The organism is Agrococcus lahaulensis DSM 17612 (assembly GCF_000425105.1).
GTDB classification, from domain to species: Bacteria; Actinomycetota; Actinomycetes; order Actinomycetales; family Microbacteriaceae; genus Agrococcus; species Agrococcus lahaulensis.
This window is the reverse complement of record NZ_KE384303.1, coordinates 55,815-282,726: the sequence shown is the minus strand read 5'-3', so window position 1 is coordinate 282,726 and position 226,912 is coordinate 55,815. Positions and strand designations below refer to the sequence as shown.

The window sequence follows — 226,912 nt, the reverse complement described above, 5'->3', positions numbered from 1 at the left end:
GGTGCCTCGTCGAAGCGCTGGACGATCTGCACGAACGAGCGTCCGGTCGCGGCCATCGCGAGCACCGCGTACACCGCGATGAGGACTCGTCCGATGCCGGCGTGCTTGCGCTCATTCACTCGGTCGAGTCTAGCGATCCCGCGCCGCCGTCCCGCCCGCTCGGCGGCTCACGCGATCTGCACGAACCAGATCTGGTGCATGCGGTAGACCATCACGGCGCACGCGAGGATGCCGATGCCGACGATGAGGGTCGACCACTGCCCCTTCTTGTCGACGAGCGCCCACAGCACCGCGCCGGGCGGGATGACGAGGGCGGTGAGCAGGTAGGTCCAGTACTCGAGCAGGTCGCCCGTCGGGCCCGCGCCCGTGAACGGCGCGACGATCGACGCGATCGCCTGCACGACGAGCGCGAGCAGCGTGAGCGCCGCGGCGCCGAGCACGAAGTCGTTGAACGGGCGCTTCATGAGCCCGATGATCGCGACGGTCGCGCCGATGACCGCGAAGGCGATCGCCTGGGCGAGCATGAGCCAGCTGATCACGAGGCGCCCCCGGTCGGGAAGTTCGTCACGGGCAGCAGCCGCCGACCCTCGGCGCGCGCGATGCCGACGAGCCGGTCGCCGTGCACGGCCGCGACGAGACCGCGCTCGCCCTCGAGCGCGACGGTGCGGCGGCCGTGCGCGAGGTTCGCGGCGCGCTCGTCGTCGAGCAGGGCGACGGGCAGAATGCGGGAGGCGGCCCGGGCGGGCGGCTCGAGCAGCGCGCGGGCGCCGTCGGGCAGCGCGTCCGCGAGCGGCGCGCCCTCGACGTCGAACGGGCCGATGCGCGAGCGGCGGAGCGCGGTGAGGTGCCCGCCGACGCCGAGCGCCGCGCCGAGGTCGCGCGCGAGCGCGCGGATGTAGGTGCCGCTCGAGCAGTCGACGACGACGTCGACCTCGGCGCGCACGCCGGGCCGGAATCCGAGCACCTCGAAGCGCGAGACCGTCACGGGCCGGGCGGCGAGCTCGACCTCCTCCCCCGCGCGGACGCGCGCGTAGGCGCGCTCGCCGTCGACCTTGATCGCGCTCACCGAGGAGGGCACCTGCTCGATCTCGCCCTTGAGGGCCGCCATCGGGGCCGTGAGGTCGTCGCGCGTCAGGTGCGACGCATCCGCGGTCGTCGTCTCCTCGCCCTCGGCGTCGTCGGTCGTCGTCGCCGTGCCGAGCGCGATCGTGGCCGTGTAGGTCTTGTCGAGCCCCACGATGTGCGTCAGGAGCCGCGTCGAGGGGCCGACGCCGAGGATGAGCAGGCCCGTCGCCATCGGGTCGAGCGTGCCCGCGTGGCCGACCTTGCGGGTGCCGAGCGCGCGGCGCGCGCGGCCCACCGCGGTGTGGCTCGTGATGCCCTGCGGCTTGTCGACGAGCAGGATGCCGTCGGGGGCGTCGGGATCGGAGGGCACCAGGAGAGTTTAGACGCTCGTCCCGGTCGACTCCTGGGCGCCGCCATCCTCGTCCTCGACGTCGGGCCACGCGGTGATGTCGACGCCGTGGTTCTCGGGCGACGCGATCGTCCACCAGCCGCGCGGCGAGCGCTCGACGAGCCTGCCGCCGGCCGCGAGCGCCGCCGCGACGCGACGCTCGACCGCGTCGGCGGGCACCGAGACATCGATGTGCACGCGCCCGCGGCCGGGCCTCGGCGGGTCGAGCTCGTGGAACCACACGTGCGGGCTCCGCCGCTGCGGATCGACCGCGTCATCGGCGCCGATCGGCTCGTAGCCGAGCACCGCGGACCAGAAGGGGCGCACGTCGGCGCCGCGATCCTGCGCGACGGCGATGCCGATGGCCATGAGCCGCGACGGGACTGGGCGGCAGCCCTCTCGCCTCGCGGCCTTCGCGACGCCCTGCGCGAGCTGCACGTCGAGCGGTCCGAGGCTGCCGTCGCGCCCGGTCGCGGTGCGCACGGTGACGCCGTCGGGCCGCATGTCGACGTCCGGCTCGTGGCCGACGGCCTGGGCGACGTCGCCGATCGCGCGGACGAGCCGCACCGCGTGCGCGAACGAGTCGCACGCGTAGTGGGCGTGCGCGCCGAGGTAGAGCACGCGCCAGTCCTCGACGCCCTCGTGCTGGTGGAAGCGCTTCGCGGTCAGCCGCCGCGCCCCGCTGGACCCCGTCATCGCTCCCCCTCCGCTCCACCGTGCCCGATCGCCGTCACGTCCGCCACCCCTGACGGCGAGCGCCCCGCGCGGCGATAGCCTCTCGGCATGGCGATCGACGAGGCCCCGCCCGCACGGCAGCGCGTCGCCGTGATCGGCGCCGGCGCGATCGGCGGCACGATGGCGGCGCTGCTGCAGGCCGCAGGGCACGACGTCACCGTCACCGCGCGCGGCGCGAACCTCGAGGCGATGCGCGAGCACGGGCTGCGGCTCCGCGGCGGCTTCGGCACGCACACCGCCGCCGTGACGGCGCTCGAGCGGCTCCGGGAGGCGCCCGACGTCGCGATCCTCGCCGTCAAGGCGACCGGCACCGCAGACGCGCTCGAGGCGAACCTCGAGCACCTGAGCGACGTGCCCATGCTCGTCGCCCAGAACGGGCTCTACGGCGAGCGCACCGCCGGGCGGCTGCTCGGGCACGAGCGCGTCGCCGGCGCGCTCTCGCTCATCGCCGCGAACTCGCTCGAGCCGGGCGTCGTGACCGTCACGGCCGCGAACGCGACGATCGTCGGCGGGCCGGAGGGCGAGCGCTTCGCGGCGCTGCTCGGCGAGGTGATGCCGATCGAGCCGACCGCCGACCTCGAGGGCTCGCAGTGGACGAAGCTGCTCATCAACATGGTGAACGCGATCCCCGCGATCGTCGGCCACTCGGTGCAGGACGTCATCGGCGACCCGGGGCTGCGGCGCGTCATGGTTGCCTCGATGCGGGAGTGCGCGCGCGTCGGGCTCGCGAGCGGCGTGCGCTTCCAGCCCATGCAGGGACTCTCGCCGCTGCTCGTGCGACTGCTCGCGTGGGCGCCGCACCGCGTCGCGCAGCAGGTGCCGCTGCGCATCCGCGAGCGGCTCGGCGAGGTGCCGAACCTCGGCTCGACGCAGCAGTCGATCCGGCGGGGCCAGCCGACCGAGGTCGACATGATCAACGGCGCCGTCGTCGACGCGGCGGCGCGCGCGGGCCGGCAGGCGCCCGTGAACGCGGCGCTCGTCGAGCTCGTGCACGAGGTCGAGCGCTCCGGCCGCTTCCTGCCCGCGTCGGTCGTGCGGCAGCTCGCCTAGTCAGCAGGAGTCGGCGAACACCTGCACCGGGCGGCGCCAGTCGCTGTTGTCGACGATGAAGGCCGCCTTCCGACGCGGGTTCACCGCCCGCTCGTACAGGTCGTGCGCCTCCCGGTAGCGGCGGTGCGACTCGTGGCGCGGGTCGGGATGCGCGCCGTCCCGAGCCCGCATCCGCTCGCCCCTCGTCCGCTCGTCCGCGTCGAGGTAGACGACCGCGTGCCACTTGCCCGCGAGCGCCGGCCGCTGCAGGAAGACGCCGTCGACGATGAGCACGACGTCGGGGCCCGCCGTCTCCCACTCCATCTCGACGGCGCGATCGGCGCGAAGGTCGAAGGCGCGCGTCACGAAGCCGGTCGAGCCGCCCATCCGGAACGGGTGCAGCAGCACGCGGTCGAGCAGCTCGACGTCGAACGCGTCCTCGTAGTAGCCCTTCGGCGAATCGCGTCCCTGCCGGTAGCGGAACGCCTGCGGCCGGTGGAAGTCGTCGGCGCTCGCCCGGAACGCCTCGACGCCCGCGCGCGCGAACGCGACCTGCAGGGCATCCGCGAAGTGCGTCTTCCCGACGCCGTCGCGCCCCTCGACCGCGACGAGCCGGCGACCGCGCGGATTGCGGCGCAGCAGCTGGTCGACGAGGTCGGTGTAGAGCGCCTTCTGCTCGGGCGTCCAGGAGGCGGCCTTCATGAGCAGCGAGCGGTCGATCATGGCGTCAGCCTAGGCGCTCACGCGACGGGCGTCGGCGGCGCGACGGGCCGCGAGCCGTAGGCGAGGCGCCGGAGCAGCGCCTCGGCGGGGCCGCGCTCGCCGCGCGCCTCGAGCACGAGCGCGACGACGACGCTCACGAGCCACGCGGCGATCGCGACACCGGCCGCCGCGAGCGGAGTGAGGGTCGCGCCGAGACCGAAGCCCCACGCGGCGAGCGCCGGCACGAGCAGCACCGACTGCAGCAGGTAGCTCGAGAGCGAGCGCTTGCCGACAGCCGTGAGCGCGCGCACGACGATGCCGCGCCGCTCGCCGATGGCAGCCGCGGCGAGCGCGAAGAGCGCCGCGTAGCCGACGCCGCCCGCGACGCCCGTGAGGGTCGAGACCCCCATGGTGCCCCACGAGAGGGCCGGCTCGAGCACGAGACCCGCGTGCTGCGCCGCGGCGAGCGCGCCGCCGGCCCAGCCGATCGGGATGCCGGCGACGGCGAGCCCCAAGAGCGCGCGGCGGTGCTCGCGCGGACGGTCGAGCAGGCCCCGACGAGCCGCGAGCATGCCGAGCACGATCGCGAGCGGCACGGTGAGCGAGAGCAGCTGCCCGGGGGTCGCGAGCAACCACAGGCCGAGGCTCTGCAGCGCGAACCACGGGTAGCTCGGCTCCCCCGCGGGCGTCGGGAGGGCGCCGCCGGCGAAGGCCGAGACGTCGCCCGCGATGCCCGAGCCGAGCAGCAGCCCGCTCGCGAGGCTGAAGAGCGCGAAGACCGCGAGCAGGCCCGCGAGCACCCACGCGACGATCCGCAGCACCCGGTCGGAGCGGCGCAGCAGCAGCGCGACGACGATGAGCCCCGTGAGCCCGTAGGCGCCGACGATGTCGCCGAACCACAGCAGCAGCGCGTGCACCGCGCCGATCGCGACCATCCACGCGTGCCGCCGCTGCAGGATGCGCCGCGCATCGCGCCACGGCGTGCCGGCCGCGGACTGGCGGCTGTAGAGCTGCCAGATGCCGTAGCCGAACAGGAACGCGAACAGCGGGTAGGAGCGCCCGTCGATCGCGACGAGCGAGAAGAGCTGGTAGCCGAGGTCGGCGCCGTCGTGGCCCACCTGGTGCGCGTTCGTCAGCCCGTGCTCGCGGCCGTGGAGCAGCCACGGGACGTTCGCGAGCGCGATGAGCAGGAGCATGAGCCCGCGCGCGAGATCGGGCGCGAGGCTGCGACCGCGCGCAGCGGTCGCGGCCGCCGCGAGGTCGACCGCGGGCGGCGCCGCGTGCCACATCGGCGGATGCGGCTGCGGCGGCTGGGCGGGCGGCGTCGGCTCAGCGTGGGTCATGCCTCGACGCTATCGAGGCGCCCGTCGGCAGGGCAGGACCGCGCCGCGCGTCTACGCTGGCGGGATGCTCGGCGACCGCTCCACGACCGCGCTCGCGGACTGGTACCGGTCGAGTGCCCGCGACCTGCCGTGGCGGCGGCCCGACTTCGACGCGTGGGGCACGCTCGTGAGCGAGGTCATGCTGCAGCAGACGCAAGCCGCGCGCGTCGCGGTCGAGATCGACCGCTGGCTCGCGCGCTGGCCGACGCCCGCCGACCTCGCCGACGCGCCGACCCACGAGGTGCTGCGGCAGTGGGGCACGCTCGGCTACCCGCGGCGAGCGCTGCGCCTGCAGGACACGGCACGCGCGATCGTCGAGCGGCACGGCGGCGAGGTGCCGCGCGACGTCGCGTCGCTGCTCGCGCTGCCCGGTGTGGGCGACTACACGGCGCGCGCGGTCGCGGTCTTCCACTTCGGCGACCGGCACCCGGTCGTCGACACGAACGTGCGCCGCGTCGTCGCGCGCGCCGTGCACGGTCGGGGCGCGGCGGGGCCCGCCGCGAAGCGCGACCTCGCCGACGTCGAGGGGCTGCTGCCCGAGGCCCCTGCCGACGCATCCGTCGTCTCCATCGCGCTCATGGAGCTCGGCGCGCTCGTCTGCACCGCTCGCGCACCCCGGTGCGACGAGTGCCCCATCGCCGACGCGTGCGCGTGGCGGGCCGCGGGCTACCCGCCCTTCGAGGGCAAGCGGGCGCCGAGGCAATCGCGGTTCGAGGGCAGCGACCGGCAGGCGCGCGGCACGGTGCTGCGCGCGCTCCGCGCCGTCGACGTGCCGCTCTCCCCCGCGGAGCTGCACGCGCTGTGGCACGACGCCGATCAGCTCGAGCGCGCGCTCGCCTCGCTCGCCGCCGACGGCCTCGTCGTGCGCGAGGGCGACGCGGTGCGGCTGCCCGACTGACGCTCGGGCCGCGCTGGATAGGTTGAGCGGCATGCCGGCTCGACACCAGCGCGTCACCGCCCCGAGCGACGACCTCGCCGCCGCCCTCGAGGCGATCCGCGACGAGCTCGGGCTCGACGCGGCCTTCCCGCCCGCCGCGATCGCCGAGGCGGAGGCCTTCGCCGCCGCGCCGCGGCTGCCGGATGCCGATCGCACGGGCATCCCGTTCATCACGATCGACCCGGAGGGCTCGACCGACCTCGATCAGGCGCTCCACGTCGAGCGCGACGGCGACGGCTTCGTCGTGCACTACGCGATCGCCGACGTCGCCGCGTTCGTGGAGCCCGGCGGCGCGATCGACGCCGAGGCGCGCCGCCGCGGGCAGACGATGTACGCGCCCGACGGTCGCGTGCCGCTGCACCCGCCGGTCGTGAGCGAGGGCGCGGCGAGCCTGCTCGCGGGCGAGGTGCGCGCGGCCTACGTGTGGTCGTTCCGGCTGGATGCGTCGGGTCGCGCCCGGCAGGTCGGCCTCGAGCGCGCGCGGGTGCGCTCGCGCGCGCAGCGCAGCTACGCCGAGGCGCAGCGGCTCCTCGAGGAGGGCGACGCGATGCTCGGGCTGCTGCGCGAGGTCGGTGAGCTGCGCATCGCGCTCGAGGCGGAGCGGGGCGGTGCGAGCCTCGACATGCCCGAGGAGGAGATCGAGCGCGACGGCGACGAGTACCGCCTCGTGCGCCGCGAGCTGCTGCCCGTCGAGCGCTGGAACGCGCAGCTCTCGCTCATGACCGGCATGGAGGCCGCGAGCCTCATGCTCGGCGCGGGCGCGGGGATCCTCCGCACGATGCCGCGCCCGCCCGAAGCGGATGTGCGCGCCTTCCGCGCCGAGGTCGCCGCGATCGGCGAGCCGTGGCGCGAGGACGAGCACTACGGCGACTTCCTGCGGCGGCTCGACCGCTCGGCGCCGTCGACGCTCGCGATCCTGCAGGCCGCGAGGCGGCTCTTCCGCGGTGCTTCCTATCGCGTGATCGACGGAGCGGCGGATGCGTCCGACTGGGTGCAAGCGGCGATCGGCGCCCCGTACGCGCACGCGACCGCGCCGCTGCGGCGGCTCGTCGACCGCTACGTGCTCGCGCACTGCGAGGCGATCGCGAACGGCCGGGAGGTGCCCGGCTGGGCGGCGGAGGGCCTCGAGGGGCTGCCGGAGATCATGCAGGACTCGAGCCGCATCGCGGGTGCGCTCGAGCGCGAGTCGGTCGACGCGGTGGAGATCGCGGTGCTGCGGCACCGGGTCGGCGAGGAGTTCGACGCGGTCGTCGTCGAGTCGCGGAAGGAGGGCGCGACGATCCAGCTCATCGACCCGCCGACCGAGGCGATGTGCGAGACGGAGGCGTCGCCGGGCGAGCGCATCCGCGCGCGGCTGACCGAGGCCGACCTCGCGACGCGCAGCCTCCGCTTCGCGGACGTCGCGGCGGGCTGAGCCTGTCGCGGCTCAGCCCGCCGAGGGGCTCAGCTCGCGGCCGTCTCGTCCTCGTCCTGGTCCTTCGGCTTGCGGTACGGGTCGGCCTCGCCGGCGTACTCGGCAGCCTCCGCCGCCCGCTGCGCCGCGAGGTCGCGCTGCCGCGCCTCGTCGAGCAGGTGCTCGATCGACGCCGCGCTCTCGGGCAGCGCGTCGAGGTGGAACTCGATCGACGGCGTGAGGCGCAGCGAGAGGCCCTTGCCGATCTCGCGCCGCACGACGCCCTTGGCGCTCGAGAGCGCCTTCGCCGTCTCGTCGCGCTCCTCGTCGGTGCCGTACACCGTGTAGAAGATCGACGCGTGCTGCAGGTCGCCCGTCACCCGCACATCCGTGATGGTGACGAAGCCGAGCCGCGGGTCGCGCACCTCGCGCTCGAGGGCGCGCACCGTGATCTCGCGGATGCGGTCGGCGATCTTCCTCGCCCGGGGGTTCTCTGCCATGGCTTCCTCCTGTCGATGAGACGAGTCTGGATGAGACGACTGTGGGGCGGCCGAGGCCGCCCCACAGTCGGTGCGCGTCAGGCGCGCGGCTTCTCGACCATCTCGATCGTCTCGATCTCGTCGCCGATCTGGATGTCGTTGAACCGGCCGAGCCCGATGCCGCACTCGAAGTCGGTGCGGACCTCGGTCACGTCGTCCTTGAAGCGGCGCAGCGACTCGATGGCGAGGCCATCGGCGAGCACGACGCCGTCGCGGATGATGCGGGCCTTCGCGTTGCGCGTGATCGTGCCGGAGCGCACGATGCAGCCCGCGATGTTGCCGAACTTCGAGGAGCGGAACACCTCGCGGATCTCGGCGACACCCGACTGGACCTCCTCGTACTCGGGCTTGAGCATGCCCTTGAGCGAGTTCTCGACGTCCTCGATCGCCGCGTAGATCACGTTGTAGAACCGCACGTCGACGCCCTCTCGGGCGGCGCGCTCGCGGGCCTTCGTGTCCGGGCGGACGTTGAAGCCGATGATCACGGCCGAGTCGACGGTCGCGAGGTTGACGTCCGACTCGGTGATCGCGCCGACGCCGCGGTGGATGATGCGCAGGTCGACCGTGTCGTCGATCTCGATCTTCATGAGCGACTCCTCGAGCGCCTCCACGGCACCCGACACGTCGCCCTTGATGATGAGGTTGAGCGTCTCGACCTTGCCCTGCTCCATCGCCAGCTTGAAGTCCTCGAGCGAGAGGCGCTTGCGGGCCTTCGCCAGCTGCGCGTTGCGCTCGACGGCCTCGCGCTTCTCGGCGATCTGCCGAGCCGTGCGGTCCTCATCGGTGACGATGAAGGTGTCGCCGGCGCGCGGCACGCTCGAGAGGCCCTGCACCTGGACGGGCATCGAGGGACCGGCCTCGTGCACGAGCTCGCCGCGGTCGTCGACCATGGCGCGCACGCGGCCGTAGGCGGTGCCGGCGACGATCGCGTCGCCGACCCGGAGCGTTCCCGACTGGATGAGCACGGTCGCGACCGCGCCTCGGCCCTTGTCGAGCTTCGCCTCGATGGCGACGCCGCGCGCCTCCTTGTTGGGGTTCGCACGCAGGTCGAGACCCGCATCCGCCGTGAGCAGCACGGCCTCGAGGAGGTCCTCGATGCCGGTGCGCGCGAGCGCCGAGACGTCGACGAACATCGTGTCGCCGCCGTACTCCTCGGCCACGAGGCCGTACTCGGTGAGCTGCTGGCGCACCTTGGCCGGGTTGGCCTCGGGCTTGTCGACCTTGTTGACCGCGACCACGATCGGCACGTTCGCCGCCTGGGCGTGGTTCAGCGCCTCGATCGTCTGCGGCATGATGCCGTCGTCGGCCGCGACCACGAGGATCGCGATGTCGGTCACCTGCGCACCGCGGGCGCGCATGGCGGTGAACGCCTCGTGGCCCGGGGTGTCGATGAAGGTGAGCGCGCGGTCCTCGCCCTCGTGCTCCTGCCACACCTGGTAGGCGCCGATGTGCTGCGTGATGCCGCCGGCCTCGCCCTCGATGACGTTCGCGCCGCGGATCGCGTCGAGCAGTCGCGTCTTGCCGTGGTCGACGTGACCCATGACGGTGACGACCGGCGAGCGGTACTCGAGGTCCTCGTCCGTCTCGTCCTCGAGCTCCTGCTCGATGTCGATGTCGAACGACTCGAGGAGCTCCTTGTCCTCGTCCTCGGGGCTGACGATCTGGATCTTGTAGCCCAGCTCGGCGCCCAGCAGCTCGAAGGTCGTCTCGTCGAGCGACTCCGTCGCCGTCGCCATCTCACCGAGGTGGAACAGCACGGTCACGAGGTCACCGGGCATCGCGTCGATCTTCTCGGCGAAGTCGGCGATGGATGCGCCGCGGCGCATGCGCACCGTCTCACCATCACCGCGCCGGACCTTGACGCCGCCGATCGACGGCGCCTCGCGCATCTCGAACTCGAGCCGCTTCGTGCGCTTCGACTTGCGCGACTTGCCCTTGGCGCCGCCCTTGCCGAACGCGCCGGCCGTGCCGCCGCGACCGCGGCCGCCGCCGCCGGGACGACCCGCGAACGCGGGACCGCCGCGGCCGGGAGCACCGGGAGCGGGAGCGCCGGGGCGCTGGAAGCCGCCCGGACGGCCGGGACCGCCGGATCGACCGGCACCGCCGGCGCGCGGGGCGCCGGGACGCGGCGAGCCGGGGCGGGGCGCACCCGGGCGCGGGGCGCCGGGGCGCGGAGCCGCCGGTCGCGGACCCGCCGCGCCCTGCTTGCTCGTGAACGGGTTGTTGCCGCCGCGCGGTCGACCCATGCCCTGGGTCGACGCGAAGGGGTTGTTGCCGGGGCGCGGGGCTCCCGGGCGGCCCATCGGGCGCGGGATCGCGTTGGGCGTCGGCGCCGCGGCGCCGCCCTCGGCGGGCTTCTCGGGGGTCGCCGGAGCGGCCGGCGCCTCGGCGGGGCGCGCGGGCGCGGCCTGCGGCGCCTCGGCCGCCGGTGCGGCTGCGGGCGCAGCCGGGGTCGCCGCCGGAGCGGCGGGCGCAGCGGGAGCCGGCGCGGCGGGGGTCGCCTTCCCGGCACCCGGCTTCGCGGCCGACTTGGCCGGGGCCTTCGCCGCCGGCTTCTCCTGCGCGGCCGCGGGCGCGGCGACGCCGTCCGCCTCGAGGGCGGCCTTGAGCTTGCGGGCGACCGGGGGTGCGATCGCCGAGGCGGGTCCCTTGACGAACTCGCCCATCTCCTTGAGCTTGGCCAGAGCGACCTTGCTCTCGACGCCGATCTCGGCGGCGATCTCGTGAACGCGTGGGTTTGCCACTTCTCTCCTGTCCTGGTCCGCCCAGGACAGGGCGGACGTCAATCGCTGACGGGTCTCATTTCGAGCTGCTCATCAGTTGTCCATGTGCCGTTCATTCCTTCGTTCAGGACTCACGCGAGCCCGTCCGCCCACCGTGCGATGGGCGAGGTATCAAGGTGCCGCTGGCGCAGTGCCCGCGGGAGCGAGCGAATCGCGCGCTCCGCGCACTGCTGCGTCGGATGCACCCACGCGCCTCGGCCCGGGAGCCGTCGACCCTCGTCGACGACCGCGGTGCCGCCCTGAGCAGCGATCCGCACGAGATGTGCGGGTTCGGTGCGCGCGCGACAGCCAAGACACGTTCGGATGGGTTCCACTCTACAGGACGACACGCCCGGGCGCTGGAGTCAAGCGTGAGCCTCCGTCAGTCCTCGTCCATGACCGAATCCGGCTGGATGTCGATCTCTCGCTCGCGGAAGGCCCACCGGGCCTTCCGCTCCCGACCGCTCAGAGCGCCATCCGGCCGGATTCAGTCATCCATGACCGAATCCGGCTGGATGTCGATCTTCGCGCCCGTCAGCTTCGCGGCGAGGCGGGCGTTCTGGCCCTCGCGGCCGATCGCGAGCGAGAGCTGGAAGTCGGGCACGAGCGCCCGGACGGCCTTCGTCTTCGCGTCGAGCATGAACGCATCCGACACCCGTGCCGGGCTCAGCGCGCTCGCGACGAACGCCGGGAGGTCGTCGGAGTAGTCGACGATGTCGATCTTCTCGTCGCCGAGCTCGGCCTGCACGGCCCGCACGCGCGCGCCGAGCTCGCCGATGCACGCGCCCTTCGCGTTGATGCCGGGCTGCGTCGCCCGCACGGCGATCTTCGTGCGGTGGCCCGCCTCGCGAGCGATCGCGACGATCTCGACCGCGCCCGAGGCGATCTCGGGCACCTCGAGCGCGAACAGCCGGCGCACGAGCGAGGGGTGGGTGCGGCTCACCGTCACCTGGGGTCCGCGCGGGCCCCGCTCGACCTTCGTGATGTACACGCGCAGGCGCTGGCCGTGCTTGTACTCGGCGCCCGGCACCTGCTCCTCGGGCGGCAGCAGCGCCTCCATGTCGTCGCCGAGCTTCACGTGCACCATGCGCGGGTTCGTGCCCTGCTGCACGACGCCGGCGATGATGTCGCCCTCCCGGTCCTTGTAGGCGCCGAGCACCGACTCGTCGCTCTTGTCGCGCAGCGCCTGGAAGATCACCTGCTTCGCGGCCGTCGCGGCGATGCGGCTGAAGTCGTCGGTCGTCGCGACCGACTCGCCGATGCGGTTGCCGTCCTCGTCGAGCTCCGGCTCGAAGAGGGTCACCTCGCCTGTGCGGCGGTCGACCTCGACGCGCGGCTGCGGGGCCGCCGGGTCGGGCTTGCCCTCGCTCGAGCGGACGTGGGCCTGCAGGATCGCCTGCTCGATGATGCGGATCAGCTCGTCCGAGGAGATCTCCCGCTCGCGCTCGACGGTCTTCAGCACGGTCAGATCGATCTTCACTTGTGGGCTCCTTGGGTCACGACTCATCCGGCATGCGATGCCGACCCAGCAGTCTACCGCCCGGCCGGCTCCGAGCACCGCCCCCGTATGCTCTGCGCCATGGCAGCTCTCGACGAGGCGATCCTGGCGACCGGCGACTTCTGGTGGACGTGGGTCGTCCTGCCGGTGCTCGCCCTGCTCGGCATCTACTTCACGGTCCGCTCGGGCGTCGTGCAGCTGCGCCTCGTCCCGGCGATGCTCCGCGTGCTCACCGACAAGACGCCGCGGGCTCGCGACGGCAGCACCCAGTCGGTCTCGGCGTTTCAGGCGTTCACGATCTCGGCGGCGAGCCGCGTGGGCGTGGGCAACATCGCGGGCGTCGCGACGGCGATCGCGATCGGCGGCCCCGGCGCGGTGTTCTGGATGTGGACGATGGCCTTCGTCGGCGGCGCCTCGTCGTTCATCGAGTCGACGCTCGCGCAGCTCTACAAGCACCGCGACGCTGACGGCTTCCGCGGCGGGCCCGCGTACTACATGCAGCGCGGCCTCGGCGCGCGCTGGATGGGCATCCTCTTCGCGATCATCCTCATCGTCTGCTTCCCGTTCGCGTTCTCGTCGCTGCAGGCCAACACCATCGTCGCGACGGTCACCTCGACCGTCGGCACCGACGCCGCCTGGCTGCCCTGGATGATCGGCGCCGTCGTCGCCGTGCTCACGGCCCTCATCGTCTTCGGCGGTGTGCGCCGCATCGCGAAGGTGACGCAGTCGCTCGTGCCGGCGATGGCGGTGCTCTACCTCGTGCTCGGACTCGTCATCGTCGGGATGAACATCACCGAGGTGCCGCGCGTGCTCGGCGAGATCTACGCCGGTGCGTTCGGCTTCCAGCAGGTCGCCGGCGGCGCGATCGGCACGATCATCATGCAGGGCGTCAAGCGCGGCATGTTCTCGAACGAGGCGGGCCTCGGCTCCGCCCCGAACGCGGGCGCCTCGGCCGCCGTCACCCACCCCGCGAAGCAGGGCCTCGTGCAGACGCTCGGCGTCTACTTCGACACGTTCCTCGTCTGCTCGATCACCGCGTTCATCATCCTCGTCTCGACGCCCGACCTCGCGGGCGCCGAGGGCGGCATCGACCTGACGTTCCAGGCCGTCACGGGCGAGCTCGGCGCGTGGGCGGGCATCGCCCTCTCCGTCATCGTGTTCCTGCTCGCGTTCTCGTCGATCATCGGCAACTATTACTACGGCGAGTCGAACATCGAGTTCATCACCGAGAGCCGCACCGTGCTCACCGTCTACCGCGCGCTCGCGGTCGTCGCGGTGTTCGCGGGCTCGGTCGTCGCGACTGCGACCGTCTGGAACACCGCCGACCTGCTCATGGGCATCATGGCGATCGTCAACCTCGTCGCGATCGGCCTGCTCTCGGGCGTCGCGTTCAAGCTGCTGAAGAACTTCGACGAGCAGCGCCGGGCGGGCAAGGACCCCGTGTTCACGCGCGACATGCTGCCGGAGCTCCGCGGGGTCGAGGTGTGGCAGGACGTCGAGTCGGTCACGGGCCAGTGGACGACCGTCGCGCCGCCGCAGGAGGAGCGCCGCACCGGCCGCTGAGGAGGTGGCATCGAGGCGCCCATCAGCCGCCGGCGGCGCGATGCCACGCCGCCGCCGCAGCGACCCGCCGGTGCACGTCCGGCGACGGCTCGATGGCGAGCTTCGCGAACACCGCGCTCGTGTGCTTCTCGACCGCCGAGACCGACAGGTGCAGGTCGCGAGCGATCGAGGCGTTGGAGCGGCCCTGGGCGATGCGCTCGAGCACGTCGCGCTCCCGCTGGGTGAGTGAGTCCAATCCGGGGACGGGGGCGGCGGCCGTCGGCGCCGCCCGCTCGAGGCGGCCGCCGATGGCGGCGACGTGCGCGGCGATCTCCGCGAGCTCCCGGTGCATGCGCTCGGCATCCGGCTCGGTGCGGACGATCGCGCCCGCGACGAGCGCGACCGGCAGCAGCGGCGCAGTGACGAGGAAGAGGGCATCCGTGACGATGCGCGACTCCTCCGGGGTGACCGCCCCGAGGGCGACGACCGCGGCGAGGACGGCGAGCGCCGCGAGCGGCCAGCGCAGCCGCGAGCGCAGCTCCGCGTCACCTGCGAGCAGGCGGGCGAGGCCGACGGCGACCGCCGCGATCGGCAGCGCGAAGACGGCGGCGGCCCAGTCGGCGATCGCGGCGGGGAGGGTCTCCGCGAGCGGCTCGAGCGGGCGACCGCCGAGCACCGCGGGAGTGGGACCGGAGAGCGCCGCGACGAGCGGCAGCACGAGGGGCGCGGCGGCGAGCCACGACCACCGCGGCGCGCGGGGGCCCGGGTAGCCGGCGGCGAGCGGCACGAGCGCCGCGAAGCTCGCGATGAAGAGCAGCTGGGAGAGCAGGTGCAGCACCGTCCCCGGCATCCCTGGCTGCAGCACGATCGCGCCCGCCGAGAGAGCGACCGCCGTGAGCTGCCCGACCCCGATCGCGACGAGCAGGGAGCACACGAACCCGGTGGCGCGCCAGCGGCTGCCGAGCGCGCCCGCGAGCAGGAGCATCCACGGCACGAGCATCACCGGAAGCGCCTCCATCGCCGGCACGGCGGGCAGCCCGAGGGTGGCGGCGCTCGCGACGATGGCGACGGCGAGCGCGCCGACGAGCACGCCGGTCACCGCCGGCCGCGCTGGAGGCGTCGCTGCCATGTCGGCATCCTGCCACCGCGCCGCCCGCGCGGCGAGCCCGCGCGAGACCGGGACGTCGATCGTGCGGCTGCCCGCAACGAGCTTGAGGGCAGCCGCATCCCGTTCGCCCGCGCGAGGCGCCTACCGTCGCGTCGAGCGGCCGAGGGTCGGCCGCGGAACGGATCCATCATGAGCGTGAACACCCGCGACCGCGGCACCGCGAGCGACGTCCGCCGCACGCGCCTCGTGCGAACCGGTCAGGGCACCCTCATCGTCCTGTGCGCCATGTGCGCCGTCATCGGGCTGAGCACGATCTTCGTCGACGATCCCTTCGCACCGGAGGCGACGATCATGATCGCGTCGTTCGCGTGCCTGGCCGCCGCGCTGGGCGTCGGCGCCGTGCTGGCCGCACCAACATCCCTCGCCGCTCGACTGTCGCTCGTGGCGATGCCGCTCTTCTTCGCGTGGCACGTCGCGGCGCTCGGCACGTGGATCCCGGACGCGGTGCTCGCCGCCGTGAGCGTCGCTGCGGTGCTCATGGTCATCCTCGGCGCGCGCCGGCACCGCGGCGCCGAGGGCGCGGCGCTCGACGCCTAGCGCCCGAGCGCCGCCTCGAGCTCATCGATGCGCGCCTGCTGCCGCTCCCCGGTCGCGCGGTCCCACACCTCGACGAGGCCCTCGGGCGCGTCGCGGCCGACGACCACGATCTGCGGCACGCCGATGATCTCGGCGTCGCCGAACTTCACGCCGGGCGAGACCTTCGGCCGGTCGTCGTAGAGCACCTCGAGGCCGCGCGCCTCGAGGCTCGCGACGACGCCCTCGGCGATCTCGAACACGCCCGCGTCCTTGCCGGTCGCGACGACGTGCACGTCGAACGGCGCGACCTCGCGCGGCCAGACGATGCCGCGCTCGTCGCGCGACTTCTCGACGATCGCGGCGAGGTTGCGCGTCACGCCGATGCCGTACGAGCCCATCGTGACGGTGACGAGCTTGCCGTTCTGGTCGAGCACCTTGAGGCCGAGCGCCTCGGCGTACTTGCGGCCGAGCTGGAAGACGTGGCCGATCTCCATGCCGCGCTCGAGCGTGACGGGACCCGACCCATCCGGTGCGGGGTCGCCCTCGCGCACGTTCGCCGCCTCGACCCACCCGTCGCCGACGAAGTCGCGCCCGGCGACGAGCCCGAAGACGTGCTTGCCGGGCTCGTTCGCTCCGGTGATCCAGCTCGTGCCGTCGACGACCCGCTTGTCGAGGAGGTAGCGGATGCGCGTGGCACCCTCCTCCCCCAGCACGGCGCCCGAGGGCGACCACGGGCCGATGTAGCCCTTCACGAGGCCGGGGTTGGCCGTGAAGTCGTCCTCCTCGGCCGCCGAGACCTCGGCCGGCTGGAAGGCGACCTCGACGCGCTTCTCGTCGACGTCGCGGTCGCCCGGGATGCCGACGACGACGAGCTCCTTCGCGCCGTCGAGGTGCGTGAGGCGCAGCACGACGTTCTTGAGCGTGTCGGCGGCCGTCCACTCGCGGCCGTCTTCGCGCGGGAAGCGCGCGTTCGCGTCGGCGACGAGCGTCTCGATCGTCGGGGTGTCGGGGGTGTCGCGCACGATCGCCTCAGGCAGACCCTCGATCGGCTGCGGCTCGGGCGCGAGCGTCTCGAAGGCCTCGACGTTGGCCGCGTAGCCGCCCGCGGAGCGCACGATCGTGTCCTCGCCGACGGGCGTCGGGTGCAGGAACTCCTCCGACTTCGAGCCGCCCATCGCGCCCGCGTCGGCCGAGACGATGACGTGCTCGAGGCCGAGGCGGGCGAAGATGCGCTCGTAGGCGGCGCGCTGGCGCTGGTAGCTCGCCTCGAGCCCCGCGTCGTCGACGTCGAAGGAGTAGGCGTCCTTCATCGTGAACTCGCGCGCGCGCAGCAGGCCCGCGCGCGGCCGGGCCTCGTCGCGGTACTTGTCCTGGATCTGGTAGATCGTGAGCGGCAGCGACTTGTAGCTCGAGACGAGGTCCTGCACGAGGAGCGTGAAGACCTCCTCGTGCGTCGGGGCGAGCAGATGGTCGGCGCCCTTGCGGTCCTGGAGCCGGAAGAGGCTGTCGCCGTACTCGGTCCAGCGGCCGGTGCGCTCGTAGGGCTCGCGCGGCAGGAGCCCCGGGAAGAGCACCTCCTGCGCGCCCGCCGCCTCCATCTCCTCGCGGATGATGCGCTCGATGTTGCGCCGCACGCGCAGGCCGAGCGGGAGCCACGAGTACAGACCCGCCCCGGCGCGGCGGATGTAGCCGGCGCGCAGCAGCAGTCGGTGGCTCGCGACCTCGGCCTCGGCCGGGTCCTCGCGAAGCGTGGTGAAGAAGAGCTCGGAGAGGCGGATCACCCAGCGATCCTATGCGCGACCGGCGATGCCGGCCGACTCACCAGGGCCGCTCGACCCCCGAGCCGCCGCCCTGCTCGCCGCCGTCCTGGTCGTACTGGTCCTGCTGCTGCTGCTCGGTCTGGGCGCCCTGGTTCTGCTCCTCGAGCCGCTCCTCGGGCGATTGCGGCTCCCCGTCCTCGCCGTCCGCGTCGCCCTCGCCCTCGCCCTCGCCGTCGCCCTCCCCGGAGGACGACTCCTCGAGCTTCTCCTCGATGCGCGGCACGGCGGCCTCGAGCTGCGCGGCGGTGTCGGCCTCACCCTCCCGCGGCTCGTCGTAGCATCCCCCCGGGGTCGCGCCGATGAGCGCGAGCGCCTCGGTGTAGAACGCGTTCGCGCCCTCCCGGTCGTCACCCTCGCGGGCCGCGTCGCCCTGCTTCTCGATCGTCGTCGCGAGGGACGCGACGATGATGCAGTGCTCGTGCACCTGGCCCGCGGTGACGGGCTCACCGTGGAGCCGCAGCGACTCCTCGAGCTTCGCCCTGCCCTCCTCGAGCTCGCCGCCCATCGCGAGCGAGACGCCGAGGTCGAAGGGCGCCTTCCACGGCTCGACCCAGTTCCACAGCTCGAGCCCGCGCGCCGCCTCGGCCGCCTGGCCGTACGCTCGGCCCTCGAAGCGGTCGATCGCGGTCGCGGAGAGCGCGCTGACGCTGATGAGCTTCGTCGAGACGACGAGCACGGCGAGCGCGACGGGGATGAGGCCGAGCATGAGCCACCAGCGGAGCCTCCGGCGCTGCCGGTCGGTGAGCACGCGACGCGGGCGCGGCGGGATCGGGACGGTCACGGCGCCTCCGTCCGCAGGATGCCGCGGGTCGAGCGCAGCGAGCGCGCGAGGCTCAGCCCCTCCCACGCGAGCAGGAGCGCGATCGGCAGGCCGAGGACCCACGCGACCTCGAGCCGCGCCTCCTCGGTGCGGTCGAGGTTCGCGGCGCCGTCGAGCGCGGCCATGGGGCCGAGGGCGTCGGAGAGCGGCAGGCCCGGCTGCCGGTGGAGGTAGCTGACGCCGAGCTCGCTCGCGATCGACTGCAGCCGGCCCTCGTCGATGCGGCTGATCGCGTCGCCGCCGGCGGGGTCCTGCAGGTAGCGGTCCTCGTTGGGGTTGAAGCTCGAGATGCGCATGCGCCCGCCCTGCTCCGTGCCGTAGCCGAGCACGAGCCCGCGGTCGACGAGCCCGCCGACGTCGGCGAACGACTGCGGCGGCTCCTCGGCCGTGTGCTCGCCGTCGCCGAGGTAGAAGACGATCGCGGGCGAGGCCGGGTCGGCCGCCGCGGAGCGCTCGAGCTCGGTGCGCAGCAGGTCGCGCGCCGCCGCGACCGACGTGCCGCGCGACTGCTGCGCGATCTCGGGGCGCAGCGCGCGCACCATCTCGATGACCGCGGAGCCGTCGTCGGTGAGCGGCACGCGCAGCAGCGCTTGCGAGTCGAACGAGATGACCGAGATGTCGGCGCCCGCGAACGAGCGAGCGATCTCGACGACGTCCTCCTGCATGCCGGCGAGGCGCGGCTCGCCACCCCAGTCCTCGGCGGCGACCGATTGCGAGGTGTCGACGACGACGAAGACGCGGGCGGAGATGGATGCGGTGGGCACCTCGCCGCCGGGCAGCGCCGGGCGGAACGCCATGGCGATCGCGAGCGCGACGAGCAGGGAGCGGCGCAGCCACGCGATCCTCCGGCCGCGCGCCGCGACGAGCTGCCACACGCACAGCGCGAGCGCGAGCGCGCCGACGACCGCGACGAGCACGGGGAGCGTGGGGTGGAACGTGATCACAGCCGCGCCCTCCATGCCATCGCGACGACGGCCGCGACGAGCAGCAGCACGACGAGCGGCAGCGCTCCGGGCCGGTCGACGACCTGGATCTGCGGCGGCGTCTCGATGTAGCCGGCCTCGATCGCGTTCACGCGGTCGACGATCTGCGGCACGGTCTGCGCGAAGTCGAGCGCGAAGTAGGCGCCGCCCGTGCCCTCGGCGATCTCGCGCAGCTCCTGGGATGCCATGTCGCCGCCCCAGTCGAAGGGGTTGATCGCGTACACGCGCACCTCGTTGTCGACCGCGAGCTGGCCGGCTTGCGGGAGGGTGAAGATCTGCTGCCCGTTCACGACGTTGTCGGTCGCGAGGATGATCGAGCGGGGCCGTTCGCTCTCCTCGAGGTCGGCGAAGTCGAGCACGCAGGACGCGAGTCCGTCGCCGACGAGCGAGGCGCCGAGGCCGCTCGCGGTGCCCGCGAGGTAGTTGAACTGCTCGTCGGGGCCGAGGGTGCCGGTGAGCGCGCGCACGTAGCGGCCGAGCTGCTCCTGGATGTAGTCGTAGTCGCTCGTGAGCGGGAACGCCATGACGCTCGAGGCGTCGAAGATCCGCATGCCGATGCGCTCGCCGTCGAGCGAGGCCGCGATGTCCTGGTAGACGCCGAGGATCTCGGCGTCGACGTCGACCATGGAGCCCGAGACGTCGAGGCACAGCACGATGTCGCGCTTGTAGTCCTCCTCCTGGTTCGCGTGGATGCCGGAGGGGCGGGAGGCGACTGCACCGGCGACGGTGAGGCCGGCGAGCGCTGCGACGAGCGCCGCGCCGATCCAGAGCCGGTAGCGCGCGAGCGCGCCGCGGAACGCGGGCAGCGACGTCATGCGGTCGACGTGCGCGACGGGCAGGCCGCGGTCGCGGCGGCGCTTCGGCAGCAGCAGGCCGACGATCGCGAGCGCGATCCCGACCACCACGACGATCGGGAGCAGCCACGGCCAGAGCAGGCTCACATCCACGTCGCCACCACCTGCCGCGCCGCGCCGATCGCCGCTTCGGGCTCGTGCTTCGCCGCTCGCCGGAAGGACGCGGGATAGTACTGGGCGACGGCGCCCTCGACCGCCGGGAGGTCGGCGTCCCGCAGGTCGCGGAGCGTCATGACCTCGGCGACGACGCCGGTCGACTCGTGCGCGAAGAAGCGCAGCACGAGGCTCAGCCGCTGCGCGAGCTCGCGCGGGCCGATCTCGCCCGCCTCGTGCTCCGCGGCGACCTCGTCGATCATCGCGAGGTACTTCTCCTTGACGCTGCGCACGTCGATCGGCACGGCGGGAGGCGGCGGCGGCTCGAGGATGCCGCGCGGACGCGTGAAGAGCCACGCGAAGGCATAGGCCGCGACCACGGCGGCGAGCGCGAGCGCGCCGAGCAGCCACCACGGGCCGTAGCCGAACGGGCCGTAGGTGTCGGGCGCGGGCAGGCCGCCGAGCTCAGCGACGCGCACGCCGGTGCCTCTCGAGCAGGCGGAAGAGCCCGCCGATCGCGGTCGCGCTCCCGCCGATGCGCACCGAGGCGATGCCGAGCGAGCGGAGCCCGGCCTCGAGCCGCTCGCGGCGCAGCGTCGACTGCTCGTCGAAGGCGCGGCGCAGGCCCCGGTCGCGGCGCAGGAACGACGGGAGCCCGAGCCCGGTGTCGACCCCGACGAGCTCGCGGTGGTCGCCGGCGCGCGCCATGAGGTCGGCGTCGCCGATCGAGATCCACAGCACCTCGTGGCGCGTGTGGAGCCGGCCGAGGTGCACGTCGAGGTCGTGCGTGTAGGCGAGGTCGTCGGCGATCACGACGATGAGCGAGCGCCGGCGCATCCGCCGCACGGCGTGCTCGAGCACGCCCTCGAGCCGCGAGAGCGGCCCGTCGATCGAGACCGCCTCGTCGATGCGCCGCAGCATGCGCTCGAGGTGCGCCTCCGAGCCGCCCTCCGGCATGCTCTCGGTGCGCTCCGCGTCGCCCATGAGCAGCGCGACGCGGTCGCCGTGCCGGGTGGCGAGGTAGCCGAGCGCGCCGGCGACGAGGATCGCGATCTCGCGCTTCGACTCCCCCGATTCGGCGATCGCCGCCATGTTGCGGCCCGAGTCGACGACGAGGAGCACGTTGTGCTGCCGGGAGGCGATGTAGCGCTTGATGAGCGGCACGTGGCTGCGCGCGGTCGCCTTCCAGTCGATGTCCTTGACGTCGTCGCCCGGCTGGTACTCGCGCAGGTCGTCGAAGTCGTGGCTGCGGCCGTGGTGGATCGACCGGTACTCCCCCTCGAGCAGCTCGAGGGTGCGGCGGTGCGCGTGGATCGACATGGTCGTCTTCACCTTGCGCAGCCGTCGTTCCATGACCGGTCCTACGGGGTCCGCACGGCGCCGAAGATGGCGTCGATGATCTGCTCGGTCTGCACGCCGTCGGCCTCGGCCTCGTAGCCGAGGATGAGGCGGTGCCGCAGCACGGCGTGCCGGAGATCCTTGACGTCCTCCGGGATCACCCAGTCGCGGCCCTGCACGAGCGCGAGCGCGCGCGCCGCCTGCGAGAACGACAGCGAGCCGCGCGGGCTCGCGCCGTACTCGATGTAGCCCGCGAGCTGCGCGCCGATGTAATCGGCGGCGTGGCGCGTGACGTACATGAGCTGCACGACGTAGTTGGTGATCGCCTGGTCGACGTACACGCGCTTGACGAGCCCCTGCAGGAACCGCACGTCGTCGAGCGACGCGACCGGCTCGGCGTGCCCCTGCTCGAACACGCCCGACTCGGCGCGGCGCACGATCTCGGCCTCCTCGGTCGGCGACGGGTAGGTGAGCACCTCCTTGAGCAGGAAGCGGTCGAGCTGCGCCTCGGGCAGCGTGTACGTGCCCTCCTGCTCGATCGGGTTCTGGGTCGCGAGCACGAGGAACGGCTGCGGCAGCGCGTGCGTCTCGCCGCCGATCGACGTCTGGCGCTCCTGCATCGCCTCGAGCATCGCCGACTGCGTCTTCGCGCTCGAGCGGTTGATCTCGTCGAGCAGCACGAAGTTCGCGTGCACCGGCCCGAGCTGCGTGCGGAACTCGCCCGTGTGCTGGTCGTAGATCTGGGTGCCGACGATGTCGCTCGGCAGCAGGTCGGGCGTGCACTGGATGCGGTGGAACGAGGCCGAGACGGACCTCGCGAGGGTCGCGGCCGCGGTCGTCTTCGCGAGCCCGGGCACCGACTCCATCAGCACGTGGCCGCCCGTGAGCAGCGCGACGAGCAGCGAGCGCAGCAGCTGGTGCTGGCCGACGACCGTCGACTGGAACGACTGCTCGATCGAGCGGATGATGCCCTTCGCGCGCTCGAGCTCCTCGGGCGTGATGGGGTCCCGGCCGGGGACTGCTGTGGACACGCGCGCTCCTATCGGTGGCGGTCGGTGGGTGGGCCGTCGGCGGCCGGCGGTGCCGCCTCGGTCACGCTACCGGCTCATGCCGTGCGGCGCCGATGACGGCGCCGTGCCTCACGCGGGCTGCGGCACGCGTGCCCGGGTCGCTGCGATCGCCGCGATCGCGATCGCGGCGATGAGCGGCAGCATCGCGAGGTTGAGGCCCGCGTAGCCGACGAGCCCGAGGATGGGCCCGGCTGTCGCGCCTGCCGCGGCTCCCGCGAGCCCCATCACGAGGTCGGAGCGGCCCTGCAGCGCCGGCCGCAGCGGCGGCTCGACCGCGGCGGCGACGAGGGTCGAGCCGGCGACGGTCGCGGCGCTCCAGCCGAGGCCGAGCAGCGCGAGGCCGACGGGCGCGAGGTCGACGGGCAGCGCGAGGTTCGAGGCGATCGAGAGCAGCAGGATGCCGGCGCCGACGAGCACGGTCGCGCGCGCGCCCACGCGGTCGGTGAGCCAGCCGAAGACGGGCGAGAGCGCGTACATCCCGGCGGTGTGCGCGCTCATCGTGAAGCCGATGACGCCGAGGTGCTGGCCCGCGTGGTCGAGGTGCACCGGGGTGAGCGCCATGACGCCGACCATCGTCGCGTGCGCGGCGGCGACCGCGATCACCGCGGCGAGGGCGCGCGGGTGCTCGGCGAGCCGCAGCCGCGGCGGCCTGCCGGGCATGGGCACGCCGATGCGGCTCTCGAGCAGCGGGTCGGGCCGGAGCAGCGTCCACAGCACGATCGCGACGACCGCCATCGCGGCGGCGCTGATGAGGTAGGCGCCCACGAGCGGCGGCAGGCCGAGCGCGACGCCGAGCGCGTCGCCGGGGCCGATGAGGTTCGGCCCGACGACGACGCCGATCGTCGTCATCCAGACGACGAGCGAGAGGTCGCGGCCGCGATGCCGCGGGGTCGAGAGGTCGGTCGCGGCGAAGCGCGACTGCAGGTTGACGGCCATCGCGCCGCCGAGCACGAGGAACCCGGGCAGCACGACCGCGGCTGCGCCGATCGTGCCGCCGACCGCGAGCGTGAGCGCGCCCGCGAGCGCGAGCAGCGCGCCGCTCGTGAGCGCCACGCGGCGGCCGCGGCGCTGCGCGAGCCGCGCGAGCGGCACCGCGAGCGCCGCGCCGCCGAGCGTGAGGAGCGTCGCCGCGAGCCCCGCGAGCTCGTCGCGACCGGTGACCTGCGCGACGAGCAGCGAGCCGACGCCGAGCGCGACGCCGTTCGAGAGCCCGCCGAGCGCCTGCGCGAGCGAGAGGACGGCGAGCGTGCGGCGCTGCGCCGGGTGCTGCCGCTCTGGCTGCCCCGGCTCGTCGACCGCTGGGGTCGCGCTCACGTCAGGCGGTGACGACCTGGGCCTCGCCCGCGGGCAGGCCCTGCTCGTCGGCGATGCGGCGAGCCTCCTCGATGAGCGTGGCCACGATCTCCGCCTCGGGCACGGTCTTGACGACCTCGCCCTTGATGAAGATCTGCCCCTTGCCGTTGCCCGAGGCGACCCCGAGGTCGGCCTCGCGCGCCTCGCCCGGGCCGTTCACGACGCATCCCATGACCGCGACGCGCAGCGGCACCTGCACGTCCTTGAGGCCCTCGGTCACCGAGTCGGCGAGCGAGTAGACGTCGACCTGGGCGCGGCCGCACGAGGGGCACGAGACGATCTCGAGCTTGCGCTCGCGGAGGTTGAGCGACTGCAGGATCTGCATGCCGACCTTGATCTCCTCCACCGGCGGCGCCGAGAGCGAGACCCGGATCGTGTCGCCGATGCCCTCGGACAGCAGGATGCCGAACGCGGTCGCCGACTTGATCGTGCCCTGGAACGCGGGGCCGGCCTCGGTGACGCCGAGGTGCAGGGGCCAGTCGCCGCGCTCGGCGAGCAGGCGGTAGGCCTTGACCATCACGACGGGGTCGTTGTGCTTGACCGAGATCTTGAAGTCGTGGAAGTCGTGCTCCTCGAACAGGCTCGCCTCCCACACCGCCGACTCGACGAGCGCCTCGGGCGTCGCCTTGCCGTACTTCTCGAGCAGCCGCGGGTCGAGCGAGCCGGCGTTGACGCCGATGCGGAGGCTCACGCCCGCGGCCTTCGCGCGCTTGGCGATCTCGCCCACTTGGTCGTCGAACTTGCGGATGTTGCCGGGGTTGACGCGCACGGCGGCGCAGCCGGCGTCGATCGCCTGGTAGACGTACTTCGGCTGGAAGTGGATGTCGGCGATGACCGGGATCTGGCTCTTCTTCGCGATGATGTGCAGCACATCCGCGTCGTCCTGGCTCGGCACGGCGACGCGCACGATGTCGCAGCCGGTCGCGGTGAGCTCGGCGATCTGCTGGAGCGTCGCGTTGATGTCGGTCGTCTTCGTCGTGGTCATCGACTGCACCGAGACGGGCGCATCGCCGCCGACGAGCACCTTGCCGACCTTGATCTGCCGGGTCTTGCGTCGGGGCGCGAGCGTGAGCGGCGCGGGGCTCCCGAGGTTGATGGCTGCCATGCGCCCCAGCCTACGCGGCGGGGCTATGACGATCGCCTGCCGCGCGCACGCGTCCTGTCGGGTGGCCGAGCGCATCCGTCAACCGATCATGGGCGGGCAGGGGCGGGTGCGGCGGAGCGCGGCGCGCGCGGCTGGCAGGATCGTCGGGTGATCACGGCAGCGGCAGACGGCTCCTCCCTCGGCAACCCCGGCCCGACCGGCTGGGGCTGGTACATCGACGACGCGCGATGGGCCGCGGGCGGTCAGCGCACCGGCACGAACAACATCGGCGAGCTCTCGGCGGTCGTCGACCTGCTGCGGCAGACGCGCGGCGTCGACGAGCTGCTCATCCTGTGCGACAGCCAGTACGTCATCAACTCGGTGACGAAGTGGATGGCGGGCTGGAAGCGGAAGGGCTGGCGGAAGGCCGACGGCAAGCCGGTCATGAACCGCGAGCTGCTCGAGGAGCTCGATCGGCTGATGGCCGAGCGGAAGGCCGAGGGCGGCACGGTGCGCTTCGAGTGGGTGCGCGGTCACGCCGGCCATCCGCTCAACGAGGCGGCCGACCGGCTCGCGAACGGCGCGGCGGCGGCCTACCAGCGGGGGGCGGTGCCGGATGCGGGACCGGGGTTCGGGGGCGTGACCCCGGCAGCGGTGCCCACGCCGCGCGCCGCGGAGGCGACCGGCGCGCGAGCGCCCGCCGACGCATCCGCCACCGCCGAGGCCTCCGCGTCTCCCGACCTCTTCGACGGCTTCGACTTCCTCACCGACACGCCCGCCGAGGCCGAGGTCGTGCGGCTCGAGCGCTCGCTGCTGAGCGACGAGGTGCGCGCGGATGCCGCGAGCGTCGCGGCGCTGCTGCACCCCGAGTGGGAGGAGATCGGCGCCTCGGGCCGCCGCTGGAGCCGCGACGAGCTGCTCGCCGAGATCGCGCCGCTGCCGGCGCCGACCGACCTCGAGGTGCTCGCGACGCACGAGCTCGGCGACGACGCGCTGCTGCTGGTGTGGCGCTCGGTGAGCGACGGGTCGAGCGCGCTCCGCAGCTCGCTGTGGGTGCGGGCCGGCGGGCGCTGGCGGCAGCGCTTCCACCAGGCGACGCCGGAGGCGTGATCTTCCCTCCGCCCGTCAAGTAGGCCCGCAGGGCCGCATCGAGACGGATCCGCTGCTGAGGATCTCGATGCGTCGCACTGCGTGCGACTACTCGATCATCGGTGAGCGGCTATCCCCCGAACAGGGCGATGGGCTTCACGATGTCGGCGTAGATGAGCAGCGCGCTCATGATGCCGAGCAGCCCCGTGACGACGAGCGTCACCGGCACCCACTTCGCGGTGTCGAGCGGGGCCACGACCGTGCCGCGCAGCCTCGCCCAGCCGCGCCGCACCGCGTCGACGACCGCGCCGAGGATGTGGCCGCCGTCGAGCGGCATGAGCGGGATGAGGTTGAAGACGAACAGCGCGACGTTGAGGCTCGCGAGCAGCTGCACCATCGCGCTGATGCGCTCGAGCACCGGCACCTGGTCGAGCGCCGCGATCTCGCCAGCCATGCGGCCGACGCCGACGACCGACATCGGGCCGTTCGGGTCGCGCTCCCCCGGCCCGAACGCCGCCGCGGCGACGTCGACGAGCCGCTGCGGCAGGTTGACGATGAGCTGCCCGACGCGCCAGACGTTGTCGCCGACCGCCGGCAGCACCGCCGATGCGGGCTGCTGCGCGACCTCGTACTGCGGGCCGACGCCCGCGAAGCCGACCGTCTCGGTGAGCTGCCGACCGTCGACCTCGACGGGATCGCCGCGGTCGTCGAAGACGTAGCGCTCGGTCGCGAGCGGCGTGAGCTGCAGCGCCTGCCGGGCGCCGTCGCGCTCGACGACGAGCTCGACCCGCTGCCCCGCGAGGTCGCGGATCGCGGCCTGCACGTCATCCCAGCTGCCCGCGGGCTGCCCGTCGATCGAGACGATCGTGTCGCCGGGCTGCACGCCAGCCTCGGCGGCGGGCGCGAGCGGGTCGCCGGGCTCGCACTCCGCCCGCTCCTCCGAGGCCGCGATGACGCACTCCGAGACGCTCGCGACGGTCGTCGAGGGCACCGCGATGCCGAAGCCGCACAGCACGATCGCGTAGAGCACGACCGCGAGCACGAGGTTCATGAGCGGCCCGCCGAGCATGATCGCGATGCGCTTCCACGTCGCGAGGCGCCAGAACGCCCGCTCCTCCTCGCCCTCGTGGATCGTCTCAGCGCTCGAGTCGCGCGCGTCCTGGACGAGGGTGTCGAAGAAGCCCGTCGACGCATCCCTCGACTCGCCGCCGACCTTGAGCGGCGGGAACATGCCAGACATCGAGATGTAGCCGCCGAGCGGGATCGCCTTCACGCCGTACTCGGTCTCGCCGAAGCGCTTCGAGAACAGCGTCGGGCCGAAGCCGATCATCCACTGGCCGACGCGCACGCCGAAGAGCTTCGCGGGCACGAGGTGGCCGATCTCGTGCAGCCCGATCGAGACGGCCAGGCCGATCACGACGACGAGCACGCCGACGGCGTACAGCAGCACGGCTTCCATATCGCCCGCCAGGCTACTGCCGGCGCCTATCAGCCGTGCACGCGGATGCGGTGGCGCGCATAGGCGACGCGGCTAGCGTCACTCGCATGCCAGCTCGAGCCCGCCGCGCGGTCGCCGAGCGCGTCGCGCCCGGCGGCGACGCGCTCGGCCTCATCGCGGGCCTCGTGGGCGTCGCCCTCCTGGTGCTGCTCGTCTTCGTCGCGACTCGGCCGCCCGCCGGGCCGGTGCCGCCCCCGCAGTCGGCGCGCGTCGAAGGAGAGCTCCCCGCCCGGGTCGGCGAGTGGCGCGGCGCGCAGCTCGAGAGCGCCGCGATCGTCATGCGCGCGGGCCGCGACCTGAGCCTCGGCGAGCGCGACGTGCAGCTCGCGGTCATGACGGCGATGGGCGAGTCGAGCCTGCGCGTGCTCGATCGCGGCGACGAGGCGGGGCCCGACTCGCGCGGCCTCTTCCAGCAGCGCGACGGCTGGGGGCCCTACGAGGTGCGCATGGATGCGTACGGCTCGGCCGTGCTCTTCTACCGGGCGCTCGCGCGCGTCGAGGGCCGCGACGCGATGGCGCCGACGCGCGTCGCGCACGCGGTGCAGATCAACCGCGACCCCGACCACTACGCGCGCTGGTGGGACGACGCCGGCGAGGTCATCGCGGCGATCGACGCCGCCGACGTGCGCGTCGTGCTCGACCGCTCGGGCTGACGCCCGCCCCGTGCTCGACCGCTCGGGCTGACGCCCGCCCCGTGCGCCGCGTCAGCCTCGCAGTCGCTTCCGCATGTGCACGTCCGTCTCCGTCGCGGTGCGGCGCACGCCATCGCGGTCGACGTACTCGTACGTCGTCGTCGAGCGCTCTCCCGTCTCGACGTAGCCCAGGCGGCGGTAGAGCGCGGCCGCTCTCGGGTTGTCGACGCCCACGCCGAGCTCGACGAGCGTCGCCCCCATCGCCGCCGCCTCCCGCTCGGCAGCGCCGATGAGCGAGGCGCCGATGCCACGGCCGCGCGCGACCTCGTCGACGAAGAGGTGGCGCAGCTCGGGCACGTCGCCGAGCACGAGCACGCCAGAGCCGAGCGGCTCGCCGTCCTCGAGCGCGACGAGGAAGAGCACCTCGCCCGCCTCCTGCCGGCGCAGGTGCGACGCGGCCACAGCGGCGCCGGGAGGCTCCGACGCCGCGAGCCTCGACGCATCCGCCGCCGTCGCTCGTCGGACCTCGACCGTCACCGGCCGACGCCGCAGATCTCGTCCGCGGCCCGGCGCGCCCAGCGCTCCGCCTGCAGCACGTGCTCGACCGTCAGCTCGCCCGGCTCGTGCTGCTCGAGCACGCGCTCGACCGCCGGCAGGATGTCGAGGAAGCCGATCTCGCCGAGGTGGAAGGCCTGCACCGCCTGCTCGTTCGCGGCGTTGAAGACGGCCGGGAACGTCGAGCCGGCCCGCCCGACGCGCTTCGCGAGCGCGACCGACGGGAACGCATCCTCGTCGAGCGGCTCGAACGTCCACGTCGCCGCGCGCGTCCAGTCGAGCGGCGCGCCGACGCCCTCGACGCGGTGCGGCCAGTCGAGGCCGAGCGAGATCGGGAGCCGCATGTCGGGCGGCGAGGCCTGCGCGATCGTCGAGCCGTCGACGAACTCGACCATCGAGTGCACGATCGACTGCGGGTGCACCGTCACGTCGATGCGATCGAAGGGCACGTCGAACAGCAAGTGCGCCTCGATGACCTCGAGACCCTTGTTCACGAGCGTCGCCGAGTTCGTCGTCACCATCGGGCCCATGTCCCACGTGGGGTGCGCGAGCGCATCCGCGGGGCTCACCGCCGCCATCCGCTCGCGCGACCAGCCTCGGAACGGACCCCCGGATGCGGTGAGCACGAGCCTGCGAACCTCGCGCGCGTCGCCCGCGAGCAAGCACTGCGCGATCGCCGAGTGCTCGGAGTCGACCGGCACGATCTGGCCGGGCTCCGCGCGCTGCATGACGAGGTCGCCGCCCGCGATGAGCGACTCCTTGTTCGCGAGCGCGAGCACCCGGCCCGCGTCGAGCGCGGCGAGCGTCGGCGCGAGGCCGACGGAGCCGGTGATGCCGTTGACCACGACGTCGCACTCGACCGACTCGATCATCGTCACCGCCGCGTCGGCCCCGAGCGCGGCCTCGCCGCCGAACTCCGCCTGCTGCGCCTCGAGGCCCGCGCGGTCGGTGCCCGCGACGAGCCCGACGACCTCGAAGCGGCCCGGGTTCGCGCGGATGACCTCGAGCGTCTGCGTGCCGATCGAACCGGTCGAGCCGAGCACGATCACGCGCCGGCGCATCAGCGCACCTCCTCGGCGTCGGCAGCCCGCTCGTGCTGCGCGACGACCTCGCCGCCCGCGACGATCGTCGGCTCGTGCAGCACCGGGAAGGCGACGGAGGATGCGATGAAGCAATCGCGACCCGCTTGCCCGTGCGCGTCGAGCGCATCCGCCGCTCGCGTCGCGTCGGCGATCGTCACGACCGGGCGCAGCACCGCGCGCGTGAAGCGGCCGCCCGTGCCGCTCGTCTCCATCTCGCCCGTCGCCGCGTCGCGGTAGGCGGTCACGACGATGCCGCGACTCGCCGCCTGGTGGAGGTAGCTGAGCATGTGGCACTGCGCGAGCGCGGCGAGGAGCAGCTGCTCGGGGTTGTGGCGCTCGCGGTCGCCGCGGAACGTCGGGTCGGCGGAGCCGAGGATGTCGGGCAGGCCCTCGACGCGCACGACGTGGTCGCGCGCATAGGAGCGGTGCGTCGCGGTGCCCTCGGCTCCCGCCCCCGTCCACTCGACCTCGACGGCATAGGCGTGTCGCATCGGCATGGCCCCAGCGTAGGCGCGGCCCGCCGGGAGCGCCCGCTGGAGCGCGGTCGGGCGTAGGATCGCGGCATGACTGACACCGTCGCCACCGCGCCCTCCCGCTCGATCGTCACGGAGATCCCCGGCCCGAACAGCCGCGCGCTGCTCGAGCGGAAGGCAGCCGCCGTGCCCCAGGGCATCCCGCACCAGCTGCCCGTGTTCATCGCCGAGGCGCATGACGCGATCATCACCGACGTCGACGGCAACCGCTTCATCGACCTCGGCTGCGGCATCGGCGTCACCACGATCGGCCACACGAACGAGGCGGTCGTCGCCGCGGTGCGCGAGCAGGTCGGGAAGCTCACCCACTCGCTCTTCGGCACGACGCCCTACGAGCCCTACGTGCGCGTCGCCGAGTACCTCGCGAAGCACACGCCCGGCGACTTCGCGAAGAAGACCTTCTTCGTCAACTCCGGCTCCGAGGCCGTCGAGAACGGCGTGAAGATCGCGCGCAAGTTCACGGGCCGCCGCGCGGTCGCCGTTGTCGAGCACGGCTACCACGGCCGCACGAACCTCACGATGACGATGAACTTCAAGCCGGCGCCGTACGCGACCGGCATGGGCCCGCTCGCCTCCGACATCTTCCACGCGCCGGGCTCCTACCCGCTGCACGACGGCCTCGACGGCGCCGAGGCGGCCGAGCGCACCCAGTACTACCTCGAGAAGCACGTCGGCGTCTCCGACCTCGCGTGCCTCGTGATCGAGCCGATCCAGGGCGAGGGCGGCTTCATCGTGCCCGCCGACGGCTACCTGCCCGCGATGCAGGAGTGGTGCACCGAGCACGGCGTCGTGATGATCGCCGACGAGGTGCAGTCGGGCATCTCCCGCACGGGCGCGACCTTCGCCTCGTCGCTGTTCGGCTGGGAGCCCGACATGGTGCTCTCGGCCAAGGGCATCGCGGGCGGCATGCCGCTCGCGGGCGTCACCGGCCGCGCCGAGATCATGGACTCCGTGCACACGGGCGGCATCGGCGGCACCTTCGGCGGCAACCCGGTCTCGTGCGCCGCGGCCGTCGCCGTCTTCGAGCAGATCGAGGAGCACGACCTCAACGCCCAGGCGCAGCGGGTCGAGCGCGTGCTGCGGCCGCTGCTCGACGAGCTCGCCGAGCGCCACGAGGAGATCATCGAGGTGCGCGGGCGCGGCGCGATGCTCGCGATCGAGCTCGTCGACCCCGCGACGGGCGCCCCGGTGCCCGCCGCGCCCATCTCGAAGGCGTGCGGCGAGGACGGCGTGCTCGTGCTCACCGCCGGCACCGACTACAACGTGCTGCGGTTCCTCCCGAGCCTCGCGATCACCGACGACCAGCTGCGCGAGGCGGTCGACGTGATCGATCGCGCGATCGCGAGCACGAAGGCGGCCTGATGCTGATCGGCGTCCCGCGCGAGATCAAGACCGACGAGGCGCGGGTCGCGCTCACCGCGACGGGCGCGACGGAGCTCGTCGCGCACGGCCACGAGGTGCTCGTCGAGTCGGGCGCGGGCGTCGGCAGCGGCATCACGGACGAGGCGTTCGAGGCGGCGGGGGCGCGCATCGTCGCGACGGCCGAGGAGGCCTGGAGCGCGCAGCTCGTGCTCAAGGTCAAGGAGCCCGTCGGGCCGGAGCTCGACCTCCTGCGCGACGACCTGACGCTCTTCGCCTACCTGCACCTCGCGGCGGCACCCGAGCTCGCGCAGGCGCTGCTCGACCGCGGCACGACCGCGATCGCGTACGAGACGGTGCGAGCGCCCGACGGCTCGCTGCCGATGCTCGCCCCCATGAGCGAGGTCGCCGGCCGGCTCTCGGTCGTGCAGGGCGCCTCGCTCCTCACGGCGCCCCAAGGAGGCGCGGGCCTGCTGCTCGGCGGCGTGCCGGGCACGCGCTCGGGCCACACGGTCGTGCTCGGCGGCGGCGTCGCCGGCACGGCGGCGGTCGAGATGGCCGTCGGGCTCGGCTCGCGCGTCACGGTGCTCGACGTCTCGCTCCCGAGGCTGCGCCAGTTCGACACGATCTACGGCGGCCGGGTGCAGACGCTGCACTCGAACCGCGTCACCGTCGAGCAGGCGGTCGTCGACGCCGACCTCGTCATCGGCTCGGTGCTCATCCCGGGGGCGAAGGCCCCGAAGCTCGTCTCGAGCGACATGGTCGAGCGGATGCGTCCCGGCTCGGTGCTCGTCGACATCGCGATCGACCAGGGCGGATGCTTCGCCGACTCCCGGCCGACGACGCACGGCGACCCGACGTTCGACGTGCACGGCACCGTGTTCGCGTGCGTCGCGAACCTCCCCGGCGCCGTGCCGCGCACCTCGACGGAGGCGCTCACGAACGCGACGCTCGCCGCGACCCTGAAGCTCGCGGACCTCGGCTGGCGCGACGCGCTGCAGGCCGACGCCGGTCTCGCGGCCGGCCTCAACACCACGGGCGGACGGGTGGCGCACGAGGGCGTCGCCTCGGCGCTCGGTCTTCAGCCCGCATCGGTCGCGTCGCTGCTCGGATAGCGGAGCCTCGCGAAGCGCCCGTCCTGGAGCACCCAGGCGGGCGCTTCGCGCATCGGCGGCGCAGGCGGCGCGTGCCGCAGCACCTGCCGGAGCGCTCGCTCGTCGACGCCGAGCACGACGACAGGGCGCTCGGCGCGGAGCCGGTCGAGCTCGCCCCACGCCGCCTCCCACTCGGCGACCGAGCCGACGACCGCCGCGGCGCTCGCACCGGAAGCCGGCCGCGCCGCGCTCGCGAGCGCCGGCGGCAGCGCGGCACCGGCGCCCATCACGACCGCGACGGGCCCGGCCGGCATCGGCACGGACACCGGTGCGCGCCGCACGGCCCTCGCGTCGGGCAGCGCGAGCTGGATGCGCTCGTCGGCGAGCCACCCGGCGCCGGGCGGCAGCCCGGCGTCGTGCAGCGCGCCCGCGCCGCCCGCGACGATGTGCTCCTGCCGGCTCGCGATCCGCAGCAGCACGCGCGTCTCGGCGAGCGCCGCGACCTGGCTCATCGCGCTCGAGACCCGGCGCGCGGTCAGCGCGACAGGGGCGCCCTCGCGCATGCGGCGCAGCAGCAGCTGCACCGCGATCGCCTGCTGCGACTCACCGAGCCGCGCGAGCTGCAGGTCGAGGTCGTCGACGACGAGCGGGCCGGGCTCCTCGAGCGCGTCCCACAGCGCGTCCTCACGATCGACGACGGCGACGCCGAGCTGGCCCGCGAGGAGGTCGGCGAGGCTCGAGCGACCGCTGCCCGCGCCCCCGATCGCGAGGAGCGGCCCGTCGGTCGCCGGCCGCCACCGCGCGGGCTCGACGGCCTGCCGCGCGGGCCGGTCGACGAGGCCGAGCCGCACTTCGCGCCCGTCGCCGCGCCCGTCGGCACCCGCCGCGTCGCCCGCCGCGTCGACGGCCCCGCTGGCAAGCGGCACGTCGGCGAGCCGCACGCGCGCCGGCAGCGGCTCGCGCCACGGCCGCGGTGGCCTCGGCATCGCCGCGGAAGCCGAGACGAGCCGCTGCAGGAGCGCGGGCGAGGCGAGCGCGGCCTGCGCGAGCCGCGTCGCGCCGCCGCTCACGCGCACGACGCAGCGGCCGCGCGCCTCGAGCGGGATCGCCGCCGCCTCGGGGCTCCCCGTCACGGCGACGGCGTCGGCCTCGGACGTGACGCGCAGCGAGATGCGGATGCCGCAGTTGGCGAGCAGCGCGTCGCGCACCGCGTCGGCGGGCCGCTGCGTGCACAGCACGAGGTGCACGCCGAGCGAGCGGCCGCGCGCCGCGAGGTCGACGAAGAGCCGGTGCAGGTCGGGCAGCTCGTCGAGCATCGCCGCGAACTCGTCGACGACGATCACGAGCCGCGGCAGCCCCGTCGCCTCCTCGATCGAGCGCGCGCCGCGCTCGGCGAGCTCGCGCTCGCGCCGGCGCAGCTCGGCGCGCAGGCTCTCGATCGCTCGGCGCGCGCCTGCCTCGTCGAGGTCGGTCATGACGCCCACGACGTGCGCGAGCGCGTGGAGCGCGGCGAACGACGCGCCGCCCTTGAAGTCGACGAGCAGGAACGACACCTCCGCGGTCGAGCGGCCCGCCGCCATCGCCGCGACCCACGCGACGAGCAGCTCGCTCTTGCCCGCGCCGGTCGTGCCGCCCACGACCGCGTGCGGACCGTCGCGCTCGAGGTCGAGCGCGATCGGGGCATCGGCGACGAGGAACACCGCCTCGAGGCCGCGCTCGCCCGCCGGAAGCGCGTCGAGCTCGGCCCGGGCGGGGAGCGCGCCGGCGCGGCGGAGCCCCGCGTGCTCGGCCGCGAGCGCGAGCGAGCGGGCGGCGCTCGCCGCCTCGCGGACGCTGAGCGCCGTCGGCTCGAGCTCGCGGCTCGCGAGCCGGGCGGCGTCGAGCGCGGCGCGCACGACGACGCGGCACTCGCGCGGCAGGAGGGACGGCGCGGGCGCGACCGCGATCGTCACGTCGACGTCGTCGCCGACGACGCGCACGTGCCGCCCCGGCTCCCGGTGCACGGGGTGCGGGAGCGGCGCGAGCCAGTCCCACATCCCGTCGTCGGGGGCGATCACCTCCGCCTCGTCGGGCGCGACGGCGTCGAGCACCTGCACGAGCGCGGCGCGGGCGAGCGCGGCCGCGATCGCGAGCGGGCCGACGAAGCCGATCCCCGCGCGCGCGTCGACCGTCACCGGCCCCTCGACGACCGCCGCGGCCGAGCGCAGCCTCGCGGCCTCCGCCGCCGCGCCGAGCCGCTCGGCGGCGGGATCGCTCGACGGGACGACCCCCTCGACGACGATGCCCGAGGGCAGCGCGCCGACGCCGAGCACGACCTCGAGCGGCGCACCGCGCTCGCGCCGCCAGCGGTGCGGGTCGTGCGGCGGGCGCGCCGCGACGCGGCGGGCGTCGGGGTGCGCGACCTCGAGCTCCCGCCGCCGCTCCCCGACCGCCCGGTCGATGCGCTCCGCGGCATCGGCGGTCTCCGCTCGCCAGCGCGCCTCCTCGCGGCGCGCTCGCGCTCGGCGCACGCGCCGGCCGTCGCCGAGGCTCGCGAGCGCGATCACCGGTCCGAGCAGCGCGAGCACGAGCACGGTCGGCGTCTGCAGCAGCAGCCACATCGCGACGGCGCCGAGCACGGGCGCGAGGCTCGCGAGCAGCGGGAACGAGGCGGGCTCCGGCTCGACGGGCGGGCGCGGGAGGTGGATGCGCGACTCCATGGCGGCAGGGTGCCGCGCGACGGCGCGGGGGTGCGCCGTCGCGCGGCGGGCCTGTGGACATCGCCTCCGGCTAGCGCCGCGCGAGCGAGGCGGGGTTCAGCCGCGCGAGCAGCGGGCGCAGCCGGCCCTCGTCCTCGTCGCGGCGCTCGAGCACCGCGTCGCTCAGCTCCCACGCGGCGTCGACCTCGGGCTCGCTCGGGGGCCTGGGCGCGAACACCGCGCGGTCCACGCGGTGCGCGAGCTCGCGCATCCGGTCGTCGTCGCCCGCCTGCTCGAGCCGCGTGCCCGCGTCGGGCGCCGCGTCGCCGCGATCCCGCAGGCCGTCGACCAGCTCCGCCCACGCGCCCTCGGCGCGGTCGCGCGGATCGTCGGCGCGGCGGCGGCGCCTGCGGCGCAGGACCTTCGCGACCACGAGCCCGACCGGGAGCGCGGCGACGAGCGCGAGCAGGCCCAGCACCGCGCTCGCCGCGCCGAGCGCCGCGAGCAGCCTCGAGGCGCCGTCCTCGCTCCGCTCGGGCGCGTTCGGCGCCGCCGCGTCCGCACCCTGGCGCTGCCCGCCCGGCGCGGGTGCCGGCGCCTGCTGCGCGGGCGGCTGCTCCACGATCGCCGGCGCGCCCTGCTCCTGCTCGGGGATGGGCCGCGGAGCGGGCGAGACGTCGATGCCGACCCAGCCCGCCGACGTGCGCACCTCGATCCACGCATCCGCGTCGGCGCCGACGACCGGCGTCGGCTGGCCGGGCTCGATCGCGTCGGGCGTGAAGCCCACCACGACGCGCGCGTCGAAGCCGAGCTGGCGCGCGAGCAGCATCGCCGCCGTCGAGTACTGCTCGGCGTCGCCGATCATCGGCTCGGAGAAGAGCTCGGTGAGCCGCTCGCGGGAGTGGCCGGGCCGCGAGGTCGCCTCGTCCTCGAGCACGCCGTGGCTGATGTAGCCGCTCGCGCGCATGCCCTCGACCATCGCGTGCAGGCGCGCGCCCGGCGTCTCGGCGTCGCGCGTCCAGGCGGCGAGCGCGGTGAGCATCTCCTCCGGCAGCTCGATCGCGGCGCGCACCGGGTCGGCTGGCACGAGCTCCCGCACCTGCTCGGGCGGCACGATCGGCGCGCCCTGCTCGACCTGCATCTGGAAGCCGTCGCCGGGCCGCAGCCCCGCCTCGACGATGAGCGTGCGCAGGTCGCGGTCGCGGTGGAGCGTCGAGCCGAGCTGCTCGGCGCGCTCGCCGACGAAGCGCACCCCGCTCGGCACGCCGACCGTCGGCAGCCACGGGGTCGAGAGCTCGTCGATCGTGATGCCGACGAGCCGGCCGCTGCCCTCCTCGGCGCTCGCGACGCGCTCGAAGCCGGCGCGCTCGACCGTGAGCACCTCGCCGTCGTAGCCGTCGAGGGCGGCGATGCGGATGCGGTCCCCCGGCACGAGGCCCGTGGCGGTGAGCTGGCGGGCACCGCGCCGATCCTCCGCCCAGAACGAGCGGTAGGAGGCCATCGGCGACGCGCCGGGCAGCTCCACCGACGACGTGCTCCCGCCGCGCAGCACGACGCGCTCCGGCAGCTCGACGAGCGCACCCGCCGTGCCCGCCGCGGCCGCGGCGACGACCGCGACCGCGACGCCCGCGCCGACGCGCCGCGCGAGCGACGAGAGTGCGCGCGGTGCGCGGCTGCGGCGCCTCGCCTGCCGCACGACGGTGATGTACGCCCCGATCGGCACGAGCGCGATCATGCCGAGCAACCATGGGACGGGCATCGCGAGCGGCCCCCAGAGGATCGCCCACACGCCGATGACCGCGGGCACGAGCGCCGCCGACTCCGCCGATCGCGAGCGCAGCGCGATCCACACGCCGATGAGGGTGCCGAAGAGCACGAGCAGCACCGGCGCCATGAGCAGCGAGTCGCTCGTGCCGACCGGCAGCCCGATCGTCAGCAGCCTCCGCCAGGCGAGCACCGCTGCGGCCGCCGCGTCGACGAGCCCCTCGCCCCACTCGCCGCGCCCGATGCGCTGCGGGGCGGTGAGCGGCACGGCGAGCACCGCGAGCGCGACGAGCGCGACGAGCAGCATCGACAGGGACCCCCAGCGGCGCACCGCGCCGAGGACGCCGATGCCGGCGCCGACGAGCAGCGAGACCGAGACGGCGACGACGAGCTGGAGGGTGCCGAAGATCCACCACATCGGCACGCACGCGGCCGCGATCGCGAGCATGAGCAGCCCGACGCTCGGCGCGCGGCGGATCACGCTCGCCCCGCGTCGCCGATGCCGCGCGAGAGGTCCTCGATCGCGCCGACGGTCGCGACGTCGGCGTCGCCGAGCCGCGCCCTCGTCGGCACCGCGCCGACCGCGGCGCGCACGACGACCGAGACGACGCCCTCGGGCATGCCGTTCGCGGCGGTGCGCAGCTCCCGCGGCGGCACGGTCGAGCCGGTGATGAGCCACGCGACGCTGCCGCGCGCGGTGCTGCGCGACGCGCGCGCCGCGGCCGCGATGCCGACGCCGCCGCGGGGCTCGAGCACCGCGAGCGCGTCGAGCAGCCGGTCGCGGGTGGCGGCGTCGATCGGCCGCACGGGGCCGCGCTCCGCGCGCGGGCTCTCGACGATGCGCAGCGATCGGCGGTCGGCGATCGCGGCGAGGCCGAGGGTGCCGACGATCGAGAGGGCGAGCTCGAAGTCGTCGCCGTCGTACTCGCGCGGGTCGGTCGAGAGCACGATGAGCGTGTCGGCGCGGCGCGAGGGCTCGAACTGCCGCACGAGCAGCGAGCCGTGGCGCGCGCTCGAGCGCCAGTGCACGAGCCGCCGGTCGTCGCCCGGCGCGTACTCGCGCAGGCTGTGGAACGAGACGTCGTCGGCGGTGCGCTCCGCGGCCGCCTCGCCCTCGAGGTCGCGCACGATGCCGCCCGCGCCGCCCGGCAGCCGCACGACGCGCGGGTGCACGACGAGCGTGCGCGTCTCGGTGAGCCGGTGGCGGCGCTCGAGCACGCCGAAGGGATCGGTGCGCATGATCGTCGCGGGCCCGATCGTGCGCAGCCCGCGGCGGCTCGTGTCGAGCGGCACGGAGCGCAGCACCTTGCCGCCGACGCCGAGCGACGGGATCTCGAGCACGGCCTCCTCGTCGCCGATGTCGAGGTCGATCTGCCGCGGCGTCGCGGCGCGCGTCGGGCGCGACACCTCGATGAGAGCGAGCGCGTCGGCGCCGACCGGCACGCGCTCGGCGCTCAGGCCGATGCGGGCGCGCGCCCAGCGCTCGCCGACGATCCACGGGATCGCGCCGACGAGCAGCGTCGCCGCCGCGACGGCCGAGACGAGCGCCTCCGCCCAACCGAGGGAGCGGGCGAGGAAGACGCCGAGCGCGACGACCGCGAGCAGCGCCCAGCCCCACGGGGTGATGGCGCGCAGGGCGGCGTCGAGCCAGCGCATCGTCAGCGCCTGGGCGGCGCCACGGTGAGCATGAGCTGCTGCACGATGCTCTCGGGCCGGACGTCGTCGAACTCCGCCTCCGGCTGCAGCACGAGGCGGTGCGCGAGCGCCGGCACGGCGAGCGCCTTCACGTCGTCGGGGGTCACGTAGTCGCGGCCGTGGATCGCGGCCCACGCGCGCGCCGTCCGCACGAGCGCGAGCGCGCCGCGCACCGAGACGCCGAGCCGCACCTCGTCGGCCTCGCGCGTCGCGTCGACGAGCCGCGCGACGTAGTCGACGATCGACGCCTCGACGTGCACGCCGCGCACCGCGCGAGCGAGCGCCTGCACGAGGCGCACGTCGGCGACCGGCTCGATCTCCTCGGGTGCGATCTCGTCGCCCGAGTCGGCGAGGATCCGCAGGGTCGACGCGTGGTCGGGGTAGCCGATCGACGCCTTGAGCGCGAATCGGTCGAGCTGCGCCTCGGGCAGCTGGTAGGTGCCGGCGTGCTCGACCGGGTTCTGCGTCGCGATGACCATGAACGGCTGCGGCACGGCGTGCGCGATCCCGTCGACCGTGACCTGCCCCTCCTGCATCACCTCGAGCAGCGCCGACTGCGTCTTCGGGCTCGCGCGGTTGATCTCGTCGGCGAGCACGACGTTCGCGAACACCGGCCCCCGCCGGTACTCGAACTCCCCTGAGCGCTGGCTCCAGACGCTCACGCCCGTGATGTCGCCCGGCAGCAGGTCGGGGGTGAACTGGATGCGGTTGGACGTCCCCGAGATCGCCGTCGCGAGCGCGCGGGCGAGGGAGGTCTTGCCGGTGCCCGGGTTGTCCTCGATCAGCAGGTGCCCGTGGCTCAGCATCGCGGTGAGCGAGAGCTGCACGACGTGCGGCTTCCCGACGAGCACGCGCTCGACCTGCTCGACGACCCGCTCGGCGAGCTCCTGGATGGTCGAGACGTCGACGCCCGCGTCGACTGCCCGCACGTCCGCCCCCGCCCTCGCGTCCACCACAGTGGGCTCCTCCCTGCCGGTCACAGCCCGCAATCCGCCTCGGTCGGCGACGGATCCCTGTGAGGCCCGGACTCCAGATAGGTTACTTGGCCCCATGCCTGCACTCGCGTCGCGCCGGCGGGCACCGCTTGGGTCGCCGGCCGCTCGCTCGTCCACGAGCCGCCGACGAGGTAGCGAGCGAGGACCTCGTCGACCGCGAGCGGCGTCGCGTTGCCCTCGACGCTCGCCTCGAGCGGCACGAGCGGGCGGCACGCCTCGATCGTGGCGCGGAGCCGCAGCGGCACGACCGGGCCGACGGCCGTCGCCTCCGAGCAGACGCCCTGGGTCGCTCCCGGCGCGCACGCGCGCACGTCGACGCCGACCTGCTCCCCGTACTGGAACGCGGCGCTCGAGGGCGTGAGCCACGTGCCGGCTTGCGCGCGCTGCCAGGGGCCGCCCGCGACCCGCGCCTCGAGCCACGTGCCGCTCGCGAGCGCCGGGGCGCGATCGAGGCGCGCGTCGAGGGCGTCCTCGCGCACCTCCGTGACCACGTCGACGGCGGATGCGTCCACGGGCGCGGGTCTGCCGAACACCGGCTCCGAGACGGAGACCGAGCAGTGCCAGCCGTTGTCGGCGGTGACCGCGACGATGACGCGCGCGCCCTGCGCGACGGGCAGGGTCGCGCTGAGGGCCGCGCTCCCGCCGGGGTTGCCGCCGCCGGCGCTCGAGCACGACGGCCGCTCGCCGACCGGCACGACGCGGGCGGCGTAGCGCACGGCGGCCGCGCCCGCGGGATCCGCCGCGGCCCACCGCACGGTGACGCTCCCGCCGTCGTGGCCCGTCACAAGCACGGGCGTCGTGCCCGGCAGGCCGACGGCCGTGAACGGCACGGGCGCGGCGGGCCAGCGCCACGCGGTGTCGGGCACGCCCGCGCGGTTCGCGGCGGCGACCTCGATCGAGTACGCGCGGCCGGGCGTGAGCCCCGAGATGACGCTCTGGCGCTCGGCGGGCCCGACGCGCACGAGCTGGTCGAGGCCCGAGCCCGAGACGCGCACGAGGTAGGCCTCGATCGGGGTGCCGCCCGGCGGCTGCGGCACGCCCTGCCACACGACGCGCACCGATCCTGGGGCGCTCGCGGGCGTCGCCTGCACGCCCGGCACGACCGCGGGGAGCCGGTCGGCGTGCACGGGCTCCGACGGCTCGGACGGGGCGCTGTCGCCGAGCGCGTTCGTCGCGATCGCCTGCAGCCGCAGGTCGACGCCCGCGGGCAGGCCCTCGATGCGGCAGCGCGGCGTCGGCCCGCACGCGACGTCGACGCCGCTGCCCACGATGCGGTAGCCCGTGATGGGGCTGCCGTTGCTCGCGGGCGGATCGATCGCCATCGTCACGACCCCGTCGACGTGCTCGTCGAACGCCTGCACGGGCGGCGCCGGCGCGTCGGGCACGTCCTGCACCGTCACCGCGATGGGGCTCCACACGCCGCGCTCGGGCACGCCGGCGGCATCGAGCACGAGCACCTGCACGATCGTCGTGCCGATCGCCGCGGTCGCCGAGGCGGAGACTCGCACGGTCGCCCCGTCGACCACCGCCGTGATGCCGCGCTGCTCGGCGCCCGTCACGCGCAGGTCGCCGATCCGCAAGGGAGTCTCGGGGAACGGGTTCGACGCCTCGTCGTTGTCGAGCGGCTGCACCTCGGCGCTCGTGCCGCGCTGCACCGTCACGGCGTCGGGCTCGGGCGCGACGAGCGGCTTCGTCGTGGAGATGACCGCGAGCGCGACGGTGCCGGGGAGCCCCTCGCCCGCCGCGTCGCGCACGCCGACGCGCAGCTCGGCACGCGTGCCGCGGTCGGTGCGGTCGAGCGCCCGCACCGTGAGCGTCGAGCCGTCGATCACCGCCTGGAAGCCGTTCGGCACCTCGTCGAGCATTGACCACGTCGCGCCCTCGAGCCGGGCGGGGTCGGGCGCGCGCGTGATGCGGGCGAGGTCGATCGAGCGCTCGGTGCCGGGCTCGAGCTGCACGAACGAGCCGAGCACCGTGAGGGGCACGTTCTCGCCCGGCAGCACCTCGATCGGCAGCACGATCGTGCCGACGCGGCCGTCGGGATCGGTCGGGCTCTCGCCGTCGGTGACCTCGAACGTGATGCTCGCGGGCCCGAAGTACCCCGGCTCCGGCACGAATCGCAGCGTCTTCTCGTCGATCACGGGGTTCGAGCCGTCCGTCGGCGCTGCGCGAACGGCGCTCGCGTCGGTCAGCATCGCGCCGTCGCCGTCGACGGTGTCGACGACGTCGTCGATCGCGATCTCGAGCGTCTCGCCCGCGCGCGCCTCGAGCGGCGCGACGCCGGGCTTGAGCTGCGGGAGCGCGTCGTCGCGACCCGGCACCGCGATGACGGCCGTCGCGCTCGCGCCCTCGGCGTCGTCGCGCTCGACCGTGAACGGCACGAAGCGCGTGCGGTCGGCGATCGCGATCTCGATCGAGCCGTCGTCGCGCAGCGTCACCCCTTCCGCGGGCAGCGGGAGGCTGGCGCGCAGCACGTCCGCCCGGCCGTCGCGCACCGTCGCCTGCGCGAGCGGGTCGATCCGCACCGCCTCGGCCGATGCGATCGACTGGATCGGCACCTGCACGTCGGTGACGTCGGGCGCGGGCGGCGGCGCGTCGGGTTCGACGTCGATGCGGAGCCAGCTCGAGGCGGCCGTGCCGGCGGAGTTCTCGACCGTGACGACGACGCCCATGTCGGTCGCGTCGGGCGCGGCCGAGACGAGCACGGCTCCCTCGCGGATCGACGCGGTCGCACCTGGCGAGGCGGTCTCGACGTCGACGATCTCGAGCGGCAGCCCGGCGGGGTCGCGGTCGTTGTCGAGCACCGGCACGACGAGCGTCGAGTCGGGCCGCATCGCTGCCGAGTCGGCGCCGAGGACGGGCGGCAGCGCCGGCCCCTGCTCGACGACCACGACGCGCACGACGCCCTCCCCGGTCGCGCCGAGGTCGTCGGCCACGCGGTAGCGGAACTCGTCGGTGCCGCGGGAGTAGTCGCCCGCCTGGTAGCGCAGCGTCGAGCGCCCGAGCTGCGTGACGAAGCCGAGCGTCGGCGCGGTCGAGGGTCCGAGCAGCTGCACGGGATCACCGTTCGGGTCGGCGTTCGAGAGCGGCAGCGCGAGGTCGACGGTCGCGCCCGCGACGACCCGCACCTCGATCGTCGGCGCGGCCGGGGCCGCGTTCGTCGTGCGCGCCGCCTCGGCGACCTGCATCGTGATGCCGGCCGTCGCCGATTGCCCGTCGGGCCCGCGCACGGCGTAGTCGGCCGTGAAGGTGCCGGGCTCGTCGGGGGCGACGAACCGCATCCGGTCGCCGTCGACGAACAGCAGGCCCGCCTCGGGCGGGGCGACGATCGCGGGATCGAGCTCCAGGGCGAGCCCGTCGGGCTGCTCGTCGTTGACGAGCACGGGGATGTCGACGAGGCCGCCGGGCCGCACGGTCACCTCGTCGTCGCGCGCGATCGGCGCCTGCAGCGCCGCCGAGCCGCTCGACGAGACGCGCAGCTCGCCCTCGGCGCTCTGCACGCCGTTCGTGACGGCGTAGCGCACCGTCGCCTGCTGCGCGAGCTCGTCCGTGAGCGAGAGCCGCAGCTGCTCGGCGTCGACGACCTCGGCCCGCACGGCGCTGTCGTCGCTCGCAGCCGAGGTGAGCGCGACGACGCCGCCCGAGGGGTCGAGGGCGAGCTCGTCGACGTCGATCTCGACCGTGCCGAGCGCCGGGAGCGCCGCGCGCGCCGGTGTCGTGATGGGCGGGCTCGACGCGTCCGCGGCCTCGAGCACGCGCACGGCGACGCGCCCCTCCTGCGTCGCGGTGCCGTCGGTGACGACGTAGGAGAAGCGCATGAGCCCCGCGTCGGTCGGCTGCACGCGGATGGTGCCGTCGGCGAAGCTCGGCTCCACGGGGTAGTTCGGCGCGACGACGTTGTGGAGGCTCAGCTCGCCCGCGCCGCCCTGGGCCGCGAGGAGCGGCTCGAGCACGAGCTGCTGGCCGACGCGCGTGACGGCGGTGACGGGCTGCGCCGAGATCGGCACCGCGCCGGCGTGCACCGTCAGCACGATCTCCGCGGTCGCCTCGGCCTGGCCGTCGGTGACCGTCACGAGCACCCGCCGCTCGGTGCCCGAGCCGCCGTCGGTGAACTCGAGCCGCCCGTCGGGGCGCACGCTCACGCGGTCGGGAGCGGCGGCCTCGGCGCGGACGACCGCGAGCGCGTCGCCCTCGGGATCGACCCAGCCGTCGAGCGCGTCGAGCGCGATCGTCGTGCCAGCCTCGAGCGTCGCGCGCACGGGGCGCTCGAGCACGGGCGGCTCGTTGCCCTCGCGCAGCGTGACCGTCGCGACCGCGCGGTCGCTCTCGGCGCCGTCCGAGATGCGGTAGTCGATGCGGGTCGCGCCCGCCGCCGGCGCCTCGAAGCGGATGCCCCGCCCGTCGGGGGTGATGGTGGCGGATGCGTCGTCCCGGTCGAGCGCGACGTCGGTGATCAGGATGGGGTCGCCGTTGGCGTCGCTGTCGTTGAGCAGCACGGGCAGCACCGTCACCTCCCCCGCGCGCGCCCCGAGGTCGTCGTCCTCCGCGACGGGAGGCTCGGGCGCGGCCTCGACGGCCTCCTCGACGGCCTCCCCGTCGATCGGCGCCTCGGGCGCGGGCTCGTCGTCCTCGAGCTGCCAGCCCGTGATGCGACGGCCGTCGCGGTCGATCGACCACGCGTCGCCCGAGCCGACGTCGGTCACCGCGGTCGCGCTCCCGCGCTGCACGATCCGCAGGCTCGCATCGATCGGCACGCCCTGGAGCGAGAGCACGACCGGCTCCTCGCCCTCGCACGAGCGCCAGCCGGTGCCGCCCTGCCAGGCCGCGTAGGCGCATCCGTCGCTCACGACCGGCCTCGCCGGCTCGCCGCTCGCGCCCGATGCGAGCGTCGTCGCGGCAGGCACGCCGAGCTGCTGCCGCACGAGGGCGGAGTCGGTCGCGTAGAGCACGGCGGCGGCGCTCGGGCCGGGCTCCTGCAGCCGCACGCCCGTCTCGTCGAGGGCGCGCTGCCACGAGCTCGTCGAGAGCACGCCCGAGCCGGCGTCGTAGAGCACCCAGTCGTCGCCGAGCGCGGTGAGCTGCAGGTCGGGCTCGGCGGGCGAGACGGGGGCGCGCTCGCTCGAGACCGTCTCGCCCTCGTCGTCGACGCGCAGCACGCGGCCGAGGCCCGGCGAGGCGGCGAGCAGGCTCTCCTCGCCGAGCACGGCGACGCCGCCGCGGCCGAGCGCCACGACGGGCTCGTCGAGCGGCGTGCCCTCGGCGATCGCGCCCGTCGTCGTGCGCCACACGTCGCCGGTCGCGGGCGACGTGATGACGACGCGGTCGTCGCGCGCCGCGACGACCGCCCCCGCGACGATCGGCACGGCGGGGCCTGCCTGCGACTCGCCCTCACGCACGACCCGCACGGTCGACGCGCTGCGGTCGACGACGACGGTGCCCGAGGGCGTCTGGAGCACCTCGTCGACGCCGCCGACCTGCACGGTGCGCTCGATCGTGCTGTTGGCGGTGTTGGCGAGCCCGATCGCGCCCGCGCTCGCGTTCGCGATCCACACGCTCGAGCCGTCGAGCTCGGGCTCGAGCGCCTGGTAGCCCGGCGCGAGCACGGCGCCCGCGACGAGCCCGGCGGTGAGGAGCCCGCCGAGGACGAGGCCGGCCCGCGCCTTCACGTCGGCTCCCTCATCGCCGCGGCCTCACGGCAGCGGCTCCCCGCACGCCTCGGTCGACTCGCCCGTCGATCCGTCGCGGTTCACCGCGACCCAGATGCACAGGCGCTCGCCCGCGGCGCCCGTGAGCGTGAACTCTCGGCCGCCCTGGATGACGGCATCCCCGGTCGAGGTGCGCACGTGGTAGGTGTCGGTGTCGACGAGGCCCGGGTCCTCCCACGCGAACGCGACCCGGCCCTGCTCGGGACTCACGGCGATGTCCTGCACGAGCGGGATCTGCGACGAGACGCTCGAGAGCGCGAACGCGGCGACGGTGATGATGCCGAGCACGACGGCGCTCGCGGCGGCGATGCCGAGCCCGATCGCGAAGCGCTTCGGCTTCGGCGGCTGGCGCCGGCCCGTCGACTGCGAGATGTCGACGCGGCTGCCCGTGATGCCCGGAGCGCGACGCGACCTGCGCTGCCGCAGCCGCAGCGCATCCGAGTCCTCCTCGACCTCGTCGCCCTCGACGATCGGCTCGGCGGCCCACGCGTCGACCTCGACCTCGATGGGGGTGACCTCGAAGCCGAGCTCGCGCTGCACGCGCTGCAGCTCGCCGAGCAGCTCCTCGACGCTCTCGTGGCGGTCGCCGGGCCGCGCCGCGAGCGCCTTGTCGAGCACGGGCCGCAGCGCCGCCGGGATCGCGCGCGAGGGCAGCAGGTCGTGGGCGATGATGCGCTCGGAGAGCGCCGCGTGGTCGTTCGCACGGCCAGGCTGCTCGGCGGGGCTGCGGCCGGCGATGAGCGAGAAGAGCGTCGCGGCGAGCGACCACACCTCGGTCGCGATCGTGCCGCCCGTCTCGCCGCGCAGCACCTCGGGCGCGGCCCACGGCACCGAGACGCCCGCGGCCTCGCTCGCGTCGTGCTGGAGGCCCGCGATGCCGAAGTCGCTCAGCACGGGGTGCCCGAACGACGTCGTGAGGATGTTCGCGGGCTTGATGTCGCGGTGCAGCACGCCCGCGCGGTGCGCGGTCTCGACCGCGGCGCCGATGCGGATCGCGACCCGCAGCGCCGCTTCGGGCGCGAGCGGCTCGGAGCGGAAGCGCTCGCCGAGCTCGGGGTTCGCGAGCTCCATCACGAGGTAGGGGCGGCCGTCGCTCGCGACCGAGGCGCCGTAGACCGTGAGGATGCTCGGGTGCGACGAGAGGCGACCCATGAGGTTGACCTCGGTGCGGAACGAGCGGCGCACGTCCTCGTCGACGAGCTCGGCGAGCAGCACCTTGACCGCGACGGGGCGCCGCGGCAGCGCCTGCTCGTAGAGGAAGACGTCGGCGTACCCGCCCGTGCCGAGCACGTGGAGGTGCGAGTAGCCGGGCAGGACCGGCGGCGCGGAGGGGAGCCGCCTGGCCATCAGGACCGCCGGGGCTCCTCGTCCCGGAGCGTCGTGCGCGGCACGGTCCGGTCGACGTCGTCGACGCTCGGCGCGCGCGTGACGTCGATGACGATCACCGAGACGTTGTCGCGCCCGCCCGAGTCGAGGGCGGCGGCGACGAGCGCCTGCGCGGCGGCGGCGGGGTCGTCGTGCTCCCACAGCAGGCGCTCGATGTCGACGTCGTGCACTTCCTTCGTCAGGCCGTCCGAGCACACGAGCAGGCGCAGCTGCGGCATGATCGGCAGCAGGAAGTAGTCGGGCACGGGGTCGATGCCGGCGCCGACGCCGCGCGTGACGACGTTCGCCTCCGGGTGCGTCTCGGCCTCCTCCTCGGTGAGCAGGCCCGCGTCGATGAGCTCCTGCACGACCGAGTGGTCGACCGTGATGCGCGTGAGGCGCTCGCCGAGCATCGCGTACGTGCGCGAGTCGCCGACGTTGAAGACCGCGAAGTGGGGCGCGCCCTCGTGCAGCGCGAACGCGCAGCCGGTGACGGTCGTACCCGCCGAGCCCTCGCCGACGCCGAGCAGCTCGATCTCGTCGGTCGCGCGGCGGAGCGCGTCGACGACGTCGATCGGCTCGACGGCCGAGAGCTCGCGCAGGTCGGCGAGCCGCTCGACCACCGCCTTGCTCGCGAGGTCGCCGTGCGAGTGGCCGCCCATCCCGTCGGCGACCGCGAAGACCGGCGGCTGCGTGATGAGGGAGTCCTCGTTGTGCTGGCGGCGGAAGCCGGTGTCGGTCATGCCTGCCCAGCGCACCGCGAACTGCTGGGCCTCGGGGCCCTGTGTCGCGTGCTCGCCGCTCGCCGCTCCGATGTGGGTCACGTCCTCCAGTCTCCCACGCCGCGCGCCCGCTCCTCGCACCCGGCGCTCAGCGGCACCGGGCCGGGAGCCCTCACAAGCGGCCCTTGAGGATGCGGTGCCAGTAGATCTGCGGGAGCGCGTGGCGGTCGAGCGCGTACCAGAGCGGGCTCGAGCGGATCTGGCCGCGTGCCGGGAGCGGGAGCGAGTGGCGCGGGCGCAGCTCGCGGTCGTACTCCCCCAAGGAGAGGCTCCGGCGAGCGGTGGCGACCGGCGCGACGGTGTAGCCGTCGTAGCGCTCGAGCGGCTCGCCCGCGCGCGCTCGGCGGATGTTCTCGACCGCGATCCTCACCTGCTCGCGGAGCGCGCCGCCGGTGCGCGCATCGCCGAGGTCGCCGGTGTCGCCGACGACCCAGACCCTCGGATGCGTCGGGTGGCGCAGCGTCTCGGGGTCGACGGCGGCGAATCCCCCGGTGCCGTCGGCGTCCAGACCGGACGCGCCGATGACGTCGGGAGCGCGGTAGGGCGGGTGCAGGTGGACGAGGTCGGCACGCTCGGGCGTCGTGCCGCGCGGTCCCGCGAGGTCGACCTCCTGGCCGCGGATCGCGACGACGTGCGTCGAGGGCCGCGCCTCGATGCCGTAGCGGTCGAGGTGGCGGCGGATCTCGGCCGCGATCGCGTCGACGGGGTGCAGCCGGTCACCGTCGTGCACGAGGACGACCTCGATCGCGTCGAGCACGCCGTTCGCGCGCCACGTGTCGCACGCGATGAAGAGCGGCTTGAGCGCCGTCTCGCGCCCGGAGACCGGCTGCCCGCGGAGCTCGAAGATCGCGCGGCCGGCGGTGAGCCCGGCGAGGCGATCTCGAGTGCGGGCGAGCTCGGTGTCGACGTAGGTGGTGACGGCCAGGCCGCTCGAGAGCGCCTCCGCCGCGCCGGGGAGCAGGCTCCAGTCGACGACGGCGCCGGTCGCGACGATGAGGTCGCGACCGCGGACGACCGAGCCGTCGGCGCAGCGCACCTCCCGCCGCTCCGGGTCGATCTCGACCGCCGCGGTGCGATGCCACTCGACGCCCTCGGGGATGAGCGACGCCTGCGGCCTCGACAGCTCATCGTCGCTCGCGAGGCCCGTGCCGACGTAGTTCTGCAGTGGCTTGTAGACGTGCCGCTCGGAGGGCTCGATGAGTCCGACGTCGGGGCAGCCGCGGCGCCGGAGGTGGGCCGCTGCCGAGAGGCCGCCGTTGCCCCCGCCCACCACCAGCACGTCGTGCACTCGCTCTGCCGCCATGGCCCGACGCTACTCCCGAGTGGCTGGATGCGCGCCCACCTCCTCCCCGGTCCCGAGCACCCAGTCGGGCGCGCCCTTCGCGTCGACGATGTCGCGCAGCAGCGGAGCCATGGTGAGGGTGGGATCGATCGCCATCGCGAGCTCTGCGCATCGCCCCGCGGTGCGGCCCCGGCCGAGGAAGAAGTGCAGGAAGCCGACGATCACGAGCAGCGGTGCGCGCAGCTCGAGGGGCGTCGCCTCGGCGATCGCCGTCCAGCGGCGCAGCCGGTCGCGGAGCCGGTCGGCGTCGGGGGCCGGCCCGACGCCGAGGAAGCGGTTCGCGGCGGCCTCCGTCGCCGCGTCGCCCTCGATGGCGTCGAGCGTGCGCTCGGCGGCGGCGGTGCCGTCGATCGCGAGCTCGATCGCGAGGTCGCGCTGCGCGGGGCTCACGACGAGCGCGATCGCGAGCGCCGCCGCCTTCGCGGGATCGACCCCGAGCACGCCCGGCCCGACGTCGAGCCGGTCGGCGAGCGAGACCGCGAGCTCGAGCGCCGCGATCGGGTCGTCGCGCGCCGCGGCGACGTCGCCGTCCAGCAGCTCGCCGAGCCACGCGGCGACCTCGAGCGCCGCGGCGCTCCCCCGGCCCTCCGGCACGCCGGGGAGGGACGGCGGCTCGGGCACGCCCGGGGCGGGGTCGTCGAGCAGCTCGAGCTCGGCGAGCGGGCCGCGCGCGCCCGCGGGCGACGAGTAGTCGCCCCACGCGTCGGGCGCGAGCGCGAGCAGCTCGAGCACGCGCATGCCGCTCCGCTCGAGCCGGCGGGCGACGCGGCCGAGCTCGTCGGCGTGCGGCAGGGGGCGTGCGCCGAGCGGCTGCTCGAGGCACGCGACGAGCACGACCGCGTCAGCGCCGCGAGCGCCGCGGCGCACCGCTTGCGCGATCGGCGCGGCCGAGCGGCGATCGGGCAGGTCGAGTGCCATCGGCATGCCCGAGCGCCCTCGCGAGAAGGGCAGGGCGACGAGCGATGGCGCCTCGACGGGCCCGACGAGGCGAGGCAGCATGCGCAGCAGCGACTGCGGGGTGCGGATCTTGACGGTCTCCATGCGCGCAGGGTGCGGCATCCCGCGAGCGGGCCGAGTGCGCTCGGCGAGGGCCTGTGGAGAGCGACGGCGATCGACGGTTGCCGGATACCCCTGGGGGTATATGTTCGCCGCATGGACGGCACGGCACCGAAGGCACACGCGACCCAGCACGAGCACGAGCACGAGCACGAGCACGAGCACGAGCACGAGCAGCATGGCGGGCATGACGACTACGCGGACCGCAGCGAGCACGGCGGCCACACCGGCCACGCCGAGCAGGGCGACCACGCCGGGCACGGCGACCACGCCGGGCACGGCGACCATGCCGGGCACGGCGACCACGCCGCGCTCTACCGGCGCCTCTTCTGGTGGATGCTCGTGCTCGCGATCCCGACGGTGCTGCTGAGCGGCATGTTCGCGTCGATCGTCGGTTACGCGCTGCCGGACGCGCCGTGGCTGCGCTGGGTCTCCCCCGTGCTCGGCACCGTCATGCTCCTCGTCGGCGGCCGGCCGTTCCTGACCGGCGCCGTCGGCGAGCTGCGCAGCCGCCGGCCCGGCATGATGCTCCTCGTCGCGCTCGCGCTCACGACGGCGTTCATCGCCTCGTGGGCGGCCTCGCTCGGCGTCGCCGATCACCACCTCGACTTCTGGTGGGAGCTCGCGCTGCTCGTCGTCGTCATGCTGCTCGGCCACTGGCTCGAGATGCGCTCGCTCGCGCAGTCCTCGTCGGCGCTCGACTCGCTCGCGGCGCTCCTGCCCGACGAGGCGGAGCGGGAGACGCCGGGCGGCATCGAGCGCGTCTCCCCCGCGGCGCTGCGCGTCGGCGACGTCGTGGTCGTCCGCCCCGGCGCGCGCGTGCCAGCCGACGGCGCGATCGTCGAGGGCAGCGCGAGCTTCGACGAGTCGATGATCACGGGCGAGTCGCGCCCCGTCGCACGGAGCTCGGGCGAGCGGGTCGTCGCCGGCACGGTCGCGACTGACTCGGGCGTGCGCGTGCGCATCGAGGCGGTCGGCGAGGCGACCGCGATCGCCGGCATCCGCCGACTCGTCGCCGAGGCGCAGTCGTCGACCTCGAGGGCGCAGCGGCTCGCCGACCGCGCCGCGGGCTGGCTCTTCTGGTTCGCGCTCGGTGCCGCCGCGATCACCGCGGTCGCGTGGAGCGCGCTCGGCGCGCCCGACGACGCGATCGTGCGCACCGTGACGGTGCTCGTCATCGCGTGCCCGCACGCGCTCGGGCTCGCGATCCCGCTCGTCGTCTCGATCGCGACGGAGCGCGCGGCCCGCGGCGGCGTGCTCGTCGCCGATCGCCTCGCGCTCGAGACGATGCGCCGCGTCGACGTCGTGCTCTTCGACAAGACCGGCACGCTCACGGAGGGCGAGCCCGCCGTGCTCGAGGCGCACGCGGTCGACGGCGACGCCGACCGGGTGCTCGCGCTCGCCGCTGCGGCGGAGCGGCCGAGCGAGCACCCGCTCGCCCGGGCGATCGTGCGCGCGGCCGAGCGCGCCTCGCTCGCCGTGCCCCGCGCATCCGGCTTCTCCTCCTCCCCCGCCGTCGGCGTCACCGCTGTCGTCGACGGTGCGCGCGTGCGCGTCGGCGGTCCGCACCTGCTGGCGGAGGAGGCGCTCGCGGAGCTGCCGGCCGTAGAGGCCTGGCGCGCCGAGGGCGCGATCATCCTGCACGTCGTGGTCGACGGCGAGGCGGTCGGGGCGCTGCGGCTCGCCGACGCGATCCGCCCCGAGTCCAGGGAGGCGGTGGATGCGCTGCACCGGCTCGGCATCGAGGTCGCGATGGTCACGGGCGACGCCGATGCCGTCGCGCGGTCCGTCGCGCGCGAGCTCGGCATCGACCGCGTCGCAGCGGGCGTGCGCCCCGAGCACAAGGAGCGCGAGGTCGCCCGGCTGCAGGAGGAGGGGCGCACGGTCGCCTTCGTCGGCGACGGCGTGAACGACGCGCCCGCGCTCGCGCGCGCCGACGTCGGGCTCGCGATCGGCGCCGGCACCGACGTCGCGATCGCCTCGGCCGACGTCGTCCTCGCGAGCTCGGACCCGCGGAGCGTGCTCTCGGTCGTCGAGCTCTCGCGCGCGAGCGCCCGCACGATGGTGCAGAACCTGTGGTGGGCAGCGGGCTACAACGCGCTCGCCGTGCCGCTCGCCGCCGGGGTGCTCGCGCCCGTCGGCTTCGTGCTGCCGATGTCGGTCGGAGCGCTCCTCATGTCGCTCTCGACGATCGTCGTCGCGCTCAACGCGCAGCTCCTCCGGCGGCTCGACCTCGAGCCTGCCGCGAGCGCCGCCCGCGCCCTCGAGGGTGAGCGCTCGGCGCCCGCTCGGTCGGAGGTCGATACCGTGTCGGCATGATGCGCACCCGACCGCCGCTGCAGGGATCGTTCGGAGCCGTCGCCTCGACGCACTGGCTCGCCTCGTCGAGCGGCATGTCGGTGCTCGAGCGGGGCGGCAACGCGGCCGACGCCGCCGCGACCGCGGGCTTCGTGCTCCACGTCGTCGAGCCGCACCTCAACGGTCCCGGCGGCGACCTGCCGGCGATCGTGCGCGTGCCCGGGCACGAGCCGCGGGTGCTCGCCGGCCAGGGCCCCACCCCGGCCGCGGCGACGATCGAGCGGATGCGCGCCGAGGGCATCGAGCACATCCCCGGCACGGGGCTCCTCGCGGCCGTCGTGCCGGGTGCGGTGCCCGCGTGGCTCGCGCTGCTGCGCGACCACGGCACGTGGGCGCCCGCCGACGTGCTCGCCTACGCGATCGAGCTCGCCGAGCGCGGCCACCGCGTGCTGCCGCGCGTCGCCCGCACGATCGCGGGTCGCGCCGACTTCTTCCGCGAGCACTGGCCCGCCTCGGCGGCGCTCTGGGCCGACCCGGCGCCCGAGCCGTGGGACGTCATCCGCAACCCTGCGCTCGCCGAGACGTACCGCCGGCTCGCCGGCGCCGGCCGCGGCCTCTCGCGCGAGGCGGCGTGCGACGCGGCGATCGCGGCATGGAGCGAGGGCTTCGTCGCCGAGGCGATCGACCGGCACTCGCGGCACGCGGCGATGGACTCCTCCGGGGCCGCGCACGCGGGGCTCCTCACGGGCGACGACCTCGCCGCGTGGCGCCCCTCGTGGGAGCCCACCGTCTCGATGCCGTGGCGCGGCACGACGGTGCACAAGGCGGGCGCGTGGTCGCAGGGCCCGGCGATGCTCGAGGCGCTCGGCATCGTCGAGCCGCTCCTGCCCGAGCGGTCGGATGCGTTCACCGCCGACATCGTGCACGTCTCGGCCGAGGCGATGAAGCTCGCGCTCGCGGATCGCGACGCGTGGTTCGGCGACGGCGCCGACATCGATCGGCTGCTCGACGCCGCCTACCTCGCGGAGCGTCGCGCGCTCATCGGCGAGCGGGCGTCGCTCGAGCTGCGCCCCGGCGCGCTGCGCGGCGAGCCGCGCCTCGCGGCGGTGCGGGTCGCCGAGGAGGCACCCCGCACGCCCCGCTCCGGCACGGGCGAGCCCACGCGCGGCGACACGTGCCACATCGACGTCGTCGACAAGGACGGCATGGTCATCTCCGCGACCCCCTCGGGCGGCTGGCTGCAGTCGAGCCCGACGATCGCCGAGCTCGGCTTCTGCCTCGGCACGCGCGCCCAGATGCTGTGGCTCGAGGAGGGGCTGCCCACGAGCCTCGCCCCGCGCATCCGCCCTCGCACGACCCTCTCGCCCACCATGCTCGTCGACGACGACGGCGCGGTCGCCGCGCTCGGCACGCCCGGCGGCGACCAGCAGGACCAGTGGCAGTTCGCGATGCTGCTCGGCATGCGCGTGCTCGGCCTCGACCCGCAAGCGGCGATCGACGCGCCCTCGTGGCACCTGACGCACCTCGTGTCGTCGTTCGAGCCGCGCGTGTGGGAGCCGGGCGGGCTGCACGTCGAGTCGCGGCTCGGCGAGGCCGTCATCGACGACCTGCGCTCGCGCGGGCACGTGGTGACGGATGCGGGACCCTGGTCGCTCGGACGCCTCTCGTTCGCGTCGCACGAGCCGGACGGCACCATCCGGGCCGCCGCGAACGCGCGCGACGAGCAGGGCTACGCCGCGCTGCGCTGAGCCCGGTCACCCCGGCACATCGTCTCGCAGGCGATCCGGGCGCTGCGAGGGAGCATTCCCCTCGCCGCCGCCGAATCGCCTGCGAGACGTCGGCGCGGGCTAGGCGAAGATCTCGGAGATCGCCTCGACCGTCGCGGCGTCGAGCTGGCCCTCGCCGGCCGCCGCGTTCTGCGCGACCTGCTCGGGCTTCGTCGCGCCCGCGATGACGCTCGTGACCGCCTGCTGCGCGAGCAGCCACTGGAACGTGACCTCGAGCATCGAGCGGCCCGTGCCGCGCACGACCTCCTCGTAGCGCTCGAGGCGGGCCCAATCGGCTTGCTCGAGCAGCTGCGGCTTGAGCCGGGTGAGGCGCGCGTCGGCGGGAGCGGCGTCCTGCGAGTACTTGCCGGTGAGGAGGCCGTTCGCGAGCGGGAAGTAGGGCAGGAAGCCGAGGCCGGCCTCGAGCACCGCGGGCAGCACCTCGCGCTCGACGCCGCGCTCGACGAGCGAGTACTCGTCCTGCGCCGTCGAGAAGCCGTTCGGGGTGTCGACCGCGGCGGCCTCGCGGATCTGCTCGGCCGAGAGGTTCGAGTGGCCGTAGGCGCGGATCTTGCCCTCGGCGACGAGCTCGTCGAGCGCCTCGACGGTCTGCTCGATCGGCGTCTCGGGGTCGGGCGTGTGCAGCTGGTAGAGGTCGATGTGCTCGACCTGCAGGCGGCGCAGCGACGCCTCGACGGCCTTGCGGATGTAGCCGCGCGCGCCCTTCGCGCCCCACTCCTCGGTGCCCTCGATCGCGAAGCCCTGGTGGCCCCACTTCGTCGCGAGCACGATCCTGTCGCGTGCGGCGCTGCCCGCCTTCGAGAGCGCGACGCCCATGAGCGACTCGGAGGTCGTCGCGGGGTTGCCGTAGATGTCGGCGGTGTCGAAGAGCGTGATCCCGTGGTCGATCGCGGCGTGGATGACGGCGTCGGTGCCCGCCTGGTCCTCGGTGACCGTGCCCTTGCGGCCGAAGTTGTTGCAGCCGAGCCCGATGGGCGAGACCTCGATGCCGGAGTTGCCGAGAGTGCGCGTCGTCATGCGCTCCAGCCTAGGACGCGCGCCGGGGCCGATCCTGCGCGGCTACCGAGCGGGCTTCGTCTTCCGTGCCGTCGGCGGCCTGGTCGCCTTCCGCGGCTTCGGCACCTGCGTGGCCGCGATGGTCTGCACGGTCTCGTGGAGCCACTCGGTGTCGTCGAGCCGATCGACCTCGACGACCCCGTAGGGCTTCGAGCCGGGATAGGCCTCGGCGCGAGCGAGGGGCTCGGTGAGCTCGGCAGCCTCGGGCACGAGCCCCCGCAGCAGCGTGTCGTCGCACACGAAGGCGAAGATGCGGTCGTCGCAGTAGAGGCCGTGCTCGCCGAACATCGGCTGCAGGCGGATCGGCAGCGGGTCGAGGGCGTCCAGGATGCGCTCGAGCGTCTCGGGCCGGTTCGGCATGCGTCGATCATGGCACCGCGGCCGCCTCGACGTCAGAGGTGCTGCAGCACTCCCGAGCGCTCCACGACCTCGAGCGCGATGGTCTTGTAGCCCTCCTCGTCGAACAGCACCGTGATGCGGTCGCCGTCGTCGCTCACGACGCCGCCCTCGCCCCACGACTCGTGCCGCACGCGCTGCCCGACGGCCCAGTCCCCCGTCGACTCGCTCGACGCATCCGCCGCCTCCCGCGCCTCCACGGCGCGCTCGGCCGAGCCCGAGCGGCACGTGTCGCACGCGCCGCAGAGCTCGGGCAGCTCCTCGCCGAAGTAGCCGAGCAGGTACCGGCGCCGGCAGCCGCTCGTCTCGGCGTAGCCGCGCATCATCTCGACGCGCGAGCGGTCGACGCGGCGCCGCGCCTCGGCGATGCGCGCAGCCTCCTCGACGGCGGGCTTGACGGTGCCCTCGCGCCACACGAGGTCGCCGTCGTCGGTCGTCTCGACCGCTCCCGCCTGCTCGAGCAGGTTGACGGCCGAGGTGAGCCGGCTCGCGCCGACGTCGAGGCGCTCGCGGAGCCGCTCGGGCGGCACGGGCTGCTTCGCGCGCCGCACGCGGGAGGCGACCGCCGAGAGCATGTCGACATCCGCGCTGCCGCCGGTGCGGAAGCGGTGCACGCCGAAGTCCTCCTGCCGGTGGAAGAGCGCCGCGAGCGCGGGCTCGCCGTCGCGGCCGCCGCGGCCGATCTCCTGGTAGTAGGAGTCGAGGGAGTCGGGCGGCGCGGCATGGAGCACGAAGCGCACGTCGGCCTTGTCGATGCCCATGCCGAACGCCGACGTCGCCGCGACGATCTCGGCGGAGCCGTCGCTGAACGCGTCGTGCACGCGCTCGCGCTCGGCCCGCGACATCCCGGCGTGGTACGCCTCGGCGCGCACGCCCGCCTCGGCGAGCGCCGCGGCGTAGCGCTCGGCGTCCTTGCGCGTGGCGACGTAGATGAGGCCCGGCTTCGACTCCTCGAGCGCTCGCTCGACGATCGCGTCGCGCTTGGCGTCGTCGTCGCTGTGCCGCTGCACCTCGAGGACGATGTTGGGTCGGTCGAAGCCGCGCACGACCTGGCGGGGCTCGCGCATGCGCAGCCGCTCGACGATCTCCTCGCGCACGGGCGGCGCGGCCGTCGCGGTGAGCGCGACCGTCGTCGGATGCCCGAGCGCCTCGACGACGTGGCCGAGCCGCAGGTACTCGGGCCGGAAGTCGTGGCCCCACGCCGAGACGCAGTGCGCCTCGTCGATGACGAGCAGCGACGGCTGCAGCTCGCGCAGCCGCTCGAGCACCTCGTCCCGCGCGAGCTGCTCGGGGGCGAGGAAGACGAACTCGGCGTCGCCCGCCTCGAGCTCCTCCCACGCCTCGCGGTTCTCGCCGACGCGCTGCGAGGAGTTGACGGCGACCGCCGGGTCGGCGCCCATCTCCTCGAGCTGCTCGACCTGGTCGCGCTGCAGCGCGATGAGCGGCGAGACCACGACCGTGAGCCCCTCGAGGAGCTTCGCGGCGAGCTGGTAGATCGCCGACTTCCCGTGCCCCGTCGGCATGACGGCGAGCACGTCGTGGCCCTCGAGGGCCGCCTCGACCGCTTCGCGCTGCCCGGGCCGGAGGTCGTCCCAGCCGTACTCGCGGGCGGCGGCGAGGATGCGGTCGCCCACGCTTCCCCGATCGGTACCGGCGGCCTGAGCGGTGCGCGAGGAGCGGGGAGGCATGCGGCGATGCTAGATCGCCCGCCTGACCGCGAGCCGCGCGGCTGATGGCCAGGAGGCAGCGGGCAGCGAGTCAGAAGGGTGCGGGCGGCTCGTCGTCGGGCCAGGGCTCGGGCGGAGGTGGCGGGTCATCGCCGCCGACGGGCGTGAGGAAGTACGCCACCCACTCGTCGAGCGGGACCTTCCCCGACATCATGCGGACCAGCTCGGGGTCTGGCGGCGGTCGATCGGCCCACGGGTGCCGAGACGGTGGCCCCGCAGGCGGGGGCAGCGCGGGCTCGAGCTCGGCGAACGTCGGCCCGATCGGCCGAGGCTCGTCGACGATCACCTCGCCGAGCGGCGACGTCCACTCGATGACGCCGTGCTCGAGCTGCCGCATGCTCCAGCGCGACGCGTGCTTGAGCATGTGGTCGCTGCGGCACAGCGTCGCGAGGTTGTCGATCGCGGTCGGGCCGCCCTGCGCCCACGCGATCGTGTGGTCGAGGTCGGCGCGACGCCCGCTGCACGCGCAGCCCGGCGTGCGACACCCGCCATCGCGCGCCCGCAGCCAGCGCAGCTGCTCAGCGCTCGGGCGGCGGGAGTCGACCGTCACCGCGACGCCCGAGACCGGGTCGGTGAAGAGCCGCTCCCACATCGTCGCGCCGAGCGCGAGTCGCCGCGCGGTCTCGGGGTCGACGAGCACCCGGCCGTCGAGCGCCGCGGGGAACCGCAGCGCGGCCGGGTCGAGTGCCGGGCCGTCGCCGGGTCCGCCCGCGGCGATGAGCGTCGTCGCCGGGATGAGCACCGAGACGTTGCCGGTGAGGTTGTCGAGCCCGTGCACGCCGTCGGGCACGACGCCGCCCATGACGACCTCGCACAGCGCGTCGGCGCAGAACTGGTCGAAGGTGCGCGGGTCGTCCTTCGGCTTGCTCCGCGCGCCCTGCGCGAGGCGGTCGAGCATCGCCATGCCGCGCACGACCGGCACGCGCGCGATGAAGTCGCCCATGCCGTCGCCGACGTCGACGAACCGGACGCCCCGCTGCTCCCTGGCCTTGTCGTGGCGCTGCTGCAGCGGCTCGGTGAGCGCCGAGTCGACGATGCGCTTCGAGCGGTCGCGCAGCCGGCCGGGCGACGTGGTCTCGGCGAGCGCGACGAGCTCTCGCTCGACCCGGCGCCGGTCGTCCTCGCGGGTGTCGCCGCTCGCGCGGAGGCCGCGCGTCTCGCCCTCGATCACCCGCAGGTGCGCGAGCGTCATGCGGCCTGCGGCGGCGGACTCGTGGGCGACGGGCAGCTCGGTGACGGTGTGCCACGCCTCCTGCATGCGGGCCTCGACGCTCCGTCGCGACAGGTGCAGGGCGACAGCGGCGATCGACGCCAGCTCGCGCACAGCCATCGCGGTGTCGCCGTCGCCGTCGAGCGCCCGCTGGACGTGGCTGGCCATGAGCGCGCGGCGCTCCCCCTCGATGCGAGCCGAGCGGAGCTCGATCGCGCGCATGCGGTGCGCGAACTCGTCGTCGGCGGCGAGGCGCGCGAGCTCCGGCGGCAGCGGCTCGTCGATGTGCGACAGCTCCCACGCAAGCATCGCGACGAGCTTGCCGCTGCGCACGAGGCCGAACGAGGCGCGCATCACCCGGAAGCCGCGTGCCTCGGCATCGCGCTCCCGCAGCTCGAGCGCGAGCTCCTCGCCCGAGCGCCCGAGCGGGTCGAGCACGACGCCGGCCCGGATGAGCGCGATCACCGCCCGCGCATCGACGCCGGCGGCGGCGAGTGCGGCAGCGTCGAAGACGCCATCCTCGCGATCCGTGCTGCCGTGCATGCGCGCATCACATCACGGGCCACTGACATCGCCAGGCGCCTGTGGAGAGCTCCTGCGACCGGTTCAGCCAGCCGCGACGAGCCGCGGATCCTGCACGACGAGCCGCAGCCCGCGCTCGGCGCGGGTGAGCGGCACGGACGCCGACGCCGCCCACTCGAGCAGCGCATCCGCCGTCTCCGCCTGCACGCCGGCGAGCGCGAGCGAGCGCACGAGCGCGCCCTTGCCCGCCTTGTTCCAGTGGTTGAGCGCCTTGCCCTCGGGCGAGACGATCTCGACCGGCTCGGCGCCCGGCACGGGCGCGATCGCGGCGTAGGCCTTCGAGCGCAGGTCGAGCGCGAAGCCCTCGATCGCGCCGCCCGCGCCCGACCACAGGTCGCGCATCCGCTCACCGGGCAGCTTCGAGTGCTCCGACACCTTGTAGGCGGGGATGGGGTCGAATGCGCGCACGAACCCGAGCAGGGCCGACTGGATGACGACGTGGTCGTCGACCCACGCGCGAGCGGCCGTGGACAGCTCGGCGGCGCCGAGCGCGTCGTAGAGCACGCCCGTGTACCGCTCGATCGCGGGCATCGTCGGCGACGAGCGGACGGCGGCGTTGTCGGCGGCGGCGCGCGCCTTCGCGGGCGTCGAGACGTCCTGGCCCTCGGCGACGAGGCGGTCAAGTGCGGCGAGCGCCCGGGAACGACCGACGGCCAGCCCGGGGAATCCCAGGCTGGCCGTCGAGAGCGGCGCTCCCTTCCCGCCTGCCGCCTTCGTCTCGCTGGGCGGCAGCAGGACGATCACGCGAGCTTGGCGTTCCGCGCGACGATCTCCACCCGGTCGTGGTCGACCGAGAGGAAGCCGTCCTCCGCGTCGACCGCGTGCACCGTGCCGGAGGCGTCGGTGACGCGCACCTGGCCCTCGGCCAGCACGGCGAGCACGGGCTCGTGACCACGCAGGATGCCGATCTCGCCCTCGGTGGTGCGGGCGATGACCTGCGTGGCCTCGCCCGTCCACACCTCGGCCGCGGCCGACACGATGCTGACGGTCAGAGCCATCAGCCGTTCTCCTTCTGGATCTGCGCCCACTTGGCCTCGACGTCCGAGATCGCGCCGACGTTGAAGAACGCCTGCTCGGCCACGTGGTCGAACTCGCCCTTGGCGATCGCGTCGAACGACTCGATCGTCTCCTTGAGCGGCACCGTGGAGCCCTCGACACCGGTGAACTTCTTCGCCATGTAGGTGTTCTGCGAGAGGAACTGCTGGATGCGGCGCGCGCGGTTGACGACGATCTTGTCCTCTTCCGAGAGCTCGTCGACACCGAGGATCGCGATGATCTCCTGCAGCTCCTTGTTCTTCTGGAGGATCTGCTTGACCGTCGTCGCGACGCGGTAGTGGTCCTCGCCGAGGTAGCGGGGGTCGAGGATGCGGCTCGTCGACGTGAGCGGGTCGACGGCCGGGTAGAGGCCCTTCGACGCGATCTCGCGGCTGAGCTCCGTCGTCGCGTCGAGGTGCGCGAACGTCGTGGCCGGGGCCGGGTCGGTGTAGTCGTCGGCCGGCACGTAGATCGCCTGCAGCGAGGTGATCGAGTGACCGCGCGTCGAGGTGATGCGCTCCTGCAGGATGCCCATCTCGTCGGCGAGGTTCGGCTGGTAGCCGACGGCGCTCGGCATGCGGCCGAGCAGCGTCGAGACCTCGGAGCCGGCCTGCGTGAAGCGGAAGATGTTGTCGATGAAGAGCAGCACGTCCTGGCCCTGCACGTCGCGGAAGTACTCCGCCATCGTGAGCGCCGAGAGGGCGACGCGGAGGCGCGTGCCCGGCGGCTCGTCCATCTGGCCGAAGACGAGGGCGGTCTTGTCGAAGACGCCCGCCTCCTCCATCTCGTGGATGAGGTCGTTGCCCTCACGGGTGCGCTCGCCGACGCCCGCGAACACCGAGACGCCGCCGTGGTCCTGCGCGACGCGCTGGATCATCTCCTGGATGAGGACCGTCTTGCCGACGCCCGCGCCGCCGAACAGGCCGATCTTGCCGCCCTGCACGTACGGGGTGAGGAGGTCGATGACCTTGATGCCGGTCTCGAACAGCTGCGTCTTCGACTCGAGCTGGTCGAACGAGGGCGCCTTGCGGTGGATCGACCAGCGCTCGGTGACCTCGAGGGTCTCGCCCTCGCCGAGGTTGAGCGGCTCGCCGATGACGTTGAAGACCTTGCCCTTCGTGACGTCGCCGACGGGCACGGTGATCGACTCGCCGGTGTCGCGCACCTCCTGGCCGCGGACGAGGCCGTCCGTCGGCTTGAGGGCGATGGCGCGCACGAGGTCCTCGCCGAGGTGCTGGGCGACCTCGAGCGTGATCTCCTGCGGCTCCGAGCCGTCCTGGAAGTCGACCGTCGTCTTGAGCGCGTTGTAGACCTCGGGGAGCGAGTCGTGCGGGAACTCGATGTCGACGACGGGCCCGGTCACTCGCGCGACGCGGCCGACGGCAGCCTGGCGCTGCTCGACGGGGGTGTCAGTGATGGTCATTGTGCTTGCCTTTCGTGGCTACTTCGCCGAGGCGAGGGCGTCCGCGCCGCCCACGATCTCGGAGATCTGCGTCGTGATCTCGGCCTGGCGCGCGTTGTTGCGCAGGCGGGTGTAGTCGATGATGAGCTTGTCGGCGTTGTCGGATGCCGACTTCATCGCCTTCTGCGTCGCGGCCTGCTTGGCGGCGGCCGACTGGAGCAGCGCGTTGAAGATGCGGCTCTCGACGTAGACGGGCAGGAGCGCGTCGAGCACGAGCGCGGGCTCGGGCTCGAACTGGTAGAGCGGGAAGTGCTCGGCCTTGTCGGCGCTCTCGGCCTCGACGATCTCGAGCGGCAGCAGCCGCACCGTCGTCGGGTCCTGCGTCATCATGCTGACGAAGCGGTTGTAGACGACGTGGATCTCGTCGACCTGCTCGGAGACGTAGGCCTCGAGCACCGCCTCGGCGATCTCCTGCGCGAGCTCGGGCGTGGGCACGTCCGACTCCCCCGTCCACTCCCGGATGTACGGGCGCTGGCGGAACTTGAAGTAGCCGACGGCCTTGCTGCCGACCAGGTAGTGGTCGACCTCCTTGCCCTCCGCCTCGAGCTTCGCCCGCAGCTCACCCGCCTCCTTGAGGATCTGCGAGTTGAACGCGCCGGCGAGGCCGCGGTCCGACGTGACGACGACGATCGCGGCGCGCTTGAGCTGCGGGCGCTCCACCGTGAGCGGGTGCGGCTCGTTCGAGAACGTGGCCACCGCGCTCACGGCGCGCGTCAGCGCCCGTGCGTATGGGTTCGACGCCTGCACGCGGGCGAGCGCCTTCTGGATCCGCGATGCAGCGATGAGCTCCATCGCCTTCGTGATCTTCTTGGTCGACTGCGCAGACTTGATCTTCTGCGTGTAGACCCGGAGCTGGGCTCCCATTCCGCCTCCTCAGCGAGCTCGCGTCAGCGACGGCCCTTGACGATCTGCTCCTGGTTGACGTCCTCGACCATCGGGTTGTTCGCCTCGGTGCCGGGGTCGGTGATGCTCGCGGCATCCTTGCCCTGCCAGTTGCGCGCGAACTCGTCGACCTCGGCCTCGAGCGTCGCCAGCGTGGCGTCGTCGAGCACGTTCGTCTCGCGCAGCGTCGTCAGCGCCGTGCTCGTGCCGCGCAGGTGCTCGAGGAGCTCCGCCTCGAACTGCAGCACCTGGTTGACGGGCACCGCGTCGAATTTGCCGTTCGTGCCGGCCCAGATCGAGACGACCTGCTCCTCGACGGGGTACGGCGAGTACTGCGGCTGCTTGAGCAGCTCGGTCAGGCGCGCACCGCGCTCGAGCTGACGGCGCGAGGCCGCGTCGAGGTCGGAGGCGAACATCGCGAACGCCTCGAGCGAGCGGTACTGCGCGAGCTCGAGCTTGAGCGTGCCGGAGACCTTCTTGATCGACTTGACCTGCGCGTCGCCGCCGACTCGCGAGACCGAGATGCCGACGTCGACCGCGGGACGCTGGTTGGCGTTGAACAGGTCGGACTGCAGGAAGATCTGGCCGTCGGTGATCGAGATCACGTTGGTCGGGATGTACGCCGAGACGTCGTTGGCCTTCGTCTCGATGATCGGGAGGCCCGTCATCGAGCCGGCGCCGAGCTCGTCCGACAGCTTCGCGCAGCGCTCGAGCAGGCGCGAGTGCAGGTAGAAGACGTCACCGGGGTACGCCTCGCGGCCCGGCGGGCGGCGCAGGAGGAGCGACACGGCGCGGTAGGCCTCTGCCTGCTTCGAGAGGTCGTCGAAGACGATCAGGACGTGCTTGCCCTCGTACATCCAGTGCTGGCCGATGGCCGAGCCCGAGTACGGCGCGAGGTACTTGAAGCCGGCCGGGTCGGAGGCCGGCGAGGCGACGATCGTCGTGTACTCCATCGCGCCGGCGTCCTCGAGGGCGCCGCGCACGGATGCGATGGTCGAGCCCTTCTGGCCGATCGCGACGTAGATGCAGCGGACCTGCTTGTTGACGTCGCCCGAGTCCCAGTTGGCCTTCTGGTTGATGATCGCGTCGATCGCCAGCGCCGTCTTGCCGGTCTGGCGGTCGCCGATGATGAGCTGGCGCTGGCCGCGGCCGATCGGGATCATGGCGTCGATCGCCTTGATGCCCGTCTGGAGCGGCTCGTGCACCGACTTGCGCTGCATGACACCGGGCGCCTGCAGCTCGAGGGCGCGGCGGCCGCTCGAGGCGATCTCGCCGAGGCCGTCGATCGGGTTGCCGAGCGGGTCGACGACGCGGCCGAGGTAGCCCTCGCCGACGGGGACGGAGAGGACCTCACCCGTGCGGGTGACCTCCATGCCCTCCTCGATGCCGTCGAACTCACCGAGGACGACGACGCCGATCTCGGTCTCGTCGAGGTTCTGGGCGAGGCCGAGCGTGCCGTCCGCGAAGCGGACGAGCTCGTTCGCCATGACGCCGGGGAGGCCCTCGACGTGCGCGATGCCGTCGGCCGCGTCGACGACGTGCCCGACCTCGGCGGTCGTCGAGGTCGACGCCTCGTAGGACGAGACGAAGTCGGCGAGGGCGCCCTTGATCTCGTCGGGGCTGATGGTGAGCTCTGACATGTGTCTTCCTGTTCGGGTTTCTTCGACCTAGCCGAGCGACAGGCGCAGGTCGGTGAGCTTGGAACGGACGGTGCCGTCGATGACGTCGTCGCCGATCGAGACGCGCAGCCCGCCGAGCACGGCCGGGTCGACCACCTGCTGCAGCTGCAGCGTGCGGCCGTACTGGCGCTCGAGACCGGCGCGGAGCCGGTCGAGCTGGGCGGGGTTGATCTCGCGGGCGGTGGTGACCGTCGCGAGCGAACGGCCGGCCGCGGCGGCGACCTGCGTCGCGGCCGAGCGCAGGCGCTGGCCGATGCGGCGGCCGCGCGGGGCGCGCACGAGGTGGTCGAGGATCGCGAGCGTCGACTCGCTCGCACGACCGGCGAGCAGCCGCTGCACGAGGGCCGCCTTCTCGTCCGCGGAGCCCTGCAGTCCGCCGAGCGCGAGCTCGAGCTGCGGGTCGGACGAGACGATGCGCCCGAACGAGGCGATCTCGCCGGCGACGTCGTCACCGCTCGAGCGCACGGCGATCCGCACGGCCGCCTCGTCGATCGCGACGAGCAGGTCGTCCGTCTCGGACCAGCGCTGGCGCGCGAGGTGCGCGACGATCGCGATCGCCGCCCCACCCAGCTGCCCGAGCACGCGCTGCGCGAGGGCGGCGCGGGCGTCGGGCGTCGACACCGGCTCGCCGAGCGAGGAGAGCACCTGCGGGCTGCGCTCGAGCGCGCGCGATGCCCGGAAGAGGTCTCGCGCGTCCTCGAGCCCCGCCTGCGGCTGGGCCTGGACGGCCTCGTCGATGCCGGCTCGCGCCTGGCTGGTCGCGCTGCCCACTAGCGGTTCGCTCCCTCGCGCTCGAGGTCGGCCAGGAAGCGCTCGACGATCGCGGCCGAGCGCGCGTCGTCCATCGACTCGCCGACGACCTTCTCGGACAGGTCGAGGGCGAGCGAGCCGACCTCGGTCTTGAGCGACGAGAACGCGGCCTGGCGCTCCGCCTCGATGCGCTGGTGCGCCTGCGCGGTGATGCGCTCGGCCTCCTCGTTGGCGCGAGCCTTGAGGTCGGCCTCGATGCGCGCGGCGTCGGCGCGAGCCTGGTCCTTGATGCGAGCGGCCTCGGCGCGAGCCTCGGCGAGCTGGGTGTTGTACGACTCGAGCGCCGCAGCCGCCTCGGCCTGTGCCTCCTCGGCCTTCTTGATGCCGCCCTCGATCGCGGCGGCGCGCTCGTCGAGCAGCGCCTGCACGCGAGGCAGGACGACCTTCCAGAAGACCAGCAGGAGGACGACGAAGATGACCGACGACCAGATGATGTCGTACGGGGCCGGAAGCAGCGGGTTCTGAGCGGTCTCCCCCGCTTCTTCCGCGAGGAAGAGAGGAGTGGTGAGCATCAGGGCGTCAGACCATGAAGAAGTACGTGGCGATGCCGATGAACGCCAGTGCCTCGGTGAAGGCGATGCCGATGAACATGAGGACCGTCAGGCGGCCCTGCAGCTCGGGCTGGCGAGCGACGCCCTCGATCGTCTTGCCGACGACGATGCCGACGCCGATGGCGGGGCCGATGGCCGCGAGGCCGTAGCCGACGGTGCCGATGTTGCCGTTGATCTCGGCGAGGATGGTCGTGGCGTTGTCCACGGTCGTTCCTTTCGGTTGTCCGGAGGGTCCGGGGTCAGTGCTCTTCAGCCAGCGCGAGCTGGATGTAGACGGTGGTCAGGATGGCGAAGACGTAGGCCTGGAGCACCGCGACGAGGATCTCGAAGACGGTGAACGCGAAGCCGAAGGCGAGCGTGCCCACGCCGAAGAGCGTGAAGAGGCCGCCGGCCGAGAAGAAGAAGAAGTGCGTCGCGGCGAAGAACAGCACGAGCAGCAGGTGGCCGACGAACAGGTTCATCATGAGTCGCAGCGTCAGCGTGACGGGGCGCAGGACGAAGGTCGAGACGAACTCGATCGGCGTCACGATGATGTAGAGCGGCCACGGCACGCCCGAGGGGAAGAGCGAGTTCTTGAAGAACGCGCCAGGGTGCTTCTTGACGCCCGCGTAGATGAACGCGATGTACGAGACGATCGCGAGCACGAGCGGCACGCCGATCACCGAGGTGCCCGCGATGTTGAGGAACGGGATGATGCCCGTGATGTTCATCGCCAGCACCATGAAGAAGATCGTGGTGATGATCGGCAGGAAGCGGCGGCCGTCCTTCTCGCCGAGCAGGTCGTAGACGATCCCGTCGCGGACGAAGCCGAGGCCGAGCTCGACGATGCTCTGGCCGCGCGTCGGCACGAGCTTCATCTTCCGCGTGCCGAGCACGAAGATCAGGATGATCGCGAGCGCCGCCAGGATGCGGATGAGCATGATGCGGTTGATGCCGAAGATCGGCTCTTCGCTCCCGAGCCACGCGACCGTCGGCTCCATGAACAGGAAGACCTGCGGGAAGAACTCCGCGATCGACGGCGGGTGGAACGGCTCTGGCTCGTTGGCAGCAGAGGCCAGCATCGACAACACGGCGTTCAGCGTCTCTTCCTCAAGCTCGTGGCGCCTGGCGCCTTCTTGACGGCGGTGCGCCCCCTCGCGCAGACGCGCTCGTTGACGAGCGGCGCAGTTGGGGGAACGTCAACGACTCTATCAGAGGGGATCGGGATGGCTCGACGTCCTGCGGCGCTCACGCGCGGGCGCCGGAGGCCGGCCGGCCCTGGGTCTCGTCGTCGGCGGCGCTGTCGATCACCGGCTGGCGGCTCGTCGCGATGACGACGCAGTCGATGACGAGCGAGCCGATGACGGCGGCGACGAGCGCCCCGAAGGCGACGCCGCGGTGCAGCCAGTCCTGGTCGCCGAGCACGAACACGAGCACGATGAACAGGACGAACTTCAGCATCCAGCCGCCGAGCACGATCCCGAAGAAGGCGCCGGAGACCATCTGGCCCTTCGACGCCTTGAGCGCGAGCAGGATGCTGCCGGCGGTGAGCATGCAGAAGACGATCGCGAGCGCGGTGCCCACGAGCGCCGACGCGAGGCCCGCTCCCTCGGCGAGCACCCAGCCGACGATGCCGCCGACGACCGCGACGGCACCCGCGAGGATCGCTCCCCACACGAGGATGCGCTGCATGATCTGGGTGGTGTTCACCGGGATTCCCCCTGGGAGTCGATGCTGGCGCTGGTCGGCTGGAGTCCGGTGCGGCGAGCGCGACGCTCGCGCATCACCCGCAGGAACGTGCGCCAGACCCTGCGGCCGACGGGCGCGGCCGTCAGCAGGGCGCACACGATGAACCCGAGCACCATGATACCGATCGCCACCCACCACTGGACGATGAGAAAGAGCAGGCAGCCGATCGAGACGACGGCGGTCCACGAGTAGAAGATGAGCACCGCGCCGAGGTGCGAGTGGCCCATGTCGAGCAGCCGGTGGTGCAGGTGCCGCCGGTCGGCGGCGAACGGGCTGTTGCCGTTCGCGACCCGGCGGAGGACCGCGAGCGCGAAGTCCGTCAGCGGCAGCAGCAGGATCGCGAGCGGCAGCAGCACCGGGATGAAGGCCGGCAGGATCTGGCTCCGGCCGCCCATCGTGCCGACGTCGATCTGGCCGGTGACCGCGATCGCGCTCGCCGCGGTCAGCAGGCCGAGCATGAGCGCTCCCCCGTCGCCCATGAACATCCGTGCGGGGTGCCAGTTGACGGGGAGGAAGCCGACGCACACGCCGACGATGATCGAGGTGATGAGGCTCGCGAGCGAGAAGTAGGCGTTCTGCTGCGCGAAGTTCTGGCTGATCATCCAGATGTAGCCGAAGAAGGCCGTCGAGCCGATGATCGTCGTGCCCGCGACGAGCCCGTCGAGGCCGTCGATGAAGTTCACGGCGTTCATGACGAGCACGATGATGAGCACGGTGAGCGAGATCGCCATGGTCGCCGAGGGCACGACGATGCCCGCGATCGGCAGGCTCACGATCTGCACGCCGAAGAGCGCGACGCCCGTCGCGACCAGGATCTGCGCGCCGAGCTTCAGCATCCAGTCGAGGTCGACGAGGTCGTCCAGCACACCGATCGCGCAGATGGCGATCGCGCCGCCGAGCAGCGTCCACACCCGCACGGGCTCGGCGAACACCCCCGCGAACTCCGGCACGAACGAGGCGACCGCGAGCGCGGCGATCACGCCGATGCACATCGCCGCGCCGCCGAGCCGCGGCGTGGGCCGCGAGTGCACGTCGCGCTCGCGCACCGGTGGGTGGATGCCGTGCTTGAGCGCGAGCCGCAGCACGACGCGGCTCGCGACGAACGTCACGACGGCCGCGACGGCGGCGATGAGCAGGAAGATCACGGCATCATCCCGAGGCGAGCAGCTCGCCGATCGCGTCGGCGATCGTGGCGCGCGGCAGGACCCCCTGGCGGACGATGCGGGCGACGCCGTCGGTCGAGCAGTCGAGGATCGTCGAGCCGTTCTGCTCCCCCGGCGCCGCGGAGCCGCCGACGGCGCCCGCGTCGAGCACGAGCGCGACGCGATCGCCGAGCATCTCGGCGGCCGCCGCCGCCTCGGTCGGCGCGGGCATGCCGTGCAGGTTCGCGCTCGAGACGGCGAGCGGGCCGGTCTCGCGCAGCAGGCCGATCGCGATCGGGTGGTCGGGCACGCGGATCGCGACCGTGCCGCCCGTGTCGCCGAGGTCCCACGTGAGCAAGGGCTGCGCGCGCAGGATCACCGTGAGCGGGCCGGGCCAGTGCGCGTCGAGCAGCGGCTCGAGCTCGGCCGGCACGCGCTCGGCGAGCGCCGCCGCCATGTGGCGGTCGGCGACGAGCACGGGCGGCGGGAAGCCGCGGTCGCGGCCCTTCGCCGCGAGCAGTCCCGCGACCGCCTCGTGCGAGAACGCGTCGGCCGCGATGCCGTAGACGGTGTCGGTCGGGATGACGATGCTGCGCCCCGCCGCGATGGCCGTGCGGGCCGCGCGGATGCCGTCGAGCAGGGAGGCGGGGTCGGAGCAGTCGTAGAGCGCGGGCACCTCTCCATGGTAGTTCGGCGGCGTCGGCCGCCGGCGCTACCGGACCGCCGCCGTCACCCGGTCGCGACCGGCGAGATCCGTGTGCGTGCGCGCCTGGGTGAAGCCGGCGTCGGCGAGCATCTCGCGGATCGTCTCGCCCTGGTGCTCGGCGTGCTCGAAGGCGACGAGCCCGCCGGGCGCGAGCAGGTCGGCGGCGAGCGGCGCGAGGCTCCGGATGAGGTCGAGCCCGTCCGCGCCGGAGTAGAGCGCGGCGTGCGGGTCGAAGCCCCGCACCTCGTGGTCGAGGGGCACGGATGCCTCGGGCACGTAGGGCGGGTTGCTCACGAACGCCGCGAGCGAGCCGGGCGTGACACCCACCGAGGCGAGCGCCGTGAGGTCGCGTGCGTCAGCGTGCAGGAGCGCGGCGTCCGGCGCGAGTTCGTCGAAGTTGCGGCGCGCCCAGACGTAGGCGGCGGGGCTCCGCTCGACCGCGACGACGCGAGCGCTCGACTCGCGCGCGATCGCGATCGCGACCGCGCCGCTGCCCGTGCCGACGTCGAGCACGAGCGGCGACTCGGCGCGGCGGAGGTGCCGCAGCGCGACGTCGACGAGCAGCTCCGTCTCCGGTCGCGGCGTGAAGACGCCGGGACCGACGCGCAGGTCGACGTGCCGGAACGGCGCCGTGCCGGTGATGTGCTGGAGCGGCTCGCGGGACTCGCGACGCGCGACGGCGCGCGCGAACCGCGTCAGCGCATCCGCCTCGAAGTCACGGCCCATCGCCATGTCGACGCGCAGCTCGCCGTAGGACGACCCTGCGGCCCACGCGGCGAGCAGCTCGGCGTCGGGGCCCTCGATGCCGACCGCGGAGAGCCGCGCGCGGGCGTCGCGCACGGCGTCGGAGATCGAGAGGGGGAGCACGCCAACACGCTAGCCCGAGCAGCGAGGCGAGACGTGCGGGAATGCGCAGGGCGGTACGAGGGGTTGCTCAGCGTGAGGCCGTACAGTGAGAATCCTGGCTTCCACCCGGTGAAAGGAAAGCGAATGGCGCGCATCTTCGACGACATCACGGCAACGATCGGGGGCACTCCCCTCGTGCGGCTCGGCCGCACGAACGACACGCACGCGACCGTGCTCGTCAAGATGGAGTCGTTCAATCCGGCCGGCTCGGTCAAGGACCGCATCGGCCGCGCGATCATCGACGCCGCCGAGGCCTCGGGGCAGCTGCAGCCGGGCGGCACGATCGTCGAGGGCACGAGCGGCAACACGGGCATCGCGCTCGCGTTCGTCGGCGCGGCCCGCGGCTACCGCGTGATCCTGTCGATGCCGGAGACGATGTCGGTCGAGCGGCGCAACATCCTCAAGGCCTACGGCGCCGAGCTCGTGCTCACGCCCGGCCCCGACGGCATGCGCGGCGCGGTCGAGCGCGCGCAGCAGATCGTCGCCGAGACGCCCGGTGCGATCCTCGCCCGCCAGTTCGAGAACGAGGCGAACGTCAAGGTGCACCGCGAGACGACCGCCGAGGAGATCTGGGCCGACACCGACGGCGCCGTCGACGTGTTCGTCTCGGGCGTCGGCACGGGCGGCACGGTCACGGGCGCGGGCGGCCGGCTCAAGGAGCTCAAGCCCGAGCTGCACCTCGTCGCGGTGGAGCCCGCCGACTCGCCGCTGCTCACGAAGGGCCAGGCCGGCCCGCACAAGATCCAGGGCCTCGGCGCGAACTTCGTGCCCGCGCTGCTCGACACCGACGTCTACGACGAGGTGGTCGACGTCGAGCTCGACGACGCCGTGCGCGTCGGCCGCGAGCTCGCCGCGAAGGACGGCATCTTCGCCGGCATCTCCTCGGGCGCGATCGTGTGGGCCGCGCTCGAGATCGCCCGCCGCCCCGAGTCGGCCGGCAAGACGATCGTCGCGGTCGTGTGCGACACCGGCGAGCGCTACCTCTCGATGCCGATCTTCGCCGACCTGGCCTGAGGAGCACGGTGGGCCTGCTCAACATCCGCGAGGACATCGAGAACGCGAAGCGGCACGATCCCGCCGCGCGCGGCGCGCTGACGATCGCGCTCACCTACTCGACCCTGCACGCGGTGTGGGCCCACCGCATCCATCACCGCCTCTGGCACGCCGGTGCGCGCTCGCTCGCGCGCGCCGGCAGCCAGCTCGCGCGCTTCATGACGGGCGTCGAGATCCACCCGGGCGCGAGGCTCGGGCGGCGGTTCTTCATCGACCACGGCATGGGCGTCGTGATCGGCGAGACGGCCGAGACGGGCGACGACGTCATGCTCTACCACGGCGTGACGCTCGGAGGCACGGCGAACGCGGCGGTCAAGCGCCATCCGACGCTCGGGCACCGCGTGCTCGTCGGGGCGGGCGCGAAGATCCTCGGGCCGATCGCGCTCGGCGACGACGTCAAGGTCGGCGCGAACGCGGTCGTGCTGAAGGATGCGCCGTCGGGCGTCACGCTCGTCGGCGTGCCGGCGAAGCCCGTGGGCGGCACCGCGCCCGCGCAGCTGCCGCAGATCGAGTACTCGATCTAGCCGCTCCCCCGAGCGGTCACTCCCGCGCCTGAGCGGTCACTCCCGCGCCTGAGCGGTCATCGCCGCCGGTGTTGTGGCGCTCGGTGAGCGCGAGTCCCGCGACGGCGATCAGGATCCCCGCGAGGAAGACCAGCATGAGCGGGTTCCACGGCTGCGCGCCGGTCAGGAGCGCCCACAGGACGGTGAGCGCGCCGCCCAACCCCGTCCAGACGGCGTAGCCGGTCGCGAGCGGCACGACGCGCACGGCCCGCTCGAGCCCCAGGAAGCTCAGCACGGCCGCGACGACGAACACGGCGGTCGGCACGGGCTCGCTGAAGCCCGCCGACTCCCCCAGCGCCGTCGCCCAGACGGCCTCGAGCACGGCGCTGCCGAGCAGCAGCGCCCACGCTGTCCCGCGGCCCACGTCAGCTCACCAGCTTCAGGCCGACGAGGCACGCGACGAGCAGCACGAGCAGCAGCGAGCGCACGAGCGTGAGCCGCTCCTTGCCGCGGGCGACCTGCAGCACGACGGTCGCGACCGCGCCGACGCCGACCCACACGGCGTATGCCGTGCCGGTCGGGATCTCGAGCATCGCCCACGCGAGGCCGCCCATCGAGGCGAGCATCGCGACGACGAACAGCACGGTCGGCCGCCACTTGCGGAAGCCCTCGGACGCCTGCATCGCGGCCGCCCAGACGGCCTCCAGCAGGCCGGAGGCGATCAGGATCACCCAAGCCATGACGAGTCCTTCGCTGGCCGTCTTGTCGCGCTGCGGGTACGGCTCCCTCGTCCGCGGGCCCTGCTCCGGATCCGCGAGCCAGGCTACTGAGCGACCCTCTGCGCCGGCTGTGCGGCTCGAGCCCGCAGCGCGCGCGAGCGCGTCCGGCGCGCGGCGCCGTCGCCCGATCTGCCCGCCCGTCCGTAGACGAGCCACAGCACGACGCCCTGCACGACCATGAGCAGCACCGTCATGACGAACGTGATCGACATCGCGTCGAGGTTCGCCTCGCCCTCGGTCGAGCGCTTGATCGCGATGCCGAGTGGCTCGGCGAGCGGGTGGTACAGGAACACGGCCGCGTCGTAGTCGTCGAGCAGGCTGTTGAAGTTCAGCGCGGTGATGGCGGCGACGGTCGGCGCGATCATCGGGACGACGACGCGCGCGAGCGTCTGCAGCTGCCCCGCGCCGAGGATGCGCGCGGCATCCTCGAGGTCCTGCGGCACGGATGCGAACGCCGCCTTCAGCAGCCGCAGGGTGAAGGGGAGCTTGATGATCACGTACGCGATCCCGAGCAGCACGACGGTGCCGGTGAGCACCTGCCCGCCGACGAGCCACTGGGGGCTGTCGAAGGCCATCACGAGCCCCAGCGCGATGAGGATCGTCGGCAGGATCCACGGGATGTGCAGCACGTACTCGATCGCGCTCGAGAGCCAGCCGGGGTGGCGGGTGATGACGCGCGCGACGAACACGAGCCCGACGACGGCGATGACGGATGCGACGGCGGAGTACGCGACGGAGACCAGGAAGGGCCGCAGGGCGTCGGGGTTCGTCAGCACGGTGACCCAGTGGTCGAGGGTGAGGTCGCCGAGGCCGATGCGCCCCGCGGCGATCGCGCGCGCGTCGACGAAGGAGAAGAGCAGCACGCACGCGACGGGGAAGACGTAGACCGCCCACAGCGCCCACGCCGCGACGTGGGTGAGCGCCGAGCCCCAGCGGGTCTGGAAGCGCTGCGGCTCGAGCGGCGCGGCGACCTTCGCGACGGCGAAGTAGGTGCCGCTGCGCTCGACCCGGTTCATGATCGCGAGGAGCAGGATCGTGGCGAGGCCGAGGATGATCGCGAGCAGGGCCGCGACGTCCCGCGACGTCTGCGACCGCGAGAACGTCAGGATCATCGGCGACACCGTCTGGAAGTCCTCGCCGCCGAGCACGAGCGGCGCGGTCAGCGCGCCGAGCCCGGTGAGGAACGTCAGCACCGTGACGGCGAAGATCATCGGCCGCAGCGTCGGCAGCACGATGCGGCGCAGGATCGTCCAGGTGCTCGCGCCCATGAGCCGCGCCGCCTCGACCGCGTGCCGGTCGACCTTCGCGAGCGCCGCGGAGAGGAACAGCATGTGGTTCGTGGTGGTCGCGAAGGTCATGACGAGCACGACGGCGAGGAAGCCCGAGAACCACGCGCGGTCGAGATCGGGCACCCACGTCGCGAGCCAGTTCGTGACGAACCCGAAGCGGCCGTAGATGAAGTTGTAGCCCGCGGCGAGCACGATGCCGCCGTACACGAACGTCGTCGCGTAGCCGAGCCACAGCACTCGCCGCGCGCGCATCCGGAACCACTGCGTCACGAGCACGATGAAGATGCCGACGACGTTGACGGTGATCGCGAGCGTGCACGCGAGCAGCACGCTGTTGCCGAGCGAGCGCAGGGCGCGCTCGCTCGAGAGGAGCCGCTCGACGGACGAGAGCGAGAGGGTCCCCTCGGGCGCGAACGTCTCGGCGAGCAGCGCGAGGTTCGGCAGCACGAGGAACGCGGTCGCGAACCAGATGACGGCGGCGACCACGACGAGCGCGAGCGGCGAGCGGAGGATGCCGCGCGTGCCGGCGCTGCGGCTCATGCCGGCTGCCCGTAGCGCAGCAGCGCGCCCTCGTCGATCGCGACGCGCACCTCGTCGTCGATCTCGAGCGCCGCGGCCTCCGCGCTCGTGCTCGCGGTGAGCAGCGGGGCGCCGGCGAGCTCGAGCTCGAGCAGGGTCGACGCGCCCCGGTAGGCGTGCGAGCGGACGGTCGCCGGGGCGCCGCCCTCGCGCAGCAGCACGTGCTCGGGTCGCACCCAGACGTCGCCGTGCCCGAGGCCGAGCGCCTCGAGCTGCTCGGTCGAGAGCCGCGTCGCCTCGCCGATGAAGTCGCACACGAACGGCGACGCGGAGCGCTCGTAGATGTCGCGGGGCGTCCCCACCTGCTCGAGGCGCCCGTCCGAGAGGACCGCGACGCGGTCGCTGAGCGCGAGCGCCTCCTCCTGGTCGTGCGTGACGTACAGCGTCGTCACCCCGACCTCGCGCTGGAGCCGCTGCAGCTCGCCCCGCAGCTGCACGCGCAGCTTCGCGTCGAGGTTCGACAGCGGCTCGTCGAGCAGCAGGATGCGCGGCTCGAGCACGAGCGCGCGGGCGATCGCGACGCGCTGCTGCTGGCCGCCCGAGAGCTCGGCGACGCCTCGCTCGAGCTGGCTCGCCGCGAGCCCGACCTGCGCGGCGACGCGGTCGACGAGGTCCCGCCGCTCGCGGCCCGCGCGCCGCTGCACCCGCAGCCCGAACGCGATGTTCTCGCGCACCGACATGCTCGGGAACAGCGCGTAGCTCTGGAACACCATGCCGACGCCGCGCTTCTCGCTCGCGACGCGCGTGACGTCGCGGCCGTCGATCTCGAGCCGCCCGGCGGTCGGCTCGGCGAACCCCGCGAGGGCGCGCAGCGCCGTGCTCTTGCCGCAGCCGGAGGGGCCGAGCAGGGTGAAGAACTCCCCCTCGCGGATCTCGAGGTCGAGGCCCTCGAGCGCGACGTGGCCCTCGTACTCGACACGGACTCCGTCGAACCGGATCATCGTCGTTCCTTCGCGGTGCGGGCGCGGCGGCGCCGGGGTGCGGATGCGCCGGGCCGCGCGAGCGGGCGGGCCCGGCAGGGCGGGGGCGCGGTCGGCGCCCCCGCCCCGGGGATCACGGCAGGTACTCGAGCTCGATGCGCTCGACCCAGCTGCCCATGTGCTCGCGCAGCAGCGCGAAGTCGATGTCAGCCCGCTCGACGGACTCGACGAGCTCGACGATCTCGGGGTTCGCGCGCTCCTGCGCGACGGTGTTGACGGGCATCGAGTTGAACTCCTCGGCGAAGGCGCCCTGCACGTCGGCGGAGCCGAACCAGTCGATGAAGGCCTGCGCCTGCTCGGTCTGGTCGGTGCCGGCGATCACGCCGATCTGCTCGGTCACGAACGGCACGCCGTCGGCCGCCGGCACGATCGCGGTCGTGGTGCCGTACTCGGCGTCGCGCTTGATGATGCCGCCGGAGGGCGTGATGCCGTAGTCGACCTCGTCGCGGTCGAAGCGCGCATACAGGTCGGTGCCCTCGATCGCGGGGCTGCCGTTCGCGAAGTACGCCTCGACCTGCGCCCATCCCTCGTCCGAGACCTCGCCCGACTCGTCGACGTACGGCGCGAGGATGCCCGCGATCACGAGCTGCGGCGTCGCCTGCCCGAGCGCGGTGTTCACCTCGTAGGTGCCCGCGTAGGCCGGGTCGTTCCAGAGCTCGGTCATGTCGGCGGGCGGCGAATCGACGGCCGCCTCGTCGTAGACCATGACGATCGCCTGATCGACGAGCGGCCAGTAGGCGCCGTCGACGGGGTCGCCCGCCTCCTGCGGCACCTCGCCCGACCACGCCGGCTCGTACGCCTCGATCGCGCCCTCGGCCTTGAGGGTCGCGAAGAACATCGTGTTGAGGCCGAACACCACGTCCCCCACCGGGTTGTTCTGCTCGGCGATGATGCGGTTCGTCAGATCGGCGCCGCCGAGCCCGACGATCTCGATGTCGAAGCCGGCCTCGGCGGCCTGCGCCGTCACCCACTCGCCGCGGCCGTCGGAGTTGGAGTTCGTGTAGACGATGAGCGTCTCGCCGCTGTCGCCGGCGGCGCCCGAGCTCTCGCTCGCCGGCGCTGCGCTCGAACAGCCCGCGAGCAGCACTGCGCCTGCGCCGAGCAGGCCGGCGGCCCGGAGCGCGCGGTTCTTCGATGTGGTCATCTGGTGCCTCTTTCCAACGGGACGGATCTCGTGGATCCACGACCTTCGCGTCGCACGCACGATTGCGGGCGAGCATCGGCTCACGGTAACCCGGATCGGTGAACGGCGCGCTGTGAGGAGGTGAACCGAGGGCGACCGGCGATGGTCAGAGCGCCGCGTGCGCCCGCCAGGTCGCGAGCGAGAGCCCGACGACGAGCACGACGGCCGCGAGCACCGCGAGCACCGCCCACTCCGCGACCCCGGCTGCGAGTCCGGCGACGAGCGCGCCGAGCGCGGCGACCGCGGCGACCGAGCACGTCAGCCACGTGAGCGGCGTCGCCGCCCGGTGCGTGCGCGCGTACACGTCGGCGTCGGCCCGCAGCCGCCGCCCGGGCAGCCCGAGCGCGCCCACCCGCGCGACGCGGCCGAGGCCGATCGCGTGCACGGCGAGCGCGAGCGCGATCGCGCCGAGCGCGAGCAGCAGCGCGCCCGCCGACATCGCCACCTGTTCCATGCGGTCATCCTCGCACGCGCGCCGCGGCGCTCCGCGAGGCGGCCCGCGCTCACACCGCGGGCAGTCGTCCCCAGGTGATGGCCTCGCGCACGGCCTCGGGGGCGGATGCGTGCAGCTCGGCATCGGGCGTCGCGCCGAGGGCCGCGTTGACGGTCGAGAACGCGATCCGCGACGCGATGTACGCGGTGAGGCCCACGATCTCGGTGTCGTCGAGGCCGGCGCCGCGGAGCGCCGCGACATCCGCCGGCGTCGTGCTGCCCGGGTCGCGCGCGACGCGCCGAGCCCACGCCGCGACGACGCGCTCCGCCGGCTCGAGCTGCGCCTCCGCATCGTCGCCGAGCAGCACCGCAGCGGCCGTCGCGGGCCCGGCGACTAGCGCGAGCCGGCTGCCCCACGCATACGAGCAGTAGGAGTCGCCGAAGGCGCCCGCGAGCGCGCTCACGATCACGCCCTTCATGCGGAAGGTCAGCCCAGCCGCCTCGGCCGACGCCATCGCGAACGCCGTCCACGCGTCGTGCACGGCCGGCGCGTGCGCCCACACGCGCGTGAGGTTCATGACGTAGCCGTCGCTCTCGCGATCGCCCGCGTACATGCGCTCGACGTCGTCGCTGCGCTGCGGCTCCTCGAGGAACCCCGCTCCGCCCATCGTGCTCCCCTCGCTCGGCGCCAGCGTAGGGCGGGGGCGGATGCGTCGTCCAGGCATGCGGTCGGGTCCGACTGCCGCCGTGCCCGCTCAGGCCGTCTCGACCACCCGGTGCCGCTCCCCCGGTCCCGGCCACTCGAAGCCGGCCACGTAGGCACGCAGCTCATCCGGGTCGAGCACGACCGACTCCGGACCGGGCTCCCGCTCGCGCAGCCGCTCGAGGAGCGTCTCGAGCGGCGCGCGGACGACGACCAGGTCCGGGTCCAGCCCCATCGCGCCGCAGCGCATCCGCCACCGATCCCGCACCGCGCGCGTCGAGAGCGACGCGTCGAGCACGACGTCGCGGTCGGCGAGCACCGCGCCCTCGAGCCGCCGCAGGAAGTCGGCGTCGATCTGCTCGACGAGCTCGCGGGGCGGCTTGCCGTCGCGCACCCCGCGCGCCCACGCCTCGCGGTCGTACGAGAGCACGAGCGCGCCGGCGGCCTCGAGCTCGCGCGCGATCGTCGTCTTGCCCGCGCAGGCGGGGCCGCACAGCAGCGTGACGTGCGCCATGCGCGCGAGCCTAGCCGCGCGCGGACCGGGCGTCGCGCGTCAGCCGCGCAGCGCCCGCTCCTCCCGGCTATCCGGCCGCACGGCGAGCCACGCGATCGGGCCGACGACCGGGAGCGCGAGGATGATGAGCACCCAGATCGCCGCCTCGACGCCGGCCACCGCCTTCGCCCGCACGAGCTGCCCCATCGCGACGACCGCGAGGGTCGCGATCGCCAGGAGCGAGATCGTCCAGATGACGTCGTAGCCGGCGGGGAGGAGCGGGTTCACGGCGGCGAGCATGCGCCCGACGCTAGCAGCCGCCCTCCCCGCCGGCGCGGGGCGTCAGCGCAGGCTGACCCGGATGACCGAGCCGATGTCCGCCGACGTCGAGTCGACCGTGACGTACGCCGAGCGCCCCTGGATCGCTACGCCGTACGGCGACGAGAGCCCGTCGATGACCGCCTCGTGCGTCGACCCGCCGGGCGTCACCCGGCGCAGCGAGCCGACGTACGAGCCGTCGAGCAGGTTGTCGTCGTCGTGCTGCACCGCGTAGAGGGTGCGGCCCTTCCACGCGAGGCTCGTCACGAGCGTGAGGCCGGTCGCGTAGGCAGAGACCTCGCCGTCGCGCGTGACCCGCCAGATGGTCGAGCCGCCGTTCGGGAACGGGAAGCCCGTGAGCTGCGACACGTAGTACGCGCCATCCGGCCCGACCGCGACGTCGGTCGGCACCGCTTGCGGCGGGATCTCGCCCGGCCCGAAGGGGTTGGGCACCGGCGCGCCGTTCGGGAAGGCCGCGACGAGTCGCTCGCCGCCGCGACCGACCCGCACGAGCGAGTTGCCACCCGCGTCGGCGACGACCCAGCGGCCGTGGCCGAGCGCTGCGAACCCGACCGCGTTGCTGTCGAACGGCTCGTTGCCGTCGGGGTTGTTCGCGATCTCGAACGCGGCGAGGTCGGCCACGAGGTCGAGGTCGTCACCCTCGAGCCCGCCCCAGCGCAGCCGCTCGGAGCGCAGCGTGCCGAGGATCGCGTACTCGTCCGGCAGCGCGTCGCGGAAGGCCGTACCCCCGGAGAGGCCGCCGATGAGCACGTCGATGCGGTTGCCGCGGACGGCGACGTCGGATGCGCCGATGACGTCCGTGCCGAGCGCCATGGCGGGCAGGTCGGTGACGACGCGCCGCTGCCCGTGCCGGCGCACCTCGGTCACGGCGCCCGTGAGGCCGCAGACCTGGAAGTCATCCGCGCCGGCGATCGGCTCGCACGCGTCGGCGACGCCCGCCTCGGCGACGTAGAGGCGGTTGCCCGGGCCGACCGAGAGCTGCCGCGGGTTGTCGAGCCCGGTCGCGACCGTCACGACGCCGCCGTGATGACCACCGCCGTGGCCACCGCCGCGACGGTCGTCGCCGGCGAGCGCGGGTGGACCGCTCGCGGCGATGAGGCTGAGACCGAGGGCTGCGGCGGCGACCGCCGCGACCACTGTCGACCGAAGCTTGCGAGACATGGGACGCTCCTCACCAATCCGGTGGTGCGGCGGCGGGGGTGCCGCCGCGCGCCCCAGCGTGCGCCTGGATCGGCGCGGCGACAAGCCCCCGGTTTCGCTCGCGCGGGAGCGTCAGTCGTCGCCGCCGAGGGCCGCGAGCCGCGCCTCCTCGTCGGCCGCGATGCACGAGTCGATGACCGGCTGCAGCGCGCCGTCCATGACCGAGTCGAGGTTGTAGGCCTTGAAGCCGGTGCGGTGATCGGCGATGCGGTTCTCGGGGAAGTTGTAGGTGCGGATGCGCTCCGAGCGGTCCATGCCGCGGATCTGCGAGCGGCGCGCGTCCGAGGCGGCCGCGTCGAGCTCCTCCTGCTGCTTCGCGAGCAGGCGCGCGCGCAGCACGCGCATCGCCGCCTCGCGGTTCTGCAGCTGGCTCTTCTCGTTCTGCATCGACACGACGATGCCGGTCGGCACGTGCGTGATCCGCACGGCCGAGTCGGTCGTGTTCACCGACTGGCCGCCGGGGCCCGACGAGCGGAAGACGTCGATCTTCAGGTCGTTCTGGTCGATCTGCACCTCCTCGGGCTCGTCGACCTCGGGGAAGACGAGCACGCCGGTCGTGGAGGTGTGGATGCGTCCCTGCGTCTCGGTCGCGGGCACGCGCTGCACGCGGTGCACGCCGCCCTCGTACTTGAGCGACGCCCAGACGCCCTCGGCGGGGTCGTTCGAGGAGCCCTTGATGGCGATCTGCACGTCCTTGAAGCCGCCCATGTCGGAGGGCGTCGACTCGAGCATCTCGACCTTCCAGCCGCGGCTCGTCGCGTAGTGCGAGTACATGCGCACGAGGTCGGCCGCGAACAGCGCCGACTCCTCGCCGCCCTCGCCGCCCTTGACCTCCATGATCACGTCGCGGCCGTCATCGGGGTCGCGCGGGATGAGCAGGCGCCGCAGGCGCTCCTCCGCCTCGTGCGCGGCCTCCTCGAGCGCCGGCACCTCCTCGGCGAACGCCTCGTCCTCGCGGGCGAGCTCGCGCGCCGCCTCGAGGTCGTCGACCGCTCCGCGCCACCGCTCGTGCGCGGCCTTGATCTGGCTGAGCTCGGCGTAGCGCCGGTTCACCCGGCGCGCACGCCCGGCGTCGGCGTGCAGCGCCGGGTCGGCGAGCTGCGACTCGAGGTCGGCGTGCTCGGCGAGGAGGCCCGAGACCGACTCGAACACCTCAGTCCTTGTCGTGCTGGCCGGGCACCGACTTCGAGACCTTCATGAGGAACTCGACGTTCGACTGCGTCTCCTTGAGCTGCTTGAGCACGAGCTCGAGCGCCTGCTGCGTCTCGAGGCCCGCGAGCGCGCGGCGCAGCTTCCACATGACCTTCGTCTCCTCGACGCCCATGAGCATCTCCTCGCGGCGCGTGCCGGAGGCGTTGACGTCGACGGCGGGGAAGATGCGCTTGTCGGCCATGTTGCGCGAGAGGCGCAGCTCCATGTTGCCGGTGCCCTTGAACTCCTCGAAGATCACCTCGTCCATCTTCGAGCCCGTCTCGACGAGCGCGGTCGCGAGGATCGTGAGCGAGCCGCCGTGCTCGATGTTGCGCGCGGCGCCGAAGAACTTCTTCGGCGGGTAGAGCGCGCTCGAGTCGACGCCGCCCGAGAGGATGCGTCCCGACGGCGGGGCGGAGAGGTTGTAGGCGCGGCCGAGGCGCGTGATGCCGTCGAGCAGCACGACGACGTCGTGGCCGAGCTCGACGAGCCGCTTCGCGCGCTCGATCGCGAGCTCCGCGACGATCGTGTGGTCCTCGGCGGGCCGGTCGAAGGTCGACGCGATGACCTCGCCCTTGACGGTGCGCTGGAAGTCGGTGACCTCCTCGGGGCGCTCGTCGACGAGCACGATCATGAGGTGCACCTCGGGGTTGTTCTCGGCGATCGCGTTCGCGATGGCCTGCATCACGAGGGTCTTGCCGGCCTTGGGCGGCGAGACGATGAGGCCGCGCTGGCCCTTGCCGATCGGCGAGACGAGGTCGATGACGCGCGTCGAGAGCTTGTTCTGCGTCGTCTCAAGCCGCAGGCGCTCCTGCGGGTAGAGCGGCGTGAGCTTCGAGAACTCGACGCGGTTCAGCGCGTCCTCGCTCGACATGCCGTTGATCGAGTCGACGCGCACGAGCGCGTTGAACTTCTGGCGGCTCGAGTGCTGCTCGCCCTCGCGCGGCTGCTTGATGGCGCCGACGATCGCGTCGCCCTTGCGCAGGCCGTGCTTCTTCACCTGCGCGAGCGAGACGTAGACGTCGTTCTGGCCGGGGAGGTAGCCCGAGGTGCGCACGAACGCGTAGTTGTCGAGCACGTCGAGGATGCCGGCGACGGGCAGGAGCACGTCGTCCTCGCGGATCTCCGGCTCGGCGTCCTGGCCCTGCGTGCGCTGGCGGTCGCGGCCGCGGCCACGGCCACGGCGTGAGCCCTCCTCCTGCTGCTGCGGCTGCTGGCCGCGGCCGTTCTGGCCGTTCTGGCCACGGCCGCGCCCGCGACGCGACGACTCGTCATCGTCGTCCGAGTCCTGCTCGTCCTGCTGCTGCGAGCCCTTGCCGCGCGAGCGGCGGCGGCGGGACGTGCCCTCGCGCTGCTCGCCCTCCTGGCGGCCCGGGCCCTGCTGGTCGTCGCCCTCGGACGGGGCGGCGGATGCGTCGTCGGCCGCGCCGTTCTCGGGCTCGGCGGCGGGGGCGGCCGGCTCGGCGGCGCCGGCGGGCGCCTCGCCCTGCTCGGCGGCCGTCTCGGCGGCGGCCTTGCGCGAGCGGCTCGCGCGCGGCGCGCGGCGGCCGCGCGCCGGGGCCTCTGCCTGCTCGTCGGCGGCCTGCTCGGTCGGCTGCTCGGTGGTCTGCTCCGAGCCCTGCCCGGCGGCGGTGGCCTCGGCCTGCTGCTCGGCGGGCTTCGCCTCCGCGGCCGACGCATCGGCGGGCGCGGCCTCGGCCGTCGCCTCCTCGGCGGCGGGAGCGGCCTTCTTGCGGCGAGCGGGGGCGCGGCGCTTCGTCGCGGCAGGCGCCTCTGCCTCGCCGGTCTGCTCGGCGGCCGGCGCGGCCTCGGCGGGCTGCGCGTCGGCGGCGGGCGCCGCCTCGGCGGGCGCGGCGTCGGTCGTCGCGGGCTCGGCGGTCACGGTCGCCGTCGACGCGCGACGCGAGCGGCGCTTCGGCGCGGCGGGCGCCTCTGCGGCCTCGGGCTGCTGCGATGCGGGAGCCTCGGGAGCGGCCTCGGCCGCGGGGATGCTGTCGGTGATCTCGCTCGTCATGTGCGAGTGCTCCTTCGATGTCGGCCCGCGCGCGATGCTCGCGGGCGTGGGACCATGTCTCGCGCTGCGCTCACGGCCGGTTCGGTCGACGGGCGCTTCAGATTGCGGAGAGTGGAGTCAGGAAGTCCCCCGGCGCGGCTGGGCCGCGGCGCTGCTGGGGATGGGCTCCACTGTACCACCGCGGATGTCGACGGCCAGCAGGCGCGCGTGCCAGCCGGCGCCGGGCGCGGTCGATCGCTCCTCGACGATCCGCGCGGCCTCGAGCCGGGCCGCGGGGTCGGAGGCGAGCACGAGCACCGAGGGTCCCGCGCCCGACACGACGGCCGCGTGGCCGGCGGCCCGCAGCTCGCCGATGAGGGCGGTCGTGTCGGGCATCGCGCTCGCGCGGTAGGTCTGGTGCAGCCGGTCCTCGGTCGCGTCGAAGAGCAGCTCGGGGCTCTGCGTGAGCGCCGCGACGAGCAGCGCCGAGCGCGAGAGGTTGAAGACGGCGTCGGCGTGCGGCACCGCCTCCGGCTGGAGGCTGCGCGCGAGCTTCGTCGACATCGTCGCCCCGGGCACGGCGACGAGCAGCGAGACGCCGCGGTGTACGGCGAGCTGCTTGTGGCGCGGGCCGGTCTCGTCGACCCACGCGATCGTGAGGCCGCCGAAGATGGCCGGTGCGACGTTGTCGGGGTGGCCCTCGAGCTCGGTCGCGAAGCGCAGCACGTCCTCGTCCGAGACGTCGACGACGCCCTCGAGGAGCCCCTTCGCGGCGAGCACGCCCGAGACGATCGCGGCACCCGACGACCCGAGGCCGCGGCCGTGGGGGATGCTGTTGGTCGCCGTGAGCGCGAGGCCAGGCGCCGGCACGCCCACGCGATCGAAGACGTGCAGCGCGGCGCGCGCGACGAGGTTCGACTCGTCGGTCGGCACGGCGCCCTCCCCCGAGCCCTCGCCGACGCCCGAGACCTCGACCGTCACGCCCGACGCCGTCGCCGTCACCTCGAGCTCGTCGTGCACGTTGAGGGCGAGGCCGAGCGTGTCGAAGCCGGGGCCCAGGTTCGCGCTCGTGGCGGGCACGCGCACGCGCACGGCCCGGCCCACCGGCACCGTGGCGACGGGGACGACCGGGCCCGACGCATCCGCCATGCCGGAGACGGCGTCGCTCACGACAGCCCCAGGAGCGCCGCGACCTGCGCGGTGTCGGCGTCGGCCGACTCGGGCGCGGCGTCGGAGCCGTCGTCGAGCTTGAGGCCCCACTGCGCGTCCTTGAGGCCGTGGCCCGTGACGGTGAGCGCGACCGTCGATCCGGCCGGGATCTGCCCGGCCGCGTGGCGCTCGAGCAGGCCGGCGACCGAGATCGCCGAGGCCGGCTCGACGAAGACGCCGGTCGAGGAGGCGAGCAGCCGCTGCGCGCGGAGGATCGCGGCGTCGTCGATCGCGCCGATGTGGCCGCCCGAGGCGTCGCGCGCCTCGAGCGCCTGCTGCCACGACGCGGGGTTGCCGATGCGGATCGCGGTCGCGACCGTGTCGGGCTCGCGCACGACCTCGCCGCGCACGATCGGGGCGGCGCCGGCGGCCTGGAAGCCGAGCATCTGCGGCCGCTTCGTCGCCCAGCCCTCGGTCTCGGCGAGCGAGTAGCCGCGCCAGTAGCTCGAGATGTTGCCGGCGTTGCCGACCGGGATGCAGTGGATGTCGGGCGCGTCGCCGAGCACGTCGACGATCTCGAGCGCGGCGGTCTTCTGCCCCTCGATGCGGTCGTCGTTCACCGAGTTCACGAGGTGCACGGGGTAGCGCTCCGCGAGCTCCTTCGAGATCTCGAGGCAGTCGTCGAAGTTGCCCCGCACCTGCACGATGCGCGCGCCGTGCACGACCGACTGGGCGAGCTTGCCCATCGAGATGCGCCCCTCGGGCACGAGCACGATCGCCTGGATGCCCGCGGCGGCGGCGTACGCGGCGGCCGAGGCGGAGGTGTTGCCGGTCGAGGCGCACGCGATCGCCTTCGCGCCGCGCTCGATCGCGCGCGAGATCGCGACCGTCATGCCGCGGTCCTTGAACGAGCCGGTGGGGTTGAGCCCCTCGAACTTCACGAAGACGCGCGCGTCGGTCATCGCCGAGAGCGCGCGCGACTCGATGAGCGGGGTGCCGCCCTCGCCGAGCGTGACGACCGTCGACGCATCGGTCACCTCGAGCACGTCGGCCCACTCGCGCAGCACGCCGCGCCACTGGTTGCGGGTGCCCTGCAGCTGCTTCGCCATCTGTTGCCTCCTAGTCGATGAGCCGGATCACGCTGTCGATCCGCTCCACGTCGGGGTGCGCGTCGAGCGCGCCGAGCACGGCCGCGATGCGGGCCTCGCTCGCGGTGTGGGTGCCGAGCACGAGCGATGCCTCGCCGTCGGCCGGGTCCTGCCGCACCGACTCGACCGAGACGCCGTGCTCGGCGAAGAGCCCGGCAACGCCGGCCAGCACGCCGGGGCGGTCGGCGACGGTGAGCGCGAGCTCGTGCCGGGCGAGCACGTCGCCGAACGGCGCGATCGGCAGGTCGGCGTGCGTCGACGCGGCCGCGCCCGGGCCGCCGAGCACGTGCCGGCGCGCGATCGAGACGAGGTCGCCGAGCACGGCCGAGGCCGTCTCGGGGCCGCCCGCGCCCGCGCCGTAGAACATGAGGTCGCCCGCCGACTCGGCGGTGACGAAGATGGCGTTCTTCGCCTCCCGCACGGCGGCGAGCGGATGCGTCGCCGGCAGCGAGACGGGATGCACGCGGGCCGAGACGGCCTCGCCGCCCTCGCCCTCCAGGCGCTCGCAGATCGCGACGAGCTTGAGCACCCGGTCGTTCCGCTCCGCCTGCTCGACCATCGCATCCGTCACGCCCGTGATGCCCTGCCGGTGCACGACCTCGACGGGCACGACGGTGTGGAACGCGAGCGAGGCGAGGATCGTCGCCTTGCTCGCCGCGTCGAAGCCCTCGATGTCGGCGGTCGGGTCGGCCTCGGCGTAGCCGAGCTCGGTCGCGACGGCGAGCGCCTCCTCGAGCGTCGAGCCCTCGGTGTGCATGCGGTCGAGGATGAAGTTCGTCGTGCCGTTGACGATGCCCATGACGCGCATGACGCGGTCGCCCGCGAGCGACTGCTCGAGCGGACGGATGATGGGGATCGCGCCGCCGACCGCGGCCTCGTAGTTGACCTGCGCGCCGACCGTCTCGGCCGCCTGGAAGAGCTCGGGCCCGTGCGCGGCGATGAGCGCCTTGTTGGCGGTGACGACGTCGGCGCCCGCGGCGAGCGCGTCGAGCAGCAGCGAGCGGGCGGGCTCGATGCCGCCGAGCAGCTCGACGACGATGTCGGCGCTCGCGACGAGGGTGCCGAGGTCGTCGGTCAGCAGCTCGCGGGGCAGGTCGACGTCGCGCTTCGCGGCGACGTCGCGCACGCCGATGCCCACGAGCTCGAGCGGCGCGCCGACGCGCGCGGCGAGCTCGTCGCGGTGCTCGAGCAGCAGGCGCGCGACCTGGGAGCCGACGCTCCCGGCGCCGAGCAGCGCGATGCGGAGCGATCGGTAGTGATCCGTGCGGTAGGGGTTCATCGGGATGCGGCTCCGGTCGTGTCGTCGGTCGGTCGCTGCGCGCCGGCGGCAGGGCTGGGCGGGGTGTCGTCGAGCTGGCTGTCGTCGAGGCCGGCGTCGCGCGAGAGCACGTCGTCGATCGACTCGCGGCGCACGAGCACGCGCACGGCGCCGTCGCGGATCGCCAGCACGGGCGGGCGGGGCGTCGCGTTGTAGTTGGAGGCGAGCGAGTGGCAGTAGGCGCCGGTCGCGGCGACCGCGAGCAGGTCGCCGGGCTCGACGTCGGCGGGCAGCCACTCGGCGTCGACGACGATGTCGCCCGACTCGCAGTGGTGGCCGGCGACGCGCACGAGCGTCGGCTCGGCGTCGGAGGCGCGGTTCGCGAGCCGCGCGGAGTACTGCGCGTCGTAGAGCGCGGGGCGCGGGTTGTCGCTCATGCCGCCGTCGACGGCGACGTAGGTCCGGGCGCCGTCCGCGAGCCGCACGGGCTTCACGGTGCCGATCGAGTAGACGGTGACGCCCGCGGGGCCGACGATCCAGCGGCCGGGCTCGATCGCGATCCTGGGGACCGGGATGCCGAGCTCGCCCGCGGCCGCGCGCACGGCATCCGCGAGCCTCGACGCGATGGCCTCGATCGGCTCGGGGCTGTCGGACGACGTGTAGGCGATGCCGAAGCCGCCGCCGAGGTTGAGCTCGGGCAGCGGCGCATCGGCGCCCAGCTCGGCGTGGAGCGCGAGCATGCGGCGCGCCGACTCGGCGAAGCCCGAGTGGTCGAAGATCTGCGAGCCGATGTGCGTGTGGAGGCCCGCGAGCTCGAGGCTCGGCAGCTCGCGGATGCGGGCGACGACCGCGGGCGCCTCGTCGATCGGGATGCCGAACTTCTGGTCCTCGTGGCTCGTGGCGAGGAACTCGTGCGTCGAGGCGTGCACGCCCACCGAGATGCGCAGGCGCACGCGCTGCACTCGGCCCGCGCACTCGGCGGCGGCGGCGATGCGCTCGACCTCGATGGCCGAGTCGATGACGAAGGTGCCGATGCCGGCCGTGACGCCCGCCTCGATCTCGGCGAGCGACTTGTTGTTGCCGTGCGAGCCGATGAGCGCGGCGTCGACGCCCGCGCGGAGCGCGATCGCGAGCTCGCCGCCCGTGCACACGTCGATGCGGAGGCCCTCGTCGCGCATCCAGCGGGCGACGTCGCCCGTCAGGAGCGCCTTGCCGGCGTAGTAGACGTCGACGCCCGCGCCGCCCGCCTCGGGCGAGAAGGCGGCCTCGAAGGCCTCCCGGATGCGTCGGGCCCGGGCGCGCACCTCCGTCTCGTCGAGGAGCAGGAACGGCGTGCCGTGCTGCTCGGCGATGGCGGCGAGGTCGACGCCGCCGACGCGGAGGGCGCCGTCGACGCGCTCGGCCGACGCGGGCCAGACGCCCTCGGCGAGGGCGTTGGGATCGCCCGCGTCGGTGAGGTGCGGGGCGAGCGGATGCGGCACGGGACTCCGTCCGGGTGGGGTGCTGTGTGCCTGCGGGCAGGCGGCGTCGGCGCTTGTGGCGCTCTCCCTCCATCCTAGGCAACCGCCGCGTGCCGCTCGGCGCCTGCGCGCCCCGCCGGCCTGCCGCGAGCAGCGGCGATCCTGCCGATTCGCCGCGCCCTCCCGCTGGCTGAGCCGCTCCGCGCGCGCAGCGCGCTGAGCGTGTCGAAGCCGACGGCCACGCAGGGAGTCGATTCCCGGCATCCGCCCCGCAAGGAGTCGATTCCCGACTCCCTCCGCGACATCGACTCCCTGCGTGACCCGCCGCATCCACCGACCGCTCGGGCTCGCCCGCTACGGTGCCGATCGTGCCCACGCCTCCCCCGACCTGGTTCGAGCGCGACCCGCTCGAGCTCGCGCCGCTCCTGCTCGGCGGCGTGCTGCGGCGGGCGGATGCGTCGGGCGCGGTCGCGGTGCGGATCACCGAGACGGAGGCCTACCGCGGCAGCGACGACCCGGGCGCGCACACCTTCCGCGGGAAGACGGCGAGGAACGCGACGATGTTCGGGCCGGGCGGCCGCGTCTACTGCTACTTCACCTACGGCATGCACCACGCGGTCAACATCGTCGCGGGGCCGGAGGGTTACGGCTGGGGCGTGCTCGTGCGCGCGGGCGAGGTCGTCGAGGGGCACGCGCTCGCGCTCGAGCGGCGCTCGGCGCGGCGTCGCACGAAGCCGACCGGGGAGCTCGCGCGGGGACCGGGCAACGTCGCGCAAGCGCTCGGCGCGACGCTCGTCGACGACGGCGCGGCGCTCGGCGACGCGGAGCTCGGCGACGGCGTGACCGGCCCCGACGGCGTCGAGGCGGCGACGTGGTCGTTCGCGCCCGCCGAGGTGCCGCCGCCGTACCGCACCGGGCCTCGCGTGGGGGTCAGCGGACCGGGTGGGGACGCATCCGCCTACCCTTGGCGCTTCTGGGTGCCGGGCGAGCCGAGCGTCTCGGCGTACCGGCCGGCGGTGCAGCGGCAGCGCTGAGGCGCCGGCGCAGAATCGGCCCCTGTCGCGAGCCCGAGCCCCGCCGTATGCTCGCCGCGCGGCGGCGGAGCCGTCGCTCCCAGCGGCGAGGAGGCGACGTGACGGCGCTCGAGGCGGCGGATGCGCCCGCGATCCTCGTCGTCTCGGCTGACGACGCCGTGCGGGGCTCGCTGCTCGAGCCGCTCCGGCGCCGCTACGCGCTCGACTACCGCGTGCTCGAGGCCGACGGCGCGGCCGCCGGCGTCGCCGCGATCGACGCGCTGCGCGAGGAGGGCGGCGACCTCGCGCTCGTGCTCGCCGACGACGCGGCGCCGCTCGAGGGGCGCGGGAGCGTGTTCGCGGTCGCGCGGCAGGCGTTCCGCGACGCGCGGCGAGGGCTCGTGATCGAGTGGGGCGCGTGGTCGGATCGCGCGACCGCCGACGCCGTGCTGCAGCTCATGCAGCACCTGCAGATCGACTACTACGTCGTGCGCCCGCTGCACTCCCCCGACGAGTCGTTCCACCGCGCCGTGACCGACCTGCTGCGCGACTGGGAGGGCGCTGCCGGCAAGCGGCATCGCGGCTTCACGGTGATCGGCGAGGCGGCGCAGGCGCGCACCCACACGCTGCAGACGCGGCTCGAGCGGGGCGGCGTGCCGACCGAGCAGCTCGATCCGTCCTCTCCGGATGCGTCGGCGCTGCTCGAGCAGGCGGGCGTGCGGTACGCGGGCGTGCCGCTCGTGCGCACCGCCGACGGACGCATCCTCTCCGACCCGGACGACGCCGCGCTCGCGCGCGCCTACGGGCTCACGACGACGCTGCCGGAGGAGACGGTCGCCGTCGCGATCGTCGGGGCGGGACCCGGCGGGCTCGGCGCTGCTGTGTTCGCCGCGTCCGAGGGGCTCGACACGCTCGTGCTCGAGGCGGAGTCGATCGGCGGGCAAGCGGGGTCGAGCTCGCTCATCCGCAACTACCTGGGGTTCTCGCGCGGGGTGTCGGGCGCCGAGCTCGCGCAGCGCGCCTACCAGCAGGCGTGGGTGTTCGGCGCGCGCTTCGGCCACACCCGTCGCGTGGTCGGCGTGCGCGCGGTCGACGGCGTCTTCGAGCTCGACGTCGCGCCGGGCGATGTCGCCCGGGCGCGCGCCGTCGTCGTCGCGACGGGCGTGACGTACCGTCGGCTCGCGGTGCCCAGCCTGCGACCCTTCGTCGGCGCCTCGGTGTTCTACGGCGTGACGGCGGTCGAGGCGCGGGCGCAGTCGGGGCGCGACGTGCTCGTCGTCGGCGGCGGGAACTCGGCGGGCCAGGCGGCGCTGCACCTCGCCCGCTACGCGCGCTCGGTGTCGCTCGTCGTGCGGGGCGAGGAGCTCGCGGCGAGCATGTCGCAGTACCTCGTCGACCAGCTGCTCGCCGCGGGCGTGGGCCTCATCACCGGCGCGTCGGTCGTCGACGCGGTCGGGAGCACGGGCGCCGACCGGCTCGACCGCGTCGTGCTCGAGCGGACGACGAGCGGCGAGCGCTTCGAGCAGCGCGCCGATGCGCTCTTCATCACGATCGGCGCGCGCCCGCACACCGACTGGTTGCCGCCCGAGGTGCTGCGCGATCGCTGGCGCTCGATCATCACCGGGCTCGCGGTGCTCGAGGAGGGCGGGCGGCGCGCGTGGCTCGGCGACCCCGCGACCGATCCCGCGCCGCTCGAGTCGTCGCTGCCGGGCCTCTACGCCGTCGGCGACGTGCGGCGCGGCTCGGTGCGGCGGGTCGCGAACGCGGCGGGCGAGGGCGCGGTCGTCATCTCGTACGTGCACCGCCACCTCGGGTCACTCGCCTCCGCGGGTTGAGCCGCTGCGCGCCGAAGGCGCTCAGCGTGTCGCAACCGAGCTCGGCAGCAGCCCCGCTTCGACACGGTCAGCGCGCTGGGCGCGCGGACCGGCTCAGCGACCGGAGTGGGCCCCTCCGCTGGTTGAGCCGCTGCGCGCCGAAGGCGCTCAGCGTGTCGAAACCGACCGCAGCGAGAGCTCCGCTTCGAGCGGTGGTCGCTACATCCGCTCCGGCGCCGACACCCCGACCGTCGCGAGCGCCGTCCGCAGCACCTGCCCGGCGGCGTCGTTGAGCCACAGGCGGGTGCGGTGCAGCGCCGTGACCTCCTCGTCGCCCTGCGGCGCGACGCGCGTCGCGTCGTACCAGCGGTGGTAGAGCCCAGCGAGCTCCTCCGCGAAGCGCGCGACGCGGTGCGGCTCGCGCAGCTCCGCGGCCTGCGCGAGCACGCGCGGGAAGTCCGCGAGCGCGCCGAGCAGCGCCGACTCCGTCTCGTGCGAGAGCAGCTCCGGCTGGAACTCCGAGCGGTCGACGCCCGCCGCGACCGCGTTCCGCGCGACCGCCGACATCCGGGCGTGCGCGTACTGCACGTAGTACACGGGGTTGTCGTTCGTGCGCTGCGTCAGCAGCTCGAGGTCGATGTCGAGCGGCGTGTCTGCACTCGAGCGCACCAGGGCGTATCGAGCGGCGTCGACACCCACCGCATCCACCAGGTCCTCCATCGTCACGACGGTGCCCGCGCGCTTCGACATGCGCACCGGCTTGCCATCGCGCAGCAGGTTGACCATCTGGCCGATGAGGATCTCGAGGTGCTCGTGCGGGGTGTCGCCGAATGCGGCGCACATCGCCATCATGCGGCCGACGTAGCCGTGGTGGTCGGCGCCGAGCATGATGATGTTCTGCTCGAAGCCGCGCTCGCGCTTGTTCTGGTAGTAGCCGAGGTCGCCCGAGAAGTAGGCGGGGGCGCCGTTCGAGCGCACGATGACGCGGTCGCGGTCGTCGCCGAAGGTCGTCGTGCGCAGCCAGAGCGCGCCGTCCTCCTCGAAGACGTGGCCGCGCTCGCGCAGCACCTCGATCGCGCGCTGCACCGAGCCGTCGGACTGCACCTGGTGCTCGTGGAAGAAGACGTCGAAGTCGACGCCGAAGTCGTGCAGGTCGCGCTTGATCTCGTCGAACATGAGCTGCACGCCGCGCTCGCGGAACGTCTCCTGCAGCGCGGCGTCATCGAGGTCGAGCAGGTCGCCGTCGTAGCCGTCGTCGACGCGCTTCGCGATCTCGGCGATGTAGGCGCCGCCGTAGCCGTCCTCGGGCGTCGGCTCGCCGCGGAAGGCGGCGACGAGGCTCTTGGCGAAGCGGTCGATCTGCGCGCCGTGGTCGTTGAAGTAGTACTCGCGAGTGACGAGCGCGCCCTGGCGCTCGAGCACGCGGCCGAGGCTATCGCCGACGGCGGCCCAGCGCGTGCCGCCCATGTGGATGGGTCCGGTCGGGTTCGCCGAGACGAACTCGAGGTTGATCTTCACGTCCTTGAGCGCGTCGCCCGAGCCGTAGGCGTCGCCCGCCTCGACGATCGTGCGGGCGAGCTCGCCCGCGGCGCCGGCGGCGAGCGTGAGGTTGATGAAGCCGGGGCCGGCGACCTCGGCCTTCGCGATGCCGTCGATGGTCGCGAGCTCGGCCGCGACCTCGTCGGCGAGCTCGCGCGGCGAGGTGCCGACGCGCTTCGCGAAGCGCATCGCGGCGTTGGTCGCCCAGTCGCCGTGGTCGCGGTTGCGGGGGCGCTCGAGCACGATGTCGGCCTCGCGCACCTCGACCTCGGCCGTTCGTCGGCCCACGGCGCCCTGGACGGCGGCGAGCACGGCGGACGAGAGCGAGGAGGGCTGCATCCCTCTAGGGTACTGCGCGCGCCTCGACCGCCCGGGCCCCGGAGCGCCCGTAGTCTGACAGCATGCCGAGCCGTACCCAGCGCATCCGCCGTCTCCTGCCCGCCGCGATCATCGCCTCGGCGACCGCGCTCGCGCTGACGGGGTGCGAGCCGGGCGTGCTCGCGCCGAGCGAGTCGCCGACGCCGACGGCCTCGAGCTCGCCGACCGCGACGCCCTCGCCCTCGGCGACGACGCCCGTCGAGAGCCCCGAGCCGACGCCCGCGCCGACCGGCTCCGCGCTGCCGACGACGCCGCCGGTCGCGGGCGACGTGCCGTGCTCGCAGGTCTACACGGCCGACCAGCTCTACGCGTTCAACCCGAACTTCGCCCCGTCGAGCGACGCCGGCACGCTGCCCGGCGCGATCTCGGACATCGTGGATGCGGGCGGCACCGTGTGCGCATACCAGCACGTGACGGGCGGCGACCGGCTCGTCGTGGGCGTGCTGCAGCAGGCCGACGGCTTCCAGGCGCCGGCCTTCGAGACGGTCGGCGACCTCGGCGTCGCGACGGCGCCCTCGGGCGGCACGATCGTGAGCGTCGCCTCGCAGTACTTCGCGAGCGAGCAGGACGCGCGCGAGGTGCTCGACCAGGTGATCGCCAACCTGGGCTGAAGCTCCTCCGTTGGTCGAGTAGCCCGCGCAGCGGGCGTATCGAGACCCGTCAGCTGATCCCGACGACCGACCCTCCGTTGGTCGAGTAGCCCGCGCAGCGGGCGCATCGAGACCCGTCAGCGAATCCTGACGAGCGCCTTCGGGTCGTCCACGGCGCCCTCCTCGAGCGCCTCGTCCTCCGCGCGCACCGCCACGGAGTGCAGCGTGATCGGGTTCCGCGCCGTCGTCGCCCAGGCCGTCTCGAGCGCATCCGCGCCCGTCGCGATGCGGATGAGGCTCTGCCTCGGCGCGAGCCCGGTGGGGTCGACGACGAACCACTCCCCGTCGATGAGCACCTCCGCGACGGCGTGGAAGTCGGGCGGCTGCAGGCCGGGGGCGTAGACGCCGACGTAGCGGGCGGGGATGCCGGCGGCGCGAGCGAGGCCGATCATGACGTGCGCGTAGTCGCGGCACATGCCGCCGCTCTTGCGGATCGTGTCGACCGCGGTGTCGTCGATGTCGGACAGCGACGGCGAGTAGGTGAAGCCGCGCGCGATCCAGTTGCGCATCGCGGCGATCTGCTCGTGGCCGCTCGCGCGCCCGAAGCGCTCATCGACGAAGCCGCGCAGCACGCTCGCCTCGACGTAGCGCGAGTCGTCGAGGTAGCGCGCCGGGTCGCCCTCCTCGATCGGCCGCTCGAGCCCCGAGACGGCCGATCGGATCTCGACCTCGAGCTGCCCTGCGGGTGCGGTGAAGACGAGCTCGCGGGTGTCGTGCTGAGCCGGTTGGATGCGCCATTCGACGGGCGCTCCGTCGACGGTGACGTCGATGCGCTCCTCGGATGCGTAGGCCGCGGCGGGGAGCACGAGGAGCGTGACGTCGGTCTCACCCACGAGCGACATCGAGAAGGTGGCGTGGGTGGTGCGCATTGCACCGATTCTCCCACACCGCGCTGTCGCGCGCGGGCGTCAGGGGGCGCTGGCGCCCGGCTGGAGCACGTAGAGATAGCCGACGATCTCGGCCTTGCCCGACTCGGCGTCGGTCTCGGTGGTGATGCTCGCGCCGGTGATCGAGATGAGCCGCGTGCCGAGTTGCATGCGCTCCAGGAAGTCGCGCAGCTGCGCGGCCTCCCCCGAGGCACTGACCGTGACCTGCACGGCGGCGAGGTTCTGCTCGGTGACGAGCGGGTCGCTGTACGGCACCGGCGCGCTCGGGGCGGCGCCCGAGTCGGCGGGCGGGGGCGCGGCACCGCCCACCTCGCCGGCGCTCGCCTCCTCGCCGGTCGCCGCGTCCTCGACGACGGGCGCCGTTGACTCGTCCGCGACCGGCGGGGCGTACGGCACCGCGTCGATCGAGGCGACGGCGTCGATCGTGACGCCCGCCTCGACCGCGAAGGCGTCGAGCTGGCGCAGGAAGTCGGAGTACGCGAGCTCGCTCGGGATGCCCTGCGCGAGCTCGTCGCGGGTCGCGAGGTACTCGTCCATGAGCGAGGCCGACTGCTCGAGCGCCTCGAGCCGTGCTTCGTGGATGGCGTTCTGCTGCTCCACCATCGCGAGGTCGTCCCGGGCCGTCGAGGTGGTGCGCAGGTCGGGCGAGATCACGCCGAACCACGCACCGACCGCGATGCCGGCGGCCAGCACGCCCGCGCCGAGGCTCCAGAGCCGATCCGCGCCGTTCATCCCTCGTCGTCCTCAGCGCCAGCGTCGGCATCTGTCGATGCATCCTCGCTCGCCTCGGCGCCCGCCTCCGCCTCGGGCGGGAAGCGGTTGGCGTACGCCTCCTCGCCCACGTGGAGCACGAAGATCGTCTCGGTTCTCCCGGTCTCGAGGGCGGTCACCACCGGCACCTGCGCGTCGACGAACCCGGGCAGCGTCGCGAGCGCGTCGAGCACCTGCGGCAGCCGCGCATCGCTCTCGACCGTGAAGGTCAGCGTCGCGACTCGGGCGCCCTGCAGGGGCGCGATCGGCTGCGCGTGCAGCGCCATGGGCGAGCTGCCCTCCGCGGCGACGCTCGTGAGCGTCGCGTCGGGCGGGAGCGTCGCGAGGAAGGCGTCGATCATCGACCGCCACTCGATCTCGGTGCTCGTGACGACGTGGCGGGCCGCGACCCGTTCGGCGATCTCGGCCTCGACGGCGAGCACGTCGCCGAACTCGCCCTGCTGGGCGATGAGCGCGGCCGTGCGGGCCTGCGCGCCCGCGAGCTCGACCTCGGCGGCGATCGCCTGCACCCGGGCGGCAGCCGCACCGCCGCCGGCGCCGACGACGAGCACGACGGCTGCCGCCACCACGACGCGCCGCACTGCGCGGCTCCTGCGGGCTGCGAGCACCTCGGGCGGCAGCAGGTTGACGACCGGTTGGGCGCCGAGCATGAGCGGCGGCGCGTCGCCGCCCCGGCCGACCGTGATCCCGAAGACCTTCATGCTGCGCTCCGCATCGCCAGCCCGAGCGCGACGGCCGCCCGGTTCGCCTCCGCGCTCGTGCGCGGCCGGTCCCGCTCCCGCACCGCGATCGACGCGAGCGGGTCGCCCCAGTCGATCGGCATGCGCATGACCTCCCCGAGCGCCGCCGAGAAGCCTCCGAGGCTCGCGCCGTCGCCGGTGAGCACGACGCGGCGCACGGGCAGGTCGGGCCGTGCGCTCGCGAAGTAGGAGACGGTGTTGCGCACGCCCGTCACGAGCTCACCGGTCACCTCGCGGATCGCCTCGATCAAGGGCTGGTCGTGCGGCGTGAAGCCCTGCATGCCGAGCCCGAGCGCGCGCTTCGCGTCTTCGGCGACGGGCCGCTCGAGCTGCAGGCGGGAGTGAAGGGTCTGCGTCACCTCGTCGCCGCCCGTCGGGATGATGCGCACGAAGTGCGGCACACCCCCGCGAGAGATGACGACGGTGGTCGTGTGGGCGCCGACGTCGACGACCGCGATCGCCTCGGCGTCGTCGAGGCGCTGAGGCAGTGCCCGCGTGAGCGCGAACGGCACGAAGTCGACCGCGACGGTCTCGAGCTTCGCGCGCCGCGCGGCCTCGATCGTCGAGAGCACGCCCTCCTTGACGGCCGCGACGAGCAGGCCGTGCACCTGCCCCTGCCCGGCGTCGCCGATCGGGTAGAAGTCGAGGATCGCCTCCGATATCGGCACCGGCAGCAGGTCCTGCACCTGGAAGGGCAGCGACTCGCGGATCATCGGCAGCGGCGCGGCCGGCACCGTCAGCTCGCGCGCCAGCACGCGGTCGTTGCCGACGCCGAGCACGACCCGCCTGCTCGAGAACCGGCCGCGCTTCCACAGTTCGCGCAGGGCGCTCGTCACGATGTGGGGCTCGACCACCTCGCCGCGCACGACGGCGCCGGGCGGGAGGCCGATCGAGTGGTAGCGCGAGAGGGCGGCACCCTTCCGCGTGCGCGTCACCTCTGCCGCGCGGATGCCCGTCGCGCCGATGTCGAGACCGACCGTGCTGTTTGCCATCGGTTCCCCCTATCCAAGTCCTACGAGCTGCAGGTATCCGTGCCAGATTGGCACGCCTGCGAAGACGGCCACGGTGGACGCGAGCAGCATCCATGGGCCGAACGGGATGCCGCTGCCGCGCCCCGCGCGTCCGAGTGCGACGAGCACGAGCGCGAACGCGCCGCCGAGCAGGAACGCGCCAAACCCGCCGACCGCGAGCTCACCCCAGCCGAGCCAGCCGAGCGCCATGCCGAGCAGCCCCGCGAGCTTGACGTCGCCGAGCCCCATGCCGGCCGGGTACGCGAAGGCCATCGCGAAGTACGCGCCGAAGAGGATGCCGGCGCCGGCAGCCGCTCGGAGGAGCGAGCCCCACTCCGCCGTGGCCGCGGCGGCCGCCGCGAGCAGGAGCCCGACGACGGCGTACGAGGGCAGCACGATCGCGTCGGGCAGCCGTTGCGTGTCGATGTCGATCCAGGCGAGCGCGATCCCGACGGCGGCGAGCACCGCAAAGGCGAGTGTCTCGGCCACCGGCCCGATCGCCGCGAGCGATGGGCGCTCGAGCGCCTCCCATGGCGCGAAGCGCAGCGCGACGGCCGCGAACGCGATGCCCGTGAGCAGCTCGATGAGCGGGTAGCGCGGCGAGATGCGCGCGCTGCAGTCGCGGCAGCGGCCGCGCAGCAGCAGCCAGCTGAGCACCGGCACGTTGTCGAACAGCCGGATGCGCACGCCGCACCCGCCGCAGCTGCTCGGCGGGCGCACGATCGAGCGGCCGGCCGGCACCCGGAAGATGACGACGTTGAGAAACGACCCGATGAGGAGCCCGAAGCCTCCCGTCACCGCGGCGGCCGCGGCGATCATCGGTAGGTCCCGTTCGCGTCGATCGCGGGCGGCGTCTCGATCCAGGTCGTGACGCCGTAGGCGATCGAGACGGGGTTGAGGAAGTGCGGCGGCGACCGGTGCAGCAGCCGCGGGTCGTACTGGTAGTCCTTGATGTAGCCGCTGCCGGGGCTGCGGAAGACCACGCCGCGGAAGCGCTGCGCGATCGAGCCGCGCACGGTGAGCGTCGGCGACGAGTAGCCCGACGCGTTCTCGGTCGCGGTGTTCTGCACCGTGAAGCTGCGCAGCGAGAGGATCGCGGCCTCGATGGTGAGGCTCGTCGGGCGCGTGCGGCTGCTGACGACCGGGTTGTAGACCCACACCATGTTGTTGCCGATGAGGCCGAGCATGTCGCGGTCGCGGTCGGCATACCGCGTATTGCCCACGACGTAGACGTAGTTCTCGGCCGCGAGCGTCACCTCGCCGCGCAGCGTGCCCTGAACGAAGATGTCGCCGTTCCGGCACCCGTAGGCCGCCACGCCGTCGATCGCCCCGGGCGCCGTCTCATTGTTGGCGGGATAGCCGAGACCGTTGCCGGTGGTGCGCCCGTCCGCCCCGCGGCAGTTCGTCGCATCCGCCTCTCTCGCGACGCGGCCGTTCGGGTCGCTCGACGAGGCCGGGACGTTCTGCACGTAGACGGCGCCGCGATCGGGCACCGGAACGGTGACGCCGGAGCCCAGCCGGTTGGTGCCCGTGCCCGGCAGGCCGCACTCGCTCGGCGTCGGGTTCGCCGCTCCCGGTCGGGTCTGCTTCGTCCACGGCGAGCGCACGGTCATCGTGCCGCCCGAGTTGAAGGTGATCGTCGTCGCGCCGGTGTAGAGGCAGCCGCCGTCGAGCGCCGCGGTGCGGATCTCGGAGTTCGTCTCGGGCATGCCGAGCACGCCCATGAGCGACGGCGAGTTGTTGCGAGCGGGATCCTTGACCCGGAAGTCGGGCGTCGATCCGCAGCCGCTCGGCCGCAGGTAGCGCGGTCCGGAGGCCGGGTTGTACGGCGTCGTCACACGGCCGTGGAATGTGGCTTGGCACGCGTAGATCGTGTCGTTCGAGTGCACCTGCCCGCGGATCTCGTCGCCGCCGCTGAACGCGATCGCGGTCGCGCAGGTCGACGTGCGCCCCGCCCACGCGTACTTGACGCAGCTGCTCGAGCGGCCGTAGATCGCGGGGTCCTCGATCTCGTAGTCGGTGAAGTAGAGGTAGGCGAGGAAGTCCGACTGCCGCAAGTCGGTCACGATCGTGCGCGTCTCGGTGCCGACGCGACCGGTCGAGCGCAGCCGCAGCGTGCCGTCCATCGCGTAGGCGCTCGAGTCGACCTCGTAGCGGAAGCTCGCGGTGCCGTCGCTGCCGGGCACGGAAGCCCAACTCCCGCCGAAGCCTAAGGCCGGGTTGGTCGCGTCGTCGATCACCGTGCTGGCCGCGGTGAACGGCGCGGCGGAGTTGCCCTGCAGCACGTAAGAGGGATCGGCGGCGAGCCGGCTCTGGTACTCCTCGACGCCCGCGTAGGCCGCGGCGAGCGCTCCCTGCCAGTCGGCGTCGTCGCGAGCGTGGCGCGTGCTCGACACCGCGATCACGATCGCGGTGGTCAGCAGGGCTCCGACGAGCGCCCCGATACCGATGACGAGGATCAGCGCGACGCCGCGGTCGCGCTCCTCGATCATGATCCTCAGCTGCCTGCGCATCAGATCCCCGTTCTCGTGAGGCCCAGGTTGGGCAGCGACACCGTGCTCACCAGCTGCGCCGGCGCCGCGTCGGTGCCTGCGGCGGTCTGCACGACGAGCGAGACCCGCACCGCGACCACCTCGCGGCGCTGCACCTCCGTGAGCTCTCCGCTCGCGGGCGGCGCGATCGGCGCGCCCGCGGCGCCGAGGTAGGTGAACAGCGCGGGCGATGGGCTTCCACCCACGGGCGTGCCGCGCGGGGCCACGTCGCGCGCGACCACGCGCGTGAGGCTTGGCGTCGTGTCGTAGACCCAGTCCCCCGCCGAGCGCCTCGCGGCCCAGCGGGTCTCGACGAGCTCGCCGGCGGTGTTCACCTCGAGCCGGACGCGCGTCGGCCCGACCGTCGCCGTAGCGGGATCGAGATAGGCGTTCACGGCGAGCGCGTCGGCGCGCGCGGATTCGAACGCCGGCAGCGGCTGCCACGTCGACGAGCGAGGCACCTCGGTGCCGGCCCGGATGACGGTGCTGATCCGTTGCATCGCGACGGCGGCGGTGCGCGAGCTGTCCTGCTCCGACTCCTGGCGTGAGAACGTCTGCGCGAGCGCGACGACCATGGTGGTGATGAGCGTCGTCACGATCGCGAGCAGCGAGATCGCCACGAGCAGCTCCATGAGCGTGAATCCCCGGTCGCGCTCGCCTCCGCGGCGCTCGACTCCCCCGCTCACGGTGCCGGCTGCCTGGGGTCGAGGGTGACGACGTCGAGCACCGACGAGCCGCGAGAGACAACCGTGGCGGTAACGGCTCCCGAGCTGCTCGTCAGGCGCCAGGTGCCGTACGGCAGCGCGATCGTCGTGCCGCTCGGGACGTTGCCGAACGAATGGAAGAAGGTCGGCCCGCAGGTCGGCTCGCCGAGCCCTCCAGGGGCGGGCGTCGCGATCAGGCTGTTGGCGGTGCTGCCGATGCGGACGAGGCCGAGCGGGATCTCACGCGCAACAGCGCTGCCCGGATCCGCGCTGACCTCCGGCGCCGCACCCTCGCTCAAGCCGATGCCGAGCAGCGTTGTCTCCGGCCATGCGTTCGGGTCTGAGGCCGTGCACTCGGATCCCGTCTCGCGTCCGTAGTTGCCCGCGAGCAGCCGGTAGGTCACGCGAGGGTGCAGCGGCACAGAGAAGGTCGGGTTCGACCGAGCGGTCGTGGAGCCGCCGGTGATGGGCGCGCTCGTCACGCCATAGGTGCTGATGAACGACAACCGGAAGTCGCGAGGGAGCAGCACCGGCCCCGCGCCGGGCGCGAGCGTCGCGCTGAGCGACGCGGCGCGGTCGTACTGGAAGCCGATGCTCGAGGTGGTGCCCGGCTGCACGCTGACGTCGGGCTTCTTCGGGGTCGTCTCGAGCGCCACCCCGATGTGGTTGCTCTTAGAGATCGTCACGTCGTAGACGCCACGCGTCACCTGCAGGAAGTAGGCGCAGCCCTGGGCATCGGTCGTGGTCGCCGGCACGGGCGCACCGTCGGACGTCGCGGTGAGCGAGACCGTCGTGCCTGGCACGCCGGCACCGGATGCGTCGATGACCGACACCAGGATCGTGCCCTTGGCGGGGTCGTTGAGGCGCTGCGACGGGTCGACGACCGTGTCGGCGCGCACGGGAGGGACGGACGCGGGCATGTTCTCCCACGTCACTGTCACGTTGACGCGCTTGAAGCGGAGGTTTCCGCCGCCCGTGCCGCACGCCTCGTCGGCGGAGCTGTCGGTGACCCAGGCGGTCTCGCGGCGGATGGTGAAGGTCGTGCCGTTCACGACCTGCGATCGGGTCTCGTCGACGAGGTCGAAGAGGTCTGGCACGTCGTGCGCGAGCTCCATCTCGGCCGCCGCGAGGTTCGCGGCGACGTGCTTCGCCTCGGAGTTGCGGTTGCTCGTCAGCACCTGCAGCAGAGAGGAGAGCACCATGGTCGAGATGATCGCGAAGACGAACATCGCGACCAGCACCTCGACGAGCGTCATGCCGCGGTCGCCGCTATCGGCGAAGCGGACGCGCTCTGCGAGGCTGCGCATGGTGCTCTCCTCTCTACGTAATGTGGAGTCGCTGGCCAGTCAGGCCATGAGCCACTCCTTGCGGATCACGGCCAGTTGGCCAGACCACCGCCGTCGCTGTCGTACGTCAGCGACTGCTGACCAGTCGGCAGGTTGGTGTTGGTGGCGGTGAGGAGGAAGTCGCCCGCCGTTGCGGTGACGGCCATCGTCGTGTCACCGCTGGCCCGGTAGCCGTTGTTGCCGAGCTCGGTCAGGTCGAGGCCGGTGTAGGAGCCCTCGTTGTTGACGGCGTAGGTCTCGGCGGCAAGTGCCGCGTTCTTAAGGTCGGTCTCGACCTCCGCCCGCCATGCAGCGGTGCGCTGGTTGAGGAAGACGGGGATCGCGATGCCGGCGAGGATGCCGATGATGATGACGACGACAAGGAGCTCGACGAGGGTGAAGCCGCGCTGCGACTTGCCCTCCTCCTGCAGCATCGCCCGGCGGTCGCCGAGCAGCTGGAGCATCTTCTGCATGATGGGTGGTTCCTTACTGGTTGGGGTTGGGGTTGGGACAGGGAATGGATACGTCGGGGTCGAGCGGATCAGTTGATCTGCTCGAAGATGGAGAAGACGGGCATGTAGAGGGCGATGATCATGCCGCCGATGAGGGCGCCAACGCCCGCGATGAGGATCGGCTCGATGATCGACGTCATCTGCGCGGTCGTGGACTCGATGTCGCTGTCGTAGGAGTCGGCGATCTTCGAGAGCATGAGCTCCATCGAGCCGGCGTCCTCGCCGACCGCGACCATCTGCACGACCATCGGCGGGAAGACCGGCTCCTCCGCGAGCTGCTCGGCGACGGGACGGCCCTCGCGCACCGCGTCGGCGATGCGGTTCGAGGCCTGCAGGATGACGCTGTTGCCCGAGATCTCGCCGACGACCTGCAGCGCGAGCACGATCGGCACGCCCGCCTTCAGGAGCGCCGCGAAGTTGCGGGTGAAGCGCGCGAGCGCGATCTTGCGCAGCAGGTCGCCAAAGACGGGGAGCTTCAGCAGCGCCGGGTCGAGCACCGCCCGCACCTCGGGAGCGTGCTTGTTCTTGCCCCACCAGACGCTGAAGGCGATCGCCGCGACGAAGAGCAGCGGGCCGAGCCACACCATGTTCGCCGAGATGGTGACGAGGATCTGCGTCGGCAGCGGCAGCGCTCCGCCGAGGTCGGCGAACATGCCCTCGAAGATCGGCACGATGAACCAGATCATCGCGACCACCGCGACGATCGCCATGCCGACGACGACGATCGGGTAGGCCATCGCCGACTGCACGGTGCTCTTGAGCTTGACCTCCTTCTCGAAGGCCGTCGCGACGGCGTCGAGCGCGTCGTCGAGGAAGCCGCCCGTCTCGCCAGCGGCGATGAGGTGGATCATCAGCGGCGGGAAGACGTTCCGGTGCTTGCCGAACGCCTGCGAGAGCGTGCCGCCGGTCTCGATGTCGCCGCGCACCTCGGTGAGCACCTTCGCGAGCGTCTTGTTCTCCGTCTGCTCGGAGAGGATGTGGAGGGTGCGGAGGAGCGAGAGGCCCGCACCGATCATGGTCGACATCTGTCGCGCCATGACCGAGAGGTCCTTGAGCTTGACCGCCTGGCCGAAGCTCAGGTTGATCTCGCGGTTGAGGCCCGTGCCCATCGCCGACTCGTCGACGCTCACGGGCGAGAGGCCCATGTCGCGCATGCGCGAGAGCGCGGCCGCTTGCGTGGGCGCGTCGAGCTTGCCCTTGACGAGCCTGCCGTCGCGCTCGCGGCCCTTGTAGGCCCACGTCTTCGTCGAGGTCATCGCTGCCCCCTCGAGAAGGAGTCGCCGAAGTCGACGCCGGTGTCGAGCGCGGGAGCCATGCCGCCGGTCGCGAGCATGCCGCGCAGCTCGTCGACGTTGTGCGCCTTCTCGCGCGCCGCATCCTCCTTGATGATCCCGCGGTTCACGAGGTCGGCGAGGTGCTGGTCGAGCGTGCGCATGCCGAGCGAGGCGCCCGACTGCAGGGCGCTGCCGATCTGGTGGATCTGGCCCTCGCGGATGAGGTTCGAGACCGCCGAGGTGGCGATGAGGATCTCGCTCGCGGCGACGCGCCCCTTGCCGCTCGCGCGGGGCACGAGCGTCTGGCAGACGATGCCCTGCAGCGTCGCGGCGAGCTGTGCCCGCACCTGGCCCTGCTGGTGCGGCGGGTAGACGTCGATGATGCGGTCGATCGTCTGCGCCGCCGACTGCGTGTGCAGCGTCGCGAAGACGAGGTGGCCGGTCTCGGCGGCGGTGAGGGCGACCGAGATCGTCTCGAGGTCGCGCATCTCGCCGACGAGGATGACGTCGGGGTCCTGGCGCAGCACGTGCTTGAGCGCCGCCGCGAACGAGTGGGTGTCGTGCCCGACCTCGCGCTGGTTGACGACCGCCTTCTTGTGCTGGTGCATGAACTCGATCGGGTCCTCGACCGTCACGATGTGCTCCGCGCGCGTGCGGTTGATGAGGTCGATGAGCGCCGCGAGCGTCGTCGACTTGCCCGAGCCGGTCGGGCCGGTGACGAGCACGAGCCCGCGCGGGAGGGTCGCGAACCGCGTGATGCCCTGCGGCAGGTCGAGCTCCTCGACCGTGCGGATGCGCGTGGGGATGAGGCGGAACGCCGCGCCCCGCGCGGAGCGCTGCTGGTAGATGTTGACGCGGAACCGGGCCTCGGCGCTGAGGTCGTAGGCGAAGTCGAGCTCGAGCTCCTCCTCGAAGACCTCCCGCTGCTCCGTCGTCATGATCGCGGTGAGCGCGGCCTGCACGCGCGCGGCCGACCAGACGCCGTACTCCTCGAGCGGCAGGAGCTTGCCGTCCAGGCGCATCGTCGGATGCGCATCCGCCGTCACGTGCAGATCGGAGGCGCCGGCGCGCACGACCGTCTCGAGCGCGAGCAGCAGGTCGCCGTCGGTGCCGGTCGGGGTCGGGAACTCGGGCGCTGCCGCGGCGGGCGCCGCCGACTGCGCCCACTGCTGGCGCAGCGCCGCTCGCGTCGGCATGCCCTGGACGTCGATGCTCATACGATCACCCGCTGCACTTCCTCGACCGTCGTGAGGCCGAGGGTCGCCTTCTCCCACGCGTCCTGCCGCAGCGAGCGCATGCCCTGCTGCGAGGCGACGCGAGCGACCTCGGAGGTCGAGGCGCGCTCGACCGTGAGCCGCTCGATCTCTTCCGAGACCGTCATGACCTCGTGGATCGCGATGCGGCCGCGGTAGCCGGTGCCGGAGCAGTGGGTGCAACCGACGGCGCGGTGCACGCCGAGCTGGCCGGTGACCTCGAAGCCCATGGCCGCGAACTGCTCGGGGCCGCGGAGGTCGGGCTCCTTGCAGCGGTCGCAGAGCCGGCGCGCGAGGCGCTGCGCGACGACGCAGTCGAGGGCCGAGCCGACGAGGAAGGGCTCGATGCCCATCTCGGTCAGTCGGGTGACGGCGCTCGGGGCGTCGTTCGTGTGGAGGGTCGAGAGCACGAGGTGGCCGGTGAGCGACGCCTCGATCGCGATCTGCGCCGTCTCGTAGTCGCGGATCTCGCCGATGAGCACGACGTCGGGGTCGGAGCGCAGGATCGAGCGGAGCGCGGCCGCGAAGGTGAGGCCGGCCTTCGCGTGCACCTGCACCTGGTTGACCCCGGGCATCCGGTACTCGACCGGGTCCTCGACCGTGATGACGTTGACCTCGGTGCGCGCGACGGCGTTGAGCGTCGTGTAGAGCGTCGTCGACTTGCCCGATCCCGTGGGTCCGGTGACGAGGATCATGCCGTAGGGCTTCTTGTACGACGCCTGGTAGCGGTCGAAGTTGTGGGGCAGCAGGCCGAGGTCGGAGAGCTGCAGCTGCGTGCCGCCGGTGTCGAGGATGCGCATGACGACCTTCTCGCCCCACACCGTCGGCAGCGTCGCGACGCGGAGGTCGACCTTGCGGCCACCGTGCATGACCGACATGCGGCCGTCCTGCGGGCGGCGGCGCTCGGCGATGTCGATGTCGCTCATGATCTTGAGCCGCGAGATGATGCCCTGCTGCATCGTCTTGGGCGCCGACTGCATCTCGTGCAGCACGCCGTCGACGCGGAACCGCACGCGCACCGACGACTCGCCGGGCTCGATGTGGATGTCGCTCGCGCGGTCCTGCACGGCCTGGTTGACGAGCAGGTTGACGAAGCGCACGATCGGGGCGTCCTCGTCGGCGGCGTCGGCCATGCCGAAGCCGAAGGGATCCGCCGCCGCAGCCTGCTCCTGCTCTTCCTGGATCGTCGACGTGATGTCGCTCAGCTCGGAGTCGGCGCGGTGGAAGCGGTCGATCGCCGCGAGCAGGTCGCCGCGCTCGGCGACGACGGGCTCGACGGCGAGGCCTGACGCCTGGCGCACGTCGTCGATCGCGAGCACGTCGGCGGGGTCCGTCATCGCGACGACGAGCCGACCCTCCTCGTGCGCGACGGGGAGGAGGATGTGCCGGCGCGCGATCGCGCTCGGCACCCGGGAGACCGCGACGCGGTCGACGTTCATCTCGCTCACGACGACGAACGGCAGTCCGGCCTGCTCGGCGCGCACTCGCGCCGCCTGGGCGCCGGTGATGGTGCCGTCCTCGACGAGGGCGCGGATGGCGCCCGCGTCGTCGAGGCCCGCGGCGAGCAGCTGGTCGCGGCGAGCTATCGAGAGCTCGCCGCGACGAGCCAGCAAGTACGTCAGCGACGCCATGGCGTCCGCGCCTTCTCGCGCGCCGAGCGGTCGGCGCAGGGCGCAACGACCGCACACGACTGTGCGTACATTTCAGGGACCTTCGTGACAGGGCCGTGGAGCTGGGGACTCCGGTGCTGGGGTGCTTCGATCGATCCTGGGGAGATCGACTGCGGTGAGATTGACACATCGATTGCTCGACGCGCAACATTCGGGATGCTCAAGGAAACCTCAGGTAAGCGGTGCTCCCTCAGCATTCGTGCGGATCGGGCAGGTTCTGCTTGACCGGCTCGGGAGCCGAGCGCAGACTTGCGACGCCGTCGCGCCCGCGGCGGCACCGAACCGACGGAGCACGACTGCGCATCCGATCCCGGCCGTGCCCCAGTGGGCGGGCGGCTGCGCACGAATCCGAGCTGCCGATCCTCGCCCCAGTGAGGCCCCATGTTCCCGACAGCCCAATCCGGCGCCGACGATGAGCCGATGCTCGGCCTTCGCGAGCGCAAGAAGCGCCTGACCCGGCGCACGATCGCCGAAGCGGCCTTCGAGCTCACGCTCGAGCGCGGCCTCGACGGCGTGACGATCGACCAGATCGCCGAGCGCGCCTTCGTCTCGCCGCGCACCGTCTCGAACTACTTTCCCTCGAAGGAGGCCGCGGTGCTCGCGGTCGAGGGCTTCGCACCGCTCGACCTGCTCGACGGCGTCGAGTCGCGGCCGGCGGACGAGCCGCCCCTGCAGTCGCTGCGCGAGACCCTCGTCGCGCACATGCGCGGCATGAGCGCGGCCGACGCGACGGTGCTGCGGCGGCGCGAGGAGCTCATCGACCGGCATCCGACCCTGCAGCTGCAGCGGGCGGCGCAGTACGACGCGTTCGAGGATGCGGTGCGCGCGCTCGTCGCGGAGCGCGCGGGTCTCGACGCCGAGGCCGACCGCTACCCGCGGCTCGTCGCGGGTGCGGCCAGCACGGCGGTCAAGACCGCGATGCGCATGTGGATGCTCGGCGACGGCGGCGCGACCGAGATCGCCGAGCTCGTCGACCAGGCCTTCCACGACCTCGAGGCGGGCCTGAGCTCGGCCGAGTGAGCGGCCGGTCGGGCGCCGCGTCGCCGCGGTGGTAGATTGATCGACGCTGCCTCGCGCAGCCCGGCCCCCATAGCTCAGGGGATAGAGCGTCTGCCTCCGGAGCAGAAGGCCGCAGGTTCGAATCCTGCTGGGGGCACCGACAGTCGGTGTCGACGAAACACACACCCGGCGCCCCCGCAGCACATGGGAGGCGCATCGGGTCGCCAGGACGAAAGCACGTAGGGTTTGCCGCATGGGACGACCTCGCCTCCACGATGAGCACTTGCGTCAGCGGTTGCTCGAAGCCGCGACGGATCTGATGGCGGTCGAGGGCCCCGACTTCTCGCTGCGCCCGCTCGTCGCATCGGTCGGCACCTCCACCTCGGCCGTCTACTCGCTCTTCGGCTCGCGCGGCGAGCTCGTCGAGGCGATCACCGTGCGCGCCGCCCGCTCGTTCGTCGACGCGCAGCACGCCGTCGAGGCCGAGGCGCCAGCCGAGCTCATCCCCGCGCTCGCGCACGCGATGCGGGCGTGGGCGCGCGAGCACTCCGCGATGTTTCAGGTCGTGTTCGGCCGCAGCGAGGAATCCCCCGCCGTCGACGAGGCGCGCGAGAGCACGACCGACCCGCTGCTGCACGCCGTCACCGCCGCGATCGACGCCGGGACGCTGCACGGCGACCCGGTGACCACGACGCGCACGATCTTCGCCGGCGTGCACGGCTTCATCACCCTCGAGCTGCTCGGCCTCTACCCAGCCGAGCAGGCTGACGCGCTCTTCGAGGCGCTGCTCGCGGCCATCTGGCGCAGCTGGACCTCGCCCGAGGTGGAGAGCGCGGTCGCCTGACCCTTGCCGCACATACCCCTCGGGGGTATGATCGTCGCATCATGATCGACCACTCGGCACCCGGCTACACGGCCGACAAGGATGCGCTCCTCAAGCGCCTGCGGCGCGCCGAGGGCCAGGTGCGCGGCGTCGCGCGCATGGTCGACGAGGACGCCTACTGCATCGACATCCTGACCCAGGTGTCGGCCGCGACGAAGGCCCTCGAGACGGTCGCGCTGCAGCTGCTCGAGGACCACCTCGCGCACTGCGTCGCCGAGGCGGCCGAGCGCGGCGGCCCCGTCGCGCAGGAGAAGCTGACCGAGGCGAGCGCCGCGATCGCGCGCCTCGTCCGATCGTGACCCCGATCCCCCTCCCCTAGGAAGGCAACCCATGCTGCAGAACATCGAGATCATGTCGACCCCCGCCGACGCCGACGCGCAGGCCCAGGCCGGCGGCTGCTGCGGCGGCGCGTGCCACGCGCCCGCACCGGCTGCCGACGGCGCCGTCTCGCAGTCCTTCGAGGTCGAGGGCATGACGTGCGGCCACTGCGTCTCGTCGGTCACCGAGGAGCTCTCGGGGCTCGCGGGCGTCGAGGGCGTCGAGGTCGAGCTCGTCCCGGGCGGCCGCTCGACCGTGACGGTGGCGTCGGATGCGGCGCTGCGGCTCGACGACGTGCGCGCGGCCGTGAGCGAGGCGGGCTACACGCTCGTCTGAGCGACGACTTCGAGAGCGCCGGCTTCCCTCGAGGGGGCCGGCGCTCTTGGTCTCGATACGACCGGCTGCGCCGGTCCACTCGACCAACGAGTGGTGGCGACTGGATACCCCTGGGGGGTATAGTCGTGGCATGGCTGAAGCGCAGACGGTCGAGCTCGAGATCGGCGGCATGACGTGCGCGTCGTGCGCCGGCAGGATCGAGCGCAAGCTCGGCAAGCTGCGCGGCGTCGATGCGAGCGTCAACTACGCGACCGAGGTCGCGCGCGTGACGCTGCCGAGCGGGATGAGCGTCGACGACGCGATCCGCACCGTCGAGCAGACCGGCTACACCGCCGCGCTCCCCGCGCCCGAGGCCGAGCGCGACGAGCGCGGGACGCGCCTCGCGACGCGACTCATCGCATCCGCCGTGCTCGCCGTGCCCGTGGGGCTGCTGTCGATGATCCCCGCCCTGCAGTTCCCCGGCTGGCAGTGGGTCGCGCTCGTGCTCACGCTGCCCGTCGCCGTGTGGGGCGCGTGGCCGTTCCACCGCGCGGCCGCGATCAACCTGCGCCACGGCGCCGCGACGATGGACACGCTCATCTCGCTCGGCGTCACGGCCGCGCTCGGCTGGTCGCTGTGGGCGCTCGTGCTCGGCGACGCGGGCCGCATCGGCATGCGCATGGAGATGTCGTGGTTCGGCGGCCACGGCGACGAGCTCTACCTCGAGGTCGCCGCGCTCGTGACGGTCTTCCTGCTCGCCGGCCGGCTCATCGAGTCGCGCGCGAAGCGCTCGAACCAGCAGGCGATGCGGGCGCTCGCGCGCCTCGGCGCGAAGGAGGTCACGCGCGTCGGCGCGGCGGGCGACGAGCGCATCCCGGTCGGGCAGCTCGCGGTCGGCGATCGCTTCCGCGTCGTGCCGGGCGAGAAGATCGCGACCGACGGCGTCGTCGTCGAGGGCGCGTCGGCGATCGACGCGTCGCTGCTCACCGGTGAGTCGCTCCCGGTCGAGGTGACGGCCGGCAGCGAGGTCGTCGGAGCGACGATCAACGGCCACGGGATGCTCGTCGTCGGGGCCCGCCGCGTCGGCGCCGACACCGAGCTCGAGCGCATCGCCTCGCTCCTGCGCCGCGCCCAGGACGGCAAGGCCGACGTGCAGCGGCTCGCCGACCGCGTGTCGCAGTGGTTCGTGCCCGCGGTGCTCGTGCTCGCGCTCGGCGCGCTCGTCGGCTGGATCGTGCTCACGGGCGATGTCGCCGCCGCCTTCACCGCCGCCGTCGCGACGCTCATCATCGCGTGCCCGTGTGCGCTCGGGCTCGCGACCCCGACGGCGCTGCTCGTCGGCACGACGCGCGGCGCCGAGCTCGGCGTGCTCATCCGCGACGCTCGCGTGCTCGAGTCGAGCCGCGGCATCTCGGCGATGCTCGTCGACAAGACCGGCACGGTCACCGAGGGGCGGATGCGCGTGGAGGGCGTCGTCGCGGCAACCGGTGAGGACGCCGACGAGGCGCTCCGCATCGCCGCCGCCGTCGAGCGCGCGAGCGAGCACCCGATCGCGCGGGCGATCGCGGCCGCGGCGCCGGACGCGCCGGTCGCGAGCGACGTGCGCGCCGCCCAGGGCGCCGGCGTCGTGGGCGTCGCCGAGGGCCGCGCCGTGCAGGTCGGCAAGCCCGCGTGGCTCGCCGCCGACTGGGGCGTCGCGATGCCGAGCGAGCTCGCGGATGCGTTCGAGCGCTTCGAGGCACGGGGCGCGACCGCGCTCGCCGTCGCGTGGGACGGCCGCATGCGCGCCGTGATCGGCGTGCGCGACGCGGTGAAGGCGACGAGCCGCGCCGCGGTCGAGCGGCTCGCGGGCCTCGGCGTCGAGGTCGTCATGCTGACGGGCGACCACGAGCGCGCCGCCCGCGCGGTCGCCGAGGAGGTGGGCATCGAGCGCGTCATCGCGGGCGTGAGCCCCGCCGGGAAGGTCGAGGCCGTGCGCGCGGAGCAGGGTCGCGGCGCGAAGGTCGCGATGGCCGGCGACGGCGTCAACGACGCCGCCGCGCTCGCGGCCGCCGACCTCGGCCTCGCGATGGGCACCGGCACCGACGCGGCGCAGCAGGCGGCCGACATCACGCTCGTGCACGGTGACCTCGCCGGCGCCGCCGACGCGATCGCGCTCTCGCGCCGCACGCTCCGCACCATCCGCGGCAACCTCTTCTGGGCCTTCGCCTACAACGTGCTCGCGATCCCGCTCGCGATGGCTGGCATGCTGAGCCCGCTCATCGCGGGCGCCGCGATGGCGTTCTCGAGCGTCTTCGTCGTGCTCCACTCGCTCACGCTGCGCTGGTTCCGCCCCACCGCGTGAGCGATGTGCGCGGCGCGCAATCATGCTCTGGCGTGCCGCGAGCAGCGGGTCTAGCATCGGCGCAACTCGACGCCGAGCCGGCGTCGCGGCTCCTCCGGGGGTGACCATGGCGCGCGAATCGCGATCGGTCGAGGGCGGGAGGTTCCTCGACCTGCCGGGCCTGCGGATGCACGTGGTCGAGTCGGGCTCGGGCACGCCGGTCGTGCTCGTGCACGGGTTCCCGCAGAGCTCGCGCGAGTGGGCGCACGTCATGCCGCTGCTCGAGCCGCACGCGCGCGTGATCGCGCCCGACCTGCGCGGCGCCGGTCGCAGCGAGGCGCCCGACGGCCCCTACCGGCTCGACACGATGTGCGGCGACCTCGTCGAGCTGCTCGACGCGCTCGGCATCGAGCAAGCGGTCGTCGTCGGGCACGACATCGGCGCGCTCGGCGCGCTCGGGCTCGCGATGGACCGGCCCGAGCGCGTCTCGCACCTCGTCGTGCTCTCGGTCCCTCCGATGTACGTGAAGCGGTCCCCCGCGCTGCTGCGCTCGGCGCGCCACTCGTGGTACCAGGTGGCGCTCGCGATGCCGGGCATCGGCGAGCGGCTGCTCGGCGGCGGCGACCAGCGGCTGCCGCGCTGGCTCCTCTCGACCTCCGCCGTCCGGGGTGGGGCGAGCGAGCGCGATCGCGAGGCGTACATCGCGCGGCTGCGCGAGCCCGATCGCGCGAGGGCCGGCTCCCGCACCTACCGCCAGCTCGTCGTGCCCGAGATCCTCCGCATCCTGCGCGGCGGCTACCGCGACCGGTTGCCGACGATGCCGACGCTCGTGCTCTACGGCGCCGACGACCCGCTCGTCTCGCGCGCCGTGCTCGACGACGTCGAGCGCTTCGCGCCGAGCATCCGCGTCGAGGAGCTGCCGGGCACGGGCCACTGGCTCGTCGACGAGCAGCCGACCGACGTCGCGCGCCGGATCCTCGAGTTCGCCGGGATCGCGACGGAGTGACCGGAAGCGGCTCAGCCGGCCGACTGCTCGATCCGCACGAGGTTCCCCGCCGGATCGCGCAGCGCGATGTCGCGCACGCCCCAGAACTGGTCGGTCGGCTCCTGCACGATCTCGACGCCGTCGTGCGCGGCCGCCCGGTCGAAGACGGCATCGAGGTCGCTCGCCCGCAGGTTGACGCTGCCGAGCTCGCCCTTCGCGAGCAGGGCGGCGACGGCCTCGCCGTCCTGCTCGGAGCGGCCCGCCCGCGGGTGGCTGAGGACGAGCTGGATGTCGGGCTGCGACTCGGGCGAGAGGGTCACCCAGCGGTAGCCCTCGTTCTCGACCTCGCTCGTGACCGTCATCCCGAGCACGTCGCGGTAGAACCCGACCGCCGCATCCGGGTCGTCGACGATCACGTGCACTGCGCTGATGGAGATGCTCATGCGCTCGAGGCTAGGGCCGGGATCGCGCGCCGCGCTTCTCGGAACCTGCTCGACGGATCGCCCTTCCGCGGCCGGGTGAGCACCATCGCGAGGCAGCCCGGCATGCCGTCGAGCGCCTCGTGCTCGCGCGCGCGATAGGCGCTCGGCGTCTCGCCCATGAGCTTCGTGAAGCTCGCCGAGAACGAGCCGAGGCTCGCGCATCCGACCTGCATGCACGCATCCGTCACCGACACGTCGCCCGTGCGCAGGAGCGCCGCCGCCCGCTCGATGCGTCGCGTCATGAGGTAGGCGTAGGGCGTCTCGCCGTAGGCCTCGCGGAAGCGGCGGCTGAAGTGCGCCTGCGACATGAGCGCCGTGCGCGCGATCTCGGCGACGTCGAGCGGCTTCGCGAACTCGCGGTCCATGCGGTCGCGCACGCGGCGGAGGCGCCGCAGCTCGTCGAGGTCGACCATGCGCCCGCTCACGTCGGCAGCGCCGCGAGGAACTCCGTCACCTGCCGCCGCACGCGGTCGCGGATGCGTCGCACCTCGTCAGTGCCGAGGCCCGCGGGGTCGTCGAAGTCCCACGCCTCGATGCGCTGGCCGGGGCGGAGGTCGAAGGGGTGCTCGATGAGCATCGTGATGATGATGTCGGCGGCGCGGGCGATGTCGTCGGTGACGGGCTTCGGGTAGCTCTCGTCGACCGGCACGCCGTCCTCCTCCATCACGTCGACGACCGTGCGGAGCACCTGGTCGGCGGGGTTGATGGCGGCGGAGAGCGCCTCGACCCGCCCATCGCCGAGCGCGTTGAGGAACGCGGCCGCCATCTGCGAGATGCCGTCGTTGCGGATCGACTCGACGAGCACGCGCACGGGCCTGCCCTCCGCAGCGCCGCCCTCCCCCGCGCCGTCGGCGACCTCGAGCGCCCGGAGGCGGTCGGCGGCGAACTTGAGCGCGAGCGGCGGGAGGTGGGAGCGGTTGCGCGCCCCGCGCGCGAGCGTCGCGTGCGACTCGAAGACGATGCGCTCGATGAGGCGGGCGTCGAGCCGGGGGTGCACGTCGGCGAGGTGCCGGGCGCCGCGGCGCAGCGTCTCGTCGGGCGAGTCGAGCCCGCCGGGTCGCTCGGTCATGTCGGCTCCTTCGGTCGACGTGGCGCCTTCAGGCTAGGCCTGCCGCGATGCGCCGCTCAAGGCCTCCGCGCCGCCGCTGAGCGCGCGCACAACGCAAGCCGCGACGGCGAACTCCGCGGCGGGCGGGCAGCGGGGCGGCCGCGCGCCGCGGATCGCACCCCGCGGGCTTGCGTTGTGCGCAGGGCTCAGAGAGCGGGCGCGTGCCGCTCGAGGAACTCGTAGAGCTCGGCGTCGTCGACACCGGGGTAGGTGCCCGACGGCAGCGGCGCGAGCGTGTGCTGGTGCATGCGCGCCGACGCCCACGAGCGGTGGCGCCACCGCTCCTGCAGGCCGTCGCTCGGGCGGATGCAGCAGCGCTCGTCGGGGCACGTCGACACCTCGCGGAACGCCGTCTGCGCGCCGCGGAAGTACTTCGCGTCGTCGAAGCGCACGCCGAACGAGATCGAGAACTCCCCGTCGGTGCCCGAGCCCGTCTGCGTCGAGCACCAGAAGGTGCCGTTCGGCGTGTCGGTGTACTGGTAGAACTCCGTCGTCCGGCTCGTGCGCTCGAACGCCGTGCGGGCGGCGAACTTGCGGCAGACGAGCTGCCCCTCGGCGTGACCGGATGCGTCCACGGGCACGGGCAGGCCGTCGTTCTCGTAGACGCGCGAGAGCGAGCCGTCCTCCTGCACGCGCAGGAAGTGCACGCGCATGTCGAGGTCGGTCGTCGCGAGGTTCGTGAAGCGCATCGCCGCGGTCTCGTGCGTGACGCCGAACGCGTCGCGGAAGTCCTCGACGGCGAGGTTCCGCTCCTTCTTCGCCTTCCGCAGGTAGTCGACGGCGCGCGAGCGCGGCATGAGGGTCGCGGCGGCGAAGTAGTTGATCTCGAGCCGCTGCTGCAGGAACTGCTGGTAGTCCTGCGGCTCGTGGTGGCCGAGCAGCCGGTGCGCGAGCGCCTGCAGCGCCATCGAGCGGAGGCCGTGGCCGCCGGGGATCGACGCGGGCGGCAGGTAGATGCGGCCGTTCTCGAGGTCGGTGACCGAGCGCGTCGAGTGCGGCAGGTCGGTGACGTAGACGAGCTCGAAGCCGAGCCGCGCGGCGATCTCGCTCACCGTGCGGTGCGTGAGGCTGCCGCCCTCGTAGCCGACGGCGCGCAGCTGCTCCTCGGCGAGCTCCTCGATCTCGGGGATCGAGTTGTTGCGCTCGCGCATCGTGTGGCGCAGCGCGGTCGCGTCGCGCCGGGCCTGCTCGGGCGTCGCGATCGCCTCGCGCGCGCGGCGGTCGAGCTCGCGGTGCAGGCCGACGAGGGCGGCGAGCACGTCGTCGCCCATCGAGCGCGTCGGCCGCACGACGGGCAGCCCGAGCCGCTTGTAGCTCGCCCCCTCCTGCAGCCGCTGGAGGTCGAGCTCCATCCGGCTGCGCTCGCTCGGCGGCTCGGGGTCGAGCAGCTGCCCGGTCGAGACGCCGAGCGTCTCGGCGATCGCCTGCAGGTGGCTGAGCTTCGGCTCGCGATGGCCGTTCTCGATGAGCGAGAGCTGGCTGCCGGCGAGCCCGATGCGCTCGCCGAGCGCGTCGAGCGTGAGGCCCGTCGCGGTGCGGAAGTGACGGATGCGGTGCCCCAGGACAGCTGCGTCGACCATGCACCCAGCATACGAAAGAAACGCCGAACCTTGCACGTCGGTTTCTGACCCTGCTCTGCCAGCGTCTTCCAACGCATCCGGCGACATCGCATTGCGAGCAGCGCGTCGTCACCCCTCGGCCGGGCGGGGATCGCAACGCCGCGCGAGTGCGCAGGGACATCGAACGCTTTCCTTCCGCGAAGGAAACGCGGAACCTTTGCTCCTCAGCGCGTGCGCGCGGCACGCTGACCGGGTTGACTCGATGCATGACGATCCTCCCTCCCGCGCCGTCCCGGTCCACCTTCAAGTCCGTGAAGCCCGCATCGGTGAGCGCGCCGGACGGCGCCGACCCCGGCGTCGTGTCGTGGGTCGCCTCGATCGCCGAGCTGCTCGAGCCGAAGGACGTCGTCTGGGCCGACGGCTCGCAGGAGGAGCTCCAGCGCCTCATCGACACGATGCTCGACGCCGGCACGATCGTGCCCGTGCCGAAGCGGCCGGGCAGCTACCTCGCGCGCTCGAACCCCGACGACGTCGCGCGCATGGAGGACCGCACCTTCATCTGCTCGGAGGATCGCGAGGACGCGGGCCCCACGAACAACTGGCGCGACCCCGAGTCGATGCGCCAGGTGCTCGGCGGCCTCTTCGACGGCGCGATGCGCGGTCGCACGATGTACGTCATCCCCTTCTCGATGGGCCCGGTCGGCGGCCCGATCTCCAAGCTCGGGATCGAGATCACCGACTCCCCGTACGTCGTCGCATCCATGCACTACATGACGCGCGTCGGCACCGCCGCGCTCGAGGCCATGCGCGGCACCGACGACTGGGTGCCCGCGGTGCACTCGGTCGGCGCGCCGCTCGGCGAGGGCGAGGCTGACGTGTCGTGGCCGTGCAACCCCACGCGCTACATCTCGCACTTCCCCGAGACGCGCGAGATCTGGTCGTTCGGCTCCGCCTACGGCGGCAACGCGCTGCTCGCGAAGAAGTGCTTCGCGCTCCGCATCGCCTCGGTGCAGGCGCGCGACGAGGGCTGGCTCGCCGAGCACATGCTGCTGCTGCGCATGAAGCACGAGGACGGCCGCCAGCTGCACCTCGCGGGCGCGTTCCCCTCGGCGTGCGGCAAGACGAACCTCGCGATGCTGCAGCCGACGATCCCCGGCTGGACGGTCGAGACCCTCGGCGACGACATCGTCTGGATGCGCCCGGGCGACGACGGCAGGCTGTGGGCGATCAACCCCGAGAACGGCTTCTTCGGCGTCGCCCCCGGCACCTCCGAGAAGACCAACGCGACCGCGATGGCGATGATGACGCACGACACGATCTTCACGAACGTCGCGCTCACCGCCGACGGCGACGTGTGGTGGGAGGGCATGACGAAGGAGGTGCCCGAGGGCCTCATCGACTGGCAGGGCCGCCCCTACGACCCCGCCAACGGCCCCGCCGCGCACCCCAACGCCCGCTTCACCGTGCGCGCCGAGCAGGCGCCGTCGATCGCCCCCGACTGGGACGCGCCGCAGGGCGTGCCGATCGACGCGATCATCTTCGGCGGCCGCCGCCCTACGCAGGTGCCGCTCGTGCTGCAGGCGCGCGACTGGGAGCACGGCGTCTACGTCGGCGCGACCGTCTCGAGCCAGCAGACGGCCGCGGCTGAGGGCCCGGTCGGCGAGATCCGTCGCGACCCGTTCGCGATGCTGCCCTTCTGCGGCTACAACATGGGCGACTACTTCACCCACTGGATCGACATGGGCCACCGCCTCGGCCGCCACGCGCCGAAGATCTTCTCGGTCAACTGGTTCCGCCGCGACGACGAGGGCGGCTTCCTGTGGCCGGGATTCGGCGAGAACGCGCGCGTGCTCGAGTGGATCGCGGGCCGCGTCGCCGGCACCGCCGCGGGCGTCGACACCGCGATCGGCGTGCTGCCCGCGGAGGGCGCGCTCAACCTCGAGGGGCTCGACATCGACGACGCGGTCGTCGAGGAGCTGTTCGAGATCGACGCGAAGGCGTGGCTGAACGAGCTCGTCGACGTCGAGGCGTTCTTCGGCCAGTTCGGCCGCGCGCTGCCGACCGGCCTCGTGCGCCAGCTGAACCACGTGCGGTGGCGCCTCGAGCACGTGCAGCAGGCGCAGCCCGTCGGCGTCTGACGGCTCCTCGCTCGTTCGCGCAGCGGCGCGGCCCCTGCGGGGGTCGCGCCGCTGGCGTCTTCGCAGGCATGCGCCGGCCGCCTCTGCAGCATGGATGTGTGGCGATCTGCTCCAATGTCGCGCGCGACAGCGCACATCGCCACACTTCTCCCAGCGAAGCCGTGGATGCGTCAAGTGCGTCGAGCGCGCGCGGCCCGGACGCGATCCACGAAGTGGGCGCCGCGGCGGGCCATGTGGTCGCGCGTCACCCGCACGTTGATCCAGCCCGCGGCCTCGAAGCGCGCGTAGCGGTCGATGTCGACGTGCCACTGCCGCTCGTCGCGGTGCCCGTCGCCCTCGTACTCGATCGCGATCTTCAGCTCGGGGTACGCGAGGTCCGGGTGCCACTCGATGCCGTCGATGACGACGAGCGGGTGCACGATCGGCTCGGGCAGGCCCGCCTCCACGATGAGGAGCCGTGTGATGGTCTCGAAGCGCGAGACGACCCCGACGCGCGCGTCGAGAGCCGCGGCGCGGAGGGCCGTGATTCCCGCGAGTCCTGCGCAGCGCTCGATGAACGCGGTCAGCTGCTCCGGCGTGGCGTACGGCTGCTCCGGCTTGCGCGGCAGCCGCAGACCGGGGTACCAGCGCGACGGCGTGAGCAGCGCGTCGAGCACCTGCACGAGCGCCTCGTGGTCGAGTTCGCGGGCGAGCGAGAGCGCGGTCGCGAGCGGCTCCAGCAGGACGAGGCCCTCCGAGCGCATCTTGAAGAGGCGGGTGCCGTGGACCGCGATGTGCCTCGTGCCCTTCGCGTAGCCTCGATTGCTGCCGTGCGCCCGCGCGATCACGAGCTCCTCATCGCGGTGCCAGTCCTTCGCGAGCGGCAAGCCCCAGAGCCGCGCGGCGGTGATCCCGCCGTACATCTGATGCGGCGCCATCACCGTCGCGTAGGCGAGGGCAAGGCTGCGCACATCGGTGATCGCCGCGGTGCGCACGCGCTTGAACGGCACGATCAGATCGCTCCCACGCAGCCTGCCGCGGCCTACGCCCGCCTTCAACGCCTCGGCGACGCGGAAGGGCTCCGTCGCGAACGGGTCTGGCAGCGGAGTCGGTTGACGCATCCGCGGAGCATGCTGCATCCCCGCGGCACCGCGAGCACCGCCGGACACCTCGTGTGGATGGGGACGTCCGCTACCACGAGCGCCGTCGAGAGATGTGTGAGGATCGGCTGGCAAGGCGGCGGCATGGAAGCCGATCGCCACACATCTGCGAAGAGAGCGGGAAGCAGCGGCGCGCGCGGCGGGGCGCGCGGAGCGCGCTCCATGCGCCACCATGGGGGCGTGCAGCCCAATCCGCTCTACCGCATCGGCGACGCCGAGGTGCGCGACCTCCTCCGCCGCGCTCCGTGGATGCTGCTCGTGTCGCATCCCGCGAGCGGGCCCGTCGCATCCCCCTCCCCCGTGCTGCTCGACGAATCCGCGCCCGAGGGCGAGCTCGCGCTGCTGACGCACCTCGGCCGCGCCGACGCGCGGCTGCACGGGCTGCTCGAGCCGGGCCCGCACGAGATGCTCGTCGTCGCGCAGGGCGCGCACGGCTACGTGTCACCCAGCTGGTACGTCGGCGACGACGCCGGGCAGGTGCCGACGTGGAACTTCGAGATGGCATCGATGCGCTGCGACGTCGAGGTGCTCGACGCCGACGCCAACATGCGCACGCTCGCGCAGCTCGTCGCGCACTTCGAGCGGGCGTACGCGCCCGAGCGCGGCGTGCGGCTCGACATCGACGACGAGGGCAACCGCGGCATGGCGATGGGCACGATCGGCCTCCGGCTGACCGTGCGCGACGTCGACGCCAAGTCGAAGATGAGCCAGAACAAGAGCCCCGAGACGCGAGCGAGCGTGCTCGAGCACCTGGACGCATCCAACCCCCCGCTCGCCGAGCGCATGCGCGCGGCCGGAGCTTGACCCCAACGATCGACTGCGCTCGTTCGTCGACAGGGGTAGAGGGAGGATCGCGTGGCAGCCAGGTGGGAGCTGGTGGTGGCCGAGCTGGTCGCCGAGCGCGGCGATGCGCTCGTGCGGTACGCGATGCTCCTCAGCGGCGATGAGGAGGAGGCGCGCGACATGGTGCAGGACGCGCTCGCGGCGACGTTCGGTCGGCTGCGCAACGGCTTCGAGGTCGAGCAGGCCGAGGCCTACGTGCGGCGGGCGATCGCCAACCGCTTCCTCGACCGCGCGCGGCGCGGGCAGCGGTGGCGCCGCATCGCGCCGCTCGTCGGCGAGCGCGAGCGGCTCGACTCAGGCTCGACGCTCACGGGCGAGCGGCTCGACATGGCCGCGCGCCTGCAGCGGCTCACGCCGCGCGAGCGCGCGTGCATCGTGCTCCGCTACGACGAGGACCGCACTGTCGAGCAGATCGCGACCGAGCTCGGCATCTCGGCGGGCGCGGTGAAGCGGTACCTGTCGGATGCGCTGCGGAAGCTGCGCGGGATCCTCGAGCGCGAGCAGGGTCGCCTGCAGCGCGAGGAGCGAGCGCCGGGAGGGCTCGCATGAGCGGCGAGGACGAGCTGCGGCGCCGGCTGCAGGAGCTGCCCGGCCCTGCGGGCAGGCTCGACGTGGATGCGGTGGTCGAGCGAGCGCGGAAGCGGCGGCGCCCGAAGGTCGCGGCGGTCACCGCGGCGGCGACGGGCGCGGGCGTGCTCATCGTCGCGCCCTTCGTCGTGCCAGGGCTCTCGCCGATGTCGCCGTCGAGCACCGTCATGTCGGAGCAGGGCGCGGGCCAGGAGGCGGCGCCCGAGCAGGAGCAGGCGCCCGCGGCCGGGCAGGACTCCGGCGGCGACGCCGGCGCGGCCGGCGCCGCGCAAGCCGCAGAGGCGTGCGCGATCGAGGATGCGGAGGCGGCGATCGGCGTCGACATCGCGTTCGAGGACGATCCGGGTGACGGCACCGCGGACGTCGCCTTCACCTTCCTCGAGGATGCGTCGTTCCAGGTCGACGGCATCGGCGTCGCGCTCGTCGAGCGCGGCACAGGCAGGATCATCGAGGCGCCCGACCCCGCCGACACCGCCGTCGATCGACTGCTGGGCTCGGGTCGCCACGGCTCGATCGAGGGCGAGGGCGGAGGCACGGACGGGACCGTCATGCTGGGCGTGCCCCTCGTGCTCGCCGCGCCGGTCGGGTGCAGCGGCGGCAGCGACCACGCCGCACCGGCCCCGCTCGTCTGGCTCACCGATGCGAGCGGCGCGCAGCGCGTCGTCGTCGGCGATCCGTACCGGATCGGCTGACGCCCGTTCGCTGACAGCGGGCGCACATGGGGGCCAACCCCCGGGCTGACAGACACCTGCGCTGGTTAGACTCGCGAAAACGTCGGCATCGCAGGAGTGCCGCAGGCAGGGAGCGCAGATGCAGGTCCGGTTCGTTCGCCCGTTCGCCGTGGTCGCCCTCGGGGCGGCGACGTCGCTGGGGCTCTCCGCCGGAGCGCTCGCGACCGAGGACCCGGTCGACGTCGGCGACGACCCCTTCGTCGACGAGACCGGCGACTACGCGGATCTCGACCAGCAGCTCACGACCGCGCTCGAGGAGGACAACGCGACCTCGCCGGGCGACGTCTACGTCGTGGTGATCGACAGCTTCGACGGCCTCTCCCAGGGGCAGTGGTCCGAGGAGGCTGCCAACGCCTCCGGCCTGCAGCCCGACGACCTGCTCGTCTCGATTGCGATGGACGACGGGCTGTACGGCTACGCGTGGCATCCGAACTATCCGCTGTCCGAGGCAGAGGTGCAGCAGCTGCTGCAGCAGGACCTCGTCCCCGCCCTCAACAACGGCGACGTGCAAGGGGCTGTCACGGGCTTCAGCACTGCGGTCGGCGAGGCCATCGCCTCGCCGGATGACGGCGGCGGCACCCAGGTCAACGTCGACGGCTCGGCCGTGCTGCCCGTCGTGGCGCTCGTCGGCGGTGCCGCGGTCATCGGCGGCGGCGCGTGGCTCGTCTCGCGCGGCATGCGCTCGCGCAAGAAGAAGCAGGGCGAGATCGCCGCGAAGAAGCAGCAGCAGCTGAGCCTCGACGAGCTCAAGCAGCGCGCCGACATCGCGCTCGTGCAGCTCGACGACACCGTGCAGCAGAGCGAGCAGGAGCTCGCCTTCGCGGGCGCGCAGTTCGGCGAGGATGCGGTGCGTCCCTACCGCGAGGCGCTCGAGAAGGCGAAGGGCGGGCTCCGCGAGGCGTTCGCGCTCCAGCAGCAGCTCGACGACGCCTTCCCCGACACCGACCAGGAGCGGCACGAGTGGTCGAGCCGCATCCTGCAGATCGCCGAGGGCGCGGGCCAGGAGCTCGCGAGCCACGCCGGCTCGTTCGAGCAGCTGCGCGACCTCGAGCGCAACGCCCCGCAGGTGCTCGAGGCGGTCGCGCAGTCGCGGCAGGCGCTCGACGGCCGCATCGCCAACGCGCGCGCGATCCTCGACCGGCTCGACGACGTGCACTCCGGCTCGTCGATCGAGCCCGTGCGCGAGAACATCGCGGGCGCCGAGCGCCAGCTGCCGAACATCGACCAGTCGATCGCGGCGGGCCGCGACGCCGTGAGCCGCGGCGACGGCGCGGCGGCCGCGCTCGCCGTGCACGCCGCCGAGGCGGCGCTCGCCCAGGCCTCGGGGCTGCTCGCGGCCGTCGAGCGCGCCGAGCAGGACCTCGGCAACTCCGCGCAGCAGCTGCGCGGCCTCGTCGAGGACTCGATCGGCGACATCGCCGCCGCGAAGACGCTCCGCAGCACCGACCGCGTCGACCTCCGTCCGCTCATCCAGCACGTCGAGGAGCAGGTCGCGCTCGCGCAGCGCCGCCCGACCGACACGCTCGCCGTGCTCGCGAACCTGCAGCGCGCCAACCAGCGCCTCGACGAGGCGACCGCGCAGCTGCGGCAGGGCGGCATCCAGCTCGAGCGGCAGCGCGCGAGCCTCGACCGCTGGATCGGCTCGGCGCGCGCGAACATCGACCGCGCCGAGGACTACATCCACACGCGCCGCATCGGCGTCGGCATGCACGCCCGGCAGCTGCTCGCGACCGCACAGCAGGAGCTCGCGCAAGCGCTGCGACTCGCGCAGCAGGATCCGGCGACGGCGATGCAGTACGCGCAGGCCGCGTCGCAGCACGCCGAGCAGGCGATGCAGGATGCGTCGCACGACATCGGCGGCTGGGGCGGGCGGGCGCAGAACCCGTACTACCGCGGCGGCGGCGGTCGCGGGCAGGACATGCTCACGGGCGGCCTGCTCGGCTACATCCTCGGCGACATGCTGAGCGGCTCGGGCCACCACGGCGGCGGCTGGGGCGGCGGCGACGGCGGCGGGGGCGGTGGCCTCGGCGACCTCTTCTCCGGCGGCGGGGGCGGCTTCGGCGGCGGCGGGGGCGGCTTCTTCGGCGGCGGCTTCGGCGGGTTCTCCGGCGGTGGCGGCGGCTTCGGCGGCGGCGGGGGCGGCTTCGGGGACTGACCCGGCACCCGCGCACGTGCACCGCCCACGCGACCCCAACCATCCACTCACCACTTGCAGAGCATGACCAGACGACAATCGATCAGAGGCCGCCTCGGCGGCAGTGCAGGAAGGAACCCCATGTCCAAGCAGTCCATCCTCGGCCGCATCGCGCAGCTCGCGAAGGCCAACATCAACGCGCTCCTCGACCAGGCCGAGGACCCGCAGAAGATGCTCGACCAGATGGTGCGCGACTACACCAACTCGATCGCCGAGGCCGAGGCCGCCATCGCGCAGACGATCGGCAACCTGCGCCTGCAGGAGCAGGACTACCAGGAGGACGTGCGCGCCGCCGAGGACTGGGGCCGCAAGGCGCTCGCCGCCTCGCAGCGTGCCGACCAGCTGCGCGCCGAGGGCAAGCCCGACGCCGACAAGTTCGACAACCTCGCGAAGGTCGCGCTCGGCAAGCAGATGCAGTCGGAGCAGGAGGCGCGCGCCGCCGAGCCGTCGATCCGCTCGCAGAACGAGGTCGTCGACAAGCTCAAGACCGGCCTCGACACGATGAAGCAGAAGCTCGACCAGCTGAAGTCGAAGCGCTCCGAGCTCATCGCGCGCGCGAAGGTCGCCGAGGCGCAGTCGCAGGTGCACGACGCCGTCAAGTCGATCGACATCCTCGACCCCACGAGCGAGATCGGCCGCTTCGAGGACAAGATCCGCCGCGAGGAGGCGAAGGTCATGGGCCAGCAGGAGCTCGCCGCCTCGACCCTCGACGCGCAGTTCGAAGCACTCGAGGACGTCGGCCGCCAGACCGAGATCGAGGCGCGCCTCGCCGCGCTCAAGCACGGCGGCTCGGCCAACCAGGGCCAGCTCGGCGCGGGCTCGAGCTCGACGCAGAGCGAGGGCGACCACGTCGAGGCTGAGGTGGTCGACCGCTGATCCCGGGCCTCCGGGCGCTCGATCGGAGGGGGCGGGCTTCGGCCCGCCCTCTCTTCGCGTGCCTGGGGGCGGATGCGTCGGGTCGCGTCAGGCGCGCGCGCGGACGGCGGCGCGGTAGACCGTCTCGAGCTCGAGGGCGACGTCCTCCCAGTCGCGGCGGGTCGCGGCGCGGCGGCCCGCGAGGCCGAGCTCGAGCGCGAGCTCGGTGTCGCCCAGGATCGCGTCGACCGCATCCGCCCACTCCTCGGGGTCGCGGCCGTCGATGAGCACGCCCGTCTCGCCATCGACGACCGACTCGCACAGCCCGCCGACGCGCGCCGCGACGACGGGCGTGCCGCACGCGGCCGCCTCGAGCGGCACGAGGCCGAACGACTCGGTGCGGCTCGGCACGACGACGACGTCGGCGGCGTCGAGCAGCTGCGCGAGCGCGTCGCGCTCGAGGCTGCCGATGTGGCGCACGCGGCCCTCGACGCCCACCTCGCGCGCGATGTCGTGGAGCGACTCGAGGTAGCGCTCGTCGCCCGGGACCGCGTCGCCCGCGATGACGAGCACCGCGTCGGGCAGGTGCTCGAGCATGCGGACGGCGAGGTCCTGGCCCTTGAGCGGCTGCACGCGGCCGACGACCGCGATGAGGCCCTGCTCGGGGAGCACGCCGAGCCGGTTGCGCAGGTCGAGCCGCGCCGGGATGGGCCCGGGTTGGAAGCGCTGCGCGTCGACCGCGGGCGGCACGAGCCAGACGCGCTCGGCGCTCGCGCCGACCGCGTCGCACAGCACGTCGACCTCCGCGCGTGAGACGGCAGCGATCGCGTCGACCTGGCCGGCGAGGTAGCGCTCCGTCAGGAGGCGCCGCTCGGGCTCGGGCCGATCGCCGTCGGCGACGCGGCGGTTCTTCTCCTCCGCGAGCGTGTGGAACGTCTGCACGATCGGCATGCCGAGCGAGAGCGAGACCGGGAGCGCCGCGAGGCCCGAGAGCCAGTAGTGCGCGTGGATGACGTCGTAGGGCACGCTCGCGGTGAGCGCTGCGCGCTCGAGCTGCTCGCCGAACGCGTCGGCGAGGTTCGGCAGGTCGTGCTTGCGCACGATGCCGCCGCCCGTGTCGAGGGCGCGGAGCGTGACGCGCGGGGCGATCGTCTCGGCGTGCTCGGCGCCCGGGGAGCGCGTGAAGAGGTCGACGTCGTGGCCGTGCGCGGCGAGCGCGAGGGCGCTCTCGAGCACGACGACGTTCATGCCGCCCGCGTCGCCCTTGCCGGGACGGTCGGCGGGCGAGGTGTGCATCGACACCATCGCGATCTTCACGGCGTCGGCCTCGGCGCATCCCCGTGCCCGCCGCGCCGCGCGGGCTCGGGAGCCGTGCGGGGCGGGACGCGGGTCATGGCCTCAGCGTATCGGCGCGCTATCGTCGGCCGCATGGCCGTCCACCGCTCCCCGATCGCCACGGTCGGCGCGCGCGTCGGCGCGCTCGGCCGCTCCCTCGCCGGGCCCGCCTTCCGCGCGGTGACCGCGCGACCCGTCGCCGCGGCGGGCCACCGCGTCGCGACCGAGGCGGCGCGGCTGTGGGGGCGGATGCTCGGCGGCGAGGAGCGCCAGGTCGGCGAGCTCACCGTCATCTCGGGCCTGCCGTCCTGGGCGTTCGGCCGCGGCGGCACGACGGTCGGCGCGACGTTCCTCACGCGGAGCGCGACGAGCCCCGACATCCTCGCGCACGAGGACGTGCACCGCCGGCAGTGGGAGCGCTACGGGCTGTGGTTCATCCCGATGTACTTCGCGGCCGGCCTCGACGGGCTCACGAACAAGTGGGAGATCGAGGCGGGGCTCGAGCTGGGCGGCTACCTGCCGAAGCGTCCTCCGTCGATCGAGTAGCGCGCGCAGCGCGCGCATCGAGATCGTCTCGATACGGCGCCTTCGGCGCCTACTCGACGATCGGGCGGGGGCGGCGCGTGCGGCGCCTGGTCGACGAGCGACGGCGGGGTGTCAGGGGCGCATGCGGTCGACGATGCGCTGCTCCCACGGCACGCGGCGCTCGAGCTGGCGGCCGATCGCGAGCAGCGTCGCCTCCTCCCCCGGACGGCCGATCAGCTGCACGCCCATCGAGAGCCCGTCGGCTATCCGGTGCACCGGCAGCGCGATCGCCGGCAGGCCCGTGAGGTTCACGAACGAGGTGTGCGGCGTGTGCAGCACCTGGTGCCGGAAGTCGGCCTCGCCGTCGTCGATCGGGTACCAGTCGAGCGGCCGGGGCGTGAGGGCCGTGACGGGCGTGAGCACCGCATCCCACGGCGCGAAGGCCGCGAGCACGCGCCGCTCGAAGTCGGTCGCCCACAGCTGCGCCTTCGCGAGCCCGCCCGCGGTGAGCGCGTCGCTCGACTCGATGATCCAGCGAGCGAGCGGCTCGAGCCGGTCGCGCTCCTCGACGGGGATGGGGATCGTCGCCGCACCGCCTCGCCACAGGTCGGTGAACGCCTCGGGGTAGCCCGACGCATCCGGCAGCGCCACCTCGCCGACCTCGTGCCCGAAGCGCTCGAGCAGCGCGACGGTCTCGTCGACCGCCGCGGTCGCCTCGGGGGCGATGCGGATGTCGTCGCTCGAGTCCCACGGCGTGCCGCCCGTCATGACCGCGATGCGGTAGCGGCCCTCGCCGCGGATCGCCGCCGCGAGCAGCGAGCCGTCGTCGCGCTCGGGCGAGCGGAGCACGAGCTCGTGCGGCGCGACGCCGTTGACGCGGCCGATGAGCGCGTCGGTGAGGAGCGCGACGTCGATCACGGAGCGCGCGATCGCGCCCGCGGTCGCGAGCCCGCCGACCTGGCCGACGCCGCCTTGCGCCGGGATCCGACCTCGCGTGGGCTTGAGCCCGACGAGCCCGCACGTCGCGGCCGGGATGCGGATCGAGCCGCCCCCGTCGGAGCCGGGCGCGAACGGCAGCAGTCCCTGCGCGACCGCGGCGGCCGCGCCGCCCGAGGAGCCGCCGGCGTGCAGGTCGGGCCGGCCGGGCAGCGTCGTGAAGCCATGCAGGGCCGAGCGCGTGTAGCCCGCGAAGCCGAACTCGGGCGAGGCGGTGCGGCCGAGCACGACGCCGCCACCCGCGTCGAGCACGCGCGGCAGCGGGTCGGTCGCGTCGGCGATCGTGCCCTCGAGCCAGCGGCTGCCCATGTCGGCCGGCTGCCCCTCGCGGAGCGAGAGCGCCTTGTCGGCGAACGGCAGCCCGTGGATGAGCCCGGTGCGGTCGTCGGCGTCGTCGAGCTCGCGCGCGCGGCGGAGCGCGAGCTCGACGTCGACGTGCACGAACGCGTTCGCCTCGTCGAGCCGCTCGATGCGGTCGAGGAAGTGGGCGGCGACCTCGACGGCGCTCAGCTGCCGCGCGTGCAGCAGCCGCCAGAGCTCGAGCGCCCCGAGCTCGTGGATCGCGCTCACCCGAAGTACCGGTTCGCTCGCCGCTGCAGCCGCTTGCGCTCGGTGCGCTCGCGCATCTGGTCGCGCGTGGCGTAGTTCGTGAGCTCGCGGAACGGGTCGCGGCCGACGATGCGCGGCGGCTCCTCGAGGATCGCCGCGATCGCCCGCTCGAGCTCCCAGTACTCGCCGATGCGGGTGCCCTGGCCGGGGTTGATGTGGCGCAGCCGCGCCTCGAAGCGCAGCTCGCCCTTCACCTCGATCTGCGTGATGAAGCCGCGCGTCGCGCCGGCGACCGTCACCATCCAGAAGCCGGGGCCGAGATCGGTCACCGTCGCGTGCGCGTCGCTCGCAGCGGCCGCCGCGGCCGCCGCCGCGTCGGCGCGCTGCCGCGCGTCGCGCCAGGCCTCGAAGTCGTTCACGGCTCCCATCGTGGCACCCGTCACCGACACGGGCTCCGGCGCGCCGCTCACTCGAGCCGCTGCCGCGAGCGCTCGACGATGCCCGCGAGCACCGCGGCACCCTCCGCCGCGCGCTCGACCGTGACGGCGAAGCGGCTGCCCTCGCGCGTCGTCACGACGATGCCGGGGCCCTTGCGCAGCACGATCGCGACCTGCCCGGGCAGGCCGCGGTAGCCCCATCCGCCCCACTGCACCGGCTCGATGACGGCGGCGTCGACGGCGCGGATGCGCTCGGTCGCGATCGTGCGCAGCGGCACGGCGAGGGCGGCGCTCCGCACGCGCAGCGCCCGCTGATCAACCGTGACGCGGATGCGCGCGAGGGCCAGCAGCACGAGCGCCGATGCCGCCATGACGATGCCGAGCAGCACGCGCAGCGGGACCGCTCCCGTTTCGGGCGCAACGAGGGCGATGACCGCACCGAGCGCGAGCACGACCACTCCGAGCCATGCGAACACCGCCGAGCCGAGCTCGCCCTGCCACTCGGTCGCGTCGCTCTCGGGCAGCGCCATGCGCTCGGCCGGGCCGGCCGCGGTCTCCGCCTCGCGCGGATGGACGAACCACGGCACGAGCAGCAGCGCCAGGGGCGCGAGGAGCACGAGCAGCCACGCGCCGAGCACGGCCTGCTCGGCGCTGCCGGCCTGCAGCGTCGCCCCGACCGAGGCGATGAAGGCCCCCGCGAGCATGCCGCTCACCGCGGCGAGGCACGAGAGCAGCATCGCGCGCAACCGGCCGTCGATCGTCACGGCGGCGAGCACGAGGCCGACGATGAGCATCGCCCCGGTCGCGGCGAGCAGCCAGGTCGCCATCGGCTGGGCCTCCGAGAAGCCGTCGGCGACGTCGGCGCCCGACCAGTGGGTCGCGATCACCTCGGGCAGCCGATCCGCGAGCGCCACCCACGTCACGGCGATGACGAGCGGCGGCAGCGCGAGCACGAGCGCGGCGAGCCAGATGCGGAGGCGGGGCGACATGGTCGTCCCATCCTGCCGGACGACCCGACAGGATCGACGCGGTCCGGATGCGCGGGCGCGCGTCAGGCGCGCGGGCTGCGGCGCCGCACGGCGAGCGCGACGGCGACGAGGGCGACGAGCGCGCCGGTCAGCGCGACGACGGGCACGCCGCCGGGCCGCAGCTGCACGAGCGAGAAGAGGGCGAGCGCGAAGAGCGTCGCGCCGGCGACGACGAGCGCTCCGGCGATCCACGGGTTGTAGTGGCGGCGCACGCCGGCCCTCGCGACCACCACGGCGCCGACGGCCGGCACCCCGAGCAGCAGCCCGTAGAGCACGCCCACCGGCGAGCCCTGCAGCTCGGGAGCGATGGCCGCGACGAGTCCGATGCCGACCACGACGCTCAGCCCGAGCGCGATGAGCACCACCGTGAGCGTGCCCATCGCGAAGCTCGTGCGAGCCCGGTAGCGCGTCGCTGTCATGCCGTTCCTCCCCCGCGGCCCGTGCGGCCGCTGGCGACAGCATCGCCGAGCAGGACGGGTTCCACAACGATGTTGCGGAATTCCTCAGACTTGTCCGGCTCAGGCCTCGGCGGGGATGCGCCAGTCGACGGGTGCGGCGCCCTGCGCGACGAGCGCGGCGTTCGCGCGTGAGAACGGCCGCGAGCCGAAGAAGCCGCGCCGGGCGCTGAGCGGCGAGGGGTGCGCCGACGCGATCGTCGGCACGCCCTCGAGCAGCGGTGCGAGCGCGTGCGCCTTGTTGCCCCACAGGATCGCGACGAGCGGAGCGCGCGAGCCGTCGGGCCGTCGCCTCGCGACGAGGGCGCGGATCGCGGCCTCCGTCACGCGCTCCCAGCCCCAGCCGCGGTGCGAGTCGGTGACGCCCGCCTGCACCGTGAGCACGCGGTTGAGCAGCAGCACGCCCTGGTCGGCCCACGCCGTCAGGTCTCCGTGTGGCGCGGGCTCGAGCCCCAAGTCGTCGTGCAGCTCGCGATAGATGTTGTTCAGCGAGCGCGGCAGCGGCCGCACGTGCCGCTCGACGGCGAAGGCGAGCCCGATCGAGTGACCGGGCGTCGGGTAGGGGTCCTGCCCGACGACCAGCACGCGCACGTCGTCGAGCGGCCGCCGGAAGGCGCGCAGCACCGCGTCGCCCGGCGGAAGGTAGGGGCGCCCCTCGGCGACCTCGGCGCGCAACCGCTCGCCCAGGTCGTGCACGACGTGCTCGACCGGGCGGAGCGCATCCGCCCAACCGGCGTCGACGAGCTCGGCGAGCGGCTTCGTCATGCCCCGAGCACGGCGACCGAGACGCGATCGGTGTCGGGCTCGCGCTCGGCCGTCCAGACGCTGCCCTCGCCGGCGACGACGAGGCCCCCGGCGCCGACGATGAGCGACGTGCGCTCGTCGATCGCGACGACCCGATCGGCGAGACTCGCGTGCACGATCGCGACGGCGCGCGAGAGGTTGCCGTACTGCGCCGCGTGCACGTCGACGACGAGGTCGACGAGGCCGAGGCCGGCGTCGAGCGTGACCTCGTCGAGCTGCTCGCTGCTCGCCTCGGGGCAGACGGGCACGCCGCCGATGCGCCAGCCGCCGAGCAGCGCGACGTCGCCCGCGATCATCGCGCCCGCCGAGTAGCCCGCGTAGGGCACGCCCGAGGCGACGAGACCGCGGATCGTGTCGGCCGCCGGCATGATGGCGCGGTGGTAGCCGGGCGTGAGCCCGCCGCCGACGAAGATGCCGTCGGCGCTGCCGAGGTCGGTCGGGCGCAGCTCGCGATCGGGGCCGAGCTGCACGATGCGCACCTCGCCCGCGCCGAGCCTCGTGAGGTCGTCGCGGTAGTCGCCGTGCCAGCGCTCGCCCTCCTCGGCGTCCTCCGCCCACAGCACGCACGCGATGACGGGCGCGACCTCGGCGCGCTCACGGGCCTCGGCGACGAAGCGGCCGGTCCAGGCCGACTCGTCGTCGGCCCAGCCGCCGCCCAGCAGGTGGATGCTCATGCCTTCAGCGCCGAGAAGGCGTCGTCGAGGATCTCGAGGCCGCGGCGCGCGTCGTCGTCGCTCATCACGAGCGGCGGCACGACGTGGATGCGGTTGTCGGTCGTGAACGGCACGTAGCCGCGCTCGAGCAGCGACGACTTGAGGCTCGCGACGACGGATGCGTCGACCGGCTCGCGCGAGTCGCGGTCGGTCACGAGGTCGAGGGCCCAGAAGCAGCCGCGACCGCGCGCCTCGCCGATGATCTCGTGCCGCCCCGCGAGCTCGCGGAGCCCGGGACCCAGGATGTCGGCGCCGAGGTGGGCGGCGTGCTCGACGATGCCCTCCTCGGTCATCGCGTCGATCGTCGCGACGATCGAGGCGGCCGCGAGCGGGTGCCCCGCGTAGGTGAGCCCGCCGGGGATGGCCCGCTGCTTGAACGTCTCGAGCACGCGGTCGTTGATGATGACGCCGCCGACCGGCACGTAGCCGGAGTTCACGCCCTTCGCGAAGGTCACGAGGTCGGGGCGCACGCCGTCGTGCTGGTGCGCGAACCAGTGGCCCGTGCGGCCGAAGCCCGCCATCACCTCGTCGAGGATGAGCACGATGCCGTGCTCATCGGCGAGCTCGCGCAGGCCCTGCAGGTAGCCGGGCGGCGGCACGAGGATGCCGGCGGTACCCGGGAGCCCCTCGACCATGATCGCGGCGATCGTCGACGGGCCCTCGGCCTCGATCACGCGCCGCATGTGCTGGAGCGCGCGCTCCGACTCCTGCTCCTCGGTCTCGGCCCAGAACTCGGAGCGGTAGAGGAAGGGGCCGAACACGTGCACGTGACCGGTCGCGAACTCGTTGCCGATGCGGCGCTGGTCGCCCGTCGCGTTCACGGCGGCGCCGGTGTTGCCGTGGTACGAGCGGTAGTGCGAGACGACCTTGGCCCGCCCCGTGTGCACGCGAGCCATCCGGATCGCGTTCTCGACCGCATCCGCCCCGCCGTTCGTGAAGAAGACGGCGGCCATGTCATCGATCTTCGACAGGATGCGCTCGGCCGCCTCGCCGCGCGCGAGGTTCGTCGTGGCGGGCGCGACGGTCGCGAGCTGCGCGGCCTGGCGCTGGATGGCCTCGACGACCTTCGGGTGGGAGTGGCCGATGTTGGTGTTGACGAGCTGGCTCGAGAAGTCGAGGTACTCGCGGCCGTCGTAGTCCCACAGCCGCACGCCCTCGCCGCGCGCGACGGTGAAGGGGTTGGTCGAGCCGTGCTTCGACCACGAGTGGAGGATGAGCGGGTCGAGCTCGCGGGCGCGGGCGCCGTCGGCCGGATCGAACTGCATGTGGTGCACTCCTCGCTCTCGTCGGTCGCGGGCCGAGCGGGCCCGCTCCAGGCTATCGGCGGCGCTGCGCCGGGCGGCGCGGAGGGCGCGCGGCGGCCGAGCGGCGATACAGTGGTCGAGCGCCGGGCATCACCTCCGCGCGCGAACCCATGCACACCGTTCGCGCCAGCCTGCCCGAGGAGCCTGAAGTGTCCCGCCGCCCCGCTCTCGTCTCGACGATCGCCGCCGCGCTCGTGCTCGTCGGTTGTGCGGGGTCGGCGATGCCGACCGCGTCGCTGTCGGCCGAGCAGGCCGGCGCGATCGAGGACTGCGGTGTCGAGGTCGTGCCGATGGACGAGCCCGCGGAGCGCATCGTCGCGGTGAAGTCGACCGCCGCCGAGCTCGTCGTCGCGCTCGGGCTCGGCGACGCGCTCGTCGCGACCGCCTTCCTCGACGGGCCGCTCGAGGGCGCCGACGCGCCCACGATCGACGGGATGCCCTCGCGGGAGGCGGTGCTCGCGCTCGAGCCCGACGCGATCATCGCGGGCTGGGAGTCGGCGTTCGCGCCGGAGGCGATCGGCGACCGCGCGCAGCTGCACGAGCTCGGCGTGACGACGTGGGTCTCCCCCGCCGCGTGCTGGTCGACCGAGGTGCCGCCGCTCGACTGGGAGGGGCTGTTCGCCGAGCTCGGCGACGCGGGCGCGATGCTCGGCGTGCCCGAGGCCGGCGGCGCGCTCGTCGATGAGCAGCGCGCGGCGCTCGCGGCGATCGAGCCGCTCGAGGGTGCGCCGAGCGCGCTCTGGTACTCCTCCGGCGAGGACGCGCCCTACGTCGGCGGCGGCACCGGCGCGCCGCAGCTCGTGCTCGAGACCGCGGGGCTCGACAACGTCGCGGGCGAGCTCGACGACGGCTGGGCGACGCTCTCGTGGGAAGCGGTCGCGGCGAGCGATCCCGACGTCATCGTGCTCGTCGACGCGCCGTGGCACACGGCCGCCTCGAAGGTCGAGCGGCTGCGCGCGAACCCCGCGACCGCGGCGCTCGAGGCGGTGCGCGAGGAGCGCTTCGTCGTCGTGCCGTTCCCGATGGCGGAAGCGGGGGTCGGGACGGTGGATGCGGTGGCCCTCGTCGCGCGCGAGGTGCGGGAGCTGGGGCTCGGATGACGCGCACCGAGAGGCCGGCCGCCGGCCGTGAGCTCCCCGCCGCCGCAGATGTGCGCGCATCGGCTGCCGCGAGCGGCTCCCGAGCGCCGATCGCCGCACATCCGACCCGCGGAGCGCGGCGCCGTCGCAGCCCGGCACTGCTGCTCGCGCTCGCGCTCGGCGGCCTGCTCGTCATCGCGATCGCGGTCGCCGCGAGCGCCGGCCCGGCCGGCATCGGGCCGCTCGAGGCGCTCGGCGCGATCCTCGCCCGGCTCGGCATCGGCGAGTCGCCGCTCGGCGCCGTCGACGACGCGATCGTCGTCGACCTGCGGCTGCCGCGCGCGCTCGCCGCGTGCGCCGTCGGCGCCGGCCTCGCGATCGTCGGCGCCATCATGCAGGCGCTCGTGCGCAACCCGCTCGCCGACCCCTACCTGCTCGGCGTCTCCTCCGGCGCCTCGGTCGGCGCGGTGCTCGTGCTCATCGCCGGCCTCGGCGTGCTGCTGCCCGTCGCGGCGTTCGTCGGCGCGCTCGCGGCGCTGCTCGTGACGCTCGGGCTCGCCGCGGCGGCCGGGGGTGCCACCCCGACCCGCACCGTGCTCGCGGGCGTCGTGGTCGCATCCGCCGCGAGCGCGCTCGTGAGCCTCGTCATCTTCTGGGGCGCCGACGGCGATGCCTACCGCGAGATCCTCGCGTGGCTGCTCGGCTCGCTCGCGGCCATCACGTGGCCGACGGCGACCGTCGCCCTCGTCGGCGCCGGGCTCGCACTCGCGCTGCTGCCGACCGGACGGCTGCTCGACGCGCTCGCGCTCGGCGACGCCGCGGCGGGCGCGCTCGGCGTCGACGCGCGCCGCACGCGGTGGGCGCTGCTCATCGCGAGCGCGCTCGTGACCGGCGTGCTCGTGTCGGTCTCGGGCGCGATCGGGTTCGTCGGGCTCGTCGTGCCGCACGCGGTGCGGCTCGCGGTCGGCGCGGGGCACGCGCGGCTGCTGCCGCTGTCGGCGCTCGCGGGCGCGCTCGTGCTGCTCGTGAGCGACACCGTCGCGCGCGCGGTGTTCGACCCGCGCGAGCTGCCGGTCGGCATCGTCACGGCGCTCATCGGCGCGCCGGTCTTCGCGGCGCTCATGCTCTCGGGGCGGGTGCGCACGTGAGCGCTACGGGTCTGGAGGTCGAGGCGCTCTCGGTGCGCGTGCGCGGCCGCGCGCTCGTCGACGACGCGACCTGGAGCGCGCCCGCGGGGCGGCTCACGGCGCTCGTCGGCCCGAACGGCGCCGGCAAGTCGACGATGCTGCGGGCCATCGCGGGCGTCGTGCCCGAGCGCGCCGAGCGCGGCGGCCGCGTGCTGCTCGGCGGCGAGCGGCTCGACGCGATGCCGGCGCGCGAGCGCGCGAGGCGCGTCGCGCTCGTCGAGCAGCTCGCCGAGGGCGCGCCGCAGCTCACCGCGCGCGAGGCGGTGCGGCTCGGCCGCACGCCGCACCATCGCATGCTCGGCTTCTCGCTCGGCGACGACCGGCACGTCGACGCCGCGCTCGAGGCCGCGGGCGCGGCGCCGCTCGCCGAGCGCCCGCTCGCCGAGCTCTCGGGCGGCGAGCTGCAGCGCGTGCACCTCGCGCGCGCCCTCGCGCAGCAGTCGGGCGACCAGCCCGGCCTGCTCCTGCTCGACGAGCCGACGAACCACCTCGACGTCGCCTGGCAGCTCGAGCTGCTCGAGCTCGTGCGCCGCCTCGCCGCCGACCGCCCCGTCGTCATGACCGTGCACGACCTCGCGCTCGCCGCGACCCACGCCGACCGCGTCGTGCTCGTCGACCGGGGCCGGGTCGTCGCGAGCGGCGCCCCGTCCGACGTCCTGACCCCCGAGCGCATCCGCGCCGTCTACGGGGTCGACGCCGAGATCGACGAGCGGCCTGGCGGGGTCGCGATCCGCTACCGGAGGATGGCCTCATGAGGATCACCGTGCTCGCCGGCGGCGTCGGCGGCGCCCGCTTCGCCCTCGGGCTGCGAGACGCGGCGCGCGCGCTGCACGGCGACGCGACTGCGATCACGGTCGTCGCGAACGTCGGCGACGACATGTGGCTCGCGGGCGTCAAGGTGTGCCCCGACCTCGACTCGCTCATGTACGCGCTCGCGGGCGTCGGCGACACCGAGCGCGGCTGGGGCCGCGCGGGCGAGAGCGAGCGCGTCGCCGCGGAGCTCGCCGCGTACGGCGTCGGCTGGCCGTGGTTCACGCTCGGCGACCTCGACCTCGGAACCCACTTGGCGCGCACGGCGATGCTGCGCGACGGCGCAAGCCTCACCGAGGCGACCGCGCGGCTCTCCGCGCGCTGGGACCTCGGGGCGCAGCTGCTGCCCGTCACGAACGACGAGGTGCCGACGCACGTCGTGACCGACGAGGGCGTCATCCACTTCGAGGAGTGGTGGGTGCGCACGCGCGCCGAGCTGCCCGCGCGCCGGTTCGTGCAGCACGGGCTCGAGCGCTCGCGCATCTCGCACGCCGCGCGCGAGGCGATCGCGAGCGCCGACGTGCTGCTCATCGCGCCGTCGAACCCGGTCGTCTCGATCGGCACGATCCTCGGCATCCCGGGCGTGCGCGACGCGCTCGAGACGGCGCCAGCGCCCATCGTCGGCGTCGCGCCGCTCATCGCGGGCAGGGCGCTCCGCGGCATGGCGGCCACGTGCCTCGCGGTCATCGGAGTCGAGGCGGATGCGGCTGCGGTCGCCGCGCACTACGGCGCGCGTCGGGCGGGCGGGCTGCTCGACGGCTGGCTGCTCGCCGAGGAGGACGCCGGCTCGATCGGCGCGCTCGCCGAGCTCGGGATCGTCGCCGAGGCGCGGCCGCTGCTGCTCACCCCCGGCGCGCCGGCGCAGCAGGTCGCCGAGGACGCGCTCGCACTCGCCGAACGGGTGCGCGCCGCTCGTCCCGCGCCCCGAGCCGCTGACTGACTCGGCCGCGCGCGCCTACGCCGGCAGCGACGCCTGCGCGAGCACCGCTCGCGTGTGCGGGCCGACGCCCGCATCCATGGCGGTGTGCAGGTCGGCGAGCTCGTCGACGTCGAGCCGCAGCCCCGTGCCCGGCGCGACGGGCAGCTCGACGTGCCCCGCCTGCCGGTGCCGCTCTGCCGAGCCGGGACCGAATCGCGGCCGGAGCGCATCCGCCCGCGTCGCCGTCAGCATCGTCGTGCCGACCGCGATCGCGTCGGGCACGAAGGCGCGGTGCTCCCGCTCCGCGAGCGCGAGCGCGGCGTCGAGCTCGTCGGGCGTGAGCGCGGGCAGGTCGCCGAGCAGCACCGCGGCGGGCGCCGCGGGGTCGATCGTCGAGAGGCCGGCGTCGATCGCCGCGAGCAGGCCGCCGCTCGGGTCGTCGACGACGCGCACGCCCTCGAGCCCATCGGTCACCGCGGGGTCGCTCGTCACGACGATCACCTGATCGGCGGATGCGCTCCGGCACGCGGCCGTGATGGCGTCGCGGGCGAACGCGACCGCGAGCGCCGCGCGCGCGTCGCCCGCCGCGAGGCGCGACTTGCCGATCGAGCCCTTCACCGGGATGACGATCGACCACTGCACGAGGCCCAGCCTACGTCGAGCCGGATGCGCAGCTGCTCGCGAGCGCGACTCACTCCTCGACGGGCAGCACGACGCGCATGAGGCTCGGCGGCAGCGCCGTCGTGAGGGCGCGCCGCCACAGCGGCTGCGAGCGCGCGAGCGCGCGCCGCACGATCCGCACGTCGGCGTCGACCGCGCCCCGCTCGCGCGGCCCCGCGTCGAACACGGCCCGCTCGGCGGCGAGCCGCACCCGATCGGCCGCGCTCCGCGCCTCGGCGTCGTCGCCGAGGCGGGCGCCGATCGCCGCGCGCACCTCGCCCGGGGTCGCCGACGCCGGCAGGCGCGTGCCCGCGTCGGCGAGGGCCGCGCGCAGCTCGTGCCAGCCGCCCGGCGCCCCGCGCCGCAGCCGCGCCGCCCGCTGCGCCTGGCGCACGAGGAACGGGAGCGCGACGAGCAGCAGGATCGCCGCGCCGATGAGCCAGGGGCGCAGCACCGCCCAGTCGATCGCGGCCGCGCCGGGCTCGGCGACGCCGGGCGCGGACGGCGAGGCGGAGGCGGTCGGCGCGGTCGTCGGCGCGGCGCTCTGCGTCGCGCTCGGCGTCGGCGTGGGCGCGGCCGTCTCGGTCGGCGTGGGCGTCGGCGCCTGCGTCTGCTCGTCGCCCTCCGGGCTCGCCTCGCCCGTGCCGGCCCCCGGGGTCGTCTCGACCCGCACCCACCCGGCGCCGTCGACCCACGCCTCGGCCCACGAGTGCATGTGGTTGGTCGTGACCGAGCGACCGCCGGTGATCTCGTCGCCAGGCAGGAAGCCGACGACGACGCGCGCGGGCACGCCCGCGCCGCGCAGCAGCGCACCGGTCGCGCTCGCGTAGTGCACGCAGTAGCCGCTCCGGGTCTCGAGGAAGCCCTCGAGCGCCTCCCAGCCATCACCCGAGGCGCCTGCGAAGCCGGGCAGGTCGAGCCGCTCGGAGTAGTCCCACGTGCCCGTGGTCATGAACGCGTGCACGGCGCGGATGCGGTCGGCCGTGCCCATCTCGGCCGTCACGAGGGAGCCTCCCAGCTCGCGGAACCGCTCGGCCCGCTCCGGCAGCGCGGTGAGCTCGTCGTGCCCCGTCGACGCATCCCCGACGAGGCTCGCGAGCTCCGGCGAGCGCGTGCCGGAGGAGGTGAACTCGAGCCCGTCGGTCTCGACGCTCCCCTCGATGCGCAGCGCGTCGTTCGCGTCGTCCCAGTGCGCCCCCTCGGGCGCGGCTGCGCCAGCGACGCGTTCGGGCGTCGGCAGGCTCTCGGCGCGCACGGGGCTCATGCGCACGGTGAGCTGCATCGGCACGCCGAGGTCCGCGCCCTCGACGAGCACGTCCGGAGCCCCCGCCGCCGCCTCCACCTGCCGGAAGCCGTCCTCCCCTGCCTCCGGCAGCGTCATGAGCCGCGTGACGATCGGCAGCCCGTCGCTCGTCGAGTAGGTGAAGACCTGCCGCGGCTCGGGCCTGCGCAGCTCGTCGCCGAGGTCGATGTCGGTCTGCAGCACGGGCGTCGGGGTGCGCAGCAGCTCCTCGAGCGTCGGCAGGTCGAGCGCGACGTCGCGCGGGCTCGGCGCGACGAGCGGCACGGCCGCCGCGAGCGCCGCGGCGACGCCGACGAGCGCGACGGGGGCGACCCATCCGCGGCCGATCGCGACGCGCTCGTCGATCGCGGGGCCCGCGAGCGCGAGCGCCGACGCCGCGGCTCCCGGGAGCGCGTGCCACCACGGGATGTCGGCGCGGAACGCGATCGGCAGCAGCAGCGGCGCCGCAGCGAGCAGCACCGCGAGCGCCGGCAGCCGCATCGCGTGGCCGAGCAGGTCGACGCCGAGCGCGAGCACGACCGCACCCGCGACGACCGCGGCGAGCACGGCCCCCTCCGCCTCGATCGGCGTGCGGAGCGCCCACGCGATCGCCTGCACGCCCTCGCCGAGCGCGCTCATCGAGACCCTCGTCGACTCCGGTGTCGGGATGACCCCGAGGAGCGCCTCGTCGGGCGCCGAGACCGCCGTGATCCAGCCGACGCCCACGAGCGCGGCGACGCCCGTCGCGACGAACGCGGGCATGAGCGTGCGGGCGAGCGCCGCGACGAGCGCCATCGTGAGCACAGCGCCGAGCGCGGGCAGCAGCCAGCCGTCGCCGAGCACCGTGCCGGTCGACCACAGCCAGGCGATCGGCAGCACGGCGAGCGCGGTCGTCTCGACCGGACCGGCGTGCACACGCCGAGGCCGCCTCGCGCGACGGCTCGGCTCGGGCGGGCTCGTCGTCCGCTCGCGGTCGATGACGGGGGCGCTCACGCGAGCTCCCGCACGGGGCCGGCGCGGTCGATCCAGCGGTGGACGGCGACGCGCGAGCCGGCGGAGATGCGCCTGGGCGGGTCGCCCGGGCGCGCGACGAGCCACAGGGTCGTGCCGGGCGCGAGCGACCACCCTTCGGGGGCCGCCTCCTCGAGCGCGACGACGTGCGCCGCGTCGGCGTCCATCGGCCGCGGCTCCTCGGCGGCGTGCGCCTCGAACGACGCGAAGGCCGCGAGCGCCGAGCGCAGGTCACGCCAATCGGCGCCCGGCAGCGACGGCTCCCCCGTCTCGCGCACCTGCACGGCGCGGTCGCGGCCCGCGAGCGCGAGCGCGATCGAGCACGCGGCCCGCGCGAGCCGGTCCTCCGCGTCGCGGCCCCGGCCCGCGGCGCGGGCCGTGTCGACGACGACGATGTCGTCGTCGGTCGCGGGGTTCGCCTCCTGGCGCACCATGAGCTCGCCGCGCTTCGCGCTCTGCCGCCAGTGCACGCGGCGCTGCGGGTCGCCCGGCCGCCACTCGCGCACCATCGCGTCGACCTCGTCGGCCGTGCGCGACTGGGCGAGCCGGCCCTCCGTGCGGTTCGAGCGCAGCTCGCTCGAGCCGACCGCGAGCACCTCCGGCCCGACGACGAGGCTCGCGCGCGGGTCGATCGAGCGCGTCGTGCGCACGACGCGGAAGGGGTCGAGCGTCGTCACCTCGACCGGCGCGAGCCGCCAGCGCCCGCGCGGGTGCGCGCCGAGCTCGACCGAGGCCTGCGCCGCCTCGCGGAGGTCGCCCTCGAGCAGCAGGAAGCGCTCGGGGCCCGGCGCCCACGTCGACCAGCGCGCGCCGACCTGCCGCGCGTCGCCGACGATCCGGAGCGCCGCCGACTGCCCCTCGGCGATGACGCCGGGCACGCCGAGCCGCACGCGGCCGACCGCGCCGATCGCCCACCAGAGCCCGAGCGCGACGACGCCGAGGCACAGCGCGGCCGGCACGAGCAGCACGACCTGCCGCTCCCAGTAGGCGGCGAGCACGAGGCCGAGCCCGGCGACCACGAGCACGAAGCCACGGGGCGTGAGCCTCGACCTCGACCGATCCCCCGCGGCCCGGCCCGTGCGCGCGGCCATCAGCGCATGACGGGCGCGACGGTGGAGGCGATCGCGTGCGCGACGACCGCTCGCGCGTCGTCGTGGCGGGCCCGCGGGTCGTGCATCACGAGGTGGTGCGGCAGCACGTGCTCCGCGAGCGCCTTGACGTCGTCGGGCGAGAGCCAGTCGCGGCCGAGCAGGTGGGCGCGCGCCTTCGCCGCCCGGACGAGCTGGAGCGTCGCGCGCGGGCTCGCACCGAGCCGCACGTCGGGGTGCTCGCGCGTCGCGCGCGCGAGCCGCACGGCGTAGCGCTCGACGAGCTCGTGCGCGCGCACCGCGTGCGCGGCGGCGATCTCGGCCGAGAACTGCGCGTCGGTCGTCACGGGCCGCACCGCGTCGAGCGGCTGGGCCGTCTCGCGGGCCTGCACCATCGCGAGCTCAGCGCCCTCGTCGGGGTAGCCGAGCTCGAGCCGCACCATGAAGCGGTCGCGCTGCGCCTCGGGCAGCGCGTACGTGCCCTCCATGTCGATGGGGTTCTGCGTCGCGACGACGAGGAACGGCGTCGGCAGCCGGTGGGTGACGCCGTCGACCGTCACCTGCCCCTCGGCCATGCACTCGAGCAGCGCCGCTTGCGTCTTGGGGCTCGCGCGGTTGATCTCGTCGGCGATGACGATGTTGGCGAAGACGGGGCCTGGCTGGAACCGCAGCTCGCCGCTCGCGCGATCGAGCACCGACATGCCGGTGATGTCGCTCGGCAGCAGGTCGGGCGTGCACTGGATGCGCCGCACCGTGCCGCCGATCGCGGCGGCGAAGGCGCGCGCGAGCTGCGTCTTGCCGACGCCCGGCACGTCCTCGAGCAGCACGTGCCCCTCGGCGAGCAGCACCGTGAGCACGGTGCGGATCTCGTCGGTCTTGCCCGAGATGACGCTCTGCACGGCGCGCTGGATGCGCTCCCCCGCGGTCATCGGCAGGTCGGGCACGTGCTCGAGCACGCGCGCCTCGCGCTCCTCAGCCGTCATGCGCCGCTCCCGCCTCTGCCAGTGCGTCGATCCTGCCCGCCTCGCGGCCGAGCCGGTAGGCCTCGTCGGAGCCGAGGTGGAACATGTCGCCCTCGCGCCGCACGAGCCGCGTCGCGCCGGGCTCGTCGAGGCCCGTGACGTGCCGGCCGAGGCCGCGCACGAGCACGACGGGCACGCGGTCGGCCTTGCCGGCGACGAGGTCGGCGGCGCCCGCGATCTCGTCGGCGATCGCCGGGGCGGTGACGGCGAGCGGCCGGCCGTTCGCGTCGAGCGCGCCCGCGAGCGGCTCGAGCACGCGGATGCCGGCGGCGCCGATCGCGACGTCGGTCTGGCCGACGCGCCACGCGCGGCCGAGCGTGTCGCTCACGACGACGCCGATCTCGGCACCGAAGCGCGACCGCAGCCGCTCGGCGATCGCGCGCGCCGACGCATCCGAGTCCTCCGGGAGGAGCAGGATCGTGCCGTCGTCGGTGTTCGACGCGTCGACACCCGCCGCAGCGAGCACGAGGCCCGAGCGGTGCTCGACGATGCGGGTGATGCCGCCCGGGAAGGCGCGCGAGGCGACGAGCCGCACCGACTCCTCGGTGATCGCCTGCTCGCGCTCGGACGCGGGTCGGATGCGTCCCTCGGCCTTCGAGACGACCTTGCTCGTCACGACGACGATGTCGCCGTCCCGCGGCTCGAGCGGCGCGATCGCGTCGGCCACGAGCGCCGGCAGGTCGTCGCCGGGACGGATCTCGCCCATCCCCCGCACGGCCCGCAGCTCGAGGTCGGGCTCGCTCATCGCGACTGCAGGAAGGTGGCGACCGCCCGCGGCACGTAGGGGCTGATGTCGCCGCCGAGCTCCGAGACCTGCCGCACGAGGCTCGACGAGACGTGCGCGTTCTCGGGGTTCGGGAGCATGAAGATCGTCTCGACGCCCGCGAGGTTGCGGTTCACGATCGACATCGGCGTCTCGTACGAGAGGTCGGTCGACGAGCGGATGCCCTTCACGAGCACCTCGGCGCCCACTTGCTGGCAGTAGTCGACGAGCAGGCCCATCGACCAGTTCGCGATGCGGATCTGGCCCTCGATGCGGGCCTCCTCGATCGAGCGCTCGATGAGCGCCTCGCGCTCGACGACCGGCAGGAACGCGTGCTTGTCGGGGTTGTGGGTGACGACGACGTGCACCTCGTCGAAGATCCTCGCGGCTCGCGCGACGACGTCGAGGTGACCCAGGGTGACAGGGTCGAACGAACCGGGCACGACGGCGATGCGGGGCATGTCGCCAGCCTATAAGGCGGACGCGTGCGCGGACGCCGCGCGGCGGTCGAGGGCGCGGATGCATAGGCGCGCCATGGGCGGGCCCCTTCGACACGGCCTGCGCCTGCGGCGCGGACCGGCTCAGGGAGCGGAGGGGGTCACGCCGTTCGGCGCGGACCGGCTCAGGGAGCGGACGCGGTCATGCCGTCACGAGCGCCGCTCGGGCGTCAGGGTCGAGGCGCCGGTCGACCGCGAGCCGCAGCGCGGGGTTCGCGAGCAGCTTCGGGTCGGCGTCGAGCACCGCGCGCGCGGCGTCGCGCGCGGCCTCGATGATCCCGACGTCGCGCGCGACGCGCAGCACCTTGAGGCCGCTGCGGCCGCCCGACTGCGCGGCGCCGAGCACGTCGCCCTCGCCGCGCTGCTCGAGGTCGACCTCGGCGAGCTCGAAGCCGTCGAGGGTCGCGGCGACCGCCTCGAGCCGCTCGCGCGCGGTGCTCTCGGGATCGACCGAGGAGACGAGCATGCACACCGCGGCGTGCTCGCCGCGGCCGACGCGGCCGCGCAGCTGGTGCAGCTGTGAGACGCCGAACCGGTCGGCCGAGAGGACGACCATCATCGTCGCGTTCGGCACGTCGACGCCGACCTCGATGACGGTCGTCGCCACGAGCACGTCGATCTCGCGGTCGCGGAACGCGCGCATGACCGCGTCCTTCTGCTCGGTCGTGTCGGCGCCGGTGAGCTGCGCGAGCCGCACGCCGCGCAGCGCCGGGTGCTGCCGCAGGCGGTCGAGCGTCGTCACCACGTCGTCGACGGGAGGGAGCGGCCGCGCGCCCGCCGACGCATCCGCCTCGTCGTCGCCGCGATCGATGCCCTCGAGCTTGCCGGGCGAGATCGCGGGGCAGACGACGAACGCCTGGCGGCCCGCGCCGACCTCCTCGCGCATGCGATCCCAGACGCGCGCGAAGTGGCCGGGGCGCTCGACGGGGTCGACGACGAACGTCTGGATCGGGCTCCGGCCTGCGGGGAGCGAGCGGATCGTCGACACGTCGAGGTCGCCGAACGCCGTCATCGCGATCGTGCGCGGGATGGGCGTCGCGGTGAGCACGAGCGTGTGCGGGTGGATGCCCTTCGCGCGCAGCGCCTCGCGCTGCGCGACGCCGAAGCGGTGCTGCTCGTCGATGACGACGAGCGCGAGCTCGGCGAAGGTCGTCCGCTCGCTCAGCAGCGCGTGCGTGCCGACGACGATGCGCGCCGACCCGGCCGCGATCGCGAGCGCCGCGCGCTTGCGGTCGGCCGCCGGCATCTGGCCGGTCAGCAGGGTCGGCTGCAGCTCGGCGGCGAGGTCGGGACCGAGCGAGCGCACGATCGAGCGGAGGTGCTGCACCGCGAGCACCTCGGTGGGCGCGAGGAGCGCCGCCTGCCCGCCCGACTCGGCGACGGTGAGCATCGCGCGGGTCGCGACGACCGTCTTGCCCGAGCCGACCTCGCCCTGCACGAGCCGGTGCATCGCGGTGCCGCTCGCGAGGTCGGCGGCGATCGCATCGCCGGCCGCTCGCTGGTCGTCGGTGAGCTGCCACGGCAGGCCCGCGTCGAAGCGCTCGAGCAGGGCACCCGGATGCCTCGGCTGGGTCGGGAGCGTGTCGAACCAGTCGCGCGTGGCCAGCAGGTAGGTCTGCAGCAGGAACGCCTCCTGCCACGCGAGCGAGTGGCGGGCGCGGTAGGCGTCGCGCTCGGTCTCGGGCTGGTGCGCCATGCGGAGCGCCTCGAGCAGCGACATGAGGCCGTGCTCGGCGCGCACCTCGGCCGGCACGGGGTCGCGCACGACGTCGAGCGAGTCGAGCGCCTGCGCGACCATCGCCTGGATCTTCGTCGTCGCGAGCGATTGCGTCGCGGGGTAGATCGGCACGGGCTGCTGCGCCCACCGCTCGGCGTCGACGCCCGCCTCCTCGTCGAAGAGCTCGTAGTCGGGGTGCGTCAGCTGCCGCTTGCCCTTGTAGTCGCCGACGACGCCGGAGAAGAGCGCGGTGACGCCCTGGTGCAGCTCGGCCTTCCGCCACGCCTGGTTGAAGAACGCGAGCTCGAGGTCGCTCGAGCCGTCGGTGATCGTGATGCTCGTGAGGCTTCGGGGCCGGCCACGCGCATCGCGCTGGAGGTCGCGCGTCTCGACGCTGCGCACCTTCGCGACGACCGTGACGTGCTCGCCCGGCACGAGGCTCCGCAGCTCGGTGAGCTCGCCGCGCTTCGCGTAGCGGCGCGGCAGGTGCCACAGCAGGTCGCCCACCGTCTCCATGCCGAACGCGCGGTGCAGCTTCCCCGCCTGCGCCTTCCCGAGCAGCCGCTCGAGCGGGCGCTCGAGCCCCTCGGGGAGCGCTCCGCCGGCTGCCTTCGACACCACTCGCCCAGGGTAGGCGCTCCCGCCCACGCGCCCCGGCGCATCCCCCCCCCCAGTCCCCATGCGCCAGGATGGCTCCGTGACGCGCATCATCGGAGGGCTCGCCGGCGGCGTGCGGCTGCACGTGCCGCTGCGCGGCACGCGCCCGACGTCGGAGCGCGTGCGCGAGGCGATCTTCAGCGCGCTCGGCGCGCGCGGGCTGTCGGACGGCGCGAACGTGCTCGACCTCTACGCGGGCTCCGGCGCGCTCGGCCTCGAGGCCGCGAGCCGCGGCGCGGAATCGGTCGTGCTCGTCGAGCGCGACCGCGCGGCGGCGAAGGTCGCCGAGCGGAACGCCGCGGCGGTCGCGAAGGCGGGTGCGGTGCGCGCGGTCGTCGAGCCGGTGTCGGTCGCGCAGTTCCTGCAGCGCTCGGCGCGGCAGTTCGACCTCGTCTTCATCGACCCGCCCTACGACCTGCCGCCCGCCGAGATCGGCTTCGTGCTCGCGACGCTCGCCCCGCTGCTCTCGCACCCCGCGGTCGTCGTCGTCGAGCAGTCGAAGCGCTCGGGCGCGCTCGACCTGCCGGGAGACCTCGTGCTTGAGCGGGAGCGCGACTACGGCGACACGACGCTGCACTACCTCGCGACGGCCGGCACGAGCGCCGACGCCTGAGCCGCGCCGCTTCGTCGTTCTGCAGGCGATCCGGGGTGGCGGAGGGACGATTCCCCTCGGGTCGCCCGGATCGCCTGCAGAGCGGAACCGCTCGGGCGGTCAGGGGCCGTCAGGGGCGGTAGGGGTCCCAGCCGCGCGGCTCGAGCGAGGCGCCGTCGAGCGTGACGCCCGCGCCCGCCTCGACGACGCCGAGCTCGGTGAGGGGCGCCCCCTCGACCTCGGCCGGCAGCTCGGTGCCAGCGGGCAGCGTCACGAGCAGCGCGTGGTCCTCGCCGCCGAAGAGCACCGCGTCGCGGTCGACGCCGAGCCGGGCCGCGAGCGCGTCGACGGCGGCGCCGTCGAGCGCGATGCGGGCGGCGGATGCGCGACTCACCCGGGCGGCGTCGAGCGCGAGACCGTCGGAGACGTCGAGCATCGCGGTGGCACCCATCGCCGCGAGCGCGGCCCCGGCCGCGACGGGCGCCGTCGGAGCGAGATGGATGCGGACGGTCGCGTCGTCGGCCGCCAATCGCGCGGCCGCGCCGGGCTCGAGCGCGCCGCCGGCCGCGTCGCTCGTCGCGAGCAGGCGGCCGAGGCCCGTCGCCGACATGCCGAGCGTGCCCACCGTGCACACGCGGTCGCCCGGCCGCGCGCCCGAGCGGAGCACCGCATCCGCACCCCGGAGGTCGCCGAAGGCCGTGACCGCGATCGTGACCCGCTCGGCGGTGCCGAGGTCGCCGCCGACGACGCCGCAGCCCGGCGCCATCGCGGCGATGCCGTCGGCGAGCCCCTCCGCGAACCGCTCGAGATCGCGCACTCGCGTCGCGCGCGGCACCGCGAGCGCGACGACGAGCGAGGTCGCGATGGCACCCATCGCGGCGACGTCGGCGAGGTTGGAGGCGGCGGCCTTCCAGCCGAGGTCGTGCCAGCTCGACCAGTCGAGCCGGAAGTCGGCGCCCTCGAGCATCGTGTCGGTCGTGACGACGAAGCGGCCGTCCGGGGCGCGCACCACGGCGGCGTCGTCGCCGGGGCCGACGATCGTCGCGTCGCCCGCGGGCAGCAGCGGCAGGAATCGGCGCAGCGCCTCGAGCTCGCCGACGTCGGCCAGCGTCGCGTCGTCCATGTCGGCAACGCTAGCCGGGAAGTGCGATCGGCTCCTCGCGGTGCCGCGCCGGGCAGCACTCGCGGCCCCTCGATAGGCTCGAGAGGTGCGCCTCCTCCCCCTCGCTGCCGCTGCCGCTGCGCTCCTCGCGCTCACCGGCTGCGCTCGCGCGGTGACGCTCCCGGCCGCCGACGACGCATCCGACCCCGGGTGCGCGCGCGTCTCGGTCTCGCTTCCCGAGCAGCTCGGCGACGCGAGCCTCCCCGAGCCGCTCGAGCGCCGCGACACGACCTCGCAGGCGACGGCCGCGTGGGGCGACCCGAGCGCGGTGACGCTGCGCTGCGGCATGCCCGAGCCAGCGCCGTCGACGAGCCGCTGCATCCAGGTGGGGCCCGTCGACTGGCTCGAGGTCGCGCAGGAGGAGAGCGTCTGGACGTTCGTGAGCTACGGCCGCTCCCCCGCGACCGAGGTCGTCATCGACACGAGCGTCGTGAGCGCGGTCACGGCGCTCGAGGGCGTCTCGAACGCCGTCGACCGCCTCGAGCGCACCGGCGAGTGCACCTGATCGAAGGGCTCGACGCCTAGGAGGTCGCGTCGCCCGCGAGCACGTCCGGCAGGAACACGCGCCCGTCGTCGTGGCCCGGGTCGAGCACGATCGCGTGCCCCTCGGGGATCGCGGCGGCGAGCTCGGCGCCCGTGAGCTTCAGGTGGCGACGCGTCTTCGTGACGAAGCCGCCGATGCGCTTCGTCGACGTGAATGCGACGACGAGCTGCAGCTCGCCGTGCGGCACGACGAGGAACCTGCCGGAGCCCGGGTCGCGCGGGTTCTCGACGACCGCGGGCACGACGAGCTCGGCGTCGCGCACGATCGCCCACGCGCCGGCGTGATCGGTCGCGTCGATGGCGTGCAGGGCGTCGAGGGTCGGGTTGGCCACGGATCCATCCTCCCGCATCCGTGAGGATCGTCTCGATGCGCCGCCTACGGCGGCTGCTCGACGAGCGGGGCGGGGCGGATGCCGTGGGTCGCCCAGCCATGTGGGCGCCAGCTGGGAGACTGGTCACATGGCGCTCGACTTCACGGCAATCGACTTCGAGACCGCCAACGGCAGCGCGGCCTCCGCATGCGCGGTCGGGCTCGTGAAGGTGCGCGACGGGCTCATCGTCGACCGGCTCTCGACGCTCATCCGGCCGTCCTTCCCGCACGACGAGTTCTGGGAGTGGAACACGCGCATCCACGGCATCTACGCCCACCAGGTGCTGGATGCGCCCGATTGGGCCGAGGCGCAGCGGCTCATCCTCGAGTTCGGCGGCGACGACATCTACGTCGCCCACAACGCCGGCTTCGACAAGGGCGTCATGCGCGCCGCCGCGAAGGCCGCTCGGCTGCCCGTGCCCGACATGCGCTGGACCGACTCGCTGCGCATCGCGCGGAAGACCTTCGCGCTCGAGTCGTACCGGCTGCCGGTCGCGGCGCTCGCGGCGGGCTTCGACGACTTCCGCCACCACGACGCGGGCGGCGACGCCGAGGCGTGCGCGGCGATCGTGATCGGCGCCGCGAAGCGGCACGAGCTCGACGACCTCGAGGCGCTCGTGAAGCGCTGCGTGTCGGCCGTGCACGAGATCGGCGAGCGGCACGAGGAGCTCGCCGAGCTCGAGGCTGCGCGGCGCGCGGCGCAGCGCGAGCGGCCGTGGTGGCAGTAGCTCGGTGAGGCCTCGCTATAACGAAATCATCACGTTTCGACGGTGAGGATCGGTCGAGATCCGCGTGATCCTGCGGAAGTCGGCGCCGGCGCCCCGTAGCTCTTCTACTGCCCTGGGGTAACGTCGATCCGCGGTGGCCACGGCTGGCCGCCCTTCCGAATGGACGCGACCGTCGGCTTCCCCAGCTGTCGACGAGCGTATGGTGCCGCTTCGCAGACGACTTCCGTCGTCGATGGACGGCAGACGACACACCGCCGGCGCGGTGGCACCCGTCCTCGACTGAACGCCCTCGCGGCGTGGCAGGAGTGACCGTGACCGAACCGCAAGTGATCGCGCGCCCCGGGGGTGCCGACGAGACCCGTGGCGCCGACGACATCGCCGTGCGCGTCGAGCACCTCACGAAGGTGTTCGGCCGCCGCCCGCTCGAGGCCGCCGACCGGCTGGCCGCCGGCGCCTCGCGAGAGGACGTCGCGAAGCTCGGCACCGCCGCCGTCATCGATGCCTCCTTCGAGGTGCGCCGCGGCGAGATCTTCGTCGTGATGGGCCTCTCGGGCTCCGGCAAGTCGACGCTCATCCGCATGCTCAACGGCCTGCTCGACGCGACGCACGGCATCGTCGAGATCGACGGCGAGCGCGTGACGGGCGTCGACGCCAAGCGGCTGCGCGCCGTGCGCCGCTCGCAGGTCTCGATGGTGTTCCAGCACTTCGCGCTCCTGCCCCACCGCACGGTGCTCGACAACGTCGCGTACGGGCTCGAGATCCAGGGCGTCGACCGCGAGCGACGGCTCGAGCTCGCGCGCGACGTCGTGCGCCGGGTCGGCCTCTCCGGCTGGGAGGAGCGGCTCCCGAGCGAGCTCTCGGGCGGCATGCAGCAGCGCGTCGGCATCGCCCGCGCCCTGTGCGCCGACACGCCCGTGCTGCTCATGGACGAGGCGTTCAGCGCGCTCGACCCGCTCATCCGCCGCGAGATGCAGGAGCAGCTCGTCGAGCTGCAGGCCGAGCTCGGCAAGACGATCGTGTTCATCACGCACGACCTCAACGAGGCGATGTTCCTCGGCGATCGCATCGCCGTCATGCGCGACGGCCGCATCGTGCAGATCGGCAGCCCCGAGGAGATCCTCACCGACCCCGCGAACGACTACGTCGCGCAGTTCGTGCAGGACGTCGACCGCACCCGAGTGCTCACCGCGGCGAGCGTGATGGAGCCGCCCGCCGCATCCGTGCCCGTCACCGTCGGACCGCGCGGCGCGCTGCGCGCCATGCGCGACGTGCAGAGCTCGACGCTGCTCGTCACGGGCCCCGGCCGCACCGTGCTCGGCGCCGTGCGCGACCGCGACGTGCTGCGCGCGGTGCAGAGCGGGCACCGCGAGCTGCGCCCGCTCGTCGACGCGGACGTGCACCGCGTCTCGCCCGACACGAGCCTCGCCGAGCTGCCCGAGCTCGCCGTCACGAGCGGCCTGCCGATCGCGGTCGTCGACGGCGGCGATCGCCTGCTCGGCGTCATCCCCCGCGTGATGCTGCTCGCCGCGCTCGGCAACGTGCCGACCGAGACCTCAGAGATGGCGATCGTCGACCTGCCGCCGGCGCTCGACCCCGCGATCGTCGCGCAGACGCTCGACGACGCGACCGCTCGCTTCGACTCCCAGGAGGTCTCCGATGCTCGATGACATCCGCCTGCCGCTCGGCGACTGGGTCGAGACCGGCGTCGACTGGATCACCGACAACCTCGCCGTGCTCTTCGACGTCATCCGCACGGTCGTCGGCGGCGTCTTCGACGTCGTCGAGATGGCGTTCACGGAGCCGCCCGCGATCGTCATGATCGCCGTGCTCGCGCTCGTCGCCCTCCTCGTGCGGGGCTGGAGGATGGGCCTCGGCACGGTGCTCGGGCTCGTCGTGATCGTGCTCGTCGACCAGTGGGACAACGCGATGGCGACGCTCGCGCTCACGGTCGTCGCGGCGCTGCTCGCGCTCCTGCTCGCGATCCCGCTCGGCATCTGGGCGGCGCGCTCCGACACGGTCTCGGCGATCGTCCGGCCCGTGCTCGACTTCCTGCAGACGATGCCCGCGTTCGTGTACCTGATCCCGGCGATCATCCTGTTCGGCATCGGCGTCGTGCCCGGCATCATCGCCACGATCGCATTCGCGATGGCGCCCGGCGTGCGCCTGACCGAGCTCGGCATCCGCGGCGTCAACCGCGAGATCGTCGAGGCGGGCGCCGCCTTCGGCGCCTCCCCCGGCCGCATCCTGCGGCAGATCCAGCTGCCGCTCGCGCTCCCGACGATCATGACGGGCGTCAACCAGATCATCATGCTGTCGCTGTCGATGGTCGTCATCGCGGCGATGGTCGGTGCCGGCGGCCTCGGGCAGGACATCGTGCAGGCGCTCCAGCGCATCGACGTCGGGCTCGGCTTCGAGGCGGGCCTGTCGGTCGTGATCCTCGCGATCGTGCTCGACCGCGTGACGAACGCGCTCGGCAGCCTGCAGGCGCACAGCCCCGTCGCGAAGCTGCGCTCGCGGCGGCGGAGCGCCGCGGCCGCCGCGGCGAGCGCGCCCTCGCCGCACGACGTCGCCGCGGTGGCGAGCGTCGAGACGGCACCGGCCGGCAGCGGCCGCTGAGACTTCGGCGGCCGCTCCGGCGGCCGCCGACGGACGGAAGATACGGAACGAGAGAGGACACAGCATGCACAAGCGATTCATCCGCGCGACGGCCGTCGCTGCCGTCGGAGCGCTGGCCCTGGCCGGCTGCTCATCGAGCGGCTCCGAGGCGGAGGCGCCCGAGGGCGACGCCGCGTCGACGAGCGACCAGACCGACCTGACCATCGGCGTCTTCAACGGCTGGCCCGAGGGCGAGGCCGTCTCCTACCTGTGGGAGGCGATCCTCGAGGAGCAGGGCTACGACGTCGAGCTCGAGTACGCCGACGCTGGCCCCGTCTTCGCGGGCGTCGCGGGCGGCGACTACGACGTCACGCTCGACGGCTGGCTGCCGATGACGCACGCCGACTACATGACCGAGTTCGGCGACGACCTCGTCGACCTCGGCGCGTGGAACGAGGACGCCGTGCTGACCCTCGCGGTCAACGAGGATGCGCCCATCACGTCGATCGAGGAGCTCGCCGACAACGCGGACGCGTTCGGCAACCGCATCGTCGGCATCGAGCCGGGCGCGGGCCTCACGGGCGCGACGCAGGACAGCGTCATCCCGACCTACGGCCTCGAGGGCATGGAGTTCGTGACGTCGTCGACGCCCGCCATGCTCGCCGAGCTGAGCGGCGCGATCGACGCCGGCGAGAACATCGTCGTGACGCTGTGGCGCCCCCACTGGGCCTACGACGAGTTCCCCATCCGCGACCTCGAGGACCCCAAGGGCACGCTCGGCGACGCCGAGGGCATCCACTCGATCGCCCGCACGGGCTTCGAGGAGGACTTCCCGCAGCTGACCGCGTGGCTGCAGGCCTTCGAGATGGACTCGGAGCTGCTCTTCTCGCTCGAGAACGCGATGTTCAACAGCGACGCGTCGCAGAGCGACTACCCCGACGTCGTGGCGACCTGGATCTCGGAGAACCAGGAGTACGTCGACTCGCTCACCGCGACCGAGTAGTCGAGCGAGCGATCGAGGCCCCGCATCCGGGTGACGGATGCGGGGCCTTCGTCGTGCGCGGCGGGCTTCGACACGCTGTGCGCCTGCGGCGCGCAGCGGCTCAGCCGGCGGGAGGCGACTCAGCCGGCGGAGGGGCCGTCGTTCGCCTCGATGTGGCGCAAGAAGGCCTCGCGGAAGCGCTCCGGCTCCTCGATGTGGGGCGAGTGGCCCGCAGTCTCGAACACGACCTCCTCGTAGGCGCCGCCCGCGGCGGCGTACTCGTCGAGCACCCGCCGCGTCTGCGACACCATCGGCTGCGGCGGTGCCGCCTCCTCGCCGGGCCAGCCGGGCACGACGCCGTGCTTGCCGAGCGTGTTGAAGTCGAAGAACGACTCGTCCGAGACGATCGCGTCGTGCGCGCCCCGCACCCAGAGGATCGCGGGCTTCCGCTCGAGACGCACGATCCCGGTGAGGTCGAGGTGCGCGGCCGACATCGTGTTGAGGATGCCGCGCGTGCCGGGCGCGAAGCCCGGCCACGACTCCGACGGCGCCCCGTCGCCCGGCTGGTTGTCGGGCCCCGTCTTGGTCGAGAGCATCGACTCGACCCAGAGGTCCTCGTGCTCGTCGCTGAAGCCCGGCGCGACGTAGCTCGAGCGGAAGACGCTCCGCGGGCTCGTCGGCGCCTCGTCGCTCGCGTCGCCCGCCGCGAGCCGCGCGATGAAGTCGGGGTTCGCTCCCCCGCCGCCCGTGCCCGCCGCGTCCGGCGTGCAGAGCGACCCGTCGAGCCGCGTGCCGAAGCCGTGCGGCGGCACGGGCGCCATGAGCGTCACCGAGCGGATGAGGTCGGGGCGGTCGAGCATGAGCTGCATGACGATGCCGCCGCCCATGGACCAGCCGAGCAGGTGCGCGTCGGCGAGGCCGAGCGCATCCAGGACCGAGGCGACGTCGTCGGCGAAGTCGCGAAGGCCCCGCGTCGCGTCGACCGGCAGCGTCTCGCTGTCGCCGTAGCCGCGCAGGTCGATCGCGATCGACGGCCGCGGCAGCGCGAGCATGAGCGGTTGGAAGAAGAGCGATGACGACACATTGCCGTGGATGAGCACGATCGGGCGCTGCCCGTCGGCGCCCGCGACGTCGCGGCGGAGCACGGATGCGGTGAGCCGCTCCGTGCGGACGCTCGACTGCTCGATCCCCGCGAGGATCGTCGTCACTCGAGGATCTCCGGCTCGGTCTTCTCGCGCAGCTCCTCGATCGTCACGCCGGGGGCGAGCTCGACGAGCCGCAGCCCCTCGGGCGTGACGTCGAGCACGGCGAGGTCGGTGATGATGCGGTCGACGACGCCCTTGCCCGTGAGCGGCAGCGAGCACGCGTTCAGGATCTTCGCGGAGCCGTCCTTCGCGGTGTGCTCCATGAGCACGATGACCTTCGCGGCGCCGTGCACGAGGTCCATCGCGCCGCCGGGGCCCTTGACCATCTTGCCGGGGATCATCCAGTTGGCGATGTCGCCCGAGGCCGACACCTGCATCGCGCCGAGGATCGCGGCGTCGATCTTGCCGCCGCGGATCATCGCGAACGACGTCGCCGAGTCGAAGAACGACGTGCCCGGCAGCGTCGTCACCGTCTCCTTGCCGGCGTTGATGAGGTCGGGGTCGACCTCATCCTCGGTCGGGTACGGGCCGACGCCCAGGATGCCGTTCTCGCTCTGCAGCACGACGGTCACGTCGTCGGGCACGTAGTTCGGCACGAGCGTCGGCAGCCCGATGCCGAGGTTGACGTACATGCCGTCCTCGAGCTCCTTCGCTGCGCGCGCGGCCATCTCGTTGCGGGTCAGTGCCATGGCTGGTCTCCTCAGTCCTCTCGCGCGTCAGTCTTCTCGGACCGTGCGGCGCTCGATGCGCTTCTCGATGTCGGTGCCGACCTCGACGATCCGGTGCACGAACACCCCCGGGAGGTGCACCGCATCCGGGTCGATCTCGCCCGGCTCGACGAGCTCCTCGACCTGCGCGATGCAGACGCGCCCCGCCATCGCCGCGGGCGGCGAGAACTGTCGGGCAGCCTTGTTGAAGACGAGGTTGCCGTGCCGGTCGCCGCGGAGCGCGTGCACGAGCGAGAAGTCGGTCGTGATGGCCTCCTCGAGCACGAACTCCTTGGGCTCGCCATTGACGTCGAACGTCGCGGTCGGCTTGGGGGCGGATGCCTTGGCGACCGTGCCGTCGGGGTTGTACAGCTGCGGAAGTCCGCCCTCCTGCACCTGCGTGCCGACGCCCGTGCGGGTGTAGAACGCCGCGATGCCGGAGCCGCCCGCGCGGAGCTTCTCGGCGAGCGTGCCCTGCGGGGTGAGCTCGAGCTCGAGCTCGCCCGTGAGGTAGCGGCGCTCGAACTCCTTGTTCTCGCCGACGTAGGAGGAGGTCATCTTGTCGATCTGGCCGTTGCGGAGCAGCAGCCCGAGGCCCCAGTCGTCGACGCCGCAGTTGTTCGAGACCACCTTGAGGTGCTTGACGCCCCGCTCCTCGATCGCGCGGATGAGCGCCATCGGGTTGCCGGAGAGGCCGAAGCCGCCGACCGCGAGGGTCGCCCCGTCCTGGATGTCGGCGACGGCCTCCGCCGCCGAGCCGTAGGTCTTGTCGATCGCCATCAGCGTGCCCCTTCCGTGCGGGATCCCTGCCCCGCTGCCTGCAGGCGCGCGACGACGGCCGCGACCGCGTCGACGCCCGAGCCCATCAGGATCGTGTAGTGGTTGGTGTCCTCGACGTCGTCGACCTCGAGGCCGGGCAGCCGCGACCGCCATGTCGCGAGCCACTCGTCATCGTAGAGGCCCGGCGACTCGTCGAACAGGCCGCGCGGGCTGCGCAGCAGCGCGATCGGCACGTCGAGCGCCTCGAGCGCCTCGGTGTAGCCGCCGCGGCCGTCGAGCTCGACGAGGTTCGCGACGACCGCGTCGGGGTTCGCCGAGGGGCGCAGCGCGAAGCCCTCCGACTCCTCCCGCTCGTCGGGCACGAGGTCGTAGTCGACGTACTCCTCGATCGCGGAGCTCCAGTAGGGACCGAAGGCCGGGTGCTGGCGCCAGAAGTCGCGGTAGGCGGCGGTGTCGGGGAACGTCATCCGCAGCCGCTCGATCGCCGGCCCGAGCACGTCCTCGGGGCTCAGGTCCGATCCCTCGGGCGCGGGGCGCAACGGCAGCCCGCCGTCGACGAGCACGAGCGACTCCACGAGCTCGGGGTGCGCGCTCGCGAGCCGCGTCGCGACGTAGGCGCCCATCGAGTGGCCGACGACCACCGCTCGCCCGAAGCCCGCCGCGCGCATCGCCGCGGCGACGTCGTCGGCGTGCTGCACCATGCCGAAGGGCGCAGGCAGCGCGCGCGAGCCGCCGCGGCCGCGCAGGTCGACCGCGAGCACGGGGGCGCCCAGGCGCTCGGCGAGCGGCGAGAACGAGCGGTGATTGGCCGTGATCCCGTGGATGGCGACGACGGGCGTGCCCGGCGCATCCGCCCGCCACACGGTCGCGGCGAGCTCGCCGCCGTCGACGGCGACGCGCAGCGGCCGCTCCGCCGAGGTGGGGGCATCGGTCGCAGTCGTCACCGGGCGCTCCAGCCGCCGTCCATGACGTACGAGGTGCCCGTGACCATGCCCGCGTGCGGGCCGGCGAGCCAGGTCGCGAGCGACGCGACCTCCTCGGGCTCGACGAGCCGCTTGACGGCGGCCTCGGTGAGCATGACCTTCTCGAGCACGTCGGACTCGGGGATCCCGTGCGTCTTCGCCTGGTCGGCGATCTGCGCCTCGACGAGCGCGGTGCGCACGTAGCCGGGGTTGATGCAGTTCGAGGTGACCCCGTGCGGGGCGCCCTCGAGCGCCGTGACCTTCGAGAGCCCCTCGAGCCCGTGCTTCGCGGCGACGTAGGCCGACTTGAATGCGGATGCGCGCAGGCCATGCACGCTCGAGAGGTTGAGGATGCGGCCGAAGCCGCGCTCGTACATGCCCGGGAGCACCGCGCGGATGAGCAGGAAGGGCGCCTCGAGCATGAGCGCGTGGATGCGTCGCCACATCTCCGGCTCGTACTCGTGGATGGGCGCGACGCGCTGGATGCCGGCGTTGTTCACGAGGATGTCGGCCTCGAGCGAGAGCGACTCGAGCGAGCCGACGTCGAGGAGGTCGACCTCCCACGACTCGCCGCCGAGCTCGGTCGCGAGCGCCGAGGCGGCGGCCGCGTCGCGGTCGGCGATGACCACGTGCGCGCCCTCCGCGGCGAACGAGCGGGCGATCGCGGCGCCGATGCCCGCGGCGCCGCCCGTGATGACGGCCCTGCGGCCGGAGAGCGTGCTCATGAGTCCTCCTGGGTTCGAGCCGCGGTGGCGGCAGCGGTCATCCTCGACGGGGCGGTGCCGAGCGCGCGCTGCACGAAGGCCACCATCTCGTCGAACACATCGTCGGGCACGGGCGTCGCGCCGGTGCCGTACGCGCCGTCGTCGCCCGTCGGCCACAGCACGTAGCGCATCCCGATCATCTCGCCGACGCCCATGAGCGCCCACGCGGCGACCTCGGGGTCGACGTCGCCGATCTCGCCGGCGGCGCGGGCGCGCTCGAGGCCCTCGCGGTAGCCCTCGACGATGCGCTCGTAGTGCGCGCGCATCACGCCGGGCGAGACGAACTCTGCCTCCCGCACGACGCGGTAGAGCGCGGGGTGCTCGGCGGTGAACGCGAAGAACTCGCGGAAGCCCTCGCGCTCGGCCTCGGCGCGGTTCGAGCCGCGCGCGGCGCCGTCGCTCATCGCCTTGCGCACGCGCCGGTTCAGGTCGTCGACGAGCTGCTCGAAGAGGTCGAGCTTCGACTCGAAGTACAGGTAGAACGTGCCCTGGGCGACGCTCGCGCGCTCGGTGATGCGGGCGATCGACGCGGCCTGGTAGCCCTGCTCGGCGAAGACGCCCTCGGCCGCCGCGAGCAGCTTCGCCTTCGTCTGCTCGCCGCGCTTCGTCCTCGGCTGGTTCACGACGCCGCTCCCTGCCGCTCGAGCGAAGCGGTGAGCGCGCGGCGGAGCGGCTTGCCCGTGCTCGTGCGCGGGATGCCGTCGACGACGACGAAGCGCTTCGGGTGCTTGAAGTCGGCGATGCGGCCGTCGAGGTGCGCGCGCAGCTCGGCCTCGGTCGCCTCGCCACCCAGCACGAGCCACGCGACGACCTCCTCGCCCCAGCGCTCGCTCGGCACACCGGCGACGGCCGCCTCGGCGACCGCGGGGTGCTCGAGCAGCGCGAGCTCGACCTCGATGGGCGCGATCGACTCGGCCCCCGAGCGCACGATGTCCTTCATGCGGTCGACGACCCGGATGCGTCCGGCCGCGTCGCGCTCGACGAGGTCGCCCGTGCGCAGCCACGATCCGAAGCGCGCCTCGGCGGTCGCCTCGGGGTCGCGGAAGTAGCCGTGGAAGACGGCGGGCCCGCGCACGAGCAGCTCGCCGCGCCCCGGGGCGTGGTGCACGCGGCCGTCGACGAGCAGCGCGACGTCGACGTGCGGGTAGGGGCGGCCGGCGGTGCCGTCGTCGCTCTCGTCGCGCGCGAGCGACACGTTGGGCGCCGCCTCGGTGAGCCCGTAGCCCTGCCGCACGGGCACGCCCTGGCGGCGCAGCAGCTCGGTCGCGCGCGGGTCGAGCATGCCGCCGCCGACGATCGCGGTCGTGAGGCTCGAGAGGTCGCGCGCGAGGAAGTCCGGGTGCTGCACGAGCGCGCGGTAGGTCGTCGGCACGCCCATGGTTGCGGTCACGCGGTGCCGCTCGATGAGCGCGAGCGCGCGGCCGGCGTCGAAGGTGCGCTCGAGCACGACGCGCGCGCCGACCCACCACGCGAGCAGCGGCTGGATGTTCCAGCCCGCGACGTGGTGCTGCGGCAGCACCTGCAGCACGACGTCGTCGGGCGTCATGGGCGTCGCGCGCGAGAGCGAGAGGTTGCTCCACGCGCAGTTCGCGTGGCTCAGCACGACCGCCTTCGGTGCGCTCGTCGTGCCGGAGGTGAAGAGCATGAGCAGGCCGTCGTCGTCGACCGGGGCTCCGTGCCCGAGGTGCGTCGACGCATCCGGCACCGCCGTCTCGATGCCCGCGGCGCCGAGCGCCGTCGTGGGGATGCGGTGCCCGGCGAGGCACTCGAGCGCAGCCTCGGCGACGGGCCGGTGGTCGTCCTCGACGAGCAGGAGCGAGGGGTCGGCGATGCGCAGCTGCTCGGCGAGCTCGCCCGCCGTGAGCCGCCACGAGAGCGGCACGAGCATCGCGCCGGCCTTCGCGCACGCGAACAGCAGCACGACCTGGTCGGCGGTCGACCCCGTCACGGTCGCGATGCGCGCGCCCCGCCCGTGGCCGGCCTCGCCGAGCGCGTGCGCGAGCGCGGTCGCGCGCGCCTCGAGCTCGCCGTACGAGACCGCGACGCCGCGGTCGACGATCGCCGGCCGGGCCGGGTCGATCGCGGCGCGGTCGGTGGTCCAGCGGCCGAGCGTCAGCGCATCGGGTGCCATCGTCCTAGGCTTCCATGTCCTGCAGCGCCTTGGGTTCCGCGACGTCCTGCCTGCTGCCGCGCCGCTGCGTCACGCGGTGCGCGAGGCCGACGATGCCGCCGGGCGCGAACATCACGACGAGCACGAACAGCATGCCGAGGATGAAGAGCGGCTCCGAGAGCGGGATGCGCAGCACGTCGGGCAGCGCCTGGATCCACTCGGCCGAGGCGAGCGCCGCGAGCCGCTGGTCGAGCAGCGTGTAGACGATGCCGCCGACGATCGCGCCCCAGCGGTAGCCGACGCCGCCGAGCACGACGATGACGAGCAGCGTGAGGGTGAAGTCGCTCGTCGAGATGCGCGGCGTCGCGCTCGACTGCAGCAGCATGAAGCCGATGCCCGCGACCGCGGCGAGCACCGCGGCTCCGGCGAAGAGGAAGAGCCGCACGAAGTAGGGGCGAAGGCCGAGCACCGTCACGCGCAGCTCGTTCTCGCGCGCCGCCGCGACGACGTGGCCGAGGCGCGAGCGCTCGATCCACACGCACGCGAGGTAGACGATGACGAGGATCGCGAGCGCGAGCCAGTAGAGGTTGCGCGTGTTGACGACGCCGACGAGGACGTCGGGCACGACGTCGACGGGCAGCCGCACGCCCTCCTCGCCGCCCGTGAGGCCGCCGACGTTGCGGCGGATCATGACGTTCATCGCCTGCGCGACGGCGAGCGTCACCATCGCGAACGAGATGCCGGTGACGCGCAGCGCGAGCGCCCCGACGAGGTTGCCGAGCACGAGCGCGATGACGAGCGTGAGCACGATCGCGACGAGGAAGACCGCCTCGGGCGGCATGCCGCTCGGCGCGAGCAGCCGCAGGATGATCCCGAGCCCGTAGGCGCCGGCGGCGAAGAACATCGCGTGGCCGAACGAGAGCAGCCCCGCGACGCCGAAGATGAGGTGGTAGCTGAGGGCGAGCGCGGCGATGAGCATCGCGTAGGCGAGCACCGTGAGGGTGCCGGGCGTGTAGGTCGGGCCCGGGAGGATGCCCGGGATGTCGATCGCGAGCAGGGGCAGCATCGCGGCGACGCCGACGATGACGGCCCCGATGACGAGCTTGCCCCAGACGGAGGTGAAGAAGGTGCGCACGCTCATCTCCTAGTGCTTGACCTTGCCCATGAGGCCGGTCGGTCGGACGAGCAGCACCGCGGCGAGCGCGAGCACGATGGCGAGGTCACCGGTGCCGCCGAGGTAGAAGTTCGCGAACTGCTGGATGACGGCGACGAGCACGGACGCGATGGCCGCGCCCGTGAGGGAGCCGAGGCCGCCGATGACGGTGACGATGAACGCGTAGATGAGCAGGCTCGTGCCCTGATGGGCACCGACCTGGCCGTAGTACACCGAGGCGAGCACGCCGCCGAGGCCGGCCGCGGCCCCGCCGATCGCGAAGACGATCGTGAACGCGCGGCGCACGTCGATGCCGAGCGCGGTCACCATCGTGCGGTTCTCGACGCCCGCGCGGATGACGAGGCCGTAGCTCGTCCTCTGGAGGAAGAGCACGATGAGGCCGAGCACGACGACCGCCGTGGCGATGAGCAGCCAGCGGTCGTTCGGGATGTTGGCACCGAGCACGTCCGTCGTGCCGCCGAGCCACTCGGGCAGGCGGATCTGGATGGGGTCGGTGCCCCAGATGCCCTCGAAGAGCGCGACGGAGGCGAGGCCGAGCCCGACCGTGACGAGCACCTGCTCGATGTGGCGGTTGTAGAGCGGCCGGATGAAGATGAGCTCGGTGAGCGCCGCGACGACCGCGCCCACGACGAGGCCGACGAGCATGCCCGTCAGGAGGCCCGCCCAGCTGCCGTCGCCGATGCGCCGCCCGACCTCCCAGCCGAGGAAGCCGGCGAGGGTGAGGAAGGAGCCGTGCGCGAAGTTCAGCACGCCCATGAGGCCGTAGATGAGCGAGAGGCCGCTCGCGACGAGGAAGTAGAGGGCGCCGAGGCCGATGCCGGTGATGAGCAGGAGCAGGACGGTGCTCACGCTGCCTCCTCGTCGGTCGAGACGCCGAGGTGCCGGTGCACGAGGTCGGAGTCGAGGAAGTCGGCGGCCGGGCCCGTGTGGACCACGCGGCCGCCGGAGAGGACGATGACGGTGTGCGCGAGCGCGCGCACGACCTGCAGGTTCTGCTCGACGAGCAGCATGGGCGTGCGCTCGGCCGCGGCCTCGAGAGCCTTCGTGACGGTGCCGACGATGAGGGGCGCGAGGCCCTTCGTCGGCTCGTCGACGAGCAGCAGCCGGTTGTCGTTCATGAGCGCGCGCGAGAGCGAGACCATCTGCTGCTGGCCGCCCGAGAGCGTGCCGGCCTGCTGCTTCGCGCGCTCGATGAGCTCGGGGAAGAGCTCGGCGACGATGCCGCGGTTCGGGGCGCCGCCGCGCTCGGCGAGCCGCAGGTTCTCCTCGACCGTGAGGCCGCCGAAGACCTCGCGGTCCTCGGGCACGTAGGCGATGCCGCGCTGCACGATGCGGTGCGTCATGAGCCGGTCGATGCGCTCGCCGGCGAAGGTCACCTCGCCCGAGCGCTCGTAGAGGCCGAGCAGCGCCTTGATCGTCGACGACTTGCCGACGCCGTTGCGGCCGAGGAGCGCCGTGACGCCGTGCTCGGCGACCTCGAAGGAGGCGCCCTCGACGACCTGCTGGCCGGCGATCCGCGCGTCGAGGCCGCGGACGGTCAGGATGGCGGTCACACGGTCTCCCCGAGGTAGGCCTGCTGGACTTGGCTGTTGGCCATGACGGCCTTGGGCGTGTCGATCGCGAGCAGCTCGCCGTGGTGCATGACCGCGACGCGGTCGACGAGGCCGAGCAGCACCTCCATGTGGTGCTCGACCATGAGCACGGTGCGGCCCGAGGCGTGGAGCCGCCGGATGACCTCGACGAGGCCCGCGACGTCGCCGGAGCCGACGCCGGCCATCGGCTCGTCGAGCAGCACGACCTCCGGCTCGGTGGCGATGAGCATCGCGATCTCGAGCTTGCGCTTGTCGCCGTGCGAGAGGACGCCTGCCTTCGTGCCGATGTGGTGGACGAGGCCCACCTCCTCGAGGCAGCGCCGGGCGACGCCCGCCGCCTCGTCGCCCTCGCGGGGGAACCTCCACGGGCTCGTCGCTCCCCCGAGCTTCGACTGCGCCGCGAGGCGCACGTTCTCGCCCGCCGTGAGGCCGGCGAAGACGCTCGAGGTCTGGAACGTGCGGCCGAGACCGACCCGCGCCCGCTGGTGCACCTTGTGACCGGTGACGTCGTTCCCTGCGAGGCGGACGGTGCCGCTCGTGGGGATCATGACGCCCGAGATGATGTTGAACAGCGTGGTCTTGCCAGCGCCGTTGGGGCCGATGACTCCGACCATCTCGCCGGTGCCGACCTGCAGCGTGACGTCGTGCAGGATGCGCGCGCCGCCGATCTGCAGGCCGACGGCGTCCAGCTGGAGCGCGGGTCGGTCGAACATCAGTGCGTCACCCTCACTCGCCCGCGACGGGCGGTGCGACCGCCTCGGCGTCGGCGACCTCGATGAGCTCCGGCACCCACGTGCCGCCCTCGTCGACGAGCCGCACCTGGAACATCGGCTGGATGAGCGCGTGGTCCTCGGCGCGGATCGTGAGCTCGCCCTTGACCGAGTCGAAGGTCCAGCCCTCGAGCGCCTCGATCATCGCGGCGGTGTCGCCCTTGCCCTCGGCGATCGCGTGCACGAGCATCTGCGCCCCCACGAAGCCGTCGACGGTGAAGAGGTCGGCCTCGTGCCCCTCGGCCTCGAGGAACGCATCCATCGCCTGCGCCGCCTCGGTGTCGGTCGCCTGCGGGAAGTAGTGGTTGAGGAACTGGATGTCGGCCGAGCCCGGGCCGTAGGCCTGGTACGAGGCGCGATCGGCGAGGCCCGTGACGACGGTCGTCGACTCGAGCACCTGCTGCTGCGCGAGCGCCTCCCACATCGCGCCGGTCGTCGCGCCGGCCCACGCCACGAAGACGAGGTCGGGCGAGGCCGCGCTGATCTGCTGCGCGAAGGGCGTGAACTCGGTCGCGTCCTCGGCGACGAGGATCGGCGTGACGTTCGCGCCCTCGGCGCCGAGCACGGCCTCGACGGAGGCGACGTTGCCCTGGCCGAACGCGTTGTCCTGCGCGAAGACGACGATGTTCGAGCCCTCGACGCTGTCGAGGAAGGTCGCGGCGGTCGCGACGTCCTGGAGGGTCTGGCGGCCCGAGCGGAACGTCTGCTCGTTGATGCCGGTGATGGCGTCGGCGGCGGCGGGGCCCGAGAGGAAGAGCACGTCGTTCTGCGCCGCCTGCTCGGCGACCGCGAGCGCGACGCCCGAGGCGGCCGAGCCGCCGAGCACCTGGAAGCCCTGGCCGATGAGGTCCTTCGCCTGCGTGACGGCGGTGTCGGGGTTGCCCTGGTCGTCGACCCACTCGATCGTGAGCTCGACGCCGTCGATCTCGCCCGTGCCCTCGGTCGCGTAGTCGAGGCCGGCCTCGAAGCCCTGCTGGTAGGCGGCGCCGTAGGCGGCGAGCGGGCCGGTGATGGAGGTGATCATGCCGACGTTGACGGCGACGGTCTCCTCCGCGCCCTCGGAGCCGGCGGTGGAGGGCGAGGTTGTCGACGCGGTCGGCGCGCACGCCGTGAGCGCGAGCGCGGCGAGGGCGACGCCCACGCCGGCGAACTTCGTTGTCCTGCGCATGAGTTGCCTTTCGAGCGGTGCGAGCCCCCTCGGGCGCTGCTCGACTGGCGAGACAGCACTCCCTCGTGCGGCTTCACGGTTCCAAACCTGACAGGTGGTTCAGGTTTCAGGTCTGAGCATGCAAGAGGCGCGCGCGCATGTCAAACCTGGGCCGCTTCCGTGATCGGATCGTGATGCAGGCGGGCGCTGCGGCCGGGCGCGCGGGAGCGGGCGGCGAACGGCTCCCGCCGTCGCCGCCCGCCCCGTGCCGTCAGCGCGCGCTGATGCTCGCGAAGTGCGGATCGAGGCGGTCGAAGCCCGCGTCGATCCCCTCGGCCATGCCGCTCGCGTAGGCGCCGTCACGGTGCTCCTTCGACGCATACGTGATGACCGTCCGCATCGTGGTCACGCCGTCGGCCTCCTCGAAGGTGACGACGTTGTGCGTCGGCGGCAGGTCCATCCCGCCCATGGCCGAGCCGCCCATCCGCTCGGTCGAGACGAGCCGTCGCGGCGGATCCGCCTCGAGCACCTCGCCCGCGATCTCGAGCTCTCCCGCGGCGTCGACCCACACCCAGCGGAACGAGCCGCCGGTGCGCATGTCCATCTCGCACACGGGGAACTCGGTCTCGGGGTCGGGGCCGAGCAGCCACGTGCGCACGATCTCCGGCTCGGTGTAGGCCCGCCACACCTCGGCGGCCGGGGCGCGGAAGTCGCGCTCGTAGGCGATCGAGGTGTCGTCGGGCATGGTGAATCGGGTCTTCATGGTGTCTCCTCATCGGTTCCCGACTGGAGGTGCGCCTCGAGGCGGTCGAGTCGGGCGTCGACCTGGACCTCGAACTGCGAGACGAAGACGGCAGCGCGGATGAGCGGCGCGAGCTCGATGATGCGATGGATGCGCTGCGCGTCGCGCTCGGCCCGGACGAGGCCTGCATCCTCGAGCACCTTGCAGTGCTTCGAGACGGCCGGCTGGCTCAGCCCGGCGAGCGCGGTGAGCTCGGTGACGGTCGCGGGCCCCGACCGCAGCCGCAGCAGGATGCGGCGGCGGGTGCGGTCGGAGAGCGCGGCGAAGATGCGGTCGAGCTGCTCGTCGTCGAGTCGCCCCTCCGGCATCTTCATCACCACCCAGTTCTATAACCAGTTGGCAATGTACGCGCGAGCGACGAGCGTGTCAAGGGCGGATGCGCTCACTCGCTCGACGCGGTCGCGGCGCGCTCGCGCGTGCCTGCGGCGCGCGTCGCCGCGGTGCCGACGAGCCGCTCGAGCGGGCCCCGGCTGCGCGTCACCGCGAGCACCGCACCGATCGCGATCGCGATCGCGAGCTGCGCTGCCCATGCGCCCCAGCCCGTCGCGAGGGCCGGGTCGGCGAGCGCGAGGGTCGAGAGCAGCACGACGTGCACGACGTAGATCGTGAGGGGTGCCGCGCCCGCCGCGCGGAGCGGCTCGAACGCGCGCAGCGCACGCGGCGGGAGCGAGGCGGCGAGCAGGCCGAGGAGGGCGATCGCGACGAGCCCGATGCCGATCGTGCGGGCCATGTCGGCGGGCGTGCCCGAGTGAGGGGCGGCGACGAGCTGCCACGCGGGCTCGGTGCCCTGCGCGGCGCCGTAGGCGTTCATGAGGATCGAGTCGCGCATCGCCTCGGCGGGCAGCTCGAGCACGGTCTCGGCGACGAGCCGCACGCCGAGCTCGCTCGCCGCGACAGCCGCCGCGATGAGCGCGGCACCGGCGACGCCGACGGTCGCGAGCGCCCGCCGCTCGCGGCCCCGCGCCCGCGCGGCGAGCAGCGCGCGGGCGAGGAGCATGCCGACGAGCAGGTAGGCGAGCCACGTCACGACCGGGTAGACGCCCGTGAGCACGACGTCGAGCGTCGCGGCGAGCAGCGCGTCGCCGGTGCCCGCAGGATCCTCGAGCGCCGCGGGCAGGCTCGCGCGCGCGGTCGCCACGAGCGAGCCGCCCGCCGCCCACAGCGCCGCCGCGAGCGCCGCGAGCGCCCACGACGGCAGCGTCACCAGCAGCCCCGCGAGCACGATCGAGACGCCGAAGGGCACGAGCACGACGAAGACCGCGGTCGCGAGCGGCGCGACGAGGATGCCGAGCAGCGCGACGACCGCGCCGCGCGCGAGGGTCGACCGCATCGCGCCCGCGCGGTCTCCCGCAGCGAGCCGCTGCCGCGAGGCGAGCACGACGCTCACGCCGCCGAGCACCGCGAAGAGCGTCGAGGGCGGCCCGTCGACGAGTGCGACGACGCCGGGCGCCGGCTCCTCCCACAGCACGGTGTGCGCCGCCATCATCCCCGCGACGGCCGTGAGCCGCGCGAGGTCGATGCCCACGAGTCGCGTGCCGGCCACGGCACCATCGTGCCGCACCCGCCTGCCCACCGGAACGCATCCGCCGTGCCGACGGGAGCGCATCGGCGCGGCCGCCGAGCGAGCGACTCGACCCGCTCTCGACGACCCGACCGCTTCCAGCAGCGACTCGACCCGCTCTCGCCCGCGCGACCCGCTGCAGCGGGTCGACTCGGCGAGAACCGGTCGGGTCGTCAGGCCTCGACCGTCAGGCGATCAGGCCTTCGACTCGAGCCACTTGTCGCTGCGGTGCTCGGCGATGACGCGGCGCGCCGTGCCGGTCTTCGAGCGCAGCACGAGCGACTCGGTGCGGATGAGCGGCCCCTTGCGGCGCACGCCGTCGAGCAGCTGCCCGTCGGTGACGCCCGTCGCGACGAAGTAGGTGTTGTCGCTCGCGACGAGGTCGTTCAGGCCGAGCACGCGATCGAGGTCGTGCCCCGCCGCGACGACCTTGCGGTGCTCCTCGTCGCTCTGCGGCGCGAGACGGCCCTCCATGAAGCCGCCGAGCGCCTTGATCGCGCACGCGGTGATGACGCCCTCGGGCGTGCCGCCGGCGCCGACGCACATGTCGATGCGGGTCTCCCAGCGCGCGGCGTTGATGCCGCCCGCGACGTCGCCGTCGCGCATGAGCCGCGTGCCGGCGCCTGCCGAGCGGATCTCGTCGATGAGCTGCGCGTGCCGCGGCCGGTCGAGGATCGCGACGACCATCTCGCCGACGTCCTTGCCCTTCGCGCGAGCGAGCTCGCGGATGTTGTCGCCGATCGACTGCTCGAGCGAGACGACGCCGTGCGCCTCGGGGCCCGCGACGAGCTTGTCCATGTAGAACGCGTCGACCGGGTCGTACATCGTGCCGCGGTCGGCGACCGCGATGACGCTCAGCGCGTTCTGCCGCCCGGCCGCGGTGAGCGACGTGCCGTCGATGGGGTCGACGGCGATGTCGCACGAGGGGCCGCGGCCGTTGCCGACGTGCTCGCCGTTGAACAGCATCGGCGCCTCGTCCTTCTCGCCCTCGCCGATCACGACGACGCCGTCGAAGGCGACGGTCGCGAGGAAGGTGCGCATCGCGTTGACCGCGGCGCCGTCGGCGGCGTTCTTGTCGCCGCGCCCGATCCACGGCACCGCGCGGATCGCCGCCGCCTCCGTGGCCCGCACGAGCTCCATCGCGAGGTTGCGGTCGGGGTGCTCGAAGACCGGTGCCGTCATCGAATCGGAGCTGGTCGCCACGGTGTCCTCCATCGGTTGGCCTTGCCCCCGAGCCTAGTGATGCGGATGCGTGGGCCATGCCATGCGGGCGCGGCCCGACCGCGCGTCACGCGTCGGCGTCGCCGCTCAGCTCGGCGATCGTCGCGGCGAGCGCCCCGAGGATGACCGCCGACGAGGTCGCGCCGGGGTCGGGGTAGCCGATGTCGGGATTGGATGCGTCGAAGCGCGCCTCGAGGGCGGCCGTCTCGAGCGCGGCCTCCTCGGCGATGTCCGCGGCGCGGGCGGCGGCGACGGTCACCGTCTCGCCGCGCAGGAGGTGGTCGCGCGCGTCGTCGAGCGCGGGCACGAGCGTGTCGACGACCGACTTGTCGCCGACGTTCGCATCGGTCATGGCGTGGAGCGCCTCGAGCGCGGCGTCGACCATCGCGACCGGGCCCTGCCGCTCGACGGATGCCGCGGCGCCGAGCACCGCGCCCCACAGCGGGTTGGAGAAGCCCGCGCCGGCGCGCCACGCCTCGGCGGCCGACGCGAGGGCGGCGCCCGCGGGGGCGCCGGCCGCGGCGTCGCGCGCGGCGGTCGCGCCCGCGAGCACGTGCTGGCCGTGGTTGCCGTCGCTCGCGACGGCGTCGAGACCGTCGAGGTCGTCGCTCGCCTCCGCGAGCGCCGCGACGATGCGGTCGAGCGCCGCGCGGACGATGTCGTCGTGCTGCATGCTGACCCTCCTCGAGCCGGGCGACTCACCCCCGGCGGTTGCCTGAAGCCTAGACTGAGACCGATCCCGCGATGCCGCGCCAGGCGGCTCGCGCCCACAGACGAGTCAGGAGCCGCACCATGCCCGTCGCAACGCCCGAGCAGTACGCCGAGATGCTCGACAAGGCGAAGTCGAACGCCTTCGCCTACCCCGCCATCAACGTCTCGTCCTCCTCCACGATCAACGCCGTGCTGCAGGGGCTGTCCGAGGCCGGCTCCGACGGCATCATCCAGGTCACGACGGGCGGCGCCGACTACTTCGCCGGCCAGAGCGTGAAGAACCGCGCGGGCGGCGCGATCGCGTTCGCGCGCTTCGTCACCGAGGTCGCGAAGGCCTACCCGATCACGGTCGCGCTCCACACCGACCACTGCCCGAAGGACGCGCTCGACGGCTTCGTCATGCCGCTGCTCGAGGCGAGCGAGGAGGAGGTCCGCGCGGGTCGCGCTCCCCTCTTCCAGTCGCACATGTGGGACGGCTCGGCCGTGCCGCTCGAGGAGAACCTCGAGATCGCCAAGCAGCTGCTGCCCCGCACCCAGGCGCTCGGCCAGGTGCTCGAGGTCGAGATCGGCGTCGTCGGCGGCGAGGAGGACGGCGTGAGCCACGAGATCAACGACCAGCTCTACACGACGCTCGACGACGCGATCGCGACGGTCGAGGCGCTCGGCCTCGGCGAGCAGGGCCGCTACATGGCGGCGCTCACGTTCGGCAACGTGCACGGCGTCTACAAGCCGGGCAACGTCAAGCTGCGCCCGGAGCTGCTCGGGCAGATCCAGCAGGGCCTCGCCGAGAAGTACGGGACGGGCGAGAAGCCGCTCGACCTCGTCTTCCACGGCGGCTCGGGCTCGAGCGACGAGGAGATCGCCGAGGCGGTGCGCAACGGCGTCGTGAAGATGAACATCGACACCGACACGCAGTACGCCTACACGCGCCAGGTCGCGCACAGCATGTTCTCGAACTACGACGGGGTGCTCAAGGTCGACGGCGACGTCGGCAACAAGAAGGTCTACGACCCCCGCTCGTGGGGCAAGGCCGCGGAGTCGGCGATGGCGCAGCGCGTCGTCGAGGCGACGCAGCAGCTCGGCTCGGCCGGCTGGTCGAGCAAGTAGCACCGGTGCGGGGATGCGCGCGCTGATCCTCGCCTACGGCACGCGCGGTGACGTGCAGCCGTATGCGGCGCTCGGCAAGGCACTGCGCGAGGCGGGGCACGAGGCGGTGCTCGCCGCCCCCTCCGCCCACGCAGACCTCGCCGCTCTCGCGGGCATCCGGCTCGAGCCCGCATTCGAGGGCATGCACGAGGCGATGCGCGCGCTCATGGCGTCCGAGTCGAGCCCGCTGCGGCACGCGCCCGCGATGCTCGACGCCACGCGCGCCTCGTTCGCCGACCAGTGGCGGATCGCGCGCGACGTCGCGCCCGACATCGTCGTGCACCACCCGAAGGCGCTCGGCGGCGACACCGTCGCCGAGCGCCTCGGGGTCCCCGGCGCGCTGTCGCTGCCGCTGCCCTGCTTCACGCCGACCGATGCCTTCCCGCTCCCGTTCCTCCCGACGCTCCCCGCTCGGCTCAACCGGCCGAGCTACCAGCTGCTCCGCACGACTGCGCTCGCCTACGGCGGCATGATCAACCGGTTCCGAGGCGAGCTCGGCCTGCCGCGCATCTCGCGCTGGTCGCGGATCCTCGCGCAACCCGACGGCGGGCCCCGGCACATCCTCTACCCCTACAGCCGGCACATCCTCCCCGTGCCCGCCGACTTCCCGCCCGAGGCGCACGTCACCGGCGCGTGGTTCCTCGGCCGGGATCCGGCATGGTCGCCGCGCGAGGAGCTCGCGAGCTTCGTCGAGCGGGAGCGCGACCGGCCGCTCGTGGCGATCGGCTTCGGAAGCATGCAGTTCGAGGGCGGCGATCGCAGGCGCAGCGACGCGGTGCTGCACGGCGTCGTCGCGGCGGGCGTGCGGGCCGTCGTGCTGCGTGGGTGGGGCGGGTTGGACCTCGAGGGCGACGACGACGTGCTCGTCGTCGACGGCGCGCCGCACGACTGGCTCTTCCCGCGCGTGGACGCGGTCGTGCACCACGGCGGCTCCGGCACGCTCGCGGCGGGCCTCCGCGCGGGGCGCCCGACGCTCGTCGTGCCGTTCCTCGGGGATCAGCCCTTCTGGGGCCGTCGCGTCGAACGGCTCGGCGTCGGGCCGGCGCCGCTGCCGCAGCGGCAGCTGACGCCGGAGTCGCTCCACGCGCGGCTGTCGATGCTCGTCGCCACCCCCTCCTACCGCGAGCGCGCGGCGGAGCTCGGCGAGCGCATCCGCGACGAGGACGGCACCGGCGAGGCCGTGCGCGTGCTCGAGCGCCTCGTCGGCTGACGCCGCGTCAGGGCGCGTTGCTCCCGCGCAGCCGGTTGCGGGTCTGGATCTCGGCGTTCGCCCGCGCGGCCGGGTCTGCGTCGTGGGCGCCGGGCAGCGCGTCGTCGCCGTAGGTGCGCACGCCGGAGCCGGTCAGTCCCTGCCAGAACCGCTTGAGCCGTGCCATGACGCCCCGCCGCTGTGCCATCGCCCTACTCCCAGTCGTCGTCGGTCGCGTCGATGATGCTGTCGGTGCCCTCGGGCATCGTCGTGTCGTCGACGCCGTTGTCGTCGGTGTCGACGCTGGCCTGCGAGCCGCCGTGCTCGTCGGGGATGTCGGCGGGGTCGTCGCCCTCCCACTCCTCGTCGCGCGACTCGGCGCCCTCGGGGGCATCGTCGTCGCCGATCTCGTCGAGCTCGTCGGTGGCGAGCACGCGGTCGTCGTCCGCCGGGTCGCCCATCGACTCGTCGAAGTCCTCGCCGTCAGCCATCTGCTCGGCCCACTGGTCGTCCTGCTGCACGTCTGCCATGCGGCGAGCGTATCCACGCACCCTGGACAGCGCCAGGACGCCTCAGCGCCAAGACGCCTCAGCGGCGACGGCTCGGCCGCAGCTCCTTCGGGAGCGAGAAGATGAGGTCCTCCTCGGCGGTGCGCACCTCGGTGACGTCGCCGAAGCCGGCGTCCTCGAGCTCCATGAGCACCTCGCGCACGAGCCCCTCGGGCACGCTCGCGCCGCTCGTGACGCCGATCGTCCCGACGCCCTCGAGCCACTCCTGCTGGATCTCGGTCGAGAAGTCGACGCGGTGCGCCGCCTTCGCGCCGTGCTCGAGCGCGACCTCGACGAGCCGCACCGAGTTGGAGGAGTTGGCACTGCCGACGACGATCACGAGGTCGGCCTCGGGCGCGATCTTCTTCACCGCGACCTGGCGGTTCTGCGTCGCGTAGCAGATGTCGTCGCTCGGCGGGTCCTGCAGGTTGGGGAAGCGCGCGCGCAGCCGCCGCACCGTCTCCATCGTCTCGTCGACCGAGAGCGTCGTCTGGCTGAGCCACACGAGCTTGTCGGGGTTCCGCACCTGCACGGTGTCGGCCTCGTCGGGGTTGTTGACGATCGTCACCCGGTCGGGCGCGTGGCCCGCGGTGCCCTCGACCTCCTCGTGGCCCTCGTGGCCGACGAGCAGGATCTCGAAGTCGTCGCGGCCGAACCGCACGGCCTCGCGGTGCACCTTGGTCACGAGCGGGCACGTCGCGTCGATCGCCGAGAGCCCGCGCTCCTCGGCGGCCCGCACGACGGCCGGGCTCACCCCGTGGGCGCTGAAGATGACGCGCGCGCCCTCGGGCACCGCATCCACCTCGTCGACGAAGATCGCGCCCTCCGCCTCGAGCGACGAGACGACGTGCTTGTTGTGCACGATCTCCTTGCGCACGTAGATGGGCTCGTCGTACTGCTCGAGCGCCTTCTCGACGGCGAGCACCGCGCGGTCGACGCCGGCGCAGTAGCCGCGCGGCGTGGCGAGCAGGATGCGCTTGGGCGCGTCGGTCGGGACGGCCTGCAGGCGACCCCGACGGAGCACCGGACGCGGGGCGTCGAGGGGCACTCTGCCGTTCGTGATGGTCACCGGTCCAGTCTACGATGCCGACCTATGGGCTGCCCCGGCCCCGGAGGTCTCGGTGGGGCGGCCCGCGAGAGGAGCGCGATGGCCGAGCGGATCACGGGCACGCCGGACGAGCCGTGGAGCGTCGACCGGCTCGGCGCGGAGCTCAAGGGCTACATCGGCCGGCTCGGCCACCTGTGGGTCGAGGGCGAGATCACCCAGTGGTCCGCGTCGCGCGGCAACGTCTTCGGCAAGCTCAAGGACGTCTCGGGCGACTCCACCGTCGCCTTCAACGTCTGGAGCTCGACGCTCGCGCGCATCGAGGGCGACTTCGGCCAGGGCGACCGCGTCGTGCTGCTCGTCAAGCCCGACTACTGGCCGCGCGCCGGCACGCTCTCGATGATCACGCAGCAGATCCGCCACGTCGGGCTCGGCGACCTGCTCGCGCGCCTCGAGGCGCTGCGCCGCTCGCTCGCCGCCGAGGGGCTCTTCGACGCGTCGCGCAAGCGGCCGCTCCCCTTCCTCCCGGGGCGCATCGGCCTCATCACGGGCCGCGACTCGGACGCCGAGAAGGACGTGCTGCGCAACGCCCAGCTGCGCTGGCCCGGCGTCGAGTTCCGCGTCGAGCACGCCGCGGTGCAGGGCGACCAGACGGTGCCGACCGTGCTCGCGGCGCTCGAGCGGCTCGAGGCCGACCCCGAGGTCGACGTCATCATCATCGCCCGCGGCGGCGGCGACTTCCAGAACCTGCTCGGCTTCAGCGACGAGCGGCTCGTCCGCGCCGTCGCGGCGGCGACGACGCCGATCGTCTCGGCGATCGGGCACGAGGCCGACCGGCCGCTGCTCGACGACGTCGCCGACCTGCGCGCGTCGACACCGACGGATGCGGCCAAGCGCGTCGTGCCGGACGTCGCGGAGGAGCTCGCCCGCATCGCGCAGGCGCGCGCCCAGCTGCGGCAGCGCGTCACCCAGCACGTCGCGCGGGAGACGGAGCGGCTCGAGGCGATCCGCTCGCGGCCGGCGCTCTCGCGCCCCGAGTCGATCGTCGATGCGCGCGAGGAGGACCTCGCGCGGCTCACGGCGCGCTCCGACGAGCTCGCCGCGAGGCTCGTCGACGTCGCGCACCAGCGCCTCGACCACCTCCGGCAGACGCTCCGGGCGCTCAGCCCGCAGGCCACGCTCGATCGCGGCTACGCGGTCGTGCAGACCGGGACGGGCTCGGTCGCGCGCGACGCGACCTCGCTCGCGGCGGGCGACGCGCTGCTCGTGACGCTCGCGCGCGGCACGCTCGACGCGGAGGTCCTGGCCGCCCACGCCGAGTCGTAGCCGGTGGTGCGGGCCGCCGACGCCGAGGCGTGCGCGGCCCGCGCCCTCACGAGAGCCGGTAGCGCTTCCGCACGAAGTACAGGCCGACGAGCGAGAGCACCGCGATCGCCATGTAGTACACGCTCGGCGTGTTGAGGTTGCCGGTGACCTCGAGCAGCCACGTCAGCACGAGCGGCGCGATGCCGCCGAGCACCGTGACGCCGACGTTGTAGGTGACCGAGAGCCCGGTGCCGCGCACCTCGGCGGGGAACATGTTCGAGAGCAGGCCCGGCAGAGGCGCGAAGTAGAACGTCATGATGATGCCGAGCAGGCCGATCGCGATGACGAGCCCCGCGACGCTGCGCAGGCTCACGATGATCTGGAAGATCGGCCACGCGAGCACGAGCGCGGCGACCGCCGCCCACGTCATGATCCGGGCGGGGCCGACCCGGTCGGCGAGCCGCCCGACGTAGGGCGAGCCGAAGATCGTGATCGTGCCCGCGACGACGCCGCCGAGGTACGCGGCGGTCGGCGGGATGTCGAGGTTCGTGACGGCGAACGTCGGCATGTACAGGATCATGTAGACCGAGATCGTCGCGACGCCGATGACCGCCGAGCCGGCGAGCAGCCGGCCCCAGTGCTCGCGCAGCAGCGAGCCGAGCGGCGACTTGCGGCGCTCCTGCACGCCGAGCTCCTCGGGCTCCGCGAGTCGGGCGCGGATGTAGAGGCCGACGGGGCCGATGAGCAGGCCGACGAAGAACGGCACGCGCCAGCCCCAGTCGTTGAGCGCCTCCTCCGAGAGCCCCGTGTTGAGCGCGAAGCCGAAGGCGGAGGCGAGCAGCATCGACGCTCCCTGCGCGGCGATCTGCCACGACGCGTAGAACATCTTCTTGTGCGGCGCCGTCTCGATGAGGAACGTCGTCGCGGTGCCGAACTCGCCGCCGGCCGAGAAGCCCTGGATGAGCCGCGAGAGCAGGATGATGACCCCGCCCCACACGCCGACCGCGGCGTAGGTCGGCGCGACGGCCATGAGCAGCGTGCCGACCATCATGAGCAGGAGCGTGAGGGTGAGCGCGTTCTTGCGGCCCTTGCGGTCGGCGTAGCTGCCGAGGATCATGCCGCCGAGCGGGCGGATGAGGTAGGTCGTCGCGAAGGTCGCGAACGTGTAGATGAGCCCGTACTCGCCCGCGTCGGGGAAGAAGTTCCGCGTGATGACGACCGCGAACGAGGCGTAGACGATGATGTCGAACCACTCGAGGGCGGCGCCGATCGAGCTCGAGATGACGGCCTTCCGCGCGGCGGCGAGCCGCTCGGGAGTGGCCTGGACGGTGGCGGTCATGCGGTCTCCTGCGTGCTGAGGGCGGCGATGAGCCGGTCGACGAACGCCTCGCAGCGCGCGATCTGCTCGAGCTCGATGAACTCGTCGGGCGCGTGCGCCTGGGCGATGTCGCCGGGGCCGCACACGACGGTGGGGATGCCGGCCTGGGCGAAGAGCCCGGCCTCGGTGCCGTAGGTGACCTTGTCGTCGCTCGGCTCGGCGCCCCACGCGGCGGCGAGCGCGACGATGTCGGCGTCGGCAGGCGTATCGACGCCCGGCGCGGCCGCGGTGGTCGTGAGCGTGACGCTCGCGCCGGGGTGGCGCTCGCGCATGCCCGCCTCGATGCGCCGGCACTCGGCGCGGAAGCGCTCGACGAGCGCCTCGTGGTCGACGGTCGTGAGCGCGCGGAACTCGAAGTGCACGGTGCACTCGGCGGGGATCGTGTTGATCGCGATGCCGCCGTCGATGCGGTTGACGCTCACGGTCGTGAACGGCACGACGTAGCCCTCGTCGAAGGGCCCCTCGGCGCGCAGCTCGTCGGCCACACCCTGCACGAAGCGCACGAGCTCGGCCGCCGCGACGATCGCGTTCTCGCCCTGCGGCGTGAGCGAGGAGTGCGCGGCGACGCCCCGCACGTCGACGCGGAAGACGTTCATCGACTTGTGGCCGCGCACGATGCGCATGCTCGTCGGCTCGCCCACGACGCAGCCGCGGGGCTCGAGCTTCCGCCGCTCGATCTCGGCCACGAGGTCGATCGCGCCGACGCAGCCGACCTCCTCGTCGTACGAGAGCGCGAGGTGGATGGGCTCGGCGAGCCGCGCGGCCGCCATCGCGGGCGCCTTCGCGAGCAGCACGCCGAGGAACGACTTCATGTCGGCGCTGCCGCGCGCGTAGAGCCGGCCGTCGCGCACCTCGGGCTCGAACGGCGCGCTCGACCACGCCTGGCCGTCGACCGGCACGACGTCGGTGTGGCCCGAGAGCACGATGCCGCCGCGCACGGAGCCGTCCGCGGCGGGGATCGTCGCGAGCAGGTTGGCCTTCGAGCCGTCGGGGCTCGGCACGAGCGTCGACTCGATGCCGAGCTCGCCGAGCAGCGCGACGACGTGGTCGATGAGCGGCAGGTTGGAGTCGCGGCTCGTGGTGTCGAAGCGGAGCAGCCGCTCGATCTCGGCCATGGTCTCGGCGGATGCGGAGGGCACGGTGAACACGTCCTGACGGTCGACGGAGGGGAGGAGTCGATCCTCGCACCTGTCCCCCGACGGTGCCTGCATGAGCGCTCGGCGTGGGCGGCCCGACGGTAGACTGGATGCGTGACCACCCCCGTGAGCGACGCCGTCGCAGAGCTGAGCTACGAGCAGGCCCGCGACGAGCTCGTGCGCGTCGTGCAGGCGCTCGAGTCGGGCGGGGCGTCGCTCGAGGAGTCGCTCGCGCTGTGGGAGCGCGGCAACGCGCTCGCCGAGCGCTGCGAGCAGTGGCTGCAGGGCGCGAAGGCGCGGCTCGACGCCGCGCGCGCGACCGCGCCCGCCGAGGGAGCCGCCGAGGCATGAGCCCCACGCAGCCACGGATCGTCGCCGAGCTCGGCCGCCCGGAGACGCCCGAGGAGACCGCGGCGCGCAAGGCGGCCGCGTCGAAGCGGCACCGCGAGAACCAGACCTTCTCGAACCTCATCGTCGCGATCGTCGCGTGCCTCGGCGTCGTGCTCGTGATGGTGCTCGTCGTGCTGCGTCCCTCGCCGCCGCCGCGCGAGCCGATCGACGTCGCCGCGGCCGCCGCCTCCGCGGAGCCGACCGTCGGCGCATCGCTCATCGCGCCCGAGCTCCCGGAGGGCTTCGACTCGAACGCGGCCGAGATCCGCGTGGGTGCCGACGGCGTCACGACGTGGTATGCGGGCTACGTGACGCCCGCCGAGCAGTTCGTCTCCTTCACGCAAGCGCTCGACGCCAACCCGACGTGGCTGCTCGCCGCGACCGACGGCGCCGTCGCCGTCCAGACGGGCGAGCGCACGGTCGGCGGTCTCACGTGGACCGAGCACGACCAGCGCGATGCCGAGGACCCCGGGAACTTCGCGTTCGTGCTCACGACCGAGCACGACGCATCCACCGTCGTCATCGCCGGCACGGCCGCCGATGACGAGATCCAGGCGTTCGCCGAGGCCGTCAGCGCAGCGCTCACGGCCGGCGAGTGACGCGAGAACCGAGCCCGCGAGGGCAGCACGAGTGAGAGGCACAGCGCAGTGAACGACGTCGAGTACCGGATCGAGCACGACACGATGGGCGAGGTGCGGGTGCCGAAGCACGCGCTCTACGCCGCGCAGACGCAGCGCGCCGTCGAGAACTTCCCCATCTCGGGCTCGGGCCTCGAGCCCGCGCAGATCGTCGCGCTCGCGCGCATCAAGCGCGCCGCCGCGATCGCGAACCGCGACCTCGGGATCCTCGAGGCGTCGATCGCCGACGCGATCGTCGCCGCGGCCGACGAGGTCATCGGCGGTGCGCACCACGACCAGTTCCCGGTCGACACGTACCAGACGGGCTCCGGCACCTCCTCGAACATGAACATGAACGAGGTGCTCGCGACCCTTGCCTCGAAGCACCGCGGCGAGCCCGTGCACCCGAACGACCACGTCAACGCGTCGCAGTCATCGAACGACGTCTTCCCCACCTCGGTGCACATCGCCGTCACCGGCGCGCTCGTCGAGCAGGCGATCCCGGCGCTCGCGCACCTCGCCGAGGCGCTCGAGGAGAAGGCGGCGCTGTGGGCCGACGCCGTCAAGCCCGGCCGCACGCACCTCATGGACGCGACGCCCGTCACGCTCGGTCAGGAGTTCGGCGGCTACGCGGCGCAGATCCGCTACGGCATCGAGCGCATCGAGGCGGCGCTCCCCCGCGTCGCCGAGGTGCCGCAGGGCGGCACGGCCGTCGGCACGGGCATCAACACGCCGCTCGGCTTCCCCGAGAAGGTCATCGCCGAGATCGCTGCGTCGAGCGGGCTGCCGATCACCGAGGCGCGCAACCACTTCGAGGCGCAGGCGAACCGCGACGCGCTCGTGGAGGCATCCGGCGCGCTCCGCACGATCGCGGTGTCGCTCACGAAGATCAACAACGACCTGCGGTGGATGGGCTCGGGCCCCAACACGGGCCTCGGGGAGATCGCGATCCCCGACCTGCAGCCGGGCTCGTCGATCATGCCGGGCAAGGTCAACCCCGTCGTGCCGGAGGCCGTGCTCATGGTCGCCTCGCGCGTGATCGGCAACGACGCGACGATCGCGTGGGCGGGCGCTTCGGGCTCGTTCGAGCTCAACGTGCAGATCCCGGTGATGGGCACGGCGCTGCTCGAGTCGATCCGGCTGCTCTCGAACGCGTCGCGCGTGCTCGCCGACAAGACGATCGCGGGCCTCGAGGCCAACGTCGAGCGCGCCGCCGCGCTCGCGGGCATGAGCCCCTCGATCGTCACGCCGCTCAACCGCCTCATCGGCTACGAGGCCGCGGCGAAGATCGCGAAGCACTCGGTCAAGGAGGGCATCACGGTGCGCGAGGCGGTCATCGACCTCGGCTACGTCGAGCGCGGCGAGCTCACCGAGGCCGACCTCGACAAGGCGCTCGACCTGCTCTCGATGACGCACCCGGGCGTTGCCAAGTAAGCAGCCCCGAGACGAATGAGGGGCACCCGCCGCGGCGGGTGCCCCTCTCTCGTACCGGTTTCACCAGCGACGGTCGTCGCCGGCGCCCGCGTAGTCGGGCCAGGGGAGGTCGATCGGCGGCTCGAAGTCGGCGGGCAGGAGCGCAGGGATCGGCTTGGCCGCGACGCGCTCCTCGAACTCCGCCTTCGCCGCCGCGAGCAGCTCGGGCCGCGTGAGCAGGTCGAGGAAGGTGCCGGCGACCGTCTTGCCGGCCGTCACGATCGTCGGCGCGATCGTCGCGGGGATGCCGCCGAGCGCGTTCATGACCCACGCGGGGTAGGGCCCGACACCCTCGACCGGCTGCAGCGCGGGCCGGGAGACGTAGAAGCGCACGAGCGGCGCGTAGTGCGACATCTCGACGTAGTCGTCGCTCGTCCAGTTGCGCTGCCACGCCGGCATGTGCTCGCGGAGCAGCCGCTCCGCCTCCTGCGGCGCGATGAGCCGCTCGGTCTCGGCGAGGAACGGCCGCTCGCTCGGCTCGAGGCCGAGGCTCCGCTGGATCTCCTGCGCGACCTCGATCGCCTCGGCGCCGTAGCTCGGCGCGCCGACCTCCTCGAGGTTGGCGTAGAGCACCTCGGCCATCGCGTGGTTCGTGCGGCCCGGGCGGCTGCGCGCGACCCAGCGCTCCTCGACCTCGCAGTGGCCCATCATCGCCGCGGCCTGCGCGTTGCGGTCGAGCACGGCGAGGATGTGCTCGGCCATCTCGATGTCGGGCGTGCGCCACGAGAACTGGATGCGCGCGACGCGCTGCGGCAGGTTGTCGGCGGTCGCCTGGCCGTCGGTGAGGATCGCGTCGGAGAAGCTCCAGCCGCCCGTCGCGGGCAGCATCGAGTCGAGCATCGTGCGCGAGGCGGTGTACATCTGCATGAGCGCGACGTTCGCGCCCGGCGCCCGCGCGGCGGAGTGCGACGCGGGGATGGGCGAGTTCGGGTCGGCGCTCGAGCGCTGCCACGACTCGGGGTGGTCGCACACGAAGGAGTACACCTTCGAGTAGTAGGCGCCGCACTGCGTGTCCCAGCGGGCGGTGTTGCACAGCGGCAGCATGTAGAAGGGGTGGAACGAGACGATCGCGTCGGCGTCGTCGTAGTAGCCGCGGAGGCCGTGCACGACCTTCGAGCCGTGCATCTTCTCGGCCGGCTCGCCCGTGTAGTGGAGCGTGCCGCCGATGCCGTGCTGCTGCATCGCGTGCTTCGTCGCCAGCACGCCGGCGAGCGTCGAGATGCCGAGCGCCGAGTGCGGGTCGGTGTGGCCGGGCGCGAACCGCGACAGGCCCTCGCGCGGCTCCTCGCTCGTCGAGGCCGCCTGGCTGTTGCCGGGCACGGCGTCGTACTCGGCGTAGGTGAGGAGGGTCGGGCCCTCGCCGTTCGACCAGCGGGCGCTGAAGGCGGTCGGCATGCCGGCCGAGCCGTCCTCGACCTCGAAGCCCTCGCCGCGGAGCAGCTCGACGTACCAGCGCTGCGAGCGGTACTCGCGCCACGCGGGCTCCGCGAGCTCCCAGATGCGGGTGTGCCACTCGGTGAGCTGCTCGAGGTGCTCGTCGATCCAGGCCTGCGCGGTCGCCTTCGCCTCGGCGGTGAGCTGCGTCGTCATTCCTTCTCCCCTGCTCCTCCGGCCTCGCGCGGCCGGGCGTCGAACGTCGCCTGCTCGATGTGGATGAGCTGCAGCCCGCCCGCGGCGACGGCCGCGTCGACGGCCTCGGCGAGCCCCTCGGCGTCGGTGACCCGACGGCCCGAGCCGCCGAACGCATCCGCGAGCCTCGCCCAGTCGGGCTGCGCGAGGTCGACGCCGACGGGCGCGATCCCCGCGTCGAGCTCGTTCTGCTTGATCTCTGCGTAGCCGCCGTTGTCGACCACGATGACCGTGACGTCGAGCCGCTGCTCGACGATCGTCATGAGCTCCTGCACCGAGAACATGAGCGCGCCGTCGCCGACGACCGCGAAGGTCGGCCGCTCGGGGCTCGCGACGCGGGCGCCGAGCGCGGCGGGGAGGCCGTAGCCGAGCGTCGCGTAGGTCGCCATGTAGAGCGCGGTGCCGGGCTCGCTCGCGCGCAGCGCGTTGACGAGGCCCCAGTAGGCGATCTGCGAGGAGTCGGTCGCGACGATCGCGTCGGCCGGGAGCGCCGCGGCGATCGCCTCGGCGATCGCGGTGTTCTCGGCCGAGAGCTCGAACGACTCGGCCCGCACGCGCTCGAGCGTCGCCGCGACCTCCGCGGCGGCGTCGCGCGGCTCGCCCTCGCCGAGCTCCGCAACGAGGGCCGCGAGCACGGCGCGCGCGTCGCCGACGATGCCGATCTCGGCCTCCTGGTTGCGCTGCAGCTGCGACTCGAGCACATCGACGCGGATGACGCGGCCGCGGGCCTCGAGGCGGTCGACCCACAGCTCCGCCTCGCCGAGCTTCGAGCCGACGACGAGCAGCACGTCGGCGCCCTGCGCCCGCTCGCGCGCCGCGGCGAGGCGGAGGTTCGCACCGAGCGAGAGCGGGTGGCGCTCGTCGAGCATGCCCTTCCCGTTGAGCGTCGTGACGACCGGGGCGCCGAGCCGCTCGGCGAGGGCGCGCAGCTCGTCGCGCGCGCCGCGCGAGCCGCCGCCCGCGAGGATGACGGGGGCGGCCGCGTCGCACAGCAGCGCGGCGGCCGCTGCGACGAGGCCCGCGTCGATCGCGGGTCGGGGCGCGGGCTCGCGCGGTGCGAGCGCGTCGTCCGGCAGGCCCGCCTCCTCGGCGAGCAGGTCGAGCGGCAGCTCGAGGTAGACGGGCCGCGGCCGGCCGGTCGCGAAGCGGGCGAAGGCGTCGTGCACCGCGTCGACGGCCTCCGCCGCCGACTGTGCGCGGACGGCGCGCTCGACGATCGCGCTCGCGGCGCCGAGCTGGTCCTTCGTCTCGTGCAGCGTGCCGGCGTCGGCGAACTCGCGGCCGCGCTCGGGGCCCGGCGCGATGAGGATCATCGGCCGCGACTCGGCGAACGCCGTACCGGCGGCCGAGAGCGCGTTCAGGAGGCCCGGGCCGCTCGTCGTGACGACGACGCCGGGCAGCCCCGTGCGCTGCGACCAGCCGTCGGCGGCATAGCCCGCGCCCTGCTCGTGCCGGGTCGTGACGGGACGGATGCCGAGCTCGGCGAACGGGCGGTAGAGCTCGAGGTTGTGCGTGCCGGGGATGCCGAAGACGGTGTCGACCCCGTAGGCGCGCAGCGTCGCCATGACGGCCCCGCCGACCGTGGTCGCGGCGCTCGTGGTCACGGCTGCTCCGTCGAGTACCGCGCCGAGCCGTCGACCCAGGTCTCGAGCACGCGGATCGCCGCGAGCTCCTCCCCCGGCACCGCGAGCGGGTCGGCGGAGAGCACCGCGAAGTCGGCGCGCTTGCCGACCGCGAGCGAGCCGAGCTCGTGCTCCCGCCCGATCGAGACGGCGCCCTCGAGCGTGTGGGCGCGCAGCGCCGTCGCCGCGTCGATCCGCAGCGCGTCGGGGCCGAGCTTCGTGCCGCGTCGGGTGACGCGCGTGACGGCGGCCTGCATCGCCTCGAGCGGGCGCGGCTCGGCGACGGGCGCGTCGGAGGAGATCGTCACCGGCACCCCCGCGGCGACGAACTCGCCGAGCGGGTTGAAGCGCTCGCCGGGCGTGCCGATCGCCTGCTCGACGCCCTCGCCCCAGTTGTAGTGGTGCTGCGGCTGGTTCACGGGCCGGATGCCGAGGGCGGCCATGCGGGCGATGTCGCCCTCGGTGGGCAGACCGCAGTGCTCGATGCGGTGGCGCGCGTCGGCGTCGGGCCGCTCGGCGAGCGCGACTTCGAGCGCGTCGACGACCATCGCGATCGCGGTCGGCGACTGCGCGTGCGTCGCGGTCTGCAGTCCCGCGGCGTGCGCGCGCTGCACGAGCCCGGCGTACTCCTCCGGCTCGTGGTAGAGCTGGCCCGTGCGGCACGGGTCGCCGACGTAGCCCTCCGGGAAGTAGGCCGTCCAGCCGCCGAGCGTGCCGTCGGCGTAGAGCTTGATGCCCGTCGCCGAGAGGAAGGCGTTGCCGAACGGGCCGGTGATGCCGAGCTCGATCACCTGGTCGAGCAGGTGCGAGAGGAAGTACATCGAGACGCGCATCGAGAGCGCACCGCGATCGGCCATCTCGAGGTAGGCGGCGAGCTCGCGCTTCGACACCTGCGCGTCGCCGATCGCGGTGACGCCGCCGGCGAGGAACTCGCGCTGCACGAGGTCGAGCTGCCGCTGGTGCTCCGAGGGCTCGTCGGCGAGGTGGAAGTTCGGGCCGTGGTGCCCGATCTTCACGCCGTGGAGGCCCGTGAGGACGTTGCACGCCGCATCCGAGAGCTCCCCCGTGAGCTCGCCCGACGCATCCCGGAAGAACTCGCCGCCCTCGGGGTTCGGCGTGTCGCGCGTGACGCCGTAGCGCTCGAGCGTGAAGGAGTTCACGACGCCGCCGTGGCCGGAGGCGTTCATGATGTAGACCTCGCGGTCGCGGGCGACCTCATCGAGCTCGTGCCGCGTGGGGTGGCGGCGCTCGGCGAGGTTGCGCTGCTCGTAGCCGTAGCCGCGGATCGGCACGCCGGCCGGCAGCCGCTTCGCGCCCTCGCGCAGCAGCTCGACGATCTCGGGGATCGAGCCGGCCTTCGCGGGCGACGCGTCGATCCAGGTGAGCAGCTGGCCGTACATGAGCGGATGCGCGTGGGCGTCGATGAAGCCCGGCACGATGGTGGTCCCCGGCCGGTCGACGCGCTCGGCGTCCATGCCCGCGGCGGCCGCCTCGACCTCGGCGACCTCGCCGATCGCGAGGATCCGGCCGCCGGCCGTGAGCATCGCGCGCGCCTCGGGCTGCGCGTCGTCGACCGTCAGGATGCGGTCGGCGGTGATGATCGTCGGGCGCGAGTCCCGGTCGTCGAAGGTCGCGAGGCGGCGCACGTCACTGCTCCCTGGGGTTGCGGATGGCGGTGGTGTCGAGCCGGGGCTCGAACGACTTGGTCACGGGCGCCTCGTCGGAGTGCTGCGGCGCGAGCGCGGTCGAGACCCACGCGACGAGGCCGAGGAAGGCGTACAGCCCGATGACCGTCCAGATGTTGCCGGTCGCGGCGAAGAGCGCGGCGGCGACGACGGGCGACAGGCCGCCCCACACCGCGGCGCCGACGCCGTAGGAGAGCGACATCGAGGTGTAGCGCGACTGCGGGCGGAACATCTGCGACATGAGCGCCGACAGCGGTGCCCACGTGCCGCTCATCGTCAGGCGGATGGCCGAGACGAGCACGTAGATGAGCGCGACCTCGTGCGCGCCGATCGCGAGGATGAGCGGCACGATGAGCAGCACCGAGAGGCCGATGCCGAGGTACATGAGGCGCTTGCGGCCGAACTTGTCGCCGAGGTAGGCGAGCGGCAGCGTCACGAGCGCCTCGACGAACGACGCGACCGTCATGGCGCCGAGGATGATCTCGGCGTCGAGGCCGACGTCGGGCGAGGTCGCGTAGCTCTGCACGTACGTCGTCGCGAGGTAGTAGCCGCCCGAGGCGATGCCCACCATGCCGAAGCCGAGCAGCATCGGGTACCAGTTGTTCTTGAGGGCGAAGACGAGCGGCGTCGACTGCTGGCGCTCCTGCACCTTCTCCTCGAACACGGGCGTCTCCTCGACGCGCCAGCGCACCCAGAGGCCCACGCCGATGAGCACGATGCTCGCGAGGAACGGCACGCGCCAGCCCCACGTCATGAGCACGTCGTCGCCCATCGCGGCGAGGATCCAGAACGCGCCGGTCGCGAGCAGCGCGCCGAGCGGGTTGCCGATCTGCGTGAAGCCGCCGTAGAAGGTCTTCCACTTCGGCGGGGCGCTCTCGACCGACATGAGGCTCGCGCCCCCCCACTCGCCGCCGACCGCGAGGCCCTGGCAGATGCGCAGCGCGATGAGCAGGATGGGCGCGGCGATGCCGATCGTGTTGTAGTCGGGCACGAGGCCGACGAGCACGGTCGCGATGCCCATGAGCAGCAGCGTGATCGTGAGCGCCGGCTTGCGGCCGAGGCGGTCGCCGACGTGGCCGAAGATGATGCCGCCGAGCGGGCGGGCGAAGAACGCGACGGCGTAGGTCGCGAAGGATGCGAGCGTCCCCATCGCGGGGTCGGCGTCGGGGAAGAAGACGGTCGGGAACACGATCGCGGCGGCGGTCGCGTAGACGTAGAAGTCGTACCACTCGATCGTGGTGCCGACGGCGGCGGCGGTGCCGGACTTCAGCGCGCGACGGTGCGTGTTTGGGTGCGCGGCGGCGGTGGTCATGAGAGCTCCCTCGCTCAGTGGATGCGCCAGCACTGCGTGCGGCGATGCGATGACGATAGGCCAGCCCCGGCGATGCCGCGACCCCAGATCTGCGGCGAGGACACCGGGCAGACCGATGATGTGCGGGCGAGCGGGCGGCAGACGGCCGAGGATGCGTCACGTACGATGGCGGGCACCGGCGATCTGCGCCGCTCGCGCCGCAGATGCGCGGACTTCGCACACCGATGAGGAGCGAGCATGGCATCGGACGCCGTGAGGGACGGCAGCCGGATCGACGCGGCGCTCATGCGCGCGCTCCAGGCGGACGGCCGCACGAGCATCAGCGAGCTCGCCGCGACGGTCGGCGCGAGCCGCGACCTCGTCTCGCAGCGGCTCCAGCGGCTGCACCGCGACGGGCTGCGCGTCGTCGCGGCGCTCGACCCGGGCGTCGTCGGGCACCACGTCCTCGTGCACACGATGCTCGCGGTCGACGGGCCGGTGCGACCGGTCGCGCAGCTCGTGGCCGAGCTGCCCGACGCCGTCTTCGTCTCGATGACGAGCGGCGCGCTCCCCCTCGTGGTCGAGTCGCGCCACGGGAGCGTGACCGAGCTGCACGAGGCGCTCGACGTCATGCGCCGGCTGCCGAGCGTGCGGCGCGTGCGCGTCTCGACCTACGCCGAGGTGCTCAAGGGGTTCTTCGTCTCGAAGCGCCGCGACGAGGTCGCGCTCGACGCGCTCGATCGCGCGCTCATCGCGGAGCTGCAGCAGGACGGCCGCGCGAGCTACCGCGCGCTCGCCGACGCGGTGCACCTCTCGCCCTCGTCGGCGCGGGCGCGCGTGCACCGGCTGATCGACGCGGGCGTGCTGCGCATCTCGGCGATCCAGGCGGGCGGCCCCTCCCCCAACCGGCTCGCGATCGGCATCGGCATCACCGCGGTCGGCGACACCGCGCCCATCCGCGACTACCTGCTCGGCTCGTCGGCGATCGACTTCGCGGCGCGCTCGCACGGCGTCTTCGACTTCATCGCCACGGTCTCGGGGCCCGCGTCCGCGCCCCTGCTCGACGTGATCGAGGAGCTGCGGAGCATCGAGCAGGTGAGCGCCCTCGAGTCGTGGACGCACTACGACGTCATCAAGGAGGACTACGCCCGCACGCTCGGCCGCATCCTCGCGCGCTGACGCCGACGCGGGCCGCGAGCGACCCAGGCCCGACATAGGGTGGCCGGATGCGCTACCCCGAGGTGAGAAGAGACGGCACGGTCGAGACGATCCACGGGGAGGCGATCGCCGACCCCTACCGCTGGCTCGAGGACGGCGACTCCGCCGAGACGCGCGCGTTCATCGAGGCGCAGAACGCGTTCGCCGAGCCGATCCTCGCGGCGCTCCCCGCGCGGTCGGCGTTCCGCGAGCGCGTCGCGGCGCTGCTGACCGCACCGACGCGCGGCTGCCCGTGGGAGCGCGGCGGCCGCGTCTTCGCCTGGCACGGCGGCGAGCAGAACCAGCCCGTGCTCGTCGTCGCCGACTCGATCGACGCGCTCGAGCACGGCCGCGTGCTGCTCGACCCGAACGCGCTCTCGGCCGACGGCACGGTCGCCGTCAACGTCGCGAGCGTCTCGCCCGACGGGGCGCTGCTCGCCTACGGCGTCTCCGACGGCGGCTCCGACTGGCGCACCATCCGCGTGCGCGACGTCGCGACCGGCGACGACGACGCCGTGCTCTTCGCCCGCCCGGAGGAGCCGCGACTCTTCGCACGCCACTGGCCGCGCGACGACGAGTGGTTCGTGCTCTCGACCGACACCGGCTCGTCGAGCGGCAACGACCTCGCGGTGCGCCGCCACGACGAGGGCGCGGATGCGCTCCGACAGCTCGTCGAGGGGCACGAGCACGAGTGGAGCGCGATCGGCATCCACGGCGGCCGGCTCTACGCCGTGACCGACGAGGGCGCACCGCGCTACCGGCTCGCCGCCTTCGACCTCGCGACGGGCGAGCAGTCGACGATCGTGCCCGAGCACGACGACGACGTGCTGCTCGACGCGAGCCTCACCGAGCGCGGGCTCGTGCTCGAGTACTCGCACGACGCGAGCCACCGCATGCAGCTCGCGAGCCTCGACGGCGAGCTGGGCGACGCGGTGCCGCTCGGCGAGGGCGTCTCGATCACGGGCTCGGAGTCGTCGAGCGCCAGCGGCACGGTCTTCGCCTCCACGTCGAGCTTCGTCGATCGCGGCACGCGCCACGTGATCGTGGTCGACGGCGCCCGGCTCCTCGAGCACAGGACGCTGCCGACGCCCGGGCCGGCCGCGCCGCGCGCGGTGACCCACCGCATCCGCACCGCCTCGAGCGACGGGCAGCAGGTGCCGGCGTTCCTCGTGCGGCCCGACGGCGACGCGGGCGACGCGCCGCGGCCGACGCTCATCTGGGGCTACGGCGGCTTCAACATCCCCATGAACCCCGCCTTCCGCGCCGTGCTCGCCGCGTGGGTCGACGCGGGCGGCGTGCTCGTCGTGCCGAACCTGCGCGGCGGCGGCGAGTTCGGCTCCGAGTGGCACAAGGGCGGCACGAAGGAGCGCAAGCAGCAGGTCTTCGACGACCTCTTCGCGATCGCCGAGCACCTCATCGAGTCGGGCGTGACGACGCGCGAGCAGCTCGCGCTGCACGGCCGCTCGAACGGCGGCCTGCTCGCGGGCGCGGCGCTCACCCAGCGCCCCGACCTCTGGGCGGCGGTGCTGCCGGGCGTCGGCGTGCTCGACATGCTGCGCTACCACCGCTTCACGATCGGCTGGGCGTGGGCGAGCGACTACGGCGACCCCGACGAGGCCGAGGCGCACGCGTACCTGCGCGCCTACTCGCCGCTCCACAACGTGCGCGAGGGCATCGCCTACCCGCCGACGCTCATCACGACCGGCGACCACGACGACCGCGTCGTGCCCGCGCACTCCTTCAAGTTCGCGGCCGAGCTGCAGCGCGCGCAGGCGGCGACGGGGGCGGATGCGCCCGTGCTGCTCTCGGTCGACACGCGCGCCGGGCACGGCATGGGCAAGCCCAAGGACGCCGCGGCGCTCGAGTTCGCCGACCAGCTCGCGTTCGCGGCCCACCACACGGGGCTCGAGATCGTCGCGCTCGACGCCGAGGTCGCGGCATGACGGATGCGTCGACCGCGGCCTGGGAGGACGAGGTCGCGGCGCTGTGGGACGACGCGTCGCTCGACGACGAGGCGCGCCTCGCGCCGATGGCCGCGCTCGCCGAGCGCGCGCCGGTCGCCGCGGTCGGGCTCTTCGAGCTCGCGGGCGCGCACGACGCGGCGGGGCTCGAGGCGGAGGCCGACGTGCTCTACCGCGCGGCCGCGGACGCGGGGCTCGCCGAGGCCGATCCCGCGAGGGCCGCGCAGCTCGTCATCCAGCACGCCTCGACGCTGCGCAACCTCGCGCACGTCGACGAGGCGATCGCGATGCTCGAGGCCGCGCCGTCGCACCCCTCGACGGGGGCGGCGCGCGAGGCGTTCCTCGCGCTCGCGCTCCATGGCGCCGGCCGCCACGACGAGGCGCTGCGCATCGCGCTCGAAGCGCTCGCGCCGACGCTGCCGCTCTACCGCCGATCGGTGCTCGCCTACGCGGCCGACCTCACGCATCCGCCCGCCTGACGCGCGCGCCGCCCGCTGCTGACGCAGGGCTGCTCTCAGCGCCGCATGATGCGGCGCGCGAGCCAGTTGCCGAGCACCTGGATGAGCTGCACGACCACGACGATCACGAGCAGCGCCGACCACGTCACGAGCGGATCGAACTGGCGGTAGCCGTAGGTGATCGCGTAGTTGCCGAGCCCGTCGCCGCCGACGAGGCCCGCGACCGCCGACATGTCGACGATCGCGATGACCGCGAAGGTGTAGCCGAGCACGAGCGGCCCGAGCGCCTCGGGGAGGATGACGGTGCGGATGATGCGCCAGGGGCTCGCGCCGGTCGAGCGCGCCGCCTCGATGACGCCCGTCGGGATCGACACGAGGTTCTGCTCGACGATGCGCGCGATGCCGAAGGTCGCGGCGAGCGCGATCGCGAAGATCGCGTACTCGGTGCCGATGCCCTTGCCGACGACGAGGCGCCCGATCGGCTGCATCGCCGCGAGGAAGATGATGAAGGGGATGGGTCGGAACGTGTTCACGAGCACGTTCAGCACCCACCAGACGACGGGCTGCTGCAGGATGCCGCCGCGCCGGGTGACGTAGAGGCCCGTGCCGATCACGAGCCCGCCGAGCCCGCCGAAGATGAGCGAGACCGCCACGATCCACAGCATGATCCCGGTCTGCTCGAGCAGCGTGGGGAGGATGCTCGCGAGCTCGTTCATCGCTGCTCCTCCACCCGCACGCCGCCGCCGACCTGCTGCAGCGCCCACGCGACGGCGTCCGCGTCGCCGCGCACCGCGATCGTCAGCAGCCCGTAGACGCGGCCCTGGATGTCGTCGACCCCGCCGTGGACGAGGTTGAAGTCGACGCCGGCCTTCGCGAGTGCCGAGAACACGCGCGCCTCGGAGGCGCCCTCGTCGGTGAAGGAGATGGTGAAGAGGCGGCCCTCGTGCTTCGCGCGCAGCTGCTCGAGCTCGTCGCCGGCCGGCAGCGCGCGCACGACGGTCTGCACGAAGCGCTTCGCGACGCTCGTCGCGGGACGGGTGAAGACGTCGTAGGTCGCGCCCACCTCGACGACCCTGCCCTCCTCCATGACCGCGACCCGGTCGGCGATGCGCGTGATCACCTCCATCTCGTGCGTGATCACGACGATCGTCACGCCGAGCTCGCGGTTGACGCGCGCGAGCAGGTCGAGCACCTCGACGGTCGTCTCGGGGTCGAGCGCGCTCGTCGCCTCGTCGGCGAGCAGCACCTGCGGATTCGTCGCGAGGGCGCGCGCGATGCCGACGCGCTGCTGCTGCCCGCCCGAGAGCTGCTCGGGATAGGCGTCGGCGCGGCCGGCGAGCCCGACGAACTCGAGCAGCTCCGCGACCCGCCGCCGGCGCTCGGCGCGCGCGACGCCGATGACCTCGAGCGGGTAGCCGACGTTGCCGGCGACAGTGCGGGAGGTGAGCAGGTTGAAGCGCTGGAAGATCATGCCGATGCCGGTCTGCTGCTCGCGCAGCCGCCGGCCGCGCAGCTCGGTGATCGGCACGTCGCCGATCGTGATCCGGCCGCTCGAGACGGGCTCGAGCTGGTTGATGAGCCGCACGAGCGTCGACTTGCCGGCACCCGAGTAGCCGATGATCCCGAAGATCTCGCCCTGCTCGATGCGCAGCGAGACGTCATCGACCGCGACGATCTCGTCGCCGCCGCGCTTGGCGGACGGGAACCGCTTCGAGACCCGGTCGATCACGATGTGCTCGGCCATGCCGCTTCCTCTCGCTCGTGGTGCAGGAGCGGGGCGGGAACCGAGTCGGCCCCCACCCCGCGCCGTCGGCTATCGCTGCTCGAGCTCCGCCTGCACGGCCTCGAGCGCGGCCTGCAGGTCGGCCTTCGGCGTGACGGTGAAGATGCCCGAGCCGCCCGAGGCCTCGAGCGCACCCGCTTGCACGTCCTCGTTCGTCTGGTAGATCTCGACCAGGCGGTTCAGCACCTCGTCGTCGGCGTTCTCGGCCGTCGTGGCGAAGATGTTGATGTAGGGCGCGGCCGCGGGGTCGTTCGGGTCGTCCTGCGCGATCGCGTCCTCGGGCGCGAGGCCCGCGTCGGTGATGAAGTCGTTGTTGATGATCGCCGCGGCGACATCGGGCAGCGACGTCGCGGTGAGCGCGGCATCGACGGCGCGCACGGTCACGCGCGACTCCTCCTGGATGACGTCGGCGACGGTCGAGTAGGGGCTCCCGCCGCCCTCGAGCGCGACGAGCCCGGCCGACTGCAGCACGAGCAGCCCGCGCGCCTGGTTCGTGTCGTCGTTCGGCACGATGACCTCGGCGCCGTCGGGGATCTCGTCGGGCGACGCGTACTTGTCGGAGTAGAGCCCGATCGGGTAGATCGCGGTCGAGCCGATCGGCTGCAGGTCGTCGCCCGCCTGCACGTTGTAGTTCGCGAGGTAGATGATGTGCTGGAACTGGTTGATGTCGAGCTCGCCCTCGCTCACGGCGGGGTTCGGCTGGTTGTAGTCGGTGAAGTCGACGATGTCGAGCTCGATGCCCTCGGCCTCGACGGCCTCCTCGTAGGCGGCCCAGTAGGGCTCGGAAGCGCCGACGACGCCGAGCTGCACGGGGTTGTCGGCCGAGCCGAGGGCCGCGGCGGCGTCGCCGGCACCGGCGCTCGCGCTGCAGCCGACGAGGGCGGCGGCGAGGCCGAGCGAGCCTGCGATGGCGAACGGGCGAATGCGTCGGGTGGACATGGGCGGACTCCTTCGTGGGATGGGACTCCCCCAACGCTAGGAATCAGACAGCACCGGCCGCCAGCCGGGGCGTCACGGATCGTCACACTGCGCCGGGCGCCCCGAGGAGCACGGCCGCGAGCGCGTGGCCGGCGAGCAGCGACGGCCCGAATGCGAGCGACCGACGACCGGCGGCGAGCGCGACGACGCCGGCGAGGCCGCCCACGACGACGGATGCGGCGAGTGCGGCGAGCGGGACGGTCCACCCAAGCGTCGAGGCCGCGAGCGCGAGCGCCGCGCCGAGCTTCACGTCGCCCATCCCCATGCCGCCCGCGAGCGCCATCGCGAGCAGTACGCCCGCGCTCACGAGCGCCGCGAGCGGAGCGAGATCGCCCGCGGCGAGCCGGGCGGCCCCGGCGGTCGCCGCGACGAGCAGGAGCGGGAGCGTCACGGCGTTCGGCAGCCGGTGCTCGGCGACATCGACGCGCCACAGCAGCGGCGCGGCGAGCGCGGCAGCGGCGAGCGCCACGGCCGCGACGGCGTCGAGCCCGGCGGCGACCGCCGTCCACGCGGCCACGAGCGCGAGCGGCACGCCGAGCGCGTCGACCCTCCTGAGGCGTACGGGCGGTGCGGTGGTGGCGCTCGGCACGGGGTCACGGTAGCCGCGACCGAGCGGGGCGCGCGGGCGCTCTCCACAGCGCCGAGGCGGCGCGACACGCCCGGGATGTTCGATTTCGAAGTACCTGCAACCGAAGGCGGGGTCCGCGCCGATATGGGGGCAGAGAGGGCGCACCGAGTGCCCGAACCGAGATCAAGGAGAACACCATGAAGCGCAAGCTCGCGATCGGCGCCGGCGCCGCTCTCGCTCTCGCCACGGTCGGCGGCGCCCCGGCGTTCGCCGCGGAGGGCGACTCGACCGTGTCGGTCCTGCACGGGGTGCCCGGCCTCACGGTCGACGTCTTCATCAACGGCGACGAAGCCATCAGCGACTTCGCCCCGGGCACGCTCACCGACCCGATGATGCTGCCCGCCGGCAGCTACGACATCCAGGTCTTCGCCGACGGCGGCACGCCCGACACCGCCGAGCCCGCGATCGAGGCGATGGGCGTCGAGGTGCCCGCGAACGCCAACCTCACGCTCTACGCGCACCTGACCGAGGCCGGCGAGCCCGCGCTCGCGGCCTTCGCGAACAGCACCGAGCCCGTCGCCGCCGGCGAGGCTCGCCTCACCGTCCGCCACCTCGCCGCCGCTCCCGCGGTCGACATCCGCGCGAACGAGACGGTCGTGGCTCCTGGCCTCACGAACCCGAACGAGGCCTCGCTCGTCACGACGGCCGGCACGGTGTCGGCGGATGTCGTGCTCGCGGGCACGACGGACGTCGCGATCGGACCGGCCGAGCTCGAGCTCGCCGAGGGCGTCCACACGATCGTGACCGCGTGGGGCTCGGCCGCCGACGGCAACCTCGCGCTCGCGGTGCAGACCGTCGAGGCGCACAGCGCCCCGAGCGGCGTCCCCTCGGGCAACGGCGGCGCGGCGTCGCCCTCGGCCCTCGCGCTCCTGCTCGCCCTCGCCGGCGCGCTCGGCCTCACCACCATCGCGGTGCGGCAGCAGCAGCTCGCGAAGCAGCGCGGCTGACATGCGCACCACCGACGGGCTCCCTCCGCGCCCCCCGCGGCGGGAGCCCGCTCGGCGCGCGTGGCGGCCGGCAGCCGTGCTCGCCGCGATCGTCGCAGCAGCGGCCACCGCGATCGGCGTGTGGCTCCTGCTGCCCGACTCGCTCGAGCCGGCCTCGCCGACGGCGTCGATGACGCCGATGGCCGAGCCGACCCCCACGAGCGCGCCGAGCGCATCCACCCTTCCCGATGCGGCGTCGACCGCCGCCCCCGTGCCGACCGCGGTCGGCGCCCGCGACGCGTCGATCGGCGCCGACCAGGCCGTGGTCGACGCCCCGACCCGCGTGCAGGTGCCGTCGGTCGGCATCGACCTCGAGGTCATCCCCGTCGGGGTGCGCGAGGACGGCCAGATGGACGTGCCCGAGCTCGTGCGCGAGGTCGGCTGGTACCGCTTCGGTCCCGCGCCCGGCGCCGATCGCGGCTCGGCCGTGCTCTCGGCCCACGTCGACAGCGACCGCGGCCGCGCGCCGATGGCCGAGCTGCTGAACGCCCGCGCCGGCGAGAGCGTCGAGGTCGCGACCGCCTCGGGCGCCGACCTGCGCTTCCGCATCGTCGCCGTCGAGCGGTTCTCGAAGGACCAGCTGCCGCTCGACGCGATCTTCGCGCGCGACGGCGACCCGCTCGTGCGGCTCATCACGTGCGGCGGCGAGTGGGATGCCGCGGCCGGGGCCTACGAGGACAACATCGTCGTCACGGCAGTGCCCGATGCGCCGTGACCGAGCGCGAGGGGTGATACGTTCTGGCCGTGTCGAGCGAGGAGGCGGTGGAGGCGGAGCGCCTCTCCAGGGCCTTCGCCCAGGATCCTTCCCCCGAAGCGCTGCGCCAGGCGTACGAGCGCTGGGGCGGCATGGTCTACGCGATCGCGTGCCGCGCGATGGCGCCGCACGACGCCGAGGACGTCGTGCAGCAGACCTTCGTCTCGGTGTGGCGATCGCGCGATTCGTACGACCCGGATGCGGGACCCCTGGGGGCGTGGATCGTCGCGATCGCGCGCCGCAGGATCGCCGACCACTGGCGCTCCCGCTCCGCGAGCGAGCTCGCCGTCGACCCGGAGACGCTGCACGGGGCGCTCGAGGTCGGTGAGGGGGATCCGGTGTCGGACGCGGTCGAGGACGCCCTGACGGTGCAGGAGGAGCTCGAGCGGCTCGGCGAGCCGGCCCGCACGATCGTGCGGCTCGCTGTCGTCGAGGATCGCTCGACCGCCTGGATCGCGGAGCGCCTCGCCATGCCGGCCGGCACCGTGAAGAGCCACCTGTCGCGAGGACTGCGACGGCTGCGAGACCGATGGGAGGAGTCGCATGCAGCATCTGCCTGAGGAGTCGCTCGTCGCGCTCGCCCTCGGCGAGGCCGTCGAGGGCGGCGAGCACGCCGCCGAGTGCGCCGCGTGCAGCGCCGAGATCGCGGCGTTCCGCGCCGCGGCGCAGCGCGTCCGCGCCGCCGACGTCGTGCCGGCCGCGCCGCCCGCGGGACTGTGGGACCGCATCGCGGCGGAGCTCGACGAGCCGAGCGCGACGCCCGCCGCACCGACGGGCGCGAGCGACGCATCCGCCCTCTCCCCCGCGCGCCCCGAGGAGGCCTCGACCGGCGCTCCCGTGACCTCGATCGAGGTCGCCCGCCGGCGTCGCCGCTTCGGCGCCGGCGCGCTCGTCGCCGCCTCGCTCGCCTCGGCCGCGGCCGCCGCGAGCATCGCCGTGCTCGTCGTGACGCAGCTCGGCGGCGAGCCGCGCGCGACGAACGTCGCCGAGGCGACGCTCGACCCGCTCGCGACGACCGTCGAGGCCGCTCGCGCCGAGGTCGTCGAGCGCGACGGCCAGCGGCTGCTCGTCGTCGACGTCGACGAGCTGCCCGAGGTCGACGGCTACCTCGACGTGTGGCTGCTCGACCCCGACGCGCAGCAGATGGTGAGCCTCGGCGTCATGGACGCCTCGACGACGCAGCTCGCGCTGCCGGGCGGCCTCGACCTCGACGCGTTCCCGATCGTCGACGTGTCGGTCGAGCCGTTCGACGGCGACCCGACGCACTCGGGCGACAGCCTGTGGCGGGGAGCGCTCGAGAGCTGAGCCGCGTCAGCGGTGCGGCCAGCGCTCCAGCGCCCGCTCGATCGCCGCGCGGGTGCGGTCCGCCACCGGCTCGACGAGCTCGAGGATCGGCTCGCCCGCGCGGCCGCGCACGAGGGGGATGCGCCAGGTGCCGACCGCGACGCCGTCGACGAGCACGAGCGGGCGGAAGACGCCGTTGCCGCCCGGCACCGCGGCGCGCAGCACCGCTTCGCTCACGTCGCGCGAGCGCCCCTCGTAGCCGAGCAGCCACTCGTCGAACGCGGGCACGAGCGTGACGCCCGCGCGGCCGACGGGTTCGGCGCCGGCCTCGACGAGCAGCTCGTCCCTCCCGACGCGCACCCGCTCGAGTGCGCTCGCGCGCTCGAGCGCGGCGCGCACCGGGCGCTTCGCGACCCCGAGCCACCACGCGGCGTCGTCGGCCCGCACGGGGCCGCGGGCGATCGCGAAGCGCTCGAGCGCGGCGTCGACCGCCGCGTCGGGGTCGGCGATCTCGGGCGGCGCTCCCCCGACGAGCAGCTGCTCGTCGCCCTCGAAGGGGCCGAAGCGCACGAGCCCGTCGTAGGCGCAGAGCGCGAGCAGGTGGTAGCCGTTGCCGCCCGCCGTGCCGATGCCGGCCGCTTCCCACGCCTCGAGCATCGAGCGGCGGCGGGTGGGGCCGGCCGCGAGCTCCGCGACGAGCACCTCGGCGGCGCGCTCGGCCGTCGCCTCGTCGATGCCGCGCCGGGCGCACATGCGCCACTCCTGCCGGCGCAACCGCTCGCCCGTCGCGGCGTGCAGCACCGCGAGGTCGTCGGGCGACGCGACGAAGAGCGTGCCGCGCATCGCCCACGAGCGCACGAGGAGCCCCGCGTCGAACGCGGCGCGCACGTCGGCGAGCGTCGTGCCGGGCGCCGAGCGGATCGCGATCGCGCGCAGCACGGCCGCGAGGTCCTGCCCTTGCATCGCGACGAAGCGGCGCACGACCTCCGCGGGCGAGAGCTCCGAGCCGAGCAGGCGCTGCGACGCCAGCCGAAGGCGCCGCGCCTGCGTCGGCGTCAGCGAGCGGGGCTCGGCCATGCGCCCACGGTAGCCCTGCCCGCCCACGCGCGCCGACGCATCCGCCCCGCGCACGGACGCGCTGACGCCGCGGAGCCGCTCAGCCCTCGAGCAGGCTCGTGACGAGCGCGGCGATGCGCGAGCGCTCCGAGCGCTGCAGCGTGATGTGCCCGAAGAGGTCCTGCCCCTTGAGCGTCTCGATGACGCTCGCGATGCCGTCGTGCCGCCCGACCCGCAGGTTGTCGCGCTGCGCCACGTCGTGCGTGAGCACGACGCGCGAGTTCTGGCCGATGCGGCTGAGCACCGTGAGGAGCACGTTGCGCTCGAGCGACTGCGCCTCGTCGACGATCACGAACGCGTCGTGCAGCGAGCGGCCGCGGATGTGCGTGAGCGGGAGCACCTCGAGCATGCCGCGGTCGGCGACCTCGTCGAGCACGTTGTCGCTCACGAGCGCACCGAGCGTGTCGTAGATCGCCTGGCCCCAGGGGTTCATCTTCTCGTCCTTGTCGCCGGGCAGGTAGCCGAGCTCCTGCCCGCCGACCGCGTAGAGCGGGCGGAAGACGATGACCTTCTTGTGCAGCCGCCGCTCGAGCACCGCCTCGAGGCCCGCGGCGAGCGCGAGCGCCGACTTGCCGGTGCCGGCCGAGCCGCCGAGCGAGACGATGCCGACCTCCTCGTCGAGCAGCAGGTCGATCGCGAGGCGCTGCTCGGCCGAGCGGCCGTGCACGCCGAACACGTCGCGGTCGCCGCGCACGAGCGTCACGACGCCCGGGCGCTTGACGCGGCCGAGCGCCGAGCCGCGCTCGGACGAGATGACGAGGCACGTGTTGGCCGGCATGTCGGCGACGGCCGCCGTCTCGAGCCGCTCGTGCTCGTAGAGCCGGTTGATCTCCTCCCCCGAGAGCGCGAGCTGCTCGATGCCGGTCCAGCCCGAGTCGACCGCCTGCTCGGCGAGGTACTCCTCCGCCGAGAGGCCGATCGATGCGGCCTTCACGCGCATCGGCAGGTCCTTCGAGACGACGCACACGTCGAGCCCGTCGGCCGCGAGGTTCGAGGCGACCGCGAGGATGCGCGAGTCGTTGTCGCCGAGCTGCAGCCCGCTCGGCAGGATCTGCTGGTTGGAGTGGTTGAGCTCGACCCGCAGGCTGCCGCCGCCCTCGGTCGGCACCGGGAAGTCGAGCCGGTGGTGCTCGACGCGCAGGTCGTCGAGGTTGCGGAGCGCCTTGCGCGCGAAGTAGCCGATCTCGGGGTCGTGCCGCTTCTTCTCGAGCTCGGCGATGACGACCACCGGGATCACGACCGAGTGCTCGGCGAAGCGGTGGATGGCCCCCGGGTCGGAGAGCAGCACGCTCGTGTCGAGCACGTAGGTGCGCTGGCGCGTGTCGGTCTCGGCGATCTCGACGGCGCTTCCGGAGGTGGTGGTGCGTGCAGGCACGTGGCGCTCCCTTCCGACCGGGGTCGGATCTCACGCGGCCGTCGCCTCCCGAGGTGCTCGCTGGCGCGAAGGCCGCTCGCTCGCCGGGCGAAGGTGCCCGACACGGCTGAATGTACGCGCGCTCCCGATGCGCCGCGTCGGAAGACACACCGCCGTCACCGAGAGTTCACCTCGAGCGGAGGTTGAGGGTTCTCAGCGCCCGTAGCGCCGCTCACGCAGCCCGTAGGAGCGGATCGCCCGCAGGAAGTCGACCTCGCGCAGGTCGGGCCCGAGCGCCTCGACGAAGTAGAGCTCGCTGTGCGCGCTCTGCCACAGCATGAAGTCGCTCAGCCGCTGCTCGCCCGAGGTGCGGATGACGAGGTCGAGATCGGGCTGGCCCGCGGTCGAGAGATGGTCGGCGATGAGCTCGGGGCTCAGCCGCTCGGCGATCTCGGCCGGGCTCGCGCCGTCGGCCGTCTCGAGGATGCGCTTGACGGCCTCGACGAGCTCGTGCCGGCCGCCGTAGCCGACCGCGAGGTTCACGACGATGCCCGGCTCCCCCTCGGTGCGCTCCGCCGCCGCGGTGAGGGCGGCGCACAGCGGCTCGGGCAGTCCGCGCGGGTCGCCCACGTGCCGGATGCGTCGACCGGGCGTGTGCGAGAGGCCGTCGGCGAGCTCGGCGATGATCTCGCACAGCTCGCCGAGCTCCTCGCTCGCCCGTCCGGTGAGGTTGTCGCGCGAGAGCAGGTAGAGCGTGACGACCTCGACGCCGACCTGCGCGCACCACTCGACGAACTCGTGGAGCTTCGCCGCGCCCGCGCGGTGCCCGTGGCCGACGCTCGCGAGCTTCTGCTCGCGCGCCCAGCGCCGGTTGCCGTCGATGATCATGGCGATGTGGCGCGGCACGGGGCTCGCCTGGAGGTCGCGCCGGAGCCGCCGCTCGTAGTAGCGGTACACGAGTCGTGACCCCGGGGCGCTGCGCAGTCGCACCCGTCGAATCTATCGGGGGACACGGACGGATGCGCGCAACGGCACTGCGTACGCCGTACGCTGTAGCCATGCCCGTGACCTCCGATCCCGACGCCCACGGCGTGCGGCGCGAGCCCGATCCCGACGCCGTCGACGACGTGCCGCACCTCCCGCTCATCGAGGCGGCCGGCGACGCGATCGCCGAGGCGGACGCCGAGGCGAAGCCCTCGTGGCGCGGCTGGATCCACGCGGCGACCGCGCCGCTCGCGCTCGTCGCCGGCATCGTGCTCGTGGTCGTCGCCGAGGGCGCGACCGCGAAGCTCTCGACGACCGTCTACGCGCTCTCGAGCCTGCTGATGTTCGGCGTCTCGGCGGTCTACCACCGCTTCACGTGGCAGGAGCGCACGCGCGTGCTGCTCAAGCGCTTCGACCACGCGAACATCTTCCTGCTCATCGCCGGCAGCTACACGCCCATCGCGCTGCTGACGCTCCCGTCGCCGACCGACTGGATCCTGCTCACGGTCATCTGGAGCGGCGCGCTCCTCGGCATCGCGTTCCGCGTCTTCTGGATCGGCGCGCCGCGGTGGCTCTACGTGCCGATCTACCTCGCGCTCGGCTGGGCGGCCGTCGCCTTCCTGCCGCAGATCTGGGCGGCGAACGCCGCGACCGCGATCCTCGTGATCGCCGGCGGCCTCGCCTACACGGTCGGCGCGGTCGTCTACGGGATGAAGCGGCCGAACCCCGTGCCCCGTCACTTCGGCTTCCACGAGATCTTCCACGCGTGCACGTTCATCGCCTTCGTGTGCCACTTCACGGCGATCCTCATCGTCGCGATCGCCCCGCCCGCCTGACGCGCCGCTAGCGTGGTGCGAGTGCGCCTCCCCCGACTCGCGACGGCCGCCGTCGCGGCAGCCGCCGCCCTCACGGTGGGCGGTTGCGTGCTGCCCGCTCCGCCCGAGCGGCCCGTCGAGCGCGCCGACCCGCGCTCGCCGACCGCGCCGAGCGGGCCGGCGACGCCGGAGGCCGTGCCCGTCGAGCCCGACGCGCCCGTGCCGGCCGCCGACGGCACCGCGAACGACACGGGCGAGCTCTACGCGGGCGAGCCGGGCGAGACGAGCGACGGCTTCCTCCCCGACGCCGCGATCGACGTCGTGCTGCCGCCGACGACCGGCTCGCCCGTCGTGCGCCCCGGCATCGCGCTCCCGGTGCACGAGGACGGCGACGAGCTCCTGCCCGGCACGCGGCACGAGGGCAGCGACAACCTGCTGCTGACGACGAGCGGCCGGCTCGAGCTGTCGGCCGCCGGCGCGGAGTACACGTGCAGCGGCACCGTCATCAACAGCGCGTCGGGACTCGTCGTGCTGACCGCGGCGCACTGCATCTTCGACGACGACACGCGCGACTGGTACGAGCGGATCGCCTTCGAGCCCGCCTACGAGCGCGGCGAAGCCCCCTTCGGCACCTGGGTCGCCGAGGAGTGGTGGGTGCCCGAGCAGTACCTCGAGGCGAACGACCGCTGGCTCGACGGCGCCGATGACGACGGCTGGATGGGCTTCGACTTCGGGTTCATCCGCTTCGCGCCCCAGGGCTCCGCGACGCTCGAGGATGCCGTGGGCGGGCAGGGTGTGAGCTTCACGGCCGAGACGAACGGCGTCGTGATCGCCGGCTACCCGGGCAACGAGCCCTTCGACGGCGAGGTGCTGCGGCACTGCGCCGAGGACCGGCTCGACTACGGCGCGGGCGGCGACGCGAACTACGGGGCCGATTGCGAGATGGGCGACGGCGCCTCGGGCTCGGCGTGGGTCTCGAACGTCGACCCCGCGACCGGTGCCGGCCACATCACCGCCGTCTACTCCAACGGCGGCACGACCGGCGCCTACGGGCCCCCGCTCGGCGTCACCGCCTGGAACGGGCTGCGGTCGATCGACGACTGACGCGCGTCAGTCGTTCGCGTCGTCCTGCGCCTGCCCGAAGGCGCCGACCTTCTTCGGCGCCGCCTTCGCCTGCTTGTCTGCCGCGCGCCGCTGCTGGCGGTTGCCGCCCTGCGCCTGCGCTTGCGCCTTCGCTGCGACGGCGGGGTTGCCGCTCTTGGCGCGCCCCTTCGCGGTCGCCGCGGTGAGCTCCTTGCCGCGCGAGTCGTGCACCGACGCCTCGCCGTCCTCGGCGGGCGCCGAGTAGGTGAGCGCCGCCGTGTCCTCCTCGGCCTCCTCGAGGCCGCCGCCCTCGATCGCGGGCGCCTCGGGGCTCGCGCCCTGGTGCACCTTCACCTCGAGGTTGAACAGGAACTGCACCGACTCCTCGCGGATCGCCGACATCATCTGCTGGTAGAGCGCGAAGCCCTCGTTCTGGTACTCGACGACCGGGTCGCGCTGCGCCATCGTGCGCAGCCCGATGCCCTCGCGCAGGTAGTCCATCTCGTAGAGGTGGTCGCGCCACTTGCGGTCGATGACCGAGAGCACGACCCGTCGCTCGAGCAGGCGCATCGCGGGCGAGCCGAGCGACTCCTCGCGGCGCTCGTACGCGAGCTTCGCGTCGGAGACGAGCTGCTCGTAGAGGAAGTCGGCGGTCAGCCGCGGCTGCGCCTCGGCGACGACCTCGTCGATCGTGATGCTGACGGGGTAGATGGTCTTCGCCTCGGTCCACAGCGCCTCGAGGTTCCACTCGTCGCTGTCGCCGCCGACCGCGTGCGCGTCGACGAGCTCGCGGATCGTGCCCTCGAGGAAGCCCTGCACCCGCTCCTGCAGGTCGTCGCCGTCGAGGATGTGGCGGCGGTCGGAGTAGATCGCCTCGCGCTGGCGGTTCATGACGTCGTCGTACTTGAGGACGTTCTTGCGCATCTCGGCGTTCCGCGCCTCGATCTGCGCCTGCGCGGAGCGGATGGTGCGGGAGAAGATCTTCGACTCGAGCGGGATCTCGTCCTCGTCGGCGTCGACCGCCATGAAGCGCTGCGCGACGGCGCCGCCGAACAGGCGCAGCAGGTCGTCCTGCATCGAGAGGTAGAAGCGGCTCTCGCCCGGGTCGCCCTGGCGGCCGGAGCGGCCGCGGAGCTGGTTGTCGATGCGGCGCGACTCGTGCCGCTCGGTGCCGAGCACGTAGAGGCCGCCGGCCTCGACGACCTGCTTCGCCTCCGCCTCGACGGCGGCCTTCACCTCGGCGAAGACCTCGTCCCAGCGCTCCTCGTACTCCTCCGGCGTCTCGGTGGGGCTCAGGCCCAGCTCCTGCATGCGCGTGACGGCGAGGTGCTCGGCGTTGCCGCCGAGCATGATGTCGGTGCCTCGACCGGCCATGTTCGTCGCGACCGTCACGGCGCCGAGGCGGCCGGCCTGGGCGACGATCGACGCCTCTCGCGCGTGGTTCTTCGCGTTGAGCACCTCGTGCTTGACGCCGGCCTTCGCGAGCAGCCCCGAGAGGTACTCGCTCTTCTCGACGCTCGTGGTGCCGACGAGCACGGGCTGGCCGGCCTCGTGGCGCTCGACGATGTCCTCGACGACGTGCTTGAACTTGCCCTCGACGGTCGAGTAGACGAGGTCGGGCTGGTCGATGCGCTGCACCGGCTTGTTCGTCGGAATGGGGACGACGCCGAGCTTGTACGTCGACATGAACTCGGCGGCCTCGGTCTCGGCGGTGCCGGTCATGCCCGAGAGCTTCGTGTAGAGGCGGAAGTAGTTCTGCAGGGTGATCGTCGCGACCGTCTGGTTCTCGGCCTTGATCTGCACCCCTTCCTTCGCCTCGATCGCCTGGTGGATGCCCTCGTTGAAGCGACGGCCCTGCATGATGCGGCCGGTGTGCTCGTCGACGATGAGCACCTCGCCGTTCATGACGACGTAGTCGGAGTCGCGCTTGAAGAGCGCCTTCGCCTTGAGGGCCGTGTTGAGGAACGAGATGAGCGGCGTGTTCGCCGACTCGTACAGGCTGTCGATGCCGAGCAGGTCCTCGACCCGCTCGATGCCCGGCTCGAGCACGCCGACCGTGCGCTTCTTCTCGTCGACCTCGTAGTCGACGTCGGGGCGCAGGCGCTTGGCGATGCGCGCGAACTCCGCGAACCAGCGGTTCGCCACGCCCGCGGCCGGGCCCGAGATGATGAGCGGGGTGCGGGCCTCGTCGATGAGGATCGAGTCGACCTCGTCGACGATCGCGAAGCCGTGGCCGCGCTGCACCATGGCCTCCTTCGAGTGGGCCATGTTGTCGCGCAGGTAGTCGAAGCCGAACTCGTTGTTCGTGCCGTAGGTGACGTCGGCGGCGTACTGCTCGCGGCGCACCTCGGGCGACTGGCCCGCGACGATGCAGCCGGTCGTCATGCCGAGCGCGCGGAAGACGCGGCCCATGAGCTCCGACTGGTAGCTCGCGAGGTAGTCGTTGACCGTGACGATGTGCACGCCCTCGCCCGTGATGGCGTTGAGGTAGGCCGCGATCGGGGCGACGAGCGTCTTGCCCTCACCGGTCTTCATCTCGGCGATGTTGCCGAGGTGGAGCGCGGCGGCGCCCATGACCTGCACGTCGTAGGGACGCATCCCGAGCGTGCGCTTCGCGGCCTCGCGCACGGCGGCGAAGGCCTCCGGCAGCATCGTCTCGAGCGCCTCGCCGTCGGCGTAGCGCTGGCGGAACTCGGCGGTCTCCTGCGCCAGCTCCTCGTCGGTGAGCTCCTCGAACGCGTCCTCGAGCTTGGCCACATCGGCGGCGATGCGCTCGAGGCGCCGCAGCAGCCGGCCTTCGCCGGCGCGCAGCATTTTCTCGAAGAAGTTGGCCACGAGGGATGCCTCCCGTGCGTTGGGGGAAAGGGACGGTCCTTGACCGACTGCCCATCGTAGCAACCGGCGCCCGGCGGCGCCCCTGCGATGCTCAGGGGCGCCGCGGGGTCGCGTCAGGATGCGGCAGCGGGCGCGCTCTCCTCGCTGGTCTCGGGCTCGGCGATGGATGCGTCGAGCGAGATGACGCCGTAGGACCAGCCCTTGCGGCGGTAGACGACGGCGCACTCGTCGGTGGCCTCGTCGACGAAGAGGTAGAAGGGGTGCCCGACGAGCTCCATCTGGTCGACCGCGTCGCTCACGCTCATCTTCTTGGCCGGGAACCGCTTCTTGCGGATCACGACCGGCGACCACTCCTGCTCCTGCTCGGGCTGCTGCTCGACGACCGGGATGGAGCCGGTCGCGACGGCCTCGACGATCTCGGGGTCGGCGGGCGTGATGGCGACCTGCTCGAAGCCGCTCACGACGGCCTCGCGGAGCGGCGTGCGGCGTCGGCCGCTGTGGTCGTGCCGCTTGTCGTGCACGCGGCGGGCGCGCTCCATGATGCGGTGGAACGCGGCGTCGAAGGCGATGTACTTGTCGGGGCCGTCGGACTCGGCGCGGATGATCGAGCCGGGCCCGTGCACGGTGATCTCGACCCGGCCGCCTGCGGCCGCGTGCGGGTCGGCGTGGCGCGAGAGCCGGACGTCGAGGGCGGTGGCTCGCGGCAGGAGCTGCGTGACCTTGGCGAGCTTCTCCTCCGCGTAGGCCCGGAACCTGTCGGTGATGTTCGCGCCCCTCGCGCCGAATGTGATCTCCATCGTTGCCTCCCATCAGGTACGGCGTCGGCGCCAGCGGCTGCGGGCCGACTTGCGTGGCGCTCACCATACCCCGCTCGTCCGAGCGTCCGCCGGGCGCGTCGGGAGACGTCGCGGAGTGCGTGCGACGGCCACGATCGCGACCGGTTCGCAGCCCGCGGCGCGCAGCGCCCGCACGCCCTCGCGCGCGGTCGCGCCGCTCGTGACGACGTCGTCGACCAGCACGGCGGCGGCGCCGGCGAGCCGCGCGCGATGGCGCCGGCCGAGCTCGAGCGAGCCCAGGGCCGCGATCGCCCGCTCGTCGGCCGAGCGCTCCTTCTGCGCACCGGGCGGCGCGCGACTCGCGACCCGCCGCAGCGGCGCCGCCCGCAGTCCAGCGCCCCGCAGCACGAGCTCGACGGGGTCGAAGCCGCGCCGCCGGAGCCCCTCGCGGCTCGATGGCACGCGCACGAGCTGCCCCGCGGGCGCCGCCGCGATCGCGAGCGCGAGCCCGGCGCCGAGCGCGCGCGCCGTCGCCCGGTCGCCGCGCTCCTTGCACGCGCCGACGAGCGCCCGCACCACTCCCTCGTAGCGCGCCGCGGCGACGAGCGGCACGCCGTCGAGCAGCTCACGCTCGCCGCCGGCGAGCAGCAGTCCCGCGCACGCCGGGCAGACGGCGAGGTCGAGCGCGCCGCAGCCGGCGCACTCGACCGGCCACAGCACGCTCGCCGCCTCCCGCAGTGCCTCGCGCATCCCCATGCCGGCACGGTGGCACGGCGATGCGCCGACCCGCTCGAGCGATCGGCCGAGCTGTGGAGGACTACTGCTGGGTCGCGACGAGCGCGACGGGACCGAGCCCGGGCACGGGGCTCCAGACGCTGCCCCGCAGCGCGAGCAGCGAGCCGTCGACGCCGAGCGCGCGGAGCGTCGACGCGCCCTCGCTGCCGCCGACGACGGCGCGCACCGGCTCGCCCGGAGCCGGCAGCTGCTCGGACGCGCCGCCGACCTCGAGCAGCACGATCTGCGACTGATCGCCGGCTGCGGCGAGCACCGCGACCTGGGTCGCGCTCGTCCAGGTGATGTCGCTCGCGGCGCCGTCGACGCGCGGGAGCGCATACGGCTCGCCGAGCGCGACCGGGCGGGCGCCGGCGTCGCGGATGACCGCCGCGACCCACACCTGGCTCACGCTCCCGTCGACCGTCGTGATCGCGAGCCGCGCGCCGTCGCGCGAGAGCTCGATCGCCGCGATGCGATCGGCGCCCGGCGGCAGCTGGAGCTCGGCGCGCTCGCCCTCGCGCCAGGCGAGCAACCGCTGCGGCGCCGCCGTCTCCTGCACGATCACCCACCCGCTGTCGTCGGTCGTCGCGGGGAGCGCGGCGTCGGCCGAGACCGCGACGGGGTCGGCGCCGGGCGCGAGCCAGAGCGCGGTCGTGCCGGTCGTCGCGACACCGCCCGCGGCGCCTACGGTGTAGTCCGTCGCACCGATCGAGGCGAGGGTCGGCCCGACGTCGTCGATGCCGGACTGGCCGCCTCCGATCGGCCGGAGCGTCGACCCGTCGAGCACGAGCGGGCGCTGGTCGACGTCGCCGTCGTCGAGGGGCGCGGCGTCGGCGCTCGAGGCGGCGAGCCCGCCGAGCCCGTCGATCTCGACGCGCACCTCGCGCACGCCGAGCGAGCGCAGCGAGAGCGCGAGCTGCGCGGCGAGCTGCTGGAGGCTCCCGCTGCCGCGCTGCTCGACCTGCGCGAAGTCGAGCGTCACGGTCGCGACGGAGCCCTCGACCACCGGCTCGCCCACGCGCCGCGCCTCGGGCGCGCCCGCGGTCGTGACGGCGGGGGAGATCCAGGTCGACGGGCCGTCGAGCAGCGCGTCGACCATCCGGCCCGCGAGGGTGGACGCGGTGCGCTCGAACCAGCGCACCTCGGGCACCGCGCGCGTGCCGTCCGGCGTCACCCACGCGAGCGCGTGCGAGCGGAAGAGCTGGGTGAAGTGGAAGGCGGAGAGGACGATGCCGTCGGGAGCCTGCGCGATCCTCCACTCCCCCGCGACCCGCAGCATCCGGAACTCGAGCATCCGCTCGCTGCCGACGAGCTCGAGCGCGCCGCCCTCGTCGAGCTCCGAGACGGCCGTCACGACCGCCGTCGCCGCCGTCTCGCCGCCGAGCGAGACCTCGGGCTGGCCGGAGCGCACGATGACGCCGGCCTCGGGGCGCCAGCGCTCCGCCTCACCCGAGACGAGGTACTCCCGCGCGATCGCGAAGTCGTCGTCGGGGGTGATCGCGGCGGCGAGGAAGCCGCGCACGATCTCCTCCTGCGTCGCTCCGACGCGGGGCGACTCGGCGATGAAGATGAGGTCGCTCGCCTGCTCCGCGTCGTCGACCCGGCCGGCGGTCACGGGCCCCGAGTCGGGGATCGCGACGCAGCCGGTGAGCACGAGCAGCGCGGCGAGGGCGGCGAGGACGCGCTTCATCGCTCGACCTCCTCGGTCGTCGTGCGCGTCGCGGGATCGACGAGCGCGATGGGGGCGCTCGCCGTGTCGTCGGCCGCGGCCTCCGCGGGCGGCGCCTCGCGCGGCGGCTCCTCGACGGGCGGCAGGTCGATGGGCGAGACGACGGCGCGGGCGCCGGCGCGCGGGAGCGTGAGCCGGAACGCGGTGCCCTCCCCGGGCCGCGACCACACGTCGATCCAGCCGCCGTGCAGCGCCGCGTCGTCGCGGCTGATCGAGAGCCCGAGGCCCGTGCCGCCCGTGCGGCGCTGGCGCGACGGGTCGGCGCGCCAGAAGCGGTCGAAGACGCGCGAGACCTCCTCCTCGGTCATCCCGACGCCGTGGTCGCGCACCGCGATGGCGGCCGCGTCGCTCGACGAGTCGACGGTCACGACGATCGGGCGCCCCTCGCCGTGGTCGATCGCGTTGCCGAGCAGGTTCTGCAGGATCCGCCGGATGCGGCGCGGGTCGACCTCCGCCTCGAAGTGCCCGCCGGGAGCGACGAGCCGCAGCTCGCTGCCGTGCTCGGCCGCGAGCGGCTCGAGCGCCGCGATCTCGCCCTCCGCGAGCCGCACGAGGTTGGTCGGCTCGATCTCGAGCTGCGCGGCGCCCGCGTCGAAGCGGCTGAGCTCGAGCAGGTCGGCGAGCAGGCGCTCGAAGCGCTCGATCTGCGTGTGCAGCAGCTCGACCGTGCGGCCGGCGACGGGGTCGAACGCCTCGCGCCGATCGTGCAGCACGTCGCCCGCGAGCTTGATGGTCGTGAGCGGCGTGCGCAGCTCGTGCGAGACGTCGCTCACGAAGCGCTGCTGCACGGTCGAGAGGGTCGCGAGCTCGTTGATCTGCACCTCGATCGAGTCGGCCATGTCGTTGAACGAGCGACCGAGCGTCGCGACCTCGTCGTCGCCGCGCACCGGGATGCGCACGTCGAGCTCGCCGGCGGCGATGCGCGCCGCCGAGTCGGCCGCCTGCTGCACGGGCCCGACGACCATGCGAGCGACGAACCACGTGATGAGGCCGATGAGCGCGATGAGGGCGAGGCCGCCGAGCACCATCGTGAGCTGCATGAAGCCGAGCGTCGCCTGCGTCGACTGCAGGCTCGTCTGGAGGTAGAGCTCGTAGCGGCCAGCGAGCGGCACGTCGACGGTCGTGCCGACCATGATCGCGGGCTCCGAGCCGCCGCCCTGCTCGAGCCGCACCGACTGGTAGTAGGGCGCGGTGTCGGATGCGCTGGCGACGGCCGCGCGAAGCTCGGACGAGAGCAGGTCGGTGTCGAAGGCCTGCGATTGCACGTCGTTCATCTGCAGGAGCGTCTCGCCCTGCCGGTCGGTGCGGAGCATGGCGTACTCGGTCGACGTGCGGCTCGCGATGAGCCCCGTGACGGCATCGAGCGCGCGGTCCTGCAGCGCATCCACCTCGCCGCTCGTGAGCGTCGCGGTGACCGCCTCGTCGAAGATCTGCTGCATCTCGCCCGAGGCGCGCACCGCCTCGACGAGCGCCTCGTCGCGGCGCGTCTCGAAGAGGTTCTGGCCGACCGAGAGCGACATGTAGCCGAAGACGCCGACGAGCGCGAGGGTCGAGAGCGCCATGCTCGCCGCGACGACGCGCCACTGCAGCGAGCGCCGCAGCACGCGCGTCGCCGTCTCCCAGATCGGGCGGCGTCGCGCGGCCATGGCCTAGCCGGTGGGGGCGCCGGCGCGGTAGCCGACCCCGCGGACGGTCGTGACGACCACCGGGTTGTCGACGTCGCGCTCGACCTTGGAGCGCAGCCGCTGCACGTGCACGTTCACGAGGCGCGTGTCGGCCTTGTAGTGGTAGCCCCACACCTGCTCGAGCAGCATCTCGCGCGAGAAGACCTGGTTGGGCTTCTGCGCGAGCGTGACGAGCAGCTCGAACTCGAGCGGCGTGAGGGCGATCGCCTCGCCTCCGCGCGTGACGCGGTGGCCCTCGACGTCGATCTCGAGGTCGGCGACCTTGAGCACGCCGCCGTCCTCCTGGCGCGGGGCGCGCAGCCGCGTGCGCACGCGCGCGACGAGCTCCTTGGGGTTGAAGGGCTTCACGACGTAGTCGTCGGCCCCCGACTCGAGGCCGAGCACGACGTCGGTCGGGTCGCCCTTCGCGGTGAGCATGATGATCGGCACGCCGGACTCCTCGCGCATCTCGGTGCAGATCTGGATGCCGTCCTTGCCCGGGAGCATGAGGTCGAGGAGCACGAGGTCGGGACGGACGTCGCGGAACCGGTCGAGCGCATCCGAGCCGTCGGCGCAGTGCTCGAGCCGGTAGCCCTCGGCCTCGAGCACGATGCCGATCATCTCGGCGAGCGCGAGGTCGTCGTCGACGACGAGGATCGTCTGCTCAGCCATCGAGCGCTCCCCTCCACCGCCGCGGGACGGCGCGGCTCCCGTCAGGGTAGCCGAGTCGGCCTCGAGGATGGTCGGGGCGCCCCGGCAGTCGAGCGTCTCGCGCGGGCAGGCCAGGTCGAGCGCCGTCGCAATCTCGCGCGTGGTGCAAGTCATCCCAGGTGCCTCGGAGGTGCCGCTAGGGTCGAGGAGAGCGGGCATCGCCCGCCCGCATCCAGTGCAACGGCGCACGCAACGGAAGGGAAGAGCCCATGGGTTCGTTGGTCCTCATGCTCATCGGTCTGGCGATGTTCGCAGCCGGCTACCTCGTCTACTCCAAGTACCTGGGCAAGCGGGTGTTCCGGCTCAGCAGCGCGTTCAGGACCCCGGCGCACGAGCTGGGCGACGGCGTCGACTACGTGCCCACGAACAAGTTCATCCTCTGGGGCCACCACTTCACGTCGGTCGCGGGCGCGGCCCCGATCGTCGGACCGGCCATCGCGGTCATCTGGGGCTGGCTGCCGGCGTTCCTGTGGGTCACGATCGGCACGGTCTTCTTCGCCGGCATGCACGACCTCGGCACGCTGTGGGCGTCGCTGCGCAACAAGGGCAAGTCGATCGGCGCGCTCTCGGGCCGCTACATCGGCAAGCGCGGCGCCAACCTCTTCCTCGTCGTCATCTTCCTCCTGCTGCTGATGGTGATCGCCGCGTTCGCCGTCGTCATCAAGAACCTCCTCATCAGCACGCCGACGGCCGTCATCCCGACGTGGGGCGCGATCATCGTCGCCCTCCTCGTCGGAGTCGCGGTCTACCGGATGCGGTGGCCGCTCATCCCCGTCACGATCGTCGGCGTCGTGGCGCTGTACGCGCTCATCGTGCTCGGCGACAGCGTGCCGGTCGTGCTGCCCGAGAGCTTCCTCGGCATGACGCCCGCGACGTTCTGGATCCTCGCCCTGTTCGTCTACGGCGCGATCGCGTCGCTGCTGCCGGTGTGGGTGCTGCTGCAGCCGCGCGACTACATCAACGGCGTCCAGCTCTTCGTCGGGCTCATCCTGCTGTTCGGCTCGGTGCTCATCGCGACGCTGTTCGGCGCCGTGAAGCCCGAGATCGTCGCGCCCATGTTCAACACCGACCTGCCGCCGGGCACGCCGAGCCTCGTGCCGCTGCTGTTCGTCACGATCGCGTGCGGCGCGATCTCCGGCTTCCACGGCATGGTGTCCTCCGGCACGACCTCGAAGCAGATCGACAAGGAGACCGACGCCCGCTTCGTCGGCTACTTCGGCGCGGTCGGCGAGGGCCTGCTCTCGCTCGGCACGATCCTCGCGGTCATCGGCGGCATCCAGTCGGCCGGCGCATGGCGCGAGATCTACAGCGAGTTCGGCGCCGGCGGTGTCAACGCGTTCGTGCAGGGCGGCGGGGCGCTGCTCGAGAACGGGCTCGGCCTGCCCGCGTCGCTGAGCGCGACGGTGCTCGCGACCATGGCCGTGCTGTTCGCGGCCACGACCATGGACACCGGCATGCGACTGCTGCGCTTCATCGTGCAGGAGATCGGCCAGACCCTGAAGGTGCGCATCACCAAGGTGCCCGCGACCCTCGTCGTCGTGGTCGTCGGCCTCGGCCTGACGTTCTCGCAAGGGCTCGGCGGCGAGGGCGGCCTGCGCATCTGGCCGCTGTTCGGCACGACGAACCAGCTGCTCGCGTCCCTCTCGCTCTCGATCATCGCGGTCATGCTCATCCGCAAGCGGCGCAACCCGCTGCCGGCGATCATCCCGCTCGTGCTCGTGTTCGTGCTGTCGTTCTGGGCCGCGCTCGAGCAGCTCGTCGGCTTCACCGCTCCCGACAACGCCGACTGGCTGCTGTTCGCGATCGACGTCGTCATCATCATCGCGAGCGTCTGGGTCGCCATCGAGGCGGTGCTCGCGATGCGCCGCGCGGTCAAGGGGCCGCCGGAGGACGAGGACGAGGACGCCTCGCTCGCGACCGAGCGCGAGTCCGTCTGACGCGTGCCCTCGCACGAGCGCGCCCAGCGCCGGGAGCAGGTCTCCCGGCGCTGGGCCGCGCTGCGCGCGGGTCTGCACGAGTTCTACGTCGGCCCGTACCGCCAGACGCTGCTGCGGGAGCAGCGCGACGAGGACGACCTCTTCATGGTCGTCGTGCTGGGCGAGGCGCTCGGGGTGCCCGATCCCGCCGCGTACTACTCGGCCGAGCTGCTGCCCGCGGTGTGGCAGGACTTCCACGCCTGGCACCGCCGCATCGGCATCCCCGACTCGCCGCTGGACCACATCGCATGCTGCTGACCATCGCGCGCTCGCGCCGCATCCTGTTCGTCGGCGGCAAGGGCGGAGTCGGGAAGACCTCAGTCGCCGCCGCGCTCGCGCTCGCCCGGGCGCGCGATGGCGCGCGCGTGCTGCTCGTCTCGACCGACCCCGCCCACAACCTCGGTCACGTGTGGCGCGAGGCGCTCGGGGATGCGCCCACCCGCGTGCTCACAGCCGGCCGCGGCCTGGTCGACGCGGTCGAGATCGACCCGCAGAAGACGATCGAGCGCCACTTCGCCTCCGTCGCCGACACGATGCGGCACCTCCTGCCCGAGCGCCTGCACGCCTCCGCGAGCGCACACCTCGACCGGGCGCGCACGGCGCCGGGCAGCCACGAGTCCGCGGTGCTCGAGCGCATCGCCGAGCTCGTCGCGACGGGCCTCGAGACGCACGACCTCATCGTCTTCGACACCGCGCCGTCGGGGCACACGCTGCGGCTGCTCGCGCTGCCCGAGCAGCTCACGGGCTGGACGGAGACGCTGCTGGCCAATCGCGACCGCTCCGACCGCTTCGCGGCCGCCGCGCGCAGCGTCGTCGGCACGCGCGACGAGCAGCCCTCGGCTGACGCGCAGCTCCGCCGCACCCTCATCGCGCGCAGGGATCGCTTCGCGCTGCTGCGCTCCGCCATCACCGACCCGGCGCGGACCGCGTTCGTCGTCGTCGCGATCGCCGAGCGGCTGCCGGTCGCCGAGTCGATCGACGTCGTGCGGCAGCTGCGCGAGCTCGGCGTCGCTCCCGCCGCAGTCGTGGTGAACCGCCGCTCCCCTGCCGATGCCGGGCCGCTGCTCGCCGAGCGGCGCTCGCAGGAGGAGCAGCACCTCGCCGTCCTGCGCGACGCGACGGACGACATCCCGATCGCGCAGGTGCCGCTGCTGCCCGGCGATCTCGCCGGCGCGGAGGCGCTCGGCGCGCTCGCCGATCGCCTCGCGGCCGCCGCCTGACCCGCGCTCCCTCACACCGCCCGCAGAGTGCCGCCACTCTGCGCGCGGGCGGGTCAGGACTCGAGCGCCTCGTGCGCCTCGAGCCACTGCTCCTCGAGCTGCTCGATGCGCTCGTCGACGGCGGCGAGCTCCGCCTGCAGCGCGGCGAGCGCGTCGAAGTCGGTGTGGTCGGCGCTCTCGAAGCGCTGCAGCACCCGCTCGCGGTCGCTCGTCGCCTTCGCGAGCCGCCGGTCGAGGCTCGCGGCCTCCTTCTCCATCGCGCGCCGCTCGGCGCCCGAGAGGCCCGGGGCATCGGTCGCGTCGGCGCCCGCGGGCGCGGCGGCCGCCTGCGCCCCCGACCGCCCGACCGAGGCCTTCCCCGATCGCTCGAGGTACGCATCCACCCCGCCCGGCACGTGCTCGAGGCGCCCGTCGATGACCGCGTACTGGTGGTCGGTGACGCGCTCGATGAGGTAGCGGTCGTGGCTCACGACGATGAGGCAGCCGGCCCACGAGTCGAGCACGTCCTCCATCGCCGCGAGCATGTCGGTGTCGAGGTCGTTCGTCGGCTCGTCGAGGATGAGCACGTTCGGCTCGTCGAGCAGGATGAGCAGCAGCTGCAGGCGGCGCCGCTGGCCGCCAGACAGATCCTTCACGAGCGTCGAGAGCTCTCCCGAGCGGAAGCCGAGCCGCTCGAGCAGCTGGCCGGGGCTCAGCTCCTTGCCGCCGGAGACGTAGCTCGACTTCAACCGCCCGACGACGGTGCGCACGGGCTCGTCCTCGTGCTCCTTCAGCTCCTCGAGCTCCTGCGTGAGCTCGGCGATCTTCACGGTCTTGCCGGTCTTCACGCGGCCCGAGGTGGGGCGGATGCGTCCGGCGATGAGGGCGAGGAGGGTCGACTTCCCTGCGCCGTTGCGGCCGAGCACGCCCGCGCGCTCGCCGGGGGCGATGCGCCACGTGACGTCGTCGAGGATCCGCTTGCCGCCGAGCTCGACCGAGGCGCCCTCGATGTCGACGACGTCCTTCCCGAGCCGGGTCGCGGCGAGCTGGGCGAGCTGGATCGGGTCGCGCACCGGCGGCTCGTCCTCGATGAGCTGCGTCGCGGCCTCGATGCGGAACTTCGGCTTCGACGTGCGGGCGGGCGCGCCGCGGCGCAGCCACGCGAGCTCCTTCTTCATGAGGTTCTGCCGCTTCGCCTCGCTCGCGGCGGCCATCCGGTCGCGCTCGACGCGCTGCAGCACGTAGGCGGCGTAGCCGCCCTCGAACGGCTCCACGACATGGTCGTGCACCTCCCACGTGCCGGTGCACACCGCATCCAGGAACCACCGGTCGTGCGTGACGGCGACGAACGCGCCGCGGCCGGTCGCGAAGCGCGCGTTCAAGTGGTCGGCGAGCCACGCGATGCCCTGCACGTCGAGGTGGTTGGTGGGCTCGTCGAGGAAGAGCACATCCCAGTCGCCGGCGAGCAGCTGAGCGAGGGCGACGCGGCGGCGCTGGCCGCCCGAGAGGTCGCCGATGCGCGCGTGCCAGTCGAGGTCGCCGACGAGGCCCGCGATGAGGTCGCGGATGCGCGCGTCGCCCGCCCACTCGTGCTCGGGCCGATCGCCGACGACCGCCTGCGCGATCGTGCCGTCGGGGTCGAGCGTGTCGCGCTGGTCGAGCACGCCGACCTGCAGGCCGCCGCGGCGGGTGACGCGGCCGCTCGACGGCTCGAGGCTGCCCGCGAGCACGCGCAGCAGCGTCGACTTGCCGTCGCCGTTGCGGCCGACGATGCCGATGCGGTCGCCGTCCTCGAGCCCGAGGGAGATCGACTCGAACACGGTGCGGGTCGGGAACGCGACGCCGACGCGCTCGGCGCCCAGGAGATGTGCCATATCGCCTCCATCATCCCGCACGTCGCCCATCGGCGCGGCGCGAGCCACCGCGCAAGCGCGCCGACCGCATCCGCCGCCCCACGCGCCGACCGGGGGCGCTGCGCCTGAGCGGGGCCGGCACGCCGCACCCGGTCGGGCGCAACCGCCCCGGTCGGCGAAGCGCGGCGATGCGCGGGGCTGCGCGACGGGCTGGCGGCCAGGCGCGCGAGGGCGGATGCGTCGGCGTCAGTCGATGAGGCGGGCGCCGGGCACGGGGCCGGTCACCTTGAGCGCGAGCACCTGCGACGCCGACAGCGTCACCTGCAGCTCGATCGCCGACTCGAGGCTGTCGCACAGGAACGCGATCGTCGGTCCGGAGCCCGAGACGATGCCAGCGAGCGCACCGGAGCGCTCGCCGAGCTCGAGCGTGCCGGCGAGGCGCGGCATGAGGCGCAGCGCAGGCGCCTGCAGGTCGTTCTGCAGCACCTCGGCGAGCATCGACGCGTCGCCCGCCCGCAGCGCCTGCAGCACCCGCGCATCCACGGTCGGCACGTCGTGCGCGGGCGCGATGTCGGCCGCGTGCAGCGCCCGGTGCTCGTCGAGCGCGCGGTAGACGTCGGGCGTCGAGAGGCCCGCGTCGGCGAGCGCGAGCACCCAGTGGAACTGGCCGCGCGCGAGCGCGGGCGTGAGCTGGTCGCCGCGGCCCGTGCCGACCGCGGTGCCGCCGGCGAGCGCGAACGGCACGTCGGCGCCGAGCTCGCGCGCGATCTCGACGAGCGCGTCGCGACCGAGGTGCAGGTCCCACAGCTCGTCGCACGCGACGAGCGTCGCGGCCGCGTCGGCGCTGCCGCCGCCCATGCCGCCCGCGATCGGCACGTGCTTCTCGATCGAGAGCGCGACGCCGCCCGAGACTCGGCCGCGGCGCGCGAGCGCCATCGCCGCGCGGATCGCGAGGTTGTCGGCCCCGGTCGAGAGCTGGTCGTGCGGGATGGGGCCGGAGAAGCGCACCGAGAAGTCGCTCGCCTCGCTCGCCTCGACGATCTCGTAGAGGCTCACCGCCTGGTAGGCGGTCGCGACATCGTGGTAGCCGTCGTCCTGGATCGCGCCCACGCCGAGGTGCACGTTGATCTTGCCGGGCGCCTTCGCCCGCACCGTGCTCCTGCTCACCACGCGTTCCAACCTAGTGCGCTCGCGGGGGCGCTTCCTGCGCGCCCGCGGGAGCCGCGACAGCGTTACCCTCACGGCATGGCGCACCCGCGCATGTTCGACGACGATGACCCGGTCCTCGCGCGGCTCCGGGCGATCGCGCTCGCGCTGCCGAGCGCGCAGGAGAAGGTCTCGCACGGCCGGCCCGCGTTCTTCACGCGCAAGGTCTTCGCCTACTTCGGCGGCTCGACGCGCGAGGAGTACGCCGCAGGGCTCGACCCGCCGCGCGTGTCAGTGCTGCTCGAGCCCGAGGAGCGGCTCGCGATGCTCGCCGAGGGCGGCGCGGTCGAGCCGGCCTACCTCGGGCCGTACGGATGGGTCGCAGTCGACCTCGAGGACGCCGACTGGACGCGCGTGGCCGAGCTCATCGACGCCTCGTTCCGCGTCACGGCGCCGAAGCGCCTCGTCGCAGAGCTCGACTCCCGCGGCTGACGCGCACGGCGCGCCGCCTCGCCGCGTCGACCGCAGCCGACCCGCCTCGCAGGTATAGGGCGAGCCGCTCGAATGGAGCGCGCTTTCGAGCGCTTCGCCCTATACCTGCCGCCCGAGACTCCGGAGCACGACGGAGGAGCCCCGCACCACCTGATGCCGACGCGGATGCGCGCCGCGATTCAGCGCGCGGGCCCCGCCTCGGCGATCCGGATGAAGTCGTCGAGCGCGAGCGCCTCGCCACGCAGCGTCGGCTCGACGCCCGCGCGCTCGAGCACCTCGGTCGCGGCGGCCGCCGAGCCGAAGACGCCCGCGAGCGCTTGCCGCAGCATCTTCCGCCGCTGCCCGAACGCGCCGTCGATCACGGCGAACGTCGCGCGCCGCAGCTCCTCCGAGCCGCGCGCGGGCCCCCGTCGGAAGCCGACGAGCACGCTGTCGACGTTCGGCACCGGCCAGAAGATCTGCCGCGAGACCTCGCCCTCGAGCGCCCACGGCCCCCACCACGCGACCTTCGCCGACGGCGAGCCGTAGGTCTTCGAGCCGGGCTTCGCCGCGAGCCGGTGGCCGACCTCGGCCTGCACCATCACGAGCGCACGCTCGATCGTCGGGAACCGCTCGAGCAGGTGGATGAGCACGGGCACCGAGACGTTGTAGGGCAGGTTCGCGACGATCGCCTCGGGCGCGAACGGCAGCGACTCGATCGTGAGCGCGTCGTGGTGCACGACCTCGAGCCGCGCATCCGGCTGCTTCCGGCCGACGGTCTCGGGCAGCAGCTCCGCGAGCCGCGGGTCGATCTCCACCGCCGCGACCCTCGCGCCCGCCTCGGTGAGGCCGAGCGTCAGCGAGCCGAGGCCCGGGCCGACCTCCACGACGTCGCGACCCGCGACATCCGCCGTCCGCACGATGCGGCGCACGGTGTTCGCGTCGACCACGAAGTTCTGCCCCCACCGCTTCGTCGGCGTCAGGTCGAGCCGCGCGGCGAGCGAGCGGATCTCCGCAGCCCCGAGCAGTGCGTCCGCGCTCCCCTGACCGGTTGCGCTCGACTGCCCAGGCGTCTCCTCCGTGCTCACGCGTCGAGCCTATGCCGAGGAGCGCGAGTGCCATCGCCGAGCCGCATGCGGCAGGATGCGAAGCAGAGACGCGCGACACGACGCGCGTCGCGGCCGAGGGAGACCGCCATGGCAAGCAAGGCAGAGTTCCGGATGCGTCGGAGCGCGCGAGCGCGCACGCTCGCGGCCGTCGCGCTCACCGGGGCGGCGGCGCTGCTCGCCGCATGCAGCGGCGGCACGCCGGGGCAGTCGGCCGCCCCGAGCGCGCCGACCGGCGGCTCCGTCGACGCCGGCGCCGCTCCGGTCGCGATCGAGCCGGAGCTGCTCGCGAACGATGCGCTCTTCGAGCGCGTCTCCGCCGACGGCGTCGCGGTGCTGTGGTCGGAGCCCGGCGAGTCGCTCGCGGTCGTCATCGGCGGCTCGGGCGGCGGGGGCGGCTGCATCCCGCAGCCGAACCCGGCAGAGCTCGACGGCGAAGCCGTCACGATCGCGTTCGACCCGCCCGACCCGGCGATGATGTGCACGGCCGACTTCGCCCTCCACGGCTGGACGCTCGGCCTCCCCGAGCCCGTCGACGCCACGGCGCCGCTCGACGTGCAGCTGACCGATCTGCAGGGCGAGGGCGAGACGCGGGAGGTGCGCGTCTCCCCCGACGACGTGCTCACCGCGCCGGCCGACCCGCAGCCGTCGCTCATCGACGACGCCCCGGGCGCGACCGCGCCGACGCCCATCCCGGCCGAGCAGCTGCCGCCGCTCGACACGGTCATCCCGCCCGGCACGCTCCCGCAGGTCGCCGTCCAGTGGCTCGAGCCGGGCGCATCCCTCGCCGTCATGACGGTCGGCTCGATGGTCGCGCCCGACTGCAACGCGACGCCGATCGGCGCGACCGTGACGGGCCCCGGCTCGATCGAGGTCGCCTTCGCGCAGCCCGAGGGCGACATGGACTGCCCCGCCGACGGCGGTCTCTACGGCTGGGAGTTCCCGCTGCCCGAGCAGGTCCCCGCCGCGCTCGGCGTCGAGGTGACGGTCACCGGGGCGTCGCACGACGGCCGGGAAGCCGTCATCGCGCTCGCGCCGGAGGATGTGCTCGAGCTGCCGTGACGGCCGCTCGGTCGCACCTGTCCTAGGCCCCGCTGTCCTAAGCCCAGCTGCCGTAGGCGCGCAGCGTGTTCTCGGCCGTCTCGGCCGCGAGCTCGTCGGCGTCGACGCCGAGCCGCTCGGCCATCGACCGCACGGTGAGCGGCGTCAGGTAGGGGCTGTTGGGCCGCCCGCGGAACGGCGCGGGAGTGAGGAACGGCGCATCCGTCTCGACGAGGATGCGGCTCCGGTCGGCGACCTCGAGCGCCGCGTGCAGGTTCTTCGCGTTCGAGAAGGTCACGGTGCCGGCGAACGAGAGGTACCAGCCGTGCTCGGCGGCGGTGCGCGCGAGGTCGGCGTCGCCCGAGAAGCAGTGGAAGACGGTCGTCTCGGGCGCCCCGACCCGCAGGAGCGTCTCGACGACCGCGTCGTGCGCGTCGCGGTCGTGGATCTGCAGCGCGATGCCGTGCCGCTTCGCGATCTCGATGTGCGCCTCGAACGACTCGTGCTGCGCGCGGCGACCGTCCTCCCCGGTGCGGAAGAAGTCGAGGCCCGTCTCGCCGACCGCTCGCACGCGCGGCTCGGCCGCGAGCCGGTCGATCACGGCGAGCGCCTCGTCGAGCGTGCCGGCCTCTGCGTAGCCGGGCGCCTCGTTCGGGTGGATCGCGACCGCCGCGAGCACGCGCGGGTCCTGCCGCGCGAGCGCCGCCGACCACTCCGACGACTCGACGTCGCCACCCACCTGGATGACGCCCGCGACCCCGGCCCGGCCCGCCGCATCCAGCGCCTTCCAGTAGGGGAAGTCGTCGCCGTCCTTGATCTCGAGGTGGGTGTGGTTGTCGTAGATCGGCACGCCGAGCGGCTCGGGCACGTCGGGCCGCGTCATGTCGCGCTTGCCGTCGTCGTGCCGCGCGCGGATGTACTCCCCGCCGGGCAGCACCGTCTCGCCGGGCGTCTCCGGCACGTCGAGCGGGACGGTTCCGTCGTGATCGGCAGGCATGCTCCCAGCCTACGAGGGCGGGAGCAGAGCGAATGCTTGGGTGGCGTCCAGGCCCTGTAGGGGCGCGGTTGCCACCGTGGACATGCCCGACGACATCCCAGGAGGTCCCGCGGCATGCGCCTTCGACTCGCACTGCCCGTCACGATCGCAGCGAGCCTCGCCACCGCGGGGTGCGCGATGAGCGGCCAGGGAGCCGCGAGCGAGAGCCCCGTCGGCTACGCCGAGCGGTCGGATGCGTCGTCCCCGTCGAGCGCGCAGGGCGCGTCGGCGGTCGTCGCCGAGGCGGTCGAGGCGGTGCGGAGGGCGCCGCCCGGAGCGCTCAACGCCGGTGAGCCGGGACTGCCGCAGCAGAGCGGCGCATCGGTCGACGACGTGCTCCGGCTCGGCGCGGTCGCCGTCTGGATCGACGAGCCGAGCCTGTTCGCCGTCTCGGTGCCCGCGGCGCAGGACTGCTGGCCGAGCGCCGGGGAGCCCGTCGCGAGCGGCGAGTCGTCCCTCGTCGTCGCGTTCCTGCAGGACGACGCGTGCCCGACGCCGACCGCGGTGCGCACCTACCGGCTCGAGGTGCCGGTCGAGGTCGACGCCGACGACGGGATCGACCTCGCCGTCGTCGGCCTCGACGAGGAGTTCGCGCTGCGGCTCCCCGCCTCGTAGCGGTCAGCGGGCGAGCTGCGCGAGCAGCTCGTCGAGGCGCTCGAAGCTCTCGTCCATCCCGCCGTCGAGGCCCGACTCGACCATCGCGTCGCACGCCGCCCTCGAGGCGAAGGTCGAGGTGATCTCGAGCGCGCAGCGGCCGCCCGGCAGCTCGCGGAAGTCGAGCACCTCGAGCGTCGGGTGCCCGGGCTCCTGCTGGAGCTCCCACGTGTGCACGATCCGGCCCTCGACGACCTCGTGGTACGAGCCCCAGAATCGCCAATCGCCGCCGGCCTCCACCCTGTAGTCGAAGCGGCCGCCGGTGTGGGGCTCGAAGCGGTCGATGCGCAGGCGGGATCCGCGCGGGCCCATCCATTGCGCGAAGAGCTCCGCGGTCGTGTGCGCCCGCTGCACCTGCTCAGGGCTCGCGTCGAACTCCCGCCGGTGCGCGATCGACTGCTCGCCGACGCGCTCGTGGGTCGTCTCCGCCATGGCCAGACCCTACGCCCCTGCGCGCTCGTCCCGCTCCACCCGCTCGTCGAGTAGGCGGCGCAGCCGCCGTCCCACCCGCTCGTCGAGTAGGCGGCGCAGCCGCCGTATCGAGACGGGTGGGACATGGTCTCGATGCGCCGCCTCCGGCGGCTCCTCGACCAGCGGGGGGCGGCGGGGGCTGCCTACGCCGCGGGCGCCGCCTGCTCGATCCGCGGGAACAGCGGCGGCACCGTCGTCACGCGGCCCGTGCCGCGCCACTCGTGCGCCTGCCGGATGGGCTGCTCGAGCACCTCGCCCTCGCCGCCGACCGCCGCCCACAGCGCCTGCGCGCTCGCGGGCATGATCGGGGCGAGCAGGATCGCGGCCGCGCCGATGCCGTGCACGTTCGAGGCGAGCACCTGCGCGAGCCGGTCGCGCTGCGCCTCGTCCTTCGCGAGCACCCAGGGCGCCTGCTCGGTGATGTAGCCGTTGAGCCGCTCGACGATCGACATCGCCGCGTCGACCGCCTGGTCGATCGCGAAGCGGTCGATCGCGCTGTCGGCGCGACCCACCGCATCCGTCACGAGGTCTCGGATCTCGTCGTCCGGCGCGACGTCGGGCACGACGCCGTCGCAGTACTTGTGCACCATCGCGATGACGCGCGAGGCGAGGTTGCCGAGGCCGTTGGCGAGCTCGGAGTGGTAGCGGGCGTCGAGGTCCTCCCACGAGAAGGACCCGTCGGAGCCGAACGCGATCGCCGACGAGAAGTAGTAGCGGAAGGCGTCGACGCCGAAGACGTCGGTGATCTGCCGCGGCTCGATGCCGGTCGCCTTCGACTTCGACATCTTCTCGCCGCCGACCAGCAGCCAGCCGTGGCCGAAGACGTGCTCCGAGATCGGCAGGCCCGCGGCCATCTGCATCGCGGGCCAGATGACGGCGTGGAACCGCGCGATGTCCTTGCCGACGATGTGCACGGCCGGCCAGCGGCGCGCGAAGAGCTCGTCGTCGACGCCGTAGCCGTTCGCGGTGATGTAGTTGAGCAGCGCCTCGAACCACACGTAGACGACGTGGCTCTCGTCCCACGGCACCTTGATGCCCCAGTCGAAGGTGTTGCGGCTGATCGAGAGATCCGTGAGGCCCTGCTTGACGAACTGCCGCACCTCGTTGCGCACGTGCTCGGGCTGCACGTAGTCGGGGCGCTCGTCGTAGAGCGCGAGCAGCCGGTCGCCGAACTCGCTCAGCTTGAAGAAGTAGTTCGCCTCGCGCACGACCTCGATCGGGCGGGAGTGGATGGCGCACACGAGCTGGCCCTCGAACTCGCCCGTGCCCGGCACCAGGTCGTTCGCGGTCTTGTACTCCTCGCACCCGACGCAGTACTGCCCCTCGAACTCGCCGTGGTAGATGTAGCCGGCGTCCTTGAGGCGCTCGAGGAAGATGCGCACGCCCGCCTTGTGGCGCTCCTCGGTCGTGCGGATGAAGTCGTCGTTCGCGATGTTGAGCAGCTCGAGCTGCGGCTTCCAGGCGGTCTCGACGAGCCGGTCCGTCCACTCCTGCGGGCTCACGCCGTTCGCGGCCGCGGTGCGCATGATCTTCTGCCCGTGCTCGTCGGTGCCCGTGAGCATCCACGTGTCGTCGCCGCGCATGCGGTGCCAGCGGGCGAGGACGTCGGTGGCGACCTCGTTGTAGGCGTGGCCGATGTGGGGCACGTCGTTGACGTAGTAGATCGGCGTCGTCACCGTGAAGCGCTCAGACATGGGCTCAAGTCTAGGAGCCGCCGGCTCCTCCGGCCGCCGGTCGCCGGGGCTCAGGCGGGCGGATTCGTCAGCGCGGCCTGGTAGAGCGCGTTCCGCGGGTGCCCGGTCGCCTCCGCGACCTCGGCCGCGGCGTCCTTGAGGCGCATCCCGCCCTCCTTGAGCCGCAGCACCTGCTCGACGGCGGCGTCGAGGTCGGCGAGCACGGGCGCTGCGCCCTCGACGACGATGACGATCTCGCCCTTGACGCCCGCGCGCGCCCAGTCGAGCAGCTCGGCGGCCGTGCCGCGGCGCACCTCCTCGAAGCGCTTCGTGAGCTCGCGCGCGACGGCGATGCGTCGGCCGGGCATCTCGCGGTCGATCGCCTCGATCGACTCGGCGAGCCGGTGCGGCGCCTCGAAGAGCACGACGGTGCGCTCCTCGCGGGCGATCGCGGCGAGCATGCGGTCGCGCTCCCCCGCCTTGCGCGGCAGGAAGCCGTCGAACGCGAAGCGGTCGGTCGGCAGGCCCGAGAGCGCGAGCGCCGTGAGCACGGCGGAAGGGCCCGGCAGGCACGTCACCTCGACGCCCGCGGCGACGGCCGCCTGCACGAGCCGGAAGCCGGGGTCGCTCACGGTGGGCATGCCGGCGTCGGTGAGCACGAGCACGTCGCTCTCGCGAGCCCGGTCGACGAGCGCGGGCGAGGCCGCCTCCTCGTTGTGCTCGTGCAGGGCGACGAGCTGCGGCTGCGCCTCGATGCCGAGCGCGCGGAGCAGCTGGCGGGCCGTGCGGGTGTCCTCCGCGGCGATGACCGGCGCCGAGGCGAGCGCCTCGCGGAGCCGCCCGCTCGCATCGCCGAGGTTGCCGATGGGCGTCGCCCCGAGGATGATCACCCGGCCAGGCTAGCCCGCGGCGCCGCCGCACCGACCTTTCCGGTCGCTGAGCCGGTCCGCGCCCGCAGGGCGCAGACCGAGTCGAAGCGCACGCGGCAGCCGATCGGCTTCGACACGCTCAGCGCGCTCGCGCGCGCGGAGCGGCTCAGCCGGCGGAGGGGCGGACGCGCGGAGCGGCTCAGCCGACGAGGAGCGATGCGACAATCGGGCGTGTGACCCTGCCCCGCACTGCCGACGACGCCGACGGCGTCGACGACCGCGACGACGCGGTGGTCGAGTCGGCACCCGCCGAGCCGAGCGACGAGGCGGCAGCCGAGTCGGCTCGCGCGCGCCGATCCGGCCGCGCGCGCGGGCGCCTCACCTCCGCGTACACCGCCGTCGAGCGGCGCCTGCACGAGCCGCGCATCCGCCGCCGCATCGAGGTCGGCGCACCGGTCGCCATCCTCGCGCTCGCCGCGATCGTGCGGCTCGCGAACCTCGGCCACCCTGGCGTGCTCGTCTTCGACGAGACCTACTACGTCAAGGAGGGCTGGTCGACGTGGCAGCTCGGCTACGAGGGCGAGTGGGTCGAGGGCAGCGACGAGCGCTTCGAGGCCGGCGACCCCGGTGGCCTCACCGACGAGCCCGACTACGTCGTGCACCCGCCGCTCGGGAAGTGGATCATCGGCATGGCGATGGCCGTGTTCGGCGTGGCCGACCCGTTCTGGTGGCGGCTGCCGAGCGCGCTCGCCGGCATCGCGGTCGTCGGCCTGACGTACGCGGTCGCGCGCGGCCTGCTGCGGTCGGTCGCGTTCGCGAGCCTCGCGGGCTTCCTCATGGCGATCGACGGGCTCGCGATCGTCATGAGCCGCACGGCGCTGCTCGACGGGGTGCTCGCGATGTTCGTGCTCGCCGGGGCGGGCGCGCTGCTCATCGACCGGCGCGGCTCGCCCGCGCGCACCGTGCGCGCCCTCGCCGACCGGCCTCGGCGCATCCTCGCCGCCTTCTGGAACCGGCCGTGGATCATCGTCGCGGGCGTGCTGCTCGGCGCCGCGTGCGCGACGAAGTGGTCGGGCGCCGCGTTCCTCGCCGCGTTCGGCCTGTGGACCGTGCTGATGGACGTGCTCGATCGGCGCCGCGCGGGCTATCGCTCCGCGTGGCTCGGCACGCTGCTCTCGCAAGCGCCCGCGAGCTTCGTGCTGCTGTGCGGGCCGGCGCTCGTCGTCTACGTCGCGAGCTACGCCGGCTGGTTCGACGGCGGCTGGGGCTCGCAGCTCATGCTCGAGCGCGCCGACCTGCGCTGGGGCGGCCTGCTCGCGTGGGTGCCGCTCGGCCTGCAGTCGCTGTGGCAGTACCACGTGCAGCAGTTCGGCTTCCACGTCGGGCTCACGAACGACCACAGCTACCAGTCGCCGGCCTTCGAGTGGTTCTACCTGGGCCGCCCGACGGGCTTCGAGATGGTCTCGGGCTCGGAGGGCACGTGGTGGGTGACGGCGCTGCCCAACCTGCTCATCTGGTACGGCTCCGTGGTGGCGCTCGGCGTGCTGCTGTTCCACTTCGGCCGCTCGCTCGACCGCCGCGCGGGCTTCCTGCTCGTCGCCGTCGCGGCCGGCTACGTGCCGTGGCTGCTCGTGCCCGAGCGCACGATCTTCTTCTTCTACGCGATCGTGATGCTGCCGTTCATGGTGATCGGCCTCGCCTTCGCGCTGCAGCTGCTCGTCGGGCCGGCGAGGCTGAGGGCGGATGCGTCGACCCGGCTCGAGACCGACGTCGCCGCCGCCGTCCCGTCGCCCGCCGACGTCGACGACGGCGCCGAGCGGCGCGCGGCGGGCTGGTCGGTCATCGCCGTGGTCGTCGTGGTCGCCATCGCGGTCTCGCTGTGGTTCATGCCCGTCTGGTACGGCATCCAGCTCGAGTCGGACCTCATCCGGCTGCGCTACTGGCCGCCGATGTGGCCGGGCCGCTGACAAACCCGCTTCATTCGTTCTGCAGGTGATCCGGGTCTGCGGAGAGAGCATTCCCCTCGAGCAGCCCGGATCGCCTGCAGAACGAGCGCCGAGCGGGTGGATAGCGCCTCGGCGGCCGGTCAGTAGCGCTCGGGGAGCTCGCAGACGAAGGCCTCGCAGCGGTAGGCGCCGGGAGCGGTCTTGCCCTCGAAGAGCGAGAAGCCCGCTGCCGCGAGCTCTGCCGCCTGCGCGGGCGATGCGATGACCGCGCCCGGCTCGCGCCGGTGCTCGATCGGCGGGTCGCCGATGAGCACGGTCGTGCGCGGCGGCTCGGCGAGCAGCGCGGCGACGCGCAGCGTCGCGGCGCCCGCGAGCGGGTTCCGCATCGCGAGGCTCGCGTCGAGCACGCGCTGCGCCTGCTCCAGGTGGGCGGCGTCGCCTGTGAGGGCGTAGAGCTGCTGCAGCGCGCCCGCTAGCGCGGAGCGCCCCGAGGGCGCGTCGCCGTCGGAGTCGGGACCGCGCTCCAGGGCCGGGCCCTGCGCGGTGGGCGCCGCGGGGTCGGGCGCTGCCGCGAGGAGCGCGCGCGCCGCGATCGCCCAGCGGGCTTCGCCGGTCGCGGCGGTGAGCGCGAGCAGCCCCGAGGCAAGGCAGCCGGCGTCGGCGGCCGTCGCCGCGGCGCTCGAGGGGCGGTCCTCGAGGCTCGCGTGCACGAGCGCGGCGGGGTCGGCGGCGTGGTGCTCGAGCAGGAACTCGGCGGCGCCCCGGGCGAGCGCGAGCGCGCGCTCGTCGGCGTCGCGGAGCGCTCGGATCGCGAGCGCCTCGATCGCGAGCCCGTTCGCGGCGGTGACGACGAGCCGGTCGAGCGGTGGCCGCTCGACGCCCGGCGCGTCCGGATCGGCGGCGAGGTGCCAGCCGCCCTCGACGCGCTCGCCGTCGACGGTCGACTCGGCGTCCTCGGCGATCGCGAACGCGCCGCCCGGCAGTCGTAGCACGTCGCCGAGGAAGCCGACGGTGCCGGCGGCGACGGTCTCGCGGCCGAGCAGCGTCGCGGCGTGCAGCAGCTGCGCGTTGTCGACGAGCATCCGCTCGAAGTGCGGCACCGTCCAGTCGCGCTGCGTCGCGTAGCGGAAGAAGCCGCCGTCGCGGCCGCGCAGGCTCGAGTAGCCGCCTGCCGCGACCACCTCGTCGTCGCCGGCGGCCGCATCGAGCAGCCGCTCGGCGAGGCCCGACGCGAGCGCGGCCGTGCGCGGCTCCGCGAGCGCGACGATGAGGCCCGGCTGCGGGAACTTCTGCCCCTCGCCGAGGCCGCCGTGCCACGTGTCCTCGACCGACTCGACCGAGGCGATCGCCGCGCGCGCCTCCACGGCGGTCGGCGCGTCGCCGCCGCTCCCCCGCGCTGCGTCGCGCAGCGCCTCCTGCACGCGCGCCGCGGTCGCGAGGACCGCATCCGACTGCTCCCGGTACGCCTGCCCGATCGCGGTGAGCAGCTCGCCGAACCCCGGCACGCCCTGCCGGCTCGTGGGCGGGAAGTAGGTGCCGGCGAAGAACGGCAGCCCGTCGGGCGTGAGGAAGACGCTCAGCGGCCAGCCGAGGTTGCGGGTGAAGGCGCTCGCGGCGCTCATGAGCGCGTCGTCGACGTCGGGCCGCTCCTCCCGGTCGACCTTGATGGCGACGAAGCCCTCGCGCAGCCGCTGCCCGATCTCGGGATCGGCGAAGGACTCGCGCGCCATGACGTGGCACCAGTGGCACGTCGCGTAGCCGACCGACGCGAACACCGGCACGCCGCGCTCGCGCGCCTCGGCGAAGGCCTCCTCGCCCCACTCGCGCCAGTCGACCGGGTTGTCGGCGTGCAGCCGCAAGTACTCGCTCGTCGCGTGCGCGAGCCGGTTGTCGACGGGTCGCTCCATGCGCGGGACGCTACTCCGCGAGGCTGGGCGCCGCGTGCTCGCTCGGCCCGCGCGAGCACGGCGGCCCGCGCGAGCACGGCGCCACGCGGCTCACCACCGACCGCGCCGGATCATCCGGTGCCAGTTGCGGCACGGCTGCGTCGACCCGCGCCGCACGCCGAGGCACGGCGGCATCGACTCGGGCGGCTCGGCCTCGAGCACGATCGTGCTGCCGTCGACCTCGATCTCGCGGCTCGTCGACCACAGGTGCCACGCGGGCTGCATCGCGTTGACGAGCACCTCGCAGTCGCAGTAGCCGCCGGCCGACTCGAGCCGCGCGAGCAGCGCCGTCGCGCGAGGCGCGACGAGGTCGCGGTAGCGCTCGGCGAAGCGCAGGTCGCCGTCGCAGCCGCCGGCCTCGAGCGCGCGGTCGAGGTAGCAGGCGATGCACTCGCCGGGCTGCGGCACCGCCCACTCCTCGAGCAAGCCGTGCAGGTAGGACTCCGCCTCGTCGGCGATCGATGGCTCCATGCCGCGCAGGGTCGCAGGATCCGCGCCGGGCGCGTGCGACGCATCCGCCCGCCTGTGGAGAGCGAGGCATGCGAGGCTCGAGGCATGGACACCCACGCGCTCGACGAGACCAGCATCGTGCCCGTCGCGATCGAGCACCCGACCGTGCCGCACGTCGACGCGATCGTCGAGGTGCCGCGTCACGCGTGGGCGAGCCTCGTGCTCATGCACGGCGCGGGCGGCTCGGCGACGAGCCCCTGGATGGTCGGCGCCGCGCGCGGGCTCGTGCGCGCGGGCGTCGCGGTCGCTCGCGCGAGCTTCCCCAACGCGCAGGCCGGCAAGCGCCAGCCCGAGCGGGAGCCGAGCGCGATCGCGACGTGGCTCGCGGTGATGGATGCGGTGGCACCGCTCCTGCCGCACGCACCGTGGGCGGGCGGCAAGTCGTTCGGCGGGCGCATGGCGGCCGCCGCGGTCGCGAGCGGCATGCCCGCCGCGGGGCTCCTCTACCTCGGCTACCCGCTGCACTCGCCCGGCAAGCCCGAGCGGCTCAAAGACGCGCACCTCGACGCGATCGCGCTGCCGCAGCGGTTCCTGCAGGGCACGAACGACCCGTTCCAGTCGGGCGACCTGCTCGACCGGCTCGTCGAGCGGCTGCCCGATGCGCGCGTCGACTGGGTCGCCGGCGGCGACCACTCCTTCCTCGTGGCGAAGGGCGACCGCGACCAGGAGCGGGTCGCCGAGGCGCTCGGCCCGCGCATCGCGGCGCTGCTGCGCTGACCGCGGCGCGACCCGTTCCGAGCGACTCGACCGCTTCGCGCCGACCCGACCCCTGCCGGCGAACGAGTCGACCCCTCCTCGCCGACTCGACCCGTTGCAACGGGTCGAGCGAGCGAGAAGGGGTCGAGTCGCGGAAGGCGACCAAGCGCGCCGGTCGCGGAGAAGCGCCGAGCGCTAGTTCGCGTCGGCGGGGTCGGCCGAGACGCGGCCGGCCGCGCCCTGGTCGAGCGCGTCGATCGCGGCGATGTCGTCGGCCGAGAGCGTCACCTCGGCGGCGGCGAGGTTCTCGACCATGCGCTCGCGGCGGTTCGACTTCGGGAAGACGATGCGGCCGGCGGCGAGGTGCCACGCGAGCGTCACCTGCGCCCACGAGACGCCGAGGCGCTCGGCGATCTCGCCGATGACCGTCGCCGAGTAGTCGACCTTGCCCTGGCCGAGCGGGCCCCATGCCTCGATCTTGATGTCGTGCTCGGCGGCGAGCGCCGTCGCCGCGCGCTGCTGGAACTGCGGGTGCAGCTCGATCTGGTCGATCGCCGGCACGATGCCGGTCCCCAGCACCTCGGGCAGGAAGCGCTCGTCGAAGTTCGAGACGCCGATCGAGGTCGTGAGCCCCTCCGAGCGCAGCTCGGCGAAGGTCTCCCACGTCTCGACGACGCTGCCGTTCGCGGGCGCGGGCCAGTGGATGAGGTAGAGGTCGACGTGGTCGAGCCCGAGCTTCTCGAGGCTCTCGCCCATCGCGGCGCGCGTCTCGGCAGCGCCGCGGCGGTCGTTCCAGAGCTTCGTGGTGATGAAGAGCTCGTCGCGCGGGATGCCGGAGGCTGCGATCGCGCGGCCGACGCCCTCCTCGTTGCGGTAGATCGCCGCGGTGTCGATGTGGCGGTAGCCGGCCTCGAGCGCCTCGGTGACGATGCGCTCCGTCTCAGCCGGGTCGACCTTGAAGACGCCGAACCCGAGCTGCGGGATCGTGCGGCCGTCGTTGAGCTGCAGGGTGGGGATGGTCGTGGTCACTCGGTCTCCTCGATGGTGGACGTGTCCTCCGGCAGCGCCTCGGCGTCGATGCCCGGCACATGCCGCTCGTCGACGCCGACGTACTCCGAGAGGGGGCGGATGAGCGCGTTGTTCGCGCGCTGCTCGATGATGTGGGCGGTCCAGCCCGTCACGCGCGCGGCGACGAACAGCGGCGTGAAGATCGGCACGTCGAAG

213 protein-coding genes and 1 tRNA gene (2 of these 214 only partly in view) are annotated in these 226,912 nt (G+C 73.7%); 63 read left to right on the top strand and 151 right to left on the bottom strand.

The window, feature by feature from the left end; all coding sequences use genetic code 11:
• The 4 genes from H508_RS0110740 to H508_RS15920 form a co-directional block, all read right to left on the bottom strand.
• Positions 1–56: the start of a hypothetical protein gene (locus tag H508_RS0110740; RefSeq protein WP_245569522.1), read on the bottom strand. The gene continues 283 nt to the left of window position 1, outside the view; only the first 56 of its 339 coding nucleotides appear in the window; it begins with the start codon at positions 54–56; the stop codon falls past the left edge of the window.
• Between the two features lie 111 nt (positions 57–167).
• Positions 168–539: a hypothetical protein gene (locus H508_RS0110735; RefSeq protein WP_245569506.1), complete on the bottom strand. Its 372-nt coding sequence runs from the start codon at positions 537–539 to the stop codon at positions 168–170.
• On the bottom strand, positions 536–1,435 hold the full coding sequence (truB, locus tag H508_RS15925) for a tRNA pseudouridine(55) synthase TruB (RefSeq protein ID WP_035254756.1): 900 nt from the start codon (positions 1,433–1,435) through the stop codon (positions 536–538). The genes H508_RS0110735 and truB overlap by 4 nt, the downstream gene beginning before the upstream one ends.
• A 9-nt stretch (positions 1,436–1,444) precedes the next feature.
• Complete coding sequence (locus H508_RS15920) at positions 1,445–2,149, bottom strand: VOC family protein (RefSeq protein ID WP_051223268.1); 705 nt, start codon at positions 2,147–2,149, stop codon at positions 1,445–1,447.
• 87 nt (positions 2,150–2,236) lie between these two features.
• On the opposite strand from H508_RS15920, the gene H508_RS0110720 reads away from it, so the two are divergent.
• A complete protein-coding gene (locus H508_RS0110720) occupies positions 2,237–3,238 on the top strand; it encodes a ketopantoate reductase family protein (protein ID WP_026374057.1) in 1,002 nt (333 codons plus the stop codon).
• Here the strand turns inward: H508_RS0110720 and H508_RS15915 are convergent, their stop codons facing one another.
• The gene (locus tag H508_RS15915; RefSeq protein ID WP_051223266.1) at positions 3,239–3,940 is read right to left on the bottom strand and encodes a nucleoside/nucleotide kinase family protein; all 702 of its coding nucleotides are present in this window, start codon (positions 3,938–3,940) and stop codon (positions 3,239–3,241) included. It abuts the gene before it with no gap.
• Between the two features lie 17 nt (positions 3,941–3,957).
• Entirely contained in the window at positions 3,958–5,262 is a 1,305-nt protein-coding gene (locus H508_RS0110710; RefSeq protein WP_245569505.1) for a DUF418 domain-containing protein, read from the bottom strand.
• A gap of 64 nt (positions 5,263–5,326) precedes the next feature.
• On the opposite strand from H508_RS0110710, the gene H508_RS0110705 reads away from it, so the two are divergent.
• Positions 5,327–6,199, top strand: a complete 873-nt coding sequence (locus H508_RS0110705) for an HhH-GPD family protein (RefSeq protein WP_026374055.1) — start codon at positions 5,327–5,329, stop codon at positions 6,197–6,199.
• Positions 6,200–6,230: 31 nt separating this feature from the next.
• Positions 6,231–7,652, top strand: a complete 1,422-nt coding sequence (locus H508_RS0110700) for an RNB domain-containing ribonuclease (protein WP_026374054.1) — start codon at positions 6,231–6,233, stop codon at positions 7,650–7,652.
• 29 nt (positions 7,653–7,681) lie between these two features.
• Here the strand turns inward: H508_RS0110700 and rbfA are convergent, their stop codons facing one another.
• The 4 genes from rbfA to nusA form a co-directional block, all read right to left on the bottom strand.
• Positions 7,682–8,131 (bottom strand): 30S ribosome-binding factor RbfA, encoded by a 450-nt coding sequence (gene rbfA / locus H508_RS0110695; protein WP_026374053.1) that lies wholly within the window; start codon positions 8,129–8,131, stop codon positions 7,682–7,684.
• A 77-nt stretch (positions 8,132–8,208) separates the two neighbouring features.
• Positions 8,209–10,914, bottom strand: a complete 2,706-nt coding sequence (gene infB / locus H508_RS0110690) for a translation initiation factor IF-2 (RefSeq protein ID WP_026374052.1) — start codon at positions 10,912–10,914, stop codon at positions 8,209–8,211.
• Between the two features lie 110 nt (positions 10,915–11,024).
• A complete protein-coding gene (locus tag H508_RS18015) occupies positions 11,025–11,267 on the bottom strand; it encodes a YlxR family protein (protein WP_169514178.1) in 243 nt (80 codons plus the stop codon).
• Positions 11,268–11,419: 152 nt separating this feature from the next.
• Positions 11,420–12,412: a transcription termination factor NusA gene (nusA, locus tag H508_RS0110685; protein ID WP_026374051.1), complete on the bottom strand. Its 993-nt coding sequence runs from the start codon at positions 12,410–12,412 to the stop codon at positions 11,420–11,422.
• Between the two features lie 99 nt (positions 12,413–12,511).
• Between nusA and H508_RS0110680 the strand changes: the two genes are divergently transcribed.
• Complete coding sequence (locus H508_RS0110680) at positions 12,512–13,993, top strand: alanine/glycine:cation symporter family protein (protein WP_026374050.1); 1,482 nt, start codon at positions 12,512–12,514, stop codon at positions 13,991–13,993.
• Between the two features lie 22 nt (positions 13,994–14,015).
• Here the strand turns inward: H508_RS0110680 and H508_RS17705 are convergent, their stop codons facing one another.
• Entirely contained in the window at positions 14,016–15,101 is a 1,086-nt protein-coding gene (locus H508_RS17705) for a helix-turn-helix transcriptional regulator (protein ID WP_051223264.1), read from the bottom strand.
• A 168-nt stretch (positions 15,102–15,269) separates the two neighbouring features.
• Here H508_RS17705 and H508_RS0110670 point away from each other — a divergent pair, with 168 nt between their 5' ends.
• Complete coding sequence (locus H508_RS0110670) at positions 15,270–15,677, top strand: hypothetical protein (RefSeq protein ID WP_026374049.1); 408 nt, start codon at positions 15,270–15,272, stop codon at positions 15,675–15,677.
• Here H508_RS0110670 and H508_RS0110665 read toward each other — a convergent pair.
• The 9 genes from H508_RS0110665 to ispG all read right to left on the bottom strand — a co-directional run bounded on the left by H508_RS0110665 (position 15,674) and on the right by ispG (position 25,092).
• Entirely contained in the window at positions 15,674–17,437 is a 1,764-nt protein-coding gene (locus H508_RS0110665) for a proline--tRNA ligase (protein WP_026374048.1), read from the bottom strand. The two genes, H508_RS0110670 and H508_RS0110665, sit on opposite strands and share 4 nt — an antisense overlap.
• A gap of 37 nt (positions 17,438–17,474) precedes the next feature.
• Positions 17,475–18,257 (bottom strand): hypothetical protein, encoded by a 783-nt coding sequence (locus tag H508_RS0110660; RefSeq protein ID WP_026374047.1) that lies wholly within the window; start codon positions 18,255–18,257, stop codon positions 17,475–17,477.
• On the bottom strand, positions 18,254–19,240 hold the full coding sequence (locus tag H508_RS15905) for a vWA domain-containing protein (protein ID WP_035254878.1): 987 nt from the start codon (positions 19,238–19,240) through the stop codon (positions 18,254–18,256). The genes H508_RS0110660 and H508_RS15905 overlap by 4 nt, the downstream gene beginning before the upstream one ends.
• The gene (locus tag H508_RS0110650) at positions 19,237–20,226 is read right to left on the bottom strand and encodes a vWA domain-containing protein (protein WP_156906060.1); all 990 of its coding nucleotides are present in this window, start codon (positions 20,224–20,226) and stop codon (positions 19,237–19,239) included. The genes H508_RS15905 and H508_RS0110650 overlap by 4 nt, the downstream gene beginning before the upstream one ends.
• Positions 20,217–20,705 (bottom strand): hypothetical protein, encoded by a 489-nt coding sequence (locus H508_RS15900; protein WP_051223262.1) that lies wholly within the window; start codon positions 20,703–20,705, stop codon positions 20,217–20,219. Before H508_RS15900 ends, H508_RS0110650 begins: the two co-directional genes overlap by 10 nt.
• The gene (locus H508_RS0110640; protein WP_026374045.1) at positions 20,692–21,579 is read right to left on the bottom strand and encodes a DUF58 domain-containing protein; all 888 of its coding nucleotides are present in this window, start codon (positions 21,577–21,579) and stop codon (positions 20,692–20,694) included. The genes H508_RS15900 and H508_RS0110640 overlap by 14 nt, the downstream gene beginning before the upstream one ends.
• 8 nt (positions 21,580–21,587) lie before the next feature.
• Positions 21,588–22,595, bottom strand: coding sequence for an AAA family ATPase (locus H508_RS0110635; protein WP_026374044.1), 1,008 nt, complete (start codon positions 22,593–22,595; stop codon positions 21,588–21,590).
• 108 nt (positions 22,596–22,703) lie between these two features.
• Positions 22,704–23,948: an MFS transporter gene (locus H508_RS0110630; RefSeq protein WP_026374043.1), complete on the bottom strand. Its 1,245-nt coding sequence runs from the start codon at positions 23,946–23,948 to the stop codon at positions 22,704–22,706.
• A gap of 1 nt (position 23,949) precedes the next feature.
• Positions 23,950–25,092, bottom strand: coding sequence for a flavodoxin-dependent (E)-4-hydroxy-3-methylbut-2-enyl-diphosphate synthase (gene ispG / locus H508_RS0110625; protein ID WP_021011186.1), 1,143 nt, complete (start codon positions 25,090–25,092; stop codon positions 23,950–23,952).
• 147 nt (positions 25,093–25,239) lie between these two features.
• On the opposite strand from ispG, the gene H508_RS0110615 reads away from it, so the two are divergent.
• On the top strand, positions 25,240–26,181 hold the full coding sequence (locus tag H508_RS0110615; protein WP_026374042.1) for a ribonuclease HI family protein: 942 nt from the start codon (positions 25,240–25,242) through the stop codon (positions 26,179–26,181).
• A 109-nt stretch (positions 26,182–26,290) separates the two neighbouring features.
• Here the strand turns inward: H508_RS0110615 and H508_RS0110610 are convergent, their stop codons facing one another.
• Positions 26,291–27,619, bottom strand: coding sequence for a M50 family metallopeptidase (locus H508_RS0110610; protein ID WP_026374041.1), 1,329 nt, complete (start codon positions 27,617–27,619; stop codon positions 26,291–26,293).
• Between the two features lie 86 nt (positions 27,620–27,705).
• Between H508_RS0110610 and H508_RS15895 the strand changes: the two genes are divergently transcribed.
• Positions 27,706–28,311, top strand: a complete 606-nt coding sequence (locus H508_RS15895) for a hypothetical protein (protein ID WP_051223259.1) — start codon at positions 27,706–27,708, stop codon at positions 28,309–28,311.
• A 51-nt stretch (positions 28,312–28,362) separates the two neighbouring features.
• Here H508_RS15895 and H508_RS0110600 read toward each other — a convergent pair whose 3' ends face one another.
• From H508_RS0110600 to H508_RS15890, 3 genes are read right to left on the bottom strand one after another with little or no spacing between them, the layout of a single operon-like run.
• Complete coding sequence (locus H508_RS0110600) at positions 28,363–28,827, bottom strand: GNAT family N-acetyltransferase (protein ID WP_035254752.1); 465 nt, start codon at positions 28,825–28,827, stop codon at positions 28,363–28,365.
• Positions 28,824–29,906, bottom strand: a complete 1,083-nt coding sequence (gene dxr, locus H508_RS0110595; protein ID WP_035254750.1) for a 1-deoxy-D-xylulose-5-phosphate reductoisomerase — start codon at positions 29,904–29,906, stop codon at positions 28,824–28,826. The genes H508_RS0110600 and dxr overlap by 4 nt, the downstream gene beginning before the upstream one ends.
• A complete protein-coding gene (locus H508_RS15890) occupies positions 29,906–30,424 on the bottom strand; it encodes an OsmC family protein (protein WP_051223257.1) in 519 nt (172 codons plus the stop codon). The genes dxr and H508_RS15890 overlap by 1 nt, the downstream gene beginning before the upstream one ends.
• A gap of 66 nt (positions 30,425–30,490) precedes the next feature.
• On the opposite strand from H508_RS15890, the gene H508_RS0110585 reads away from it, so the two are divergent.
• A complete protein-coding gene (locus tag H508_RS0110585; protein WP_026374038.1) occupies positions 30,491–31,822 on the top strand; it encodes an aminotransferase class III-fold pyridoxal phosphate-dependent enzyme in 1,332 nt (443 codons plus the stop codon).
• Entirely contained in the window at positions 31,822–32,934 is a 1,113-nt protein-coding gene (gene ald / locus H508_RS0110580; protein ID WP_026374037.1) for an alanine dehydrogenase, read from the top strand. The genes H508_RS0110585 and ald overlap by 1 nt, the downstream gene beginning before the upstream one ends.
• Here ald and H508_RS16845 read toward each other — a convergent pair.
• The 9 genes from H508_RS16845 to H508_RS0110535 form a co-directional block, all read right to left on the bottom strand.
• Positions 32,901–35,612: an FtsK/SpoIIIE domain-containing protein gene (locus tag H508_RS16845; RefSeq protein ID WP_051223255.1), complete on the bottom strand. Its 2,712-nt coding sequence runs from the start codon at positions 35,610–35,612 to the stop codon at positions 32,901–32,903. The two genes, ald and H508_RS16845, sit on opposite strands and share 34 nt — an antisense overlap.
• A 70-nt stretch (positions 35,613–35,682) precedes the next feature.
• Entirely contained in the window at positions 35,683–37,836 is a 2,154-nt protein-coding gene (locus H508_RS0110570) for a transglutaminase-like domain-containing protein (RefSeq protein ID WP_026374036.1), read from the bottom strand.
• Positions 37,833–39,011 (bottom strand): DUF58 domain-containing protein, encoded by a 1,179-nt coding sequence (locus H508_RS15880; RefSeq protein WP_051223252.1) that lies wholly within the window; start codon positions 39,009–39,011, stop codon positions 37,833–37,835. Before H508_RS15880 ends, H508_RS0110570 begins: the two co-directional genes overlap by 4 nt.
• A gap of 2 nt (positions 39,012–39,013) precedes the next feature.
• Positions 39,014–40,006 (bottom strand): AAA family ATPase, encoded by a 993-nt coding sequence (locus H508_RS0110560; protein ID WP_425393463.1) that lies wholly within the window; start codon positions 40,004–40,006, stop codon positions 39,014–39,016.
• A 20-nt stretch (positions 40,007–40,026) separates the two neighbouring features.
• Positions 40,027–45,711: a fibronectin type III domain-containing protein gene (locus H508_RS0110555; RefSeq protein ID WP_026374034.1), complete on the bottom strand. Its 5,685-nt coding sequence runs from the start codon at positions 45,709–45,711 to the stop codon at positions 40,027–40,029.
• Between the two features lie 24 nt (positions 45,712–45,735).
• Complete coding sequence (locus H508_RS0110550; protein ID WP_035254747.1) at positions 45,736–47,097, bottom strand: serine/threonine-protein kinase; 1,362 nt, start codon at positions 47,095–47,097, stop codon at positions 45,736–45,738.
• Positions 47,097–47,939 carry a PP2C family protein-serine/threonine phosphatase gene (locus H508_RS15875; RefSeq protein ID WP_051223250.1) on the bottom strand — a complete coding sequence of 281 codons (843 nt, stop codon included), beginning with the start codon at positions 47,937–47,939 and terminating at the stop codon, positions 47,097–47,099. The genes H508_RS0110550 and H508_RS15875 overlap by 1 nt, the downstream gene beginning before the upstream one ends.
• A gap of 70 nt (positions 47,940–48,009) precedes the next feature.
• On the bottom strand, positions 48,010–49,200 hold the full coding sequence (locus tag H508_RS0110540; protein ID WP_026374032.1) for an NAD(P)/FAD-dependent oxidoreductase: 1,191 nt from the start codon (positions 49,198–49,200) through the stop codon (positions 48,010–48,012).
• Between the two features lie 9 nt (positions 49,201–49,209).
• On the bottom strand, positions 49,210–50,280 hold the full coding sequence (locus H508_RS0110535) for a DUF4192 family protein (RefSeq protein WP_026374031.1): 1,071 nt from the start codon (positions 50,278–50,280) through the stop codon (positions 49,210–49,212).
• 111 nt (positions 50,281–50,391) lie between these two features.
• Here H508_RS0110535 and H508_RS15870 point away from each other — a divergent pair, with 111 nt between their 5' ends.
• A complete protein-coding gene (locus tag H508_RS15870) occupies positions 50,392–52,614 on the top strand; it encodes a heavy metal translocating P-type ATPase (protein ID WP_051223248.1) in 2,223 nt (740 codons plus the stop codon).
• A complete protein-coding gene (locus tag H508_RS0110525; protein WP_026374030.1) occupies positions 52,611–54,341 on the top strand; it encodes a gamma-glutamyltransferase family protein in 1,731 nt (576 codons plus the stop codon). Before H508_RS15870 ends, H508_RS0110525 begins: the two co-directional genes overlap by 4 nt.
• Positions 54,342–54,440: 99 nt before the next feature.
• Here the strand turns inward: H508_RS0110525 and H508_RS0110520 are convergent, their stop codons facing one another.
• The 17 genes from H508_RS0110520 to prmC form a co-directional block, all read right to left on the bottom strand.
• Positions 54,441–55,397, bottom strand: coding sequence for an aldo/keto reductase (locus H508_RS0110520; RefSeq protein ID WP_026374029.1), 957 nt, complete (start codon positions 55,395–55,397; stop codon positions 54,441–54,443).
• A 42-nt stretch (positions 55,398–55,439) separates the two neighbouring features.
• Positions 55,440–55,796 carry a TfoX/Sxy family protein gene (locus H508_RS15865; protein WP_051223245.1) on the bottom strand — a complete coding sequence of 119 codons (357 nt, stop codon included), beginning with the start codon at positions 55,794–55,796 and terminating at the stop codon, positions 55,440–55,442.
• Positions 55,797–55,828: 32 nt separating this feature from the next.
• Complete coding sequence (locus H508_RS0110510; RefSeq protein WP_026374028.1) at positions 55,829–57,466, bottom strand: RecQ family ATP-dependent DNA helicase; 1,638 nt, start codon at positions 57,464–57,466, stop codon at positions 55,829–55,831.
• Positions 57,467–57,590: 124 nt separating this feature from the next.
• Complete coding sequence (locus H508_RS16840; protein WP_051223243.1) at positions 57,591–59,312, bottom strand: HNH endonuclease signature motif containing protein; 1,722 nt, start codon at positions 59,310–59,312, stop codon at positions 57,591–57,593.
• 63 nt (positions 59,313–59,375) lie between these two features.
• Positions 59,376–60,095 (bottom strand): YaaA family protein, encoded by a 720-nt coding sequence (locus H508_RS0110500; protein WP_026374027.1) that lies wholly within the window; start codon positions 60,093–60,095, stop codon positions 59,376–59,378.
• Positions 60,092–60,349 carry a F0F1 ATP synthase subunit epsilon gene (locus H508_RS0110495; RefSeq protein WP_021011161.1) on the bottom strand — a complete coding sequence of 86 codons (258 nt, stop codon included), beginning with the start codon at positions 60,347–60,349 and terminating at the stop codon, positions 60,092–60,094. Before H508_RS0110495 ends, H508_RS0110500 begins: the two co-directional genes overlap by 4 nt.
• Positions 60,349–61,809 (bottom strand): F0F1 ATP synthase subunit beta, encoded by a 1,461-nt coding sequence (atpD, locus tag H508_RS0110490; RefSeq protein WP_021011160.1) that lies wholly within the window; start codon positions 61,807–61,809, stop codon positions 60,349–60,351. The genes H508_RS0110495 and atpD overlap by 1 nt, the downstream gene beginning before the upstream one ends.
• Before the next feature lie 18 nt (positions 61,810–61,827).
• Positions 61,828–62,712, bottom strand: a complete 885-nt coding sequence (locus H508_RS0110485; protein ID WP_026374026.1) for a F0F1 ATP synthase subunit gamma — start codon at positions 62,710–62,712, stop codon at positions 61,828–61,830.
• A 23-nt stretch (positions 62,713–62,735) separates the two neighbouring features.
• A complete protein-coding gene (gene atpA / locus H508_RS0110480; protein ID WP_026374025.1) occupies positions 62,736–64,370 on the bottom strand; it encodes a F0F1 ATP synthase subunit alpha in 1,635 nt (544 codons plus the stop codon).
• A gap of 27 nt (positions 64,371–64,397) precedes the next feature.
• Complete coding sequence (locus H508_RS0110475) at positions 64,398–65,180, bottom strand: F0F1 ATP synthase subunit delta (protein ID WP_026374024.1); 783 nt, start codon at positions 65,178–65,180, stop codon at positions 64,398–64,400.
• Complete coding sequence (locus H508_RS0110470; protein WP_026374023.1) at positions 65,180–65,731, bottom strand: F0F1 ATP synthase subunit B; 552 nt, start codon at positions 65,729–65,731, stop codon at positions 65,180–65,182. Before H508_RS0110470 ends, H508_RS0110475 begins: the two co-directional genes overlap by 1 nt.
• A 7-nt stretch (positions 65,732–65,738) precedes the next feature.
• Positions 65,739–65,975: an ATP synthase F0 subunit C gene (gene atpE, locus H508_RS0110465; RefSeq protein WP_021011155.1), complete on the bottom strand. Its 237-nt coding sequence runs from the start codon at positions 65,973–65,975 to the stop codon at positions 65,739–65,741.
• Between the two features lie 34 nt (positions 65,976–66,009).
• Positions 66,010–66,831 (bottom strand): F0F1 ATP synthase subunit A, encoded by an 822-nt coding sequence (gene atpB / locus H508_RS0110460; RefSeq protein ID WP_211220866.1) that lies wholly within the window; start codon positions 66,829–66,831, stop codon positions 66,010–66,012.
• Positions 66,832–66,997: 166 nt separating this feature from the next.
• Positions 66,998–67,459: a Cg1360 family ATP-synthase-associated protein gene (locus H508_RS0110455; protein WP_051223240.1), complete on the bottom strand. Its 462-nt coding sequence runs from the start codon at positions 67,457–67,459 to the stop codon at positions 66,998–67,000.
• On the bottom strand, positions 67,456–68,643 hold the full coding sequence (locus tag H508_RS15855; protein ID WP_035254745.1) for an MraY family glycosyltransferase: 1,188 nt from the start codon (positions 68,641–68,643) through the stop codon (positions 67,456–67,458). Before H508_RS15855 ends, H508_RS0110455 begins: the two co-directional genes overlap by 4 nt.
• Before the next feature lie 4 nt (positions 68,644–68,647).
• Positions 68,648–69,316 (bottom strand): L-threonylcarbamoyladenylate synthase, encoded by a 669-nt coding sequence (locus H508_RS0110445; protein WP_026374020.1) that lies wholly within the window; start codon positions 69,314–69,316, stop codon positions 68,648–68,650.
• Between the two features lie 36 nt (positions 69,317–69,352).
• On the bottom strand, positions 69,353–70,213 hold the full coding sequence (prmC, locus tag H508_RS0110440; RefSeq protein ID WP_026374019.1) for a peptide chain release factor N(5)-glutamine methyltransferase: 861 nt from the start codon (positions 70,211–70,213) through the stop codon (positions 69,353–69,355).
• A gap of 123 nt (positions 70,214–70,336) precedes the next feature.
• On the opposite strand from prmC, the gene cysK reads away from it, so the two are divergent.
• Positions 70,337–71,266 (top strand): cysteine synthase A, encoded by a 930-nt coding sequence (gene cysK, locus H508_RS0110435; protein WP_026374018.1) that lies wholly within the window; start codon positions 70,337–70,339, stop codon positions 71,264–71,266.
• Positions 71,267–71,274: 8 nt separating this feature from the next.
• Positions 71,275–71,829 (top strand): serine O-acetyltransferase EpsC, encoded by a 555-nt coding sequence (gene epsC / locus H508_RS0110430; RefSeq protein ID WP_035254744.1) that lies wholly within the window; start codon positions 71,275–71,277, stop codon positions 71,827–71,829.
• Between the two features lie 16 nt (positions 71,830–71,845).
• On the opposite strand, the gene H508_RS15850 is transcribed toward epsC, so the two are convergent.
• The 16 genes from H508_RS15850 to lysA form a co-directional block, all read right to left on the bottom strand.
• Positions 71,846–72,232 (bottom strand): DMT family transporter, encoded by a 387-nt coding sequence (locus H508_RS15850; RefSeq protein ID WP_035254742.1) that lies wholly within the window; start codon positions 72,230–72,232, stop codon positions 71,846–71,848.
• Between the two features lies 1 nt (position 72,233).
• Positions 72,234–72,548 carry a DMT family transporter gene (locus H508_RS0110420; RefSeq protein ID WP_026374016.1) on the bottom strand — a complete coding sequence of 105 codons (315 nt, stop codon included), beginning with the start codon at positions 72,546–72,548 and terminating at the stop codon, positions 72,234–72,236.
• A gap of 83 nt (positions 72,549–72,631) precedes the next feature.
• Positions 72,632–74,416 (bottom strand): ABC transporter permease, encoded by a 1,785-nt coding sequence (locus H508_RS15845; protein WP_051223238.1) that lies wholly within the window; start codon positions 74,414–74,416, stop codon positions 72,632–72,634.
• Complete coding sequence (locus tag H508_RS0110410) at positions 74,413–75,396, bottom strand: ABC transporter ATP-binding protein (RefSeq protein ID WP_026374015.1); 984 nt, start codon at positions 75,394–75,396, stop codon at positions 74,413–74,415. Before H508_RS0110410 ends, H508_RS15845 begins: the two co-directional genes overlap by 4 nt.
• Positions 75,397–75,508: 112 nt before the next feature.
• Complete coding sequence (locus tag H508_RS0110405) at positions 75,509–76,579, bottom strand: extracellular solute-binding protein (RefSeq protein WP_035254740.1); 1,071 nt, start codon at positions 76,577–76,579, stop codon at positions 75,509–75,511.
• A 145-nt stretch (positions 76,580–76,724) separates the two neighbouring features.
• Entirely contained in the window at positions 76,725–77,072 is a 348-nt protein-coding gene (locus H508_RS0110400) for a hypothetical protein (RefSeq protein WP_026374013.1), read from the bottom strand.
• 49 nt (positions 77,073–77,121) lie between these two features.
• Positions 77,122–77,718 carry a carboxymuconolactone decarboxylase family protein gene (locus H508_RS0110395; protein ID WP_026374012.1) on the bottom strand — a complete coding sequence of 199 codons (597 nt, stop codon included), beginning with the start codon at positions 77,716–77,718 and terminating at the stop codon, positions 77,122–77,124.
• Between the two features lie 87 nt (positions 77,719–77,805).
• The gene (locus tag H508_RS15840; protein WP_051223236.1) at positions 77,806–78,267 is read right to left on the bottom strand and encodes a P-loop nucleotide/nucleoside kinase family protein; all 462 of its coding nucleotides are present in this window, start codon (positions 78,265–78,267) and stop codon (positions 77,806–77,808) included.
• A gap of 39 nt (positions 78,268–78,306) precedes the next feature.
• A complete protein-coding gene (locus H508_RS15835; RefSeq protein WP_051223234.1) occupies positions 78,307–78,546 on the bottom strand; it encodes a PLDc N-terminal domain-containing protein in 240 nt (79 codons plus the stop codon).
• A gap of 42 nt (positions 78,547–78,588) precedes the next feature.
• Positions 78,589–79,746 carry a ScyD/ScyE family protein gene (locus H508_RS15830; protein WP_156906059.1) on the bottom strand — a complete coding sequence of 386 codons (1,158 nt, stop codon included), beginning with the start codon at positions 79,744–79,746 and terminating at the stop codon, positions 78,589–78,591.
• Positions 79,747–79,857: 111 nt separating this feature from the next.
• A complete protein-coding gene (gene prfA, locus H508_RS0110375; protein WP_026374010.1) occupies positions 79,858–80,937 on the bottom strand; it encodes a peptide chain release factor 1 in 1,080 nt (359 codons plus the stop codon).
• Position 80,938: 1 nt separating this feature from the next.
• On the bottom strand, positions 80,939–82,990 hold the full coding sequence (gene rho / locus H508_RS15825; protein ID WP_051223230.1) for a transcription termination factor Rho: 2,052 nt from the start codon (positions 82,988–82,990) through the stop codon (positions 80,939–80,941).
• A gap of 117 nt (positions 82,991–83,107) precedes the next feature.
• Entirely contained in the window at positions 83,108–84,118 is a 1,011-nt protein-coding gene (gene thrB / locus H508_RS0110365; RefSeq protein WP_051223353.1) for a homoserine kinase, read from the bottom strand.
• A gap of 17 nt (positions 84,119–84,135) precedes the next feature.
• The gene (thrC, locus tag H508_RS0110360) at positions 84,136–85,227 is read right to left on the bottom strand and encodes a threonine synthase (RefSeq protein ID WP_026374008.1); all 1,092 of its coding nucleotides are present in this window, start codon (positions 85,225–85,227) and stop codon (positions 84,136–84,138) included.
• Between the two features lie 10 nt (positions 85,228–85,237).
• On the bottom strand, positions 85,238–86,545 hold the full coding sequence (locus H508_RS0110355; RefSeq protein ID WP_035254738.1) for a homoserine dehydrogenase: 1,308 nt from the start codon (positions 86,543–86,545) through the stop codon (positions 85,238–85,240).
• Positions 86,542–88,005 (bottom strand): diaminopimelate decarboxylase, encoded by a 1,464-nt coding sequence (gene lysA / locus H508_RS15820; RefSeq protein WP_245569504.1) that lies wholly within the window; start codon positions 88,003–88,005, stop codon positions 86,542–86,544. Before lysA ends, H508_RS0110355 begins: the two co-directional genes overlap by 4 nt.
• Before the next feature lie 347 nt (positions 88,006–88,352).
• Here lysA and H508_RS0110345 point away from each other — a divergent pair, with 347 nt between their 5' ends.
• Together H508_RS0110345 and H508_RS0110340 are read left to right on the top strand one after the other, a co-directional pair.
• On the top strand, positions 88,353–89,018 hold the full coding sequence (locus tag H508_RS0110345) for a DNA-3-methyladenine glycosylase (RefSeq protein ID WP_035254737.1): 666 nt from the start codon (positions 88,353–88,355) through the stop codon (positions 89,016–89,018).
• Between the two features lie 98 nt (positions 89,019–89,116).
• Complete coding sequence (locus H508_RS0110340) at positions 89,117–90,832, top strand: NAD(P)/FAD-dependent oxidoreductase (protein WP_051223227.1); 1,716 nt, start codon at positions 89,117–89,119, stop codon at positions 90,830–90,832.
• 198 nt (positions 90,833–91,030) lie between these two features.
• Here H508_RS0110340 and argS read toward each other — a convergent pair whose 3' ends face one another.
• Positions 91,031–92,689, bottom strand: coding sequence for an arginine--tRNA ligase (argS, locus tag H508_RS0110335; RefSeq protein ID WP_026374004.1), 1,659 nt, complete (start codon positions 92,687–92,689; stop codon positions 91,031–91,033).
• 62 nt (positions 92,690–92,751) lie between these two features.
• Here argS and H508_RS17460 point away from each other — a divergent pair, with 62 nt between their 5' ends.
• The gene (locus H508_RS17460) at positions 92,752–93,339 is read left to right on the top strand and encodes a superantigen-like protein SSL4 (RefSeq protein ID WP_051223224.1); all 588 of its coding nucleotides are present in this window, start codon (positions 92,752–92,754) and stop codon (positions 93,337–93,339) included.
• 116 nt (positions 93,340–93,455) lie between these two features.
• Here the strand turns inward: H508_RS17460 and H508_RS0110325 are convergent, their stop codons facing one another.
• The 12 genes from H508_RS0110325 to H508_RS0110270 form a co-directional block, all read right to left on the bottom strand.
• Positions 93,456–94,247, bottom strand: a complete 792-nt coding sequence (locus H508_RS0110325; protein ID WP_035254735.1) for a transglutaminase-like domain-containing protein — start codon at positions 94,245–94,247, stop codon at positions 93,456–93,458.
• A gap of 39 nt (positions 94,248–94,286) precedes the next feature.
• A complete protein-coding gene (locus H508_RS0110320) occupies positions 94,287–94,997 on the bottom strand; it encodes a hypothetical protein (RefSeq protein ID WP_026374002.1) in 711 nt (236 codons plus the stop codon).
• Positions 94,994–95,737 (bottom strand): hypothetical protein, encoded by a 744-nt coding sequence (locus H508_RS0110315; RefSeq protein ID WP_026374001.1) that lies wholly within the window; start codon positions 95,735–95,737, stop codon positions 94,994–94,996. Before H508_RS0110315 ends, H508_RS0110320 begins: the two co-directional genes overlap by 4 nt.
• Positions 95,734–96,768: a type IV pilus assembly protein PilM gene (pilM, locus tag H508_RS0110310; protein WP_026374000.1), complete on the bottom strand. Its 1,035-nt coding sequence runs from the start codon at positions 96,766–96,768 to the stop codon at positions 95,734–95,736. The genes H508_RS0110315 and pilM overlap by 4 nt, the downstream gene beginning before the upstream one ends.
• A 9-nt stretch (positions 96,769–96,777) precedes the next feature.
• A complete protein-coding gene (locus H508_RS0110305; RefSeq protein WP_026373999.1) occupies positions 96,778–97,605 on the bottom strand; it encodes a prepilin peptidase in 828 nt (275 codons plus the stop codon).
• A complete protein-coding gene (locus tag H508_RS0110300) occupies positions 97,602–99,299 on the bottom strand; it encodes a hypothetical protein (protein ID WP_026373998.1) in 1,698 nt (565 codons plus the stop codon). The genes H508_RS0110305 and H508_RS0110300 overlap by 4 nt, the downstream gene beginning before the upstream one ends.
• Entirely contained in the window at positions 99,299–100,003 is a 705-nt protein-coding gene (locus H508_RS0110295) for a PulJ/GspJ family protein (RefSeq protein ID WP_281168378.1), read from the bottom strand. The genes H508_RS0110300 and H508_RS0110295 overlap by 1 nt, the downstream gene beginning before the upstream one ends.
• Positions 100,000–101,328, bottom strand: a complete 1,329-nt coding sequence (locus tag H508_RS0110290; protein ID WP_026373996.1) for a carboxypeptidase regulatory-like domain-containing protein — start codon at positions 101,326–101,328, stop codon at positions 100,000–100,002. Before H508_RS0110290 ends, H508_RS0110295 begins: the two co-directional genes overlap by 4 nt.
• A 65-nt stretch (positions 101,329–101,393) precedes the next feature.
• Positions 101,394–101,819 carry a type IV pilin protein gene (locus H508_RS17935; protein WP_051223222.1) on the bottom strand — a complete coding sequence of 142 codons (426 nt, stop codon included), beginning with the start codon at positions 101,817–101,819 and terminating at the stop codon, positions 101,394–101,396.
• 68 nt (positions 101,820–101,887) lie between these two features.
• Positions 101,888–103,114 carry a type II secretion system F family protein gene (locus tag H508_RS0110280; RefSeq protein ID WP_026373995.1) on the bottom strand — a complete coding sequence of 409 codons (1,227 nt, stop codon included), beginning with the start codon at positions 103,112–103,114 and terminating at the stop codon, positions 101,888–101,890.
• On the bottom strand, positions 103,111–104,349 hold the full coding sequence (locus tag H508_RS0110275) for a type IV pilus twitching motility protein PilT (protein ID WP_281168377.1): 1,239 nt from the start codon (positions 104,347–104,349) through the stop codon (positions 103,111–103,113). Before H508_RS0110275 ends, H508_RS0110280 begins: the two co-directional genes overlap by 4 nt.
• A complete protein-coding gene (locus H508_RS0110270) occupies positions 104,346–106,016 on the bottom strand; it encodes a GspE/PulE family protein (RefSeq protein WP_026373993.1) in 1,671 nt (556 codons plus the stop codon). The genes H508_RS0110275 and H508_RS0110270 overlap by 4 nt, the downstream gene beginning before the upstream one ends.
• A 459-nt stretch (positions 106,017–106,475) precedes the next feature.
• Here H508_RS0110270 and H508_RS0110265 point away from each other — a divergent pair, with 459 nt between their 5' ends.
• The 7 genes from H508_RS0110265 (at position 106,476) to H508_RS15805 (ending at position 111,899) form a co-directional block, all read left to right on the top strand.
• Positions 106,476–107,075, top strand: coding sequence for a TetR/AcrR family transcriptional regulator (locus H508_RS0110265; RefSeq protein WP_026373992.1), 600 nt, complete (start codon positions 106,476–106,478; stop codon positions 107,073–107,075).
• Positions 107,076–107,138: 63 nt separating this feature from the next.
• Positions 107,139–107,211, top strand: a tRNA-Arg gene (locus H508_RS0110260).
• Between the two features lie 96 nt (positions 107,212–107,307).
• The gene (locus H508_RS0110255) at positions 107,308–107,898 is read left to right on the top strand and encodes a TetR/AcrR family transcriptional regulator (protein ID WP_026373991.1); all 591 of its coding nucleotides are present in this window, start codon (positions 107,308–107,310) and stop codon (positions 107,896–107,898) included.
• A 41-nt stretch (positions 107,899–107,939) separates the two neighbouring features.
• Positions 107,940–108,236 carry a metal-sensitive transcriptional regulator gene (locus tag H508_RS0110250; protein WP_035254732.1) on the top strand — a complete coding sequence of 99 codons (297 nt, stop codon included), beginning with the start codon at positions 107,940–107,942 and terminating at the stop codon, positions 108,234–108,236.
• Between the two features lie 31 nt (positions 108,237–108,267).
• Positions 108,268–108,591 (top strand): heavy-metal-associated domain-containing protein, encoded by a 324-nt coding sequence (locus H508_RS16835; protein WP_021011115.1) that lies wholly within the window; start codon positions 108,268–108,270, stop codon positions 108,589–108,591.
• A 130-nt stretch (positions 108,592–108,721) separates the two neighbouring features.
• A complete protein-coding gene (locus H508_RS0110240) occupies positions 108,722–110,914 on the top strand; it encodes a heavy metal translocating P-type ATPase (RefSeq protein ID WP_026373988.1) in 2,193 nt (730 codons plus the stop codon).
• Between the two features lie 106 nt (positions 110,915–111,020).
• On the top strand, positions 111,021–111,899 hold the full coding sequence (locus tag H508_RS15805; protein ID WP_035254731.1) for an alpha/beta fold hydrolase: 879 nt from the start codon (positions 111,021–111,023) through the stop codon (positions 111,897–111,899).
• Between the two features lie 11 nt (positions 111,900–111,910).
• Here the strand turns inward: H508_RS15805 and H508_RS0110230 are convergent, their stop codons facing one another.
• The 4 genes from H508_RS0110230 to H508_RS0110215 all read right to left on the bottom strand — a co-directional run bounded on the left by H508_RS0110230 (position 111,911) and on the right by H508_RS0110215 (position 115,048).
• Positions 111,911–112,321, bottom strand: a complete 411-nt coding sequence (locus H508_RS0110230; RefSeq protein WP_026373987.1) for a VOC family protein — start codon at positions 112,319–112,321, stop codon at positions 111,911–111,913.
• Positions 112,318–112,773, bottom strand: a complete 456-nt coding sequence (locus H508_RS0110225) for a helix-turn-helix transcriptional regulator (RefSeq protein WP_026373986.1) — start codon at positions 112,771–112,773, stop codon at positions 112,318–112,320. Before H508_RS0110225 ends, H508_RS0110230 begins: the two co-directional genes overlap by 4 nt.
• An 8-nt stretch (positions 112,774–112,781) precedes the next feature.
• Positions 112,782–113,429: an arsenate-mycothiol transferase ArsC gene (locus H508_RS0110220; RefSeq protein ID WP_026373985.1), complete on the bottom strand. Its 648-nt coding sequence runs from the start codon at positions 113,427–113,429 to the stop codon at positions 112,782–112,784.
• A gap of 185 nt (positions 113,430–113,614) precedes the next feature.
• Positions 113,615–115,048 (bottom strand): XRE family transcriptional regulator, encoded by a 1,434-nt coding sequence (locus H508_RS0110215; protein ID WP_026373984.1) that lies wholly within the window; start codon positions 115,046–115,048, stop codon positions 113,615–113,617.
• Between the two features lie 245 nt (positions 115,049–115,293).
• Between H508_RS0110215 and H508_RS0110210 the strand changes: the two genes are divergently transcribed.
• A complete protein-coding gene (locus tag H508_RS0110210; protein WP_084155281.1) occupies positions 115,294–117,165 on the top strand; it encodes a phosphoenolpyruvate carboxykinase (GTP) in 1,872 nt (623 codons plus the stop codon).
• A 170-nt stretch (positions 117,166–117,335) separates the two neighbouring features.
• Here H508_RS0110210 and H508_RS17560 read toward each other — a convergent pair whose 3' ends face one another.
• Complete coding sequence (locus tag H508_RS17560) at positions 117,336–118,265, bottom strand: hypothetical protein (protein ID WP_169514177.1); 930 nt, start codon at positions 118,263–118,265, stop codon at positions 117,336–117,338.
• A 219-nt stretch (positions 118,266–118,484) separates the two neighbouring features.
• Here H508_RS17560 and H508_RS17555 point away from each other — a divergent pair, with 219 nt between their 5' ends.
• The 5 genes from H508_RS17555 (at position 118,485) to H508_RS0110180 (ending at position 123,536) form a co-directional block, all read left to right on the top strand.
• Positions 118,485–119,108 carry an FMN-binding negative transcriptional regulator gene (locus H508_RS17555; RefSeq protein WP_035254730.1) on the top strand — a complete coding sequence of 208 codons (624 nt, stop codon included), beginning with the start codon at positions 118,485–118,487 and terminating at the stop codon, positions 119,106–119,108.
• A gap of 51 nt (positions 119,109–119,159) precedes the next feature.
• Positions 119,160–119,696: a sigma-70 family RNA polymerase sigma factor gene (locus tag H508_RS15795; RefSeq protein ID WP_051223215.1), complete on the top strand. Its 537-nt coding sequence runs from the start codon at positions 119,160–119,162 to the stop codon at positions 119,694–119,696.
• Positions 119,693–120,427 (top strand): hypothetical protein, encoded by a 735-nt coding sequence (locus H508_RS0110190; protein WP_026373981.1) that lies wholly within the window; start codon positions 119,693–119,695, stop codon positions 120,425–120,427. Before H508_RS15795 ends, H508_RS0110190 begins: the two co-directional genes overlap by 4 nt.
• Before the next feature lie 118 nt (positions 120,428–120,545).
• Positions 120,546–122,621, top strand: a complete 2,076-nt coding sequence (locus H508_RS17930) for a TPM domain-containing protein (RefSeq protein ID WP_035254729.1) — start codon at positions 120,546–120,548, stop codon at positions 122,619–122,621.
• A 120-nt stretch (positions 122,622–122,741) separates the two neighbouring features.
• Positions 122,742–123,536: a PspA/IM30 family protein gene (locus tag H508_RS0110180; RefSeq protein ID WP_021011102.1), complete on the top strand. Its 795-nt coding sequence runs from the start codon at positions 122,742–122,744 to the stop codon at positions 123,534–123,536.
• 87 nt (positions 123,537–123,623) lie between these two features.
• Here the strand turns inward: H508_RS0110180 and H508_RS0110175 are convergent, their stop codons facing one another.
• Positions 123,624–124,832, bottom strand: a complete 1,209-nt coding sequence (locus H508_RS0110175; RefSeq protein WP_026373980.1) for a glycosyltransferase — start codon at positions 124,830–124,832, stop codon at positions 123,624–123,626.
• A 111-nt stretch (positions 124,833–124,943) separates the two neighbouring features.
• Between H508_RS0110175 and H508_RS0110170 the strand changes: the two genes are divergently transcribed.
• Entirely contained in the window at positions 124,944–125,396 is a 453-nt protein-coding gene (locus tag H508_RS0110170; RefSeq protein WP_156906058.1) for a hypothetical protein, read from the top strand.
• Positions 125,397–125,507: 111 nt separating this feature from the next.
• Here the strand turns inward: H508_RS0110170 and H508_RS0110165 are convergent, their stop codons facing one another.
• The 7 genes from H508_RS0110165 to H508_RS0110130 form a co-directional block, all read right to left on the bottom strand.
• Entirely contained in the window at positions 125,508–126,941 is a 1,434-nt protein-coding gene (locus tag H508_RS0110165; protein WP_026373978.1) for an amidase, read from the bottom strand.
• The gene (locus H508_RS15785) at positions 126,938–127,339 is read right to left on the bottom strand and encodes a hypothetical protein (protein ID WP_035254726.1); all 402 of its coding nucleotides are present in this window, start codon (positions 127,337–127,339) and stop codon (positions 126,938–126,940) included. The genes H508_RS0110165 and H508_RS15785 overlap by 4 nt, the downstream gene beginning before the upstream one ends.
• Positions 127,340–127,386: 47 nt before the next feature.
• Entirely contained in the window at positions 127,387–128,346 is a 960-nt protein-coding gene (locus H508_RS0110150) for an SdpI family protein (protein WP_026373976.1), read from the bottom strand.
• 62 nt (positions 128,347–128,408) lie between these two features.
• Complete coding sequence (locus tag H508_RS0110145; protein ID WP_026373975.1) at positions 128,409–128,804, bottom strand: hypothetical protein; 396 nt, start codon at positions 128,802–128,804, stop codon at positions 128,409–128,411.
• Positions 128,805–128,903: 99 nt separating this feature from the next.
• Positions 128,904–129,605: a uracil-DNA glycosylase gene (locus H508_RS0110140; protein WP_026373974.1), complete on the bottom strand. Its 702-nt coding sequence runs from the start codon at positions 129,603–129,605 to the stop codon at positions 128,904–128,906.
• The gene (locus tag H508_RS15780; RefSeq protein ID WP_035254724.1) at positions 129,602–130,318 is read right to left on the bottom strand and encodes a Type 1 glutamine amidotransferase-like domain-containing protein; all 717 of its coding nucleotides are present in this window, start codon (positions 130,316–130,318) and stop codon (positions 129,602–129,604) included. The genes H508_RS0110140 and H508_RS15780 overlap by 4 nt, the downstream gene beginning before the upstream one ends.
• Positions 130,315–131,622 carry an aspartate aminotransferase family protein gene (locus tag H508_RS0110130; protein ID WP_026373973.1) on the bottom strand — a complete coding sequence of 436 codons (1,308 nt, stop codon included), beginning with the start codon at positions 131,620–131,622 and terminating at the stop codon, positions 130,315–130,317. Before H508_RS0110130 ends, H508_RS15780 begins: the two co-directional genes overlap by 4 nt.
• 188 nt (positions 131,623–131,810) lie before the next feature.
• On the opposite strand from H508_RS0110130, the gene H508_RS15775 reads away from it, so the two are divergent.
• From H508_RS15775 to cofD, 4 genes are read left to right on the top strand one after another with little or no spacing between them, the layout of a single operon-like run.
• Entirely contained in the window at positions 131,811–132,761 is a 951-nt protein-coding gene (locus H508_RS15775) for an ABC transporter substrate-binding protein (RefSeq protein ID WP_035254722.1), read from the top strand.
• A complete protein-coding gene (locus H508_RS0110120; protein WP_084155278.1) occupies positions 132,758–133,888 on the top strand; it encodes an iron chelate uptake ABC transporter family permease subunit in 1,131 nt (376 codons plus the stop codon). The genes H508_RS15775 and H508_RS0110120 overlap by 4 nt, the downstream gene beginning before the upstream one ends.
• Positions 133,885–134,682, top strand: coding sequence for an ABC transporter ATP-binding protein (locus tag H508_RS15770; protein ID WP_084155277.1), 798 nt, complete (start codon positions 133,885–133,887; stop codon positions 134,680–134,682). The genes H508_RS0110120 and H508_RS15770 overlap by 4 nt, the downstream gene beginning before the upstream one ends.
• Complete coding sequence (cofD, locus tag H508_RS15765) at positions 134,679–135,677, top strand: 2-phospho-L-lactate transferase (protein WP_051223212.1); 999 nt, start codon at positions 134,679–134,681, stop codon at positions 135,675–135,677. The genes H508_RS15770 and cofD overlap by 4 nt, the downstream gene beginning before the upstream one ends.
• Positions 135,678–135,692: 15 nt before the next feature.
• Here cofD and cofC read toward each other — a convergent pair whose 3' ends face one another.
• The 7 genes from cofC to H508_RS0110075 all read right to left on the bottom strand — a co-directional run bounded on the left by cofC (position 135,693) and on the right by H508_RS0110075 (position 144,317).
• Entirely contained in the window at positions 135,693–136,298 is a 606-nt protein-coding gene (gene cofC / locus H508_RS0110105) for a 2-phospho-L-lactate guanylyltransferase (protein WP_026373971.1), read from the bottom strand.
• Between the two features lie 49 nt (positions 136,299–136,347).
• On the bottom strand, positions 136,348–138,591 hold the full coding sequence (locus H508_RS0110100; RefSeq protein WP_026373970.1) for a transglutaminase-like domain-containing protein: 2,244 nt from the start codon (positions 138,589–138,591) through the stop codon (positions 136,348–136,350).
• Entirely contained in the window at positions 138,588–139,700 is a 1,113-nt protein-coding gene (locus H508_RS0110095) for a DUF58 domain-containing protein (protein WP_156906057.1), read from the bottom strand. The genes H508_RS0110100 and H508_RS0110095 overlap by 4 nt, the downstream gene beginning before the upstream one ends.
• Entirely contained in the window at positions 139,700–140,680 is a 981-nt protein-coding gene (locus tag H508_RS15760; protein WP_051223210.1) for an AAA family ATPase, read from the bottom strand. The genes H508_RS0110095 and H508_RS15760 overlap by 1 nt, the downstream gene beginning before the upstream one ends.
• Positions 140,670–141,464 carry a coenzyme F420-0:L-glutamate ligase gene (cofE, locus tag H508_RS15755; protein WP_035254720.1) on the bottom strand — a complete coding sequence of 265 codons (795 nt, stop codon included), beginning with the start codon at positions 141,462–141,464 and terminating at the stop codon, positions 140,670–140,672. The genes H508_RS15760 and cofE overlap by 11 nt, the downstream gene beginning before the upstream one ends.
• Positions 141,461–141,943: a pantetheine-phosphate adenylyltransferase gene (gene coaD / locus H508_RS0110080; RefSeq protein WP_021011079.1), complete on the bottom strand. Its 483-nt coding sequence runs from the start codon at positions 141,941–141,943 to the stop codon at positions 141,461–141,463. Before coaD ends, cofE begins: the two co-directional genes overlap by 4 nt.
• Positions 141,944–142,121: 178 nt before the next feature.
• Positions 142,122–144,317: an ATP-dependent DNA helicase RecG gene (locus tag H508_RS0110075; RefSeq protein ID WP_245569503.1), complete on the bottom strand. Its 2,196-nt coding sequence runs from the start codon at positions 144,315–144,317 to the stop codon at positions 142,122–142,124.
• 76 nt (positions 144,318–144,393) lie between these two features.
• On the opposite strand from H508_RS0110075, the gene rsmD reads away from it, so the two are divergent.
• Entirely contained in the window at positions 144,394–144,966 is a 573-nt protein-coding gene (gene rsmD / locus H508_RS0110070; RefSeq protein ID WP_026373967.1) for a 16S rRNA (guanine(966)-N(2))-methyltransferase RsmD, read from the top strand.
• 109 nt (positions 144,967–145,075) lie between these two features.
• Here the strand turns inward: rsmD and thiL are convergent, their stop codons facing one another.
• On the bottom strand, positions 145,076–146,068 hold the full coding sequence (thiL, locus tag H508_RS0110065) for a thiamine-phosphate kinase (protein ID WP_026373966.1): 993 nt from the start codon (positions 146,066–146,068) through the stop codon (positions 145,076–145,078).
• A gap of 85 nt (positions 146,069–146,153) precedes the next feature.
• Here thiL and H508_RS0110060 point away from each other — a divergent pair, with 85 nt between their 5' ends.
• A complete protein-coding gene (locus tag H508_RS0110060; protein WP_026373965.1) occupies positions 146,154–146,612 on the top strand; it encodes a DUF3515 family protein in 459 nt (152 codons plus the stop codon).
• Positions 146,613–146,628: 16 nt separating this feature from the next.
• On the opposite strand, the gene H508_RS0110055 is transcribed toward H508_RS0110060, so the two are convergent.
• The gene (locus H508_RS0110055) at positions 146,629–146,982 is read right to left on the bottom strand and encodes an SseB family protein (RefSeq protein ID WP_026373964.1); all 354 of its coding nucleotides are present in this window, start codon (positions 146,980–146,982) and stop codon (positions 146,629–146,631) included.
• A 127-nt stretch (positions 146,983–147,109) separates the two neighbouring features.
• On the opposite strand from H508_RS0110055, the gene H508_RS15750 reads away from it, so the two are divergent.
• The 4 genes from H508_RS15750 to H508_RS0110035 all read left to right on the top strand — a co-directional run bounded on the left by H508_RS15750 (position 147,110) and on the right by H508_RS0110035 (position 151,346).
• Entirely contained in the window at positions 147,110–147,748 is a 639-nt protein-coding gene (locus tag H508_RS15750; protein WP_084155274.1) for a 3'-5' exonuclease, read from the top strand.
• 311 nt (positions 147,749–148,059) lie between these two features.
• Positions 148,060–149,415: a quaternary amine ABC transporter ATP-binding protein gene (locus tag H508_RS0110045; RefSeq protein WP_425393462.1), complete on the top strand. Its 1,356-nt coding sequence runs from the start codon at positions 148,060–148,062 to the stop codon at positions 149,413–149,415.
• Positions 149,405–150,364 (top strand): ABC transporter permease, encoded by a 960-nt coding sequence (locus H508_RS0110040; protein ID WP_026373962.1) that lies wholly within the window; start codon positions 149,405–149,407, stop codon positions 150,362–150,364. The genes H508_RS0110045 and H508_RS0110040 overlap by 11 nt, the downstream gene beginning before the upstream one ends.
• Positions 150,365–150,428: 64 nt before the next feature.
• Positions 150,429–151,346: a glycine betaine ABC transporter substrate-binding protein gene (locus H508_RS0110035; RefSeq protein ID WP_051223207.1), complete on the top strand. Its 918-nt coding sequence runs from the start codon at positions 150,429–150,431 to the stop codon at positions 151,344–151,346.
• 119 nt (positions 151,347–151,465) lie between these two features.
• On the opposite strand, the gene H508_RS0110030 is transcribed toward H508_RS0110035, so the two are convergent.
• The 17 genes from H508_RS0110030 to H508_RS0109950 form a co-directional block, all read right to left on the bottom strand.
• Positions 151,466–152,533 carry an alpha/beta hydrolase gene (locus H508_RS0110030; protein ID WP_026373960.1) on the bottom strand — a complete coding sequence of 356 codons (1,068 nt, stop codon included), beginning with the start codon at positions 152,531–152,533 and terminating at the stop codon, positions 151,466–151,468.
• Positions 152,530–153,159 carry a CoA transferase subunit B gene (locus H508_RS0110025; protein WP_026373959.1) on the bottom strand — a complete coding sequence of 210 codons (630 nt, stop codon included), beginning with the start codon at positions 153,157–153,159 and terminating at the stop codon, positions 152,530–152,532. The genes H508_RS0110030 and H508_RS0110025 overlap by 4 nt, the downstream gene beginning before the upstream one ends.
• 27 nt (positions 153,160–153,186) lie before the next feature.
• Complete coding sequence (locus tag H508_RS0110020; RefSeq protein WP_026373958.1) at positions 153,187–153,957, bottom strand: CoA transferase subunit A; 771 nt, start codon at positions 153,955–153,957, stop codon at positions 153,187–153,189.
• Positions 153,957–154,901 (bottom strand): alpha/beta hydrolase, encoded by a 945-nt coding sequence (locus H508_RS15745; protein ID WP_245569502.1) that lies wholly within the window; start codon positions 154,899–154,901, stop codon positions 153,957–153,959. The genes H508_RS0110020 and H508_RS15745 overlap by 1 nt, the downstream gene beginning before the upstream one ends.
• The gene (locus H508_RS0110010) at positions 154,898–155,644 is read right to left on the bottom strand and encodes a 3-hydroxybutyrate dehydrogenase (protein WP_026373957.1); all 747 of its coding nucleotides are present in this window, start codon (positions 155,642–155,644) and stop codon (positions 154,898–154,900) included. Before H508_RS0110010 ends, H508_RS15745 begins: the two co-directional genes overlap by 4 nt.
• A complete protein-coding gene (locus H508_RS15740; protein WP_051223205.1) occupies positions 155,641–156,306 on the bottom strand; it encodes a TetR/AcrR family transcriptional regulator in 666 nt (221 codons plus the stop codon). The genes H508_RS0110010 and H508_RS15740 overlap by 4 nt, the downstream gene beginning before the upstream one ends.
• Positions 156,303–157,814 (bottom strand): class I adenylate-forming enzyme family protein, encoded by a 1,512-nt coding sequence (locus H508_RS15735; protein ID WP_035254716.1) that lies wholly within the window; start codon positions 157,812–157,814, stop codon positions 156,303–156,305. Before H508_RS15735 ends, H508_RS15740 begins: the two co-directional genes overlap by 4 nt.
• A 4-nt stretch (positions 157,815–157,818) precedes the next feature.
• Positions 157,819–158,928, bottom strand: a complete 1,110-nt coding sequence (locus H508_RS15730; protein ID WP_245569501.1) for a branched-chain amino acid ABC transporter permease — start codon at positions 158,926–158,928, stop codon at positions 157,819–157,821.
• Positions 158,929–158,937: 9 nt separating this feature from the next.
• The gene (locus tag H508_RS0109990; RefSeq protein ID WP_026373956.1) at positions 158,938–159,816 is read right to left on the bottom strand and encodes a branched-chain amino acid ABC transporter permease; all 879 of its coding nucleotides are present in this window, start codon (positions 159,814–159,816) and stop codon (positions 158,938–158,940) included.
• Entirely contained in the window at positions 159,813–160,520 is a 708-nt protein-coding gene (locus tag H508_RS0109985) for an ABC transporter ATP-binding protein (RefSeq protein WP_026373955.1), read from the bottom strand. Before H508_RS0109985 ends, H508_RS0109990 begins: the two co-directional genes overlap by 4 nt.
• Positions 160,517–161,272, bottom strand: a complete 756-nt coding sequence (locus H508_RS0109980) for an ABC transporter ATP-binding protein (RefSeq protein WP_026373954.1) — start codon at positions 161,270–161,272, stop codon at positions 160,517–160,519. Before H508_RS0109980 ends, H508_RS0109985 begins: the two co-directional genes overlap by 4 nt.
• 13 nt (positions 161,273–161,285) lie before the next feature.
• Positions 161,286–162,497: a substrate-binding domain-containing protein gene (locus tag H508_RS0109975; RefSeq protein ID WP_026373953.1), complete on the bottom strand. Its 1,212-nt coding sequence runs from the start codon at positions 162,495–162,497 to the stop codon at positions 161,286–161,288.
• A gap of 250 nt (positions 162,498–162,747) precedes the next feature.
• Positions 162,748–163,239, bottom strand: coding sequence for an SRPBCC domain-containing protein (locus tag H508_RS0109970; protein ID WP_026373952.1), 492 nt, complete (start codon positions 163,237–163,239; stop codon positions 162,748–162,750).
• Positions 163,236–163,592: an ArsR/SmtB family transcription factor gene (locus H508_RS0109965; RefSeq protein WP_026373951.1), complete on the bottom strand. Its 357-nt coding sequence runs from the start codon at positions 163,590–163,592 to the stop codon at positions 163,236–163,238. The genes H508_RS0109970 and H508_RS0109965 overlap by 4 nt, the downstream gene beginning before the upstream one ends.
• Before the next feature lie 68 nt (positions 163,593–163,660).
• Entirely contained in the window at positions 163,661–164,821 is a 1,161-nt protein-coding gene (locus H508_RS0109960) for a heparan-alpha-glucosaminide N-acetyltransferase domain-containing protein (RefSeq protein ID WP_051223200.1), read from the bottom strand.
• A 213-nt stretch (positions 164,822–165,034) separates the two neighbouring features.
• Positions 165,035–166,021 carry a class II fructose-bisphosphatase gene (gene glpX, locus H508_RS0109955; protein ID WP_026373949.1) on the bottom strand — a complete coding sequence of 329 codons (987 nt, stop codon included), beginning with the start codon at positions 166,019–166,021 and terminating at the stop codon, positions 165,035–165,037.
• Positions 166,022–166,127: 106 nt separating this feature from the next.
• The gene (locus H508_RS0109950; protein ID WP_026373948.1) at positions 166,128–166,733 is read right to left on the bottom strand and encodes a DAK2 domain-containing protein; all 606 of its coding nucleotides are present in this window, start codon (positions 166,731–166,733) and stop codon (positions 166,128–166,130) included.
• A 119-nt stretch (positions 166,734–166,852) separates the two neighbouring features.
• Here H508_RS0109950 and fbaA point away from each other — a divergent pair, with 119 nt between their 5' ends.
• Both fbaA and H508_RS0109940 read left to right on the top strand, forming a co-directional pair.
• A complete protein-coding gene (gene fbaA, locus H508_RS0109945; RefSeq protein ID WP_026373947.1) occupies positions 166,853–167,878 on the top strand; it encodes a class II fructose-bisphosphate aldolase in 1,026 nt (341 codons plus the stop codon).
• Positions 167,879–167,891: 13 nt separating this feature from the next.
• Positions 167,892–169,127 carry a glycosyltransferase gene (locus H508_RS0109940; RefSeq protein ID WP_026373946.1) on the top strand — a complete coding sequence of 412 codons (1,236 nt, stop codon included), beginning with the start codon at positions 167,892–167,894 and terminating at the stop codon, positions 169,125–169,127.
• A 7-nt stretch (positions 169,128–169,134) separates the two neighbouring features.
• Here H508_RS0109940 and H508_RS0109935 read toward each other — a convergent pair whose 3' ends face one another.
• From H508_RS0109935 to H508_RS15725, 3 genes are read right to left on the bottom strand one after another with little or no spacing between them, the layout of a single operon-like run.
• Entirely contained in the window at positions 169,135–169,314 is a 180-nt protein-coding gene (locus H508_RS0109935; RefSeq protein ID WP_026373945.1) for a hypothetical protein, read from the bottom strand.
• A 4-nt stretch (positions 169,315–169,318) separates the two neighbouring features.
• The gene (locus H508_RS0109930) at positions 169,319–169,636 is read right to left on the bottom strand and encodes a hypothetical protein (RefSeq protein ID WP_026373944.1); all 318 of its coding nucleotides are present in this window, start codon (positions 169,634–169,636) and stop codon (positions 169,319–169,321) included.
• Between the two features lie 58 nt (positions 169,637–169,694).
• Positions 169,695–170,717 carry a 4-hydroxy-3-methylbut-2-enyl diphosphate reductase gene (locus H508_RS15725; protein WP_051223345.1) on the bottom strand — a complete coding sequence of 341 codons (1,023 nt, stop codon included), beginning with the start codon at positions 170,715–170,717 and terminating at the stop codon, positions 169,695–169,697.
• Between the two features lie 84 nt (positions 170,718–170,801).
• On the opposite strand from H508_RS15725, the gene xseA reads away from it, so the two are divergent.
• Positions 170,802–172,025, top strand: a complete 1,224-nt coding sequence (gene xseA, locus H508_RS0109920) for an exodeoxyribonuclease VII large subunit (protein ID WP_026373943.1) — start codon at positions 170,802–170,804, stop codon at positions 172,023–172,025.
• A 46-nt stretch (positions 172,026–172,071) separates the two neighbouring features.
• On the opposite strand, the gene H508_RS0109915 is transcribed toward xseA, so the two are convergent.
• Entirely contained in the window at positions 172,072–173,343 is a 1,272-nt protein-coding gene (locus H508_RS0109915; RefSeq protein ID WP_026373942.1) for an MFS transporter, read from the bottom strand.
• Positions 173,340–174,530 (bottom strand): acetylornithine deacetylase, encoded by a 1,191-nt coding sequence (gene argE / locus H508_RS0109910; protein ID WP_026373941.1) that lies wholly within the window; start codon positions 174,528–174,530, stop codon positions 173,340–173,342. Before argE ends, H508_RS0109915 begins: the two co-directional genes overlap by 4 nt.
• 102 nt (positions 174,531–174,632) lie before the next feature.
• On the opposite strand from argE, the gene H508_RS0109905 reads away from it, so the two are divergent.
• From H508_RS0109905 to H508_RS0109895, 3 genes are read left to right on the top strand one after another with little or no spacing between them, the layout of a single operon-like run.
• Complete coding sequence (locus tag H508_RS0109905; RefSeq protein ID WP_026373940.1) at positions 174,633–174,869, top strand: exodeoxyribonuclease VII small subunit; 237 nt, start codon at positions 174,633–174,635, stop codon at positions 174,867–174,869.
• Positions 174,866–175,507: a DUF4245 family protein gene (locus H508_RS15720; protein ID WP_035254709.1), complete on the top strand. Its 642-nt coding sequence runs from the start codon at positions 174,866–174,868 to the stop codon at positions 175,505–175,507. Before H508_RS0109905 ends, H508_RS15720 begins: the two co-directional genes overlap by 4 nt.
• Before the next feature lie 48 nt (positions 175,508–175,555).
• Positions 175,556–176,959 (top strand): class II fumarate hydratase, encoded by a 1,404-nt coding sequence (locus H508_RS0109895; protein WP_026373939.1) that lies wholly within the window; start codon positions 175,556–175,558, stop codon positions 176,957–176,959.
• A gap of 60 nt (positions 176,960–177,019) precedes the next feature.
• Here H508_RS0109895 and H508_RS0109890 read toward each other — a convergent pair whose 3' ends face one another.
• From H508_RS0109890 to H508_RS0109875, 4 genes are read right to left on the bottom strand one after another with little or no spacing between them, the layout of a single operon-like run.
• Positions 177,020–178,588 carry a zinc-binding metallopeptidase family protein gene (locus H508_RS0109890; protein ID WP_026373938.1) on the bottom strand — a complete coding sequence of 523 codons (1,569 nt, stop codon included), beginning with the start codon at positions 178,586–178,588 and terminating at the stop codon, positions 177,020–177,022.
• Entirely contained in the window at positions 178,585–180,231 is a 1,647-nt protein-coding gene (locus H508_RS15715) for a thiamine pyrophosphate-binding protein (RefSeq protein ID WP_281168376.1), read from the bottom strand. Before H508_RS15715 ends, H508_RS0109890 begins: the two co-directional genes overlap by 4 nt.
• Entirely contained in the window at positions 180,228–181,895 is a 1,668-nt protein-coding gene (locus H508_RS0109880; protein ID WP_026373937.1) for an amidohydrolase, read from the bottom strand. Before H508_RS0109880 ends, H508_RS15715 begins: the two co-directional genes overlap by 4 nt.
• A gap of 1 nt (position 181,896) precedes the next feature.
• Positions 181,897–183,246 carry an MFS transporter gene (locus H508_RS0109875; protein WP_026373936.1) on the bottom strand — a complete coding sequence of 450 codons (1,350 nt, stop codon included), beginning with the start codon at positions 183,244–183,246 and terminating at the stop codon, positions 181,897–181,899.
• A 237-nt stretch (positions 183,247–183,483) separates the two neighbouring features.
• Here H508_RS0109875 and H508_RS0109870 point away from each other — a divergent pair, with 237 nt between their 5' ends.
• Genes H508_RS0109870 through H508_RS0109860 form a run of 3 tightly spaced genes read left to right on the top strand, consistent with a single transcriptional unit; the run spans position 183,484 to position 186,862 of the window.
• Positions 183,484–184,404: an Lrp/AsnC family transcriptional regulator gene (locus tag H508_RS0109870; RefSeq protein ID WP_051223197.1), complete on the top strand. Its 921-nt coding sequence runs from the start codon at positions 183,484–183,486 to the stop codon at positions 184,402–184,404.
• A gap of 47 nt (positions 184,405–184,451) precedes the next feature.
• Complete coding sequence (locus H508_RS15710) at positions 184,452–186,365, top strand: prolyl oligopeptidase family serine peptidase (RefSeq protein ID WP_051223195.1); 1,914 nt, start codon at positions 184,452–184,454, stop codon at positions 186,363–186,365.
• The gene (locus H508_RS0109860) at positions 186,362–186,862 is read left to right on the top strand and encodes a tetratricopeptide repeat protein (protein ID WP_026373934.1); all 501 of its coding nucleotides are present in this window, start codon (positions 186,362–186,364) and stop codon (positions 186,860–186,862) included. The genes H508_RS15710 and H508_RS0109860 overlap by 4 nt, the downstream gene beginning before the upstream one ends.
• 35 nt (positions 186,863–186,897) lie before the next feature.
• On the opposite strand, the gene H508_RS0109855 is transcribed toward H508_RS0109860, so the two are convergent.
• From H508_RS0109855 to H508_RS15705, 4 genes are all read right to left on the bottom strand, one after another.
• Entirely contained in the window at positions 186,898–187,557 is a 660-nt protein-coding gene (locus H508_RS0109855; protein WP_026373933.1) for a methionine ABC transporter permease, read from the bottom strand.
• Entirely contained in the window at positions 187,554–188,585 is a 1,032-nt protein-coding gene (locus tag H508_RS0109850; protein WP_026373932.1) for a methionine ABC transporter ATP-binding protein, read from the bottom strand. The genes H508_RS0109855 and H508_RS0109850 overlap by 4 nt, the downstream gene beginning before the upstream one ends.
• A 69-nt stretch (positions 188,586–188,654) precedes the next feature.
• Positions 188,655–189,563, bottom strand: coding sequence for a MetQ/NlpA family ABC transporter substrate-binding protein (locus H508_RS0109845; RefSeq protein ID WP_026373931.1), 909 nt, complete (start codon positions 189,561–189,563; stop codon positions 188,655–188,657).
• An 82-nt stretch (positions 189,564–189,645) separates the two neighbouring features.
• Positions 189,646–190,191, bottom strand: coding sequence for a prepilin peptidase (locus H508_RS15705; protein WP_169514176.1), 546 nt, complete (start codon positions 190,189–190,191; stop codon positions 189,646–189,648).
• A gap of 176 nt (positions 190,192–190,367) precedes the next feature.
• Here H508_RS15705 and H508_RS0109835 point away from each other — a divergent pair, with 176 nt between their 5' ends.
• Genes H508_RS0109835 through H508_RS0109820 form a run of 4 tightly spaced genes read left to right on the top strand, consistent with a single transcriptional unit; the run spans position 190,368 to position 193,275 of the window.
• On the top strand, positions 190,368–191,177 hold the full coding sequence (locus H508_RS0109835) for a DUF4397 domain-containing protein (protein ID WP_035254707.1): 810 nt from the start codon (positions 190,368–190,370) through the stop codon (positions 191,175–191,177).
• A gap of 1 nt (position 191,178) precedes the next feature.
• A complete protein-coding gene (locus H508_RS15700; protein WP_051223191.1) occupies positions 191,179–191,931 on the top strand; it encodes a class F sortase in 753 nt (250 codons plus the stop codon).
• A 29-nt stretch (positions 191,932–191,960) separates the two neighbouring features.
• Entirely contained in the window at positions 191,961–192,530 is a 570-nt protein-coding gene (locus H508_RS15695) for an RNA polymerase sigma factor (RefSeq protein WP_051223189.1), read from the top strand.
• Positions 192,514–193,275, top strand: a complete 762-nt coding sequence (locus H508_RS0109820) for an anti-sigma factor (protein WP_026373929.1) — start codon at positions 192,514–192,516, stop codon at positions 193,273–193,275. Before H508_RS15695 ends, H508_RS0109820 begins: the two co-directional genes overlap by 17 nt.
• A gap of 6 nt (positions 193,276–193,281) precedes the next feature.
• Here the strand turns inward: H508_RS0109820 and H508_RS0109815 are convergent, their stop codons facing one another.
• The 3 genes from H508_RS0109815 to uppS all read right to left on the bottom strand — a co-directional run bounded on the left by H508_RS0109815 (position 193,282) and on the right by uppS (position 196,714).
• Positions 193,282–194,331 carry a winged helix DNA-binding domain-containing protein gene (locus H508_RS0109815; RefSeq protein ID WP_026373928.1) on the bottom strand — a complete coding sequence of 350 codons (1,050 nt, stop codon included), beginning with the start codon at positions 194,329–194,331 and terminating at the stop codon, positions 193,282–193,284.
• 79 nt (positions 194,332–194,410) lie between these two features.
• Positions 194,411–195,745: an RNA 5'-3' helicase PhoH2 gene (phoH2, locus tag H508_RS0109810; protein WP_021011027.1), complete on the bottom strand. Its 1,335-nt coding sequence runs from the start codon at positions 195,743–195,745 to the stop codon at positions 194,411–194,413.
• 192 nt (positions 195,746–195,937) lie between these two features.
• Positions 195,938–196,714: a polyprenyl diphosphate synthase gene (uppS, locus tag H508_RS0109805; RefSeq protein ID WP_026373926.1), complete on the bottom strand. Its 777-nt coding sequence runs from the start codon at positions 196,712–196,714 to the stop codon at positions 195,938–195,940.
• Positions 196,715–196,782: 68 nt separating this feature from the next.
• On the opposite strand from uppS, the gene trhA reads away from it, so the two are divergent.
• Entirely contained in the window at positions 196,783–197,544 is a 762-nt protein-coding gene (trhA, locus tag H508_RS0109800) for a PAQR family membrane homeostasis protein TrhA (protein WP_084155271.1), read from the top strand.
• 21 nt (positions 197,545–197,565) lie between these two features.
• Entirely contained in the window at positions 197,566–198,627 is a 1,062-nt protein-coding gene (locus H508_RS0109795) for a trypsin-like serine peptidase (RefSeq protein ID WP_026373924.1), read from the top strand.
• 6 nt (positions 198,628–198,633) lie between these two features.
• On the opposite strand, the gene secA is transcribed toward H508_RS0109795, so the two are convergent.
• The 6 genes from secA to mtrA form a co-directional block, all read right to left on the bottom strand.
• Positions 198,634–201,441, bottom strand: a complete 2,808-nt coding sequence (gene secA, locus H508_RS15690; protein WP_051223186.1) for a preprotein translocase subunit SecA — start codon at positions 201,439–201,441, stop codon at positions 198,634–198,636.
• A gap of 113 nt (positions 201,442–201,554) precedes the next feature.
• Positions 201,555–202,238, bottom strand: coding sequence for a ribosome hibernation-promoting factor, HPF/YfiA family (hpf, locus tag H508_RS0109785; protein ID WP_026373923.1), 684 nt, complete (start codon positions 202,236–202,238; stop codon positions 201,555–201,557).
• Positions 202,239–202,298: 60 nt separating this feature from the next.
• Positions 202,299–202,973, bottom strand: a complete 675-nt coding sequence (locus H508_RS15685) for a ComF family protein (RefSeq protein WP_051223184.1) — start codon at positions 202,971–202,973, stop codon at positions 202,299–202,301.
• 61 nt (positions 202,974–203,034) lie between these two features.
• The gene (locus H508_RS0109775) at positions 203,035–204,681 is read right to left on the bottom strand and encodes an LpqB family beta-propeller domain-containing protein (RefSeq protein WP_026373922.1); all 1,647 of its coding nucleotides are present in this window, start codon (positions 204,679–204,681) and stop codon (positions 203,035–203,037) included.
• Complete coding sequence (gene mtrB / locus H508_RS15680; RefSeq protein ID WP_051223182.1) at positions 204,678–206,366, bottom strand: MtrAB system histidine kinase MtrB; 1,689 nt, start codon at positions 206,364–206,366, stop codon at positions 204,678–204,680. The genes H508_RS0109775 and mtrB overlap by 4 nt, the downstream gene beginning before the upstream one ends.
• 3 nt (positions 206,367–206,369) lie before the next feature.
• Positions 206,370–207,056: an MtrAB system response regulator MtrA gene (gene mtrA, locus H508_RS0109765; RefSeq protein ID WP_026373921.1), complete on the bottom strand. Its 687-nt coding sequence runs from the start codon at positions 207,054–207,056 to the stop codon at positions 206,370–206,372.
• Positions 207,057–207,304: 248 nt separating this feature from the next.
• Between mtrA and H508_RS0109760 the strand changes: the two genes are divergently transcribed.
• From H508_RS0109760 to H508_RS0109750, 3 genes are read left to right on the top strand one after another with little or no spacing between them, the layout of a single operon-like run.
• Positions 207,305–209,032 carry a carbon starvation CstA family protein gene (locus H508_RS0109760; RefSeq protein ID WP_026373920.1) on the top strand — a complete coding sequence of 576 codons (1,728 nt, stop codon included), beginning with the start codon at positions 207,305–207,307 and terminating at the stop codon, positions 209,030–209,032.
• A 3-nt stretch (positions 209,033–209,035) separates the two neighbouring features.
• On the top strand, positions 209,036–209,329 hold the full coding sequence (locus tag H508_RS0109755; protein WP_051223180.1) for a cory-CC-star protein: 294 nt from the start codon (positions 209,036–209,038) through the stop codon (positions 209,327–209,329).
• Entirely contained in the window at positions 209,320–210,291 is a 972-nt protein-coding gene (locus H508_RS0109750; protein ID WP_026373918.1) for an ArsA family ATPase, read from the top strand. The genes H508_RS0109755 and H508_RS0109750 overlap by 10 nt, the downstream gene beginning before the upstream one ends.
• Before the next feature lie 53 nt (positions 210,292–210,344).
• Here H508_RS0109750 and H508_RS0109745 read toward each other — a convergent pair whose 3' ends face one another.
• Positions 210,345–212,144, bottom strand: a complete 1,800-nt coding sequence (locus H508_RS0109745) for an ABC-F family ATP-binding cassette domain-containing protein (protein WP_026373917.1) — start codon at positions 212,142–212,144, stop codon at positions 210,345–210,347.
• Positions 212,145–212,369: 225 nt separating this feature from the next.
• Complete coding sequence (locus H508_RS0109740; protein ID WP_051223178.1) at positions 212,370–213,302, bottom strand: 4-(cytidine 5'-diphospho)-2-C-methyl-D-erythritol kinase; 933 nt, start codon at positions 213,300–213,302, stop codon at positions 212,370–212,372.
• Between the two features lie 66 nt (positions 213,303–213,368).
• Between H508_RS0109740 and H508_RS0109735 the strand changes: the two genes are divergently transcribed.
• Positions 213,369–213,761: an MmcQ/YjbR family DNA-binding protein gene (locus H508_RS0109735; RefSeq protein ID WP_026373915.1), complete on the top strand. Its 393-nt coding sequence runs from the start codon at positions 213,369–213,371 to the stop codon at positions 213,759–213,761.
• Between the two features lie 179 nt (positions 213,762–213,940).
• Here H508_RS0109735 and rsmA read toward each other — a convergent pair whose 3' ends face one another.
• Positions 213,941–214,828 (bottom strand): 16S rRNA (adenine(1518)-N(6)/adenine(1519)-N(6))-dimethyltransferase RsmA, encoded by an 888-nt coding sequence (gene rsmA, locus H508_RS0109730; RefSeq protein ID WP_245569500.1) that lies wholly within the window; start codon positions 214,826–214,828, stop codon positions 213,941–213,943.
• 108 nt (positions 214,829–214,936) lie between these two features.
• Between rsmA and H508_RS0109725 the strand changes: the two genes are divergently transcribed.
• Positions 214,937–215,908 (top strand): hypothetical protein, encoded by a 972-nt coding sequence (locus tag H508_RS0109725; protein WP_156906056.1) that lies wholly within the window; start codon positions 214,937–214,939, stop codon positions 215,906–215,908.
• Positions 215,909–215,945: 37 nt separating this feature from the next.
• Here the strand turns inward: H508_RS0109725 and H508_RS0109720 are convergent, their stop codons facing one another.
• Entirely contained in the window at positions 215,946–216,770 is an 825-nt protein-coding gene (locus H508_RS0109720; RefSeq protein ID WP_245569518.1) for a TatD family hydrolase, read from the bottom strand.
• Positions 216,771–217,061: 291 nt separating this feature from the next.
• Here H508_RS0109720 and H508_RS15675 point away from each other — a divergent pair, with 291 nt between their 5' ends.
• Positions 217,062–217,538: a hypothetical protein gene (locus H508_RS15675; RefSeq protein ID WP_156906055.1), complete on the top strand. Its 477-nt coding sequence runs from the start codon at positions 217,062–217,064 to the stop codon at positions 217,536–217,538.
• A gap of 3 nt (positions 217,539–217,541) precedes the next feature.
• On the opposite strand, the gene H508_RS0109710 is transcribed toward H508_RS15675, so the two are convergent.
• From H508_RS0109710 to rsmI, 3 genes are all read right to left on the bottom strand, one after another.
• A complete protein-coding gene (locus H508_RS0109710; RefSeq protein ID WP_026373911.1) occupies positions 217,542–218,009 on the bottom strand; it encodes an SRPBCC domain-containing protein in 468 nt (155 codons plus the stop codon).
• Positions 218,010–218,191: 182 nt separating this feature from the next.
• The gene (metG, locus tag H508_RS0109705; protein ID WP_026373910.1) at positions 218,192–219,742 is read right to left on the bottom strand and encodes a methionine--tRNA ligase; all 1,551 of its coding nucleotides are present in this window, start codon (positions 219,740–219,742) and stop codon (positions 218,192–218,194) included.
• A 50-nt stretch (positions 219,743–219,792) separates the two neighbouring features.
• Positions 219,793–220,611, bottom strand: a complete 819-nt coding sequence (gene rsmI / locus H508_RS0109700; RefSeq protein ID WP_026373909.1) for a 16S rRNA (cytidine(1402)-2'-O)-methyltransferase — start codon at positions 220,609–220,611, stop codon at positions 219,793–219,795.
• Positions 220,612–220,823: 212 nt separating this feature from the next.
• On the opposite strand from rsmI, the gene H508_RS15670 reads away from it, so the two are divergent.
• Positions 220,824–222,557 carry a dolichyl-phosphate-mannose--protein mannosyltransferase gene (locus H508_RS15670; protein ID WP_051223175.1) on the top strand — a complete coding sequence of 578 codons (1,734 nt, stop codon included), beginning with the start codon at positions 220,824–220,826 and terminating at the stop codon, positions 222,555–222,557.
• A gap of 119 nt (positions 222,558–222,676) precedes the next feature.
• Here H508_RS15670 and H508_RS0109685 read toward each other — a convergent pair whose 3' ends face one another.
• Both H508_RS0109685 and H508_RS0109680 read right to left on the bottom strand, forming a co-directional pair.
• Entirely contained in the window at positions 222,677–224,443 is a 1,767-nt protein-coding gene (locus tag H508_RS0109685) for a thioredoxin domain-containing protein (protein WP_026373908.1), read from the bottom strand.
• A 90-nt stretch (positions 224,444–224,533) separates the two neighbouring features.
• On the bottom strand, positions 224,534–224,953 hold the full coding sequence (locus tag H508_RS0109680) for a DUF2695 domain-containing protein (protein ID WP_026373907.1): 420 nt from the start codon (positions 224,951–224,953) through the stop codon (positions 224,534–224,536).
• 84 nt (positions 224,954–225,037) lie between these two features.
• Here H508_RS0109680 and H508_RS0109675 point away from each other — a divergent pair, with 84 nt between their 5' ends.
• The gene (locus H508_RS0109675; RefSeq protein ID WP_051223173.1) at positions 225,038–225,709 is read left to right on the top strand and encodes an alpha/beta hydrolase family protein; all 672 of its coding nucleotides are present in this window, start codon (positions 225,038–225,040) and stop codon (positions 225,707–225,709) included.
• Positions 225,710–225,883: 174 nt separating this feature from the next.
• Here H508_RS0109675 and H508_RS0109670 read toward each other — a convergent pair whose 3' ends face one another.
• Both H508_RS0109670 and H508_RS0109665 read right to left on the bottom strand, forming a co-directional pair.
• Complete coding sequence (locus tag H508_RS0109670; RefSeq protein ID WP_035254701.1) at positions 225,884–226,717, bottom strand: aldo/keto reductase; 834 nt, start codon at positions 226,715–226,717, stop codon at positions 225,884–225,886.
• On the bottom strand, positions 226,714–226,912 hold the 3' end of the coding sequence (locus H508_RS0109665) for a bifunctional 2-methylcitrate synthase/citrate synthase (protein ID WP_026373904.1). It continues 956 nt past the right edge of the window; only the last 199 of its 1,155 coding nucleotides appear in the window; its start codon lies off the right edge, out of view — the gene reads right to left on this strand; it ends in the stop codon at positions 226,714–226,716. Before H508_RS0109665 ends, H508_RS0109670 begins: the two co-directional genes overlap by 4 nt.

Coding starts and splice junctions, on each gene's coding strand:
- H508_RS0110265 (WP_026373992.1), top strand. CDS start 106,476: ATGCTCGGCCTTCGCGAGCGCAAGAAGCGCCTGACCCGGCGCACGATC.
- H508_RS0109735 (WP_026373915.1), top strand. CDS start 213,369: ATGGCGCACCCGCGCATGTTCGACGACGATGACCCGGTCCTCGCGCGG.
- H508_RS0110320 (WP_026374002.1), bottom strand. CDS start 94,997: ATGAACGGCGCGGATCGGCTCTGGAGCCTCGGCGCGGGCGTGCTGGCC.
- H508_RS0110405 (WP_035254740.1), bottom strand. CDS start 76,579: ATGACCACATCGAAGAACCGCGCGCTCCGGGCCGCCGGCCTGCTCGGC.
- H508_RS0110550 (WP_035254747.1), bottom strand. CDS start 47,097: ATGGCCAGGCGGCTCCCCTCCGCGCCGCCGGTCCTGCCCGGCTACTCG.
- H508_RS0110150 (WP_026373976.1), bottom strand. CDS start 128,346: ATGTCGCCCCGCCTCCGCATCTGGCTCGCCGCGCTCGTGCTCGCGCTG.
- H508_RS0110255 (WP_026373991.1), top strand. CDS start 107,308: ATGGGACGACCTCGCCTCCACGATGAGCACTTGCGTCAGCGGTTGCTC.
- H508_RS15780 (WP_035254724.1), bottom strand. CDS start 130,318: ATGAGCATCCACCTGCTGGGCGGCGGCTGGGCCGACGACGAGTCGGCC.
- H508_RS0110325 (WP_035254735.1), bottom strand. CDS start 94,247: ATGCGCACCACCCACGCCACCTTCTCGATGTCGCTCGTGGGTGAGACC.
- H508_RS0109870 (WP_051223197.1), top strand. CDS start 183,484: ATGGCATCGGACGCCGTGAGGGACGGCAGCCGGATCGACGCGGCGCTC.
- H508_RS0110210 (WP_084155281.1), top strand. CDS start 115,294: ATGACGATCCTCCCTCCCGCGCCGTCCCGGTCCACCTTCAAGTCCGTG.
- H508_RS0110020 (WP_026373958.1), bottom strand. CDS start 153,957: ATGGCGATCGACAAGACCTACGGCTCGGCGGCGGAGGCCGTCGCCGAC.
- H508_RS0109930 (WP_026373944.1), bottom strand. CDS start 169,636: ATGGCAGACGTGCAGCAGGACGACCAGTGGGCCGAGCAGATGGCTGAC.
- H508_RS0110420 (WP_026374016.1), bottom strand. CDS start 72,548: ATGGCTTGGGTGATCCTGATCGCCTCCGGCCTGCTGGAGGCCGTCTGG.
- H508_RS0109970 (WP_026373952.1), bottom strand. CDS start 163,239: ATGAAGACCCGATTCACCATGCCCGACGACACCTCGATCGCCTACGAG.
- rho (WP_051223230.1), bottom strand. CDS start 82,990: ATGACGAGCGAGATCACCGACAGCATCCCCGCGGCCGAGGCCGCTCCC.
- H508_RS15735 (WP_035254716.1), bottom strand. CDS start 157,814: ATGGCACCCGATGCGCTGACGCTCGGCCGCTGGACCACCGACCGCGCC.
- H508_RS17930 (WP_035254729.1), top strand. CDS start 120,546: ATGCAGGTCCGGTTCGTTCGCCCGTTCGCCGTGGTCGCCCTCGGGGCG.
- H508_RS0110095 (WP_156906057.1), bottom strand. CDS start 139,700: ATGGCCGCGCGCACGGGCCGGGCCGCGGGGGATCGGTCGAGGTCGAGG.
- H508_RS0110190 (WP_026373981.1), top strand. CDS start 119,693: ATGAGCGGCGAGGACGAGCTGCGGCGCCGGCTGCAGGAGCTGCCCGGC.
- glpX (WP_026373949.1), bottom strand. CDS start 166,021: ATGACGGCACCGGTCTTCGAGCACCCCGACCGCAACCTCGCGATGGAG.
- H508_RS0110705 (WP_026374055.1), top strand. CDS start 5,327: ATGCTCGGCGACCGCTCCACGACCGCGCTCGCGGACTGGTACCGGTCG.
- H508_RS17935 (WP_051223222.1), bottom strand. CDS start 101,819: ATGCAGAAGATGCTCCAGCTGCTCGGCGACCGCCGGGCGATGCTGCAG.
- H508_RS0110120 (WP_084155278.1), top strand. CDS start 132,758: ATGACGCGCACCGAGAGGCCGGCCGCCGGCCGTGAGCTCCCCGCCGCC.
- H508_RS0110010 (WP_026373957.1), bottom strand. CDS start 155,644: ATGAGCACGCTCTCCGGCCGCAGGGCCGTCATCACGGGCGGCGCCGCG.
- thrC (WP_026374008.1), bottom strand. CDS start 85,227: ATGGCGAAGCAGCTGCAGGGCACCCGCAACCAGTGGCGCGGCGTGCTG.
- H508_RS15750 (WP_084155274.1), top strand. CDS start 147,110: ATGGCGCTCGACTTCACGGCAATCGACTTCGAGACCGCCAACGGCAGC.
- hpf (WP_026373923.1), bottom strand. CDS start 202,238: ATGGAGATCACATTCGGCGCGAGGGGCGCGAACATCACCGACAGGTTC.
- H508_RS0110035 (WP_051223207.1), top strand. CDS start 150,429: ATGCACAAGCGATTCATCCGCGCGACGGCCGTCGCTGCCGTCGGAGCG.
- H508_RS0110140 (WP_026373974.1), bottom strand. CDS start 129,605: ATGACGAAGCCGCTCGCCGAGCTCGTCGACGCCGGTTGGGCGGATGCG.
- H508_RS15870 (WP_051223248.1), top strand. CDS start 50,392: ATGGACGGCACGGCACCGAAGGCACACGCGACCCAGCACGAGCACGAG.
- H508_RS15700 (WP_051223191.1), top strand. CDS start 191,179: ATGCGCACCACCGACGGGCTCCCTCCGCGCCCCCCGCGGCGGGAGCCC.
- fbaA (WP_026373947.1), top strand. CDS start 166,853: ATGCCCGTCGCAACGCCCGAGCAGTACGCCGAGATGCTCGACAAGGCG.
- H508_RS0110025 (WP_026373959.1), bottom strand. CDS start 153,159: ATGGCACTGACCCGCAACGAGATGGCCGCGCGCGCAGCGAAGGAGCTC.
- H508_RS15920 (WP_051223268.1), bottom strand. CDS start 2,149: ATGACGGGGTCCAGCGGGGCGCGGCGGCTGACCGCGAAGCGCTTCCAC.
- H508_RS0109975 (WP_026373953.1), bottom strand. CDS start 162,497: ATGCGCAGGACAACGAAGTTCGCCGGCGTGGGCGTCGCCCTCGCCGCG.
- H508_RS0110215 (WP_026373984.1), bottom strand. CDS start 115,048: ATGGTCGACGCAGCTGTCCTGGGGCACCGCATCCGTCACTTCCGCACC.
- metG (WP_026373910.1), bottom strand. CDS start 219,742: ATGTCTGAGCGCTTCACGGTGACGACGCCGATCTACTACGTCAACGAC.
- H508_RS0110485 (WP_026374026.1), bottom strand. CDS start 62,712: ATGGGAGCCCAGCTCCGGGTCTACACGCAGAAGATCAAGTCTGCGCAG.
- H508_RS0109845 (WP_026373931.1), bottom strand. CDS start 189,563: ATGTCCACCCGACGCATTCGCCCGTTCGCCATCGCAGGCTCGCTCGGC.
- H508_RS0110700 (WP_026374054.1), top strand. CDS start 6,231: ATGCCGGCTCGACACCAGCGCGTCACCGCCCCGAGCGACGACCTCGCC.
- H508_RS0110710 (WP_245569505.1), bottom strand. CDS start 5,262: ATGACCCACGCTGAGCCGACGCCGCCCGCCCAGCCGCCGCAGCCGCAT.
- H508_RS15685 (WP_051223184.1), bottom strand. CDS start 202,973: ATGGGGATGCGCGAGGCACTGCGGGAGGCGGCGAGCGTGCTGTGGCCG.
- H508_RS0109775 (WP_026373922.1), bottom strand. CDS start 204,681: ATGAAGCGCGTCCTCGCCGCCCTCGCCGCGCTGCTCGTGCTCACCGGC.
- dxr (WP_035254750.1), bottom strand. CDS start 29,906: ATGCGCCGGCGCGTGATCGTGCTCGGCTCGACCGGTTCGATCGGCACG.
- pilM (WP_026374000.1), bottom strand. CDS start 96,768: ATGGCAAACAGCACGGTCGGTCTCGACATCGGCGCGACGGGCATCCGC.
- H508_RS0109915 (WP_026373942.1), bottom strand. CDS start 173,343: ATGACCGCCACCGTCCAGGCCACTCCCGAGCGGCTCGCCGCCGCGCGG.
- H508_RS0110355 (WP_035254738.1), bottom strand. CDS start 86,545: ATGAACCCCTACCGCACGGATCACTACCGATCGCTCCGCATCGCGCTG.
- H508_RS15835 (WP_051223234.1), bottom strand. CDS start 78,546: ATGCTCGCCGCCGTGAACCCGCTCCTCCCCGCCGGCTACGACGTCATC.
- H508_RS15840 (WP_051223236.1), bottom strand. CDS start 78,267: ATGGCGCACGTCACGCTGCTGTGCGGCCCCGCCTGCGCGGGCAAGACG.
- H508_RS15720 (WP_035254709.1), top strand. CDS start 174,866: ATGAGCCCCACGCAGCCACGGATCGTCGCCGAGCTCGGCCGCCCGGAG.
- H508_RS0109950 (WP_026373948.1), bottom strand. CDS start 166,733: ATGCAGCACGACGACATCGTCCGCGCGGCGCTCGACCGCATCGTCGCG.
- cysK (WP_026374018.1), top strand. CDS start 70,337: ATGGCGCGCATCTTCGACGACATCACGGCAACGATCGGGGGCACTCCC.
- ald (WP_026374037.1), top strand. CDS start 31,822: ATGCTGATCGGCGTCCCGCGCGAGATCAAGACCGACGAGGCGCGGGTC.
- H508_RS0110145 (WP_026373975.1), bottom strand. CDS start 128,804: ATGACAGCGACGCGCTACCGGGCTCGCACGAGCTTCGCGATGGGCACG.
- H508_RS0110395 (WP_026374012.1), bottom strand. CDS start 77,718: ATGGGCGGAGCGGGGTTCCTCGAGGAGCCGCAGCGCAGCGACGACGTC.
- mtrA (WP_026373921.1), bottom strand. CDS start 207,056: ATGGCTGAGCAGACGATCCTCGTCGTCGACGACGACCTCGCGCTCGCC.
- H508_RS0110410 (WP_026374015.1), bottom strand. CDS start 75,396: ATGATCCGGTTCGACGGAGTCCGTGTCGAGTACGAGGGCCACGTCGCG.
- atpD (WP_021011160.1), bottom strand. CDS start 61,809: ATGACCATCACTGACACCCCCGTCGAGCAGCGCCAGGCTGCCGTCGGC.
- H508_RS0109680 (WP_026373907.1), bottom strand. CDS start 224,953: ATGGAGCCATCGATCGCCGACGAGGCGGAGTCCTACCTGCACGGCTTG.
- cofD (WP_051223212.1), top strand. CDS start 134,679: ATGAGGATCACCGTGCTCGCCGGCGGCGTCGGCGGCGCCCGCTTCGCC.
- H508_RS0109850 (WP_026373932.1), bottom strand. CDS start 188,585: ATGGCCGAGCACATCGTGATCGACCGGGTCTCGAAGCGGTTCCCGTCC.
- coaD (WP_021011079.1), bottom strand. CDS start 141,943: ATGCCCCGCATCGCCGTCGTGCCCGGTTCGTTCGACCCTGTCACCCTG.
- H508_RS0109875 (WP_026373936.1), bottom strand. CDS start 183,246: ATGACCACCGCCGCCGCGCACCCAAACACGCACCGTCGCGCGCTGAAG.
- H508_RS16835 (WP_021011115.1), top strand. CDS start 108,268: ATGCTGCAGAACATCGAGATCATGTCGACCCCCGCCGACGCCGACGCG.
- H508_RS0110290 (WP_026373996.1), bottom strand. CDS start 101,328: ATGCGCAGCCTCGCAGAGCGCGTCCGCTTCGCCGATAGCGGCGACCGC.
- H508_RS0109675 (WP_051223173.1), top strand. CDS start 225,038: ATGGACACCCACGCGCTCGACGAGACCAGCATCGTGCCCGTCGCGATC.
- ispG (WP_021011186.1), bottom strand. CDS start 25,092: ATGGCAGCCATCAACCTCGGGAGCCCCGCGCCGCTCACGCTCGCGCCC.
- H508_RS0109820 (WP_026373929.1), top strand. CDS start 192,514: ATGCAGCATCTGCCTGAGGAGTCGCTCGTCGCGCTCGCCCTCGGCGAG.
- H508_RS17460 (WP_051223224.1), top strand. CDS start 92,752: ATGCCGAGCCGTACCCAGCGCATCCGCCGTCTCCTGCCCGCCGCGATC.
- H508_RS0109940 (WP_026373946.1), top strand. CDS start 167,892: ATGCGCGCGCTGATCCTCGCCTACGGCACGCGCGGTGACGTGCAGCCG.
- atpB (WP_211220866.1), bottom strand. CDS start 66,831: ATGCTGGCCTCTGCTGCCAACGAGCCAGAGCCGTTCCACCCGCCGTCG.
- H508_RS15675 (WP_156906055.1), top strand. CDS start 217,062: ATGAGCGGCCAGGGAGCCGCGAGCGAGAGCCCCGTCGGCTACGCCGAG.
- trhA (WP_084155271.1), top strand. CDS start 196,783: ATGCCCGTGACCTCCGATCCCGACGCCCACGGCGTGCGGCGCGAGCCC.
- H508_RS0109855 (WP_026373933.1), bottom strand. CDS start 187,557: ATGAACGAGCTCGCGAGCATCCTCCCCACGCTGCTCGAGCAGACCGGG.
- H508_RS0109720 (WP_245569518.1), bottom strand. CDS start 216,770: ATGACGCGGCCCGACGTGCCCGAGCCGCTCGGCGTGCCGATCTACGAC.
- H508_RS0109760 (WP_026373920.1), top strand. CDS start 207,305: ATGGGTTCGTTGGTCCTCATGCTCATCGGTCTGGCGATGTTCGCAGCC.
- H508_RS0109745 (WP_026373917.1), bottom strand. CDS start 212,144: ATGGCACATCTCCTGGGCGCCGAGCGCGTCGGCGTCGCGTTCCCGACC.
- H508_RS15845 (WP_051223238.1), bottom strand. CDS start 74,416: ATGAGCCGCAGCGCCGGCACGCGCGGCATCCTCCGCTCGCCGCTCGCG.
- H508_RS0109710 (WP_026373911.1), bottom strand. CDS start 218,009: ATGGCGGAGACGACCCACGAGCGCGTCGGCGAGCAGTCGATCGCGCAC.
- H508_RS0109860 (WP_026373934.1), top strand. CDS start 186,362: ATGACGGATGCGTCGACCGCGGCCTGGGAGGACGAGGTCGCGGCGCTG.
- H508_RS0110305 (WP_026373999.1), bottom strand. CDS start 97,605: ATGATCGCCGCGGCCGCCGCGGTGACGGGAGGCTTCGGGCTCCTCATC.
- H508_RS0109835 (WP_035254707.1), top strand. CDS start 190,368: ATGAAGCGCAAGCTCGCGATCGGCGCCGGCGCCGCTCTCGCTCTCGCC.
- H508_RS17560 (WP_169514177.1), bottom strand. CDS start 118,265: ATGCGTCAACCGACTCCGCTGCCAGACCCGTTCGCGACGGAGCCCTTC.
- H508_RS0110670 (WP_026374049.1), top strand. CDS start 15,270: ATGAGCGTGAACACCCGCGACCGCGGCACCGCGAGCGACGTCCGCCGC.
- H508_RS0110470 (WP_026374023.1), bottom strand. CDS start 65,731: ATGCTCACCACTCCTCTCTTCCTCGCGGAAGAAGCGGGGGAGACCGCT.
- H508_RS0110525 (WP_026374030.1), top strand. CDS start 52,611: ATGATGCGCACCCGACCGCCGCTGCAGGGATCGTTCGGAGCCGTCGCC.
- H508_RS16840 (WP_051223243.1), bottom strand. CDS start 59,312: ATGCACGGCAGCACGGATCGCGAGGATGGCGTCTTCGACGCTGCCGCA.
- H508_RS15710 (WP_051223195.1), top strand. CDS start 184,452: ATGCGCTACCCCGAGGTGAGAAGAGACGGCACGGTCGAGACGATCCAC.
- H508_RS15880 (WP_051223252.1), bottom strand. CDS start 39,011: ATGCGCTGGCTCGACGCCGCCCTGCGCGCCATCACCCCGTGGGGCTGG.
- H508_RS0110315 (WP_026374001.1), bottom strand. CDS start 95,737: ATGAAGGTCTTCGGGATCACGGTCGGCCGGGGCGGCGACGCGCCGCCG.
- H508_RS15890 (WP_051223257.1), bottom strand. CDS start 30,424: ATGCCGATGCGACACGCCTATGCCGTCGAGGTCGAGTGGACGGGGGCG.
- mtrB (WP_051223182.1), bottom strand. CDS start 206,366: ATGGCCGCGCGACGCCGCCCGATCTGGGAGACGGCGACGCGCGTGCTG.
- thiL (WP_026373966.1), bottom strand. CDS start 146,068: ATGGACGACGCGACGCTGGCCGACGTCGGCGAGCTCGAGGCGCTGCGC.
- H508_RS0109890 (WP_026373938.1), bottom strand. CDS start 178,588: ATGACGACGCAGCTCACCGCCGAGGCGAAGGCGACCGCGCAGGCCTGG.
- H508_RS0110170 (WP_156906058.1), top strand. CDS start 124,944: ATGGCCGTCCACCGCTCCCCGATCGCCACGGTCGGCGCGCGCGTCGGC.
- H508_RS0110230 (WP_026373987.1), bottom strand. CDS start 112,321: ATGAGCATCTCCATCAGCGCAGTGCACGTGATCGTCGACGACCCGGAT.
- H508_RS0110640 (WP_026374045.1), bottom strand. CDS start 21,579: ATGGAACGACGGCTGCGCAAGGTGAAGACGACCATGTCGATCCACGCG.
- H508_RS15895 (WP_051223259.1), top strand. CDS start 27,706: ATGCCAGCTCGAGCCCGCCGCGCGGTCGCCGAGCGCGTCGCGCCCGGC.
- H508_RS0110225 (WP_026373986.1), bottom strand. CDS start 112,773: ATGGTCGACCTCGACGAGCTGCGGCGCCTCCGCCGCGTGCGCGACCGC.
- H508_RS0110180 (WP_021011102.1), top strand. CDS start 122,742: ATGTCCAAGCAGTCCATCCTCGGCCGCATCGCGCAGCTCGCGAAGGCC.
- H508_RS0110520 (WP_026374029.1), bottom strand. CDS start 55,397: ATGACGACGCGCACTCTCGGCAACTCCGGCATCGAGGTCTCGCCCATC.
- H508_RS0109750 (WP_026373918.1), top strand. CDS start 209,320: ATGCTGCTGACCATCGCGCGCTCGCGCCGCATCCTGTTCGTCGGCGGC.
- H508_RS15805 (WP_035254731.1), top strand. CDS start 111,021: ATGGCGCGCGAATCGCGATCGGTCGAGGGCGGGAGGTTCCTCGACCTG.
- H508_RS0110270 (WP_026373993.1), bottom strand. CDS start 106,016: ATGGCGTCGCTGACGTACTTGCTGGCTCGTCGCGGCGAGCTCTCGATA.
- H508_RS17705 (WP_051223264.1), bottom strand. CDS start 15,101: ATGGCAGCGACGCCTCCAGCGCGGCCGGCGGTGACCGGCGTGCTCGTC.
- xseA (WP_026373943.1), top strand. CDS start 170,802: ATGGCCGAGCGGATCACGGGCACGCCGGACGAGCCGTGGAGCGTCGAC.
- atpA (WP_026374025.1), bottom strand. CDS start 64,370: ATGTCAGAGCTCACCATCAGCCCCGACGAGATCAAGGGCGCCCTCGCC.
- H508_RS0110400 (WP_026374013.1), bottom strand. CDS start 77,072: ATGGAACAGGTGGCGATGTCGGCGGGCGCGCTGCTGCTCGCGCTCGGC.
- H508_RS0110535 (WP_026374031.1), bottom strand. CDS start 50,280: ATGGAGACCGTCAAGATCCGCACCCCGCAGTCGCTGCTGCGCATGCTG.
- H508_RS15760 (WP_051223210.1), bottom strand. CDS start 140,680: ATGACGGCTGAGGAGCGCGAGGCGCGCGTGCTCGAGCACGTGCCCGAC.
- H508_RS0109685 (WP_026373908.1), bottom strand. CDS start 224,443: ATGGAGCGACCCGTCGACAACCGGCTCGCGCACGCGACGAGCGAGTAC.
- H508_RS0109935 (WP_026373945.1), bottom strand. CDS start 169,314: ATGGCACAGCGGCGGGGCGTCATGGCACGGCTCAAGCGGTTCTGGCAG.
- H508_RS0110275 (WP_281168377.1), bottom strand. CDS start 104,349: ATGAGCATCGACGTCCAGGGCATGCCGACGCGAGCGGCGCTGCGCCAG.
- H508_RS15830 (WP_156906059.1), bottom strand. CDS start 79,746: ATGTCTCGCAAGCTTCGGTCGACAGTGGTCGCGGCGGTCGCCGCCGCA.
- H508_RS0109725 (WP_156906056.1), top strand. CDS start 214,937: ATGGCAAGCAAGGCAGAGTTCCGGATGCGTCGGAGCGCGCGAGCGCGC.
- H508_RS0110250 (WP_035254732.1), top strand. CDS start 107,940: ATGATCGACCACTCGGCACCCGGCTACACGGCCGACAAGGATGCGCTC.
- H508_RS0110300 (WP_026373998.1), bottom strand. CDS start 99,299: ATGCGCAGGCAGCTGAGGATCATGATCGAGGAGCGCGACCGCGGCGTC.
- H508_RS0109980 (WP_026373954.1), bottom strand. CDS start 161,272: ATGTTCGACCGACCCGCGCTCCAGCTGGACGCCGTCGGCCTGCAGATC.
- H508_RS0110040 (WP_026373962.1), top strand. CDS start 149,405: ATGCTCGATGACATCCGCCTGCCGCTCGGCGACTGGGTCGAGACCGGC.
- H508_RS15915 (WP_051223266.1), bottom strand. CDS start 3,940: ATGATCGACCGCTCGCTGCTCATGAAGGCCGCCTCCTGGACGCCCGAG.
- H508_RS0110585 (WP_026374038.1), top strand. CDS start 30,491: ATGACTGACACCGTCGCCACCGCGCCCTCCCGCTCGATCGTCACGGAG.
- H508_RS0110240 (WP_026373988.1), top strand. CDS start 108,722: ATGGCTGAAGCGCAGACGGTCGAGCTCGAGATCGGCGGCATGACGTGC.
- H508_RS0110540 (WP_026374032.1), bottom strand. CDS start 49,200: ATGGCGGCAGAGCGAGTGCACGACGTGCTGGTGGTGGGCGGGGGCAAC.
- H508_RS0110680 (WP_026374050.1), top strand. CDS start 12,512: ATGGCAGCTCTCGACGAGGCGATCCTGGCGACCGGCGACTTCTGGTGG.
- H508_RS0110610 (WP_026374041.1), bottom strand. CDS start 27,619: ATGGAAGCCGTGCTGCTGTACGCCGTCGGCGTGCTCGTCGTCGTGATC.
- H508_RS15865 (WP_051223245.1), bottom strand. CDS start 55,796: ATGCCGAACCGGCCCGAGACGCTCGAGCGCATCCTGGACGCCCTCGAC.
- H508_RS0110130 (WP_026373973.1), bottom strand. CDS start 131,622: ATGCAGTTCGATCCGGCCGACGGCGCCCGCGCCCGCGAGCTCGACCCG.
- H508_RS0109965 (WP_026373951.1), bottom strand. CDS start 163,592: ATGAAGATGCCGGAGGGGCGACTCGACGACGAGCAGCTCGACCGCATC.
- rbfA (WP_026374053.1), bottom strand. CDS start 8,131: ATGGCAGAGAACCCCCGGGCGAGGAAGATCGCCGACCGCATCCGCGAG.
- H508_RS0109815 (WP_026373928.1), bottom strand. CDS start 194,331: ATGGCCGAGCCCCGCTCGCTGACGCCGACGCAGGCGCGGCGCCTTCGG.
- H508_RS16845 (WP_051223255.1), bottom strand. CDS start 35,612: ATGGAGTCGCGCATCCACCTCCCGCGCCCGCCCGTCGAGCCGGAGCCC.
- H508_RS0110495 (WP_021011161.1), bottom strand. CDS start 60,349: ATGGCTCTGACCGTCAGCATCGTGTCGGCCGCGGCCGAGGTGTGGACG.
- H508_RS0110220 (WP_026373985.1), bottom strand. CDS start 113,429: ATGACCGAGCGACCCGGCGGGCTCGACTCGCCCGACGAGACGCTGCGC.
- H508_RS0110720 (WP_026374057.1), top strand. CDS start 2,237: ATGGCGATCGACGAGGCCCCGCCCGCACGGCAGCGCGTCGCCGTGATC.
- cofE (WP_035254720.1), bottom strand. CDS start 141,464: ATGAGCGAGCCCGACCTCGAGCTGCGGGCCGTGCGGGGGATGGGCGAG.
- argS (WP_026374004.1), bottom strand. CDS start 92,689: ATGCAGCCCTCCTCGCTCTCGTCCGCCGTGCTCGCCGCCGTCCAGGGC.
- H508_RS0110280 (WP_026373995.1), bottom strand. CDS start 103,114: ATGACCTCGACGAAGACGTGGGCCTACAAGGGCCGCGAGCGCGACGGC.
- thrB (WP_051223353.1), bottom strand. CDS start 84,118: ATGGCGGATGCGTCGGGCCCGGTCGTCCCCGTCGCCACGGTGCCGGTG.